The sequence below is a fragment of the Microbacterium sp. Nx66 genome, assembly GCF_904066215.1.
GTDB classification, from domain to species: Bacteria; Actinomycetota; Actinomycetes; order Actinomycetales; family Microbacteriaceae; genus Microbacterium; species Microbacterium meiriae.
The window spans coordinates 792,157-1,018,708 of the sequence record NZ_LR880474.1 but is presented as its reverse complement, the minus strand read 5'-3'; the positions used below and the strand labels follow the sequence as shown (position 1 = coordinate 1,018,708).

General features: G+C 71.1%; 213 protein-coding genes, 3 tRNA genes, 1 pseudogene and 1 riboswitch (2 of these 218 running past the window's edge). Of the genes and pseudogenes, 92 read left to right on the top strand and 125 right to left on the bottom strand.

The window, feature by feature from the left end; all coding sequences use genetic code 11:
- From MICNX66_RS04785 to paaZ, 5 genes are all read left to right on the top strand, one after another.
- On the top strand, positions 1-11 hold the 3' portion of the coding sequence (locus MICNX66_RS04785) for an MFS transporter (RefSeq protein WP_187663512.1). The gene continues 1,309 nt to the left of window position 1, outside the view; the window shows 11 of its 1,320 coding nt (coding positions 1,310-1,320); its start codon lies off the left edge, out of view; the stop codon is at positions 9-11.
- Positions 12-130: 119 nt separating this feature from the next.
- Positions 131-1,321, top strand: a complete 1,191-nt coding sequence (locus tag MICNX66_RS04780; RefSeq protein ID WP_062636001.1) for a thiolase family protein — start codon at positions 131-133, stop codon at positions 1,319-1,321.
- Entirely contained in the window at positions 1,318-2,064 is a 747-nt protein-coding gene (locus MICNX66_RS04775) for an enoyl-CoA hydratase/isomerase family protein (RefSeq protein WP_187663511.1), read from the top strand. The genes MICNX66_RS04780 and MICNX66_RS04775 overlap by 4 nt, the downstream gene beginning before the upstream one ends.
- A complete protein-coding gene (locus tag MICNX66_RS04770; protein ID WP_187663510.1) occupies positions 2,061-2,936 on the top strand; it encodes a 3-hydroxyacyl-CoA dehydrogenase family protein in 876 nt (291 codons plus the stop codon). Before MICNX66_RS04775 ends, MICNX66_RS04770 begins: the two co-directional genes overlap by 4 nt.
- A gap of 14 nt (positions 2,937-2,950) precedes the next feature.
- Positions 2,951-5,035: a phenylacetic acid degradation bifunctional protein PaaZ gene (gene paaZ / locus MICNX66_RS04765; protein WP_187663509.1), complete on the top strand. Its 2,085-nt coding sequence runs from the start codon at positions 2,951-2,953 to the stop codon at positions 5,033-5,035.
- Between the two features lie 87 nt (positions 5,036-5,122).
- On the opposite strand, the gene MICNX66_RS04760 is transcribed toward paaZ, so the two are convergent.
- The 7 genes and pseudogenes from MICNX66_RS04760 to dhaK form a co-directional block, all read right to left on the bottom strand.
- The gene (locus MICNX66_RS04760) at positions 5,123-5,731 is read right to left on the bottom strand and encodes a TetR/AcrR family transcriptional regulator (protein ID WP_187663508.1); all 609 of its coding nucleotides are present in this window, start codon (positions 5,729-5,731) and stop codon (positions 5,123-5,125) included.
- Positions 5,732-5,794: 63 nt separating this feature from the next.
- Positions 5,795-7,111 (bottom strand): phenylacetate--CoA ligase PaaK, encoded by a 1,317-nt coding sequence (gene paaK, locus MICNX66_RS04755; RefSeq protein WP_187664108.1) that lies wholly within the window; start codon positions 7,109-7,111, stop codon positions 5,795-5,797.
- A gap of 35 nt (positions 7,112-7,146) precedes the next feature.
- The gene (paaI, locus tag MICNX66_RS04750; protein ID WP_187663507.1) at positions 7,147-7,572 is read right to left on the bottom strand and encodes a hydroxyphenylacetyl-CoA thioesterase PaaI; all 426 of its coding nucleotides are present in this window, start codon (positions 7,570-7,572) and stop codon (positions 7,147-7,149) included.
- A gap of 107 nt (positions 7,573-7,679) precedes the next feature.
- A complete protein-coding gene (gene ptsP, locus MICNX66_RS04745; protein ID WP_442922897.1) occupies positions 7,680-9,350 on the bottom strand; it encodes a phosphoenolpyruvate--protein phosphotransferase in 1,671 nt (556 codons plus the stop codon).
- A gap of 150 nt (positions 9,351-9,500) precedes the next feature.
- Positions 9,501-10,235 (bottom strand): annotated as a pseudogene (locus MICNX66_RS17045) (HPr family phosphocarrier protein); the annotation flags it as partial.
- The gene (dhaL, locus tag MICNX66_RS04740) at positions 10,232-10,870 is read right to left on the bottom strand and encodes a dihydroxyacetone kinase subunit DhaL (RefSeq protein ID WP_187663505.1); all 639 of its coding nucleotides are present in this window, start codon (positions 10,868-10,870) and stop codon (positions 10,232-10,234) included. The pseudogene MICNX66_RS17045 and the gene dhaL, both read right to left, overlap by 4 nt.
- Positions 10,870-11,862, bottom strand: a complete 993-nt coding sequence (gene dhaK, locus MICNX66_RS04735; RefSeq protein WP_187663504.1) for a dihydroxyacetone kinase subunit DhaK — start codon at positions 11,860-11,862, stop codon at positions 10,870-10,872. The genes dhaL and dhaK overlap by 1 nt, the downstream gene beginning before the upstream one ends.
- A gap of 148 nt (positions 11,863-12,010) precedes the next feature.
- Here dhaK and MICNX66_RS04730 point away from each other — a divergent pair, with 148 nt between their 5' ends.
- Positions 12,011-12,778, top strand: a complete 768-nt coding sequence (locus MICNX66_RS04730; protein WP_187663503.1) for an IclR family transcriptional regulator — start codon at positions 12,011-12,013, stop codon at positions 12,776-12,778.
- A gap of 24 nt (positions 12,779-12,802) precedes the next feature.
- On the opposite strand, the gene MICNX66_RS04725 is transcribed toward MICNX66_RS04730, so the two are convergent.
- Entirely contained in the window at positions 12,803-14,929 is a 2,127-nt protein-coding gene (locus MICNX66_RS04725; protein ID WP_187663502.1) for a RecQ family ATP-dependent DNA helicase, read from the bottom strand.
- Positions 14,930-15,017: 88 nt separating this feature from the next.
- On the opposite strand from MICNX66_RS04725, the gene MICNX66_RS04720 reads away from it, so the two are divergent.
- The 8 genes from MICNX66_RS04720 to MICNX66_RS04685 all read left to right on the top strand — a co-directional run bounded on the left by MICNX66_RS04720 (position 15,018) and on the right by MICNX66_RS04685 (position 21,794).
- Positions 15,018-15,437: a pilus assembly protein CpaE gene (locus MICNX66_RS04720; protein ID WP_187663501.1), complete on the top strand. Its 420-nt coding sequence runs from the start codon at positions 15,018-15,020 to the stop codon at positions 15,435-15,437.
- Positions 15,438-15,521: 84 nt separating this feature from the next.
- Positions 15,522-16,511 carry a 1,2-phenylacetyl-CoA epoxidase subunit PaaA gene (gene paaA, locus MICNX66_RS04715; RefSeq protein ID WP_396654799.1) on the top strand — a complete coding sequence of 330 codons (990 nt, stop codon included), beginning with the start codon at positions 15,522-15,524 and terminating at the stop codon, positions 16,509-16,511.
- Entirely contained in the window at positions 16,511-16,840 is a 330-nt protein-coding gene (gene paaB, locus MICNX66_RS04710; protein WP_187664107.1) for a 1,2-phenylacetyl-CoA epoxidase subunit PaaB, read from the top strand. The genes paaA and paaB overlap by 1 nt, the downstream gene beginning before the upstream one ends.
- Positions 16,837-17,745, top strand: a complete 909-nt coding sequence (gene paaC, locus MICNX66_RS04705) for a 1,2-phenylacetyl-CoA epoxidase subunit PaaC (protein ID WP_187663499.1) — start codon at positions 16,837-16,839, stop codon at positions 17,743-17,745. Before paaB ends, paaC begins: the two co-directional genes overlap by 4 nt.
- The gene (gene paaD / locus MICNX66_RS04700; protein WP_187663498.1) at positions 17,739-18,242 is read left to right on the top strand and encodes a 1,2-phenylacetyl-CoA epoxidase subunit PaaD; all 504 of its coding nucleotides are present in this window, start codon (positions 17,739-17,741) and stop codon (positions 18,240-18,242) included. Before paaC ends, paaD begins: the two co-directional genes overlap by 7 nt.
- A complete protein-coding gene (gene paaE, locus MICNX66_RS04695) occupies positions 18,242-19,405 on the top strand; it encodes a 1,2-phenylacetyl-CoA epoxidase subunit PaaE (protein ID WP_187663497.1) in 1,164 nt (387 codons plus the stop codon). The genes paaD and paaE overlap by 1 nt, the downstream gene beginning before the upstream one ends.
- A gap of 12 nt (positions 19,406-19,417) precedes the next feature.
- On the top strand, positions 19,418-20,188 hold the full coding sequence (locus tag MICNX66_RS04690) for an enoyl-CoA hydratase/isomerase family protein (RefSeq protein WP_187663496.1): 771 nt from the start codon (positions 19,418-19,420) through the stop codon (positions 20,186-20,188).
- A gap of 67 nt (positions 20,189-20,255) precedes the next feature.
- A complete protein-coding gene (locus MICNX66_RS04685) occupies positions 20,256-21,794 on the top strand; it encodes an ATP-dependent DNA ligase (protein ID WP_187663495.1) in 1,539 nt (512 codons plus the stop codon).
- On the opposite strand, the gene MICNX66_RS04680 is transcribed toward MICNX66_RS04685, so the two are convergent.
- On the bottom strand, positions 21,795-22,304 hold the full coding sequence (locus MICNX66_RS04680) for a phosphoribosyltransferase (protein ID WP_187663494.1): 510 nt from the start codon (positions 22,302-22,304) through the stop codon (positions 21,795-21,797).
- 160 nt (positions 22,305-22,464) lie between these two features.
- On the opposite strand from MICNX66_RS04680, the gene MICNX66_RS04675 reads away from it, so the two are divergent.
- Both MICNX66_RS04675 and MICNX66_RS04670 read left to right on the top strand, forming a co-directional pair.
- Complete coding sequence (locus tag MICNX66_RS04675) at positions 22,465-24,192, top strand: thiamine pyrophosphate-binding protein (RefSeq protein ID WP_187663493.1); 1,728 nt, start codon at positions 22,465-22,467, stop codon at positions 24,190-24,192.
- Between the two features lie 26 nt (positions 24,193-24,218).
- Positions 24,219-25,067, top strand: coding sequence for a PhzF family phenazine biosynthesis protein (locus MICNX66_RS04670; RefSeq protein WP_187663492.1), 849 nt, complete (start codon positions 24,219-24,221; stop codon positions 25,065-25,067).
- Positions 25,068-25,581: 514 nt separating this feature from the next.
- Here MICNX66_RS04670 and MICNX66_RS04665 read toward each other — a convergent pair.
- Positions 25,582-25,962, bottom strand: coding sequence for a VOC family protein (locus MICNX66_RS04665; protein WP_187663491.1), 381 nt, complete (start codon positions 25,960-25,962; stop codon positions 25,582-25,584).
- A 91-nt stretch (positions 25,963-26,053) separates the two neighbouring features.
- Complete coding sequence (locus tag MICNX66_RS04660) at positions 26,054-27,916, bottom strand: FAD-dependent monooxygenase (RefSeq protein ID WP_187663490.1); 1,863 nt, start codon at positions 27,914-27,916, stop codon at positions 26,054-26,056.
- A 128-nt stretch (positions 27,917-28,044) separates the two neighbouring features.
- On the opposite strand from MICNX66_RS04660, the gene MICNX66_RS04655 reads away from it, so the two are divergent.
- On the top strand, positions 28,045-28,752 hold the full coding sequence (locus MICNX66_RS04655; protein WP_187663489.1) for an IclR family transcriptional regulator: 708 nt from the start codon (positions 28,045-28,047) through the stop codon (positions 28,750-28,752).
- Between the two features lie 57 nt (positions 28,753-28,809).
- On the opposite strand, the gene MICNX66_RS04650 is transcribed toward MICNX66_RS04655, so the two are convergent.
- Positions 28,810-30,189, bottom strand: coding sequence for an MFS transporter (locus MICNX66_RS04650; protein ID WP_187663488.1), 1,380 nt, complete (start codon positions 30,187-30,189; stop codon positions 28,810-28,812).
- 143 nt (positions 30,190-30,332) lie between these two features.
- On the opposite strand from MICNX66_RS04650, the gene MICNX66_RS04645 reads away from it, so the two are divergent.
- The 8 genes from MICNX66_RS04645 (at position 30,333) to MICNX66_RS04610 (ending at position 38,834) form a co-directional block, all read left to right on the top strand.
- Complete coding sequence (locus tag MICNX66_RS04645) at positions 30,333-31,805, top strand: fumarylacetoacetate hydrolase family protein (RefSeq protein WP_187663487.1); 1,473 nt, start codon at positions 30,333-30,335, stop codon at positions 31,803-31,805.
- Positions 31,802-32,488 carry a GntR family transcriptional regulator gene (locus MICNX66_RS04640; RefSeq protein ID WP_025103811.1) on the top strand — a complete coding sequence of 229 codons (687 nt, stop codon included), beginning with the start codon at positions 31,802-31,804 and terminating at the stop codon, positions 32,486-32,488. The genes MICNX66_RS04645 and MICNX66_RS04640 overlap by 4 nt, the downstream gene beginning before the upstream one ends.
- A complete protein-coding gene (hpaE, locus tag MICNX66_RS04635) occupies positions 32,485-33,984 on the top strand; it encodes a 5-carboxymethyl-2-hydroxymuconate semialdehyde dehydrogenase (RefSeq protein ID WP_187663486.1) in 1,500 nt (499 codons plus the stop codon). Before MICNX66_RS04640 ends, hpaE begins: the two co-directional genes overlap by 4 nt.
- Before the next feature lie 29 nt (positions 33,985-34,013).
- Entirely contained in the window at positions 34,014-35,180 is a 1,167-nt protein-coding gene (gene hpaD, locus MICNX66_RS04630) for a 3,4-dihydroxyphenylacetate 2,3-dioxygenase (protein ID WP_187663485.1), read from the top strand.
- A 9-nt stretch (positions 35,181-35,189) separates the two neighbouring features.
- Positions 35,190-35,975 (top strand): fumarylacetoacetate hydrolase family protein, encoded by a 786-nt coding sequence (locus MICNX66_RS04625; RefSeq protein ID WP_187663484.1) that lies wholly within the window; start codon positions 35,190-35,192, stop codon positions 35,973-35,975.
- Positions 35,960-36,763, top strand: a complete 804-nt coding sequence (locus MICNX66_RS04620; protein WP_187663483.1) for an HpcH/HpaI aldolase family protein — start codon at positions 35,960-35,962, stop codon at positions 36,761-36,763. The genes MICNX66_RS04625 and MICNX66_RS04620 overlap by 16 nt, the downstream gene beginning before the upstream one ends.
- A gap of 81 nt (positions 36,764-36,844) precedes the next feature.
- The gene (locus tag MICNX66_RS04615; RefSeq protein ID WP_187663482.1) at positions 36,845-38,089 is read left to right on the top strand and encodes an MFS transporter; all 1,245 of its coding nucleotides are present in this window, start codon (positions 36,845-36,847) and stop codon (positions 38,087-38,089) included.
- A gap of 22 nt (positions 38,090-38,111) precedes the next feature.
- A complete protein-coding gene (locus MICNX66_RS04610; RefSeq protein WP_187663481.1) occupies positions 38,112-38,834 on the top strand; it encodes a DUF6882 domain-containing protein in 723 nt (240 codons plus the stop codon).
- Positions 38,835-38,914: 80 nt separating this feature from the next.
- On the opposite strand, the gene MICNX66_RS04605 is transcribed toward MICNX66_RS04610, so the two are convergent.
- Positions 38,915-39,793, bottom strand: a complete 879-nt coding sequence (locus MICNX66_RS04605; RefSeq protein ID WP_187663480.1) for a bifunctional methylenetetrahydrofolate dehydrogenase/methenyltetrahydrofolate cyclohydrolase — start codon at positions 39,791-39,793, stop codon at positions 38,915-38,917.
- The gene (gene glyA / locus MICNX66_RS04600) at positions 39,790-41,064 is read right to left on the bottom strand and encodes a serine hydroxymethyltransferase (protein WP_025103803.1); all 1,275 of its coding nucleotides are present in this window, start codon (positions 41,062-41,064) and stop codon (positions 39,790-39,792) included. The genes MICNX66_RS04605 and glyA overlap by 4 nt, the downstream gene beginning before the upstream one ends.
- A gap of 38 nt (positions 41,065-41,102) precedes the next feature.
- Positions 41,103-41,187, bottom strand: a riboswitch (ZMP/ZTP riboswitch).
- A gap of 117 nt (positions 41,188-41,304) precedes the next feature.
- Between glyA and MICNX66_RS04595 the strand changes: the two genes are divergently transcribed.
- The 6 genes from MICNX66_RS04595 to MICNX66_RS04570 all read left to right on the top strand — a co-directional run bounded on the left by MICNX66_RS04595 (position 41,305) and on the right by MICNX66_RS04570 (position 48,675).
- Positions 41,305-42,816 (top strand): family 20 glycosylhydrolase, encoded by a 1,512-nt coding sequence (locus MICNX66_RS04595; protein ID WP_187663479.1) that lies wholly within the window; start codon positions 41,305-41,307, stop codon positions 42,814-42,816.
- Positions 42,813-43,985, top strand: a complete 1,173-nt coding sequence (locus MICNX66_RS04590) for an N-acetylglucosamine-6-phosphate deacetylase (protein ID WP_187663478.1) — start codon at positions 42,813-42,815, stop codon at positions 43,983-43,985. Before MICNX66_RS04595 ends, MICNX66_RS04590 begins: the two co-directional genes overlap by 4 nt.
- A 506-nt stretch (positions 43,986-44,491) precedes the next feature.
- A complete protein-coding gene (locus tag MICNX66_RS16980; protein WP_187663477.1) occupies positions 44,492-46,519 on the top strand; it encodes a sigma-70 family RNA polymerase sigma factor in 2,028 nt (675 codons plus the stop codon).
- Between the two features lie 9 nt (positions 46,520-46,528).
- Complete coding sequence (locus MICNX66_RS04580) at positions 46,529-46,900, top strand: YrdB family protein (RefSeq protein WP_187663476.1); 372 nt, start codon at positions 46,529-46,531, stop codon at positions 46,898-46,900.
- A gap of 10 nt (positions 46,901-46,910) precedes the next feature.
- Positions 46,911-48,275 carry an FAD-binding oxidoreductase gene (locus MICNX66_RS04575; RefSeq protein WP_187663475.1) on the top strand — a complete coding sequence of 455 codons (1,365 nt, stop codon included), beginning with the start codon at positions 46,911-46,913 and terminating at the stop codon, positions 48,273-48,275.
- Positions 48,268-48,675: an NUDIX hydrolase gene (locus MICNX66_RS04570; protein ID WP_187663474.1), complete on the top strand. Its 408-nt coding sequence runs from the start codon at positions 48,268-48,270 to the stop codon at positions 48,673-48,675. Before MICNX66_RS04575 ends, MICNX66_RS04570 begins: the two co-directional genes overlap by 8 nt.
- A gap of 10 nt (positions 48,676-48,685) precedes the next feature.
- Here MICNX66_RS04570 and nagB read toward each other — a convergent pair whose 3' ends face one another.
- The 5 genes from nagB to MICNX66_RS04545 form a co-directional block, all read right to left on the bottom strand.
- The gene (gene nagB, locus MICNX66_RS04565; protein ID WP_187663473.1) at positions 48,686-49,465 is read right to left on the bottom strand and encodes a glucosamine-6-phosphate deaminase; all 780 of its coding nucleotides are present in this window, start codon (positions 49,463-49,465) and stop codon (positions 48,686-48,688) included.
- On the bottom strand, positions 49,458-50,423 hold the full coding sequence (locus MICNX66_RS04560) for an ROK family protein (RefSeq protein WP_187663472.1): 966 nt from the start codon (positions 50,421-50,423) through the stop codon (positions 49,458-49,460). Before MICNX66_RS04560 ends, nagB begins: the two co-directional genes overlap by 8 nt.
- Positions 50,424-50,454: 31 nt before the next feature.
- Positions 50,455-51,642, bottom strand: a complete 1,188-nt coding sequence (locus MICNX66_RS04555; protein WP_187663471.1) for an ROK family transcriptional regulator — start codon at positions 51,640-51,642, stop codon at positions 50,455-50,457.
- A gap of 79 nt (positions 51,643-51,721) precedes the next feature.
- Positions 51,722-54,994, bottom strand: a complete 3,273-nt coding sequence (locus tag MICNX66_RS04550; protein ID WP_187663470.1) for a family 20 glycosylhydrolase — start codon at positions 54,992-54,994, stop codon at positions 51,722-51,724.
- The gene (locus MICNX66_RS04545) at positions 54,985-56,202 is read right to left on the bottom strand and encodes an alanine racemase (RefSeq protein ID WP_187663469.1); all 1,218 of its coding nucleotides are present in this window, start codon (positions 56,200-56,202) and stop codon (positions 54,985-54,987) included. Before MICNX66_RS04545 ends, MICNX66_RS04550 begins: the two co-directional genes overlap by 10 nt.
- A 25-nt stretch (positions 56,203-56,227) precedes the next feature.
- Here MICNX66_RS04545 and MICNX66_RS04540 point away from each other — a divergent pair, with 25 nt between their 5' ends.
- The gene (locus MICNX66_RS04540) at positions 56,228-56,632 is read left to right on the top strand and encodes a RidA family protein (RefSeq protein ID WP_187663468.1); all 405 of its coding nucleotides are present in this window, start codon (positions 56,228-56,230) and stop codon (positions 56,630-56,632) included.
- A 115-nt stretch (positions 56,633-56,747) separates the two neighbouring features.
- Positions 56,748-58,235 (top strand): L,D-transpeptidase family protein, encoded by a 1,488-nt coding sequence (locus tag MICNX66_RS04535; RefSeq protein WP_232089191.1) that lies wholly within the window; start codon positions 56,748-56,750, stop codon positions 58,233-58,235.
- 167 nt (positions 58,236-58,402) lie between these two features.
- Here the strand turns inward: MICNX66_RS04535 and MICNX66_RS04530 are convergent, their stop codons facing one another.
- Positions 58,403-60,622: an NADP-dependent isocitrate dehydrogenase gene (locus MICNX66_RS04530; RefSeq protein WP_187663467.1), complete on the bottom strand. Its 2,220-nt coding sequence runs from the start codon at positions 60,620-60,622 to the stop codon at positions 58,403-58,405.
- Between the two features lie 164 nt (positions 60,623-60,786).
- Between MICNX66_RS04530 and MICNX66_RS04525 the strand changes: the two genes are divergently transcribed.
- A complete protein-coding gene (locus tag MICNX66_RS04525) occupies positions 60,787-61,245 on the top strand; it encodes a GNAT family N-acetyltransferase (protein ID WP_101847088.1) in 459 nt (152 codons plus the stop codon).
- A gap of 85 nt (positions 61,246-61,330) precedes the next feature.
- Here the strand turns inward: MICNX66_RS04525 and MICNX66_RS04520 are convergent, their stop codons facing one another.
- From MICNX66_RS04520 to MICNX66_RS04485, 8 genes are all read right to left on the bottom strand, one after another.
- Positions 61,331-62,152 (bottom strand): hypothetical protein, encoded by an 822-nt coding sequence (locus MICNX66_RS04520; protein WP_187663466.1) that lies wholly within the window; start codon positions 62,150-62,152, stop codon positions 61,331-61,333.
- Between the two features lie 91 nt (positions 62,153-62,243).
- The gene (locus MICNX66_RS04515) at positions 62,244-64,055 is read right to left on the bottom strand and encodes an ABC transporter ATP-binding protein (RefSeq protein WP_060923216.1); all 1,812 of its coding nucleotides are present in this window, start codon (positions 64,053-64,055) and stop codon (positions 62,244-62,246) included.
- On the bottom strand, positions 64,052-65,998 hold the full coding sequence (locus MICNX66_RS04510; RefSeq protein WP_232089190.1) for an ABC transporter ATP-binding protein: 1,947 nt from the start codon (positions 65,996-65,998) through the stop codon (positions 64,052-64,054). The genes MICNX66_RS04515 and MICNX66_RS04510 overlap by 4 nt, the downstream gene beginning before the upstream one ends.
- A 305-nt stretch (positions 65,999-66,303) precedes the next feature.
- Positions 66,304-66,801 (bottom strand): methylated-DNA--[protein]-cysteine S-methyltransferase, encoded by a 498-nt coding sequence (locus tag MICNX66_RS04505; RefSeq protein ID WP_187663465.1) that lies wholly within the window; start codon positions 66,799-66,801, stop codon positions 66,304-66,306.
- Complete coding sequence (locus MICNX66_RS04500; protein WP_187663464.1) at positions 66,798-68,315, bottom strand: DNA-3-methyladenine glycosylase 2 family protein; 1,518 nt, start codon at positions 68,313-68,315, stop codon at positions 66,798-66,800. The genes MICNX66_RS04505 and MICNX66_RS04500 overlap by 4 nt, the downstream gene beginning before the upstream one ends.
- A 144-nt stretch (positions 68,316-68,459) precedes the next feature.
- Complete coding sequence (gene purH, locus MICNX66_RS04495) at positions 68,460-70,067, bottom strand: bifunctional phosphoribosylaminoimidazolecarboxamide formyltransferase/IMP cyclohydrolase (RefSeq protein ID WP_187663463.1); 1,608 nt, start codon at positions 70,065-70,067, stop codon at positions 68,460-68,462.
- 31 nt (positions 70,068-70,098) lie between these two features.
- Positions 70,099-70,686, bottom strand: a complete 588-nt coding sequence (purN, locus tag MICNX66_RS04490) for a phosphoribosylglycinamide formyltransferase (protein WP_101847100.1) — start codon at positions 70,684-70,686, stop codon at positions 70,099-70,101.
- A gap of 61 nt (positions 70,687-70,747) precedes the next feature.
- The gene (locus tag MICNX66_RS04485) at positions 70,748-72,034 is read right to left on the bottom strand and encodes a cell division protein PerM (RefSeq protein WP_187663462.1); all 1,287 of its coding nucleotides are present in this window, start codon (positions 72,032-72,034) and stop codon (positions 70,748-70,750) included.
- Positions 72,035-72,125: 91 nt separating this feature from the next.
- On the opposite strand from MICNX66_RS04485, the gene MICNX66_RS04480 reads away from it, so the two are divergent.
- Positions 72,126-73,601, top strand: a complete 1,476-nt coding sequence (locus MICNX66_RS04480; protein ID WP_187663461.1) for an NCS2 family permease — start codon at positions 72,126-72,128, stop codon at positions 73,599-73,601.
- Between the two features lie 131 nt (positions 73,602-73,732).
- Here MICNX66_RS04480 and sucD read toward each other — a convergent pair whose 3' ends face one another.
- A complete protein-coding gene (gene sucD, locus MICNX66_RS04475; RefSeq protein ID WP_187663460.1) occupies positions 73,733-74,635 on the bottom strand; it encodes a succinate--CoA ligase subunit alpha in 903 nt (300 codons plus the stop codon).
- 28 nt (positions 74,636-74,663) lie between these two features.
- Positions 74,664-75,830 (bottom strand): ADP-forming succinate--CoA ligase subunit beta, encoded by a 1,167-nt coding sequence (sucC, locus tag MICNX66_RS04470; protein WP_025103777.1) that lies wholly within the window; start codon positions 75,828-75,830, stop codon positions 74,664-74,666.
- Positions 75,831-76,004: 174 nt separating this feature from the next.
- On the opposite strand from sucC, the gene MICNX66_RS04465 reads away from it, so the two are divergent.
- From MICNX66_RS04465 to MICNX66_RS04455, 3 genes are all read left to right on the top strand, one after another.
- Positions 76,005-76,289, top strand: a complete 285-nt coding sequence (locus tag MICNX66_RS04465; protein WP_187663459.1) for a hypothetical protein — start codon at positions 76,005-76,007, stop codon at positions 76,287-76,289.
- Positions 76,290-76,414: 125 nt separating this feature from the next.
- The gene (locus MICNX66_RS04460; RefSeq protein ID WP_187663458.1) at positions 76,415-77,080 is read left to right on the top strand and encodes a TetR/AcrR family transcriptional regulator; all 666 of its coding nucleotides are present in this window, start codon (positions 76,415-76,417) and stop codon (positions 77,078-77,080) included.
- A gap of 66 nt (positions 77,081-77,146) precedes the next feature.
- Complete coding sequence (locus MICNX66_RS04455; RefSeq protein WP_187663457.1) at positions 77,147-78,382, top strand: acyl-CoA dehydrogenase family protein; 1,236 nt, start codon at positions 77,147-77,149, stop codon at positions 78,380-78,382.
- On the opposite strand, the gene MICNX66_RS04450 is transcribed toward MICNX66_RS04455, so the two are convergent.
- Positions 78,379-78,930 carry a GNAT family N-acetyltransferase gene (locus MICNX66_RS04450; protein WP_187663456.1) on the bottom strand — a complete coding sequence of 184 codons (552 nt, stop codon included), beginning with the start codon at positions 78,928-78,930 and terminating at the stop codon, positions 78,379-78,381. The genes MICNX66_RS04455 and MICNX66_RS04450 overlap by 4 nt on opposite strands.
- Positions 78,930-79,412 (bottom strand): hypothetical protein, encoded by a 483-nt coding sequence (locus MICNX66_RS04445; protein ID WP_187663455.1) that lies wholly within the window; start codon positions 79,410-79,412, stop codon positions 78,930-78,932. The genes MICNX66_RS04450 and MICNX66_RS04445 overlap by 1 nt, the downstream gene beginning before the upstream one ends.
- A 65-nt stretch (positions 79,413-79,477) precedes the next feature.
- Here MICNX66_RS04445 and MICNX66_RS04440 point away from each other — a divergent pair, with 65 nt between their 5' ends.
- Together MICNX66_RS04440 and MICNX66_RS04435 are read left to right on the top strand one after the other, a co-directional pair.
- Positions 79,478-80,929, top strand: a complete 1,452-nt coding sequence (locus MICNX66_RS04440) for a phytoene desaturase family protein (protein ID WP_187663454.1) — start codon at positions 79,478-79,480, stop codon at positions 80,927-80,929.
- 43 nt (positions 80,930-80,972) lie between these two features.
- Complete coding sequence (locus MICNX66_RS04435) at positions 80,973-82,016, top strand: ATP-dependent DNA ligase (protein ID WP_187663453.1); 1,044 nt, start codon at positions 80,973-80,975, stop codon at positions 82,014-82,016.
- A gap of 6 nt (positions 82,017-82,022) precedes the next feature.
- On the opposite strand, the gene MICNX66_RS04430 is transcribed toward MICNX66_RS04435, so the two are convergent.
- From MICNX66_RS04430 to MICNX66_RS04405, 6 genes are all read right to left on the bottom strand, one after another.
- The gene (locus MICNX66_RS04430; protein ID WP_187663452.1) at positions 82,023-83,093 is read right to left on the bottom strand and encodes a DNA polymerase domain-containing protein; all 1,071 of its coding nucleotides are present in this window, start codon (positions 83,091-83,093) and stop codon (positions 82,023-82,025) included.
- A gap of 66 nt (positions 83,094-83,159) precedes the next feature.
- On the bottom strand, positions 83,160-84,296 hold the full coding sequence (locus tag MICNX66_RS04425) for an SseB family protein (protein WP_187663451.1): 1,137 nt from the start codon (positions 84,294-84,296) through the stop codon (positions 83,160-83,162).
- Positions 84,297-84,340: 44 nt separating this feature from the next.
- Positions 84,341-86,794: an ATP-dependent helicase gene (locus MICNX66_RS04420; protein WP_187663450.1), complete on the bottom strand. Its 2,454-nt coding sequence runs from the start codon at positions 86,792-86,794 to the stop codon at positions 84,341-84,343.
- Positions 86,795-86,878: 84 nt separating this feature from the next.
- Entirely contained in the window at positions 86,879-90,004 is a 3,126-nt protein-coding gene (locus MICNX66_RS04415) for a lamin tail domain-containing protein (RefSeq protein WP_187663449.1), read from the bottom strand.
- 133 nt (positions 90,005-90,137) lie between these two features.
- On the bottom strand, positions 90,138-91,154 hold the full coding sequence (locus MICNX66_RS04410; RefSeq protein WP_187663448.1) for an ABC transporter permease: 1,017 nt from the start codon (positions 91,152-91,154) through the stop codon (positions 90,138-90,140).
- On the bottom strand, positions 91,151-92,137 hold the full coding sequence (locus tag MICNX66_RS04405; RefSeq protein ID WP_187663447.1) for an ABC transporter ATP-binding protein: 987 nt from the start codon (positions 92,135-92,137) through the stop codon (positions 91,151-91,153). Before MICNX66_RS04405 ends, MICNX66_RS04410 begins: the two co-directional genes overlap by 4 nt.
- Before the next feature lie 89 nt (positions 92,138-92,226).
- Here MICNX66_RS04405 and MICNX66_RS04400 point away from each other — a divergent pair, with 89 nt between their 5' ends.
- Positions 92,227-92,625, top strand: a complete 399-nt coding sequence (locus MICNX66_RS04400) for a YccF domain-containing protein (protein WP_060922036.1) — start codon at positions 92,227-92,229, stop codon at positions 92,623-92,625.
- A 9-nt stretch (positions 92,626-92,634) separates the two neighbouring features.
- On the opposite strand, the gene MICNX66_RS04395 is transcribed toward MICNX66_RS04400, so the two are convergent.
- Complete coding sequence (locus MICNX66_RS04395; protein ID WP_187663446.1) at positions 92,635-93,621, bottom strand: glycerophosphodiester phosphodiesterase family protein; 987 nt, start codon at positions 93,619-93,621, stop codon at positions 92,635-92,637.
- 91 nt (positions 93,622-93,712) lie between these two features.
- Between MICNX66_RS04395 and MICNX66_RS04390 the strand changes: the two genes are divergently transcribed.
- On the top strand, positions 93,713-94,633 hold the full coding sequence (locus MICNX66_RS04390; protein ID WP_187663445.1) for a Bax inhibitor-1/YccA family protein: 921 nt from the start codon (positions 93,713-93,715) through the stop codon (positions 94,631-94,633).
- Positions 94,634-94,792: 159 nt separating this feature from the next.
- Positions 94,793-95,065 carry a GlsB/YeaQ/YmgE family stress response membrane protein gene (locus MICNX66_RS04385; protein ID WP_187663444.1) on the top strand — a complete coding sequence of 91 codons (273 nt, stop codon included), beginning with the start codon at positions 94,793-94,795 and terminating at the stop codon, positions 95,063-95,065.
- Between the two features lie 97 nt (positions 95,066-95,162).
- On the opposite strand, the gene MICNX66_RS04380 is transcribed toward MICNX66_RS04385, so the two are convergent.
- Positions 95,163-96,458, bottom strand: a complete 1,296-nt coding sequence (locus tag MICNX66_RS04380) for an RNA polymerase sigma factor (RefSeq protein WP_187663443.1) — start codon at positions 96,456-96,458, stop codon at positions 95,163-95,165.
- Positions 96,459-96,471: 13 nt separating this feature from the next.
- Complete coding sequence (locus tag MICNX66_RS04375) at positions 96,472-96,900, bottom strand: YciI family protein (RefSeq protein ID WP_187663442.1); 429 nt, start codon at positions 96,898-96,900, stop codon at positions 96,472-96,474.
- A 183-nt stretch (positions 96,901-97,083) separates the two neighbouring features.
- On the opposite strand from MICNX66_RS04375, the gene MICNX66_RS04370 reads away from it, so the two are divergent.
- On the top strand, positions 97,084-99,180 hold the full coding sequence (locus MICNX66_RS04370) for a glycoside hydrolase family 10 protein (protein ID WP_187663441.1): 2,097 nt from the start codon (positions 97,084-97,086) through the stop codon (positions 99,178-99,180).
- A gap of 56 nt (positions 99,181-99,236) precedes the next feature.
- Here the strand turns inward: MICNX66_RS04370 and MICNX66_RS04365 are convergent, their stop codons facing one another.
- The 16 genes from MICNX66_RS04365 to MICNX66_RS04290 form a co-directional block, all read right to left on the bottom strand.
- The gene (locus MICNX66_RS04365; protein WP_187663440.1) at positions 99,237-100,625 is read right to left on the bottom strand and encodes a glycosyltransferase; all 1,389 of its coding nucleotides are present in this window, start codon (positions 100,623-100,625) and stop codon (positions 99,237-99,239) included.
- A gap of 8 nt (positions 100,626-100,633) precedes the next feature.
- Entirely contained in the window at positions 100,634-102,220 is a 1,587-nt protein-coding gene (gene guaA / locus MICNX66_RS04360) for a glutamine-hydrolyzing GMP synthase (protein ID WP_187663439.1), read from the bottom strand.
- On the bottom strand, positions 102,217-102,729 hold the full coding sequence (locus MICNX66_RS04355) for a DUF3817 domain-containing protein (RefSeq protein WP_060922041.1): 513 nt from the start codon (positions 102,727-102,729) through the stop codon (positions 102,217-102,219). Before MICNX66_RS04355 ends, guaA begins: the two co-directional genes overlap by 4 nt.
- 103 nt (positions 102,730-102,832) lie before the next feature.
- A complete protein-coding gene (locus MICNX66_RS04350) occupies positions 102,833-107,407 on the bottom strand; it encodes an ExeM/NucH family extracellular endonuclease (protein WP_232089189.1) in 4,575 nt (1,524 codons plus the stop codon).
- Between the two features lie 307 nt (positions 107,408-107,714).
- Positions 107,715-108,473, bottom strand: a complete 759-nt coding sequence (locus MICNX66_RS04345; protein WP_187664106.1) for an SURF1 family protein — start codon at positions 108,471-108,473, stop codon at positions 107,715-107,717.
- 57 nt (positions 108,474-108,530) lie between these two features.
- Entirely contained in the window at positions 108,531-109,646 is a 1,116-nt protein-coding gene (locus tag MICNX66_RS04340) for a GuaB3 family IMP dehydrogenase-related protein (protein ID WP_187664105.1), read from the bottom strand.
- Positions 109,647-109,691: 45 nt separating this feature from the next.
- Entirely contained in the window at positions 109,692-111,380 is a 1,689-nt protein-coding gene (locus MICNX66_RS04335; protein WP_187663437.1) for an ABC-F family ATP-binding cassette domain-containing protein, read from the bottom strand.
- A 93-nt stretch (positions 111,381-111,473) separates the two neighbouring features.
- Complete coding sequence (locus MICNX66_RS04330) at positions 111,474-111,722, bottom strand: AbrB/MazE/SpoVT family DNA-binding domain-containing protein (RefSeq protein WP_187663436.1); 249 nt, start codon at positions 111,720-111,722, stop codon at positions 111,474-111,476.
- 32 nt (positions 111,723-111,754) lie between these two features.
- Positions 111,755-113,575, bottom strand: coding sequence for a sensor histidine kinase (locus MICNX66_RS04325; RefSeq protein WP_187663435.1), 1,821 nt, complete (start codon positions 113,573-113,575; stop codon positions 111,755-111,757).
- On the bottom strand, positions 113,572-113,919 hold the full coding sequence (locus tag MICNX66_RS04320; protein WP_025103741.1) for a response regulator: 348 nt from the start codon (positions 113,917-113,919) through the stop codon (positions 113,572-113,574). The genes MICNX66_RS04325 and MICNX66_RS04320 overlap by 4 nt, the downstream gene beginning before the upstream one ends.
- Positions 113,916-114,059 carry a hypothetical protein gene (locus tag MICNX66_RS04315; RefSeq protein ID WP_187663434.1) on the bottom strand — a complete coding sequence of 48 codons (144 nt, stop codon included), beginning with the start codon at positions 114,057-114,059 and terminating at the stop codon, positions 113,916-113,918. The genes MICNX66_RS04320 and MICNX66_RS04315 overlap by 4 nt, the downstream gene beginning before the upstream one ends.
- Complete coding sequence (locus tag MICNX66_RS04310) at positions 114,056-115,543, bottom strand: glycosyltransferase family 2 protein (RefSeq protein ID WP_187663433.1); 1,488 nt, start codon at positions 115,541-115,543, stop codon at positions 114,056-114,058. The genes MICNX66_RS04315 and MICNX66_RS04310 overlap by 4 nt, the downstream gene beginning before the upstream one ends.
- Positions 115,543-116,256 (bottom strand): PHP domain-containing protein, encoded by a 714-nt coding sequence (locus tag MICNX66_RS04305; protein ID WP_187663432.1) that lies wholly within the window; start codon positions 116,254-116,256, stop codon positions 115,543-115,545. Before MICNX66_RS04305 ends, MICNX66_RS04310 begins: the two co-directional genes overlap by 1 nt.
- A complete protein-coding gene (locus MICNX66_RS04300; protein ID WP_187663431.1) occupies positions 116,253-117,242 on the bottom strand; it encodes an ATP-grasp domain-containing protein in 990 nt (329 codons plus the stop codon). The genes MICNX66_RS04305 and MICNX66_RS04300 overlap by 4 nt, the downstream gene beginning before the upstream one ends.
- Positions 117,242-118,288 carry a response regulator gene (locus tag MICNX66_RS04295; RefSeq protein ID WP_187663430.1) on the bottom strand — a complete coding sequence of 349 codons (1,047 nt, stop codon included), beginning with the start codon at positions 118,286-118,288 and terminating at the stop codon, positions 117,242-117,244. Before MICNX66_RS04295 ends, MICNX66_RS04300 begins: the two co-directional genes overlap by 1 nt.
- 138 nt (positions 118,289-118,426) lie before the next feature.
- On the bottom strand, positions 118,427-118,738 hold the full coding sequence (locus MICNX66_RS04290; RefSeq protein WP_187663429.1) for a DUF2277 domain-containing protein: 312 nt from the start codon (positions 118,736-118,738) through the stop codon (positions 118,427-118,429).
- 100 nt (positions 118,739-118,838) lie between these two features.
- Here MICNX66_RS04290 and MICNX66_RS04285 point away from each other — a divergent pair, with 100 nt between their 5' ends.
- Positions 118,839-119,249 carry a hypothetical protein gene (locus MICNX66_RS04285; protein ID WP_187663428.1) on the top strand — a complete coding sequence of 137 codons (411 nt, stop codon included), beginning with the start codon at positions 118,839-118,841 and terminating at the stop codon, positions 119,247-119,249.
- A 74-nt stretch (positions 119,250-119,323) separates the two neighbouring features.
- On the opposite strand, the gene guaB is transcribed toward MICNX66_RS04285, so the two are convergent.
- Positions 119,324-120,826, bottom strand: coding sequence for an IMP dehydrogenase (guaB, locus tag MICNX66_RS04280; RefSeq protein WP_025103734.1), 1,503 nt, complete (start codon positions 120,824-120,826; stop codon positions 119,324-119,326).
- Positions 120,827-121,142: 316 nt separating this feature from the next.
- On the opposite strand from guaB, the gene MICNX66_RS04275 reads away from it, so the two are divergent.
- The 4 genes from MICNX66_RS04275 to MICNX66_RS04260 are packed head-to-tail and all read left to right on the top strand — an operon-like array spanning position 121,143 to position 125,162.
- Positions 121,143-122,429 (top strand): branched-chain amino acid ABC transporter permease, encoded by a 1,287-nt coding sequence (locus MICNX66_RS04275; RefSeq protein ID WP_187663427.1) that lies wholly within the window; start codon positions 121,143-121,145, stop codon positions 122,427-122,429.
- 3 nt (positions 122,430-122,432) lie between these two features.
- A complete protein-coding gene (locus tag MICNX66_RS04270; RefSeq protein WP_025103732.1) occupies positions 122,433-123,410 on the top strand; it encodes a branched-chain amino acid ABC transporter permease in 978 nt (325 codons plus the stop codon).
- On the top strand, positions 123,400-124,398 hold the full coding sequence (locus tag MICNX66_RS04265; RefSeq protein WP_187663426.1) for an ABC transporter ATP-binding protein: 999 nt from the start codon (positions 123,400-123,402) through the stop codon (positions 124,396-124,398). The genes MICNX66_RS04270 and MICNX66_RS04265 overlap by 11 nt, the downstream gene beginning before the upstream one ends.
- Positions 124,395-125,162, top strand: coding sequence for an ABC transporter ATP-binding protein (locus MICNX66_RS04260; protein ID WP_187663425.1), 768 nt, complete (start codon positions 124,395-124,397; stop codon positions 125,160-125,162). Before MICNX66_RS04265 ends, MICNX66_RS04260 begins: the two co-directional genes overlap by 4 nt.
- A gap of 64 nt (positions 125,163-125,226) precedes the next feature.
- On the opposite strand, the gene MICNX66_RS04255 is transcribed toward MICNX66_RS04260, so the two are convergent.
- From MICNX66_RS04255 to groES, 3 genes are all read right to left on the bottom strand, one after another.
- Positions 125,227-126,483, bottom strand: a complete 1,257-nt coding sequence (locus MICNX66_RS04255) for an ABC transporter substrate-binding protein (RefSeq protein WP_187663424.1) — start codon at positions 126,481-126,483, stop codon at positions 125,227-125,229.
- 144 nt (positions 126,484-126,627) lie between these two features.
- On the bottom strand, positions 126,628-127,560 hold the full coding sequence (rarD, locus tag MICNX66_RS04250) for an EamA family transporter RarD (RefSeq protein WP_187663423.1): 933 nt from the start codon (positions 127,558-127,560) through the stop codon (positions 126,628-126,630).
- Positions 127,561-127,691: 131 nt separating this feature from the next.
- Positions 127,692-127,988, bottom strand: a complete 297-nt coding sequence (gene groES, locus MICNX66_RS04245; RefSeq protein ID WP_017203655.1) for a co-chaperone GroES — start codon at positions 127,986-127,988, stop codon at positions 127,692-127,694.
- A gap of 150 nt (positions 127,989-128,138) precedes the next feature.
- Between groES and MICNX66_RS04240 the strand changes: the two genes are divergently transcribed.
- Positions 128,139-129,344, top strand: a complete 1,206-nt coding sequence (locus MICNX66_RS04240; protein WP_187663422.1) for a THUMP-like domain-containing protein — start codon at positions 128,139-128,141, stop codon at positions 129,342-129,344.
- A gap of 6 nt (positions 129,345-129,350) precedes the next feature.
- On the opposite strand, the gene MICNX66_RS04235 is transcribed toward MICNX66_RS04240, so the two are convergent.
- The 10 genes from MICNX66_RS04235 to flgN are packed head-to-tail and all read right to left on the bottom strand — an operon-like array spanning position 129,351 to position 137,491.
- Positions 129,351-130,538, bottom strand: a complete 1,188-nt coding sequence (locus MICNX66_RS04235) for a hypothetical protein (RefSeq protein ID WP_187663421.1) — start codon at positions 130,536-130,538, stop codon at positions 129,351-129,353.
- Complete coding sequence (locus MICNX66_RS04230) at positions 130,522-131,586, bottom strand: hypothetical protein (RefSeq protein WP_187663420.1); 1,065 nt, start codon at positions 131,584-131,586, stop codon at positions 130,522-130,524. The genes MICNX66_RS04235 and MICNX66_RS04230 overlap by 17 nt, the downstream gene beginning before the upstream one ends.
- 11 nt (positions 131,587-131,597) lie before the next feature.
- Complete coding sequence (locus MICNX66_RS04225) at positions 131,598-132,080, bottom strand: hypothetical protein (RefSeq protein WP_187663419.1); 483 nt, start codon at positions 132,078-132,080, stop codon at positions 131,598-131,600.
- Entirely contained in the window at positions 132,077-133,165 is a 1,089-nt protein-coding gene (gene tsaD / locus MICNX66_RS04220; protein WP_187663418.1) for a tRNA (adenosine(37)-N6)-threonylcarbamoyltransferase complex transferase subunit TsaD, read from the bottom strand. Before tsaD ends, MICNX66_RS04225 begins: the two co-directional genes overlap by 4 nt.
- Complete coding sequence (gene rimI, locus MICNX66_RS04215) at positions 133,162-133,650, bottom strand: ribosomal protein S18-alanine N-acetyltransferase (protein ID WP_187663417.1); 489 nt, start codon at positions 133,648-133,650, stop codon at positions 133,162-133,164. The genes tsaD and rimI overlap by 4 nt, the downstream gene beginning before the upstream one ends.
- Complete coding sequence (tsaB, locus tag MICNX66_RS04210; protein ID WP_187663416.1) at positions 133,647-134,264, bottom strand: tRNA (adenosine(37)-N6)-threonylcarbamoyltransferase complex dimerization subunit type 1 TsaB; 618 nt, start codon at positions 134,262-134,264, stop codon at positions 133,647-133,649. Before tsaB ends, rimI begins: the two co-directional genes overlap by 4 nt.
- A 58-nt stretch (positions 134,265-134,322) precedes the next feature.
- Positions 134,323-134,694 carry a flagellar assembly protein FliW gene (locus MICNX66_RS04205; RefSeq protein ID WP_187663415.1) on the bottom strand — a complete coding sequence of 124 codons (372 nt, stop codon included), beginning with the start codon at positions 134,692-134,694 and terminating at the stop codon, positions 134,323-134,325.
- Positions 134,691-135,572, bottom strand: a complete 882-nt coding sequence (gene flgL, locus MICNX66_RS04200) for a flagellar hook-associated protein FlgL (RefSeq protein ID WP_187663414.1) — start codon at positions 135,570-135,572, stop codon at positions 134,691-134,693. The genes MICNX66_RS04205 and flgL overlap by 4 nt, the downstream gene beginning before the upstream one ends.
- A 13-nt stretch (positions 135,573-135,585) precedes the next feature.
- Complete coding sequence (gene flgK, locus MICNX66_RS04195; protein ID WP_187663413.1) at positions 135,586-136,995, bottom strand: flagellar hook-associated protein FlgK; 1,410 nt, start codon at positions 136,993-136,995, stop codon at positions 135,586-135,588.
- Between the two features lie 13 nt (positions 136,996-137,008).
- The gene (gene flgN, locus MICNX66_RS04190; RefSeq protein ID WP_025104341.1) at positions 137,009-137,491 is read right to left on the bottom strand and encodes a flagellar export chaperone FlgN; all 483 of its coding nucleotides are present in this window, start codon (positions 137,489-137,491) and stop codon (positions 137,009-137,011) included.
- 218 nt (positions 137,492-137,709) lie between these two features.
- Here flgN and MICNX66_RS04185 point away from each other — a divergent pair, with 218 nt between their 5' ends.
- The 16 genes from MICNX66_RS04185 to MICNX66_RS04110 all read left to right on the top strand — a co-directional run bounded on the left by MICNX66_RS04185 (position 137,710) and on the right by MICNX66_RS04110 (position 150,681).
- Positions 137,710-138,513 (top strand): sigma-70 family RNA polymerase sigma factor, encoded by an 804-nt coding sequence (locus tag MICNX66_RS04185; protein WP_187663412.1) that lies wholly within the window; start codon positions 137,710-137,712, stop codon positions 138,511-138,513.
- 81 nt (positions 138,514-138,594) lie between these two features.
- Complete coding sequence (locus tag MICNX66_RS04180; RefSeq protein ID WP_197971868.1) at positions 138,595-139,425, top strand: flagellin N-terminal helical domain-containing protein; 831 nt, start codon at positions 138,595-138,597, stop codon at positions 139,423-139,425.
- Between the two features lie 88 nt (positions 139,426-139,513).
- A complete protein-coding gene (fliD, locus tag MICNX66_RS04175) occupies positions 139,514-140,902 on the top strand; it encodes a flagellar filament capping protein FliD (RefSeq protein WP_187663411.1) in 1,389 nt (462 codons plus the stop codon).
- A gap of 2 nt (positions 140,903-140,904) precedes the next feature.
- Positions 140,905-141,291: a flagellar export chaperone FliS gene (fliS, locus tag MICNX66_RS04170; RefSeq protein WP_187664103.1), complete on the top strand. Its 387-nt coding sequence runs from the start codon at positions 140,905-140,907 to the stop codon at positions 141,289-141,291.
- Positions 141,288-141,584, top strand: a complete 297-nt coding sequence (locus tag MICNX66_RS04165) for a hypothetical protein (RefSeq protein ID WP_187663410.1) — start codon at positions 141,288-141,290, stop codon at positions 141,582-141,584. Before fliS ends, MICNX66_RS04165 begins: the two co-directional genes overlap by 4 nt.
- Before the next feature lie 112 nt (positions 141,585-141,696).
- A complete protein-coding gene (gene flgB, locus MICNX66_RS04160) occupies positions 141,697-142,038 on the top strand; it encodes a flagellar basal body rod protein FlgB (protein WP_025104347.1) in 342 nt (113 codons plus the stop codon).
- Positions 142,035-142,430 (top strand): flagellar basal body rod protein FlgC, encoded by a 396-nt coding sequence (locus tag MICNX66_RS04155; RefSeq protein WP_071327494.1) that lies wholly within the window; start codon positions 142,035-142,037, stop codon positions 142,428-142,430. The genes flgB and MICNX66_RS04155 overlap by 4 nt, the downstream gene beginning before the upstream one ends.
- Positions 142,431-142,471: 41 nt before the next feature.
- A complete protein-coding gene (fliE, locus tag MICNX66_RS04150; RefSeq protein ID WP_051582258.1) occupies positions 142,472-142,732 on the top strand; it encodes a flagellar hook-basal body complex protein FliE in 261 nt (86 codons plus the stop codon).
- The gene (gene fliF, locus MICNX66_RS04145; protein ID WP_187663409.1) at positions 142,732-144,354 is read left to right on the top strand and encodes a flagellar basal-body MS-ring/collar protein FliF; all 1,623 of its coding nucleotides are present in this window, start codon (positions 142,732-142,734) and stop codon (positions 144,352-144,354) included. Before fliE ends, fliF begins: the two co-directional genes overlap by 1 nt.
- Positions 144,351-145,355: a flagellar motor switch protein FliG gene (fliG, locus tag MICNX66_RS04140; protein WP_187663408.1), complete on the top strand. Its 1,005-nt coding sequence runs from the start codon at positions 144,351-144,353 to the stop codon at positions 145,353-145,355. Before fliF ends, fliG begins: the two co-directional genes overlap by 4 nt.
- Entirely contained in the window at positions 145,345-145,953 is a 609-nt protein-coding gene (locus tag MICNX66_RS04135; RefSeq protein ID WP_187663407.1) for a FliH/SctL family protein, read from the top strand. The genes fliG and MICNX66_RS04135 overlap by 11 nt, the downstream gene beginning before the upstream one ends.
- The gene (locus MICNX66_RS04130) at positions 145,950-147,242 is read left to right on the top strand and encodes a FliI/YscN family ATPase (RefSeq protein ID WP_187663406.1); all 1,293 of its coding nucleotides are present in this window, start codon (positions 145,950-145,952) and stop codon (positions 147,240-147,242) included. The genes MICNX66_RS04135 and MICNX66_RS04130 overlap by 4 nt, the downstream gene beginning before the upstream one ends.
- A complete protein-coding gene (locus MICNX66_RS04125; RefSeq protein ID WP_187663405.1) occupies positions 147,239-147,661 on the top strand; it encodes a hypothetical protein in 423 nt (140 codons plus the stop codon). The genes MICNX66_RS04130 and MICNX66_RS04125 overlap by 4 nt, the downstream gene beginning before the upstream one ends.
- Positions 147,658-149,022, top strand: coding sequence for a flagellar hook-length control protein FliK (locus MICNX66_RS04120; RefSeq protein WP_187663404.1), 1,365 nt, complete (start codon positions 147,658-147,660; stop codon positions 149,020-149,022). The genes MICNX66_RS04125 and MICNX66_RS04120 overlap by 4 nt, the downstream gene beginning before the upstream one ends.
- A gap of 14 nt (positions 149,023-149,036) precedes the next feature.
- Positions 149,037-149,495, top strand: a complete 459-nt coding sequence (locus MICNX66_RS04115) for a flagellar hook assembly protein FlgD (protein WP_136050650.1) — start codon at positions 149,037-149,039, stop codon at positions 149,493-149,495.
- 25 nt (positions 149,496-149,520) lie between these two features.
- Entirely contained in the window at positions 149,521-150,681 is a 1,161-nt protein-coding gene (locus MICNX66_RS04110; protein ID WP_187663403.1) for a flagellar hook protein FlgE, read from the top strand.
- Between the two features lie 91 nt (positions 150,682-150,772).
- Here MICNX66_RS04110 and MICNX66_RS04105 read toward each other — a convergent pair whose 3' ends face one another.
- Complete coding sequence (locus MICNX66_RS04105) at positions 150,773-152,158, bottom strand: M23 family metallopeptidase (RefSeq protein ID WP_232089188.1); 1,386 nt, start codon at positions 152,156-152,158, stop codon at positions 150,773-150,775.
- Between the two features lie 218 nt (positions 152,159-152,376).
- Here MICNX66_RS04105 and MICNX66_RS04100 point away from each other — a divergent pair, with 218 nt between their 5' ends.
- From MICNX66_RS04100 to csrA, 12 genes are read left to right on the top strand one after another with little or no spacing between them, the layout of a single operon-like run.
- Positions 152,377-152,631 carry a flagellar FlbD family protein gene (locus MICNX66_RS04100; RefSeq protein ID WP_187663401.1) on the top strand — a complete coding sequence of 85 codons (255 nt, stop codon included), beginning with the start codon at positions 152,377-152,379 and terminating at the stop codon, positions 152,629-152,631.
- Positions 152,631-153,443, top strand: a complete 813-nt coding sequence (locus MICNX66_RS04095; RefSeq protein ID WP_071327503.1) for a motility protein A — start codon at positions 152,631-152,633, stop codon at positions 153,441-153,443. Before MICNX66_RS04100 ends, MICNX66_RS04095 begins: the two co-directional genes overlap by 1 nt.
- Positions 153,440-154,249 carry an OmpA/MotB family protein gene (locus MICNX66_RS04090; protein ID WP_187663400.1) on the top strand — a complete coding sequence of 270 codons (810 nt, stop codon included), beginning with the start codon at positions 153,440-153,442 and terminating at the stop codon, positions 154,247-154,249. Before MICNX66_RS04095 ends, MICNX66_RS04090 begins: the two co-directional genes overlap by 4 nt.
- Positions 154,250-154,298: 49 nt before the next feature.
- Complete coding sequence (locus tag MICNX66_RS04085) at positions 154,299-155,219, top strand: flagellar motor switch protein FliM (protein WP_232089266.1); 921 nt, start codon at positions 154,299-154,301, stop codon at positions 155,217-155,219.
- Entirely contained in the window at positions 155,216-155,875 is a 660-nt protein-coding gene (fliN, locus tag MICNX66_RS04080; RefSeq protein ID WP_187663398.1) for a flagellar motor switch protein FliN, read from the top strand. The genes MICNX66_RS04085 and fliN overlap by 4 nt, the downstream gene beginning before the upstream one ends.
- Positions 155,876-155,925: 50 nt before the next feature.
- Positions 155,926-156,363 (top strand): FliO/MopB family protein, encoded by a 438-nt coding sequence (locus MICNX66_RS04075; protein ID WP_232089187.1) that lies wholly within the window; start codon positions 155,926-155,928, stop codon positions 156,361-156,363.
- Complete coding sequence (gene fliP, locus MICNX66_RS04070; protein WP_187663397.1) at positions 156,360-157,169, top strand: flagellar type III secretion system pore protein FliP; 810 nt, start codon at positions 156,360-156,362, stop codon at positions 157,167-157,169. The genes MICNX66_RS04075 and fliP overlap by 4 nt, the downstream gene beginning before the upstream one ends.
- Complete coding sequence (gene fliQ / locus MICNX66_RS04065; protein ID WP_025104366.1) at positions 157,166-157,438, top strand: flagellar biosynthesis protein FliQ; 273 nt, start codon at positions 157,166-157,168, stop codon at positions 157,436-157,438. Before fliP ends, fliQ begins: the two co-directional genes overlap by 4 nt.
- A 4-nt stretch (positions 157,439-157,442) precedes the next feature.
- The gene (locus tag MICNX66_RS04060; RefSeq protein WP_187663396.1) at positions 157,443-158,204 is read left to right on the top strand and encodes a flagellar biosynthetic protein FliR; all 762 of its coding nucleotides are present in this window, start codon (positions 157,443-157,445) and stop codon (positions 158,202-158,204) included.
- Positions 158,201-159,292, top strand: a complete 1,092-nt coding sequence (locus MICNX66_RS04055; RefSeq protein ID WP_187663395.1) for an EscU/YscU/HrcU family type III secretion system export apparatus switch protein — start codon at positions 158,201-158,203, stop codon at positions 159,290-159,292. The genes MICNX66_RS04060 and MICNX66_RS04055 overlap by 4 nt, the downstream gene beginning before the upstream one ends.
- Complete coding sequence (locus MICNX66_RS04050) at positions 159,289-161,352, top strand: flagellar biosynthesis protein FlhA (protein WP_187663394.1); 2,064 nt, start codon at positions 159,289-159,291, stop codon at positions 161,350-161,352. The genes MICNX66_RS04055 and MICNX66_RS04050 overlap by 4 nt, the downstream gene beginning before the upstream one ends.
- A 4-nt stretch (positions 161,353-161,356) precedes the next feature.
- A complete protein-coding gene (gene csrA, locus MICNX66_RS16975; protein WP_025104370.1) occupies positions 161,357-161,608 on the top strand; it encodes a carbon storage regulator CsrA in 252 nt (83 codons plus the stop codon).
- Here csrA and MICNX66_RS04040 read toward each other — a convergent pair.
- Complete coding sequence (locus MICNX66_RS04040) at positions 161,605-163,293, bottom strand: 2-isopropylmalate synthase (protein ID WP_232089265.1); 1,689 nt, start codon at positions 163,291-163,293, stop codon at positions 161,605-161,607. The two genes, csrA and MICNX66_RS04040, sit on opposite strands and share 4 nt — an antisense overlap.
- Positions 163,294-163,571: 278 nt before the next feature.
- Here MICNX66_RS04040 and MICNX66_RS04035 point away from each other — a divergent pair, with 278 nt between their 5' ends.
- On the top strand, positions 163,572-164,240 hold the full coding sequence (locus MICNX66_RS04035) for a FadR/GntR family transcriptional regulator (RefSeq protein WP_187663392.1): 669 nt from the start codon (positions 163,572-163,574) through the stop codon (positions 164,238-164,240).
- A gap of 15 nt (positions 164,241-164,255) precedes the next feature.
- Here the strand turns inward: MICNX66_RS04035 and MICNX66_RS04030 are convergent, their stop codons facing one another.
- From MICNX66_RS04030 to coaA, 8 genes are all read right to left on the bottom strand, one after another.
- Positions 164,256-165,392, bottom strand: a complete 1,137-nt coding sequence (locus tag MICNX66_RS04030) for a hypothetical protein (protein WP_187663391.1) — start codon at positions 165,390-165,392, stop codon at positions 164,256-164,258.
- Complete coding sequence (locus MICNX66_RS04025; RefSeq protein WP_187663390.1) at positions 165,389-166,981, bottom strand: sensor histidine kinase; 1,593 nt, start codon at positions 166,979-166,981, stop codon at positions 165,389-165,391. The genes MICNX66_RS04030 and MICNX66_RS04025 overlap by 4 nt, the downstream gene beginning before the upstream one ends.
- A 209-nt stretch (positions 166,982-167,190) precedes the next feature.
- Positions 167,191-168,036: a response regulator transcription factor gene (locus MICNX66_RS04020; RefSeq protein WP_187663389.1), complete on the bottom strand. Its 846-nt coding sequence runs from the start codon at positions 168,034-168,036 to the stop codon at positions 167,191-167,193.
- Positions 168,033-168,527, bottom strand: coding sequence for a tRNA (adenosine(37)-N6)-threonylcarbamoyltransferase complex ATPase subunit type 1 TsaE (gene tsaE, locus MICNX66_RS04015; protein WP_232089186.1), 495 nt, complete (start codon positions 168,525-168,527; stop codon positions 168,033-168,035). Before tsaE ends, MICNX66_RS04020 begins: the two co-directional genes overlap by 4 nt.
- On the bottom strand, positions 168,524-169,630 hold the full coding sequence (alr, locus tag MICNX66_RS04010) for an alanine racemase (protein WP_187663388.1): 1,107 nt from the start codon (positions 169,628-169,630) through the stop codon (positions 168,524-168,526). Before alr ends, tsaE begins: the two co-directional genes overlap by 4 nt.
- Positions 169,627-169,986, bottom strand: a complete 360-nt coding sequence (locus tag MICNX66_RS04005; protein WP_187663387.1) for a holo-ACP synthase — start codon at positions 169,984-169,986, stop codon at positions 169,627-169,629. The genes alr and MICNX66_RS04005 overlap by 4 nt, the downstream gene beginning before the upstream one ends.
- A 105-nt stretch (positions 169,987-170,091) precedes the next feature.
- Positions 170,092-171,939, bottom strand: a complete 1,848-nt coding sequence (gene glmS / locus MICNX66_RS04000; RefSeq protein WP_187663386.1) for a glutamine--fructose-6-phosphate transaminase (isomerizing) — start codon at positions 171,937-171,939, stop codon at positions 170,092-170,094.
- Positions 171,940-172,003: 64 nt separating this feature from the next.
- Positions 172,004-172,957, bottom strand: coding sequence for a type I pantothenate kinase (gene coaA / locus MICNX66_RS03995; protein WP_071327518.1), 954 nt, complete (start codon positions 172,955-172,957; stop codon positions 172,004-172,006).
- A 28-nt stretch (positions 172,958-172,985) separates the two neighbouring features.
- Between coaA and MICNX66_RS16850 the strand changes: the two genes are divergently transcribed.
- Positions 172,986-173,858, top strand: a complete 873-nt coding sequence (locus MICNX66_RS16850) for a Ppx/GppA phosphatase family protein (RefSeq protein ID WP_232089185.1) — start codon at positions 172,986-172,988, stop codon at positions 173,856-173,858.
- Positions 173,815-174,693, top strand: a complete 879-nt coding sequence (locus MICNX66_RS03990; RefSeq protein WP_232089184.1) for a CpsD/CapB family tyrosine-protein kinase — start codon at positions 173,815-173,817, stop codon at positions 174,691-174,693. Before MICNX66_RS16850 ends, MICNX66_RS03990 begins: the two co-directional genes overlap by 44 nt.
- A gap of 19 nt (positions 174,694-174,712) precedes the next feature.
- Here MICNX66_RS03990 and MICNX66_RS03985 read toward each other — a convergent pair whose 3' ends face one another.
- Positions 174,713-175,159: a GtrA family protein gene (locus MICNX66_RS03985; protein WP_187663385.1), complete on the bottom strand. Its 447-nt coding sequence runs from the start codon at positions 175,157-175,159 to the stop codon at positions 174,713-174,715.
- Between the two features lie 54 nt (positions 175,160-175,213).
- Here MICNX66_RS03985 and MICNX66_RS03980 point away from each other — a divergent pair, with 54 nt between their 5' ends.
- Both MICNX66_RS03980 and MICNX66_RS03975 read left to right on the top strand, forming a co-directional pair.
- Positions 175,214-175,999: a glycosyltransferase family 2 protein gene (locus tag MICNX66_RS03980; RefSeq protein WP_187663384.1), complete on the top strand. Its 786-nt coding sequence runs from the start codon at positions 175,214-175,216 to the stop codon at positions 175,997-175,999.
- Positions 175,996-177,447: a hypothetical protein gene (locus MICNX66_RS03975; protein ID WP_187663383.1), complete on the top strand. Its 1,452-nt coding sequence runs from the start codon at positions 175,996-175,998 to the stop codon at positions 177,445-177,447. The genes MICNX66_RS03980 and MICNX66_RS03975 overlap by 4 nt, the downstream gene beginning before the upstream one ends.
- Before the next feature lie 67 nt (positions 177,448-177,514).
- On the opposite strand, the gene glmM is transcribed toward MICNX66_RS03975, so the two are convergent.
- The 7 genes from glmM to MICNX66_RS03940 form a co-directional block, all read right to left on the bottom strand.
- Entirely contained in the window at positions 177,515-178,873 is a 1,359-nt protein-coding gene (glmM, locus tag MICNX66_RS03970) for a phosphoglucosamine mutase (protein WP_144880707.1), read from the bottom strand.
- A 14-nt stretch (positions 178,874-178,887) separates the two neighbouring features.
- Positions 178,888-179,373 carry a 30S ribosomal protein S9 gene (rpsI, locus tag MICNX66_RS03965; RefSeq protein WP_025104384.1) on the bottom strand — a complete coding sequence of 162 codons (486 nt, stop codon included), beginning with the start codon at positions 179,371-179,373 and terminating at the stop codon, positions 178,888-178,890.
- Positions 179,374-179,399: 26 nt separating this feature from the next.
- Positions 179,400-179,846: a 50S ribosomal protein L13 gene (gene rplM / locus MICNX66_RS03960; RefSeq protein WP_187663382.1), complete on the bottom strand. Its 447-nt coding sequence runs from the start codon at positions 179,844-179,846 to the stop codon at positions 179,400-179,402.
- Positions 179,847-180,038: 192 nt separating this feature from the next.
- On the bottom strand, positions 180,039-180,707 hold the full coding sequence (locus tag MICNX66_RS03955) for an endonuclease/exonuclease/phosphatase family protein (protein WP_136052048.1): 669 nt from the start codon (positions 180,705-180,707) through the stop codon (positions 180,039-180,041).
- 53 nt (positions 180,708-180,760) lie between these two features.
- Positions 180,761-181,609 carry a tRNA pseudouridine(38-40) synthase TruA gene (gene truA / locus MICNX66_RS03950; protein ID WP_187663381.1) on the bottom strand — a complete coding sequence of 283 codons (849 nt, stop codon included), beginning with the start codon at positions 181,607-181,609 and terminating at the stop codon, positions 180,761-180,763.
- 38 nt (positions 181,610-181,647) lie between these two features.
- A complete protein-coding gene (locus tag MICNX66_RS03945) occupies positions 181,648-183,186 on the bottom strand; it encodes an APC family permease (protein ID WP_187663380.1) in 1,539 nt (512 codons plus the stop codon).
- A 98-nt stretch (positions 183,187-183,284) separates the two neighbouring features.
- On the bottom strand, positions 183,285-183,650 hold the full coding sequence (locus tag MICNX66_RS03940; RefSeq protein ID WP_187663379.1) for a winged helix-turn-helix transcriptional regulator: 366 nt from the start codon (positions 183,648-183,650) through the stop codon (positions 183,285-183,287).
- Between the two features lie 93 nt (positions 183,651-183,743).
- On the opposite strand from MICNX66_RS03940, the gene MICNX66_RS03935 reads away from it, so the two are divergent.
- A complete protein-coding gene (locus MICNX66_RS03935; protein ID WP_187663378.1) occupies positions 183,744-184,589 on the top strand; it encodes an SDR family oxidoreductase in 846 nt (281 codons plus the stop codon).
- A 24-nt stretch (positions 184,590-184,613) separates the two neighbouring features.
- Here MICNX66_RS03935 and MICNX66_RS03930 read toward each other — a convergent pair whose 3' ends face one another.
- The 9 genes from MICNX66_RS03930 to MICNX66_RS03890 form a co-directional block, all read right to left on the bottom strand.
- Positions 184,614-185,003, bottom strand: a complete 390-nt coding sequence (locus MICNX66_RS03930; protein ID WP_232089183.1) for a hypothetical protein — start codon at positions 185,001-185,003, stop codon at positions 184,614-184,616.
- Entirely contained in the window at positions 185,000-185,602 is a 603-nt protein-coding gene (locus tag MICNX66_RS03925; protein ID WP_187663377.1) for a hypothetical protein, read from the bottom strand. Before MICNX66_RS03925 ends, MICNX66_RS03930 begins: the two co-directional genes overlap by 4 nt.
- Positions 185,599-186,165 carry an RNA polymerase sigma factor gene (locus MICNX66_RS03920; RefSeq protein WP_187663376.1) on the bottom strand — a complete coding sequence of 189 codons (567 nt, stop codon included), beginning with the start codon at positions 186,163-186,165 and terminating at the stop codon, positions 185,599-185,601. Before MICNX66_RS03920 ends, MICNX66_RS03925 begins: the two co-directional genes overlap by 4 nt.
- A 117-nt stretch (positions 186,166-186,282) precedes the next feature.
- Positions 186,283-186,456, bottom strand: a complete 174-nt coding sequence (locus MICNX66_RS03915) for a CsbD family protein (protein WP_187663375.1) — start codon at positions 186,454-186,456, stop codon at positions 186,283-186,285.
- Between the two features lie 14 nt (positions 186,457-186,470).
- Positions 186,471-187,169, bottom strand: coding sequence for a hypothetical protein (locus MICNX66_RS03910; RefSeq protein WP_187663374.1), 699 nt, complete (start codon positions 187,167-187,169; stop codon positions 186,471-186,473).
- A complete protein-coding gene (locus MICNX66_RS03905) occupies positions 187,166-187,732 on the bottom strand; it encodes a hypothetical protein (protein ID WP_187663373.1) in 567 nt (188 codons plus the stop codon). The genes MICNX66_RS03910 and MICNX66_RS03905 overlap by 4 nt, the downstream gene beginning before the upstream one ends.
- Positions 187,729-188,070 carry a hypothetical protein gene (locus tag MICNX66_RS03900; protein ID WP_187663372.1) on the bottom strand — a complete coding sequence of 114 codons (342 nt, stop codon included), beginning with the start codon at positions 188,068-188,070 and terminating at the stop codon, positions 187,729-187,731. Before MICNX66_RS03900 ends, MICNX66_RS03905 begins: the two co-directional genes overlap by 4 nt.
- Complete coding sequence (locus MICNX66_RS03895; protein WP_025104398.1) at positions 188,067-188,258, bottom strand: DUF2273 domain-containing protein; 192 nt, start codon at positions 188,256-188,258, stop codon at positions 188,067-188,069. The genes MICNX66_RS03900 and MICNX66_RS03895 overlap by 4 nt, the downstream gene beginning before the upstream one ends.
- Positions 188,255-188,692: an Asp23/Gls24 family envelope stress response protein gene (locus MICNX66_RS03890; RefSeq protein WP_187663371.1), complete on the bottom strand. Its 438-nt coding sequence runs from the start codon at positions 188,690-188,692 to the stop codon at positions 188,255-188,257. The genes MICNX66_RS03895 and MICNX66_RS03890 overlap by 4 nt, the downstream gene beginning before the upstream one ends.
- 175 nt (positions 188,693-188,867) lie before the next feature.
- Between MICNX66_RS03890 and MICNX66_RS03885 the strand changes: the two genes are divergently transcribed.
- Positions 188,868-189,479, top strand: coding sequence for a TetR family transcriptional regulator (locus tag MICNX66_RS03885; protein WP_187663370.1), 612 nt, complete (start codon positions 188,868-188,870; stop codon positions 189,477-189,479).
- A complete protein-coding gene (locus tag MICNX66_RS03880; protein WP_187663369.1) occupies positions 189,479-191,146 on the top strand; it encodes an MDR family MFS transporter in 1,668 nt (555 codons plus the stop codon). The genes MICNX66_RS03885 and MICNX66_RS03880 overlap by 1 nt, the downstream gene beginning before the upstream one ends.
- Positions 191,147-191,152: 6 nt before the next feature.
- Here the strand turns inward: MICNX66_RS03880 and MICNX66_RS03875 are convergent, their stop codons facing one another.
- Positions 191,153-191,311: a hypothetical protein gene (locus MICNX66_RS03875; protein ID WP_187663368.1), complete on the bottom strand. Its 159-nt coding sequence runs from the start codon at positions 191,309-191,311 to the stop codon at positions 191,153-191,155.
- Between the two features lie 164 nt (positions 191,312-191,475).
- Between MICNX66_RS03875 and MICNX66_RS03870 the strand changes: the two genes are divergently transcribed.
- Positions 191,476-192,300 (top strand): CPBP family intramembrane glutamic endopeptidase, encoded by an 825-nt coding sequence (locus MICNX66_RS03870; RefSeq protein ID WP_232089182.1) that lies wholly within the window; start codon positions 191,476-191,478, stop codon positions 192,298-192,300.
- 9 nt (positions 192,301-192,309) lie between these two features.
- On the opposite strand, the gene MICNX66_RS03865 is transcribed toward MICNX66_RS03870, so the two are convergent.
- From MICNX66_RS03865 to MICNX66_RS03790, 16 genes are all read right to left on the bottom strand, one after another.
- A complete protein-coding gene (locus MICNX66_RS03865; RefSeq protein ID WP_187663366.1) occupies positions 192,310-192,789 on the bottom strand; it encodes a hypothetical protein in 480 nt (159 codons plus the stop codon).
- A gap of 156 nt (positions 192,790-192,945) precedes the next feature.
- A tRNA-Met gene (locus tag MICNX66_RS03860) sits at positions 192,946-193,019 on the bottom strand.
- A 32-nt stretch (positions 193,020-193,051) separates the two neighbouring features.
- Positions 193,052-193,123 (bottom strand) — tRNA-Thr (locus MICNX66_RS03855).
- A 68-nt stretch (positions 193,124-193,191) separates the two neighbouring features.
- Positions 193,192-194,463: a M23 family metallopeptidase gene (locus MICNX66_RS03850; protein WP_187663365.1), complete on the bottom strand. Its 1,272-nt coding sequence runs from the start codon at positions 194,461-194,463 to the stop codon at positions 193,192-193,194.
- A 119-nt stretch (positions 194,464-194,582) separates the two neighbouring features.
- A complete protein-coding gene (locus tag MICNX66_RS03845) occupies positions 194,583-195,377 on the bottom strand; it encodes an inositol monophosphatase family protein (protein ID WP_187664098.1) in 795 nt (264 codons plus the stop codon).
- A complete protein-coding gene (locus MICNX66_RS03840; protein WP_187663364.1) occupies positions 195,377-196,417 on the bottom strand; it encodes a hypothetical protein in 1,041 nt (346 codons plus the stop codon). The genes MICNX66_RS03845 and MICNX66_RS03840 overlap by 1 nt, the downstream gene beginning before the upstream one ends.
- A gap of 116 nt (positions 196,418-196,533) precedes the next feature.
- The gene (locus tag MICNX66_RS03835; RefSeq protein ID WP_187663363.1) at positions 196,534-197,334 is read right to left on the bottom strand and encodes an enoyl-CoA hydratase/isomerase family protein; all 801 of its coding nucleotides are present in this window, start codon (positions 197,332-197,334) and stop codon (positions 196,534-196,536) included.
- Positions 197,335-197,379: 45 nt separating this feature from the next.
- Positions 197,380-197,871 (bottom strand): FBP domain-containing protein, encoded by a 492-nt coding sequence (locus tag MICNX66_RS03830; protein ID WP_060922589.1) that lies wholly within the window; start codon positions 197,869-197,871, stop codon positions 197,380-197,382.
- A gap of 72 nt (positions 197,872-197,943) precedes the next feature.
- Positions 197,944-198,028: transfer RNA gene (locus tag MICNX66_RS03825), tRNA-Tyr, on the bottom strand.
- Positions 198,029-198,114: 86 nt separating this feature from the next.
- Complete coding sequence (locus MICNX66_RS03820; RefSeq protein WP_187663362.1) at positions 198,115-199,044, bottom strand: PfkB family carbohydrate kinase; 930 nt, start codon at positions 199,042-199,044, stop codon at positions 198,115-198,117.
- A 203-nt stretch (positions 199,045-199,247) separates the two neighbouring features.
- On the bottom strand, positions 199,248-203,123 hold the full coding sequence (gene rpoC / locus MICNX66_RS03815) for a DNA-directed RNA polymerase subunit beta' (RefSeq protein WP_187663361.1): 3,876 nt from the start codon (positions 203,121-203,123) through the stop codon (positions 199,248-199,250).
- A 108-nt stretch (positions 203,124-203,231) separates the two neighbouring features.
- The gene (gene rpoB / locus MICNX66_RS03810; RefSeq protein ID WP_187663360.1) at positions 203,232-206,735 is read right to left on the bottom strand and encodes a DNA-directed RNA polymerase subunit beta; all 3,504 of its coding nucleotides are present in this window, start codon (positions 206,733-206,735) and stop codon (positions 203,232-203,234) included.
- Positions 206,736-207,011: 276 nt separating this feature from the next.
- A complete protein-coding gene (locus tag MICNX66_RS03805; protein WP_187663359.1) occupies positions 207,012-208,805 on the bottom strand; it encodes an ABC transporter ATP-binding protein in 1,794 nt (597 codons plus the stop codon).
- Positions 208,802-209,767, bottom strand: coding sequence for an ABC transporter permease (locus MICNX66_RS03800; protein WP_071327550.1), 966 nt, complete (start codon positions 209,765-209,767; stop codon positions 208,802-208,804). Before MICNX66_RS03800 ends, MICNX66_RS03805 begins: the two co-directional genes overlap by 4 nt.
- A gap of 34 nt (positions 209,768-209,801) precedes the next feature.
- Positions 209,802-210,806, bottom strand: coding sequence for an ABC transporter permease (locus MICNX66_RS03795; RefSeq protein ID WP_060922593.1), 1,005 nt, complete (start codon positions 210,804-210,806; stop codon positions 209,802-209,804).
- Between the two features lie 83 nt (positions 210,807-210,889).
- Positions 210,890-212,563: an ABC transporter substrate-binding protein gene (locus tag MICNX66_RS03790; protein ID WP_187663358.1), complete on the bottom strand. Its 1,674-nt coding sequence runs from the start codon at positions 212,561-212,563 to the stop codon at positions 210,890-210,892.
- 167 nt (positions 212,564-212,730) lie between these two features.
- Between MICNX66_RS03790 and MICNX66_RS03785 the strand changes: the two genes are divergently transcribed.
- Positions 212,731-213,651, top strand: a complete 921-nt coding sequence (locus MICNX66_RS03785; RefSeq protein WP_187663357.1) for a sugar kinase — start codon at positions 212,731-212,733, stop codon at positions 213,649-213,651.
- A gap of 10 nt (positions 213,652-213,661) precedes the next feature.
- Here the strand turns inward: MICNX66_RS03785 and MICNX66_RS03780 are convergent, their stop codons facing one another.
- The 5 genes from MICNX66_RS03780 to MICNX66_RS03760 are packed head-to-tail and all read right to left on the bottom strand — an operon-like array spanning position 213,662 to position 219,166.
- Positions 213,662-214,537 (bottom strand): MurR/RpiR family transcriptional regulator, encoded by an 876-nt coding sequence (locus tag MICNX66_RS03780; protein WP_187663356.1) that lies wholly within the window; start codon positions 214,535-214,537, stop codon positions 213,662-213,664.
- A gap of 14 nt (positions 214,538-214,551) precedes the next feature.
- Positions 214,552-216,060, bottom strand: a complete 1,509-nt coding sequence (locus MICNX66_RS03775; protein WP_187663355.1) for a glycoside hydrolase family 3 protein — start codon at positions 216,058-216,060, stop codon at positions 214,552-214,554.
- Positions 216,057-216,890, bottom strand: coding sequence for a carbohydrate ABC transporter permease (locus MICNX66_RS03770; RefSeq protein WP_187663354.1), 834 nt, complete (start codon positions 216,888-216,890; stop codon positions 216,057-216,059). The genes MICNX66_RS03775 and MICNX66_RS03770 overlap by 4 nt, the downstream gene beginning before the upstream one ends.
- The gene (locus MICNX66_RS03765) at positions 216,887-217,861 is read right to left on the bottom strand and encodes a carbohydrate ABC transporter permease (protein WP_187663353.1); all 975 of its coding nucleotides are present in this window, start codon (positions 217,859-217,861) and stop codon (positions 216,887-216,889) included. Before MICNX66_RS03765 ends, MICNX66_RS03770 begins: the two co-directional genes overlap by 4 nt.
- A 15-nt stretch (positions 217,862-217,876) precedes the next feature.
- Entirely contained in the window at positions 217,877-219,166 is a 1,290-nt protein-coding gene (locus tag MICNX66_RS03760) for a sugar ABC transporter substrate-binding protein (RefSeq protein WP_187663352.1), read from the bottom strand.
- Between the two features lie 147 nt (positions 219,167-219,313).
- On the opposite strand from MICNX66_RS03760, the gene MICNX66_RS03755 reads away from it, so the two are divergent.
- The 4 genes from MICNX66_RS03755 (at position 219,314) to MICNX66_RS03740 (ending at position 222,613) form a co-directional block, all read left to right on the top strand.
- Entirely contained in the window at positions 219,314-220,579 is a 1,266-nt protein-coding gene (locus tag MICNX66_RS03755) for an LCP family protein (RefSeq protein WP_187663351.1), read from the top strand.
- 31 nt (positions 220,580-220,610) lie between these two features.
- Positions 220,611-221,471: a spermidine synthase gene (locus tag MICNX66_RS03750; RefSeq protein WP_187663350.1), complete on the top strand. Its 861-nt coding sequence runs from the start codon at positions 220,611-220,613 to the stop codon at positions 221,469-221,471.
- A gap of 81 nt (positions 221,472-221,552) precedes the next feature.
- On the top strand, positions 221,553-222,080 hold the full coding sequence (locus MICNX66_RS03745; RefSeq protein ID WP_187663349.1) for a hypothetical protein: 528 nt from the start codon (positions 221,553-221,555) through the stop codon (positions 222,078-222,080).
- 44 nt (positions 222,081-222,124) lie between these two features.
- Entirely contained in the window at positions 222,125-222,613 is a 489-nt protein-coding gene (locus tag MICNX66_RS03740) for a SprT-like domain-containing protein (RefSeq protein ID WP_187663348.1), read from the top strand.
- 31 nt (positions 222,614-222,644) lie between these two features.
- Here the strand turns inward: MICNX66_RS03740 and MICNX66_RS03735 are convergent, their stop codons facing one another.
- From MICNX66_RS03735 to MICNX66_RS03715, 5 genes are all read right to left on the bottom strand, one after another.
- On the bottom strand, positions 222,645-223,160 hold the full coding sequence (locus MICNX66_RS03735) for a DUF3054 domain-containing protein (protein ID WP_187663347.1): 516 nt from the start codon (positions 223,158-223,160) through the stop codon (positions 222,645-222,647).
- Between the two features lie 26 nt (positions 223,161-223,186).
- Positions 223,187-223,849 carry a 2-phosphosulfolactate phosphatase gene (locus tag MICNX66_RS03730; RefSeq protein WP_187663346.1) on the bottom strand — a complete coding sequence of 221 codons (663 nt, stop codon included), beginning with the start codon at positions 223,847-223,849 and terminating at the stop codon, positions 223,187-223,189.
- An 18-nt stretch (positions 223,850-223,867) separates the two neighbouring features.
- A complete protein-coding gene (locus MICNX66_RS03725; RefSeq protein WP_187663345.1) occupies positions 223,868-225,328 on the bottom strand; it encodes an ABC transporter permease in 1,461 nt (486 codons plus the stop codon).
- The gene (locus MICNX66_RS03720; RefSeq protein WP_136051761.1) at positions 225,325-226,086 is read right to left on the bottom strand and encodes an ABC transporter ATP-binding protein; all 762 of its coding nucleotides are present in this window, start codon (positions 226,084-226,086) and stop codon (positions 225,325-225,327) included. Before MICNX66_RS03720 ends, MICNX66_RS03725 begins: the two co-directional genes overlap by 4 nt.
- A 167-nt stretch (positions 226,087-226,253) precedes the next feature.
- Positions 226,254-226,552 carry the final stretch of a response regulator gene (locus MICNX66_RS03715; protein WP_060922342.1) on the bottom strand. 337 nt of this gene lie beyond the right edge of the window, so only the last 299 of its 636 coding nucleotides appear in the window; its start codon lies beyond the right edge, outside the window; it ends in the stop codon at positions 226,254-226,256.

Here is a 226,552-nt window from a genome sequence, read left to right as displayed (position 1 = left end):
TCAGCGTCTGACACCCGGTCCGGGATCGCGGCCGGCCGTGCGCCTGTGCCATAATTACCTTACGATCGGTCAGTAATTCACGACCGGCCGCTCCCGGACCACACCAGGACGACGAAGTCAGGAGATCCGCATGCCAGAGGCCTACCTCGTCGGAGGGGTCCGCACCCCGGTCGGCCGTTACGGCGGCACCCTCTCCGCCGTCCGTCCCGACGACCTCGCGGCGCTCGTGGTCGGCGAGGCCGTGCGCCGCGCCGGGCTCGACCCGGCGCGTACCGAGCTGGACGAGGTCATCCTCGGCGCCGCCAACCAGGCCGGAGAGGACAACCGGAACGTGGCCCGGATGGCCGTGCTCCTCGCCGGTCTCCCCGACACCGTGCCGGGCATCACGGTCAACCGCCTGTGCGCCTCCGGGATGTCCGCCGTGACCATGGCCGCGCAGGCGATCCGCGCGGGCGACGCCGATCTCCTCGTCGCCGGAGGCGTCGAGTCCATGACCCGCGCCCCCTGGGTGCAGGCCAAGCCGGAGAAGGCGTGGGCGAAGCCCGGAGCCGCCTTCGACACCTCCATCGGCTGGCGCTTCCCGAACCCGCGGCTCGCCGCGCGGGACAAGGCCACCTTCACCATGCCGGAGACGGCGGAGGAGGTGGCCCGCGTCGACGGCATCACGCGCGCCGAGGCCGACGCCTTCGCCGTCCGCTCCCAGCAGCGCGCCGCCGCCGCGATCGCCGCGGGCCGCTTCGCCCCGGAGATCGTGGGCGTGCCGGTCCGCGACGGCGAGGTGCTCGTCGACGAGGGCCCGCGTCCCGACACGACCCTCGAGGTGCTCGCGCGCCTCCGCCCCGTCGTGGCCGGCGGAGAGGTCGTCACGGCCGGCAATTCCAGCGCCCTCAACGACGGCGCCTCGGCCGTGCTCGTGGCGAGCGCCGAAGCCGTCGAGCGCCACGGACTGACGCCCCGCGCGCGGATCGTCGTCGGCACCTCCGCCGCCCTGGCTCCGGAGATCATGGGACTCGGACCGGTCCCCGCGACGGAGAAGGCGCTGCGCCGTTCGGGGCTCTCCCTCGACGACATCGGCGCCGTGGAGCTCAACGAGGCGTTCGCGTCCCAGTCGCTCGCCTGCATCCGGCGGCTCGGCCTCGACGAGGACCGCGTGAACGCCGACGGCGGAGCCATCGCCCTCGGCCACCCTCTCGGCTCGTCCGGCTCACGCCTGCTCGTGACGCTGATGGGACGCATGGAACGCGAGGACTCCCGTTACGGCCTCGCCACGATGTGCGTCGGCGTCGGCCAGGGCGCGGCCGTGATCCTGGAGAAGGTGTGAGGGGCGCGGACGAGCCGCTGCTCGTCACCCGAACCGCGGACCGCGTCGTCGCGACCCTTAACCGTCCGCACAAGCGCAACGCGATCGACCAGGCCACGATCGACGCCCTGCACGCGCTGTGCGCCGAGCTGGAGGAGACGCCGCGCACGCTCATCCTCACCGGCGCCGACGGGGTGTTCGCGGCGGGCGCCGACATCGCGGAGCTCCGGGACCGTCGCGCCGACGACGCCCGTCGCGGCATCAACGCCCACGCGTTCGTCCGCGTCGCGGAGCTGCCGATGCCGGTGATCGCCGCGATCGACGGCTACGCGCTCGGCGGTGGCGCGGAACTCGCGTATGCCGCCGACATCCGCCTCGCGACGCCGACCCTGAAGATCGGCAACCCGGAGACCGGCCTGGGCATCCTCGCCGCCGCCGGAGCGAGCTGGCGGCTCAAGGAGATCGTGGGCGACGCCCGTGCCATCGAACTGCTGCTCACCGGCCGCACCGTGCACGCCGAGGAGGCCCTCCGCATCGGGCTCGTCTCCTCGCTGCACGAACCCGCCGATCTCCTCGCCGCCGCCCACGCGGTCGCCGACCGCATCTCCCGCAACGACCCCGCGGCGACCATCGCGACCAAGCGGGTCTTCCGGGCGCCGCGCGACCAGCACCCCGCAGCCGACCTCGAGGAGCAGGCCGCGCTGTTCGACAGCCCGGAGAAGCACCGTCGCATGACCGCCTTCCTGGAACGGAGAGACCGATGAGCACGCCCTCCTCCCCCGAGGCCGCAGTCCCGGCCCGCGTCGGCGTGCTGGGTGGCGGACGCATGGGCGCCGGTATCGCCCACGCCTTCCTCCTCGCCGGATCCCCCGTGACCGTCGTCGAGCGGGACGACGACGCCGCCGCGGCCGCCGCCGCCCGCGTGCACGCGTCGATCGACGCCTCGCTCTCCCGCGGCACGGCCGTCGAGACCGCCGAGGCGTATCGCGCCCGCTTCGCGACCGGAACCGACACCGCACTGCTCGCGGACTGCACCCTCGTCGTCGAAGCCGTCCCGGAGGAGCTGTCGCTCAAGATCGAGGCGCTCACCCGTGTCGAGCAGCACCTCGCGGACGATGCGGCGCTCGCGTCCAACACCTCGTCCATCTCGATCGACGAGCTCGCAGCCGTGCTCGACCGCCCCACCCGGTTCCTCGGGATGCACTTCTTCAACCCCGTGCCCGCCTCCACGCTCGTGGAGGTCGTGCGCGGCGCCGCGACCGCGCCGGACCTCGTCGCGGACGCGGCTTCCTGGGTCCGCGCGCTGGGCAAGACGCCCATCGTCGTCGCCGACGCCCCCGGTTTCGCGTCCTCCCGCCTCGGCGTCGCCCTCGGCCTCGAGGCGATCCGGATGCTCGAGGACGGCGTCGCCGACGCCGCCGACATCGACGCCGCCATGACCCTCGGCTACAAGCACCCGGTCGGGCCGCTCCGGCTCACCGACATCGTCGGGCTGGACGTCCGGCTCGGCATCGCCGAGTACCTCGCGGCGCTCCTCGGCCCGCGCTTCGAACCCCCGGCCCTGCTGCGCCGCCTCGTCGCCGAGGGACACCTCGGCCGCAAGAGCGGACGCGGCTTCTACGAATGGGACGACTGATGAAGGGAACCCCGATGACCGAGATCCTCCCCAGCTACGTGCAGGGCTCCTGGTGGACGCCCGCCTCCGATGCGGACGCCACCGAGGTGCGCGACGCCTCGACCGGAGAGACGGTCGCCCGCGTCTCCACGACCGGCCTCGACCTCGGCGCGGCGCTCGACTTCGCCCGCACCACCGGTCAGGCGTCCCTCGGGGAGCTCACGTTCCACCAGCGCGCCGTGCTGCTCAAGCAGCTCGCGCTCGCGTTGACCGCCCGCAAAGAGGAGCTGTACGCGCTCTCCAGCCGCACCGGCGCCACCGCGCAGGACTCCTGGGTCGACATCGACGGCGGCATCGGCGTGCTCTTCGCGTACTCCAGCAAGGGCCGCCGGGAGCTGCCGAACGCGAAGGTCTACGTCGACGGCGCCGTGGAGAACCTGTCGCGCGACGGCTCCTTCCTCGGTCGGCACATCTACACCCGGCTGCCCGGGGTGGCGGTGCAGATCAACGCCTTCAACTTCCCCGTCTGGGGCTCGCTGGAGAAGTTCGCGCCGGCCTTCCTCGCCGGTGTCCCCACGGTCGTGAAGCCCGCCACCCCCACCGGCTACCTCACCGAGGCCATGGTGCGGGTGATGGTCGAGTCCGGTCTGCTGCCCGAGGGGTCGCTGCAGCTCGTGTCCGGCAGCGTGCCCGACCTCTTCGACCACCTCCGCCTGGGCGACCTCGTCGCGTTCACCGGTTCCGCGTCGACGGCGGAGCGGCTGCGGGCGCACGACGCGGTGCAGACCGGCGGGGTCCGCTTCACCAGCGAGACCGACTCGATCAACGCCTCGGTCCTCGGCACGGACGCCGCCTCCGGCACCCCGGAGTTCGACGCCTACGTGAAGCAGCTCGTCGCGGAGATGACGTCGAAGGCCGGGCAGAAGTGCACCGCGATCCGGCGGGCGATCGTGCCGGAGGACGCGGTGGACGACGTGATCGCCGCCGTGCGCGACCGGCTCGCGGCGCGGATCGTCGTGGGCGACCCGCGCGCCGAGGGCGTGACGATGGGACCGCTCGCCTCGACGGCCCAGCGTGACGAGGTGCTCCGGCAGGTGGCGCGACTCCGCGAGGGCGGCGGCGAGCTCGTGATCGGCTCCCCCGAGGCCCCGACGGTCCGCCGTGCGGACGGCAGCGAGGGCCCGGCGGAGGACGGCGCGTTCGTGGCGCCGATGCTCCTGCGCTTCACCGATGCGACGAGCCCCGCCGTGAACGAGATCGAGGCGTTCGGCCCCGTCTCCAGCATCCTCGGCTACCGCACGCTGGACGAGGCGGCGGCGCTCGTGGCCCGGGGCGGCGGCTCGCTCGTGACGAGCGTCGCAACGCACGACCCGGAGGTCGCGACGACGCTGGCCGCGGGGATCGCGGCGTACAACGGCCGCGTGCTCTTCCTCGACCGCGACGACGCCCGCAGCTCGACCGGACACGGCTCCCCGCTCCCGAACCTCGTGCACGGCGGTCCCGGTCGCGCCGGCGGCGGAGAGGAGCTCGGCGGCATCCGGGCGGTTTTGCACCACATGCAGCGCACGGCGGTGCAGGGCTCCCCCGACATGATGACCGCGCTCACCGGTGTCTGGCACCAGGGGGCCTCGGCCCGTCCGTTCGACACCGGCGACGGGGTGCACCCCTTCCGCAAGTCGTTGGCGGAGCTGCGCATCGGTGATCAGGTCGTCAGCCCCTCACGCACCGTCACCCTCGACGACATCGAGACGTTCGCGGCGTTCACGGGCGACACGTTCTACGCGCACATGGACGAGGCGTCGGCGTCGGCGAACCCGTTCTTCCCCGGACGCGTGGCCCACGGCTACCTGCTCGTGTCGTGGGCGGCCGGGCTCTTCGTCGACCCGGCTCCCGGGCCCGTGCTCGCGAACTCCGGACTGGAGCATCTGCGCTTCGTGACCCCGGTCTCCCCCGGCGACGAGATCCGCGTCGAGCTCACCGCCAAGCAGATCACGCCGCGGGAGACCGACGAGTACGGCGAGGTGCGCTGGGACGCGGTCCTGAAGAACCAGGACGACGAGCTCGTCGCGACCTACGACGTCCTGACACTCGTTGCGAAGGAGCTCACCCCCGCCGCATAGTCCCCCGAGACCCCGGGCACTCGTCGAGGCCCCGCCCTTCCCACGCGGAGAGGGCGGGGCCTCGGCGCGAAGCCGGGGTCTCGTGGGTCAGGGGTGGCGGAGGCCGTCGAGGGCGATCGCGACGACGTCGTCCGCGAGACGATCGGCGCCCTCGCGACCGCCGGGGCGGTACCACTCGACGATCGAGTTGATCATGCCGAACGTCAGGCGGGCGACGACGGCCGCATCGATGTCGGAGCGCAGGGAGCCCTCGGCCTGCGCCTCCGCGACGAGGGCCGTGATGCGGCGGTCGAACGCCCGCCGCCGGGTGAGGGCGCGGCGCTCGACGTCGGTGTTCCCACGCACGCGCAGCAGCAGCGTCACGGCGGGGAGCTGGTCCACGAGCACATGGACGGCCCCGCGGAGCACGTGCTCCAGGCGGGCGACCGCATCGGCGGCTCCCCTGCTGTCCGGGAGGGGCGCGTCGACCACGGCCTCCAGCCCGCCGAGGGCGCTGTCGAGGGCGCGGTCGAGCATCTCGTCCTTCGACCCGAAATGATGGTAGATCGCCGACTTCGACAGCCCGAGGCGCTCCGCGAGCATCCCGATCGAGGTCGCGTCGTAGCCGTGCTCGTTGAAGGCGGCCACCGCGACGGCGAGGATCCCCTGCTGGTCATACCCGGGGCGGCCGCGCCGCGTGGTCTGCATCTCGGACATCCCCCTCAGTCTCGCACCGCCCGCCGCGCTCATCGCGGAGGTCGCCGCCGAGACCCCCGCGTGTCAACGCAGGTCATACACGCGCTTGTACTTGCCCTCGCTACGCGGCAGTGCCCCCGGCTCCTCCAGCCGCACGGCGACCGACGAGCCGATGAACACCTTGATGCGCTGCACGAGCACCTGCGCCGCCGCCTCGCACGTCTCCACGGACAAGTCGGGGTGACGCTCGATGCGCACGGTGAGGGCGTCCATCCGGCCCTCCTTCGTCAGCTCCAGGATGAAGTGCGGCGTGAGCTGCTCGATGCCGAGGACCAGCTCCTCGATCTGCGTCGGGAAGAGGTTGACGCCGCGCAGGATGATCATGTCGTCGTTGCGTCCGGTGACCTTCTCCATGCGCCGCATCCCCGGCCGCGCCGTGCCAGGGAGCAGACGGGTGATGTCCCGTGTGCGGTACCGGATGACGGGGAAGGCCTCCTTGGTGAGCGAGGTGAAGACGAGCTCCCCCCGCTCGCCGTCCGGAAGCGCCTGCAGGGTGTCGCCGTCGATCACCTCCGGCAGGAAGTGGTCCTCCCACAGGTGCGGGCCGTCCTTGGTCTCGAGGCATTCGTTTCCGACGCCGGGCCCCATGACCTCGCTGAGCCCGAAGATGTCGAGGGCGTCGATACCGAGCCGCTGCTCCAGCTCGTGCCGCATCTCGTTGGTCCAGGGCTCCGCGCCGAGCACCGCGACCTTGAGCGAGGTGGACCGCGGGTCGATGCCCTGCGCGGCCATCGCGTCGGCGATCGTGAGCAGGTAGCTCGGCGTGCACAGGATCGCGTCCGGCTCGAAGTCGCGGATGAGCTGCACCTGGCGCGCGGTCTGCCCGCCCGACATGGGGATCACGGTCGCTCCCAGCGCCTCGATCCCGGCATGCGCCCCGAGCCCACCCGTGAAGAGGCCGTAGCCGTAGGCGTTGTGCACCTTCATCCCGCGCCGGATCCCGCTGGCCCGGAGCGAGCGGGCCACGAGCGACCCCCAGCGGTCGAGGTCGCCACGCGTGTAGCCGACGACGGTCGGGCGCCCCGTGGTGCCGCTGGACGCGTGGATGCGGGCGACGTCGGCCATCGGCACCGCGAACATCCCGAACGGGTACGTCTCGCGCAGGTCGTCCTTGGTGGTGAAGGGCAGCCGGTGCACGTCGTCGAGCGTGCGGATGTCGTCGGGGTGCACGCCCGCCTCATCGAACTTCCGCGTGTAGAGCGGAACGTTGCGGTAGGCGTGCTGCACGGTCCACCGCAGGCGCTCGAGCTGGAGCTGCTCGATCTCGGCGCGGCTCACCCGCTCCTCGGGGTCGAGCTCATCGGCCGTGGGCGGGCGGAGGGCGGAGGCGGGGGCGGTCATCGTCGACACGGGGACTCCTCGGGACGGGGGCGGGGTCAGAAGGTGCGGGAAGTCGTGCGGGAGCGGCCGCGGAACTCGGCGACCGCGTCGCCGTGCTCGTCCACGACCGTCACGTCGTAGAGGCCGGAGCGACCGGTGCGGGTGCGGCGGACGGCGGTCGCGGTGAGGGTCTGCCCCGCGACGGTGGGCTTGAGGAACGAGATGTCGGCACCGGCGGCCACCGTCACCCGATCGTCCTCGTTGCACGCGATCGCGAAGGCGGTGTCGGCGAGCGCGAACACGAGCCCGCCGTGGGTGATCCGGAAGCCGTTGGTCATGTCGTCACGGACGCGCATCGACACGACCGCGTGCCCCGGGTCGTCGCGTTCGATCACGAGCCCGAGCATCGCGGAGGCTCGGTCACGTTCCATCATGGCCCGGTTCGGCCGCACGGCCTCCGCCGTATCCGTCGCCTCCGTCATCGCCGACCTCCTCGTCGCGCTGGGACGGGACGACCGCGTCCCGTCCGCCCATACTAACTGAACGATCGGTCAGTAACGCAAGGAGCTGGACGCAGGAGCCGTGCGGCTCAGCCGGCGCCGCCTCCGCCGAGCACGAGAGCTGCTGCCTGCCGCGCCTCCGCAGCGGTCGCCGCGCGGCTCGCCCCCTCCGCCGCCCGTCGGCACTCGTCCGGGCCCACCACGTCGAGCGCGGCCGCCACCCGCCCGAGCGCGCGAGGCGTCATCGACAGCGAGGTCGCGCCGAGCCCGACGAGTACCGGAGCGAGCGCGGGATCACCGGCCGCCTCCCCGCAGATCCCGACGGGCTTGCCCGCCGCTCGCCCCGCCGCCCCGACCGTCCCGATCAGCCGCAGCACCGCCGGCTGCCAGGGGTCGTTGAGATCGGCGAGCGCGCTGGACAGCCGGTCGGCGGCCAGAGTGTACTGCGCGAGATCGTTGGTCCCCAGGCTCACGAAGTCCACGACCTCGAACAGCTCGGCAGCCAGCAGCGCCGCCGCCGGGGTCTCGATCATGATCCCCGCTCTGTCCAGCCCCGCGGCACGACACCGCGCGGCGAAGTCCGCCGCCTCGTCGACCGTGGCGACCATCGGCGCCATGACCTCCACGTCCGCGGATTCCGCGTCGGCAGCCCTGGCGAGCGCGCGGAGCTGGTCGTCGAGCAGCGCTGGCCGGCGACGGGAGAGACGCAGGCCCCGGACGCCGAGCGCCGGGTTGTCCTCGTCGTCGTCGTTCGCGAACGGCAGGGGCTTGTCGCTCCCCGCATCCAGCGTGCGCACGACCACCTTGCGTCCGGGGAACGCGCGAAGGACCCCGCGGTACGCCTCCACCTGCTCCTCGATGCTCGGCGCTTCGGTCCGGTCGAGGAAGCAGAACTCGGTGCGGAACAGTCCGACCCCCTCGGCGTGCGCCGCCGCGGCGCTCCCGGCATCCGATGCCCCTCCGACGTTGGCCAGGAGCGGCACGCGGGTCCCGTCGGCGAGACGGCCCCGTCCATCGAAGGTGACGACGACCGCCGCGGCCCGTGCCTCGGCGATCTCCGCCTCGTCCGGGTCGACGTGGATGGAGCCGTGGTCGCCGTCGACGAGGACCATGGCACCCTCGGGGATCCCCGTCGCTCCGGCCACCCCGACCACGGCGGGCAGTCCCAGCGCGCGCGCGATGATCGCCGTGTGCGAGGTCGGCCCGCCGTCCGCTGTCACGAGGGCGACGCAGCTGCCCCCTTCCAGCGCCGCGGTGTCGGCGGGAGCCAGGTCGGTCGCGACGAGCACGAACGGCTCGTCGCGCTCGGGGACCCCTGGCATGTCCACCCGGAGGATCTCGGCGATCATGCGGTCGCGAACGTCACGGATGTCGGCGGCGCGTTCCGCCATCCTCCCGCCGAGAGCCGTGAGCGCCGCTTCGTGCGCCGCGGAGGTCTCCCAGACCGCTCGCGCCGCCGTCCGCCCCTGTGCGCGCACGAGGGCGGTGGCTTCGGCCACCAGCTCAGGATCCGAGGCGAGGAGCCGTGACGCGTCCAGGATCGCCCGCGCCTCTCCGCGCGCCCGCTCGGCGCGCGATCGCAGCTGATCGGCGACGGCGACCGCCGCCCATTCGATCGTGGACACCTCGGCCTCGCGACCCTCCGGCGGGACGACGGTCTCGGCATCCGGTTCCGGGAGTGCCGGTGCGAGGGACACCGCCCTCGCGGCCACACGTCCGGGACTGACCCCACGGCCCTGCAGCACGGCTCCGGGGACGATCTCCGGCGGCGGCGCGGACGCGTGGTCGGCCCCGGTTCGCGTCTGATCGTCCCCGGCCGTGCCGGGCGCGGGCGCGGGTGCGGTTCCGGAGCTGCCGGCGGCGCCCTCGTCCGCCTCGACGCCCTCGCCGAACCCTCCCTGGAAGAGCGAGACCAGGCGGTCGATCGCCGCCTCGGCGTCCGCTCCCCGACCGGTGAGTTCGATCTCGGTCCCCTGACGCGCCCCGAGCGCGAGCAGCCGGGTCAGGCTTCCGGCCGCGGCTTCCTGGCCGTCCGGCAGCCGCCGCAGACGCACGTCCGCCCCCGCCGCCGACTCCGCGATCAGCGCGGCGGGGCGGGCATGGATGCCGAGAGGGTTGCGCACGCGCACACGACGCGTCACGGTCTCCCCGGCCACGTCGGGCGAGGCGGAGGCGTCCCCCGCCGACACCGGCGCGGAGTCCGCTGCCGCCGTGCCTTCCGCGTCCGGCGGGAGGAGCTGGCCGGTCTTCGCCGCGAGGGCGGACGAGGCTTCGGCGGCGACCGCGTCGAGGTCGCCGCCTGCCGCCGCAGCCACGACCGCCGCGAGGAGGCCCTCGACGAACGGTGCCGGAGCCAGCCGCACCGGCACGTCGCTGCTGCGCAGTTCGAGCGCGAGTTCGGCGCTCAGCACGGCCGACCCGAGATCCATCAGCACGAGCACGCCGTCGACGTCGGGGGCGAGCTCGTCGATCGCCGCCGACACCGCGACGGCGTCCGTCCCGAGGATCGGCGCACCCTCCGCGTCCACACCCGCCCCGGCCGCCACACGGACCTGCACGCCGCCGCCCGGCACCATCTGCAGGGCGAGTTCGAGCGCCGCCTCCCCGAGCCGGGCGCTGTGGGAGACGGCGACGATCCCGATCATCCGGCGTCCGCGAGGGCCGCGGCGAGCGTCTCGAACAGGAGCGCCGTCGAGGCGGCTCCCGGGTCGAGATGTCCGGCGCTGCGTTCACCGAGGTAGCTCGCTCTGCCCTTCCGGGCGACGAGGGGCACCGTGGCGTCACGACCGGCGGCCGCGGCGTCCGCGGCCGCCCTGGCCGCCGCCGCGGTATCCGCTCCGCCGGCGAGGGCGGCATCGAAAGCGTCGACCGCGGGGGCCATCGCATCGAACATCGTCTTGTCGCCGGCCTCGGGCTTGCCCCGCGCGACGATGCCCTCGAGCCCCGCCCGCAGTGCCGCGGCGAGCGCCGGTCCGTCCAATGTCGTCACCGCACCGGCCGACATCCCCATGCGCAGGAAGAAGGTGCCGTAGAGGGGGCCACTCGCACCGCCCACCGAGCTCACCAGGGTCATGCCGACGGACTTGAGGAGTTCGTCGATCGTCGCGGGCGTCGCCGCGAGCTTCTCCCCGACCGCCGTGAAGCCCCGCGCCATGTTCGCGCCGTGGTCGGCGTCCCCGATCGCGGAGTCCAGTTCCGTGAGCCAGTCGCGCTGCGCGGTGACGGCCTCGCGGTAGCGGGAGATCCAGTCGACGAGGACGTCGGTGCCGACGGCCGCCATCACGCGCCCCACCGCAGGCCGGGGGTGTTCACCGGGGCGTCCCACAGCCGCAGCAGCTCGTCGTCGGCCTTCAGCACCGTGACGGAGCACCCGGCCATGTCGAGGGAGGTGATGTAGTTGCCCACCAGGTTCCGCGCGATCTGCACGCCGGACCTCTCCAGGATCGCGGCGACCTCGCCGTACATGAGGTAGAGCTCGATCAGGGGCGTGGCGCCCATGCCGTTGAGCATCACGATCGCGGGTCCGGTGGCGTCGAGGTCGCCGAGGATCGGCTCGACGAGCTGCCGGGCGATCTCCGACGCCGGCGCGAGCGGCTCACGATGCCGTCCCGGCTCGCCGTGGATGCCGATGCCGATCTCCATCTGATCGTCAGGGAGGTCGAAGGTGGGCTTCCCGGCGGCGGGCACCGTGCAGCTCGTGAGGGCCATGCCCATCGAGCGCCCCTGCCCGTTGATGCGCTTCGCGAGGTCGACGACCGCCGCGAGGTCGCGGCCCTCCTCCGCCGCGGCTCCTACGAGTTTCTCCAGCAGGACGGTGAGGCCGACGCCGCGACGGCCGGCGGTGTAGAGCGAGTCCTGCACGGCCACGTCGTCGTCCACGACGACCGTGCCGACCTCGATCCCCTCCATCGCCGCGAGTTCGGCGGCCATCTCGAAGTTGAGCACGTCGCCCGTGTAGTTCTTGACGATGTGCAGCACGCCGGCGCCGCGGTCGACCGCCTGGGTCGCCACCTGCACGCGGTCGGGGGTGGGTGAGGTGAAGACCTCGCCGGCGACGGCCGCGTCGAGCATGCCGGTGCCGACGTAGCCGCCGTGCAGCGGTTCGTGGCCGGATCCCCCTCCGGAGACGACGGCCACCTTGCCCTGTTCCTTCGGTGTCGCCCGGGTGATGACGTGGTTCTCCAGGTCGACCGAGAGTTCGGGGTGCGCGGCGGCGACGCCCTTCAGGGACTCGACGAGGACGTCCTCCGGGGCGTTGATGAGCTTCTTCATCCTGCGATCTCCTTTGATGCGGCGTGAGTCTCGAGCAAAAATCCGAAAAGGATTCGTCAATGTCGAATATGCTCGGAGCCTGCCGGGTTGTCAAGATCGATCCGGCGACCGGAAACCCGGCTCGACGACGACCGGAAGGAGGACGCGCATGATCCAGGCGATCGACCGCGCGGCGAAGATCCTCGACCTGCTCCAGGGCGCCCGCCACCTCGGTATCACCGATCTCGCTGCGGCCCTGAGCCTTCCGCCGTCGACCGTGCACGGGCTGGTGAAGTCGCTGCGCGCGCACGGCCTCGTCGCGAAGGAGCGCGGCGGACAGCGCTACATGCTCGGCCCTACCCTCCTGCGGCTGAGCAACGTGTACCTCGACACACTGGATGTGCGGGCGCGGGCGATGCGCTGGACGCAGGAACTGGCCCGGCGCTCCGAGCTGTCCGTGCGCCTCGGCGCGCCGCACCTCACGGACGTCCTCGTGATCCACCACAACCTCCGGCCCGACGACAGCCCGCAGATGCTGGAGACGGGGATGGCCGTCCCCGCGCACGCCTCCGCCATGGGGAAGGTGCTCCTCGCCTACGACCAGGGCTTCCAGCAGAGCGTGTTCGCGGAGCCCCTGCGCAGCCTCACCGGCGACACCATCACTGACGTCGCCCGACTGACCCTCGAGCTGCCGGGGATCGCGGAGCGCGGGACGGCGGCCGAGACGGATGAAGCCGTGCTCGGCGAATCCTCCCTCGCCGCCCCGATCGCCGACGCCTCGAACACGATCGTCGCCGCCGTCGCCGTCGTACTGCCGACGTCGGAGGCACCCGCATCCGACGCGACCATGCACGCGCTGCGGGACACGGCACGGAACATCTCCCGCGAACTCGGCGCGACGACCTGGCCGCCACCCGTAGCCCCCGCCGAGGACTGACGGCGTCGGTTCGGGGACCGGTGCTCAGCCGCGCAGGCCGAGCGCGAACGGCAGCACGGCCGTGGCTCCGGCCTGCCGCACCGCGCGCGCCGCGACCGTCAGGGTCCAGCGACTGTCGATGAGGTCGTCGACGAGCAGCACCGGACCGGCGGGGACCTCGAGATGCGCCGCGTCGAACCGATCCCACACCCCCGCGAGCCGGAACACGCTGTTCCCGCCCGCCTGCCCCGAGGGACCCCCGTTCCGCCACTCCAGCGCGCCGAGGTACGGCAGCCGCCCGATCTCCGAGAGCCCGCGGGCGAGGGAGTCGACGAGCTGCGGATGCGAGCGCGACGGCATCGCGACCACAGCCATCGGCCGCTCCGCCCAGTCCCACCCGGCCAGCACGCGCACGCAGGCCTGCAGCAGCGCCGGGCTGATCGGCGCGTCCGCGGCACCCGCGGCGAAGATCTCGCGCAGCGCGCCGCCCCAGCCGAGGTCGGTGAGCCGGGCGAGGGCGCGTCCCTCGTCGGCCTGCTCCCCCGCGGGGATGCGACCGCGCACCGGCACGCCCAGACGGTCGGCGCCGGTCGGCCACGCGCGGCGAGGCTCGACCGGCACACCGACCCGGTCCAGGGACTCCGTCGCCTGTGCACTCGCCGTCTGCGCGATCTCCGCCGGGAACCACACGCCCGCGCAGTTGTCGCACCGACCGCAGGGAGCCGCGGTGTCGTCGTCGAGCGCCCGCTGCAGGAAGGCCATGCGACAGCCGTCCGTGCGCTCGTACTCCAGCATGTGCTCCTGCTCCGCGACCCGTTCGGCGGCGATGCGCTCGTAGCGCTCGGCGTCGTACGTCCACGGCTGTCCCGTCGCGACCCAGCCGCCCTGCACGCGGCGCACGGCACCGTCCACGTCGAGCACCTTCAGCAGCAGCTCGAGGGGCGTACGACGGATGTCGACGACGGCCTCCAGCGCCGGCGTGGAGATCGGGCTGTCGCCGAGCGCCGCGATGACCCGTTCCGCGCGCTCCCGATCGGGCATCGACGCGGTCGCGAAGTAGTGCCAGATCTCACGGTCCTCGACACCGGGGAGCAGGAGCACGTCCGCGCTCTCGCTGGCACGCCCGGCTCGTCCGACCTGCTGGTAGTACGCGACGGGCGAGGACGGGGCACCGAGATGCACGACGAACCCGAGGTCCGGCTTGTCGAACCCCATGCCGAGGGCGCTGGTCGCGACGAGCGCCTTCACCTCGTTCCGCTTGAGCATGCCCTCCGACTCGGCGCGCTCCTCGGGATCGGTCTGGCCGGTGTAGGCGCGCACGTCGTGGCCGTGGTCGCGCAGGAATCGGGCGGTGTCGACCGCCGCCGCCACAGTCAGCGTGTAGATGATCCCGCTGCCGGGGAGGTCGTCGAGGTGACTGAGCAGCCAGGCCAGGCGGCTCGCCGAGTCCCTGAGGCGGAGCACGCCGAGCCGCAGCGAGGTGCGGGCGAGCGGCCCCCGGATCGTGAGCACGGGTACCGCCTCCGCTCCGCTCGCGCCACCCGGCAGCGCCCCGAGCTGCTCCGCGACGTCGGCCACCACGCGACTGTTGGCCGTCGCGGTCGTCGCCAGCACCGGCACGTCGGCGGGCATCTGCGCGATGAGATCGCGGAGCCGGCGGTAGTCCGGGCGGAAATCGTGCCCCCAGTCGCTGATGCAGTGCGCCTCGTCGACGACGAGCATGCCGAGCCGCGCCACCAGCGTCGGCAGCTGCTCCTCGCGGAAGGCCGGGTTGTTCAGCCGCTCCGGGGAGACGAGCAGCACGTCGACCTCGTCCCGAGCGAGGCTGTCCTGCACCTCCGCCCATTCGTGCGCGTTCGTCGAGTTGATGGCGACCGCGCGCACCCCCGCGCGCTCGGCCGCGGCGATCTGGTCGCGCATGAGCGCCAGGAGCGGGGAGACGAGCACGGTGGGGCCGGTGCCCTGCCGGCGGCGCAGGAGGGTCGCGACGAAGTACACCGCCGACTTCCCCCACCCGGTGCGCTGCACGACCAGCGCGCGGCGACGCCCCTCCACCAGCGCCTCGATCGCCTCGAACTGGCCGTCGTGGAAGTCGACGTCGGGGCGGCCGACGAGTTCGCCGAGGGCGGCGCGGGCAGCCTCGCGGAGGGGCACGGCAGTCGTGGAGGTCATGCCTCCACTCTGCCGCAGGCCTCTGACAGGACTCTGCCCGTCGCCCACGCTCGGTGGACGACCGGCGCGGAACCCGTAGCGTGGAGGAATGATCACCCGCGAACTCGCCGTCGCGCTCCGCGATGCCGGCCTGACCTGGAAGCCCGCGGAGGGTGACCGGTTCCAGCTCGACCTCCCGGACGAGGTGGAGCTGGAGGCGGAGGCCGACGTCTTCACGGTCAGCGCGATGACCATCGAGGCGCGGCAGACGCCGGCCGGCACGGATCTCGCCTTCAACGGCACGACGGAGTGGGCGCTCGACGCCGTGACCCTCGCCGATGCGGTGTGGCTGCCGCGCGAGGACCAGCTGCGGGACCTGCTCCGCGGGACGTTCCGTGCCCTCATCCGCCTCCCCGACACGTTCCGCGTCGAGATCGAGCTCGCCGGGACTCCCCTGCTGTTCGAGCACCCGGACCCGGCGGAGGCCTACGGCCGCGCCCTGCTGGCGCTGATCTCGCGCTCCCGCTGACACGTCCTGTTGAATCGGGCCGTCGCGTGTGTCAGAATTACCTAACGATCGGTCAGTAAAGAAGGACCGGACCCCGAGGAGTCGATGATGACCAGTCCCGCAGACCTGTCCCTCGTGGACGGCGAGACCTCCGACGAGGAACGCCTGTTCGACGAGCTGATCGCGAACGAGCAGCGCATCGAGCCCCGCGACTGGATGCCCGAGGCCTATCGCAAGACCCTCATCCGGCAGATCTCCCAGCACGCCCATTCCGAGATCATCGGCATGCAGCCCGAGGGCAACTGGATCACGCGCGCCCCGAGCCTCAAGCGCAAGGCGATCCTCATGGCGAAGGTGCAGGACGAGGCCGGTCACGGGCTCTACCTCTACTCCGCCGCGCAGACCCTCGGCATCACCCGTGACGAGATGATGGACCAGCTCATCTCCGGAAAGGCGAAGTACTCGTCGATCTTCAACTACCCCACCCCGACCTGGGCCGACATGGGCGCGATCGGCTGGCTCGTCGACGGCGCCGCGATCTGCAACCAGGTGCCGCTGTGCCGCGCCTCCTACGGCCCCTACGGCCGCGCGATGGTGCGCATCTGCAAGGAGGAGTCGTTCCACCAGCGCCAGGGGTTCGAGATCCTGCTCTCGCTCATGCGGGGTACGGACGAGCAACGGCAGATGGCGCAGGACGCGGTCGACCGCTGGTACTGGCCGAGCCTGGCGATGTTCGGGCCGCCCGACGACCAGTCCCCCAACTCCGCCCAGTCGATGGCGTGGAAGATCAAGCGCTTCTCGAACGACGAGCTGCGTCAGCGGTTCGTGAGCATGCTCGTGCCCCAGGCCGAGATCCTCGGCGTCACCCTCCCCGATCCCGACCTGCGGTTCGACGAGGAGACCGGTCGCTACGAGATGGGTGAGATCGACTGGGACGAGTTCTTCCAGGTGCTGCGCGGCAACGGCCCGTGCAACGCCGAGCGTCTGGAGCGCCGCCGCACGGCGCACGACGAGGGCGCGTGGGTGCGGGAGGCCGCCGCGGAGTACGCCCGCAAGCAGCGTTCCCGCCTGACCCCTGAAGGGGCGGTGGCGTGATGGCGACCCCCGGGGCCGACCCTTCGACGAGCTCAGGGCCCCAGGGACGGGAGGTCTGGCCGCTGTGGGAGATCTTCGTGCGGGCGAACCGCGGGCTGAGCCACGTGCACGTCGGCTCGCTGCACGCGCCCGATGCTGACATGGCCATCCGCAACGCCCGCGACCTCTACACCCGCCGGGGCGAGGGCGTGTCGATCTGGGCGGTCCCCGCCGAGGCGATCACCACGAGCGACCCCGACGCCAAGGGCGCGTACTTCGAGAGTCCCGCGGGTAAGAACTACCGGCATGCGGTGTACTACACCGCGTCCGAGGGGGTGCCGCACCTGTGACCCTTCGACACGCTCAGGGACCCAGCTCTGCTCAGGGACCCCGCTCCGCTCAGGACCCCAGCTCCGCTCAGCAAGCCGGCGACGTCCACGGGGATGCGCACGGGGACGTCTCCGTCGACGAGTTGCGGCTCAGCGAGGAGCTCGCGGGCGCCGGCACGACCGCGGCGAGCGCCGACATCGCCGAGTACGCCCTGTGGCTCGGCGACGACGCCCTCATCCTGTCGCAGCAACTCGGCGCCTGGATCTCCCGGGCCCCCGAGCTGGAGGAGGACGTCGCGCTCGGGAACATCGCGCTCGACCTGCTCGGCCACGCCCGCTCCTTCCTGCACTTCGCGGGGACGTGGGACGGCCGTTCCGAGGACGACCTCGCCTACTTCCGCGACGAGCCGGAGTTCCGCAGCGCCTGGATCATGGAGCAGCCGAACGGCGACTTCGCGCAGACCATCGCCCGCCAGCTCGTCGCGTCCGTCTACCTCGTCGAGCTGTACGCCGCGCTCCGTGCGAGCTCCGAGCCCACCTTCGCCGCGATCGCGGAGAAGGCGCTGAAGGAGGTCGACTACCACCGCGACCACGCCGTGCAGTGGGTGCTGCGCCTGGCGGGCGGGACGGAGGAGTCGCGGCGCCGCATGATCCGTGCCCTCGCGGATGTGTGGCCGTACGTCGACGAGCTGTTCCGCGATGAACCGCTGATCGACCGGCTGGGCGACGCCGCCGTGCGACCGTCGACGCTCCGCGCGCCGTTCGACGCGGTCATCGCCACCGTGTTCGCCGAGGCCGAGCTCGCGGTGCCGCCGGTGGCGGCGTCGTCCGCGGGCGGCCGGAACGGCGCCCACGCGACCCCCTTCGGTCACCTCCTCGCCGAGATGCAGGTGCTGGCGCGACGGCATCCGGGGGCGTCATGGTGACCCGGACCACCGCCGATGTCGAGGCTCAGGCCTGGCGGATCGCCGCCGCCGTGCCGGACCCGGAGGTGCCGGTGCTCACGATCGAGGACCTCGGCGTGCTGCGGGCGGTCGAGCTCCGCGGCGAGCGCGTGGTCGTCGACATCACGCCGACCTACAGCGGGTGCCCGGCCATGGACACGATCCGCGACGACGTCGTGCTCGCGCTCACGGCGGCAGGATTCGGCGACGTCGAGGTGCGGCTCGTGCTCTCCCCCGCGTGGACGACGGATTGGATGAGCGACGCCGGGAAGCAGAAGCTCCGCGCGTACGGGATCGCGCCGCCCAGCGGCCGCGCGGCGATGCCCGCCGGTCCGATCCGGCTCGCCCTCAGCGTGCGCTGCCCCCGGTGCGGCTCGCTCGACACCCGGGAGGTCTCCCGCTTCGGGTCGACCTCGTGCAAGGCACTGTACGAGTGCCGGGCCTGCCTGGAACCCTTCGATCACTTCAAGGTGCACTGATGTCGCTGTTCTCCCCGGCCCCGACTACGACGCCGGTGCCCTCTCCCGCCTCCCCCGCCCGGGCGCGCAGCCGTGCCCGGTTCCACACGCTCGAGGTCGAGGACGTCCGGCCGCTCACCGAGGACTCCGTCGAGGTGACCTTCACGGTCCCCGCGGAGCTCGCCGACGACTACGACCATCTCCCCGGGCAATACGTGGCGCTGCGCACGACGCTGGACGGCGTGGAGGTGCGGCGTTCGTACTCGCTGTGCCGGGCGCCCGAGCATCGCACCGACGGGGCACCCACCCGCCTGAGCGTCGCCGTGAAGCGCGACGAGGGCGGGACGTTCTCCACCTGGGCCCAGACCGGCCTGCACCCGGGCTTCCGCATCGACGTCATGAGCCCCCAGGGCACCTTCACCTCCGGCCTCGACGATCTGGACGAGAAGCACGTCGTCGGGATCGCGGCCGGCTCCGGGATCACGCCGCTGATGGCCCTCGCGCACACCGTGCTCTCCCGCTCGCAGACCTCGCGGTTCACGCTCCTGTACACGAACCGCTCGACGCTGGACGTGATGTTCCTGGAGGACCTCGCCGACCTCAAGGACCGCTACCCGACACGGCTCACGCTGCACCACGTGCTGTCCCGCGAGCAGCGGACCGCGCCGGTGCTGTCCGGCCGCATCGACGAGCCCAAGCTGCGGACGATCCTCGACGCGCTGATCGATCCGGCCGACGTGGACGAGTGGTTCCTGTGCGGACCGCTCGCACTCGTCGACCTGTGCCGGGAGGTGCTGGCCGACGTGGGCGTGCCCCGCGAGCACGTGCGCTTCGAGCTGTTCACGACCGGCGACGAGCCGGTGCGGGCCGCCCGGCCGGTCACGGTGCGCTCGGGCGAGAAGACCGTGCGGATCGAGGTGAACCTCGACGGCGTCTCGTCGACGGTGGAAAGCCCCGTCGCAGCGCGCGAGTCGGTGCTGAACGCCGCACTGCGGGTGCGGCCGGACGCCCCGTTCGCGTGCGCGGGTGGCGTCTGCGGCACCTGTCGGGCGCGCGTGCTGGAGGGCAGCGTCACGATGACCGAGAACTACGCCCTGGAGCCCGACGAGCTGGAGCGCGGCTACGTGCTCACCTGCCAGTCCCACCCGACCAGCGACCGCGTGGTCGTGGACTACGACGTCTGACCCGGAGACCCCATGATCGATCTCGCCATCGCCGACGACGTCGCCACCGTGGTGCTCGACGCCCCCGCGAAGCTCAACGCCCTGGACGAGGCCGCCCTCGCGGAGCTCGACGCCGCGTACCGGGAGGCCGAGGCCGCCGGGGTGCGGGCGCTGCTGCTCCGTGGTGAAGGGCGGGCGTTCTGCGCCGGGCGGGACATCTCCGCCGTCGATCCGCGCGACGACGATGTGCTCGGCTACCTCGGCGGACGCGTGACGCCGCTGCTGCAGCGCATGTCCCGCTTCCCGGCGCCGACCTTCGCCGTCGCCCACGGCGCCTGCCTCGGCGTGGGACTCGGGCTGCTCATCGCGACGGACGTCGTGTACGTCGCGGAGTCCGCGAAGATCGGCTCCCCGTTCGCGGCGCTCGGCGCGACCCTCGACTCCGGCGGGCACGCGCTGTTCCTCGACCGGCTCGGCCCGCACAAGACGCTCGACCTCATCTACACGGGTCGGCTCATGAGCGGCGCCGAGGCGGTACGCTCCGGCCTCTTCTCGCAGGTCTTCCCCGACGACGAGGTGCTCGCGGCCGCGACGGCCGCCGCGGCGAAGGCCGCGCGTGGCGCCACGGCCGCCTTCCGGGCGAGCAAGGAGCTCGTCGCCCGCATCCGCGACGAACGCCTCACCCTGTGGGAATCCATCGACGTCGAGAACGCGGCCCAGGCCGCCCTGTGCGACACCGAGGACTACCGGGAGGGCTTCGCCGCGTTCCAGGAGAAGCGGAAGCCGGAGTTCCGCGGACGCTGACGCCACGCCCCGGTGGTCGCTGTCAACCGTCTCGTGCGGTGTCCGACCCCGGTGGGAGGATGCCCGCATGCTGCTCTCGGAGCTCGTCACCACCACCGACCAGGTCGCCGCGACCTCGTCCCGCCTGGCCAAGATCGAGGCGATAGCGGCGCTGCTCCGCCGGGCCGACGCCGACGACATCGCGCCTCTCGTGGGGCTGCTCCTGGCCGCGCCCCGCCAGGGTCGCCTCGGCGTGGGGTGGCGGGGGCTGACGGCCCTCGCCATCGAGCACACCACGACGCCGACGTTGACCATCGCGGAGATCGACCACGCCTTCGACACCCTCGCGCACGCCTCGGGCTCCGGTTCGGCGGGCGTGCGCAGCGAGCTGCTGCACGACCTCGCCGCCCGAGCCACCGCTCCCGAATGGGACTTCCTGACCAGGGCGATGCTCGGGGAGCTCCGCACCGGAGCGCTGAGCGGCGTGCTCCTCGACGCGATCGCCCGCGCCGCCGAGGCCCCGCCTGCCACGGTGCGACGAGCCGCCATGCTCTCCGGCGACCTCGGCGAGACGGCGCTGCTCGCGCTCACCGGCGCCGAGGGCGCACTCGACGAGGTCGGACTCCGGGTGGGTCGCCCCGTGCTCCCGATGCTCGCGGCCACGGCGCCGACGCCCACGGCCGCTCTGGAGATCACCGGGCGCGCCTCGGTCGAGTACAAGCTCGACGGCGCGCGCATCCAGGTGCACCGCCGCGGCGACGAGGTCGGCATCTACACGCGGAGCCTCGCCGACGTCACCCACCGGCTGCCCGAGATCGTCGAGGTCGTCCGCGGTCTTCCCGCGCAGGAGGTCATCCTCGACGGCGAGACGCTGGCGCTCGACGAGGACGGCGGTCCCCGGCCGTTCCAGGAGACGATGTCGCGGTTCGGTGCGGATGCCGCGCGGGAACTCGCCCTGCGCCCCTGGTTCTTCGACGTCCTGCACGTGGACGGCCGTGATCTGCTCGACGAGCCGCTGTCGGTGCGTCAGGAGGTCCTGGCCGCGGTCGCCGGTGAGTGGCGCATGCCCGGCATCGTCACCGACAGTGCGGAGGAAGCCGAGCGTCTGTCCCGGGAAGCGCTGGCGGCCGGCCACGAGGGTGTGCTCGTGAAAGCCGTGGATGCGCCGTACGCCGCCGGTCGACGCGGCAAGTCCTGGGTGAAGGTGAAACCCGTCCTCACGTTCGACCTCGTCGTGCTCGGCGCCGAGTGGGGGTCGGGGCGCCGGCGTGGATGGCTGTCGAACCTGCACCTCGGCGCGCGGGACCCGGACGGCGACTTCGGCGACCCGGGCGGTTTCGTGATGGTCGGCAAGACGTTCAAGGGCCTCACCGACGCGCTGCTGCAGTGGCAGACCGACGAGTTCCCGGCGCACGAGACCCATCGCTCCGCGTCGACGGTGTTCCTCCGGCCGGAGCTCGTGGTCGAGATCGCGATCGACGGCGTGCAGCGGTCCCCGCGCTACCCCGGCGGCCTCGCCCTCCGGTTCGCCCGGGTCAAGGGCTACCGTCCGGACAAGACCGCTGCGGAGGCCGACACGATCCAGACGCTCCTCGCCCTGCGGCGGGGCGCGACGGACGACGCCTGATCAGGCCGTGGGCGGGAGGCCTTCGTCCTCCTGGCGCACCGTGCCGCGGAACGACCAGGGGAAGTCGATCCAGAGGTCGGTGTCCTTCCACGCGAAGTCCGGCTGGATGATCGTCGAGGGCTTCGTGTAGATCGTGACGGAGCGCACGTCGGCGCCCTTCTCCTGCAGCAGCTGCACCGCGAGCGCCAGCGTGCGACCGGAGTCGGCGACATCGTCCACGAGCAGCACGCGGCGGCCGTCGAGATAGGCCATGTCGAGCTCGGGCGGCAGCACCTCAGGGGCGTCCAGCACGGTGCCGATGCCGGTGTAGAACTCGACGTTGATCGCGCCGCAGTTCTTCACGCCGAGCCCGTACGCGATGGCCCCGGCCGGGAGCAGGCCGCCGCGGGCGATCGCCACCACGACCTCCGGCTCGAAGCCCGTCGCCGAGATGTTCCGCGCCAGATCGCGCGTCGCCACGCCGAAGCCGTCCCAGGTGAGCGTCTCGCGCTCGATCGATGCATCCGTCATCGGTCCATTCTCGCGCATCCGCTCCGCCCGAGCCGCCGCTAGACTGAGCAGGTCCGGCCCCGCCGGTGCCTGAAAAAGAGGCACGAAGCACCTCGCATCGCCGCGAGGGCGAGACACATACGGATCCCCCTTCTCCGTCCCTGTCTCGAAAGGCTTCTCCATGCCCTCCGTCTCCGCGCACGTCGCCCTCACCCTCGCCCAGCACGTCGATGCCGTCTTCGGCGTCATGGGCAACGGCAACGCCTACTTCCTCGACGCCCTCGAGACGCAGACCGACGCCACGTTCACCGCCGTCCGCCACGAGCAGGGCGCGGTCGTCGCCGCCGACGCCCACTTCCGCGCCTCCGGCCGCATCGCCGCGGGCACCTCCACCTACGGCGCCGGCTTCACGAACACGATCACGGCGCTGGCCGAGGCCGTGCAGGCGCACGTGCCGCTCGTCCTCGTGGTGGGCGACGAGCCGACCTCGGGGCCGCGGCCGTGGGACGTGGACCAGATCGCGCTGGCCTCGGCGGTGGGCGCCCGCACCTATACCGTCGGGCGGACCGATGCCGCCGCGACCACCGTCATCGCCGTCGAGCACGCCCTCACCTATCGCGTGCCCGTGGTGCTCGCGATCCCTTACGACCTCGCCGCTCTCGAAGCAGGCGCGGTGCCGGCGGCCCCGGCTCCCCGACTCCCCGCGCCGCTCGCCCCGCGCGGCGCGTTCGCCGAGGGCATGCTGGATGAGATCGCCGCCGCCCTGCGCGACGCCGAGCGTCCGTTCCTCCTCGCCGGCCGCGGGGCCTGGCTGGCCGGCGCCGGCGAGGCTCTGGGCGCCCTCGCCGCGCGGACCGGGGCCCTCACCGCCTCCTCCGCCCTCGGCCGCGGTATCTTCCCGGACGCCCGGTACGACCTCGGGGTCACCGGCGGCTTCGGCGCCGAGGGGGCGATGGAGCTCGTGCGGACCGCCGATGTCGCCGTGGTCTTCGGCGCGAGCCTGAACCAGTTCACGATGCGCTTCGGCGATCTCTTCGCCCCTGGTACCCGGGTGTTCCAGATCGACACCGCTCCGGCCGCCACGCATGCCCATGTCGGCGGCTTCGTGCGCGCCGATGCCCGTCTCGCCGCCGAGGCCCTCGTCGCCCGCCTCTCCTCCGGGCACGACTTCGGAGATGCCGCAGAACTCGCCGAGGCCACCCCCGACTCCGGCGGCGAGTCGGGCACCGGCTCCGCAGTTGTGTCCGCCCGACCCTGGCGGGAGACGGTCGATGTCGCCGCGGCTCGCGCGTACGAGCCCGGAGACGAGCTCGCACCGGACGGCCGCCTCGACCCGCGTTCCGCCGCGCGCCGGATCGCCGAGCTCCTCCCCGAGGACCGCGTCGTGGTCTCGGACGGCGGGCACTTCATCGGCTGGGCGAACATGTACTGGCCGGTCGCCGCGCCCGACCGGATGATGATGATCGGCACCGCGTTCCAGTCGATCGGACAGGGCTGGCCCAGCGTGGTGGGGGCGGCCCTCGCCCGTCGTGACGCGACCATCGTTCTCACCTCCGGCGACGGCGGCGGACTCATGGCGATCGCCGACCTCGAATCGGCCGTGCGGGCGGCGGACGGACGCGGCATGGCCGTGGTCTGGAACGATGCCGCGTACGGTGCCGAGGTCAACCTCTACGGACTGAAGGGCCTGGCCGAGGGGCCGATGCGCATCCCCGAGGTCGACTTCGCCGCGTTCGGAGCCGCGGTCGGCGCGGAGGGTGTCGTCGTGCGGACGCTCGATGACCTGGAGCGTCTGGCCACCTGGGCCGAGGAGGACTCGGCGACCCGGCGCTTCCTCGTCCTCGACCTCCGGATCTCCGGCGACGTGATCGCGCCGTACCAGCAGGAGATCATCCGCGTGAACTCCTGACCCGCGCGGGCCGATAGGCTCCCGGGATGACGGATGCTCCCGAGGTCCTGCGCTACAGCGCCTTCGCCGCGACCCCGGACGGGGGCAACCCGGCCGGGGTCGTGCTCGCCGCGGACGGGCTCGATGAGGCGGACATGCAGCGGATCGCGGCCGAGGTCGGCTACTCGGAGACCGCGTTCGTGCAGGACGCCGCGGCGGACGGCTCCCGCTTCCGGGTGCGGTACTGGTCGCCTGCCGCGGAGGTGCCGTTCTGCGGTCATGCGACGGTGGCGACCGCGGTCGCCCTCGCGGAACGGCAGGGTCCCGGGGCGGTCGTGTTCGAGACCGCGGCCGGAGACGTGTCGATGGAGTCCTTCGCGGACGCGGACGGCCGGGTCACGGTGTCGTTCACGAGCGTCGAGCCGGAGGTGCGCGACCTCGACCCCGTCGTGCGAGACCGCCTCCTCGCGCTGCTGGGGATGGAGCCGGCCGATGTCGACCCGCGCTTCCCGGTCCGCGAGGCGTTCGCGGGCAACTGGCATCCGATCGTCTTCGTCGCCGACCGGGAGCTCTTCCACCAGTTCCGTTTCTCCCCCGCCGAGGTCGCCACTCTCATGCGCGCGCGGGGCTGGCACGGCACGGTGACGGTGCTGCACGCCGAGGATCCTGCCGAGATCCAGGCCCGCAACCTCTTCCCCGTGGGGCGCATCACGGAGGATCCGGCGACAGGGTCCGCGGCCGCTTCGGTCGGCGCCTACCTCCGCGCCCAGGGCTATCCGGGCGACACCGTCCGCATCCATCAGGGCGCCCACGTCGGTCGCCCGAGCGAACTCCGCGTCGCGATCCCGTCCACCGGAGGCCTCGTCGTCTCGGGCGGAGCCACCCGCCTCCCCTGACCCCGGCCGCGGACTCCTCGGACTCGAGAGACGGAGCACGAGGCACGCGCGGTCACCCGCACGACGCGGTTCCGTCTGCGCGACCACAGCCCTCGCCCGGCCGTGCATCCGTCCCCGGATCGTGCATCCGTCACAGCACCCGAGACCTCGATCCTACGGCACGGTCTCACCGGCACGACCCGGCTCCGTCTGCACGAACCGGCTCCGTCTGCACGACCGAAACCCTCCCCGGGTCGTGCACCCGCGCCCGCCTCGCGCACCCGTCATCCGACTCGAGCCCCGCCTCCCCGGGCACCGGAACATCTGCACGAGCCGATTCCGCCTGCACGACCAACCTCAGCCCCTGGTCGTGCACCCGCCCCACCATCGTGCATCCGGAACCCGAACCGAACCCCGGAACCCGAATCGGAACCCGAACCAGACCCCGGAACCCGAGCCGGACCCCGGAACCCGAATCGGAACCCGGAACCCGAACCCGGAACCCGAACCGGAGCCCGAACCGGACCCTTAGTCGTCACCCCTGGGCGCTGTAGTCCGGGAGCTCCTGCAGGGTCCAGGTGTTGCCATCGGGGTCGTCGAAGCGCACGAAGCGCCCCCAGTCCTGCTCGTCCACGCCCTCCGCCTCCACGCCGAGGCCGCGCAGGTGCGCGAGAGCCTCGTCGGCGTCGGGGACGACCACCTGGATGGTGTTCTGCTGCCCCGGCTCTAAGCCGGTGGTCAGCCCCGTGCCGAAGGCGATCGAGCAGGCCGATCCCGGCGGCGTCATCTGCACGAAGCGCAGCCCCTCGTACGGCACATGGTCGTGGTCGGCGTTGAAACCGATCTTCACGTAGAAGTCCTTCGCCCGGTCGACATCGCTGACCGGGACGAAGATGAGTTCGATCTTCCAGTCCATCACGCACTCCTCCTGTCGGGCTCCGTCACCCGTCGGCCCTCACAGTACGCGCGGCCTCCGACACCCGCCAGGGCCGGACGTGCGCCGAGGGTCAGCGCGCCGGCAGCAGCGCCCCGTCCAGGAACTTCGCCAGCTCGTCCACGCCGTCCAGCGGGAGGATCGCGGCGACGTACTGGTCCGGACGCACGACGATCACGACGCCGCCACGGGACAGCTCCCGCGCCTCGAAGATGTCCGTCTCGCACCACTTGCTCGGGCCCGCGGCGTAGACCTTCTCCCAGTCGGTGAGTCCGAGCGGGCCGGTCTTCGGCTGGAAGAGCTCGGGCGTCGTCGTGACCTCGACCTCCTCGAAGGGCTGCTGGTACACGGCCTTCACGTCGAACACGGCGTCGGCGTCAGCGTCAGCCGGGGTGAACCGCGCGAACACCGGCGCCGCCTCCTCCGCCCACGCGGCGAGCGCCTCCCCGGTCCGGTCGCCGAAGGCGTAGACCCGCCAGCGGCCGTCGGCCTTCGCATGGTGCCCGAGGTGGACGACGTTGCCGTCCCCGACCCGCACGACCTCCGCCGACTTGAAGCGCTTGCCCAGCGGGTAGCCGACCGCGAGCTCCTGATGGGCGTCGGTGCCGGTGATCATGGAGGACGTGTACTGGGTCATGAAACCGGAGGGGAACTCGGCCGTCGCGAGGTAGTACGTGGCCAGCTCGTTCGGGTCGGAGATCTCCTCCGGCTTGCGGGCCATGAGGCTGGACCACTCGCGGTCGAAGTCGATGAGCTGCTGCGCGACGGGACGACGCTCGGCGCCGTACGTGGCGAGCAGCGCCTCGGGGGCACGGCCGCTCAGCACGGAACCGAGCTTCCAGCCGAGATTGAAGCCATCCTGCATCGACACGTTCATGCCCTGGCCGGCCTTGGCGCTGTGCGTGTGGCAGGCGTCGCCGGTGAGGAAGACCCGCGGGCTGCGATCGACGCCGGGGTCGACGTCGTCGAAGCCGTCCGTCACACGGTGGCCGACCTCGTAGACGCTGTGCCAGGCGACCTGCTTCACATCGAGCGTGTAGGGGTGGAGGATCGCGTTGGCGCGCCGGATGATCTCCTCGATGGGCGTCTGGCGCACGCGGTGGTCGTCGTCCGCGGCGACCTCGCCGAGATCGATGTACATGCGGCTGAGGTAGCCGCCCTCCCGCGGGATGTGCAGGATGTTGCCGGCCTTGGAGTTGATCGCGCACTTGGTGCGCCAGTCCGGGAAGTCGGTGTTGACGAGCACGTCCATGACGCCCCAGGCGTGCGCGGCGCTCGCACCCACGTGCGTGCGTCCGATCGCCTGGCGCACCCCGCTCCGGGCTCCGTCGCAGCCCACCACGTACTTCGCCCGGACGATGCGCTCGTCCGCTTCCCCGACATGGCGGACGCGCACCTCGACCGGGTATTCGCCCTCCTCGTGCACGGTGAGCCCGAGGAACTCGACGCCGTAGTCCGGCACGATCCGGCCGGGACCGTCGGCCGCCGCCTCGGCGAAGTAGTCGAGCACGCGCGCCTGGTTGACGATGAGGTGCGGGAACTCGCAGATGTCGTAGGCGTAGTCGGCGGTGCGGGTGGTCCGCACGATCTGATCGGGGTGCTCGGGATCGGGGCCCCAGAAGTTCATCCAGCCGATGTTGTAGGCCTCGGCGATGATGCGCTCGGCGAAGCCGAATGCCTGGAAGGTCTCCACGCTGCGGGGCTGGATGCCGTCGGCCTGCCCGAGGACGAGGCGGCCCTCGCGCTTCTCGATGATGCGGGTGGTGATGTCGGGGTACTGCGACATCTGTGCCGCGAGCAGCATGCCCGCGGGCCCGGAGCCGACGATGAGGACGTCGACCTCGTCGGGCAGGGCGGCGGGGCGGCCGATCCCGGTGCCGGCGGCGTCCTGCACGCGCGGGTCTCCGGACACATAGCCGTGGTGGTGGAACTGCATCGTCGTCGATTCCTTCCGGACGTCTTCGTCGGGTGTTGCGTCCAGGAACACGGTGTTCTATATTCGAACACAGTGTTCTACTATTGAACACAGCCTAGACCGGTGCCGCGCGCATCGCAAGGAGAGCCATGCCCGAGCGCCCCGCCGCCCCCGCGTCGCAGACGCTGAGTCGCGGCATCCGCATCCTCGAGGTGCTCGCCGACGCCCGCGGCGCGCTGACCATCGACGTCATCGCGGGGCGCCTCGACGTGCACCGGTCCATCGCCTACCGTCTCCTGCGCACGCTCGAGGATCACGGTCTCGTGACCCGCGATGCGAGCGGCGCCGTGAGCCTCGGCGCCCGCATGGCCGCTCTCGCCGCCGGCGTCGCCCACGACCTCCAGGCAGAGGCGTTGCCGGAGCTGACCGCCATCGCGAACGAGCTCGGCATGACCTGCTTCCTCGCCGTCCTCGATGGCGCCGAGTGCATCACCCTCGCCAGCGTCGAACCGCGGCACGCCGTCGCGAGCGTCGCCCAGCGCCCCGGCGCGCGGCACTCCGTCACGGTCGGCGCCCCCGGGAAGGCGATCCTCGCGCAGCTCGACCCGGCGGAGGTGCCCGTCGGCATCTCCCCCGCCCTGCGCGCCGACATCGACACCGCCGCCGCACGCGGCTATGCCACGAGCCACGACGAGGTCATCCCCACGGTGCAGTCCGTCGCCGTCCCGCTGCGTCTGCGCGGCCAGCGTCCTGCCGCGATCGCGGTCGTGCACGTGGCCACCGACCTGGACGACGGGGAGATCGCCGCGCGACTCCAGCGTTCCGCCGACCTCATCCGCGAAGCCCTCGAGGGCTGAGCCGGAACGCACGAGAGCGCACGCCCCCTCAGGGACGTGCGCTCTCGGATCGCCGGGTCAGACCTTCGCGAGCCCGCGGATCGGGCTGACGGACTGCTCCTCCTCGTGGTCCGGACCGAGCGGGATGCCCGACCGGTCGCGCAGCAGGAGCGTGGCGACGAGACCGAGGAGGGTCATGCCCGCGAGGTACCAGGTGACCGCCTCGGTGGAGCCGGTCTGATCGACGATGAACGTCGCGATGGTGGGCGCGAACGCCCCACCGGCGATCGCGCCGATCGCGTAGGAGATGGAGACACCGGAGAACCGGATGCTCGCGGGGAACAGCTCGGTGTACAGCGCCGCCTGCGGCCCGTAGGTGAAGCCGAGGCCGATCGTGAGGATCGCGAGGCCCGCGAACAGCAGCCCCACCTCGCCGGTGTTGACGAGCGGGAACAGCGTGAACACGCCGACGAGCTGGAGCACCCAGCCGATGAGGTATGTCGTGCGACGGCCGATGCGATCCGACACCCAGCCGGCCAGCAGCGTGGTCAGCAGCCAGGTCACGGCCGATCCGGTGACGGCCCACAGCACCGGCCCGCGCTCGAGCCCGATGGGTCCGTCGGGGTTCGTGGCGTAGCCCTGGATGTAGCCGCCGGTGGTCATGTAGCCCACGGCGTTGTTCCCGGCGAAGACGAGGGCTGCGATGATGACGAGCAGCAGGTGCTTGCGGAAGAGCTGCACGATCGGCATCTTCGCCTTCTCCTTGCGCTCGGCGAGCTCGGCGAACACCGGGCTCTCCTCCACGCGACGGCGGACGTAGTAGCCCACGAGGATCAGCACGACGCTCAGCAGGAACGGCACGCGCCAGCCCCAGGCGAGGAACTGGTCTCCCGGAGCGATCGCGGTCATCAGCGCCATGACGCCCGACGCCAGCAGCAGGCCGAGCGGCACGCCGATCTGCGGGGAGGCGCCGAAGATGCCGCGCTTCTTGCGGGGGGCGTGCTCGACGGCCATCAGCACCGCGCCGCCCCACTCGCCGCCGGCCGAGATGCCCTGCACGATGCGCAGCAGCACCAGGAGGATCGGCGCCATCACGCCGATGGTCTCGTAGGTGGGGAGCAGACCGATCAGGGCGGTCGCGGCACCCATGAGGATCAGCGTCCACATCAGCACGGCCTTGCGGCCGAGCTTGTCGCCGTAGTGGCCCGCGAGGAACGCACCGAGGGGCCGGAAGAGGAAGCTCACACCGACCGTGGCGAAGCCGACGAGAGCGCTGTTGGCGCCGAGCGGCGCGAAGAAGAGCTGTCCGAAGACGAGCCCGACCGCCGTGGCGTAGATGAAGAAGTCGTACCACTCGACGGTGGTCCCGACGACGGTGGCGAAGACGACACGACGCCGGTCGGCCGCCGTCGCGATGGTTCCGGTGGGTGTGAACCCATCCTGTGACTGCCCGCTCATGGGGTGTCTCCTTTGTGCTTGTGACCGCGTTGTCACGGCGCGCACGGACGTGAATCCGATCTGCTTGCCGAGGGGTGAGACGATGATATATGATTTCGGATACGACGCACAACGCGTCCTGACGAGCGCGAGGAGGCGCATCCGTGACGGACACCATCGCCCGCCCTGGGAAGATCATCGCGATCCACCTGAGCTACGCCTCGCGGGCCGACCAGCGGGGTCGACGCCCCGCCCACCCCTCCTACTTCTTCAAGCCGGCCAGCTCGGTCGGCGCCTCCGGCGGCACCGTCGAGCGCCCCGCCGGCACCGAACTGCTCGCGTTCGAGGGGGAGATCGCGCTGATCATCGGCGCCCCGGCCCGCCGGGTCGCCCTCGCCGACGCCTGGGATCACGTGCAGTGGGTGACCGCCTCGAACGACCTCGGCCTCTACGATCTGCGCGCGAACGACAAGGGCTCCAACGTCCGCTCCAAGGGCGGCGACGGGTACACCCCGCTCGGTCCGGAGCTGATCGACGCCCGCACGGTCGACCCGGCGGCCCTCCGCGTGCGCGCCTGGGTGAACGGCGAGCTCCGCCAGGACGACACCACCGCGGGCCTCATCTTCCCGCTGGCCCAGCTCGTCGCCGACCTCTCCCAGCACTTCACGCTGGAGACCGGCGACGTGATCCTCACCGGCACTCCCGCAGGATCCTCGGTCATCGTCCCCGGCGACGTGGTCGAGATCGAGGTCGACGCCCCGGACGCCCCCGGCGCTCCCACGTCGGGCCGCCTGATCACGACAGTCACGCAGGGCGATGTCCCCTTCGACGGCGACCTCGGTTCGCTCCCCGCCGTCGATGACCTCCAGCGCACCGAGGCCTGGGGCTCCCGCGAGGCCGCGGGCCTGCCCGCCGAGGACACCGCGCCCACGCTCACCCCCGAGCTCCGCGCCCAGCTTCTCGAAGCCCCCACCGCCGGCCTCTCGGCACAGCTGCGCAAGCGCGGACACCACTCCTGCTTCATCGACGGTGTCTCTGCGAACCTCCCGGACACGAAGATCGTCGGCACCGCGAAGACCCTGCGCTTCGTGCCGTTCCGCGAGGATCTCTTCCGGAGCCACGGAGGCGGGTACAACGCCCAGAAGCGCGCGTTCGACGCCGTGGCCGAGGGCGAGATCATCGTCATCGAGGCCCGCGGCGACGCGACCACCGGCACGCTCGGCGACATCCTCGCCCTGCGCGCGCAGACCCGCGGTGCGGCGGGCGTGGTGACCGACGGCGGCGTCCGCGACTTCCAGGCCGTCGCCGAGATCGGACTGCCGGTCTTCTCCCAGGGCGCGCACCCGTCCGTACTCGGCCGCAAGCACGTGCCGTGGGACGTCGACGTGACGATCTCGTGCGGCGGTGCCACCGTGCAGCCCGGCGACATCATCGTCGGCGACAGCGACGGTGTGATCGTGATCCCGCCGGCTCTCGCCGCCGAGGTCGCCGCCGACGCCGTGGCCCAGGAGATCGAGGACGCCTGGATCGCCGAGCAGGTCGCCGCCGGACACCCGGTCGACGGCCTGTTCCCGATGAACGCCGAATGGCGCGCCCGCTACGAGCAGGCGACCGGCACCGGAGCGGAGCGGAAGTGAGCACGGTCGAGAGCGCCAGCAAGTCGGAGCAGGCGTACGCCTGGATCCGCGCGCGCATCTCGGCGCACACCTACGGTCCCGGCTACCGTCTGGTCCTCGGGCCGATCGCCGAGGAGCTGGGCATGAGCGTGGTCCCGGTGCGCGAGGCGATCCGCCGCCTGGAGGCCGAGGGGCTCGTGACCTTCGAGCGCAACGTCGGCGCCCGGGTGACCCTCGTGGACGAGGGCGAGTACGCGCACACCATGCAGACGCTCGGACTCGTCGAGGGTGCGGCGACCGCGCTGTCCGCTCCCCTGCTCGACGCGGACGCGCTCGCGCAGGCCGCGGAGGTCAACGAGCGCATGAGCCGCCTGCTCGACCACTTCGACCCGCACACGTTCACCGAGCTCAACCGGCAGTTCCACTCCGTGCTGTTCGAGCCCTGCCCCAACCCGCACCTGCTCGACCTCGTGCACCGCGGCTGGGCCCGGCTGTCCGGCATCCGCGACTCGACCTTCGCCTACGTGCCCGGCCGCGCCCACCACTCGGTCGACGAGCACACCCAGATCCTCGAGCTCATCCGCGACGGCGCCGAGCCGCTGGAGATCGAGCTCGCCGCCCGCAACCACCGGTGGCGCACGAGGGACGCGTTCCTCGACGCCCTGCACACCCGTTCCGTCCCCGCCGAAGGAGAAGCATCATGACCGACTCCCGTATCCCCGCCGACCTGCCCGACCACATCCAGCACTACATCGACGGCGCCTTCGTCGACTCGATCGACGGCGACACGTTCGACGTGCTCGACCCGGTGACGAACCAGACGTACACGACGGCCGCCGCCGGCAAGAAGGCCGACATCGAGCGGGCCGTCGCCGCCGCCAAGCGCGCCTTCGACGAAGGTCCCTGGCCGCGCATGCTCCCCCGCGAGCGCTCGCGCGTGCTGCACCGGATCGCCGACATCGTGGAGTCGCGCGACGCCCGCCTCGCGCAGCTGGAGTCCTACGACTCCGGCCTGCCGATCACGCAGGCCCTGGGCCAGGCCCGCCGCGCCGCCGAGAACTTCCGCTTCTTCGCCGACCTGATCGTCGCGCAGGCCGACGACGCCTTCAAGGTGCCCGGCAAGCAGATGAACTACGTCAACCGCAAGCCGATCGGTGTCGCGGGACTCATCACCCCCTGGAACACGCCGTTCATGCTGGAGTCGTGGAAGCTCGGGCCCGCGCTCGCGACCGGCAACACGGTCGTCCTCAAGCCGGCCGAGTTCACGCCCCTCTCCGCCTCGCTGTGGGCGGGCATCTTCGAGGAGGCGGGGCTCCCGCAGGGCGTCTTCAACCTCGTCAACGGCCTCGGTGAAGACGCCGGCGACGCCCTGGTGAAGCACCCCGACGTGCCGCTCATCTCCTTCACCGGCGAGAGCCGCACGGGACAGATCATCTTCGGCAACGCCGCCCCGTTCCTCAAGGGCCTGTCGATGGAGCTCGGCGGCAAGTCGCCCGCCGTGGTCTTCGCGGACGCCGACCTGGAGGCCGCCGTCGACGCCACGATCTTCGGCGTCTTCTCCCTCAACGGCGAGCGCTGCACCGCCGGGTCCCGCATCATCGTGGAGCGCTCGATCTACGGCGAGTTCGTGGAGCGCTATGCCGCGCAGGCGCAGCGCGTCAAGGTCGGCTACCCGCACGACCCCGAGACCGAGGTCGGCGCGCTCGTGCACCCCGAGCACTACGACAAGGTGATGTCCTACGTCGAGATCGGCAAGACCGAGGGCCGCCTCGTCGCCGGCGGCGGTCGCCCCGAGGGCTTCGAGGAGGGGAACTTCGTCGCCCCGACGGTGTTCGCCGACGTGGCCCCCGACGCCCGCATCTTCCAGGAGGAGATCTTCGGCCCGGTCGTCGCGATCACCCCGTTCGACTCCGACGAGGAGGCGCTGGCGCTCGCGAACGACACGAAGTACGGCCTCGCGGCCTACATCTGGACGAACGACCTCAAGCGCGCCCACACGTTCGCGCAGTCCGTCGAGGCCGGGATGGTGTGGCTGAACAGCAACAACGTCCGCGACCTGCGCACGCCCTTCGGCGGCGTGAAGGCGTCGGGCCTCGGCCACGAGGGCGGCTACCGCTCCATCGACTTCTACACCGACCAGCAGAGCGTGCACATCACGCTCGCCTCGACCCCGCACAACCCGACGTTCGGCAAGAACTGACGCCCCCGGACACAAGCAAGGACGCTGACATGACCGACAAGACCGCCAAGACCCTCACCTCCTCCGGCTACTACGTGAGCCAGGAGGCACCGATCCAGAGCGACAACCCCGTCGCGACGCCGAAGAGCACCCCGCCGGACATCCTGCGGTGCGCGTACATGGAGCTCGTCGTGACCGACCTGGCCGCCTCGCGCCAGTTCTACGTCGACATCCTGGGCCTGTACGTGACCGAGGAGGACGACGAGGCGATCTACCTGCGCTCGACCGAGGAGTTCATCCACCACAACCTCGTGCTGCGTCAGGGGCCGATCGCCGCGGTCGCCGCGTTCTCGTATCGGGTGCGCGCCGCGGAGGACCTCGACCGTGCCGTGGAGTTCTACACGGAGCTCGGCTGCGACGTCCGTCGGCAGGAGAACGGCTTCGTGAAGGGCATCGGCGACTCGGTGCGCGTCGTCGACCCGCTCGGCTTCCCGTACGAGTTCTTCTACGCCACCGAGCACGTGGAGCGCCTGTCCTGGCGGTACGACCTGCACACCCCCGGCGAGCTCGTGCGCCTCGACCATTTCAACCAGGTCACCCCTGACGTGCCGCGCGCGGTGCGCCACTACCAGGACCTCGGTTTCCGTGTGACCGAGGACATCCAGGACGACGAGGGCACCGTGTACGCCGCGTGGATGCGCCGCAAGCCCACCGTGCACGACACCGCGGCGACGGGCGGCGACGGTCCGCGCATGCACCACGTCGCCTTCGCCACGCACGAGAAGCACAACATCCTCGCGATCTGCGACAAGCTCGGGGCGCTGCGCCGCTCCGACGCCATCGAGCGCGGCCCCGGCCGGCACGGCGTCTCCAACGCGTTCTACCTCTACCTGCGCGACCCCGACGGCCACCGCGTGGAGATCTACACGCAGGACTACTACACCGGTGACCCCGACAACCCTGTCGTCACCTGGGACGTGCACGACAACCAGCGCCGTGATTGGTGGGGTACCCCCGTCGTCCCCTCCTGGTACACCGACGCCTCGCTCGTGCTCGACCTCGACGGCAACCCGCAGCCGGTGATCGCCCGCACGGACTCCAGCGAGATGGCCGTGACGATCGGCGCCGACGGCTTCTCCTACACCCGCGCGGGCGAGGGCGAGACCTCGATGCCCGAGTACAAGCAGGGCGAGTACAAGCTCGGCCACCAGCTCTAGGGGTCACGGATGCTGTCTGAGGAGACGATCGCGCAGATCGCGGCGGAGCTCGCCGAGGCCGACCGCACCCACGGGGTGATCCCGCGCATCACCGCGCGATACCCCGAGGCGACCGTGGAGGACTCGTACGCCATCCAGGGCGTGTGGCGGGACTCGCAGGTCGCGGCCGGACGTCGGCTCGTGGGCCGCAAGATCGGTCTGACGTCGAAGGCCATGCAGCAGGCGACGGGGATCACCGAACCCGACTACGGCGTCATGTTCGACGACACCGTGTACGAGTCCGGCGCGGAGATCCCCACCGATCACTTCTCCAACGTCCGCATCGAGGTCGAGCTCGCCTTCGTGCTCAAGGAGCCCCTGGAGGGCCCCGACTGCACGCTGGACGACGCCCTCGCCGCGATCGACTACGCCGTGCCGGCCCTCGAGGTGCTGAACTCCCACATCGAGCTCGAGGCCCGCACGATCGTCGACACCATCAGCGACAACGCCGCCTACGGGGCGATGGTGCTGGGGACGGTGCGCAAGCGCCCGGACGAGATCGACCTGCGGTGGGTCCCCGGCGTGCTCTCCCGCAACGGGGAGATCGAGGAGACCGGTGTCGCCGCAGGTGTGCTCGGCCACCCCGCCACCGGAGTCGCCTGGCTCGCGAACAAGTTCCATCAGCACGGCGCGCGTCTGGAGGCGGGCGAGATCATCCTGGCAGGATCGTTCACACGCCCGATGTGGGTGTCGCGCGGCGACGAGGTGCTGTGCGACTACGGACCGATGGGGACCATCACATGCCGCTTCGTCTAGATCCGTCCTTCCGTGAGCAGCTCGCCGCGTCCGACCGCCCCTTCGTCGGCATGTGGGCGTGCTCCGGCAGCCCGCTGCTCGCCGAGGTCGCCGCGGGGTCCGGGCTGGACTGGCTGCTCATCGACATGGAGCACTCGGCGAACACGCTCGAGTCCGTGCTGACCCAGCTCCAGGCGGTCGCGGCCTATCCGGTCACCCCGCTCGTCCGGGTGCCCTTCAACGATGCGGTCGCGATCAAGCAGGTGCTCGACCTCGGCGCGCAGAACCTCATCGTGCCGATGGTGTCGTCCGCCGACGAGGCCAGGGCCGCCGTGGCCGCGACGCGGTATCCCCCCGAGGGCGTCCGCGGGGTCGGCAGCGCCCTGGCCCGCAGCGCTCGCTGGAACCGCGTCGACCGGTACCTGCAGGAGTCCGCGCAGCACGTGTCGCTGACGGTGCAGATCGAGACGGCCGCGGGGGTCGAGGCCGCCGCCGACATCGCCGCGGTGGACGGAGTGGACGCGGTGTTCGTCGGCCCCTCCGACCTGTCCGCGTCGATGGGCCTGCTCGGACAGCAGACGCATCCGGACGTGGTCGCCGCCGTCGAGTCGGTGTTCGCCGCGGTCCGCGCCGCCGGGAAGCCGGTGGGCGTGAACGCCTTCGACCCCTCCGCCGCCGACGCGTATCTCGCGGCGGGTGCCGACTTCGTGGCCGTCGGCGCCGACGTCGCCCTCCTCGCCCGTGCCTCCGAGGCCCTCGCCGCCCGCTTCCTCCCCCGCTCCGACGCCCCCGGCCGCCCCAGCTACTGACTTCGAGTCGCGCACCTGGCTCCATCCGCGGCCGGAATGGAGCCATTTGCGCGATTCGAAACGGCCGGGAAGGATGAGCCGGTGCACAGACTGGCGGCGATGCAGGACCGCAACTTCCGGTGGTTCTTCCTCGCGCGCGCCCTGACGCTCGTCACCGGCTCGATGTCGGCCATCGCCCTGGCGTTCGCGGTGCTCGAGATCGACAACGACGCCCGCTCGCTCTCGATCGTGCTCGCGGCCTTCACGATCAGCAACATCGTGTTCGTCCTGTTCGGAGGGGTCGTCGCCGACCGCCTCCCCCGCGCCCTCATCATCCAGTCCTGCTACGTCGTGGACATCCTGTCGGTCGGGGCGATGGCCGCTCTGCTGTTCACCGGCACGGCTACGGTCCCGCTCCTCGCGGTGCTGTCCGCGCTCAACGGCGCCTCGTCCGCGTTCGTGCTCCCGGCGATGCAGGGCATCATCCCGCAGCTGACCACTCCCGCGCACCTCCAGCAGGCGAACGCGATGCTGTCGTTCGTCCGCTCGGCCGTCACGATCGGCGGGCCGGTCATCGCGGGCGTCCTGGTCGCGACCGCGGGACCCGCGTGGGCCATGGTCGTGCAGGCGGCCGGCTGGCTGCTCGCGATCCCGGTCCTCGCCCTCGTGAAGCTCCCGCCGCCTGCGGCCTCCGGCGGCACCACGATGTTCCACGACCTCCGGGTGGGCTGGCGCGAGTTCTGGAGCCGCTCCTGGCTGTGGACGATCGTGCTGGCCTTCATGATCATGAACGCGATCCACGTCGGCGCCTGGGGCGTCGTCGGCCCCTACATCGCGAAGAACGACGATCGCCTCGGCATCTCCGGCTGGGGGTGGGTCGTGAGCGCGGAGGGCGCGGGGGTCCTGGTGATGACCCTGCTGCTGATGTGGTTCCCGCTCCGCCGCCCCCTGCGCTACGGGATGATCGGGATGGCGGTGTTCGCCCTGCCGCTCACCCTCCTCGGCGTGCACCCGGCCGTGGTGCTGCTCGCGATGGCCGCGTTCGTGGCCGGGGCCGGGGCCGAGGTCTTCGCGACCGGCTGGAACCTCGCGATGATGGAGAACATCCCCGGCGAGAAGCTCTCGCGGGTCGCGAGCTACGACATGCTCGGCAGCTTCGTCGTGATGCCCATCGGCACGCTCGTGTACGGCTGGCTGGTGACGCACGCGGAACCGGCCACCGTGCTCACCACCTCCGCCGTCCTCTACGCGGCGATCGCTCTGGTGACGCTGCTCGTCCCCGCGGTGTGGCGGATGGGGCGCCCCGCGGCGGCCGTCACGGAGCGCGCGGGAGTGGCGGATTCATAGCAATCCCGGCGAGACTGTGAGCATGACCTTCCCCCCGCTGCAGCCCCTCGCCGACCGTGCCGCCCTCTTCACCGCGCTCCGCCAGGACGCCCTCTCCGCGGCCGCCGACGCACTCGGCGAGCACCGGTGGGACGCCGATCTCGCAGCGGGGACCCTGACCTTCACCGCGAACGCCGACCCGACCCGGCAGCTCGTGACCCGCGCGCACCTCATCGCCACGATCGCCCCCGGTCCGCGCTCGCTGCTGTGGGCGTGGGCACACCCGCAGGGCGACCCCCAGGGCGTCGCGGCACAGCTCCGCGCCTACGGCGAGCAGCACGGGATCGCCGAGCTCACCACCCCCGAGGTCCCGTTCCCCGCCGATGCCTCGGGCGACGCGGACTGGATCGCCCGCGCGGCGCACACGATCGGCGGCGTCGCGGTCGAGCTCACCGGACGCTCCCCGTACTACTCGGCACCCGTCGACGGCGGCACCCGCGCGGTGTTCCTGCTCGATGCGCCGCTGGCTCCGCTCACGGTCGCCGACACGGTGGTGGCCCTCCCCCGCACCCTCGCGCAGACGCCCCTTCCCGACGCCCGCACGGCCGTCTGGGACCTCGCCCGCCTCGCCGGGTGGACCCTCACCTGGACGGACGAGTCGTTCTCCGGCGCCACGGTGACGGATGCCTCGGGCACCGCGACGATCCGCTTCGACGAGCAGGCCCGGATCAGCGGCGTGGAGAGTTCGCTGCACGGCCAGGTCTGAGTCCGCAGAAACGCACGAACGCCGCAGGGATCACCGGGATCCCTGCGGCGTTCGCGTGAATCTGCGACGCGGCGCGGAGGTCAGACCGTCCGCTCGGCCGCCTCGACGACGTTGGTCATGAGCAGGGCGACGGTCATCGGCCCCACCCCTCCCGGATTCGGCGACAGGTACCCGGCGACGTCGGCGACCTCGGGAGCGACGTCGCCGAACACGAGGTTCTTCCCGGTCTCCGGGTCCGTCTCCCGGGTCACGCCGACGTCCAGCACCGCGGCTCCGGGCTTGACGTCCTCGGCGCGGATGAGGTGCTTGACCCCCGCGGCCGCGACGATCACGTCGGCCTCCCGCAGGTAGCGCGGCATGTCGACCGTGCCGGTGTGCGTCAGCGTGACCGTGGCGTTGAGGTCGCGACGGGTCAGCAGCAGCCCGATCGAGCGCCCGATCGTGACACCGCGACCGACGACCACGACGTGCTTGCCCTTGAGGTCGTAGTCGTTGCGCAGCAGCAGCTCGATGACCCCGCGCGGGGTGCACGGCAGCGGCGTGTGGATCGGCGCGTTGACATTGAGGACGAGGCGTCCGAGGTTGGTCGGGTGCAGCCCGTCCGCGTCCTTCGCCGGATCGATCCGCTCCAGGATCGCGTCGGTGTCGAGGTGCTTCGGCAGCGGCAGCTGCACGATGTACCCGTGGCAGGCGGGATCGGCGTTGAGCTCGTCGATCAGCGCCTCGACGTCGGCCTGGGTGGCGTCGGCCGGCAGCTCGCGCTGGATCGAGTTCATCCCGATCGCCTCGGACTGCCGGTGCTTCATGCCCACGTAGAGCTGCGAGGCGGGGTCGGCCCCCACCAGCACCGTGGCGATGCCGGGGGTGACGCCCTTCTCCTTCAGCGCCGCGACCCGCTCCGTCAGCTCGGCACGGATGTCGGCCGCCGCCGCCTTGCCGTCGAGGACGACCGCGGTCACTGCTGCAGGTCCGGGTAGAGCGGGAAGGCCGCGGCGAGCGCGTCCACGCGGGCACGGAGCGCCTCGATGTCGGCACCGGGGAGCAGCGCGAGGGCGATGATGTCGGCCACCTCCGTGAACTCGGCGTCGCCGAAACCGCGGGTCGCGAGCGCGGGCGTGCCGATGCGGAGGCCCGAGGTCACCATCGGCGGACGCGGGTCGTTCGGCACGGCGTTGCGGTTCACGGTGATGTGGATGTCGTGCAGGAGGTCCTCCGCCTGCTTGCCGTCGATCTCGGCGTCGCGGAGGTCGACGAGCACGAGGTGCACGTCCGTCCCGCCCGAGCGCACCGCGATGCCGGCGTCCTTCACGTCCTGCTGCGACAGGCGCTCGGCGATGAGCTTCGCCCCGCGCAGCACGCGCTCCTGGCGCTCCTTGAACTCCGGCGTGCCGGCGAGCTTGAAGGCGGTCGCCTTCGCCGCGATCACGTGCATGAGCGGACCGCCCTGCTGACCGGGGAAGACCGCGGTGTTGATCTTCTTGGCGAGGTCGGCGTCGTTGGTGAGGATGAAGCCCGAGCGGGGGCCGCCGATGGTCTTGTGCACGGTGGAGGACACGACGTGCGCGTGCGGCACCGGGTTGGGGTGCAGGCCGGCGGCGACGAGGCCGGCGAAGTGCGCCATGTCGACCCAGAGGATCGCGCCCACCTCGTCGGCGATGGCGCGGAACGCGGCGAAGTCCATCGTGCGCGGGTAGGCGGACCACCCGGCGATGATGACCTTGGGCTTGTGCTCGATGGCGAGGCGGCGGACCTCGTCCATGTCGATCGTCGAGGTCTCGGCGTCGACCCCGTAGGCCACGATGTCGTACAGGCGGCCGGAGAAGTTGATCTTCATGCCGTGCGTGAGGTGGCCGCCCTGGTCGAGTGAGAGGCCGAGCAGGGTGTCGCCGGGGCGGGCGATCGCGTGCAGGACCGCGGCGTTCGCCGAGGCACCGGAGTGCGGCTGGACGTTCGCGAACTCGGCGCCGAACAGGCTCTTGGCGCGGGAGATGGCGAGCTCCTCCGCGACGTCGACCTCCTCGCAGCCGCCGTAGTAGCGACGGCCGGGGTAGCCCTCGGCGTACTTGTTGGTGAGCACGGAGCCCTGCGACTGCAGGACCGAGACGGGGACGAAGTTCTCCGAGGCGATCATCTCGAGGAAGGTCTGCTGGCGCTTCAACTCGCGATCGAGGACCTCGGCGATCTCCGGGTCGACTTCGGACAGCGGGGCGTTGAAGTAACGGTCGGTCATGACGTGCTCCTTTTGACGACGGATTCGAAAAGGGTGTTCCTATCGGCCCAGGCGCGCGGTCGAATTCCGTGGTCAGTCGCTCCCCGGTGGTTGTCCACCCAGACGCCAGTCGCGACGGTTACGAGCATAGCCGATGCGCGACGCCGCGCACGCGGTCGTTTCGGGCGTCGTGCCCGCCGCTTGCAGAATCGTTTCGATCGCCCTGTTCCCTTGCGGCGTTCCGGCGGCTAGGTTTTGTTCATGGTCCTACCTCTTGATCTGCCCCTCGTCCCTGCACCGGTGTCCGCGAAGGCCCGCGACGGACGCCTGCCGCTGTCCGCGACGACGCGTGTGCTCGGCTCCTCCCCCGCCGCCGGACAGCTGATCGACGCCGTCGCACGCCGCACCGGCCTCACCCTCACCGCGGCGGACTCCGGCCCCGCCGAGATCGAGTTGTTCGTCGATCCGGCATCCTCCGCGCCGGAGGGCTACACGCTCGAGATCGGCGACCGCGCCATCCTCATCGGCGCCGATGAGGCGGGGCTCTTCTACGGGGTCCAGACGCTGCTGCAGCTGCTGCGTGAGGACGACGCCGGCTGGGCGCTGCTCCGTGCCGACATCGCGGACGCCCCGCGCTTCGCCCGCCGCGGCGTCATGCTCGACGTGGCCCGGCATTTCTTCGGCGTCGACGACGTGAAGAGATTCATCGACAGCACCACCGCGCTGAAGTTCAACCACCTGCACCTGCACCTGACGGACGACCAGGGCTGGCGCGTGCACATCGACTCCTGGCCGCTGCTCACCGAGCGGGCGGCCACCACCGCGGCCGACGGCGCCCCCGGTGGCTTCTACACCAAGGACGACTACCGCGAGATCGTGGCGTACGCGGCTGCACGCCACATGATCGTGATCCCCGAGGTCGACCTCCCCGGGCACACCCACGCGATCGGCGTGGCCTACCCCGAGCTGGTCGAGGCCCCTGTCCTGAACGACGCACTGATGACCCAGTCCGAGCAGCTCGGCCAGCCGCTCCCGGTGGCCGGAGAGCCCTATCTGGGCTGGGGCGTCGGGCACTCCAGCGTGCGCATCCACGAGGAGGAGACGTATCGATTCGTCCGCGACGTCGTCCGCGAGCTCGCCGAGATGACCCCGGGGCCGTACATCCACATCGGCGGCGACGAGTCCCTCGGCACGCCCCAGGCCGACTTCGACCTCTTCGCGGAGCGCGCGACGGCGATCGTCGTCGAGGAGGGCAAGACCCCGGTGGCCTGGCACGAGATGGGCTCGGCTGCGGGCATCGCCTCCGGCACGGTCGGCCAGTACTGGGGTATGACGACGCCGACCGGAACGCACGCCGAGGAGGCCGCGCACTTCGTCGAGCGCGGCGGCGCCCTCATCATGTCGGCGGCGGATGCGACATACCTCGACATGAAGTACACCGCCGACTTCCCGCTGGGTCTCACCTGGGCCGCGATCATCGACGTCCGTCGCGCCTACGAGTGGGAGCCGACCGCTGTCCTCGACGTGCCCGACGAGGCGATCCTGGGAATCGAGGCGCCGCTGTGGTCCGAGACCACCCGCACGCTCGACGAGGTGGAGCAGCTCGTGTTCCCCCGTGCTGCCGCGCAGGCCGAGATCGCCTGGTCGCCGCGCGAGGGCGTCGGCCGCACGTGGGAGTCCTTCCGCGACCGACTCGGTGCGCTCGCACCGCTGTGGAAGGCTGAGGGGGTCGATTTCCACCCGGCCCCCGAGATCCCCTGGAGCGCCCGTTGAAGACCCTCTCCTCCGCGACCGGTTCCCTCGTCATCCACTCCGTCCGCCTCGTCGATCGCGGGGAGGTCGCCGAGGACGCGTGGGTGCGCATCGAGGACGGCGTCGTCGTCGCGCGCGGCACGGGCACGGACTGGGAGCCCGCGACCGAGGTGGTGGACGGGACGGAGGTGGCAGGCGCCGGCGCGCTGCTCACGCCGGGCTTCGTGGACATCCACGGTCACGGTGGAGCGGGCGCCGCGTACGACGACGGGGTGGACGCGATCCGGACGGGGAGGAACTTGCACCGCGCGCACGGCACCACCAGGGCGGTCATCTCGCTCGTCACCGGCACGATCGACGACCTGGCCCGCAGCGTCGCCCTGATCGCCGCCCTGACCAGGACCGACGGGGACGTGCTCGGCTCGCACCTCGAGGGCCCGTTCCTCGACCCCGGTCACCACGGGGCCCATGAGCCCACGCTGCTCCGGCACCCCGTCGCGGCCGATGTGGCCCGGCTGCTGGAGGCCGGAGAAGGCACGGTCCGCCAGGTCACCATCGCTCCGGAGCTCCCGGGCGGGATCGACGCCGTCCGTCAGATCGTCGCGGCCGGCGCCGCCGCCGCCGTGGGTCACACCGACGCCGATGCCGCCATGGCCGTCGCGGCCTTCGAGGCCGGCGCCTCGCTGCTGACCCACGCGTTCAACGCGATGCCCGGCATCCACCACCGCGCCCCCGGCCCGGTACTCGCCGCGGCCGCCGACCACCGGGTGATCCTGGAGGCCATCGCCGACGACGTCCACCTCGACCCGCACGTCGTCAAGCTCGTGTTCGACGCGGCCCCGCACCGCGTGGCGCTCATCACCGACGCCATGGCGGCCGCAGGGAGCGCCGACGGCAGATACGACCTCGGTGCGGTGAAGGTGACCGTCGAGAACGGCGTGGCCCGCGCCGACGACACCGGCTCGATCGCCGGCTCCACGCTGACCCAGGACGTCGCGCTGCAGCGGGCCGTGGCAGCGGGCGTCGATCTGCCGGAGGTCGTGCGTGCGCTCACGGAGACGCCGGCGCGGGCCATCGTGCGCGACGCCCACCTCGGCGCACTGCGTCCCGGCCTGCTCGGCGATGCCGTGCTGCTGGACGCGGAGCTGCGCGTCGCGCGGGTCTGGACAGGACCGGCGCTGCCCGCCTAGGCGTGCAGCGCTTCGCGCGACGCGCAGCGCTGCGGTCTCCGGTCGATCGGACGAGATGGCGGCGCCGGATTCCCCAGATCGACGTCGCGCTTCTCGCGAGGTGGGAGTGGAGGGCCGCCGTTCTCCCCAGATCGGCGGCCCTTTCCCTCCCGCTCGAGCGGGCGGGGCCGGGAGCTCCTCCCCCGAGGATCCCGACCCGCCCACTGGTGCAGTACCCCCCGCACCAGCGCCGGAACTCCGCCCCCCGGTGGAGTCCATTTCGGCTGTCTCTACGGGATGAGACGAGGGCCGGCCCGGTTCATTACGCGGTTCTCGGAAAAAAGTTCAGAAAGTTCTCGCCGGGCATCACCGCCGGGGCGCGGAGGGGTCCCCGAGCATCTGCTCCGAGTCCTCCCCGGGGGTGGCCACCGCGCCTGTTTCGCGAGAGAATGGACTGACCGCGTAATGAAAGACGCCTTCTCGCGTCTCTCCTCCTGGGGACGGTTGTGTGCCCCGGGACCAGATGGATGACCGTGCACCGAGAGAACACCACACCAGACGAGACCATCGGCGATGCCGACCTGATCCTCCGCGTCCGCTCCGGCGACAAGGGGGCGTTCGGGGAACTCTGGAGGCGGCACTATCCGTCCGGCATGGCCGTCGCGCGATCGGTGACCTCGTCGATCGATCCCGACGATCTGGTGCAGGAGTCCTACACGCGCATCTACCAGGCGATCCTCAAGGGCGGCGGCCCCAACGGCTCGTTCCGCGCCTACCTCTTCACCAGCATCCGCAACACCGCCGCGGCGTGGGGACGAGCACGTCGCGAGACCGCGATCGACGAGCTCGACACGGTGGCCGATCCGGACAGCACCGAGCACGCCACGAACGAGGCCCTCGACCGCAGCCTCACCGCGCAAGCCTTCCGCAGCCTCCCGTCGCGGTGGCAGGAAGTGCTCTGGTACACCGAGATCGAGCAGATGAAGCCGCAGGAGGTGGCTCCGCTCCTCGGGATGAAGGCCGGCGCGGTGTCGCAGCTCGCGTTCCGTGCGCGTGAGGGGCTCCGCGAGGCGTGGATCCAGGCGCACCTGCGGAGCGCGAGCCCCGGCTCCGAGTGCCAGTGGACGATCGAGCACCTCGGCGCCTACTCGCGCGGCAACCTCGCGACCCGCGACCACCGTCGCCTGGAGCTGCACCTCGACGAGTGTGCCCGCTGCATGATCGTCGCCGCCGAGGCCAAGGACGTCTCCAAGCGTCTCGCCCTCGTCCTGCTCCCGCTCGTCCTCGGCGCCACCGGGGCCTCCGGGTACCTCGCCGCCCTGCAGGGCGGTGCGCCGGTCCTGGCCGTGGCGGGGATGTCGTCCACCATCCCGGGCGCGGTGTTCGTCGGTGACGGCGGCATCGGCCAGGCCGCGGCGGCCACCTCCGGCGCGGGCGCAGCCGGCTCAGGAGCGGGATCGGCCGGCGGCGCCGGCTCGGGCGCGAGCACGGGCGGAGTCTTCACGGGCATGGGCGCCGTCGTCGGCGCCGGGTCGGCAGCCCTCGTGGTGGCCGGAGTGGTCGCCGCAGCGGCCATCGTCCCCGGACTCGCGGGCGCGAACCCGGCGACCTCCCTGCCCAGCGCCTCGGACACCGACCCGTCGTCGATCGCGACCGACATCGCCCCGGACTCCTCGCTGAACCTCGACGAGCCCGTGGTGATCGAGACGCCGGAGAACGACGAGACGCCTGCACCTCCTGCCGAGGAGGAGGCGGCGCCGCCCGTCTCCTCGGAGGCCGGGCCCGACACGGCACCCGCCGTCCCGGATGTCCCCGCGGCGCTTCCCGAGGCCACGCAGCCGCCCGTCGCTCCCGAGAACCCCGACAGTTCGCCGAAGCCTCCTGGCGACACCGGCGGTTCAGAGGCCCCTGCTATCCCGACTGACCCGCCCACATGGAGCACCGCCGAGGTCTGGCGCGACGAATACCTGAACTGGCACTACCTCGTGCCGGTCGAAGGTGTACCGAGAACTACCGTGCAGGCTCTCCTTTGTGTTGAGTCGGAAAACGTGATCGTGCAGGCCCTACTTTGCGATCATTGGGAGAACCTCAGTGTCGTGCTAGACAAGGACGGCAAAGGCACCATCGAGCTCCGACCCTCGCACGCCCAGTTCCTCTTCGCCAGCCTCGTACCGGTGACATTCCGGTACCTCCTCCCGTCTGGTGAGGCGGGCCCCTCGGCGGACACCACGCTTTACGCGTTGGAGCCCCCGGGGACGGGCGCCGATGACCGCGCTGCGGCGGCTGCGCCCGTCGAGCAGACGGCGGTCGTCATCGACGAGGCCGAGCCGGTGACCGCTCCGGTCGAGGCCCCGGCGCCCGCCGTCTCTGAGGACACCGCGACACCCGCCGACGAGGTCGAGGCAGCTCCCGCACCCGTGGGGCCCGCGCCGGCGGAGCCCGCGCCGGCCCCCGAAGCTGCGCCGGCCGCCGAAGCTGCACCGGCCGCACCGGCCGAGGAGGCCCCGGCCACGGAGGCCCCGGCTCCGACCGAGGACGCTCCGGTCGCGGAATAGACTGGACGCATGACCCCGGATTCCGCCCCCGTCGCCGGCGTCGACCGTCCGGCCATCACGGCCCTCGACATCGTGCGCGTCGTCGTCCTCATCGTGGCGATCGCCTCGCTCGCCCTGTGGGGGTTCGCCAGCTGGGACCTGCCGTGGAGCATCGTCATCGGCGTCGGCGCCCCCGTGGTCACCCTGCTGCTGTGGGCGCTCTTCCTCTCGCCGCGGCCGGTTCTTCGCGTGCATCCCTTCCTCCGGGCGGTCGTCGAACTGTTCATCTACGTGGGCGTGACCATCGCCTGGTGGTCCATGGGGCAGGCCCTGATCGGCACCGCCTTCGCCCTGGTCGCCGTCGTCGCGGGCGTCCTCAGCGGACGCCGCGCCCTGGCATGAGCGCACGGTCGTGAGCGTCGTCTCGCTGCTCCGCGACGCCCTCGGGGCGCGCGTGGACGTCAGCGAGCAGACGAGGCAGGACGCCAGGTCCGACCGTTCCGGTCATGCCGCGGTGGGCCTCCCGCTGGCCGTCGTCCATGCCGAGAGCGTGGACGACGTGCAGCAGACGATGCGGATCGCCACCGCCACGCGCACTCCCGTCGTCGTGCGCGGCGCCGGGACGGGCCTCGCCGGCGCCGCGAATGCGGGTGACGGCGAGATCGTCCTCTCCCTCCGCCGGATGGACGCCGTCCTCGAGGTGCGACCGGACGACCTCCTCGCCGTGGTCGAACCCGGGATCCTCAACGCCGACCTCAACGCGCACCTGGCCGCGCACGGCCTCTGGTGGGCCCCTGACCCCGCCAGCCGCGACATCTCGACGGTGGGTGGCAACATCGCGACCGGAGCCGGCGGACTCCTCTGCGCGAAGTACGGTGTCGTGCGGGATGCGGTCCTCGGCGTCGACCTCGTCCTCGCGGACGGTCGCCTGCTGCACCTCGGCCACCGCAGCGTGAAGGGCGTGACCGGGCTCGACCTCACCGCTCTCGTGGTGGGATCGGAGGGAACGCTCGGCGTCGTCGTCGGGGCGACGCTCAAGCTGCGCAGACTGGTGCCGGGCGAGACCTGCACGGTGACCGCGACCTTCCCCGGCGTGCGAGCCGCGGCCGCGGGTTCTGCCGCCGTGACCGCTGCGGGAATCCAGCCGGCGATCATGGAGCTCATGGATGCCGCCAGTCTCACCGCCGTCCATGCCCTCCTCGGGCTCCCGGCACCGACGCCGGGGGCCGCGCAGCTGACGATCCAGACCGACGGCCCCGCCGCCCGCGCGGAGGCGGAGGCCATCGCCGCGATCCTGAGCGCCCACGAGGGCGTCCCCGTGGTCTCGCACGACCCCGTCGAGGGCGATCGGCTGCTCGCGGTCCGGCGATCCATGCACGCCGCGATGGCGTCGCTCGGGACCACCCTCATCGAGGACGTCTCCGTGCCGCGGAGCGCCATGCCGGCGATGTTCGACGAGATCGCACGGATCGAGCGGGAGTTCGACATGGTGATCCCGACGGTCGCACACGCGGGCGACGGCAATCTGCATCCGAACTTCATCTTCGAGGGCCCGGAGACCCCGGCCCGGGTGTGGGAGGCGGCCGATGAGCTCTTCCGCGCCGCGATCCGGCTGGGCGGAACCCTCACCGGCGAGCACGGCATCGGCGTCCTCAAGAGACGATGGCTGGCCGACGAACTCGGCGAGGACCAGTGGCGCCTTCAGCGCGACATCGCGGCCGTGTTCGATCCGCTCGGCATCCTCAACCCCGGAAAGGTCTTCTCCCCCGATGCCTGACATCCACGTGAGCGCGGCCGTGATCGTCGATGCGGAGGGCCGCGTCCTGGTCGTCCGCAAGCACGGCACGACGCGCTTCATGCAGCCGGGAGGGAAGCCGGAAGCGGGCGAGTCCCCCGCCGAGACCCTCATCCGGGAGCTGCACGAGGAGCTCGGTCTCGAGCTCGCCGAGACCGACCTCCGGCCGCTGGGGCGCTTCGTGTCGGCGGCCGCCAACGAGCCGGGGCACCGCGTCGTGGCCGACGCGTTCTCGGCCTCGATCGATCCCGACGGGGTCCGGGTGCAGGCCGAGCTCGCCGAACTGCGCTGGATCACCCCGGCGGACGTCGCGACGCTGCCGCTGGCCCCGCTGAGCGTCGAGCACCTGCTGCCGCTCGCCTGGCCCGCCGCAGCGCGCTAGCCCGTCCGGGTCAGATGCCCTGCCAGGAGGGCTTGTTCGCGAACGTGTAGCGGTAGTAGTCCGCGAGCTGCAGCTTCGACGCGGCGGCTTCGTCGACGACGACGGTGGCGTGCGGGTGCAACTGGATGGCCGATCCGGGCAGCAGCGCCGTGAGCGGCCCCTCGACCGCGCCGGCCACCGCCTCCGCCTTGCCGGCGCCGAATGCCAGCAGCACGAGGTGGCGGGCCTCGAGGATGGTGCCGAGGCCCTGGGTGATGCAATGCATCGGCACGTCGTCGATGGAGTCGAAGAAACGGGCGTTGTCCTCGCGCGTCTGCTCGGTGAGGGTCTTCACCCGCGTCCGGGATGCGAAAGAGGACCCGGGCTCGTTGAACCCGATGTGGCCGTCCGTGCCGATGCCGAGGATCTGCAGGTCGACGCCGCCGGCCGCCGCGATGGCCGCGTCGTAGTCCTCACCGGCGTGCTGGATGGTGGCCTGCGCGCCGTTCGGCACGTGGATGCGCTCCGGGTCGAGGCCGAGCGGCTCCACCACCTCACGGGTGATCACGGAGCGGTAGCTCTCCGGGTGGGACGGGTCGATGCCGACGTATTCGTCGAGCGCGAAGCCGCGCACCTGCGACACGTCGCGTCCCGCGAGGCGGCTGCGGAGAGCCTGATAGACCGGCAGCGGCGTCGATCCGGTCGCGAGCCCCAGGACGGCGTCCCGACGGCTGTCGATGAGCTCGACGATCTCGGTGGCGACCAGGGCGCCGGCGGCCTCGGCATTCTCGACGATGACGACCTCAGCCATGCGGAACGATCTCCTTCTCAGAAATGGATGCGCCCACCAGAGCGGCGCCGAAAGCGGCGGCGGGGGAACCCGCGGGGAGCAGTTCGATTCTCTCATCCAGCCGCAGGGACTTCAGGAACGGTGACGCCTCGGCACCGGCGTGCAGGGCGGCACGGACCCCCGCCGCCAGCCGGCCGCCGAGAGCGGTGAGTCCCCCGCCGATGACCACGGTCTCGACGTCGGCCGACAGCACGAGCACGCGCACGGCCGCCGCGGCCCCGAAGAAGAGGTCCGCCTGCAGGGCCTGGGCGTGCGGATCGCCCGCGTCGGCCGCCTCGACGATGTCCTTGACGGGCAGCGCACCGGGACGTCCCCACGCCTTGGCCAGCGCCCCACCGCCGCAGAAGGTCTCCACGCAGCCGCGCTGCCCGCACCCGCACAGCCGGCCGCGCGGATCGACGGAGAGGTGTCCGACCTCGCCGGCGGTCCCGCGTGCGCCGCGCCAGATGCGGCCGTCCACCACGATGCCGGCGGCGACGCCGGTGCCGAGGTTCAGATAGGCCATGGAGCCGGCGACGTCGCTCAGGACCGCGGCGCCGAGCGCGGCGGCCTTCACGTCGTTCTCCACCCGGAACGGAACGCCGAGTGCGTGCTCGGCGCGCGCCGCGAGGTCGAGCGACTCCACCCCGAGATTCACGGCGTGCAGCACGCGGCCGGTCTCCGCATCGACGAGGCCGGGGATGCCGATGCCGGCGGATCCGACCGCGGACAGCGGCAGTCCGCTCTCCTCGGCAAGGGCGGCGACGGTCGACACGATGCTGTCGACGACGGCGTCCTCTCCCCACCCGGTCGGGCGGCGGAGGCGGGCGAGGATCGTCCCTGCCGGATCGACGGCGACGGCGTCGATCTTCGTGCCGCCGACGTCCAGGCCCACGCGAAGGGGCCGACCGGCGCGGTCGGCGGAGGCGGGGACGATCATCGGATGCCGTTCCCGATCATGGTCGCGGATGTCACGACACCCCCAGCTGCCCGGAGAGGACCATGACGGCGGCACCGCGGAGCACGATGTCGTCCTGACGGGTGAGCCGCACCATGACGTCCTCGAAGACGCCCTCGAGCGTCCGCGCGTGCAGCGTCTCGACGGCCGCGTCGATGAGCGTGCCGTCCAGCAGCTCGGCGGGCCCGGAGAGCACGACCTCGGACAGGTCCAGGGCGGCGACGATCGGGGCGATCGCGATCGCCATGCGCGTCCCGGAGTCGCGGAGGATCTCCTCGCGCGCGGCCGGGTCGGCGTCGAGCGCCTCCTGCATGCGACTCACGCTCAGCCATGCCTCCAGGCAGCCGATCTTGCCGCAGGCGCAGCGAGGGCCGCCGTCCGTGCCGACGACGACGTGACCGATCTCCCCGGCGGCGAAACGGCTGCCGAGGAGCGGCTGGCTTCCGGTGATCAGCCCAGCACCCACGCCTCGACCGATCTTGATCAGCATGAAGTCGGCCTCCGCCTCGCCGAACGTGTACTCGGCGAGGACCGCGGCATTGGCGTCGTTCCGTGCGAGCACCGGCAGGTCGAGGTCGGCGCTGAGCTTCGCCTCCAGCGGGAAGTCCGTCCAGCCGAGGTTGGGCGAGCTGAGGACGAGGCCGTCGGGGCGCACGACGCCCGGGGTGCCGATGCCGACGCCGAGCACCGGCTGCGTGGCGATCTCGACGAGGGTCTGCGCGAGGCCGCGGAGAGCCTCATACGCGGCATCGCCGTCCGGCGTCTCCGGACGCGGCACCTGCCGCCGCTCCAGCACGTCGCCGTCCAGGCTGAGGACGGCACCCTCGAAGGCGGTCGGACCGGAGAGGTCGAGCCCGATGATCTGATGCCCCACCCGATCGATGTCGATGAGGATGGGCGGCTTGCCGGGGCCGACGGCCTCGCGCACGCCGATCTCGACGACGATGCCGTCGGCGATGAACTCCGCGACCAGATCCGAGATCGTGACGCGTGTGAGGCCGGTCTCGCGGGAGAGGTCAGCGCGACTCATCGCCCCCGAGTGATACAGCGTCTGCAGCACGAGCGCGCGGTTGTGTCCGCGGGCGTGCTCGGGGAGCACCTTGGTGCGCGAGCGGAGATGCCGCGCGGGGCCGAAGGCGTGCGCGTTCGCGGCGACGAAGTCTGTCGTCGCCGAGGGGCGCTGATCATCCGAAACGGACATGTTTGTTAGTAGACCTTACGAACAGGATTTGTGCAACTGTTCCGCGCGATTCCGCGGGCAGGGTTACCGAAACGTGACATCATGCCGACCGCGGTGGTTCGTCGTCCGCCGCCATCCGGAGCAGCCGCTCGACGAGCCCGGCGACGATCCCTTCCCGGGTCTCGACGGTCATGGGTTTGCCGGGAACCCCCGGTCGCCGCTGCTCGGGCGACGGCCCGTCCAGCGGACGATACCGCACGCCCCCTGCGGCGAGGCGCCGCAGATGCGTGGGCAGCCGCCGGGCGAAGTCCGCGAAGGGCGCGGGCTCTCCCCCGTCCCACAACCGCTCCGCGATCGCGGCGAGGCGCGGGAACATCGCGAAGTCGACCCGGTCCCTGCTCGGCAGGTGCTCCGTCCAGATGTTCGCCTGCCCGCCGACCGCCCCGTCGACCACGCGGAAGGAATACGCCCGTTCGACGGTGAGCGGCGGACCGACGCGGATGGGCTCCTCGGTCGATTCGGACTGCGGGTAGTCGAGGTACACCTCGAGATCCGGGCACCCGACAACGGGGATCCCCCGCCGCAGCGCTTCGCGCATGGCGACCGGCCCGCGCCAGGCGAGGATGCGCACGCCCTCCGGGACCTCGCCCTCCAGCACCTCGTCCCAGGCGAGTGCCGTCCGTCCCCTGCGGCGGACGTGCGCGACGAAGTGCGCCGTGAACCAGGGCTGGACGTCGTGCGCGGTGGCCAGCCCGAGCTCCCGCATCCGCGCGGCGGCCGTGGCGCTGTCGGCCCATTCGGTCACCGGGACCTCGTCGCCGCCGATCCCGATCCATGCGGACGGGAACACGTCGCACAGCGCATCGATGGCGGCACGGCCGAAGGCCAGCGCCTCCTCGGTCGGCGCGAGGGTGCGCGCGTTCACGCCGAAACGCTCCCACGGCCCGGTGGGCGGCGTCCCGACGTCGAGGTTGCCCAGCTCCGGGTACGCGGCGAGCGCGGCCTGGATGTGTCCCGGCAGCTCCACCTCTGGCACGAGAGTGACGAAGCGCTCGGCCGCATACCGCACGAGGTCGCGCAGCTCGGCGGTCGTGTAGAAGCCCTCGTGCACGCCGGGCTCGACCGTGGCCTCAGGGCCGTGGCCGCGTTGCGTGGCCTCGCGCCGCGCACCGACCTCGGTCAGGCGCGGATACCCCGGCACCTCGAACCGCCAGCCCTGATCGTCCGTCAGGTGCAGGTGCAGGATGCTGAGGTGGTGATCGGCGAGCAGGTCGATGAGACGACGTACGTCTTCCGCAGGGCGGAAGTGGCGCGCCACGTCGAGCATCGCTCCACGCCAGGCGTAGGCGGGAGAGCCCTCCCAGCGCCCTGCCGGGATCGTCGCGGGGAGAGCGGGGTCGTGGTCCGGGTCGCGGAGCTGACGGAGCGTGGTCGCGCCGCGGAAGACCCCCTCCGGCGTCGCCCCCGCGATCTCGATCCCCGAGGCCGTCGCGGTCACGCGGAAGGCCTCGGGGCCATGGCGCCCTGCCGCGGATGCCGCGGCGCCCAGCTCCGAATCGATCACGAGGCGGATGGCGGGCAGCGTGTCGTCTGCTCCCCCGCCGCCGAGTCGTGCGACGGCCGCGGCCAGCTCCGGCGCCGCCTCGATCGGCGTCGACGGGGTCCATCGGAAGCCCGGAGCCAGGGAGTCGATCTCTGCGACGACGTGCGGCACCGTCGCGCGCGGAGCCGAGGGGGGCATCCGCAGCGCGCGGCCGGCGACCGCACCGGCGGGGTCGCCGTCGATGACGACCGGCACACCGCCGACGAGAACCTCGCGCACACCCTGCGGCGCACCGTGCGGGTCGTCGAACGTGGCTCCGGCCGCGATCGTCTCCGGGTCGAACAGCACCAGGTCGGCGGTGGCGCCCTCGCGGAGCACACCGCGCGGCGCGTCACCGCGGTCGAGGCCCAGGCGGGCGGCCGGGTTGCCGGAGAGATGGCGGACGGCCTCCTCGAGGCTCAGCACCCCCAGGTCCCTGACGTAGTGACCGAGGTAGCGAGGGAATGTGCCGCGGCCGCGCGGGTGCGGCCGGGCACCGATGAGGATGCCGTCGCTGCCTCCGGAGTGCCGCGGGTGCCGCATGATGGCGCGGACGTTGTCCTCGTCGCCGATGTGCATGAGCACGCCGGTGGCGCCCGCATCGGCGAGGATCGTGTCGATCACGACGTCCACGGCGCGCTGCCCGGTCTCCGCCGCGATGGCGGCGATCGTGCGGCCGACGAGGCCGGCCAGAGCGGGGGTGCCCGTCCCCGAGATCTGGATCACCGACCAGTCCGCCACCTCGCCGTGGAACCCGTCGCAGCCGATCTCCTCCAGCTCGACGCGGACGGCCTCGCGCCCCTCCGCATCCAGGCCGGCCAGGACGCCCAGCAGGTCGCCGGTCGCCGCCAGCCTGCTCGGCAGGAGCGCCGCGAGAGTGGTCGCCCCCGGGAGGTACGGGTAGGTGTCCAGCGTCACGTCGACGCCGTCGGCCGTCGCCTCGTCGACGAGCGCCAGCAGCTCCGCGGCACGCCCGCGGTTCGGCGCGAAGTTCATGGTCGCGTGCGTGAGATGGACGGGACACCCGGTACGGCGGCCGATCTCGATCGCCTCGCGATACGCATCCAGCGCCGCCCGTCCGTAGCTGCGGGTGTGCGGCGCCCAGTAGCCGCCGCGCTCCGCGACCACTCGGCAGAGCGCCTCCAGCTCGGCGACGTCGGCGTACATCCCCGGGGTGTAGGTCAGGCCGCTCGACATGCCGAAGGCCCCGGCATCCAGGGCCTGGCCGAGGAGGTCGGCCATCGCCACGATCTCGGCGGGAGTCGCCCGACGGTCATCGTGCCCGACCACCATCATCCGGAGGTTGCCCTGCGGCACCAGCACCGCGGCGTTGGCCACCGCGGCGACGTCGATCGCCTCCAGGAAATCGTCCATAGACCGCCACGGGACCTCCGCCGGCCGCCCGTTCCAGCCCGCGATCTGGGCGGGGATGACGGCGGCGGTCGCCTCGTCCAGCGGCGCGTAGCCCAGGCCGTCCTGGCCGAGCACCTCCGTCGTGACCCCCTGACGGATCTTGGCGTCGTGCGCGGCGCCCTGGAGCACCGCGAGGTCGCTGTGCGCGTGCATGTCGATGAAACCGGGCGCCAGGACGAGGCCGGACGCGTCGACCTCGACCGCGTCGTCCGGCAGCTCGATCCGGTCGGCCTCGCCCTCGCGGATGACGGCGACGACCCTGGCCCCCTCCACCGCGACGTCCGCGACGAAGCGCGGGGCGCCGGTGCCGTCGACGACGGTCGCCCGCCGGTAGACGCGTACGAGGCCCGCCGCCGCCTTCTCCGCGCTCAGAAGCATGTCGCCACCGCCCCGATCACCCGCGGGTCCGCGGCGTCGGGGTCGTCGATCACGGCGACGACGCGCCACTTGTCGAACGCGGTGCACGGGTGCGAGAGGCCGAGGCGTACGACCTCGCCGACCGCGACGGTCGCCCCGTCGGCGGGTCGGAGGAAGGCGTGCTGGTCGTTCAGGGCCGTCACGGTGCCGGCGACCGACTGCGGCACCGGGAGGTCGATGTCGAACGGCACGTCCCGCCGCCCGGCGTCGAGCAGGGCGAGGCCGGGTTCGGGCTGCGAGACCACCCGCGACCACGCGTGCATCGCGGAGCGCAGCGGGGCGGTGTCCGTGAGCGGACCGAACGGCGACATGCGGGAGTAGAAGCCGTCGTCGTGGATCTGGAAGGCACCGGAGCGCAGCACGACCTCGGCGTCCGCTCCCGCGGCGCCGAGGACCGCGGCGGCACGATCGGGGAAGGAGCTGCCGCCCGCGCTGAGCACGGGGCGGACACCGTCGGGGTACTCCAGTCGGCGATGAAGCTCGACGAGGGTGGCCAGGAAGCCGTCCACCGCGGCGACTGACGCCGCGGAGCGATCGGGGCCGAAGGGGCCTTCGTAGCCCGTCACTCCGGCGAGGCGGAGACCGGGGGCGGCCATGATCGCCGCGGCGATGTGCTCGCCCTCCGCCACGGTCCGCGCACCCGTGCGCCCCTGCGCACCGCCGAGCTCCACGAGCACGTCCAGCGGACGCGGGGCGTCCGCGAGGGCGTCGGCGAGGATCGCCACGCCGGCGAGGGAGTCCGCCCCGCACAGGATCCGCAGGCCTTCGTCGGCCGCGAGCAGCGCCCCGAGCTCACGGGCCGCAGCGCCGTCGGTCACCCCGTTGGCGATGAGCACCGTCGGGACACCGGCGTCGACGGCGACGCGGGCCTGCCACGGCGTCGCCACGGAGATCCCCCAGGCCCCGGCGTCCAGCAAGCGCTGCCACAGCGCGGGCGCCATGGTGGTCTTGCCGTGCGGGGCGAGGCGGACGCCCTCGCGCGCGGCCCAGCCGAACACCGTGTCCTCGTTGTGCGCGATCGCGTCGGCATGCACCGTGAGCACCGGCGTGCCGAGGTCCGAGAGGCGCAGCCCCGCACCAGCCACCTCCGACAGACGCAGGCCCGCGGCGTGCGCCGGGAACCCCTTCGCCCAGGCGCCGAGGACGGGATCCGGAATTTGTAGAGGCATCTAACAAGGCTACTAGGCTGGCGGCATGACCGCGAAGACACGAGTTTCCACCGACGCCGCCCCCGCTCCCGCGCACACGTTCTCCCAGGGCGTCCGCAAGGGCCCGATCGTCCAGGTCTCCGGCCAGGGCCCCGTCGACCCGCAGACCAACGAGTACCTGTACCCGGGCGACGTCGCGGCGCAGACCACCCGCACGCTCGAGAACGTCAAGGCCATCGTGGAGGCCTCCGGCGCCACGTTCGACGATGTCGTGATGCTGCGCGTGTACCTCACCACGCGCGAGGACTTCCCGATCATGAACGAGGCCTACGGCGCGTTCGTCGAGGCCCACACGACCAGCGGCGTGCTGCCCTCGCGCACCACCGTCTTCACCGGTCTTCCCCGCGAGGAGATGCTCGTCGAGATCGACGGGCTCGCCGTCATCGACTGACCCCCGACACCCCTGGCGAACGGGGAGGCACCTTATCAGGACCGTTGCCTCCCCGTTACCAGCCATCCCGTACCATGGACGACAGGACACGTCGAGACTGCGGGGGGTGTAGTTCGTGACCGATCTGATTTCCACGCCGGGCACTGCGACGGGGGCACAGCCCGACGATGCGACACCGACGAGTGTCCTGACGCCGGAGGCGGCGACCGACACGGCCCCGCCGCAGACCGGCGAGCAGCCCCTGGCCTGGGCTCCCGTCGAGCCGGCCCCGAAGAAACGCCGCCTCGGCCTGTGGATCGGTCTCGGCCTCGGCGTGGTCGCGCTCGGCGCCGGCGCCGCCTCGATGATCCTCATCGCCCCCGGCACCACCGTCGCGGGCATCCCGGTGGGCTGGATGACTCCCGGTGCCGCCGCCGAGACGATCAGCTCGCACCTCGCCCAGACCGAGGTCACCCTCACGGGCGACGGCGACGACGCCGTGCTCACCGGCGCCGACCTGGGGGCGACCGCCGACGCCACGGCCCTCGCCGATGCCGCGTTCTCGGCGCATCCGATGTGGAATCTCGGCGCCTGGATGGGCGACCCCGTGCCCGCGGACATCGTCCTCGACCAGGAGACCGCATCCGCCGCGCTCCGGGCGGCCGTCCCCGGGAGCTTCGTCGACCCGGTCGACGCCGCCGTGGTCTTCGACGCCGCGAAGGGCACCTACACCGTCACTCCGTCCGTTCCCGGCACCGGTGTCGACGTGGCCGATCTGAACGCTGCTTTCGTCGAGGCTGTCGGCGACGGACGCACGACCTTCGAGTACCCGGGCGACCCTGTCGAAGCCCTGCCCGCCGTGTCCGACGACGACGCGACGGCGACCGCCACCACCCTCAACACCATGCTGTCCACCATCGGCTTCTACGTCGGCAAGGAGCGCACCGTCCCGGTCTCCCCCGCGGTCGCCGCGTCCTGGCTGACCGTGGTCGACGAAGACGGCCAGCTCCGCATCGAGGCGGATCCGGCGGCGATCCAGACCACCGTCGACACGCTGCCCGCCGCCGTGGACCGCGCGCCCGTGAACGCGACCAACATCGTCGACTCCGCGGGGAATGTGCTGCGCGCCGAGAAGGAGGGCGCCACCGGACGCGCCCTGGGAGACACCGACGGCATCGCCGACGACTTCGCGACGCAGCTCGCCGCGGGCGACGGCACCTTCGCGCTCTCCGTGACCGAGACGCCGTTCGAGACGACGAACCTGTTCCGCCGTGCGGAGATCAACCTCAGCACGCAGCGCGCCTACCTCTTCGAGAACGACAAGGTCGTGCAGTCCTGGGCGGTCTCGACGGGCCTGCCCGGTACGCCGACGCCGACCGGCAACTTCAAGGTCTTCGCGCACACGTCGATGCAGGACATGGGCTGCTACGAAGGTGCGCCGTACTGCACCGAGGACGTGCCCTGGATCACGTGGTTCGCCCCGAACATCGGCTTCCACGGCACCTACTGGCACAACAACTTCGGCAACCGGATGAGCCACGGCTGCGTGAACCTGCCGATCGACCTCGCCAAGTACGTCTACGACTGGTCCCCCGTGGGCCTCGAGGTCTCCGTCTACAACTGACCCGGTTCGCGTGCCGAGCACAGCTTCGGAGACGCGGAACGACACGCCGTCGAGGCGTCCCCTCTCCCAGGGTGTCGCGGTCGCGCTCCGCAGTCGTGCTCGGGCCTGGCGGAGGGCGGACAGCGAGAAGGGGGCGGATGCCGCAGCATCCGCCCCCTTCCGTCGTCTCAGCGCAGGGCGTCGACGATCTCGTTGAGCGTCGTGGACGGGCGCATGACCGCCGCTACGAGCTTCTCGTCCGGGCGGTAGTACCCGCCGATCTCCACCGGCTTGCCCTGCACCGCGTTGAGCTCGGAGACGATGGCCTCCTCGTTCGCTGCGAGCTTCTCGGCGACCGGGGCGAAGGCCGCGGCGAGCTCCGGATCCTTCGTCTGCTTCGCCAGCTCCTGCGCCCAGTACAGCCCCAGGTAGAAGTGGCTGCCGCGGTTGTCGATCGTGCCGAGCGCGCGGCCCGGCGAGCGGTCCTCCTCGAGGAAGGTACCGGTCGCGGCGTCCAGCGTCTCGGCGAGCACGCGGGCCTTCTCGTTGCCCGTGCGGTCGGCGAAGTGCTCGAGCGAGGCGGCCAGCGCGAAGAACTCGCCCAGCGAGTCCCAGCGCAGGTAGTTCTGCTCGACCAGCTGCTGCACGTGCTTCGGAGCGGAGCCACCGGCACCCGTCTCGAACAGTCCGCCGCCGGCGAGCAGCGGCACGATCGAGAGCATCTTGGCGCTCGTGCCGACCTCGAGGATCGGGAACAGGTCGGTGAGGTAGTCGCGCAGCACGTTGCCCGTCACCGAGATGGTGTCGAGACCGTGACGCATGCGCGCCAGCGTGTACCGCGTCGCCTCCTCCGGCGCGAGGATCGTGATCGTCAGGCCCTTGGTGTCGAGCGTGGCGAGGCCCTGGTGCACCTTCGCGATGATCTGGGCATCGTGCGAGCGGTTCGCGTCGAGCCAGAACACCGCGGGCACGCCGGTCGCACGGGCACGGCCGACGGCGAGCTTGACCCAGTCCATGACGGGGATGTGCTTGGTCTGCGTCGCGCGCCAGATGTCGCCCTTGCCGACCTCGTGCTCGATGAGGACGGTGCCCTCGCTGTCGAGCACCTGGACGATGCCGTCCGCCGTGATCTCGAACGTCTTGTCGTGGCTGCCGTATTCCTCGGCCGCCTGCGCCATGAGACCCACGTTCGGCACGGTGCCGATGGTGGCCGGATCGAGCGGGCCGTTCGCGATCACATCGTCGATCACCGCCTGGTAGACGCTCGCGTAGGACGAGTCGGGGATGACCGCGATCGTGTCGGCCTCCTCGCCGTCCTTGCCCCAGAGCTTGCCGCCGTTGCGGACGAGCGCCGGCATGGACGCGTCGACGATGACATCGCTCGGCACGTGGAGGTTGGTGATCCCCTTGTCGGAGTTCACGTACGACAGACGCGGCCCCTCGGCGATGGCCTTGTCGAACGCCGCAGCGATCTCCTCGCCGCCGGTGACGTTCGCCAGGCCCGCGAGGATGGAGCCGAGGCCGTCGTTCGCGCTCAGTCCGGCCTCGGCGAGCTGCGTGCCGTACTGGTCGAAGACATCCTTGAAGAACGCCTTCACCACGTGGCCGAAGATGATCGGGTCGCTGACCTTCATCATCGTCGCCTTGAGGTGCACCGAGTAGAGCACGTCGTCGGCCTTGGCCTCCGCGAGGGTGTCCGCGAGGAAGGCGTCCAGCTCCTTCGCGGAGAGGAACGTCGCGTCGATGATCTCGCGCGGGAGGACCTTGAGTCCTTCCTTGAGGACCGTGACGGTGCCATCCTTCGCCGTGTGGCGGAAGGACAGGACGTCGTCGTGAGCGGCGACCCACGAGCGCTCGTTGTGCTTGAAGTCGTCGTGGCCGAGGGTCGCGACGCGGGTCTTCGAGCCCTCGGCGAACGGCTTATTGCGGTGCGGGTGCTTCTTGGCGTAGTTCTTCACCGCGAGCGGCGCGCGGCGGTCGCTGTTGCCCTCGCGCAGCACCGGGTTCACTGCGGAGCCCTTGATGCGGTCGTAGCGGGCGCGGACGTCCTTCTCCTCCAGCGACGAGGGCTCGTCCGGGAAGTCGGGGACGTCGTAGCCCTGCTGCTGCAGTTCCGCGATGGCGGCCTTGAGCTGCGGGATCGACGCGGAGATGTTCGGCAGCTTGATGATGTTCGCCTCGGGGAGCGTGGCGAGGCCGCCGAGTTCGGCCAGCGCGTCGCCGACCTGCTGCTCCGGGGTGAGCTTCTGGGGGAAGGCGGCGAGGATGCGGCCGGCCAGAGAGATGTCCCGCGTCTCGAATTCGATGCCCGCCTGGCCCGTGTAGGCCTGGATGATCGGCAGGAACGAGGCGGTGGCCAGTGCCGGTGCCTCGTCGGTGTAGGTGTAGATGATGGCGTCGTCGGTCACCGGGAGGTTCTCCGTTCACGAGGGCTATTTGTCTCGATACCAAGATACCTGAGCGGCCCTCGCCCCGAAGCGGCGCTCCCGGCGACGGGGTCCGGCACGTGACCGGTCCGTGAAAAGTCCGCCCGAGTGATGAATGCGGTGAGCGGAGGGGCTAGCCTGGGGGCATGTCCGAACTGCGCATGGTCGAACTCTCCGCCGCGACGATCGTCGCCGTGAACAACCTGTCGCTCAAGCCCGGACAGGAGCAGTTCCTCGCGCCCGTCTCGTACGGCATCGCGGCCACCGTCATCAACCCGCAGACCTCCTGGCAGCGGGTGATCCTGGACCGCAACGAGGTCGTGGGCTTCGTCAGCGCCAACTTCGACGACGAGGCCCCGGAGGAGCACTTCCGCTCCGTGCTGTGGCGCATCAACGTCGACGCGGACGACCAGGGTCGCGGCATCGGCCGCTTCGCCGTCGAGAACCTCATCGACGAAGCGCGCACCCGCGGCGTCGACCACGTCAACGTGATCTACGAAGCGGGCGAGGACGGCCCGGAGGCCTTCTTCCGTCGCGTCGGCTTCACCCCCGTCGGGGAGACGGCCTACGGCGAGGTCATCGCCGAGATCCGCGTCCCCTCCTGAGACCGGCGGCGGGGTCTCGAATCCCCTCCCCCATCGAGACTCCGTCGCCCTCGGATCCCGCCGGACGGCCCGACCTCGATCCTCCTCAGCGCTGACCGTTGCCGTCCGGAGGCGTGCCCTTGCCCCGGCGACTGTTCCACGCGGCGAGCGCTGAGGCGGCAGCACCTGCCGCGCGGTCGATGGCCTCCGCGGAGCGGTGCAGCATGTCCTGCGCGGCGTCCTGCCAGGCCGCGGTCGGAGGTGCCTCGCCCGTCTGGACCTTCGCCGCGTGCTCGGCGGCCTCGAACGCCCGCTCCAGCTCCGCGACAGCGTCGCGGTACGCCGCGTACTCGGCGGCGGTCACCCGGCCCGTCGTCTGCCGACGCGCCTCGACCGCGGCACCGGCGGCCCGCAGGTAGGCGGCCGTCTCCGGACGCTTCACGTCCGTCATCTCGGGATAGGTGATCTGCAACGCGGGGTCTGTCTCATACCGCATCCACCGCGCCGTCACCGCGTCGTGCTCCGCATACAGGCGCTCCAGCGGCCGCGGCGCGGAGCCGGCGGGGATCGCGGCGCGAGCGGCGTTCACCCTGACCCGCCGGGCGCGGACGTCGGCCGCCGCGGCCCTGGCGTCGCGCTCACGCTCCTTGAGCATGCGTCGGGCGCCGGACACCTGCTCCGCGCTCGCCCGCTGCGCGGCCCGCTCGGCGGAGACCCGGGCGAGGTCGGCCCGTGCCACCTTCAGCGCCGTCCGTCGCACCACCGCGCGCTGCTGGGCCTCGCGGAGGTCGTGCCGGGCCGCGTCGTACTCCAGCCGGCGGCCGCTGCGGGTGTTGCGCCGACGGACGCCGATCGCGCCCGCGGTCACCCCGGCGGCGGCGGTCGGCGCGAGCCACCACCACTCCGCGACGAGGAGGAAGGGGTCCATCCCTCGATGCTACCGATCCCGGCGCACCCGCGCCCGGACGAGGAAGCCCCGGCATCCGTACGGATGCCGGGGCCACTGTCGCGGCAGGACGTCAGACGAGCGTCTCCTGCCAGGCCGCGTGCAGCTGGGCGAACTTCCCGGTGCCGCCGATGAGGGCGGCGGGGGTGTCGTCCTCGATGATCCGGCCGTGCTCCATCACGAGCACACGGTCAGCGATCGCCACCGTCGACAGCCGGTGCGCGATGATGATCGCCGTCCGGTCGGCCAGCAGCGTCTGCAGCGCGTCCTGGATCAGCCGCTCGGACGGGATGTCCAGCGAGGCCGTCGCCTCGTCGAGGATCAGCACCGCCGGGTCGGCGAGGAAGGCGCGGGCGAACGAGATGAGCTGTCGCTGCCCTGCCGAGACACGACCACCGCGCTTGTTCACGTCGGTGTCGTACCCGTCCGGCAGCGCCGAGATGAACGCGTCGGCGCCCACCGCCCGCGCCGCCTCGCGGATCTCGTCCAGAGTCGCATCCGGGCGCCCGAGCGCGATGTTGTCGGCGACGGTCCCGCTGAACAGGTACGCCTCCTGGGTGACCATGACGATCGCGCGGCGGAGGTCCTTCGGGTGCAGCGACCGCAGATCGACGCCGTCGAGGGTCACCGTCCCCGCGGACGGGTCGTAGAACCGGGAGATGAGCTTGGCCAGCGTGGACTTGCCCGCCCCCGTCGTCCCCACCAGCGCGATCGTCTGCCCGGCGGGGATGTCGAGCGAGAAGTTCGGCAGGATCGTCTTGTCCTCGTTGTACGCGAACGTGACCTCGTCGAAGCGGATGTGCCCCCGGGACTCCCAGAGGTCCACCGGCTTCTCGGGGTCCGGCACCGTCGGCACCTCCTCCAGGACGCCCGACACCTTCTCCAGCGCCGCGGTGGCGGACTGGTAGGAGTTGAGGAACATCGCGATCTCCTGCATCGGAGCGAAGAAGTTGCGCACGTAGAGCACGGCGGACAGCAGCACGCCGACCGTCAGGGCCCCCTCCGAGACCCGGATGCCGCCCCACAGCACGACCACGCCCAGGACGAGCGCCGCGACGCCCATGAGCCCCGGCTCGAACGTGCCGAACAGCAGCATCGAGCGGCGGTTCACGTCCCGGTACTCGCCGGCCACGCCCTGGAAGGCCTCGTCGTTGCGCGGCTCCTTCCGGAAGGCCTTGACCGCGCGGATGCCCGTCATGGTCTCCACGAACTGCACGATCACCTTCGCGCTGATCACCCGGGACTCGCGGTACACGAGCTGGGAGCGCGAGTAGAACCAGCGCATGAGGAAGAACAGCGGCACGCCGCCGATCGCGAGGATCAGGCCGGACTGCCAGTCCCACACGCACAGGGCGATGAACGTGAAGACACCGAAGAGCACGCCGGAGACGAGCTCGTTCAGGCCGCCGTCGAGGAGTTCCTTGATGGAGTCCAGGTCGCTCGTCTGGCGCGAGATGATCCGCCCGGACGTGTACGACTCGTGGAACTCCAGGCTCAGGCGCTGGGTGTGCAGGAAGATGCGCTTGCGCAGGTCCAGCAGGACGGCCTGGGTCAGCTTGGCCGCGATGATGACGTACCAGGCGATGAGCACGGCGGCCAGAGCGCCGGCGAGAAGATAGATCCCGCCGACGACGAAGGTGGGCATCCAGTCGGCATCGTCGAGCACCGCCGGCAGCGCGCGGTCGAGGCCGATGCTGATGAGGATCGGCCCGGCCACCTGCAGCGCCGTCGAGATGACGAGCACCGTGGCGGCGAGCACGATCTGCGGCTTGAGCGGGCGCACGAGCGAGCCGAGCAGCCGCAGCGAGCGACGGCGGATCGCCCTGCTCTCCTCCGTGGTGAGGCGGGAGCGGTCCTCGTCCTGGGTTCCGGTGAGGGAGCTCATCGCTGCACCTCCTCTCCTGCGAATCGGGAGGCGCTTCCCGGCGCCTCATCGTCGGCCTCCTGGCGGATGCCGTCCTGCACGGTGTCGTGGATCTCCGACTGCTCGTCGCGGATGATCGGGATAGCGCCGGTGCGAGCCGCCTCCTCGGCCTCCAAGCTGGAGATGACATGCCGGTAGTGCCGGCTCGTCTTCAGCAGCTCGGTGTGCGTGCCGACCGCGGTGATCCGGCCGTCCTCCAGCAGCGCCACGCGATCGGCGAGGGCCACGGTGGACGGACGGTGTGCGACGATCATCGCCGTGGTGTCGGCGAGCACGTGCCGCAGCGCCTCCTCGACGAGGGCCTCGGTGTCGACGTCCAGCGCCGACAGCGGGTCGTCCAGGACGAGCACCCGCGGCGTGGCGGCCACCGCTCGGGCGAGGGCGAGCCGCTGGCGCTGTCCGCCGGACAGGCTCAGTCCCTCTTCGCCGATGACCGTCTCGACGCCCTCGGGGAGCGTGTCGACGAAGGCGGCCTGCGCGACGTCGAGCGCCTCGCGCAGGACGCGCTCGGCTTCGGGGCTGTGCACGTCGAGGTCGGCGCGCCCGAGCAGGACGTTCTCGCGGACCGAGGCGGAGAAGAGCGTCGCGTCCTCGAACGCCATCGCGATGTGCTCGCGCAGCTCGGCGAGGGTGAGGTCGCGCACGTCGACGCCGTCAAGCGTGACCCGCCCTCCCGTCACGTCGTAGAGCCGCGTCGGCAGGGTCGTCAAGGTGGTCTTGCCGCTGCCGGTGAGCCCGACCAGCGCCATGGTCTCACCCGGTCGGAGGACGAGGTCGATGCCGTCGAGCAGGTCCCGCTCGTCGGGGGCCGCGTCCTGGTAGCGGAAGTGCGCGTTCTCGAATGCGAGCTCGCCGCGCGGGTTCTCGATGTGCACGGGGTTCGCGGGGTCGGTGATGGTGTTCGTCTCCGAGAAGATGTCGAACACGCGGTCCGTCGCCGTGCGCGCGTCCAGCATGAACGAGAAGAGGAAGCCGATCGACTCGATCGGCCAGCGCAGCACGACGGCCATCGCGAAGAAGGCGAAGAGCTCCGCCGAGGTGATCGCGTCCTGCGAGATGAGCCAGATGCCGGACATCAGGCTCAGGCCGAAGGCGATCTGCGGCATGAGGTCGAGCCAGAACCAGATCGAGGCGATGGCTCGGGCCTTGCTCATCTCGGTCTCGCGCAGCGTCTCGGCCTGACGGCTGAAGCGGCGGAGGGCGTGCGTGCCCCGTCCGAACGCCTTGAGCACCCGGATGCCGTGCACGCTCTCCTCGACGCTCGTGGCGAGGTCGCCGGCCTGGTCCTGGCTGCGCCGCGTGAGGGCGCCGTAGCGCTTCTCGAACAGGTAGCCGCGGATCCACAGCGGGATCGCCGTCACCAGGAAGATCGTGCCCAGCAGCCAGTGCCAGCGGAACAGCAGGACGGAGCCGATGAGGATCGTCAGCACGTTCACGACGAGAAGCACGAGGCCGAAGGCGAGCCACCGGCGGATGAGGCCGATGTCCTGCATCATGCGGCTGAGCAGCTGGCCGGACTGCCACCTGTCGTGGAAGGCGACCGGGAGGGTCTGCAGTCGCGAGTAGAGCTCGGTGCGCATGCGGTACTCGACCTGCGTGGCCGGGAACAGCACGAACTGCCGGCGGAGCCAGACCATGAGCGCCTCGCCGAGGCCGAGGGCGAACACGGCGAGCGCGCCCCAGACGATCGCGTCGAGCGCTCCGGACTGCACCGGCCCGCCGATGATCTGTTCGAGCACGATGGGGATCATCAGCGCGATGAGCGCGGCCGCGAGCGCGCTGGCGGCACCGCCGGCGAGACGCCAGATGACCGGCTTCACGAAAGGCTTGAGCCGCCACAGCGCGGCGGGCGTGGAGAGGGAGGACGAGGGGGACGGTTTCTGCGCGGAAGACGTGGAAGACATGTCTCTCAGAGGAGTCGAGGATGAGAAGAGTGAAAGGACGGATGCGAGAGCGGGCTCACGGAGCCCGGCATCCGGTGCAGAAGAGGGCGGGGGCTCTAGAAGAGCGGGCGCGCCGGGGTCGAGCCGAGGGTGGCGATCCGCGCGGTGGCGATCGTGGTCATGGTGTCCTCCTCAGGGCTCGGCGAGGTCGTCCGGTTGGCGCGACAGCCCATCAGCCTATTCCTGTGAACCAGCTGAGCGCAAGAGGAATTCCCGAGACGACGAGGAGCCCGCTCTCCGGGGAGCGGGCTCTTCGAACCGAGAGGTCAGCGGGCGGCGCGTTCGCGCGCCAGGAGCCTCTCCTTCACGGGCAGGCCCCAGGCGAAGCCGCCGAGAGAGCCGTCCGTGCGGAGCACCCGGTGACAGGGCACGAACAGGGCCGGGGCGTTGCGGGCGCAGATCGACGCGGCGGCCCGCACCGCACGCGGATTGCCGAGCCGGGCCGCGAAGCCCGTGTACGTCAGCGGTTCCCCCGGGGCGATGCCGCGGAGCGCCGCCCATCCGGCGAGCTGCAGGGCGGTGCCGGTCTGCGCGACCGGGACCGCGTCGATCGCCGTGACGTCGCCGGCATAGTACGCGCGGACGGCGCCCGCCGCGTCCGTCTCGGCCTCCCGCACGGCGTCGGGACGGCTTCGGGACGGCAGGCGTCCGAGGATCGCCTCGACGTCGTCGGTCCACCCGGACACGAGCACCCGCTGGCGCTCGTCGGCGAGGATCGTGAAAGGACCGTCGGCGGTGTCGAGGGTCTGGATGAGTGCGGTCATGAGGTCTCCTCGGTGTCGGATTCGTGGCCGCGGGCGGGCCGGGTGGCGGTCTTGCTCCGCGGTCCGGCGGGACGGATCGGGGCGGCACGCCACAGGTGCGCGCTGAGGTAGCTCCGCCACGGCGCGGTGCGCTCCGCCCAGGCGGTGAGGGTCTTCGGTTCGGCCGGGAGACCGGCAGCCGCGGCACCGGCGCGGAGGGCGACGTCACCGGGCAGCAGCACGTCCGGATCGCCGAGCACCCGCATCCGCACGTAGTCGGCGGTCCAGGGACCGATGCCGGGCATCGCCAGCAGGGCCGCGCGCTGCGTGGGGCCGTCGTCGCCGACCGTGAGGGTCAGGCTCCCGTCCGCGAGGGCGGCGGCGGCTCCGGTGACGGCGCGGATGCGGGCGGCGGGCCCCCGCAGCACCTCGGCGCCGTGGGCCGCGATGGCCGACATCGTCGGGAACAGCAGCCCCTCGGGGGTCCGCTCCCCCAGCGCGTCGGTGAGGGCGGTGAGCGCGGTGCGGGCGGCGACGACCGTGATCTGCTGCCCGATCATCGCGCGGATGAGCATCTCGTGCGGATCGGCCGCTCCGGGCACGCGGATACCGGGGGTGCGCGCGATGAGGGGAGCGAGAGGCGGGTGCGCCGCCAGGGCCTCGTCGATCGCCAGGGGGTCGGCGTCGAGGTCGAAGATCCGACGCGCGGTCGCCACCAGCGGCGCGAGGTCGCCGAGCTGCGCGACCCGAGCCCGGAGGTGCAGCCGCTCCGTCTCCTCCTGACGCACCTCGAACCACGCAGGGCCTCCGGGCATCCGGAGGTGTCGGGAGAACGCCGTGGCCGTGGCCTCCTCGACCCCGGTCACCGCCCGCGCCGCCATCCACGCGAAGACGCCGGCCGCATCCAGGGGACCCCGGTACGGCAGGACCAGGTCGATCGTTCCCGGCACGGACGCGGACGGCGTGCGGCGGCGGGCGCGCAGCTCTCCGGGCGTGAGGCCGAACACCTCGCGGATCGTGTCGTTGCACTGGCGGATGCTGTGGAAGCCGGCGGCGAAGGCGACGTCGGCGATGGGCATGTCCGTCCCCACGAGCAGCATGCGGGCGGTGTGGGCGCGATGCGCTCTCGCCAGTGCCAGAGGTCCGGCGCCGAGCTGGGTCGTCAGCAGCCGCGTGAGGTGACGGCTCGAGTAGCCGAGGCGCGCGGCGAGCCCTGGCACGCCCTCGCGCTCGACCACGCCGGACGCGATCAGCCGCATGGCGCGAGCGGCGGTGTCTCCGCGGACGTCCCACGCGGGCGACCCGGGGGCGGCCTCCGGCAGGCAGCGTTTGCATGCGCGGTAGCCCGCCTCGTGCGCCGCGGCACTGGTCGGATAGAAGGTCACGTTCTGCGGCTTGGGGGTGCGGGCGGGGCAGCTCGGACGGCAGTAGATCCCGGTCGAGCGCACGGCGGTGACGAACTGGCCGTCGAAGCGGGTGTCCCGGGCGCTGATGGCTCGGTAACGCTCGTCGAACGCGGTCACGGGGAGGCTCATGTCCTCCACTCTCTCACCCCCGCAGGGCTACGGCTGGCGGAAATCGGACATCGCGGTTTCTTCCCCGAAACCCCGCCGACGCGCCGAGACCCCGGGGTGCAGACGTGCGCACACCGGGGTCTCGACGGAAGACCGGGGTCTCGGTCAGTGGAAGAAGTGACGCTCCCCCGTGAAGAACATCGTGACGCCGGCCTTGCGCGCGGCATCCACGACCTCCTCGTCACGAACGGACCCACCGGGCTGCACGATCGCCGTGACACCCGCGTCGATGAGCACCTGGGCACCGTCCGCGAAGGGGAAGAACGCATCGGACGACGCGACCGATCCGGCGGCACGATCCCCTGCCCGCTCCACCGCGAGGCGGCACGAGTCGACCCGGTTGACCTGGCCCATGCCGACGCCGACCGTCGCATTGTCCTTCGCCAGGACGATCGCGTTCGACTTCACCGCCCGGCAGGCCTTCCACGCGAAGATCAGGTTCTCCATCTCCTCGTCACTCGGACGCTCACCCGACACGAGCTCCCAGTTCTTCGCGACCGAGACGATGTCGTCCGGGAAGCGGTCCGCGTCCTGGAGCAGGAGACCGCCGGACACGAGCCGCACGTCCATGCGCTCCTGCTGCCAGTCCTCGGGGAGCTGCAGCAGGCGCAGGTTCTTCTTCGCCTTGAAGACCTCGAGGGCCGCGGGCTCGAACGACGGCGCCACGATGACCTCGGTGAAGATGTCCTTCAGGTTCTCGGCCATCTTCAGCGTCACGGTGCCGTTCGCGGCGATCACGCCGCCGTACGCCGACACGGGGTCGCACTCGTGCGCACGGAGGTGCGCGCTGGCGATCGGGTCGAGGGCGTTCGGGGCGGTGGTGGCGATCCCGCAGGGGTTCGCGTGCTTGATGATGGCGACGGCGGGCTTGACCATGTCGTAGGCGGCGCGCAGGGCGGCGTCGGCGTCGACGTAGTTGTTGTACGACATCTCCTTGCCCTTCAGCTGCGTGGCCTGGGCGATGCCGTGGCCCCCGGCGCGGGTGTAGATGGCGCCGCGCTGGTGGGAGTTCTCGCCGTAGCGGAGCGTCGCGAGCCGCTCGGCCTGGATCGTCAGATGCGCCGGAAGGTCGCCCGGCTCGTTGAGGGTCCCCTCGGCGAACCACTGCGCGACCGCCGTGTCGTAGGCCGCGGTGTGCGCGAAGGCCCGCGCCGCGAGCTCCCGGCGCTGGGCGAGCGAGGTGCCCCCCTGCTCCACGGCCGCGACGATCGCGGGGTAGGACTGCGGCGACACGACGATCGCGACGTTGGCGTGGTTCTTCGCGGCCGCGCGCACCATGGCGGGGCCGCCGATGTCGATCTGCTCCACCACGTCGTCGCCCTCGGCACCGGAGGCCACGGTCTCCACGAACGGATAGAGGTTGACCACGACGAGCTCGAACGGCGCGATGTCGAGGTCGGCGAGCTGACGCTCGTGGTCCTCCAGGCGCAGGTCGGCGAGCAGGCCGCCGTGCACCTTCGGGTGCAGGGTCTTGACGCGGCCGTCGAGCATCTCGGCGACACCCGTGACCGCGGCCACGTCCGTCACCTCGAAGCCGGCGTCGCGGATGGTGGACGCCGTGGAGCCCGTCGAGACGATCTCGACGCCCGCCTCCGCGAGCGCGGCGGCGAGCACGAGCAGGTCGGTCTTGTCGCTGACCGAGACGAGGGCGCGCCGGATCGGCACCGTGTCGCGATCGCGGTAGAGCGTGGGGTCGTGGCGGGGGCCGGCCATGATGGGCTCCTTCGTGCGGGGGCGTCGGGGGTCAGGGGGCGGAAGTCAGGGCGAGGTCGCCGGTCGCGATGCGCCGGACGACATCGATGAGGAGCCGGCGCTCGACCGGCTTGATGCGCTCGTGCAGGGTGTGCTCGGTGTCGTCGGCCCTGATCGGCACGCGCTCCTGGGCGAGGATGGGGCCGGTGTCGACGCCGTCGTCCACGACGATCACGCTGGCGCCGGTCTCGCGGACCCCGGCGGCGAGGGCGTCGCGGACGCCGTGGGCTCCGGGGAACTCCGGGAGGTACGCGGGGTGGGTGTTGATGATCCGGGGCGCGTAGGCGGCGACGAGCGAGGACGGCAGCAGGCGCATGAGCCCGCTGAGCACCACGAGGTCCGGCGTCCAGACGGCGAGCTGACGACCCAGCTCCTCGCCCCACGCCTCGCGGCTCTCGTGCTCGTGCCACGGCACGGTGAAGCTGGGGATGCCGAACTCCTCGGCGTGGGCCAGCCCGTCGGCTTCGCGGTCCGCCCCGACTACGACGACACGCGCCGGGAAATCGGGGTGACGAGCGGCCTCGAGGAGGGCGCGAAGGTTCGAGCCGGCGCCCGAGATGAGTACGGCGACCGTGAGCACGCGCCCAGTCTACCGGCGTGCCGGCGACGCTCCGACCCGGTCCGCAGAGCGCTAGGGACGCCTAGCGACGGTCGTCGTCGGCGGGGTCCTCGGAGCCGAGCGTGGACATCTCCTCGATCCAGCGGTCCGTGCGCTCTTCCGCGAGCTCGTCGCGGTTGCGCGGGGACAGCAGGAGGATCGCCGCGCCGACGAGCACCTCCGCTCCCAGCGACAACGCGAACGGCAGCACCGCCGGTCCCACGACCTCGAGTCGCCCCGGGCCCATCGAGCCGTTCGCGAAGGCGGCGGCGAGCGCGGCCACACCGGCCGAGACCGCGGCGATCCCGACCGCGATCACCGACCGCTGCAGGAGCCCGAGCGGTGTCCCCTCCCAGACGAGGCGCGAGCGCACGGCCCACCCGGCGAACGCCCCGGCGGCCACCGGGATCAGGATGACGATGAGCATCCACATCGAGGTGTTCTCCGGCAGCAGACCGAAGGCGGGGATGCCGGGGACCACGCCGAGCTGCGTCCCCGCGGGCGACACCGCGGTGCCCGCGCCGACAGCGAACCCGGGGCCGGCGAGCCAGGACGCCGCCCACACCACGAGTGTCGGAAGGTAGGCCAGCTGCCCGAGGGTCAGCACGGTCGCCCCGAGGGCATCGACCCGCGCCGCCTGGAACAGCGCGACGACCTCGCCCCCACGGGTCAGGACCGACAGGGCGACGGCCAACGCGGCAGCCCCCAGCACACCGACGAGCGCGAACGCCGCCCCGCGCACGACCGCGGACGGTACCGGCGCCCAGTCCTCCCTGGCGTCCAGAACGTCGTGGATGCGGTCCAGCACGCCGCCGTCGCCGTCCTCCCACGCCACGCGGACGGCACCGCACACGGCGCCCACGAGGTAGACGGCGGGGGGCAGGAGGATCGCGAGAGCCAGCGGGACTCGTGCGGCGCCCAGCGCGGATGTGAGGGCGACGACCGTCGAGATCACGGTGAACACGACCGTCCCCGACAGGGAACCCAGCACCCACGCGCCGGATCGTGCGGCCCGGGCGCCGGAGCGCGCCGCGAAGAGCAGGGTGAGCAGCAGGAACGCCAGCGGCGTGACCGAGACGACGAACCGCGCGGCGTCTGCGGGAATCGCCAGGGTGACGAGCAGGGCGTCCGGGATCGTGATCTCCAGAGGCACACCGTGCCCGAACTCCCACAGCGTTCCGGTGAGCGGCCACAGCGCCCCCCAGTCCGCGGTGACACCGAACGCGAGCGTCCACAGGAGCGTCAACGGCGCCAGCAGCACCGCCAGCCCGACGGCGGCCGCGATGGCGGCGTCGAGGGCGGCGAGGAGCGCGACGAGGAGGCGTTGCATAGCGCCTTCGAGACTACGACGACTTCCGGTCCGGCCCCCGTGGGCGCGCGCGAGGCGGACGACACGGTAGCGTTTCTCCGGAGGTTTCCCGATGACTACTGCCCCACCCGCCCCGGCGTCCACCGAACCCACCGGTACCCTGGACCGCTTCTTCGAGATCAGCAAGCGCGGATCGACGATCGGCACCGAGATCCGTGGAGGCCTCGTGACGTTCGTCACGATGGCCTACATCGTGATCCTGAACCCGATCATCCTCTCCGGAAAGCCGGACGTCGCCGGCGACATGCTCGACTTCAACGCCGTCGGTGCCGCGACGGCCCTGACCGCCGGCGTCATGACGATCCTCTTCGGTGTCGTCACCCGCCTGCCGTTCGGCTTCGCCGCCGGCCTCGGCATCAACGCCTTCGTCGCGTTCTCCGTCGTCGGCCAGGTCACCTGGCCCGAGGCGATGGCGCTCGTGATGATCAACGGTGTCGTGATCGTGCTCCTCGCCGCCACCGGGCTGCGGAAGGCGATCTTCGACGCCGTGCCCTTCCAGCTGAAGATCGCGATCACGGTCGGCATCGGCCTGTTCATCGCCTTCATCGGCTTCGTGAACTCGGGCTTCGTCACGGCGACCGGCGCCTCGTCGCCGCCCGTCGGCCTCGGTGTCAACGGGTCGGTCGCGACCGTGCCGAGCCTGCTGTTCGTGATCACCCTGCTCCTCACGGGCATCCTCGTCGCGCTCCGCATCAAGGGCGGGATGCTCATCGGCCTCATCGGCGGCACCGTGCTCGCGGTCATCGTCGAGGCCATCTGGCACATCGGCGCCCGCGGCGTCGATGATGAGGGCAATGTCGTGAATCCCGGCGGCTGGGGACTCACCGTCCCGGCACTGAACGGCTCCCCCGTCAGCGTCCCCGACCTGAGCCTCATCGGCGCCGTCGACTTCTCGTTCGACCTCGGCAAGGTCAGCCTCGTCGCCCTCGTGATGATCGTCTTCACGCTCCTCTTCACGAACTTCTTCGACGCCATGGGCACCATGACGGGCCTGGCCAAGGAGGCCAACCTGGCCGACGACAACGGCGACTTCCCGCGCATCAAGTCGGCCCTCGTGGTCGAGGGTGTCGGGGCGATCGCCGGTGGTGCGACCTCGTCGTCCTCCAGCACGGTCTTCATCGAGTCCGGCGCGGGTATCGGCGAGGGTGCCAGGACGGGACTCGCGAACGTCGTGACGGGCATCGTCTTCCTCATCGCGATGTTCCTGACCCCGCTGACCTCGATCGTCCCGACGGAGATCGCCGCCGCGGCGCTCATCATCGTGGGTGCCATGATGATGGCCCAGATCCGGCACATCGACTTCGGCGACTTCCGGGTGCTCCTGCCGGTGTTCCTCACGGTCTCGGTCATGCCGCTGACGTACTCGATCGCCAACGGCATCGGGGCGGGCTTCGTGAGCTGGGTGCTCATCCACGCCTTCTCCGGCAAGGCCAAGACCATCAGCCCGCTGCTGTGGGTGGTCGGCGCCGGCTTCCTGATCTTCTTCGCCCGCGGTCCCATCGAGGCCCTCTTCGGCGTCGGGATCTAGCCCCGCTCCGAGTCGCGCACATGGCCCCATTCCGACACGGAATGGGGCCATGTGCGTGATTCGAGGGAGGTGAGGGTATGACGAAGGCCCCGGGGTGGAGCCCGGGGCCTTCAGATCGAGCGTAGCTCAGATCAGAGCGACTCGATGATCTCGCGCATGAGAGCGGCGGTCTCGGACGGCGTCTTGCCGACCTTGACGCCGGCGGCCTCGAGGGCCTCCTTCTTCGCCTGAGCGGTACCGGCGGAACCGGAGACGATCGCACCGGCGTGCCCCATGGTCTTGCCCTCGGGAGCCGTGAAGCCCGCGACGTAGCCGACGACCGGCTTGGTGACGTTCGCCTTGATGTACTCGGCCGCACGCTCCTCGGCGTCGCCGCCGATCTCGCCGATCATGACGATGGCCTTGGTCTCGGGGTCGGCCTCGAACGCGGCGAGCGCGTCGATGTGCGTGGTGCCGATGACCGGGTCGCCGCCGATGCCGATGGCGGTCGAGAAGCCCAGGTCGCGCAGCTCGAACATCATCTGGTAGGTCAGGGTGCCCGACTTCGACACGAGGCCGATCGGGCCCTTGCCGGTGATGTTCGCGGGCGTGATGCCGACGAGCGCCTCACCGGGGGTGATGATGCCGGGGCAGTTCGGCCCGATGATGCGGGTCTTGTTGCCCTTGCTCTGCGCGTAGGCCCAGGCCTCGGCCGAGTCGCCTACGGGGACGCCCTCGGTGATGACGACGAGCAGCGGGATCTCGGCGTCGATGGCCTCGATCATCGCGTCCTTCGTGAAGGCGCCGGGGACGAAGGCGATCGACACGTCGGCGCCGGTCTCCTTCATGGCCTCGGCGACCGAGGCGAAGACGGGGAGCTCGACGGCGTTGCCGTCCTTGTCCGTGTGCGAGACCGTGGTGCCGGCCTTGCGGGCGTTCACGCCGCCGACGACCTGGGTACCGGCCTTGAGCATGAGCGCGGTGTGCTTGGTGCCCTCGCCGCCGGTGATGCCCTGGACGATGACCTTGGAGTCCTTGTTGAGGTAGATCGACATGTTCTGTTCCTTAAATCCTGTCGAAGCGTCAGGCGTTGGCGAGCTCGGCGGCCTTGTCGGCGCCCTCGTCCATCGTCGCGGCCAGGGTCACGAGCGGGTGCGCGTAGTCGGCGAGGATCGCACGACCCTCGTCCACGCGGTTGCCGTCCAGGCGGACGACGAGCGGCTTGGAGGCCGTGTCGCCCAGCGTCTCCAGGGCACCCTTGATGCCGTTGGCGACGGCGTCGCACGCCGTGATGCCGCCGAACACGTTGACGAACACGCTCTTGACCTGCGGGTCACCGAGGATGACGTCGAGACCGGCGGCCATGACCTCGGCCGAGGCGCCGCCGCCGATGTCGAGGAAGTTGGCGGGCTTCACGCCGTTGTGGTTCTCTCCGGCGTAGGCGACCACGTCGAGCGTCGACATGACCAGACCCGCGCCGTTGCCGATGATGCCGACCTCGCCGTCGAGCTTGACGTAGTTGAGGCCCGACGCCTTGGCCTTGGCCTCGAGCGGGTCGGCGGCGTCCTTGTCCTCGAGCGCCTCGTGCTCGGGGTGGCGGATCTCGGAGGCGTTGTCGTCGAGCGTGACCTTGCCGTCGAGCGCGATGATGTCGCCGTCCTCGGTGCGGACGAGCGGGTTGACCTCGACGAGCGTCGCGTCCTCACCCTTGTAGACGTCGTACAGCTTCACGAACACATCGGAGACCTTCTCGACGAGGTCCTCCGGGAAGTTCGCGGCGCGAGCGATCTCGACCGCCTTCTCCTTGTCGATGCCGGTCAGCGGGTTGACCTCGACGCGGGCGAGGGCCTCGGGCTTCTCGACGGCGAGCTGCTCGATCTCCATGCCGCCCTCGACGGAGCACAGGGAGAGGTAGGAGCGGTTGGCGCGGTCGAGCAGCACGGAGAAGTAGAACTCCTCGGCGATGCGGGCACCCTGCGCGACCATGACGCGCTTGACGACGTGGCCCTTGATGTCGAGCCCGAGGATGGCCTTCGCGGCCTCGTACGCCTCATCGGGGGTCTTGGCGACCTTGACGCCGCCGGCCTTGCCGCGGCCTCCGGTCTTGACCTGGGCCTTGACGACCACGACACCGCCGATCTTCTCGGCAGCCGCCTTCACCTCCTCGGGGGTGTCCGCGACGATGCCGGCGAGGACCGGCACTCCGTACTTCTCGAAAACGTCTCGTGCCTGGTACTCGTACAGATCCACTGTGCTTCCTTCACTGGGCTGCGGTCTGGTCTGGTGATTCTCTCGATGTCGAGACATCGACCAGTCCCCCAGCCTACTACCGCAGGCTGAACGCTCCGACGCCCCGACGCCCTCCCCGACCCGCCGACGCCTCCGGTACGATTCTCGGCGTCGGAGCAAGACGGAGGAGACGACGTGAGCGACCTCACCGGCGCCCAGGCGCAGCGCATCATCCGCGACGAGAAGCTCACCGCGACCGCGAACTGGTTCGGCCCTACAGGCCGACCTCAGTCGTCCGCCTGGATCGAGCGCGAAGGCGAGGAGTGGATCGTCTGGGAGGCCGACGAGCGCGGTGAGCGCTTCCATGCGCCGCTCCGCTTCCGCTCCGAAGCCGAGGCCCTGGACCTCTTCATACGGATCGCTCGGCGGTATCGGGCATCGGACTCGCGCGCGAGTCGGCGAACCCCGGATGCCTCGTGACCACAGCCAGGATCAGCATGGACGGTCGCGCGCCCTCACGGAACCGCCGGTCCTGGAACTGCGTCAGCGGTGCGCTCCCGCGGGGACGCTCGGGCGTGAGCCCCACGGCGGTCTAGGATTTCGCCATGGAGGAATCCGCAGAGCTGCGCACCGGGGGCGTCGTCGCCGCCGCGCTCGAACTCTTCAGCGCCCAGGGGTTCGACCAGACGTCCGTGGAGCAGATCGCCAAGGCCGCCGGCGTCTCCCGGTCGACCTTCTTCCGGCAGTTCGGTGGCAAGGAGGACGTTGTCTTCGCCGATCACGAGGTCCTGCTGGAGCAGCTCCGGGAGTTCCTCGACGAGGGGCACGACGATCCGTGGGGCGCGGTCTGCGCGGCATCGGAGTCCGTGTTCACGCACTTCGCGAACGACCCGGAGCTCGCGCGACGGCGGTACCAGATCGTGCGGGAGGTGCCGGTGCTCCGTGAACGCGAGATCATCACCGTGTTCCGCTACGAGCGGCTGTTCGACGAGTACCTGCGCAGCGCCCTGCCGGGAGTGGATCCGCTGGACGCGGTGGGCTTCGCGGCGCTCGTGACGGCGGTGCACAACCACGTGCTGCGACAGCTCCTGCGCGGACGCAAGAAGGTGCCGCTGTCCACCCTCCAGTCCGCGCTCGCGGATGCGCGTCGACGGTACGGCGTCGGCGAGGACACCGCGGCGGGGGCTCCGGACGACATGGTGGTGGCGGTCTTCCCGCGTTCGATGCCCGTCGCCGAGGTCACGCGGAGGCTGCGCTCCGAGCTCGACTGAGCCCGCCGGAGAGGTCGTGATACCGAGTATCGAGGAGTACGATACCTGGTGTCACGAAGGAGCATCATGAGCACGGAAGCCTCCCCCGTCCCCGGCGAGCGCGTCTCGTCCTACGACATCACCGGACGGCAGGACAGCGACTACTACGCCGTCTTCGCCGACATCCCCGCCGTCGACCGGGAAGCCTGGGACCGCGCGAAGGCGTACGTCGACGAGGTCGCCCCGCAGATGGCCGAGGCCTGGGACCGCGCCGAGTACCCGCTCGACGCCGCCCGCCGGATGGGCGAGATGGACCTCGTCGTCGACGGCGTCGACCATCCCGCGCTCACCCGGCTCTCCCCGCTCGCCGCCGGCCTGGTCAACATGGAGATCTCGCGGGGAGACGGCTCCCTCGGCACGATCCTCGCCGTGCAGGGCGGCCTCGCGCTGCGGACGCTCGCCCTGTTCGGCTCGCCCGCCCAGCAGGACCGCTGGCTCACGGCACTCGCCGACGGCTCGGTACTCGGATCCTTCGCGCTGACCGAGCCCGACCACGGCTCGGACTCCGTCTCGCTGGAGACCGTGGCCCGCCGCGACGGCGACTCCTGGGTGCTCCGCGGCGCCAAGAAGTGGATCGGCAACGGCGCCTCGGGCGGCATCGCCTTCGTCTGGGCACGGGTCGACGACGAGTCCGCTGCCGAGCACGGGGCGGTGCGGTGCTTCCTCGTCGAGCAGGACGCCCCCGGGTACACCGGCACTGTGATCCGCGGGAAGGCCTCACTCCGCGCGATCCACCAGGCGCACATCCGCCTGGACGACGTGCGGGTACCGCTGGACGCGGTGCTGCCGGGGACCAGGAGCTTCAAGGACGCCTCGACCGTGCTCTACGCCACCCGGTCCGGAGTCGCCTGGTCGGCGCTGGGCCACGCGACGGCCTGCTACGAGGCGGCTCTGGCTTACGCGAAGGAGCGTGTGCAGTTCGGCAAGCCGCTCGCGAAGTTCCAGATGGTGCAGGAGCGGCTGACGCACATGCTGGAGGACCTGACGGCGATGCAGCTCTACTGCCGCAGGATGGCAGACCTCGAGCAGGCAGGAGCGCTACGTCCGACCCAGGCCTCGCTCGCCAAGTTCCACAACACCCGGGCGGCCCGGCGGATCGCGGCGACGGCGCGTGACCTCCTGGGAGGCAACGGCATCCTCCTGGAGAACGGCGTCATGCAGCACATGGCCGACATCGAGGCCATCCACACCTACGAGGGCACCGAGTCCGTGCAGGCCCTCCTTCTCGGCCGCGACATCACCGGGATGAGCGCCTTCGCCTAGCCCTTCGAATCGCTCACTTCGCTGGATTCGGCGGCCGGATGCAGCGAAGTGAGCGATTCGAAGCAGAGGAGGCGGTCGCGATCGTCCCAGGGGTCGACGGGGCGGAAGCCGCGGGACGTGTAGAGCCGGATCGCGGCGTCGCGCCACTCCCACACCGACAGCCGCACCGCACCCTCGGCCTCCGCCAGGACGGCGTCGAGCAGCGCGGAACCGACGCCTCGGCCGCGCACGGCGGGGTCAGCCCAGAGCCGCTTGACCTCGGTGTGACCGGCATACGGCAGGGCGATCACCACGCCGGCCGGGGCCCCGTCGATCTCTGCCACGAGCACCCGACCACCGGCGTACGCGGTGGCAGGGTCACGGACCTCCGGCCGGTACCGCTCGGGGAGTTCACCCTCGGGTTCCTCCGGATCACCCAGGACGTCGTGCTTCTCCTGCTCCGTCTGACGGAGGTACGTCGAAACCGCCGTACCGACGAACGCGGAATCCTGTGGCCACTCCGCCTCGCGGACGGAGACGCCGCCGTGCGACGCGGAGGCCGCGGGCATCAGTCGCAGCCGCAGCCGCCGGCGGGGGTCTTCACCATGAAGCAGACGTCGCACACGCCGTAGTCGCGCTCGACGGGCTTCGGCGCCGCGGGGGTGCGCGGCGCCGAAGGGGTGCGCGGCGTCGTGGGACGCTTGGCCTTGACGGGGGCCTGCGGGGCGAACTCGCTCGGGTGCGTGACGTAGAAGTACGGCGCGCGCCCCTCGCTGGGCTGCAGCCGCAGGCGGGTCGAGCCTACGGTGACGACCTCGTCCTCCGTGAATCCGTTGGTGTACGTGCGGCCGATGTGCAGCGCCGCGCCCTCGCGCCGGATCGCCTCGATGTAGCGACCGCGGTCGATCAGAGAGGTCACCCCCGCGGAATCGACGATCTCGGTGATGAACGCATGGTTCACCGGATCGATGCGGTGCGCGCGGAGCGCCTCGGGAAGCGAGCGGTACGGACGGGAGGTGCCGGCGGGGGTCGGGCCCTGGACTTCATTCATCCCTTCCAGGATCGCACGGCGCAACCCCCTCCGCCGACCGCGGACTCGCGTGCGAGACTGGCCGCATGGCACTCGCGACGATCATCGGATCCGGCCCGAACGGCCTCGCCGCCGCCGTCTCCCTCGCCCGCGCCGGCTACCGGGTACGCGTGCTCGAGGCTGCGGACACGGTCGGAGGGGGCCTGCGCACCCGGGAGGCCACCCTCCCCGGCTTCCGTCACGACGTCTGCTCGGCCGTCCACCCTGCAGCCGTCGCCTCGCCCTTCTTCCAAGCGTTCGGGCTCGACGAGCGGATCGAGTGGATCCGCCCCGAGATCTCCTTCGCCCATCCTCTGGACGACGGTCGTGCCGCCATCGCGTGGCGCGACATCGAGCGCACCGCCGCCGACCTCGGCATCGACGGGGACGCCTGGCTGCGCCGGCTCCGCCCCCTCAGCACGCACATCGACGGCGTCACGGACTTCACCGGGAACCAGCTCCTCCGCCTCCCGCAGGACCCGATCACCGCCGTCCGCTACGCCATCCGCATGCTCGACCAGGGCACGCCCCTCGCGCGGGCCGCCTTCCGCACGGAGGAAGCGGCCGCGCTCATGGCCGGAGTGGTCGCGCACGCGAACTCCCCGCAGCCCACGCTCGCCGGCGCCGCGGCGGGTCTGCTGCTGGCCGGGCTCGCCCACGCCGGCGGCTGGCCGTACCCCCGCGGCGGCTCGCAGGTGATCGCGGACGCCCTCATCGCCGATCTCGAGGCCCATGGCGGCACGATCGAGACGGGCGCCCGCGTCACCGACCTCGCGGACCTGGACGGGGGCGACCCCGACCGCGGTGACGTGCTGCTGCTCAACACCTCTCCCCGGCTCGCACTCACCCACCCGGACATCCCGGCCTCGTACGCCCGCGCCCTCCGCGGCTACCGCTACGGCGCCGCGGCGGCGAAGGTCGATTTCGCGCTCGATGGACCCGTCCCGTGGGCGAACGAGCACGTGCGGAGCGCCCCGACCGTGCACGTCGCCGGGACGAGGGAGGAGGTGTGGAACAGCGAGAACGCGGTCGCGGTCGGCCACGTGTCCGAGCGTCCGTACGTGCTGGCGGTCCAACCCTCGCTCTTCGACCCGACCAGAGCGCCCGACGGCAAGGCCGTGCTCTGGGCGTACATCCACGTGCCGAACGGCTCCGACCTCGACCCGACCGAACTCATCACCGCACAGGTCGAGCGCTTCGCGCCGGGATTCCGCGACCGGATCCTCGCCCACCACGCGGTGCCGGCATCCTCCCGCGAGGCGATCAACCCGGCCGAGATCGGCGGCGACATCTCCGGCGGCGTCTTCGACATGCGTCAGGCCCTGCGCCGCCCCGTCCTCTCCCCCACCCCGTGGCGGACGCCGATGCGCGGCGTGTACCTCGCGTCGGCCTCGACGCCGCCCGGCCCCGCGGTCAACGGCATGGCGGGATGGCACGCGGCACACACCGTGCTCCGCGACGCCGGCACGCCCGCGGAACTCGACGACCTGTTCGGCTGACCCGGCCCTTTCCCCCGCTCGCCGCCCGGTCCAGGATGGGTGCATGCGCTACGAGATCCCGGCCCCCATGCTCGCCAAAGCCGTCGCGGCCGTTCCCGACCCCGACAAGACGCCGGGCGGCCTGCTCTACGAGCCGAAGTGGGACGGGTTCCGCGGGCTCATCGCCTGGGACGGCGAGAAGGTCGAGATCGGGTCCCGCGGCGCGAAGCCCCTGACGCGCTACTTCCCGGAGCTCGTCGACGCGATCCCGCAGCTGCTGCCCGTGCCCTGCCTGCTCGACGGCGAGATCGTCGTGGCCACGGGTCCGCACGGCGCGCAGCGTCTGGACTGGGAGGCCCTCAGTCAGCGCATCCACCCGGCGGCCTCCCGGGTCGCGAAGCTCGCCACGGAGACCCCGGCCATGTTCATCGCCTTCGATCTGCTCGCCTCCGGGGAGGACGACCTGCGGGCCCAGTCGTTCGAGACGCGCCGGGCCCGGCTGGAGACACTCATGGAGTCCGTGGAGCACCCGCTGCACCTGACCAGGACCACCCGCGATCGGGACGCGGCCGTCCGCTGGCTCGAGGAGTTCGAGGGCGCGGGGCTCGACGGCGTCGTGGCGAAGCCGCTGGCCCAGCCGTACGCGCCGGGGAAGCGCACCCTGTTCAAGATCAAGCATGCGCGGACCGCCGACGTCGTCGCCCTCGGCTACCGCATCCACAAGTCCGGCACCGGGGTCGGCTCGCTGCTCGTCGGGCTCTACGACGCCGACGGGACCCTGCGCCAGGTCGGCGGCGTCGCGGCGTGGAGTGACGCGAAGCGGAAGCAGCTCGTGGAGGAGCTCGCGCCGCTGGTCGAGCGCGACGAGGACGGCGCCGCCGTGACGGGTGAGGGTGAGCGGTCGCGGTTCAGCGGATCGAAGGACGTGTCGTTCGTTCGCCTGCGCCCCGAGCGGGTGCTGGAGGTGCGGTACGACCAGCTCGAGGGCGCCCGCTTCCGCCACACCGTGCAGTTCGAGCGATGGAGGCCGGACCGGGACGCCCGCTCCTGCACGTACGACCAGCTCGACACCGTCGACGGCTACGACCTCGCCGACGTCCTGAGCTGAGCGCGCTCAGTCGTCGACGGGGTTGCCGTCGGCATCCCAGTTCGCGGCGTTCTTCTTGCTCGGCTGCACGCGCGGCGGCTCTCCCGGCATCTTCGGGAACTCCGGTGGGAAGGGCAACTCCCCGAGGCCGTCCGCCGTGTCGCGCTCCCACCACTCCAGCAGCGTGTCGATGCGCCCGGGCTTCGCCTGCATGTCGGCCCAGGGGTCGCCGACCTCTTCGAGCCGCTGCGGGACGCTCCGGACGGTGAACGTCCTGGGGTCGAGATCGTCGAGCTCGTCCCAGTGCACAGGCGTCGCGACGGTCGCACCGGGGAGGGCGCGCGGACTGTAGGCGCCGGCCATCGTGCGGTCGCGGTTGGCCTGGTTGAAGTCGACGAAGAGGCGCTCGCCCCGCTCTTCCTTCCACCAGTTCGTCGTGACGCGATCCGGCATCCGGCGTTCGAGCTCCCGGCCGGCGGCGATCACGGCGTGCCGCACGTCGAGGAACTCGTGGGTCGGCTCGATCGGGGCGAAGACGTGCAGGCCGCGGTTGCCGCTCGTCTTCGCGTACGCCTCCAGCCCGGCCTCCCGCAACACCTCCCGCAGAGCGTGGGCGGCGGGGACGGCCTCGGCGAACCCGGTGCTCGGCTGGGGATCGAGGTCGATCCGCAGCTCGACCGGGTTGTCGGAGTCGGTCGCCAGCGATGCCCACGGGTGGAAGACGATGGTGTTCATCTGCACCGCCCACACGATCGCGCTCGTGCGGTTCAGGACGATCTGGGGATGGCGGCGGCCGCTGTTGTAGGTGACCGTGACGGCGTCGACGAAGTCCGGAGTGCCCTTCGGCGGGTTCTTCGAGAAGAACCCCTCGGGACGCGGACCGCCGGCAGCGCCGACGCCGTCGCGGAAGCGCTCCAGGGACACCGGGTGGTTGCCGTTCGCCGAGAGGAACGGCACAGACACGAGCTGCACGTACTCGGCGAGCTCCGCCTTGGTGATGCCGAGGTCGGGCCAGACGATCCGATTCGGGCTGGAGAGCGCGACCTCACGCTCTCCGTCGGTGTCGGCGACGGTCAGGGTCACGCGTTCAGAGGCCATGCTCCGACCCTAGGGGGCGGTCACGACGCACGGAACCCCCGGCAGGCCCCCGGTGTACGCGTGCCGTCAGTCCTCGATCCGCACCGCGCGCACGAGCACCGGGGCGAGGGCGTCGCGCTCCACCACCATCGAGGGTCCTGCGGAGTCGATGATGACGCCGGCCATCTCGGAGTGGCTCGTCAGCACCTTCGCGAGCTGGTCAGGCTCGAAGGGCAGCGGGCGGTCGCCGCGGCCCAGCGCGATGACCTCCAGCGGGTGCGAGAAGAGTTGGAGGAAGCGCCGCCCGTCGGCTGTCTGAGCCTCGGCGATGCCGACCTGACCGGTGCCGGATCCGTCGTTCACGGCCACCCACATGCGCGTCGTGGCGAGGGCCTCGCCCACCTTGGCGGGCGAGTCCTGCTCCCGCGGAGCGGCGAGCAGCGACTTCACGGTCATGTCGACGTCGGCCTGCTCGAGCGTCTTCTGCAGGAGCTCAGTGGGGAACACCACACGATGCGGCGCGGACGCGTTGTCGATGATGAGACCCGCGAAGTCGCCGGAGACGACCTGCTGCATGACCGAGGTCGTCGGCTGGGCGACCGCGGACGTGGCGGACGGGTCTGCTTCGAGCTGGACGGAGTCGCGGACGGCGGCCGCCGAGCTGAATGCCAGCATGAACTGCCGCTCTCCGTCACGGACCACGGCGACGGCCAGCGGCTTGCCCTCGCTGATCTGCGCGCGGGCATCACCGCTCACGCGGATGTAGAGGTGGCTCTGCAGAGCCTGGCGGAGCACTCCGAGGAGCTGCTCGTTGGAGGCGCCCGCCTCGATCTGCGCCAGGGACTCGCGCAGGAGGACGTTGTCCTTCATGCCCGCCACGGTCTCGGTCTGCTCGGGCGGGAGCGCAGGAGCGAGCGGGAGCTTCCGCTCGGCAGCCGGCGCCGCGGGCTCCTCCGCCGGGCTCGGCGGCGTCGCTGCGGCAGCGGGCGCCGGTGCCGTCGCGGCATCCGGATCCGGAAGGGCGACCTCGGGTCCGGCTTCGGCGCCGACACCGCGGAACGCCTGGACGGAGATGCCGACGGCGGGCGATGCCTCGGCCGTCGACGCCTCGGACTCCTCGGTCGCCATGCTCGCGTCCTCCTCGGTGTCGGCTGCCGGAGCGGCGGAGGGGGCGGGAGCGACGGCGTCGTCGCCGGACTTCTTGCGGCGGGAGAAGAGGGCCATGGGAGCCAGCCTAACCGTGTCTCCCCGCCCCCTTCGCCGCGACGTCAGAGCTTCTGGATCGGTGCGACCTTGATGAGCAGCTTCTTCTGCCCCGCCGTGTCGAACCGGACGTGGGCGATGCGCTTGGCCCCCTCACCGGTGACGGCGTCGACCCGACCCTCACCGAAATCATCGTGCCGGATGCGGTCACCGGCGGCGAGCTCGAGGTCGCCGTTGTCGCGCATCTTGGCGGTGACGCGGTTGGGGATCTTGTCCATCGCCGTCGAGAGCGGCTTGAGGGAGTCGCGGGGCAGGGCCTTGACGCCGAAGCGGTCGCCGGAGCCCCCGGAGCGGCGGGCGTTCAGCGCCCTGGACTGCATGCCCCCGCGGGAGTTGACGTCGCCCGGGGACTGCCGCCAGTCGATGAGGGAGGCCGGGATCTCCTGCAGGAACCGGCTGGGCATCGCGACCGTCACCTCGCCGAACTGCGCGCGGGTCATCGCCAGGGACAGGTGCAGGCGCTTGCGGGCGCGGGTGATGCCCACGTAGAACAGGCGTCGCTCCTCCTGCGGTCCGCCGGGCTCTCCCGCCGAGATGCGGTGCGGGATGAGGTCCTCCTCGACGCCGGTGACGAAGACCGCGTCGTACTCCAGGCCCTTGGCGGTGTGCATCGTCATGAGCGAGACCGACCCGGACTCGTCGTCGAGGTCGTCCGCATCGGAGACCAGCGCGACCTCGGTGAGGAAGTCGGTGATGGTGCCCTCAGGGTTGTTGCGCGCGAAGTCGCGCGTCACGGCCACGAACTCGTCGAGGTTCTCCACGCGGGCCTCGTCCTGCGGGTCGCGGCTGGCGCGCAGGGCGTCGAGGTACCCGCTCTTGGACAGCAGGAGGCTGAGCCCGTCGGCCACGGAGGTGGGCGGCGGCACCTCCCCCGTCGGCGGGAGCATGATCGCCGTCGCCTCGGCGAGAACCGCATCGAGCTGGGCGATGGCAGCCTGGATCTTCGGGCCCACACCGAGCTGCCCCGGAAGCGACAGGGCATCGCGGAAGGAGATGCCGTGCTCCTCGGCGAAACGGGCGATGGCGGTCTCTGTGACGTCGCCGATGCCGCGCCGTGGCTTGTTGAGGATGCGGCGCACGGCCATCTCATCGGCGGGATTGGCGACCGCCACGAGGTAGGCCAGGGCGTCCTTGATCTCGGCGCGCTCGTAGAACTTGGTGCCGCCCATGATCTTGTACGGCACGGCCGAGCGGATGAAGATCTCCTCCAGCGCGCGGGACTGCGAGTTCGTGCGGTAGAAGACGGCCATCTCCGAGTACGGCATGCCCTTGCGGTGCAGGGCCTCGATCTCGTCGGCGACGAACTGGGCCTCGTCGTGCTGCGAGTAGCCGGTGAAGCCGATGATCCTGTCGCCCTCGCCGCGGTCGCTCCAGAGCTTCTTGTCCTTGCGGTCGAAGTTGTTGCCGATGACGGCGTTCGCCGCGGAGAGGATGTTCTGCGTCGAGCGGTAGTTCTGCTCGAGGAGGACGACCTTCGCCCCCGGGAAGTCGCGCTCGAACTCGCTGATGTTGCGGATGTCCGCGCCGCGGAAGGCGTAGATCGACTGATCCGAGTCGCCGACCACCGTCAGCGACGCCCCGGCCTCACCGGCGCCCGGTGCCGGCTCGGGGTCGGGCTCGAAGATCATCATGCCGTTGGCGGCATACGGCTCCGGTGTCGCGCCGACCCCGGACACCGGACGGGTGAGCTCGTGGATGAGCGCGTACTGCGCGTGGTTGGTGTCCTGGTACTCGTCGACGAGGATGTGGCGGAACCGGCGGCGGTAGGTGTCGGCGACCTGGGGGAACGCCCGGAACAGGTAGACCGTCTGGCCGATGAGGTCGTCGAAGTCGAAGGCGTTGGCCTTCTGGAGCTGCCGCTGGTAGTCGGCGAAGACCTCGACGAAGACGCGTTCGGCCGGGTCGCTCATGTTGGCCTGGCGGGCATAGGCCTCGGCGTCGGAGAGCTCGTTCTTGAGCTTGGAGATGCGCCCCTGGACCGCCGCCGGGGTGAGGCCGTAGGCGTCGGCCTCGTGCTCCTTGACCAGGCGCTTGAGGAGGGCGCGGGAGTCTCCGGAGTCGTAGATGGTGAAGTTCTTCGTGAACCCGAACTGCTGCGCCTCGCGGCGGAGGATCCGGACGCACGCGGAGTGGAACGTGGAGATCCACATGCCGCGCGCGGCGTCCCCGATGAGCCCTTCGACGCGCTCGCGCATCTCGCCAGCGGCCTTGTTGGTGAAGGTGATGGCGAGGATCTGGCTCGGCCACGCCTCCCGGCTGCGCAGGAGCGAGGCGATGCGGCGCGTGAGCACGCTCGTCTTGCCCGATCCGGCGCCGGCGACGATGAGCAGCGCGGGCCCGCGATAGGTGACGGCCTCGAGCTGCTGGGGGTTGAGGCCGGCGAGGAGGTCGTCCTGCGCGGGGGCGCCGGAGGACTGCGGGCCGACGGATCCGGGGACGATGAGAGGGGCTTCGGTCATGACCTCTCGAGTCTAGGCGGCGGCACCGACATCGCGGTCCGCGTCGGGGAGGGATACAGGCGACCGCCCGCACCCCTCCCCCGGTCAGGCGGTGCGCTTCCGACGGCGCAGCGCGAGGACCCCGGTCGTGAGGAGCATCAACGCGAGCGCGGTGGCGGCCACCGGCAGGTCCGCTCCGGTCGCGGCCAGCCCCTCGCCCGCGGCGGTGACGCGCAGGTCAGCCCAGCCGAGGAGCGTCCCATCCGCCGCGTAGACCGCGATGCGGTGCGCGCCCAGCGGCGCGTCCACCGGAACGGTGACCGTGAGGGCACCCGTCGCCGAAAGCGTCCCCGCAGCCAGGCGGACCGGGACGGAGTACATCCAGACCTCCGCCCGCGCTCCCGCGGCATCCGCGCCGACCGTGACGGTGACCCGCTGCCCCGGTCCGGCCACCGCCGGATCGACGGTGACGCCGTGGCGGTTGCCGTCCACGAGCTCCGTGCCGGGAAGCGGCGGGTTCTCCGCACCAGGGTTCTCGCCACCAGGGTTCTCGCCGCCGGGGTTCTCCCCACCGGGGTTCTCGGCGCCTGTGCCGCCCGGCAGCGTGCCGGTGCGCAGCGCCTCCGAGGCGAAGCCATCGGCGAACCACCACACCGGACGCTGTCCGTCGACCGCGAGCGACGCGGGAGCCGTCGCGAAGCCCTCGTTGTTGATGTCGGGCATGCCGGCGGGCCGCGCGTAGTGAGCGATCCCGGGCCGGGCGGTCCCGTTCAAGGTGAGCTCGGCGGAGCGGCCCTGGCAGCCGTCGTCGCACACCGCCCACAGGGTGCCGCGGACGGCATCCCAGTCGAGCGCCATGACACCGGTGAGCCCGGGGGAGATCTCGGAGACGAGCGTGGCCGTGCCGTCCGCGGCGAACGCGAAGGCGTAGACGTGCCCGTTGTCCTCCACCGCGACGAAGAAGAGGCCGTCGCCGTGTCCCGGATGCACGGCCGGGTCGTAGGCGGTCCCGGTGGTGTCGTCGAAGAGCTTTCCGTTCAGCGCACTGTCCGGCACCCACTGCACGGCCTCGATGCCGAGGTTCGCGCCGACCGCCGGGAGCATCGCCGTGAGATCCCATTCCCGCTGCGCCACGAGATCGCCGGCCGCCGCGTCCGGATCGACCTGCAGCAGCACGTTCTGGTTCACACCCTTGGCGCTGTTGTCGCGCTCGGACGCCACGTAGACCAGGCCCCTCCCGTCGACCGTGATGCCTTCGGTGTCCGGCCCTGCGGCGCCCGGGTTCCCGGCGTCCTTGGCGAAGCGCACACGCTTGCCCTCGTCCCAGCCCGCGGCCTTCTCCACCGAGCCGTCCGCGTGGGCCTCGAGCTTCCAGATGCGCCCCTCGCCGTTATCCACGGCCCAGAGGAATGCCCCGTCCGCGGTCTCCTGCACGTCGAGGCCGGAGCTGTCCTCGAGGAACGTCGGCACGTCGTCGAGCACCCGCACTTCGGCCGACCCCGGCCAGGTGCCGACGGCGACCTCGCCCGCGCACACGTTCGGCGCGCCCTTCGTCGGCGTCGCGGTCGCCGCGAAGGCTCCCGTGGTGTCAGGGCAGCGGCCCCAGGAGGTCGCCGCGTGGCCCTCGCCCCAGGCGGTCTCGTCGATGAGCAGCTCACCGTCGAAGAGGCGGACGGCGTCGCCCGCGCCCAGCCCGAAGCCGAGGGCCGAACGCTCGATGACGAAGAAGCCTCCGGCCGGGATCGTCGTGCCGACGGGAACGGTGTAGGCGTGGGCGTCGTCGTCGTCCTTCACGACGACGCCACCGATCTCGAGCGAGGCGCCGGTCGGGTTGACGAGCTCGATCCAGTCGTCCGGCGCGCCGCCGTCCGACTCGACCTCGTTGATCCGCACCGGGTTCCCGCAGGCGTTGCGCTGGCCCTTCGTCGCTGCCGGCGCGTCGACGAACGCGCCCGTCCCGTCGGTGCAGCGTGCCCAGACGCCGTCGGCGTGCGCGGAGTAGACGTGCTCGTCGATCATGAGTCCGTTCGCGTCCCGCAGCGTCACGGTGTCGCCGTTGCCCAGCCCGAAGACGAAGTCGGCGGGCTGATCGAAGACCCGGTATCCGCCCGGAGGCAGCAGCGTCCCCGCCGGCAGCGGCGTCGTCTCCGAGGCGTGTCCGACCGGATCGCCGTCCATGACGGTCCAGCCGGACAGGTCGACCGTGGTGCTGCCGGTGTTCACGACCTCGACCCAGTCGGTCGCGTCCCCGTTGGACTCGATCTCGTTGATCGCGACATCAGGGAGGACGCAGGAGTTCACCGCTCCCGGGGTCGCGTGCGCGACCACGAAAGCGCCGGTACCGTCCGGGCAGCGCGCGAGCGTGGCGGCGGCGAAGTCCCCGTCGATGGCGGCGTGTCCCTCCCAGGGCTGCGTATAGTCGACGAGCGTGCCCGCGGTGTCGAAGAGGCGGATGCGGTCGGCGCTGCCGATGCCGATCGGGTCGCGGAACGCCGCCTCCACGCCGTCGACGAGCCCGATCGTGCCCTCATCGACGACGAGAAACGCTTCTGGTTCGATCGTGGTGCCCGGCAGGAAGCGCCACCGGTGGTCATCGGAGTTGTCGCGGATCTCGTACCCGGAGACATCGAGCGCCTCCGTCCCCGGGTTGTGGAACTCGACCCAGTCGGCCGGCTGCGAGTCGACCTCGTTGATGCGGATCGAGCCCGCGACCGACGCGACCTGGCAGTCGTTGGGCGCGCCCGGTGTCGCCGCCGTGGCATGCGCCCAGTCGCCCGTCCCGTCGGGGCAGCGCGCCCAGACCGCCAGCGGCGCGGTGTTCGCGTAGGCGTAGGAATCGACCTCGACCCCCTCCGGGTCGTGGAGGACGACCTCGTCCCCCTTGCCCAGCCCGAAGGCGAAGTCCACGTCCTTCACCAGGACGAGGAACGCGCCCGGCGCGAGCACCGTCCCGGCCGGTGCCGCGCCGAAGCTGTCGCGCTTCTCGTCCGAGACCCGCCAGCCGGTCAGGTCGACGCTCGCCGAGCCCGCGTTGTAGATCTCGATCCGGTCGGCGAGCCCGGTCGCCGCGTCGTCGTAGACGATCTCGTTGAGGACGAGCCCTGCTTCGGCGGTCGGCGCGGGCTCGCCGGGAGGGATGGCACCGGAGGCGGCGACGGGGGCGGCGATCAGGGCGGCGGCGCTCAGCGCGCACGCCGCCGTGACTGCCGCCACGGAGTGCAGTCGGGGCATGGGGGCTCCTGGAAGATGGCTCGACTGAGCGCAGACGGGTACCCGTCCAGACCACCGCTGCCGCATGGCCGTCCGTCGACCCGTCGGTGGACGGCCGGTGAACGGTCGGTGGCGTCTTCCTCGGCCCTGCCGGTCAGGCGATGCGCGTGCCGGGCGGCAGCCGTCGCGCCGGCGTCCGCGTCCGTGCCCACGCTCCCGCGAACAGCGCCCCGGCGAGCACGACCTGCACCCCGAGCCCCACGAACCAGCTGGGCACGGTCTCGTCGATCACCTGCTCAGCCGTCTGGGAACCGCTCTCCGGATCGCAGTCGTCCCATCGCTGCTCCAGCGGCGAGAGCTGCGCGCTGCGGACACCGAACTTGATCTGCCCGTACAGATCGACCGGGTACCCGCTCGTGTTGAACTCGGTGGGGGTCGCGTCGGCGAGCACGACGAACGGGTTGGCGGCGAGCGCCCACCACACGAGGTCGAACCGCGGCGCCTCGTACGTGTAGCTGTCCCAGCTCTCGCAGTCCACGTTGCCGTTGCTGTCGTAGGGGCGGCTGTAGGTGGTCGCCTCGCTGCGCACGGCCAGGCCGCCGAGTGCGAAGACGATGATCGTGCCGATGACGAGCGCCGACACCACGAGGTAGGTGGACGCGACGGAGAACAGCGGCCGGGCGATGAGGCCGCTCAGCCCCACGCCGATCGCGGCGACGATGATGATCTCGGCGGCGAGGACGAGCAGCGCCACGAACAGCACGATCGGATCGGTTCCACCCGCCAGCAGCGACGCCGCGAGGAACGGAACGGCCACCAGCAGGAACGCGCCGCCCGTCGCGATCGCCGCGAGGAGCTTTCCCAGCATGATGTCGCCGGTCGACGCCGCGGTGACCTGGATCGGCGCGAGCGTGGCCGCCTCCCGGTCGCCGTTGATGGCGTTGCCGCTGAGCGTCGGCGAGACGAGCACGACGAGCAGCAGGACCACGTTGACGACGATGGACGACACGCCGGCCCCGACGTCCTCCCCCCAGGAGTACACGGCGAACGACAAGCCGGTGACGCCGAGGAGCACCAGCGCGAAGACGCCGAGGAGCACGTACCAGCCGACGCTCCGCAGCCGCTGGGTCAGTTCGAGGCGCGCGATGACGACGATGTTCGCGAGGCTCATGCTCCCGCCTCCGTTCCGTGGGGTGCCGCAGGCGGCGGGGGTGGGGTCGTCGCCGCGGGCGGCTGCGGGTTCCGGAGCGCGAGGAAGGTGTGCTCCAGGTCGCTCTGCGCGGGCGCGAACTCCGCGACGGGCAGCCCCGCCTCCACGAGGAGACGCAGCGACTGGGCGGCGGCGTCTTCCCCGGGGAAGCCGACGAGGACGGCGCCGCGGTCCACGACGAGGGACTCGGGAGCCAGCCCGAGAGTCGACGCGACCTGCCAGGTGTCCGCGGTCAGGCGTGCGGGGGTCGCGCCGGCGAGCCGCACCCGCCAGGCGCGGACCGCGCTCTGCGCCGGAGCGGCATCCACGACGGCCCCGCCGACGAGGAAGACGGCGTCGTCGACGACCTCTTCCAGCTCGGACAGCACGTGGCTGGAGATGAGGACCGTGCGTCCTTCGGCCGCGAAGCGGCGCAGCAGCACCCGCAGCTGTACGCGGGCCTCGGGGTCGAGACCCGACGCCGGCTCGTCGAGGAGCAGCACCTGCGGGTCGTGAACCAGGGCACGGGCGAGGCCGAGCTTCTGCTTCTGCCCGCGGGAGAGCACCTTCGCCGCCGAATCCGCGAGCTCCCCGAGACCGACCAGGCCGAGGAGGTGCTGCGCCCGCCGTTCCGCGTCCGGGCGATCGATCCCGTAGAGCCGAGCGGTGGTCACGATCGTCTCGCGGGCCGTGAGCGAGGGCCAGGCGCCGAGCGCGTCCGGCATCCACCCCAGCACCCGGCGGGCGGCGAGCGGATCGGCCTCGGGGTCGATGCCGCCGATGCGGATCGAGCCGCTGTCGGGGGCGAGCAGCGAGGCGAGCATCAGGAGCAGGGTCGTCTTGCCCGCCCCATTCGGGCCCACCAGGCCCGTCACCCTTCCCGCCTCTGCGCGCAGCGTGGCCCCTCGCACGGCCTGCACGTCCCCGAACGCTCTACTGACGTCGTCCACCACTATTCCGGTCATGCGGTCAGTCTGGCATCGCCGGGCGCGAGCGCCGGGGACCTCCGGGCTGATGCCCAGCCGCGCCGCCCCGCGGGTGACACAATCGCAGTATGCGCACGATCCTCAACATCATCTGGGTCATCCTCGCGGGCTGGGCGCTCTTCCTCGGCTACGTGCTGGCCGGCCTGCTGCTGTGCATCCCGATCATCACGATCCCGTGGGCCATCGCGTCGTTCCGCATCGCCGCCTACGCCATCTGGCCCTTCGGCCGCGAGGTCGTCAGCAAGCCGACGGCCGGCGTGGGTTCGTTCCTCGGGAACGTGCTCTGGGTCATCCTCGCGGGATGGTGGCTCGCGCTCGGTCACATCGTGTCGGGACTGGCGCTGTGCATCACCATCATCGGCATCCCGATGGGCATCGCCGACTTCAAGATGGTCCCGGTCTCGCTCATGCCACTCGGCAAGGAGATCGTCTCCACCCGTCAGGGCGCGTTCGACCGCACGCTCTAGCGCCGTGGGTCAGGCGCGGAAGACGGCGACGCCGAGGTCGGGGTGGTCGACGAAGACGCCGTCCACGCCCTGCCGCGCGATCACGGCCCACTCGGCCTCGTAGTCCCCGAACGCGCTCTTGCCTCCCGGTCCGCGGTGCGGCGCCGCGAGGAAGGTGTTCTCCGGCCGACAGGTCCAGGTGAAGACGGTCAGACCGCGGGCATGGGCGTCGGCCACCAGCGTCGTCCCCGGCACGAGGAGCATCTTCTTGTCGACGCTGATCCCGTCGACCCGCCCGACCAGACGGTCGAGGTTCTCGGGCACCACCGTCTCCGGGTAACTCAGGGCGGTTGCTCCCTCCGCGACGAGGAGATCGTACGGCTGTCCCGCCGCCTCGATGAGGTAGACGAAGCTCGCGTCGACGCCCTCGGCACGGAGCTGTCGGAGCACGGTCGATTCGAAGCTCTCCACGATGAGCGGCAGCTCCCCCGCCGCCCACCGCGCATCCCGCAGCTCCTGCGCGATGAGGGGCGCGAGGTCGAGCCCGATGCTCGCGAAGTGGGTGGCGTGTTTGACCTCGAGCACGACGCCGATCTCCCGCCCCTGAGCGGCCGCGGCCGCCCGCACCAGGTCGAGCACGTCGCGCAGACGCAGGATCGGCTCCGCGCCGTCGAAGGAGGCGCTGGACGACCGGATCTTCGGCAGCCGCTCCCGGCACCGCAGCGTGGACAGTTCCTCCCAGGTGAAGTCCTCGGTGAACCAGCCGGTCAGCGCGGCGCCGTCCACGCGCCTCGTCGTCCGGCGGTCGGCGAACTCCGGGTGATCGGCGACGTCGGTGGTGCCGGAGATCTCGTTCTCGTGCCGCACGACAAGGACGCCGTCCTTGGTGGCGACCACATCCGGCTCGACGGCGTCGACCCCCATCGCGAGGGCGAGCTCGTAGGACGAGCGGGTGTGCTCGGGGCGGTAGCCGGGAGCGCCGCGATGCCCGATGACGAGCGGGGATTTGCTGGGCACGCTCACAGCGTAAGGCACCCCGGGAGTGTCGCCGCCCGGGTATCGTGGAGGAAAGCGACCTACGACCCCCCTTTGGAGTGAGGCCCACCTGATGAGCAACTTCGCCTTCAACAATCCTGCTTTCCAGCAGCAGGACCCGCGCAACGTCGCGACCTACCCGGGTGCCCCCCAGGGTGCGCAGGGCGCACAGGCCGCGTCGCTCCAGCACGGTGCGATGGATGCCGCCGCCAACGCGCAGCTCGAGGGCATGTACGCCGCCCCCGCGGCCGGCGCCCTCGAGACCGACCGAATGTCCGTCGAGGACACCGTGTGGAAGACCGCCGGCCTGTTCGGCATCCTCCTCGTCACCGCCGCCGTCGGCTGGGTGCTGACGCTCGGCGGCCTCGACGTGCCGCGGTACGACCCGTACAACCCCGCCGCCGTCAACGTGCTGCCCTGGGCCCTCGGGGCGCTCGGCGGCTTCGTGCTGGCGATGGTCATCACCTTCACCTCGCGCAAGAAGGTCCGCCCCGCGCTGATCTTCGCCTACGCGGCCTTCGAGGGCCTCTTCATCGGCGGCATCTCGGCGTTCTTCGAGGTCCGCTGGCCCGGCATCGTCTTCCAGGCAACGCTCGCGACCGTCTCGGTCGTCGGCGTGACCCTCGCCCTCTTCGCGAGCGGCAAGATCCGCGCCTCGAAGAAGGCGACCAAGATCTTCATGATCGCGATGATCGGCTACCTGGTCTTCTCGCTCCTGAACCTCGTCCTCATGTGGACCGGGATCAACGACAACGCGTTCGGTCTGTTCAGCGCCGAGATCATGGGCATCCCGCTCGGCCTCATCATCGGCGTCCTCGTCGTGATCATGGCGGCCTACTCGCTGGTGCTCGACTTCGACCAGATCCAGCAGGGCGTGCGCAACGGCGCTCCCCGCAAGTACGGCTGGCTCGGCGGCTTCGGCATCATGGTCACGGTCGTCTGGCTCTACGTCGAGATCCTGCGGATCATCGCGATCGCCCGCGGCAACAACTGACGCGATACGGCACCACGAAAGGCCCGTCTCCCTGCGGAGGCGGGCCTTTGCCATATCCGGGACGGTGCGCGCAAGGGGTTGGCACGCGGTCCGGCGACCCGCCACAGTGGATACCACGAAGCCCCGGCACCCCGGGGCTCCTGACCCAAGGAGCTGACCATGAGTTTTCTCGGCTTTCTTCTTCTCGGCCTCATCGCCGGAGCCATCGCGAAGCTGATCCTGCCCGGCAAGCAGGGCGGCGGATGGTTCATCACCCTGCTGCTCGGCGTCGTCGGCGCCCTGCTCGGCGGCTGGCTCGGCAGCCTGATCCTCAACCGTCCGCTCACGGAGTTCTGGGACCTCGGCACCTGGCTCCTGGCCATCGGCGGTTCGATCATCGTGCTGCTGATCTACGGCCTCATCGCGGGCCGCAGCCAGCGGGTCAACGACTGACGCAGACCCCACTCGACGCGCTCCGCGTCACCCACGCCCGTCCCTCACGGCTGCGAGAGCATCCGTGAGGGGCGGGTCTTTTTCGTGCCGCTGCCGGTCAGCCCTCGGCTCCACGTGCCTTGCGCTCCAGGAGTCGGCGTTCGCGGTCGTTGCCGGCCAGCCCTGCGGCCACCGCGAACTCGCTGCGCGCCTCACTCTCCCTGCCGAGCCGACGCAGCAGCTCGCCGCGCGTGGCCGGGAGGAGATGGTATCCGCGCAGCACCCCGGACGCGCTCAGCTCATCGAGCAGCCGTAGGGCGGAGGCGGGCCCGGTCGCCATGGCCACGGCGGCCGCGCGGTTCAGCTCCACCACCGGAGACGGGGTGAGCCGGCCCAGCGCCTCGTAGAGCACGACGATGCGATCCCAGTCCGTCTCCTCCACGGACGGCGCGACGGCATGGCACTCGGCGATGGCTGCCTGCAGACCGTACGCCCCGCGACCGCGGCCGAGTCCGTCCGCCGTCGCCAGAGCCGCTCTCCCCCGCGCGATCCGGCTGCGGTCCCAGCGTCCGCGGTCCTGATCGGCGAGCAGCACCGGGTCCCCGTTCCGGTCGGTACGCGCCGGGAAGCGGGCGGCCGTGAGCTCCAGGAGCGCGAGCAGACCGTGCACCTCCGGCTCCCGAGGCTGCAGCGCGGCGAGCACCCTGGCGAGCCGGATGGCCTCGTCGCTCAGCTCCGGCCGCATCCACTCCGGACCGCTGCTGGCTGCGTGCGCCTCGTTGAAGATGAGGTAGAGCACCCCGAGGACCGCACCGAGCCGCGCCGGATGCTCGTCCCGCGGTGGCACCTCGAACGGCGCGTGCGCGGCCGCCAGCGTCTTCTTCGCGCGCACGATCCGCTGCTGCACCGTGGCTGTGGGAATGAGGAAGGCGCGGGCGATCTCCCCGGTCGACAGACCGCCGACGACCCGCAACGTCAGGGCGACCTGCGCCTCCCGCGAGAGCACCGGGTGGCACGCGATGAAGAGGAGGCGCAGCACGCCGTCGTCCACCGCGTCCGGATCCCACGGCAGGTCCGGCACCTGCGCCTGCTCCTGTTCGAGCTCGTGCGCGATCAGAGCGAGACGATCGTCCAGCCGCTCGCGGCGGCGCCACCCGTCCACCGCCTTCCGCTTCGCCACGGCCGTGAGCCACGCCGCGGCGTTGCGCGGGATCCCTTCGACGGGCCACTGCCGCAGCGCGACGACCAGGGCCTCCTGCGCGAGATCCTCCGCCAGGCCGAAGTCGCCGACCATCCGCGTCAGCGTGCCGACGATGCGCGCGGACTCGATGCGCCACACCGCTGCGACAGCCCGCTCGGCCGCCTCCTGCGCAGAGGCGGCCGAGGTGGTCCCCGGGTCCGAGGAGCCGTCCATCAGCGGAGGGGCCTCACGCCTGCTCGGTACGGCGAGCCTGCTCCTCCCGCCAGCCCGCCTCCTTCTCGATCCACTCGTTGTCGGCGGGGAAGTCTTCGGGGCCGGTCACCCGGCGCACCTCGAGGAACGACCCCGGCCCCAGCGGCGCCCGGCTCGCCCACTCGGCGGCCTCCTCGCGCGAAGAGACCTTGATGATCCAGAAGCCGTTGAAGAGCTCCTTCGTCTCCCCGTAGGGGCCGTCCGTGAGGAGCGGCTTCTCGGCGCTGAAGTCGACGACGAAGCCCTCCGCCGCGTCGGTCAGGCCCTCCCCGGCGACGAGGACGCCCGCCTTCATCATCGACTCGTTGTATCGGCCCATGGCCTCGATGACCTGCTCGAAGGGCATCTCCTGATAGGCCGCCACCGCGTCGTCGGTCGCGCGCATGATGAGCATGAACTTCATGATGTTCTCCTTGTTCCGAAGGGCCGTTCCTCGACCCTCTCATCACAGACGTCGAACGGGAACAGCGGAGATCGACATCGGGGTGGGACTTCTTTCGTTGACTTCTCGAGGACGCACTGAAGACATAGAGTTTCAGTTCACACCCTTTCAATGGAAATTGTTTTCCAGATCGGACGAGACTCGATGAAGAGACGCATCGCGGCCACCGCCGCTGCCGCCCTGCTCCTGCTGGCGTTCCCCACCACCGCCGGAGCGGCCCCCGACGAGGAGCCGTTGACCCGGTACGTCAAGGACACCTCCGGTGCCTATGGCTACAGCACGGAGCCCGTGTACACCTATCCGGGATCCGGAGAGCAGGTCGCCATCCCCACGACGCTGACGCCGGAGAACCGCCGCTTCTCCAGCGCCTGGGTCGGCACGATCGGCAACCTGAACTTCGGCAAGCCCACGGATGCGGCGGACTTCGACGCCCGCTACGCGACGGTGCTCGACGACTTCGCCTCCTGGAACATGAACGCCGTGATCTTCCAGGTGCGTCCGCTGCTGGACGCCTACTACCCCTCGGCGCTCAACCCGTGGTCCGAGTTCCTCACCGGCACCCAGGGCGCCGATCCCGGGTACGACCCGCTGCAGCGCATGGTGGAGGCCACGCACGCGCGCGGCATGGAGTTCCACGCCTGGCTGAACCCCTACCGTGTGACCAACACAAAGATGACGTCTCCCGCGATCCTCACCGCACTCGGGCTCACCGCGGACGAGGTGAAGGCGCTCTCGATCCCGCAGTACATCGCGGCGCTCAACGACGCCGGCATCCTCGCCGACGACAACTTCGCTGTGCAGCACCCCGACTGGGTGCTGTCGTTCGAGGAGAAGCTGTTCCTGGACCCGGGCCAGCCCGAGGTCCCCGCGTACGTCGCGGCCACCGTCGCCGAGATCACGGAGAACTACGACGTCGACGCCATCCACTTCGACGACTACTTCTACCCGTACCGGATCACCGTCGACGGCCAGAACGTGTTCTTCGGCGCGCAGGGCGAGGACCGCGCGACCTTCGAGGAGTTCGGCCTCACGGCGGGCTACCCCGACACCGTGGACGGCATCGAGGCGTGGCGGCGCGACAACATCACGGGTCTCATCACCCTCGTCGACGACGCGATCGCTGCCGGCAACGCGGCCCGCGGCACCGCCGTGCAGCTCGGCATCAGCCCGTTCGGGATCTGGGAGCACGAGGCGCTGGACCCGGCCGGATCCCACACGCCGACCAGCTCGTCGCAGACGTACAGCCAGGCGGTCTTCGCCGACACCCGCGGGTGGGTCCAGGACGAGCTGATCGACTACATCGTGCCGCAGATCTACTGGAGCTTCGACCAGGCCGCCGCCCCCTACGGGGAGCTCGCGCAGTGGTGGAGCGACGTGGCCGCCGGCAGCCGCACCCAGGTGTACGTGGGGCACGCGCTCTACAAGCACGTGAACAACGGCGGCTGGGAGCAGGCCTGGATGAACCCGGAGGAGGTGCCGAACCAGATCCGGTACAACCAGAAGCTCGACGGCATCGAGGGCAGCGTCCTGTTCAGCTACAACGACATGAAGCCCAGCGATCTGAGCTCTCTCCCCGCCGATCAGCAGCCCAAACACCAGGCCAAGAACACCGCGATCGAGCTCCTCGAGGGCGAGGCCTTCGCCCACCCCACGCTCGTTCCGGCCAAGCCCTGGCTCTCGGACGGACAGGTGGCCACCCCGGCGGCCCCCGAGGTCATCGACGGCGAGCTCCGCTGGCAAGCCGGGGACGCGCAGGAGGCCCGCCAGTATGCGATCTATCGCGGAACCGGTGATCCAGCGCAGATCGTCGCCACGCCGGGCGCGCTGGTGGACACGGTCTGGGCAGGCGGCGCGGCGTCGTTCCGCTTCCCCCTCCCCGCCGACGATGCCCCCACCGCCGCGCGCGCTGCGACGGAGACCTGGGTGGTGACCGCGCTGGATGCCGCCGCCGTCGAGAGTGCGCCGGTGGCTGTCGCCGTGGACGAGCCGGTGGACCCGACCGACCCGGGGACTCCGACGGATCCGACCGGACCGACGGACCCCGGCAGCCCGTCGAACCCGGGCGCTGCGGGTGAGGACGGCGTCACGGCACCCGGGGGCGGGGCCACGCGTGGCGAGCGCGGTGATCTCGCGGCGACGGGTGGCGACGCCCCCATCGTCGCTCTGGTGCTGGGCGGCCTGCTACTGGCCGCCGGCGCCGTCACCACGGTCGTGGCCGCACACGGGCGCCGCACGCGATGACGCCATCGACCGCCGGGGGGCCGCTCGCGACCTCCCGGCGGTCGCGACGGTCGCGTTCAGCGGCGCCGGGACGGAGCCTGCACGACGGCGGCGATGGTCGTGGCCAGCGCCTCCATCGAGCGCTCGGGACTCCACGCCGCCGCGACGGCCGGCGCCTCGGCACGCAGCGCCGCCAGACGGTCCTGGTCGGTCAGCAGCTCCCGGAGCGCCTCCCCCAGCGCCTCCACGTCGCCCGCGGGGACGAGAACCCCGCCGCCCGCACCGAGAACGTCGCGGATGCCGTACCGCACGTCGTAGGACACCACGGGGGTGCCGTGCAGGAGGGCCTCGACGATGCCCAGCGGCTGCCCTTCGAACGCCGTGGAGGTGACGAGCACGGATGCCCGATCGAGAACGGTGGCCGGATCCGCGGTGTAGCCGCAGAGACGCACGCGGTCCGCGGCGTCGAGCTCGGCGATCAGTGCCGCCAGCCGCTCCTGCTCTGCTCCCGTGCCCCAGATCTCCATCCGGGAGCCCGGCACGTCCGCCTCGATGAAGGCACGGATGGAATGGTCGATGCGCTTGCCGGCGGCGAGGCGCCCCAGCACGACCACGAGGCCCTCCTCGCGCAGGTCGTCACGGCGCTCGACCGGCGCGATGGGGTTCGGCACCACGACATGGTTGGCGGCCTCACCGAACCGCGCCACGACGTCGTCCCGCTGCGTGGCCGTCGGCCAGATGACCGCGTCGAAGCGGTCGGCCAGCCGGAACCAGCGAGTCCAGAGCGTGTTGAGGGTCGCGTCGGGCGTGTAGGGCGCCTCCACGTGCATGGTGTGGATGGGGTGCAGGATGCGGACGCGCGGGTCGACCCAATCGGCGATCAGCTCACCGAGCTGGCGGGACTCGCAGATCACGACGATCGGACGGTCCCCCACCGCCGCGGTGACGTGCCCGAGCCAGGCACCGTAGAGTCCGCGGAAACCGTGCAGCGCACCGACGACCACGCCGGCGCCGTCGTACACCAGCACCGGTTCATCCGTCAGGTGCCAGTCGGGGTTGCCCGGGATCACCGGGAGCGCCGCGAAGGGGCGCCCCTCGGGGTCCGCGAGCACCCGGTACTCCACGTCGGGGTCGGCCGCCACCGCAGCGTCGGCCGCGTCTCGCAGCCAGGAGGCGGCTCCGCCCTCCGGCGCGACCGCCTCGTCGAAGAGGTTCCGCAGGCGATCGCGGGCGGTGAGCGCGCCGCGCTCGGTGAACACGCGACGGTGCTCGGCGTGCTCGGCCGCCGTCCCCGGGTCGAAGGTCAGCAGCTGCGGACCCGCGCCCTCCCCCGCCCCTGCGGCGGCCAACAGCCGGGCGCGCGCGAGCGTGGCGATCGTGTACCCGCCGTCCAGCCCCGGGATCAGGCGGCTGGACAGCACCAGGTACTCGGCGTCCGGGAGGACAGGCGCCGAGACCGGGGGCATCGTGCCCCCTACTCCCACTCGATCGTCCCCGGCGGCTTCGACGTGACGTCGAGCACGACGCGGTTGACGTCACGGACGCCGTTCGTGATCCGGTTCGAGATCTTCGACAGCACGTCGTACGGCAGGCGCGTCCAGTCGGCCGTCATGGCGTCCTCGCTGGAGACCGGACGCAGCACGATCGGGTGCCCGTAGGTGCGGCCGTCCCCCTGCACGCCCACCGAGCGCACGTCGGCGAGGAGCACGACGGGGCACTGCCAGATCTCCTGATCGAGGCCGGCCTTGGTCAGCTCCTCGCGGGCGATGGCGTCGGCCTCACGCAGAATCTCGAGACGGTCAGCGGTGACCTCACCGATGATCCGGATGCCGAGGCCGGGCCCCGGAAACGGCTGGCGGCCGACGATCGCCTCGGGGATGCCGAGCTCGCGACCGATCGCGCGGACCTCGTCCTTGAAGAGGGCCCGCAGCGGCTCGATGAGCTCGAAATCGAGGTCGTCCGGCAGCCCGCCCACGTTGTGGTGCGATTTGATGTTGGCGGTGCCCGCACCGCCACCCGACTCCACGACGTCCGGGTAGAGCGTGCCCTGCACGAGGAACTTCACCGGGGCGCCGCCGTCGGCCTTCGCCTCCTCGACGAGGTCGAGCTGCACCTTCTCGAACGCCCGGATGAACTCGCGCCCGATGATCTTGCGCTTCTCCTCCGGATCGGTCACGCCCTGGAGGTGACCGAGGAAGGTCTCGGCGGCGTCGACCGTGATGAGCCGCACGCCGGTGGACTCGACGTAGTCCTTCTCGACCTGCTCGCGCTCGCCCTTGCGGAGGAGGCCGTGGTCGACGAAGACCGCGGTGAGCTGGTCGCCGATCGCCTTGTGCACGAGGGCGGTCGACACGGCGGAGTCCACGCCGCCGGACAGCGCCGAGATGACCCGGGCGTCGCCGACCTGCTCGCGGATGCGCTCGACCTGCTCGGCGATCACGTTGTCGGGGTTCCAGTCGGATGCCAGACCGGCACCCTTGTGGAGGAAGTTCTCGAGCACACGCTGACCGTGGTCGGAGTGCTTGACCTCGGGGTGCCACTGCACGCCGTAGAAACCGCGCTCCTCGTTCGCGAAGGCGGCGACCTTCGTGGCCTCCGTCGTCGCGAGCACCTCGAAGCCCTCCGGGGCCTTCGCGACCTGGTCGCCGTGACTCATCCACACGTTCTGCTGGGTCGGCTGCCCGCTGAGCAGCGTGCCGCCGTCACCGGAGATGACGGCATCGGTCGCGCCGTACTCGCGGAGGCCGGTGTGCGCGACCTCGCCGCCGAGGGTCTGGGCCATGTACTGGAAGCCGTAGCAGATGCCGAGCGTGGGGACGCCGAGGTCGAAGACCGACGGGTCGAGCTTCGGCGCACCCTCCTCGTACACCGACGACGGACCACCGGAGAGGATGATGGCGACGGGGTTCTTCGCGGCGATCTCCTCCGCGGTGGCGGTGTGCGGCACGATCTCGCTGTAGACCCCGGCCTCGCGCACGCGGCGGGCGATGAGCTGCGCGTACTGGGCGCCGAAGTCGACGACGAGCGCGGGGCGCTGCTGGGTCTCGGACTGTTCGGTCAACGGACACCTTCCGGGGCGATCGCGGAGGCCTCGGCGGCCTCCCTGGTGGCGAGATAGGTCTTGACTTCACGGGCGACGACCGCCTCCATGAAGAACGACAGCAGCGGCACGACGCCGCCGAGCGCGAGCAGGATGAACCGCGGGAACCGCCAGCGCATCAGACTCCACATGCGGAAGCACGCGAAGAGGTAGACGACGTAGAACCAGCCGTGGGCGACGAGGATGAACAGCGAGATGTTGAAGCCGTCCCCGAGGGAGGTCATCTCGCAGGAGTTCGTCCACGGCGCGAACAGCGACCACCACTGGCAGTCCGGTCCGGCGATGACGCCGGCGAACCAGAGCGGGCCGCCCGACCCTCCGGCGAAGAGCTCGAGGTGGATCGGCGTGTACTTCAGCACCATCTCGGCGAGCAGCAGGAGCAGCATGACTCCCGTGATGATCGACGCGATCTGGTAGAACTTCAGCGCACCGCGGATCGCCGGAAAGCTGGCGACTTTCGGTTCGGGCATGCCCCCAGTCTAGTCGGCGGGGCGCGCCACCCCGACCCCGCGGAAACGACGGAGGCCGCCGGGTCGCCCCGACGGCCTCCGCCACGTCATCCGCCGATCGGCGTCAGAACCATCCGGTCAGGAGGTCCCACAGCCAGTCGACGATGTCCTTGATGATCCCGCCGATACCGCCGGCGCGGTTGACGGTGACCATGGCCGTGGCCTCGTCCCCGTCCGCCTGCGCCACCGCGACGGTGTACTTCCCGGGCTGGGCGTTCTTCGGCACCGTCACCGAGGTGCTGAACGTGCCGTCCTGACGGACCTGCACCGTGCCGACCTCGACGCCCTGGCCCTTCTTCGGGCGGAGCTCCACCGTCACGGTCTCGCCGGGCTGGTAGCCCTCGCCGGTGATCACGAGCTTCTTGCCCGCGGCCACCTTCGAGGAGCCGAGCGCGATGGTCCCCGCGAACTCCTCCTCGCCGGCGATCGTGAACGGCACCTGCACCGTGGTGCCCGTCGCCGGGACCTCGACCGTGAGCTGCTGCTCGCCGAACACCCCGGACGGCACCGTGAAGGTGAGGGTGGCGCGCCCGCCCTCGTCCGTGGTGTCCACGATGGTCGGGTCGACCGTGCCAGCCGCGAGCTGCGTGTCACCGAGCGACAGGGTGACCGCTCCCGGAGCCGCCTCGCCCCCGCTGAAGGCCAGCGAGGAGAGGGAGACGGTCACCTGGTCGCCCGCGCGGTAGCCGTCGGCGTCTGCCGGGCTGACCGTCACGCCGACCGCACGCTGGGCGAGGTCGGGCGAGGCCGTCTTGTTCGCGTCGAACCAGTCGACCATGGACTGCAGGTCGATCTTGCCGGTGTCCCGCTTGCCCGCGCCCTCCTTGAAGGTGGCGAAGTTGTCGCCGCCCGCAGCGAGGAAGGAGTTCGCCGCCACCGTGTACTCCCCGTTCGGGTCGATCGCAGTGCCGTTCAGCGTGATCGAGGTGATCCGCGAACCCGCGGCCGCCGTCGGGTCGTAGGTGTAGACCAGCCCCTCGGAGACGCCGAGCTTGAGGAACGGTCGCGCCGATCCGGCCGGCTGCCACTGCTCCTCCAGCACGCCCTTCAGCTGCGTGCCGGTGAGGGTCAGCGTGACCAGCGTGTTGGCGAACGGCTGGACGGTCGCCGCCTCCCGGTAGGTGACGTTGCCGTTCGGATCGTCGGCGTTGCTCGACGCGTAGGTCAGGTTGGCACGGATGCCGCCCGGGTTCATGAGAGCGATGTCCGCACCCGTGGACCACTTCTGCACGTCGGCGACGAAGTTGCCGATGGTGGACTCGCCACCGCGGTTCTCCGAGCCGTTGGTCTGCCGCGCACGGTTGAAGTCGGCGGTGATGTCGCCGACCTTCACGGCGCCCAGCACGTCGGCCTCCGCCTTCGCCTTGTCGACGATCGCCTGCACCTCCGGCACCGCCGGGTACAGCGGCTTGCCCGCAGCCGTGAGGGGCTTGATCTCGTTGGTGATCGAGAGCAGCTCCTTCGTCTTCGGGTCGACCTGGATGTTCATGAGGCCGAGGTTCTCGCCGTACTGCCCCGCCGAGACGACCGGCCGGCCATCGATGACGTGGTTGTAGGCGAGGTGCGTGTGCGCCGAGACGATCGCGTCCACGTCGTCGTCGACCCCGTAGACGATCTCGCCCAGCGGCGAGTCCTCGGTGATCGCGGACAGCGCGGTGCTCTCCGCGCCTTCGTGCACGAGCAGGATCACCACGTCCGCCTCGCCGTTGGCGGGGTCCCCGTCGCGCAGGTCGTCGGCCACGGCGTTCACGGAGTCGACGATGCTGCGCACCTCGAGATCAGCGATGCCCTCGGGCGAGACGAGCGAGTCGAGGTCTTCCGTGACGGCGCCCACGAATCCGACGCGCACGCCGTCGAGCTCCTTGACCCAGGCCGGGGCCAACGCGGGCTCACCGGTCTCGGTGAGGAAGACGTTCGAGGAGATGTACTCCCAGTCCGCGCGCTCCTGCACCCGGTCGCGCAGGTCTTCCCAGCCCTGGTCGAACTCGTGGTTGCCCGCCGCGCTCACGTCCAGACCGGCGGCGTTGAGCGCGTCGATCGTGGGGTTGTCGTCGTTGATGAACGAGGTGAACGTCGACGCCCCGATCAGGTCGCCGGCTCCGGCGAAGATCGTGTTCGGGTTCGCCGCACGGAACTGCTGCACCGCGCCGGCGAGCACGGCAGCTCCCGCCGCCGCCCCGTCCGCCTCGATACGGCCGTGGAAGTCGTTCACCGTCACCACGTCGATGCTCACCGGCGGGATCTCCGAGGAGACGCCGACGAGGATCGGGTCGTGATCGCTGGACCGGTAGGGGGTGCCCTCCTCGGCGGCGCCGAACGCATAGCCGCGGTCGCTCCACTCGGGGGAGTTGATTCCCCATACACCGGCGCCCGTGATCGACGGGACGAGCGAGGGCGAGGCGATCACGTGGTCGAGCGAGCCGAGCTCGCCGTCGAACGTGTAGGTGTACTGACCTGCGGCCTTGTCGGCGGCGACGTCGCTCCACCCCTGCGAGGTGAAGACGTCGATCGGGTCTTCCTGCCCGTAGGCGTTGAAGTCGCCGATCAGCAGCATGTCGCTGCTGCTGCTGCTCTCGGCCAGCTCGTCGGTGAAGTCGAGGACGGCCTGCGCCTGCTTCACCCGGTCGGCGTTGAAGAAGCCCTGACCGTCGGCGGGCTCGGCCCCGGCGCCCTGCGGCGGGGACTTCGACTTCAGGTGGTTGGCGACGACGGTGACGACGCGGCCGTCGATGTCGAACGCCTGGGCGATCGGCTCGCGGGCGTTGCCCCACACGGACTCGTCGGTGACGGTGGCGCTGTCGCCCACCGTGCTCACGGCGTCCTTCTTGAAGATGATCGCGTTGGTGATGTAGTCCGTGGTCGCCGGGTCCTGCAGAGCCTCGGGCGTGCGCACGTAGTCCCACACGTCGGAGCCCGCGTCGGCGTTGAGGCCGGCGACGAGGTCCTTCAGGGCGGTGTCGACGGGCTTGCCCAGCTTGACCGAGTTCTCGATCTCCATCAGCGCCACGATCTCCGCGTCGAGGCCGTTGATGGCCGAGACGATCTTGGACTTCTGGATCGCGAACTGGGCCGCGTTCGCCGCGCCGCGGGCGTCGGCGTTCTCGCTCTTCAGCGTCGTGAAGTAGTTGTAGACGTTGAACGACGCCACCTGCGCATCACCGCCCACCTCCGGGGCCTCCGCGGGGCGCGGGTTCGTCGCCTCGAAGGTGACCTTGCGCTCCGCGGGGGAGGCGTCGTCGATCGGGACCACCGGCTGCAGACGCCAGTCGTCGAAGCCCCACTGGAGCACGTAGCCGTTGGACCCGAAGTCGACGGTGTCGCCGTTGCGGACCACCGTGTCCTCCGTGAAGTACGGCTGCTGGCCCGGGTGGCCGTTGTTGGTCACCTGGATGGACCAGGCGTCGTCGAGCAGGATGCGGTTGGCGCGGTTCTCGGCCGCGATGGCGGCCGCGTCGGCCCCGGGACGCGTGGTCTCGGTGCTCTTGACGTTGAGGTCGTCGCCGGCGTTCAGCCACAGCGCCCCGTAGTTGTAGAGCTGGTGGCTCGACGCGAGCCGGTACGTGCCGGTCGGGGCGACGTACATGTTCTCGTACTGCTCGCGGTCGGCACCGCGGACGGTGTCGGGGAGCGGTGTGAGCGCGGGCACGCCCACGCCGGCCGTGACCACCGAGACGTCCGCGACCGCGGCAGGGGCGATCTGGGTCTGACCGTAGTACTCGCTCACCGTGCCGGTCACCGAGACGAGGTCGCCGATCTCGAGCGTGGGCGCGAGCGCGTTCAGGAACACGAACACGCCGTCCGAGGCGCCCGGGGTCGCGTCGGTCTCGCCGCCCGAGCCCTGCGTCTGGATCACGATGCCCTTGTAGCCGCCGGTCCGGTGGTCCGCCGTGACGACGCCCTCGACGCGGACGCGCTGTCCGGCGAGCGGCGAGACGGCGCCGGTGCCCTGGACCTCCGCGATGGTGGCGGCCTTCGGCTCCGTCCCCGGCTCCTCGCCCGGGTCGGTGCCGGGATCCGTGCCGCCGGAGTTCTGCGGGGTGATGGCCGCCGACAGTGCGAAGTCGGCCTTGTTGTCGTCCGCGTCCGCACCGTCCGTGCGATTCAGCGACCGGACGTCGGTGTTGCTGGTGGGGGCGGTGGCCGCCGCCGTCTCGAAGGTGTTCGAGGTGCCGTAGCCGAGGAGGTCGATCACCCCGTCCACGCCGACCGTCGAGCCGGGGGTGAGAGTCACCGCCGCGGTGCCCTCGACGAGCGCCAGGGTGCCGTTGGTGCCGCTCGGGCTCAGCGTCGTGGTGGCATCGGGAGTGGGCAGCGCGGCGCCGTTGGTGCCGTTGCTGTTCGCCTGCACGAGGAAGTAGCCGCCCGCCGGGATCGTCCCCTTCAGCGGTGCGACGCCGTTGAAGGCGCCGGTCCCGGCCGCGGAGCGGTACTGCAGGGACATGCCGTCGAGCGTGACGGGCGCCGCCGTCGGGTTGTAGAGCTCCACGAACTTGTTCGTGAACGCCGCCCCGGCGCTGCCGCCGGACAGATAGGCCTCGTTGATCACCACCCCGGTGCCCTCGGTGTTCGCCGATGCGGGCGCGGCCACCAGCGAGCCGAGGCTCAGGGCGGCGACGCACGTCGCGGCGAGAGCGCCCACGCGCCCTCGGATTCTGCGGTGCGAGACGGGGGTCAGGGTCTCCCCGTGCTCAGGAGCGGACATCATCGGTGCTGTCTCCTCGATCGTGTTCCGGCGCTGCTCAGGACGCTGTCATCGCACACATCGGGAACTCCCAGCGTGCGCACATGGAGCGAGCATACGGAGCGGTTCGGACATCCTCAACGGAGTTTTCCCATTGGTCATCCAGCGCTCACCGAATGGCCGCGACGCCCCCTGACGAAGGTTCACACGGAGCCGTCTGGACGCGCAGAAGCGCAGCATCAGACGCGCGGATGCGCAGCCGGTGTCAGACGGCCGCTGACCCCTCGGCGTCCTCGAACTCCTCCACCTCGCGCTCCCAGGCGTCCTTCGCCAGGCGGTACCAGAGGTAGAACGCGAAGCCCGCGAAGATGACCCACTCGGCGGCATAGAAGACGTTGAGCCAGTTGACCGGGGACTGCTCCTCCGGCGCGGGCGAGGCGATGTCGTCGAGCCCTGCCGTGGCGGTCGTGGAGGCGAGATACGGACGGTAGACGTCGAGCTGCTCGATGTCGTGCCAGCGGCTCAACAGAGCGGCCGGGGACATCCGGTCCATCTGCTCCGGATCGGAGCGCGGAGGCACCGACGGACCCTCATCCGAGATGACGCGACCGGCGACCTCGACCACGCCGCCGTCCGCCTCGGCTTCCAGGCGCTCCACGGCGGCGTCGGCGGCCTCGCGATCCGGCGCCCAGCCGATGGCGACCGCCAGCGAGACGCGCTCGTCGACCCGGAGCTGTCCGGTGACCCAGTACCCCTCGGCGCCGTCGTTGAAGCGGCTGCCCACGACGAGGAAGTCCCCGGGGACCCAGACGCCCTCCGTCTCCACGCGCTGCCCGACGAGGGGCTCGGGGAGGTACTCCCCCGGCTGCACGACCTCGTCCAGCGGCCGGACCTGCTCGGTCGCCCCCGGCGCCGGTGGATCGGTCTCGATCGCCCGCTCCAGCTGCCATTGGCCGAGCCAGGCGAACACCCCGGCGACGACGAGGCACAGCAGCAGCATCGCGATCCAGCGTCCCCGCAGCATGACCTCACGAAGGGTCGGCGGGAAGGGAGCAGGTGCGGTCACGGTGATGCGGAGACCTCAGGCCTCGTACGGGGCCAGCACGACCTCCACCCGCTGGAACTCCTTGAGATCGGAGTACCCGGTGGTGGCCATCGACTTGCGCAGCGCGCCGATGAGGTTCGCGGTGCCGTCGGCGACCGGCGCCGGACCGTAGAGGATCTCCTCCAGCGTGCCGATCCCGCCGACCTCGACGCGTCGTCCGCGGGGCAGCTTCGGGTGGTGCGCCTCGGGGCCCCAGTGGAATCCCTGGCCGGGAGCGTCCGTCGCGCGAGCCAGGGCGACCCCGAGCATGACGGCGTCTGCGCCCATGGCGAGCGCCTTCACGATGTCGCCGGAGGTGCCGACGCCGCCGTCGGCGATCACGTGGACATAGCGCCCGCCGGACTCGTCGAGGTAGTCACGGCGAGCCGCGGCCACATCGGACACCGCGGTGGCCATGGGCGCGTGGATGCCGAGGGTGGCCCGGGTGGTGGACGCCGCGCCGCCGCCGAAGCCCACGAGCACGCCGGCGGCACCGGTGCGCATGAGGTGCAGGGCCGCCGTGTAGGTCGCGGCTCCGCCCACGATCACCGGCACGTCGAGGTCGTAGATGAACTTCTTGAGGTTCAGCGGCTCCGCCACGCTCGACACGTGCTCGGCGGAGACGGTCGTGCCCCGGATGACGAACAGGTCGACGCCGGCCGCGGCGACGGTGTCGTAGAACTCCTGCGTGCGCTGCGGGGTGAGGGAGCCGGCGACGGTGACGCCGGCTTCGCGGATCTCGGCGAGTCGGCGGGTGATGAGCTCGGGCTTGATGGGCTCCGAGTAGAGCTCCTGCATGCGCACGGTCGCGCGGTCCACCGCGAGGCCGGCGATCTCGGCGAGAAGCGGCTCCGGGTCCTCGTACCGGGTCCAGAGCCCCTCGAGGTCGAGCACCCCCAGGCCGCCGAGCTGCCCGAGCATGATCGCGGTGCGCGGGCTGACGACCGAGTCCATCGGCGCCCCGAGCACCGGGATCTCGAAGCCGAAGGCGTCGATCGTCCATGCGGTGGACACGTCCTCGGGGTTCCGCGTGCGCCGCGAGGGCACCACCGCGATGTCGTCGAACGTGTACGCGCGACGCGCGCGCTTTCCTCGGCCGAGCTCGATCTCCATGGTCACCCGTCCAGCCTACCCGGCGCCCGGCGGCCTCCGCGGCGGTCAGCGTGCACGCGCCACCCGCCGCTCGTCCCAGACCGGCTCGTCGGATTCGTAGACCTCGCCGTCCGTGCCGAACACGAGGAACCGGTCGAAGGAGCGAGCGAACCATCGGTCGTGGGTGACCGCGACCACGGTGCCCTCGAAGCGTCCGAGCGCCTCCTCCAGCGCCTCGGCCGACTCCAGGTCGAGGTTGTCGGTGGGCTCGTCGAGGAGGAGGAGGGTCGCGCCGGACAGCTCGAGCTGGAGCACCTGGAACCGCGCCTGCTGTCCGCCGGAGAGCGACTCGAACGCCTGCTGGGCCTGGCGGACGAGGCCGTACCTGTCCAGGGCCGAGCTCGCCGCGTCCCGGGGCATGCCGTCGCGGAGGTCGTCCCCCCGATGCAGGATCTCCAGCAGCGTGCGGCCGACGAACTCCGGGTGCGCGTGGGTCTGCGCGAAGAGCCCCGGCACCACGCGGGCGCCCAGCACCGCGCGTCCGGTGTGCTCGACGGGGCGGAGGTCCTCCGCGACCGCGGTCACATGTCCCAGGGACGGATCCGGGTCGGTGCCACCGCGGGCCAGCAGTCGCAGGAAGTGCGATTTGCCTGAGCCGTTCGACCCGAGCACGCCCACCCGGTCGCCGTACCAGATCTCGGTGTCGAAGGGCCGCATGAGACCGGTCAGCTCGAGTCGGTCAGCCACGACCGCCCGCTTCCCGGTCCTGGCCCCGCGGAGGCGCATGTCGAACTCCTGCGCCGGGGGCCGCTCCTCGGGCGGGCCCGCCTCCTCGAACTTCCGCAGTCGCGTCTGCGCCGCCTGATACCGGGACGCGAAGCCGTCGTTCGCGGACGCCTTGACCTTGAGGTTCGCCACCAGGATGCGGAGCTTCTCATGCTGCTCGTCCCACCGCCGGCGCAGCTCGTCGAGCCGGTCCATCCGATCGGCGCGCGCCTGATGGTAGGTCGCGAAGCTCCCGCCGTGCACCCAGGCGGTCGACCCCGCCGCACCGGGTTCCAGCGTGATCAGCCGATCGGCGGCTCTGGCGAGGAGCTCGCGGTCGTGCGACACCAGCAGCACGGTCTTGTCCGTGGCGCGCAGCCGCTCCTCGAGCCACCGCTTGGTCGGCACGTCGAGGTAGTTGTCCGGCTCGTCGAGCAGGAGCACCTCATCGGGGCCACGGAGCAGCGCCTCCAGGGCGAGCCGTTTCTGCTCTCCGCCGGAGAGGGAGGTGAGCTCGCGGTACCGTGCCCGCTCGAACGGCACGCCGAGCGCTGCCACGGTGCACTGATCCCACACGGTCTCGTGCTCGTATCCGCCGGCGTCCGCGTACTCGGCGATGGCGGAGGCGTAGGCCATCTGGGTGTCGTGCTCGTCGCGATCGATGAGGGCGTTCTCCGCGGCCTCCAGCGCCTCCGCGGCGGCACGGAGGCGGGTGGGAGCCACCCGCACGAGCAGCTCGTGCACGGTCTGGCCCGGCTCGCCGTGCCCGACGAACTGGTCCATGACGCCGAGTCCGCCGTCGATGGTCACCACCCCGTCGTCGGCCGGCTGCTCGCCGCGGATGATCCGCAGCAGCGTCGTCTTCCCCGCCCCGTTCGGCCCGATCAGAGCGCTGGTCGAGCCCGCCCCGACCCGGAACGACACCTCGTCGAGAAGCGGTCTGCCGTCGGGAAGCGTCAGTGAGATCCCGGATGCGTCGATGTACCCCACAGGCGTGGCCGTCCTTCCGCCCGCGGACAGCGAGCCGACCAGGCTATCAGTCCGCGCGGCTTCGCGACCACCGGGACGAGCCTTCCGGGCCCGTCAAGCCGCGTCTTCCTGCGCTGCGGCCGCTCGACGCTCATCGTGGAGCGCGTTCGCCAGACTGGCACCGGTGAGCTGCGCACGGACAAGTGTCCGCGCCTGCTCCCGTGCGAGGAGGACGACGCCGCCGCGGTCCTCCTCGATCATCAGCAGAGTGACGCCCTCGTTCCAACGCTGCCGCGCGCGCAACTCGCCGGGAATGACCAGGCGCCCGTGGTCATCCAGCGAAGCAGTGAAGGTGGCGGTCATGACGCCCACCGTACCGCTCCCCCACCGATGTGTCAGTCCGCGCGACTGAGGGTCTGCAGCACCTCGGTCTTGGGAGCCGCCGGGAGCACGAACCGGAACTCGGTGCCCACGCCCTCCTCGCTGGTCACGTCCATCGATCCGCCGTGGGCCAGCACGATCGCGCGCGTGATCGTGAGACCCAGCCCCACCCCCGGGACGGCGTTGCGCGTGGCCGTCGAGGCGCGGAAGAACCGGGTGAAGAGCATGCGCTGCTCGTCCTGCGGGATCCCGACCCCGGTGTCGGCGATGGCGACCTGCACCCCGCCGTCGAGGCGACGCACGGCGGCCGTCACTCGACCCCCGCGCGGGGTGAACTTGATGGCGTTCGAGAGGAGGTTGTCCACCGCCTGCCCGAGGCGTCCGGGATCGACCAGCAGCGGGATCGGCTCGTCACCGACCTGCAGCTCCAGTTCGATCCCCTCGCGCTGCGCATGCGGCCCCGCCGAGGCGACCGCCGAGCGCACGAGGTCCGCGATGTCGGCCTCGTCCCGCTCCAGGGGAAAGCGCCCCGATTCCACCTGCGCCGTGAAGAGCAGATCGCCGACGAGGTTCAGCAGGCGCTTCGCGTTGCGCTCGATGATGCCGACGAACTCCTGCTGGTCCTCGGTCAGGGGCTGACCGGGGTCGTTCTGCAACAGGTCGAGGAAGCCGATGATCGCACTCAGCGGCGTCCGGAGCTCATGGGAGATCATCCCCACGAACTCGTCCTTCATGCGCGCGACCTCGACGGCTCTGGTCTCGTCCGTGAGCACGAACAGGTAGCCCTGCTGCGCGCCGGACGGATCCTTGTGCGGGGTGACGGTCACCCGCGCCGGCACCGTCGTGCCACCCGCGGTCCTCACCTCGATGTCGCCGTCGACGGTATGGCCGGCGTCCGCGTGGGCGAAGAGCTCGCGGAGCCCGTCCGGCACTCCTGCGCGGTCGGGCGCCCCGCCCTGCCCCGCCGGCACCCCCGAGACGTCTTCGCGCGACGCGGTGTCCTCGGCGAGCATCTTCAGCGCCGACGGCGAGAAGAAGCGGTCGACGCGCACGTCGTCGAGAGCCTCGTCGTGGGAGAGCCCGAGCAGGCGGACGGCCCCGGGGTTCCACGCCGTGACGCGCCCCTCGCGATCGGTGCCGATCACGGCCTGCGCGGTGATCGACGCCCACAGGCCCTCGAACGAGTCGAGCAGCACGCGGTACTCGTGCTCCTTCTGACGAAGCTGCACGATCATCGAGACGTTCTCGGACAGCGCCTTGGTCCGCTCCGTGACCAGTTCCTCCGCCTGCTGCACCCGCAGCCGCTGCTGCCGGGAGAGCTCGTTCACCACGGCCGCGACGGCCGCGAAGACGAGCGGACCGACGACGCCGCGGAGCCACACCACCGCGTTCGTCGGCGGTTCGACGACGTAGGGGATCAGCAGCGCGAACGACGTGAACGCGCCGACGACGAAGACCCAGCGGATCCCCGGCGCCGCCGCGATCCAGATCACCGGGAGCAGCACGAGCGATCCGAAGAGCGAGGCCGCGCCTCCCGTCCCTGCACGGAAGAGGCCCAGTCCCAGGATGTCGACCATCGGCACCAGCAGCACGATCCAGCCCTCGCGGATGTGCAGCGCGCTGAGCACCCCGGCGTGGAGCGTCGCGACGAGCACGACCGCGAGGCCGGTCAGCGCGAGGGCCACATCGGTGAACGGCAGGCTGGGGATGGCCCAGGTCATCACGCCCGCGATCGCGGCGGCGACGAGAGTCGGGACCTGCTTGACGATCGGGCTCGGGTTGTCGACGACCCGGTACCAGCGGTTCTCGGCACGCTCCAGCGGCGTGGCCCTCATCGCGGCACCCGCTCCACGGCCCGATGCAGGTCCGCCCCCGTGATGGGCTTCGGCAGCGCGGCGTCAGCCGGTGGATACTCCGCGACGTCCAGCACCGAGCTGACGATGAGGAAGCACTCCGGGTAGCGTTCGTGGATCAGCCGGCAGCACGCCTGACCGGAGATGCCGGGGAGCAGCAGGTCCAGGACGGCGACCTGGGGGTCGATGTCCGGGAAGGCGGCGATGGCAGACTCCGCATCGGGCGCGACGAACACGTCGAAGCCCTCCCGATCGAGGTACCGCCCCAGGAGGGTCGCCTGATCCGGAGCGTCCTCGACGACCAGGGCGAGCGGCCGTCCGGTCATCGCAGGAGCAGCTCTCGGACTACGACGATCACGACCACGACGGCGAGGGAGATGAGCGCCTGCGGGATGAGGCGGCGCTCCTTCCGGGCGTCGGCCGTGATCTCCTCCACCTCGGCGTCGTGCGATGGTGCGTCGGTCATGAGTCGACCCGTCCGATCTTCTCGGTCTTGATCCAGGAGGCATCCGCGCGACGCCACTCCTTGAGGTACGAGTCGGCGGTGATCGCGCACAGCAGTGATCCGTAGCCGCAGACGTAGAGCAGCAGGCCCGCGAAGAAGCGTCCGGCCGGAAGCGGCTCGACCGCCCGCGCGAGCCAGATGCCGAGCATCGACACCGGCCCCCAGAGGGCGAACGCCAGCAGCCACAGCACACGCGTCTGCTCCGTCGACTCCTGCCCGGCCGCGCCGATCAGGCCGTCCAGGGCCCAGGGGAACAGCGCCAGGGCCATGAGGATCAGCGCCCCGAGCCCCGGGAACATGATCGCCTCGCGCCAGGACTGCCGCCCGATGCGCGGATCGAGCTGGACGGAGTAGAGCATCGAGAAGATGTAGATGGCCGCCGCGGCGATCCACATGAACCGGAACACGAACTCCGCGACGTCGCTGTGCAGGAGCAGGAGGACGATCATCGCGGTGGCGGCGAGGAGCAGGAGCGCCGGCATCAGCAGGATCGTGAACCAGGCCAGCCCGAAGGGGATGCTGCCCAGGTTGTGGTCGCGACTCGGACGGAACCAGAGCTTCTTGTAGATCGAGGTGAGCTGCACGTTGCCGCGCGCCCAGCGCAGCCGCTGCTTCCAGAGACTCTCGATCGTCCGCGGCTCCTCGGCGAGCACCACGGCGTGCGGCTCGAACACCATCCGGCGGCCGTGGAGCTGACTCTCGAAGGTCGTCATGGTGTCCTCGGCGAGCGTGCCCGTCGGGATGCGACCGCCGATCGCCTCGAGGTTCGCGCGGGAATGCAGCTGGGCGCCCCCGGCGAGGCAGGCGATCGCTCCCCCGACGTTCTGCGTGCGCCGTGCCGAGAGCTGGCCGATGACGTACTCGATCGCGATGAACCGGGTGAGGTAGTTGCGGTCCCTGCTGCCCTCCGCGATGTAGGCCGTGACGGCCCCGACCTCCTCGTCCGCGAGGTGCCGGGTGAGCTTGCGCAGGGAGTCCCGCGCGAAGATCACGTCGGCGTCCATGATGAGCACCGCTTCGGTCCACGGGTCGGCGAGCACGACGTCGAGGCCGTGGTTCAGCGTGTGCGCCTTGCCCTCGCCACCCTTCTCGCGCCGCAGGTGGACCACGCGCCCCGGGTAGGTCGCCGCCTTCTGCTGCACGATCGCCGGGGTGTCGTCCGTGGATGCGTCGTCGACGACGAAGACGCGGAGGCGCTCGGCGGGGTACTCGAGCTGGAGCAGCCGCTCGATCGCGGGGCCGATGACCAGGCCCTCGTTCCACGCCGGGATGACCACGGCCACGTTCGGGTGGTACGGCGCGGCCTTGCCGCAGTGATTGCGGAAGGCGTGCAGCGGCAGCATGAGGAACTGCAGCCCGGTGTTGACGACCGGGAGCGTGCCGATCAGCACGCAGAGGAGGAGGATGACGACGACGACCGTCTCGATCCAGGTCAGCTCGGGCATCAGCGTCCTTCCGTCCCTTCGAGCAGCGGGAGGATGCGGGAGTACCGGCCGACGTCTGCGGCCACGTGGCTGTCGGTGGACGCGACGATCCCGGCACCCGCGCGCTCCAGCGCGGTCAGCGCCTCCGCGCCGGGGCACACCCACTTCTCGTTGACCTCGACGAGGGTGTCCGTCTCCGCGGCGGCGCGAGCCCAGGCCTCGAGGCGCTCGGCTCCGAGCTCCTCCTCCGCGAGACCGATCTTCGGCAGGATCGAGAAGCAGTGCGCGAGCTGGTTGCCCGGATGGCGTCGCATGGTCGCGATGACCGCGTCCGTGAACTGGTCGAGGACGTCGGTCGGCGCCCACCCCGCGGCGATGCGCTCGCGGACGGCGGTGGGACCGAGCGGCCCGTCCACGCCGGGGAACTGATGGTCGGCGATGAGGATCCGGTCGATGCCCACAGGCAGCACCGGCATGTCGAGTTCCCCCGAGGCGTCGAGGATCTTCGCCTCGACGCCCGTGAGCACCGTGAGTCCGTCCGGAACGCGCAGCCGACGGACCGCGGCGAGGTACTCCGGCACCCAGGTCGTGCTCTGCCGTACGTGGTCGACGAGGCGGACCGTCTCGAGACCGACGGCCGCAGCGGCGGCGACGTTCTCCGCCAGCGTGGAGACCGCGTCATCGGAGAACGTGGAGTGGACGTGGTGGTCTCCGCGCAGGGCGGGATGGCTCACAGTTCCTCCTGGTGACCGGCGTGCGCCGACACGAGCACGTCGTCGACCTCGACGATCACGTCCTCCAGGAAGCGCACCGATGCGACCTCGCGGAAGGGCACCTGCACCGGGATCTCCCGACCGAGGAAGAGGTCGGCGACGAGCGACGGGATGTCGACTCCGGCGGCGATCGTCAGCGGGAGCGCCCCGGGGAAGCGCGGGTTGACCTCGAGCAGCACGGCCCGCCCGTCCCGATCGCGACGGAGTTGCACGTTGGCGACGCCGACGAGGCCGATCGCCCGCGCGATGGCGGCGGCGGTCTCCTCGAGCTCGGGATCGCGGAGGGTGCGACCGGCGATGGCGACCCCCGAGTCCACACGGGCGCGGGTGCGCGGGACCGCCGCGACCACACCGCCGGACGCGTCGGCGATCACATCGACCGAGTACTCCTCGCCCGGGAGGAAGTCCTGCACGATCAGCCCCTCATCGGTGGGGAGGGCGGCGAGCGCCTCGGCGTCCGGGACGAGGCGCACACCGCGACTGCCCGCACCCTGGCGGGGCTTGGCGAACACGGGGAACTCCCACGCGACTTCCGCGGCATCCGGCCCGGCGAGCACGGTGCGCGGCACACGACCGGTCGGCGCGCAGCGCTCCGCGAGAGCGAGCTTGTCGAGGGCCGTGTGCAGCGTGTCGGCGGGCGGCGCGGCGAGGACCGCGGGGGCCAGCTCATCGCGGCGGTCCGCGAGGGCGATCAGCTCCACGTCGACGGTCGAGATCACGAGGTCGAGACCGTCCTCCGCGACCATCCGCGCGATCGCCGGCACGAAGTCCTCGTCACGCCCCGGGGGAACCAGACGGCGTTGCGCCGGTGGCACGAGGTAGATGCCGCTCGCCCATCCGTCCATGTCGGCCGCGAAGACCGTCAGATCGGGCCGTCGCAGCAGGGAGCGGATCACGGCGACGCCGGCGGGGCCTCCGGCTCCGGTGACCAGTACGCGCTTCGTCATCAGCTCTCCCGTCGACTCAGTTCATGGGCGCCGATGAACTCGGCGGTCTCGCGCACGACCTCCAGCGGCTCGACCGCCTCGCCGCCGCCGAACCGCGACCAGTAGCGTGCGGTGGCGGTGACGAACTCCGGCGCGAGATACTCCCGGTTCGCCGCGGTCTGGGACTGGAAGCACTCCAGCAGCCGCAGCTTGTCATCCAGGAAGCGGTCGATGCGGACGAAGCGCGTGGGCCGGTAGTCGATGGTCGCGGAAGGGCTCTGGTAGCAGGCGACCGTGCCGACGCGGCGGGTCGCGACGATCGTCGCCTCGTTCACCGCGCGGTGATCCTGGTGGCGGTCGTGGTGCGAGTGCGTGTAGACGATGGTCGGCTGGATCTCCTGCACGACCTCCTCGATGAGGCGGACGGTCGATCCTCCGCCCGAGATCTCGGTGTCGATGAGGTCTTTGACGAACAGGCGCGCCCCCACCTGCTCGGCCGCGGCGAGCGACTCATGCTGGCGACTGTCCGCATCACCGCCGCGCGCTCCGCGGGAGAGCGTGAGGATCGTGATCTGATCGCCGGCGGCCGCGTGCGCCGCGAGGATGCCGCCGACGCCGATCTCGACGTCGTCCGGGTGCGCCCCGATGGCGAGGACGACCTCGCCGGTCTTCGCCTCCGCCTTCCGGCGCCGGGACTCCTCGACGAGCCGGGTGACCGACTCCACGAGTCGGGCGTTGTCGAGCGGCTTGGTGAGGAACTCGTCGGCCTGCGCCCGGAGCGCCGACACGGCGTACTCGACCGAGACGTGCGCGGTCATCACGACGACCGGCACGGTCGGCATGAGGCGCCGCAGTTCCGCGAGCAGCTCCAGGCCGCTGAGCCCCGGCATCTCGATGTCGGTCACGACGACGTCGGGTTTCACCGCCGCGGCCTTCTCGAGCGCCGACCGGCCGTCGTCCGCGAGATCGACGACGCAGCCGGCACGCCGTTCCAGGACGGTCTTGACGAGCAGGGCGACGTCGTGGTCGTCGTCGACGACGAGGATGCGAGGGGGGACCTCAGCCATGTACAGCTCTCCTTGGGGAGATTCCCTGCCGGGGGGATTCGGCGGTGCGAGCTCGGTGCCTTCATCACCGGGCCGCAGGGAAAGTCGAGCAGGGTACGTCGATTCTGGCACAGGGCTCCACCCCCGGCCCGCAGCGCGTCAGCCCGCGCGCGCCGCCCGCTTCTCCTTCTGATAGACCCGGATCGCCTCGTAGCGCTCCGCCGATCGCGCCCGCCTCTTCGCCGCCTGCTCCTCGCGGTTCTTGGGCGGTGCCGAGGTCACGAGATCGTCGAGCAGCCGCCGCGTGGCCACGGCGATCTCGGCCACCGCGCGATCGAACACCTCGCGGTTCGCGCGCGAGGGCGCCGTCGTCCCGGAGATCTTGCGGACGAACTGGAGCGCGGCCTCCTGGCACTCCTCATCCGTGGCTGCCGGCTCGAGGTTGTTCAGAGGCACGATGTTTCGGCACATACCGGCACCGTACGCGCGGCGCGCGGGGCCCGGAAGGGGGATGGCATGCCCGTCCCTCCGTCGCTACGCTCTGGGCTACGACCGGAACCGAGGAGAGATCATGACCGACGCACCGTCGCCCGACGCCCCGCCGCCCTACAACCCGCCGCCGCCCGGCGGCGCGCCCTCGCCGTATCCCGCGGCCTCCGCTCCCCCGCCCGGCGCCCCCTACGCGCAGGACGCGCCGACCTCGCCGCCCGGGCGGGTGCTGTCGATCATCGGCCTCGTGCTGGCGTTCCTGCTGCCGCCGGTCGGCCTCATCCTCAGCATCATCGCCGCCGTGCAGCTCGGCAAGGCGAAGGCCCCCAAGGGCATCGCGATCGCCGGCATCATCGTCGGCGCCATCCTGACGATCTTCGCGATCATCGGGATCGTCCTGCTGGTGACCGTGCTGGCCGGCGTGATCGGGACGTGCGCCGAGCTCGGACCCGGGGTGTGGGACGTCGGCGGCGTCACCTACCGCTGCGGCTGACCGCACCGCGGACGACGAGGGGCCGGATGCAGCGCATCCGGCCCCTCCTGCGTCCCCCTTCCCGGGGGCCGCTGTCACTTCTTGTAGTTCGGCGCCTCGACGACGATCTGCACATCGTGCGGGTGCGACTCCTTGAGTCCCGCCGAGGTGATGCGCACGAACTTGCCGCGCTGCTTGAGCTCCTCGATGGTGCGCGCACCGACGTAGAACATCGACTGCCGCAGCCCGCCGACGAGCTGGTAGGCGACGGCGGAGAGCGGGCCGCGGTACGGGACCTGGCCCTCGATGCCCTCCGGGATCAGCTTGTCGTCACTGGGCACGTCGGCCTGGAAGTAGCGGTCCTTCGAGTACGAGGTCTGCTTGCCGCGCGTCTGCATGGCGCCGAGCGATCCCATCCCGCGGTACTGCTTGAACTGCTTGCCCGACTGGAAGACGATCTCGCCCGGCGACTCGTCCGTGCCGGCGAGCAGCGAGCCGAGCATCACGGCGTCGGCGCCGGCGACCAGGGCCTTCGCGATGTCGCCCGAGTACTGCAGGCCGCCGTCGGCGATCACCGGGACGCCGGCCGGACGCGCCGCGAGCGACGCCTCGTAGACGGCCGTCACCTGCGGCACGCCGACACCGGCGACCACGCGCGTCGTGCAGATCGAGCCGGGACCCACGCCCACCTTGACCGCGTCGACACCGGCGTCCACCAGCGCCTGCGCGCCCTCGCGGGTGGCGACGTTGCCGCCGATGACGTCGATGTGCGCGAACGACTCGTCGGCCTTGAGGCGCTTGACGAGGTCGATCACGCCCTGGGACTGCCCGTTGGCGGTGTCGACGACGAGCACGTCGACGCCGGCGTCGCGGAGGGCCTCGGCGCGCTCCCAGGCGTCGCCGAAGAAACCGATCGCCGCGCCCACCCGCAGGCGGCCCTGGTCGTCCTTGGTGGCGAGCGGGTACTTCTCGCTCTTGTCGAAGTCCTTGATGGTGATGAGGCCGGCGAGCTTGCCGTCCTCGTCGATGAGGGGCAGCTTCTCGACGCGGTGCTTCGCGAACAGCGCGATGACCTCGCCTGCCGCGACGCCCACCGGGGCGGTGACGAGGTTCTCCCTCGTCATGACATCCTTCACGAACGTGCTCTGGCGCTCGAAGCCGGAGACGAAGCGCATGTCCCGGTTCGTGATGATGCCGACCAGACGACCCTCGTCGTCCACGACCGGGAGACCGGAGATCCGGTACTTGGCGCACAGCGCGTCGACCTCCTCCACGGTCGCGTCCTGCGTCGTGGTGATGGGGTCGGTGATCATGCCGGACTCGCTCCGCTTCACGCGGTCGACGTGCGCGGCCTGGTCGGCGATCGAGAGGTTGCGGTGCAGGATGCCGATGCCACCCTCCCGCGCCATGGCGATCGCCATGCGGGACTCGGTCACGGTGTCCATCGCGCTGGAGAGGAGCGGCGTCGCGACGGAGATCCGCCGCGTGATCCGGGACGACGTGTCGGCCTCGCTGGGGATGACGTCGGTGTGCCCGGGGAGCAGCAGCACGTCATCGTAGGTCAGTCCGACGAAGCCGAAGGGATCGTGCTGGTCCATGGAATCTCCTCCTGCGCGAGTGGCGCGGATCCGGGTGCGAATGGGGGGTCGACGTCGGCCGGTGCGCGGGCGTGACCCGTATGGAGATTCTAAGCGAGACACGCCCGAGAACATTCCCAGAGCCCTGTCGTTACCGGACCGTTGGCCCGGACGATAGGTGAATCGCCGATCGCCCATTACGCTCAAGTGCGTCGTCCATCCCCGCGGTTCGACCCGAGTCCGCGGAGACAGCACTCACAGTGGAGGTTGCGTGGGACCCACAGCACTCGCCGGACCGCGAAAGCGCCCTTGGGCCTTCGCCTTCTTCGGAATCCTGATGGCGCTCGCGGCATCGCTCCTCCTCCCTCCCTCAGCCGCATCCGCGGAGACGACGGACGACGGCCAGGAGGTCACCGACTTCTACTTCGCCGGCGTCGTCACCGACGGCGACGAGCCCGTCGAGGGCGTCGTGATGACGATCGAGGGCAACGGCTTCGACGCCGAGACCGAGACCGACGCCGAGGGCAAGTGGCGCCTGTACGTGCCGGAGAAGGAGACGTACACCCTGACGGTCGACGAGTCCACGCTTCCGGACGGCGTGATCGTCGACGCGACGCAGCTCCCCGAGGGGATCCAGCCCGTCTCGGGCACGACCGCCTCGTTCGAGCTGGAGTTCGGGCTCACCGGCACGAAGATCGTGAACTTCTTCCTCGGCGAGGGCGAGCGGGTGACCGTCTCCTTCCTCGACCAGCTCCTGTCGCGCATGGTGGGCGGTCTGAACTTCGGTCTGCTGCTGGGGCTCGCCTCGATGGGCGCCGCGCTGATCTACGGCACGACCCGGCTGTCGAACTTCGCGCACGGCGAGATGGTGAGCTGGGGCGCGGTGGTCACGCTCGTCGTCACCTCGTTCTGGCAGCTCCCGCTGTGGGCCGGCATCATCGCCGCGGTCATCGGCGGTGCGGCGCTCGGCTGGGCTCTGGACGCCGGCATCTGGAAGCCGCTGCGGCGCCGGGGTCTGGGCGTCGTCCAGCTCATGATCGTCAGCATCGGCCTCTCGCTGGCCCTCCGCTACGGTCTGCAGTACATCATCGGCGGCAACACCTATCAGCTGCCCGGTTCCAGCCCGGAGCCCATCCGTCTCGGGCCGATCTCCCTGTCGTACATCGACCTGATCGGCATGGCGACCAGCATCATCGTGATCCTCGGCGTCGCGTTCTTCCTCACCCGCACCCGCACCGGCAAGGCGACGAGGGCGATCTCGGACAACCCGCAGCTCGCCGCCGCCTCCGGCATCGACGTGGACAAGGTCATCCGCATCGTCTGGATCCTCGCCGGCACCCTGGCCGCGATCTCCGGGATCCTCTGGGCGTACTTCCGCCCCGGCGTGAAGTGGGACATGGGTATGCAGATGCTGCTGCTGATGTTCTGCGCCATCACGCTCGGCGGGCTCGGCTCGGCGATCGGCGCCCTGATCGGCTCGATCATCGTCGGCCTCGCGGTCGAGGTGTCCACGCTCCTCGGGGTGCCGACCGACCTCAAGTACGCCAGCGCCCTCGTCGCGCTGATCATCATCCTGCTCGTGCGACCGCAGGGCATCCTCGGACGCAAGGAAAGGTTGGGCTGACGCATGGACTTCGGAAGCATCTTCGGCAACACCGCCTCCTACCTGTTCAGCCCGACGACGATCGCCTACGCGCTCGCGGCCACCGGCCTCGCTGTGCACTTCGGCTACACGGGTCTGCTCAACTTCGGCATGGCGGCCTTCATGGCGATCGGCGGCTACGGCTACGCGATCTCGATCCTCACCTTCGGCTTCCCGTGGTGGCTGGGCGTGCTCGTCGGCATCACCGGCGGAGCGCTCTTCGCCCTGCTGCTGGGCATCCCGACGCTGCGTCTGCGCGCCGACTACCTCGCCATCGCGACCATCGCGGCCGCGGAGGTCGTGCGCCTGATGTTCGTCACGGAGCTGTTCAAGGACTGGACGAACTCCGCCGGCGGGCTCTCCGGCTACCACCAGAGCTTCCGCGATGCCAACCCGTTCCCTCCGGGGACGTACGGCTTCGGCCCGTGGACGTACAACGCGAACGACCTCTGGGTGCGTGTGTTCGGTCTGCTCACCCTCGCTCTGACGATCCTCGTGGTCTGGGCGCTCATGCGCAGCCCGTGGGGCCGCGTGCTCAAGGGCATCCGCGAGGACGAGGACGCCGTGCGGTCGCTCGGTAAGAACGTCTTCGCGTACAAGATGCAGGCGCTCGTGGTGGGTGGTGTGATCGGTGCGCTCGGCGGCATCGTCTTCGTCCTGCCCTCGGCGGTCATCCCCGGCAGCTACTCGACGTCGCTGACGTTCTTCCTGTGGACGATCCTGCTCCTCGGCGGTGCGGCGACGGTCTTCGGCCCGACGCTCGGCGCCGTGCTCTTCTGGGTGGTGTTCGCCTTCCTCGGCGCGCTCCTCCCGGCGATGGCCACGGCCGGCTACCTGCCCATGACGAGCGCACAGGCCGACGTGGTGCGCTACATCCTCATCGGCATCGTGCTGATGCTCATCGTCGTGTTCCGCCCGCAGGGCATCCTGGGGAACAAGAGGGAGATGACCTTTGTCAAGTGAGAACGACGCGGCCGTCACGCCCGCGAAGAGCGCTCCCCGCGCCAAGACCACCGGCCTCGCCGCGGGTCCCGCCGCCCCCGGAGTCAAGAAGGTCGACCCGATCCTCGTCGTGGACGCGGTGCAGCGGCGCTTCGGCGGACTGACCGCCGTCGACGTCGATCACCTCGAGATCCCGCGTGGCGCCATCACGGCACTCATCGGCCCCAACGGCGCCGGGAAGACCACGCTGTTCAACCTCCTCTGCGGGTTCGACAAGCCCAATAGCGGTACCTGGTCGTACGACGGCAAGAGCCTCTCCGGCATCCCGTCCTTCAAAGTCGCCCGGATGGGCCAGGTGCGCACCTTCCAGCTCACCAAGTCGCTGTCGCTGCTGACCGTGCTGGAGAACATGAAGCTCGGAGCGAAGGACCAGCGCGGCGAGGGCTTCTGGGCCGGGCTCTTCCCCTTCCTCTGGCGCGCGCAGGAGCAGGAGATCGAGCAGCGGGCCCACGAGCTCCTCGTGCGCTTCAAGCTCGACGCCAAGGAGCAGGACTTCGCCGCCTCCCTCTCCGGCGGTCAGCGCAAGCTCCTGGAGATGGCACGGGCGCTCATGAGCGACCCGAACCTGGTGATGCTCGACGAGCCGATGGCCGGGGTGAACCCCGCCCTCACGCAGTCGCTCCTCGACCACATCCTCGACCTCAAGGACCTCGGGATGACGGTGCTCTTCGTGGAGCACGACATGCACATGGTGCGTCACATCGCCGATTGGGTCGTCGTGATGGCCGAGGGGCGCGTGGTGGCCGAGGGGCCTCCGGAGACCGTCATGGAGGACCCCGCGGTCGTGGACGCCTACCTGGGCGCCCATCAGGACGTGGACCTCGGCGCCGTCACCGGCCGCCTCCCGGTGATCTCGGACGCCGACGCGGAGCGCATCCGCGAGCAGATCGAGACGGAGGTCGAGGCCGAGGTCGAGGCCGAGGACGCCGCCGAGGAGGACAAGGCATGAGCACCGCGATCCCCGCCGAGGGCACCCCCGAGACCGGCGACGTCATCGTCGAGCTGAAGGACGTGCACGCAGGCTACCTGCCGGGAGTGAACATCCTCAACGGCGCGAACCTCGTCGCCCGCCAGGGCGAGCTCATCGGCATCATCGGCCCGAACGGCGCCGGGAAGTCGACGCTCCTCAAGGCGATCTTCGGCATGGTGAACGTCCGCGAGGGCGACATCACCGTCAAGGGCGAGAGCATCGTCGGCCTCAAGGCCGACAAGCTCGTACGCCGCGGTGTCGCCTTCGTGCCGCAGACGAACAACGTGTTCCCGTCACTCACCATCCAGGAGAACCTGGAGATGGGGCTCTACCAGAACCCGAAGATCTTCGCGGAGCGGCTCGAGTTCGTCAGCAGCATCTTCGCCGAGATCGGCAAACGCCTGAAGCAGCGTGCGGGCTCGCTCTCCGGCGGCGAGCGCCAGATGGTCGCCATGTCCCGCGCGCTCATGATGGACCCGTCCGTGCTGCTGCTGGACGAGCCGTCCGCCGGCCTCTCCCCCGTGCGGCAGGACGACGCCTTCATCCGCGTCTCCGACATCAACAAGGCGGGCGTGACGACGATCATGGTCGAGCAGAACGCCCGTCGGTGCCTGCAGATCTGCGACCGCGGCTACGTGCTCGACCAGGGGAAGGACGCCTACGAGGGCACCGGTCGGGAGCTGCTGAACGATCCGAAGGTCATCGGCCTCTACCTCGGCACCCTCGGGACCGACGCCGCCTGAGACCTCGCGCCGCACGAGGAAGGCCCCGGATGCCGAAGCACCCGGGGCCTTCATCGTGCGGTGTTTACTTGATGCGCGAGGTGACGTTCTCGGCGTCGAACTCGTAGACGCCGATCGCGGCACCCTTCGGGTCGTTGTTCTCGTCGAACGTGATCTCGCCGGAGAGGCCGTCGTAGTCCGGCGTGCCGCCGTCGTTGATGATCGCGGCGCAGTCGGCGAAGTTGTCGCACTTCTCGCCGTCGCCGTCGCCGCCGGAGACGGTGATCATCTCCGCCGCGATGTCCGGGCCCTCGACCGAGCCGGCCTTCAGCGCCGCCAGAGCGATGAGGACCACGGCGTCGTACGCCTCGGCCGAGTAGGTCACGGCGTCGATCGGGTCGTTGCCCTCGGCCGTCCAGACCTCGTTCAGCTGGTCGAGGAAGTCCTGCGGCAGCTCGGCGCCGGCGCGGGTGCCCTTCGAGCCCTCGAGGCTGACCGGGATGTCGGCGCCCCAGTCCTTGAGGTTGCCGTCGACGAGGTACAGCGAGCCCGTGTCGACCCCGGCGTTGCCCAGCAGCGGCGCGATGGTGGCGAACTGGTCGTAGGAGACGACAGCGACGGCGTCCGGGTTCGCCGCGGCGATCTCCGAGACCTGCGCGTTGAACTGACCGTCGCCCTGGTTGTACGACGCATCGGCGACGACCTCGCCGCCGGTGCTCTCGAACGTGGCCTTGATCGCCTCGAACAGGCCCGTGCCGTACGGGTCGTTCTGGTAGATGATGCCCAGCGTCTTGTGGCCGTCCTCGGCGATCTCGTTGCCGAGGACCTCGCCCTGGAGGTTGTCGCTCGGTGCGGTGCGGAAGTACAGCGGGTTGATGCCCGTGAAGTCCGGCGAGGTGTTGGACGGGGACACCGTGAGGATGTCCGCACCCGCATTGCCGTCGAGGATGAGCTTGGTGACGCTGGAGGACGCCGCGCCGATCATGGCGGTGATGTCGCCGTTGCGCAGGTTGGTGATGGAGGTCTCGTAGGCCTTGTTGTCGAGGTCGCCCTCGTCGCCCGTGCTGAGGTCGATCGTGATGCCGGCGTCGGCCTCGTTGATCTGGTTGACGGCGAGCTGGACGCCGGCCTCCATCGGCGCGCCCAGGAACGCGAGCGTACCGGTGGCGGGCAGCAGCGAACCGAGCTTGAGCGTCAGGTCGGCGGCGGGCTTGTCGCCGCCCCCGTCCGACGGCTCCGCATCGGGCGTGCTGCTGCAGCCCGCGATGATGAGGGCGGAGGCGCTGACCAGCGCGATCCCGGCGAAGATCCTCGCGCTGCGCGAGCCCTTCAGTGCGTTCATGATGCTCCCTTGCGTAAACGAACGTGGATGATGACCACAGTCGGGTGCTCTAACACTAGGGCGTGCGCCCCGCGCGCAGGAGGGGCAAGTATCTCGGTGCGTTAACGATCCAGGGCCGCCGTTTCGGGGCGCGGACAGGACCGATCAGAGCGCCGCGGCGCGGGTGGCACGACGGCCGCGACGCGCGGCGAGGAGCAGATCGACGACGAAGACCGCGATCGCGACCCACACCAGGAGGAACCCGATCCAGCGCTCCGGCGGCATCGGCTCGTGCAGCACGACGACCCCGATCACGAACTGCAGGACCGGGGTGAGGAACTGCAGCATCCCGATGATCGTGAGGTCGACGCGACGCGTGCCGGCCGCGAACAGCAGCAGGGGGACAGCCGTGGCCACCCCCGCGAAGGCGAGCAGCACGGCGTGCGGCCAGCCCGCGGTCCCCATCGTCAGGCCGACGGGCGTCGTCGCCACGACCACGAGTTGCACCACCGCGATGGGGATCAGCCAGAACGACTCGAGCGTCAACCCGCTGACCGCGTCGACGGCAGGGCCGATCTTCTTCTTGATGAGCCCGTACAGACCGAAGGAAGCGGTGAGGGTCAGGGCGATCCAGGGGACGTGGCCGTACGCCACGATGATGACGACGACCGCGACGGCCGCGATCCCGACCGCCGCCCACTGCAGACGGCGGAGGCGCTCCTTGAGGACGAAGACGCCGAGCAGCACGGTGGTGATCGGGTTGACGAAGTAGCCGAGCGCCGTCTCCACCACGTTCTCGCTCAACGTGCCGAGGACGAAGACCTGCCAGTTGACGTAGATGAGCAGGCCGGCGAGGGCCGTCCACCCGAGCAGTCGCGGACTCCGGACGATCGCGAGGAAGGCGGGCCATCCCCTCGTGACGGTGAGCAGCAGAAGACAGAAGACGAAGGAGAGCAGCACCCGCCAGGCGACCACCTCCCACGGCCCGGTGGGCTGCAGCAGGAGGAAGTAGAGCGGCAGCACGCCCCACAGGAGGTATGCGCTCCCGGCGTAGGCGACGCCCGCCGTCCGGGTGGCGCGGGTCGTCTCGGGGGTCACCGCACAACCCTATGCCCGCGAGGACGAGGGCCGCGCCGCTCCGGACGCGGAAGAGGGCCCGGATGCCGAAGCATCCGGGCCCTCTTCGGACCGGGTTCCCGTCCGCCGTGCAGAGGGAACCGAGTGTGCGATCAGCGGACGACGACCGCCAGGACGTCGCGAGCCGACAGGACGAGGAACTCGTCCGCGCCGAACTTCACCTCGGTGCCGCCGTACTTGCTGTAGAGCACGCGGTCGCCGACGGCGACGTCGAGCGGAACGCGGTTGCCGTTGTCGTCGATGCGGCCGGGGCCGACCGCCACGACCTCGCCCTCCTGGGGCTTCTCCTTGGCGGTGTCGGGGATGACCAGGCCACTCGCGGTGGTCTGCTCGGCCTCGACCTGCTTGATGACGATGCGGTCCTCGAGCGGCTTGATGGAAACCGACACGGTCTACCTCTTCTTTCTTGACGCTGACACGAAAGACTCGTTCGCACTCTCAACCCGAGAGTGCTAATGCCAGTGTAGGCGGTCGGCTGGCACTCATGCAATGCGAGTGCCAACCCGGGTCACACGTCACGCGGGTCCTAGGCTGGGAGGGTGGAGATGTCCGAGCTGCGCGCCCTGCTGACCCCCGCCGGCCTCGAGCTGCTCGACGCGCTCGGGCCGGTCACCTCCACCGCCGAGGCGGCCGCAGCCGTCTCCCGGCTGCGTGCTGCGGGACACTCCCCCGACCTCGTCTCCGCCGTCGTCGGGCAGGCGCACCTGCGCGCCAGGGCCGCGGCGAAGTTCGGCCCCTTCGCCGCCCGCATGCTGTTCACCCGCGCGGGCCTCGAGCAGGCCACCCGCCTCGGCGTGGCCGCCCGCCACGCCCAGCGGATCCGCCGAGCCGGCCTCACGAGCGTCGCGGACCTCGGCTGCGGGATCGGCGGCGACGCCCTCGCGTTCGCCGGCGCGGGACTGGCGGTGCACGCGGTGGACGCCGACGAGGTGACCGCGGCCCTCGCCGCCTACAACCTCGCCCCGTTCGGCGACGACGCCACCGTCCGGCACGCCACGGCGGAGGACGTGCTCGGAGAGCCGGTCCCCGGCCAGGCGATCTGGATGGATCCCGCCCGCCGCACCTCCGGACACAGCGAGACCCGGCGCGTCTCCGCCGACGACTACTCGCCGTCCCTCGACTGGGCGTTCGCCGTCGCCGCGCAGCGCCCCACGGGTATCAAGCTCGGCCCCGCCCACGACCGCGACGCCCTGCCCGCGGACGCGGAGACGCAGTGGGTCAGCGCCGACGGCAGCGTCGTGGAGCTCGTCGTCTGGTCCAGGGAGCTGGCCAGGGAAGGGGTCCGGCGCTCGGCCCTGGTGATCCGCGGCGAGCGCTCGCACGAGCTCACCGGCCCGGCCGATGCCGAGGACGCTCCGGTCCGACCGCTCGGGGCCTTCCTCCACGAGCCGGACGGCGCCGTCATCCGGGCGCGCCTCATCGGCGACGTCGCCCGCAGCCTCGATGCGGGGATGCTCGACCCGCGCATCGCCTACCTCACCTCCGATGCCGCGCTGACGAGCCCGTTCGTGCAGTCCTTCCGCGTCCGGGAGACGCTGCCGATCACGCCGAAGACGATCAACGCGGCCCTGAAGACGCACGGCATCGGCCGCATCGAGATCAAGAAGCGCGGGGTCGACGTCGACCCCGCGGCCTTCCGGCGCAAGCTGACCCTGCGGGGCGACGCCGAGGCGACCCTGATCCTCGCCCGCTTCGGCGATCAGCGACGCGCGATCCTCGCCGACCGGGTGCCCGCCGCGGACTGAGAGCGATCAGTCGTCCGGGTCGCGGCCAGGGATGTCGACGCGGATCGGATCCCCCGGCGGCCCGGTGGTCACGAGATACGACTCGCCCGTCGCCTCGTCGACCACGGCCGGGCCCGAGGTCACCGTGAGGTACGGCATCTGCCAGCGGGTGAAGGCCACCTCGACCACGGACGCCGACAGCAGCTCTCCCGTCTCCTGATCCACGTCGAGGAGCTGCACGCGCAGCCCGGACTGGAGCGCCTCGTCGAGGGTGGCGCACTGCCGCGAACCGTCGGCGTCGACGATCAGGCAGCGCTGGGCGGGGCCGGTCGTCGTACGGCGGTCGCCCAGCCACACCGGCTGCTCGCGGAACGAGCCCAGGAGGGTGAGGTTGAGGTCATAACCGTCGCGGATGAGTTCCTTCACCCTCGGGCGCTGCTCCTCCCCGAACTGGGCGAAGAGCGTGGAGCTTCCGCCCCACCGCTGGATGCTCACCATCGGCTCGTCCGCGGTGGAGAACAGCATCACCGCCGTCACGCTGTCGGTGGAGAACGAGTCCTCGTCGTCACCGGCATCGGAGGGCGCCACGGGGAGCGCGGCGTACAGGCCCGGCCCCAGCTCCTCCTCCGCTGCCAGACAGGTGGATTGGGAGTCCTCGCCCACGTCGAGGATCAGGCACCGGGTGGCCCCGTCATCCTGCGTGGCGAACCAGGCGAGCGCGCCCTCCGCCTCCGCCACCGGACGCACGGAGCCGGGGTCGTAGTCCTCCCCGGCGAGATCGATCCGTCGCTGCTCCTGCGTCTCGGTCAAGGGGAACGCCTCCGACCGCGGGGCGAACAGCGCCCACCCCGCCCCGACGCCGATCGCCAGGAGGGTCGCTGCCGCCACGAGCACGGGCACGACTCCGCGCGCCCGCATCGGCGCGCCCGTCTCGACGGGTGCGGGTGGTGCTCCGGCCGCGGCGAGCGGCGATGCGTCGGAAGCCGGTGGCGGATCGGACTCCCGACCCTCGTCTTCCGCCACCGGGAGCGCCTCGGAGGCTGCCGTCGGCCGTTCTTCCGCCGGAAGCTCCTGCCGTCGATGCTCCTCCTGGAGCTCGCGCAGGCGCCGGGCACCGGCGGCGTCGAGTCCGCCGTCCCGACCATAGGCCGCGCGCTCCAGTGCTCGGCGCTCCTCCGCCGCAGCGGAGCCCTGGCGGTCAGTCTCCTCCCGCACCGACGTCGCTCCCCTCTCGGATGATCACGAACGACCCGAAACCGGAGGTCGGCAGCTCGTAGGTCGTCATTCCGCCGGTCTCCGCGTCGGTCACCTGCAACCGCAGCCGACCGTCGTGCTCCTGCAGCGTCTCCGTCGTCTCACAGGCCCGCGGCGCGTCGGCCGTCGCCCCGTCGTAGATGAGGCACTGCCGACCCGTCTCCCCTTCGGAGGCCGTCCAGATCGGGACGTCGCGGTCGTACCCGGCGACCCAGATCGAGTTCGGGTCGAAGCCGTCATCGGCCAGGCGCTCGGCGGTCCGTGTCTCCGCCTCGTTCGCGTAGGTGGGGCCGCCCTCGCCGGAGCCGTACTCCGAGACGTCGACGCTCACCGCCGGTTCACCGTCGGGCGTGAGGAGCAGATGGGCCATGACCTGGCGCGTGTACTCGTCGTCGCGCTGGGTCGTCACCTCGCCCCAGAGGCCGTCCTCCTGCACCGCTTCCCGCTGATTGCAGCTCGGCGTCGTGCTCTCCCCTGCGCCCAGGACCAGGCAGATGCTCGCACCGCCGTTCTGCGTCGCCACCCAGATGACCGCGTCGTCCTCCGTCGCGAGCGCGCGCACCGAGCCCGGGTCGAATCGTCCGGACGCGACGAGATCGGACTGCCATCCCTGCTGCTCGGCGCTGAGGGCGACCGCTGTTCCGCCGCTCCGGCCGAACGCCAGCCATCCCACGCCGACCCCGAGGAGGAGCACGACGACCGCGCCGAGCGCGAGCATGCCGAGGGAACGGCGCCGCCGCCTCTGAGCCGGAACGTCGCTCTGAGCGGTGACGATGTCCACGGACTCCTCGTCCGGCTCCACGGGCGCGTCGTCTCCGGCCGACGGCTCGTCGTCGTCCTCTGCAGCGGCGAAGGAGCCGAGGGACGGCGGAGGTCCCGGCGACGGGCGTCGCCGGGCGGCGTCGAGCTGTCGCAGGCGCGCGGCCTCCGCGTCCGTGAGGCCTCCGCCTGGGCCGAAAGCCTTGCGCTGCAGGGCCCTGCGCTCCTCGACGTCGTCGTCGTCCGTCATGGCCAGCCCGCCTAGCCGAGTCTCTCGAACTGCATCCCCGCCCAGACCAGCCATCCCAGGCTGTACACGGTCGCGCACAGGCCGAGCACGAGGGCCCAGCGCGCGATCGCCCGGTTCTCCACGGGGCGCCGGAGGGACATGATGGCGGCGATCACCGCGACGATCGCGACCGGGATGCCCCACCCGACGAAGAACGACGCGCCGAGGGCGACGATCGCCGCCAGCAGCGCCCACGGGGCCAGGCGGGTGTCGTCGACGACGGCGGGCTCGACCGCCGGCTCCCAGCCCTCGTCCTCTCCGTGGTCGAGGTCGGGCCCGCTCACCACGACCGGCTCGATGCCGACCGGACCGGTCGGCAGCTTCGTGTAGCCCTCGCGCGGCGCTCCGGGAAGGCGCGCCGTCCCTGCCGGGCGTTCGACCTGCCCGCTCGCGCGCTCGACCCGCGCACGGGGCGTGGCCCCGTCCGACTCCGGCTCCTGCGCGAGCCCGGTCACGCCGGCACCGCCTCCGCGACCTGGATCTCGGTGACCGGCAGGGTCGAGTCGGCGCCGAAGCCGAGGGTCGATGCGGGGCGCCCGGACGCGATGAGCTCAGCGGCCAGCGCCGCGATCATGGCGCCGTTGTCCGTGCAGAGCGACAGCGGAGGGATGCGCACGGTGACGCCGGCCTCGGCGGCCCTGGCGAGGGCGACGTCGCGGAGCCGACGGTTCGCGATCACACCGCCGCCCAGGAGCAGCCGCGGCACTCCGAGGTCGGCGCACGCGTTGAGCGCCTTGGTGACCAGGACGTCGACGACGGCCTCCCGGAAACTGGCAGCGACGTCGGCGATCGGGAGGTCCCGGGCGTCGGCACCCGCCTCGGCGTTCTCGGCCTCGAAGCGCTCGATCCAGCGGGCGACCGCGGTCTTCAGCCCGGAGAACGAGAAGTCGTAGCGATGCTTCGCGAGGTCGGAGGCGCGGGACAGCCCGCGCGGGAAGCGGATCGCGTCCGGGTTTCCGCCCACCGCGGCCCTGTCGATCTCGGGGCCGCCGGGGTAGGGCAGGGACAGCAGTCGGGCGACCTTGTCGAAAGCCTCGCCCGCGGCGTCGTCCACGGTCTCGCCGAGCAGCTCCACGTCGGTCGTGAGATCGCGCACGTGGAGCAGGGAGGTGTGGCCGCCGGAGACCAGCAGCGCGATCGTCGGATACTCCAACGGCGCCGAGTCCGGCGTCAGGATGTCGGCCGCGATGTGACCGACGAGGTGATTGACCGCATACAGCGGTTTGTCCAAGGCGACCGCGAGTCCCTTCGCCGCCCCCACACCGACCATGAGCGCTCCCGCGAGGCCCGGACCGCTGGTCACGGCCACCGCATCGAGGTCGGCGAGACGGACGCCGGCCTCGGCGAGCGCGGCGTCGATGGTCGGCTGGAGGGCCTCGAGATGCGCGCGGGCGGCGACCTCCGGCACGACGCCGCCGTACCGGGCGTGCTCGTCCATGCTGGAGGCGATCGTGTTGGACAGCAGCGTACGACCGCGCACGATGCCGATGCCGGTCTCGTCGCAGCTCGTCTCGATGCCGAGCACCAGGGGCTCACTCATGCGGTCGCCTCCTTCGGCGTGTCGGCGGGCGCCGGGTGGCGGCGCAGATCCAGATGCATCACGATCGCGTCCACGTCATCCGGCTGATAGTAGCGGGGGCGCCTGCCGATCTCCTCGAAGCCCTCCGCGCGATACAGTCCTTCGGCCGGAGGGTTGTCGGCGCGCACCTCGAGGAACACCTCATGCGCCCCACGGTCGGCGGCCGCTTGCAGCAGCGCACGCAGCAGCGCGCGCCCGCGGCCCTGACCCCGGACCTCGGCGAGGAGGGCGATGGTCTGGATGTCGGCGTCCGCACCGCCCTGCAGCGCCCGGATGCCGCCGTATCCGACGATCGCCCCGCCCCGCTCGTCGACGAGGTAGCGGCCGTGCGGGCTCGCCAGCTCGCTCGCCATGGTGTCCCGGCTCCACGCATCGGTCGGGAACGAGCGCTGCTCGATGGCCATGATCGCGTCGAGATCGTCCGGCCGCGCATCCCGCAGCGTCATGCGCCCACCTTCTTCGGGGCGCCGGGCAGGGACACATCCGGGTGCCGCAGGTAGAGGGGTTCGTCGCCGGCGAGGACCCGGCCGGCGGCGAGTGCGCGCGCCCCCACCCTGGCGAGGTCGGCTGCGGACAGCGTCGTCACGTCGACCCGGCGGAGACCGGCGAGATGATCGTCGGCGTCGGCGGCCCGCACGAGCACCGTGTCGGCGATCGTGCGCGGGATCCCGTCCTCGTCCTGTCCGTCGAACACGGTGACGGCGACCTCGCGGCGGCGGGCGTCGGTGACGACGGCGAACGGCCCGGTCACCGTGGACTGGATCGTCAGCGCGGCCGCCGTGTGACTCGGGACCGGCACCACCGGGATGCCGCGGCCGAGGGCGAACGCCCGCGCGGTCGCGATGCCGATGCGCAGTCCGGTGAACGGACCGGGGCCCATGCCGGCGACGACGTGCGTGATGCCGTCGGCTCCCCCCTCCCGGAGCACGTCGTGGACGAGGTCGCCGATCACCTCGGCGTGGCCCAGCGGATCGGCGGTACCGGCCTCGGCACGAGACGTCCCGTCCGGGTCGATGAGGGCGACGGCGGTGCCAAGGGACGTGTCGACGGCGAGGATCACGTCTCCAGGGTAGTCGTCACCCCGCCCGTCACGCCCGGCGCCCCGGCACCCGCGCGGGTCAGCCCAGCGGCGCCCGCACCGGGTAGTCCTGGCCTTCGAGGATGACCTGGGTCGCCGCTCCCGTCGCCCGGTTCACGACGACCGGCGCCAGCAGGTTGACGCTGACGCCGTCGGCGCCGGGGTGGGCCACCACGAGCACGAAGGCGTCGTCCGCCGAGGCGAGAGCGAGGTCGGCCACCTGGGCGTCCGTGAGGATCGGCGCGTACTCCGCCAGGACCGTGTTCGGGTCGACGAGGTAGAGCCGCAGGGCGTCGTCCTCGACCGCCCGCATCGCGAAGAGCCCGTCCGCACCGTCGACGGGTGCGAGGGCGAAGTCCACGTGCGGAGCCAGCCCGGGCGGTGGGGCCGTGAAGGTGAGCACGGCGGTCATCGCAGGAAGTCCATCAGCGTCGGCTGCAGCACGCGCGCGTTGACGGCGAGCGCCGAGCGGTAGACGAGCTCCTGCGCCTGCAGGCGGATGAGCACCTCGACCGAGTCGACATCCTCGACCGCGGCGCGGCGGGACTCGAGGGACACGGAATTCTGCACTGCCGCCTCCTTGGCGCGTTCGATCTGAGCTTGTCTGGTGCCGACCGCGCCCTGAGCACCGAGCATCGCCGTTCGGCGGTCGTCGATCTCCGCGAGCCGGGGCCCCACGTTGGTGCCGGAGCGGAGATCGGCGACGATGCGGTCGACGAGGGCGAACACCGAGTCGTCTCCGGTGCCGAACACCGCCGCACCGTCCGTGTCGACGCGGACCGCGGCCGCATCGGACACCCGGCGGGTGACCTCGGAGCCGGCGACACCGCTGTAGGAGTAGTCGGACCCGAAGGCCGCGGTGTCCGACGTGCCGGCGAAGACGGACCGGCCGAGCAGCCGGGTGTTCGCCTGCGCGAGCAGCTCGTCGCGGATGCCCTCCAGTTCCACCGCGAGGGCCTCCTTCGCCGTGGCGTCCAGCGCCCCGTCGTTGGCCCCTTGCGCGGTGAGGTCCCGCACCCGCGAGAGCAGGGACGTGCTGGAGGTGATCGCCGTATCGGCGGCAGTCACCCAGGCCAGGCCGTCGTCGATGTTGCGCGCATACTGCTCGGTGCGCCGCTGCTCGGCGTGCAGGGCGAGGGCGGCCGCCGCCGCTGCCGGGTCGTCCGAGGGGGCGGCGAACGCCTTCTGCGACGTGGCCTGCTCCTGCAGACGGGCGAGTTCGGAGAGGTTGGACTGCAGCTGGCGCATCGCCGTCTGCGTCATCGTGGTCTGGGTCACGCGAGAGATCATGGAGCTTCTCCGATCAGCGTCCGACGACGCCCGTGCGGTTGATGAGGACGTCGAGGGCCTCGTCGACGGCGGTGAGCACGCGGGCCGCCGCCTGGTAGGCGGTCTGGTACGTGAGGAGGCTGATCGTCTCCTCGTCGCCGTCCACGGCCGCGACGGACTGCTGCGCACCGACGGCGCCGACAGCCGCCGCATCCGACACCTTCGCGCGCTGCACGTCGGCCGCGGTGGCGACGCCGAAGCGGGTCACTTGATCGGTCCACAGCGCGTCCGGAGAGGTCGCGCGCTGCCCGATCTGGGAGATGAGGTCGGCGTTGGTCGCGTCCTTGGCTCCGGCCCCGGGGGCGGCGAGGGCGAGGTCGGCCGCCGTGCTGACGGCCACCTGCATCCCGAGCGCGGCGGAGCCGGTGGCCGGGAGGGTGAAGAAGTCGCCGCCCGGCTGTCCGGACGCCGTGACGCCGGCGCGGTGCTGGGCGTTGAGCGACTCCGCGAGCGCCGTGGCGACGCGGTCGTATGTCGCGGCGAGCTGCGCCAGCATCCCGCCGTCGGCGGCCGGGGCGAGCACCGCGAGGGAGCCGCCCAGCTCTCCCCCGTCGACGACGAGGGGAAGATCCGGCACCGACTCCCAGGCGACCCCGACGCGCGGAGCGCCGTCGATCGTCGCCGAGCCGGTCAGCGCGATGTGACGGGCGTCGCCGCCGGAGACCAGGGCGTTGCCGCCGAGGCGGACCGTGAGCGTGCCGTCCGTCTCCACGGTGGCCGTCGCGCCGGCGAGCCGGGCCACGTCCTCCGCGAGCAGGTTGCGGCGGTCGGTGAGCTCGTTGGCCGATCGCCCCGAGGCCAGCGCCTCCCGGATCTCGCTGTTCAGCACCGCGATCTGGTCGGCGGCGGCGTTGACCTGACTGACGGTGCGCTCGGCGGTCCCGCGGGCGGCCGTCCACTGCGCGGCGACCGTGCGGTAGCCGCCGGAGATATGGGCGGCGAGCTCCTTCGCCGACTCCAGGATGCTCGCGGCCGCCGCACCCGAATCCGGGGTGTTGGCGAGGTCCTGCCAGCCCGCCCAGAAGCTGGTCAGCCGGTTGGCGAGGCCCTTGTCGGTCGGCTCCGCGAGGGCCGACTCGGCAGTCGTCGCTGCCAGCGCGCGGGTGGCCCAGTAGCCGGAAGCGCCGAGGGCGTCGCGGACCCGGGCGTCGAGCAGCGCGTCACCGAGGCGGGACACCCCGTCGATCGAGACGCCGTGTCCGGGGAGCGCGCCCATGCTGAAGCGGCCCGTCTGCGCGACGGCGGCGATCGAGGAGGTCTCGACGCGCTGCCGCGTGTACCCCTCGGTCTTCTGGTTGGCGATGTTCTGCCCGACCACGTCCATGCCCCGCCGTGCGGCGGCGAGGCCGCTGGCGGCGGTGGTCAGTCCACTGAAGGTCGACATGAATCCCTCTCGGTCACATCTCGGTGTCGATGATGCGGGCGGCGTCCTCGCGGGCGCGGTCGCCGCGGGTGGTGTATTCGCCGCTCTCCTGGCCGAGAGCGGCGATGGTCTCCTGCGTGGCGCGGAGCACTCCGCTGAGCTGCTCCGCGGCGGCATCGCGCATCTGCTCGACCTCCGCTGTCAGCTTCACCAGCGCACGCATGTGGTCGGTGAAGACATCGCCCCAGGCTCCGTCCGGAGCGTGCTCGATGAGCTGACCGATCGTCGCGTCCTGAGGAGCCCCCCACTCCTCGGCGACACCGGCGACCTCGACGGCCCTGGCCAGGCTCGCCGCGCGGAGGCGGTCGAGCACCTGATCGATCTCCCTGGCCGCGAACTGGATCCAGTGCGACCGGCCGGCGGCGAGCAGCAGCTGCTGCTCGTCGAGCTTGAAAAGCAGCATCTCGAGCAGCTCGCGCTCGCGCCAGAGCTGCATCGATAGTTCGTTGGCTCCCATGATCCCCTTTGTCCCCAGCGATCCCCCGCCCCACGCGGGTGCGATCGGCCCGCCTGTTAACGGTTCATAAATCTCTATCGGCCGCCGCGCCCCTAAGGTTACTATGTGCATTGGCGGCGGTTAGTGCTCCCCATGGACATATCTCGGACCTTGTGATATGGCCATCTATCCCTCGCCATGAGCTTCCGGAGTGCATCCAGAGAGGTGGATCATCCCCCATGTCGTCGCGCGCTGAGCGCAACCGCCTCGTCGAGGCCAACCTCCCCCTGGTCGGCTACCTCGCTGCAGACACCCATGCTCGGGCTACCCATATCCCCCGCGAAGAGCTCGCCGCCGTCGGCGCGCTCGCCCTCGTGACCGCCGCCGACGCGTACGACCCCGCGCTCGGCGTCCCCTTCGGCGCCTACGCCCGTCGACGCATCCTCGGCGCGTTCGCCGACGAGATGCGCGCCATGGACTGGGCGTCCCGCGGCATCCGCAAGCGCATCAAGGAGACGGTCGCCGTCCGCGAGACCCTCACCGCCGCGTTCGGCCGCACGGCGACCGCCACCGAGATCGCCACCGCCATGGGCTCCCCCAAGGAGGTGGTCGTCGAGGCCCTCGCGGACGCCGCACGCACCGTCTCCCCGCTGGACGACCCCGCCACGCGCGATCTCGTCGCCGACATCCCGCTGCCGGAGGAGTCGGCGATGGTCGGCGAACGGCGTGAGGTGCTCGAACACGCCATCGGCGCCCTCCCCGAGCGCATGCGGCGCATCATCGTGGCCGTCTACATCGAGGAGCGGCCCGTGAAGGAGATCGCCGAGGAGCTGGGCGTGACCCACTCGGCCGTCTCGCAGCAGCGGTCGGAGGCCGTGCGCCTGCTCCGCGACGCCCTCGACCGGTACTTCGCCGAGGGCGGCACCGAGACCACGACCACCACCCGCGTCTCGCCTGCCGCACGCGACGCCTATTTCGGCCGCATCGCCGAGGCCGCCGGCGTCCGGATCGGCGACGTCTTCCGCGCCGCCGCCCCCGCCTAACGCGTCCGCATCCTCCGCCGATAGGTCAGGGCAGGAGACCACGGATGGTCTCCCGTACAACACATCACGGAGGAAACCCTCATGGGTATGCAGATCAACACCAACGTGGGCGCGCTCAACGCCTACCGCAACCTGTCCAACACGCAGAACGACCTGTCGAAGTCGCTCGAGAAGCTCTCGAGCGGTCTGCGCATCAACCGCGCAGCGGACGACGCCGCCGGCCTCGCGATCTCCGAGGGCCTGCGTTCGCAGGTCAACGGCCTGAACGTCGCGGCTCGCAACGCCCAGGACGGCATCTCGGTCATCCAGACCGCAGAAGGCGCCCTGACCGAGGTGCACTCCATCCTGCAGCGCGTGCGCGACCTGACCAACCAGGGCGCGAACGACTCGAACAACGCGAAGTCGCGCGAGGCCATCCAGACCGAGATCTCCGCCCTGGGCGACGAGCTCACCCGGATCGCGTCGAGCACGAACTTCAACGGCATCAAGCTGCTCTCGGGCGGCGCGACGCTGACGTTCCAGGTGGGTGCGGGTGCGGTCGCCGCCGAGGACCAGATCTCGGTGGGCCTGACCAACTTCGCCACGCTCGGCGCCGACATCAAGACGCTCGCGGCCGGCATGACGGACGCGGCGACGTACGGCGCAGCTCTGGCGGGCATCGACACGCAGATCCAGGCGGTCTCGACCGCACGTGCCGGCTACGGTGCGCTGCAGAACCGCTTCGAGTCGACCATCAACAGCCTCAACGTGTCGGCCGAGAACCTCGCCGCCGCCGAGAGCCGCATCCGCGACACCGACATGGCGTCCGAGATGGTCAAGTTCACGTCCGCGAACATCCTGTCGCAGGCGGGAACGGCCATGCTGGCCCAGGCCAACCAGGCCAACCAGGGCGTGCTCCAGCTGCTGCGCTGACCCGCGCCGCCGCACGGAATCACTCCGGGGGTCCGGGTGACGGCTTCGGCCGTCGCCCGGGCCCCGCCGCACACAGAAGGGAAGCCGCATGTCGCTCTCGCTCGACGGCCTCGTGTCGGGGCTGAAGACCACCGAGGTCATCAAGGCGCTGATGGACGTGCACGCCATCCCCCGCACGCTGCTCAAGGCCAAGATCGACGACAAGAACGTCGTCATGACGCAGCTGCGCACCCTCAACACCGCCGTGCAGAACCTCGCCGCCGCCGCCGAGAAGGCCGCAGCGCCTGGCGGTCTCGACCGCTTCACCGGCACCTCGTCGTCGGAATCGGTGAAGGTCGCCCTGCGCACCGGCGCCGCGCCCGTGTCGACCGACATCGTCGTCGACCGCGTCGCCCAGGCGCACACCGTCGTCTCCGCCGCCGCTTCCCGCTGGCCCGCGGACCCGCCCGTGCTGACCCTCGAGGACGCCACGGGGAAGCGCGTGCAGGTGCAGGCCGACTCCACCTCGATGCAGGACATCGCCCAGGCCATCAACGACGCCGACACGGGCGTCCTCGCCACCGCCGTCCCCGCCGGCAAGGATGCCGACGGCACCCCCGTCTACCGCCTGCAGCTCCGGGCCGAGGAGTCCGGCGAGGCGGGACGCTTCCGCGTCTACGCGGGAGACCTCGCCGCCGTCACCGCCGGCACCGCCACGGACGTGTCCACGGAGCCCGGGGCCGCCGTCATCGCCACGGGCACGGACGCGCAGCTGCGCCTCTGGGCCGGCACCGCGGCCGAACAGGTCATCACCTCGTCCGGCAACACCTTCACCGATCTCTTCGAGGGCGTCGACGTCACGGTCTCCACCGTCTCGACGTCCCCCGTCACCGTGACCGTCGCCGTCGACAGCGAGGCCAGGGCCAAGGCCTCCGGCGAGTTCATCGCCCTCCTCACCGACATCTTCACCCGCATCGACAACGGCTCGAAGGCCACCGTCGCCGCGGGACAGGGCGAGAAGACGACGCTCGGCGTCTTCACCGGCGACAGCACCATCCGCGGCCTGCGGACCGCCCTCGCCGACGCCATCCAGCACCCGGTGGACGGGGTCTCCCCCTCCACGGTCGGCATCTCGACCGACATGTACGGCAAGCTCACCTTCGACGAGGAGAAGTTCTCCGAGGCGCTGGCGAAGGACCCCGCGGCCGTCGGCGCTCTCTTCTCCGCGGTCGCGGCGCGTGTGGAGCAGACGGCGACGTCCTACTCGGACAAGTACGACGGGCTGCTCACCTCGCGGATCACGGGCCAGGAGAGCGAGGTCAAGAGCCTCGGCGAACAGATGGAGCGCTGGGACGTGCGCCTCGCGCAGCGCAAGGCCTCGCTGGAGCGCACCTACGCCCGCCTCGAAGTGATGCTGTCGCAGATGCAGTCGCAGTCCTCCTACCTCGCCTCGCAGATCAACTCGCTGCCGAGCAGCCGTTCCGGGTCGGACTCGTGAGCATGAACGCCGCCCTGCGCGCCCAGCAGCGGTACCGCGAGGACGCCATCCTGTCCGCCCCGCCGGAGCGCCTGGTCACGATGCTCTACGACCGGCTCCTGCTCGACATCGAGCGCGCGGAGACGGCGCAGCGGGCGGCCGACTGGGCCGAGGCCAACACCCAGCTCCAGCACGCGCAGGCGATCGTGGCCGAGCTGTCGTCCTCCCTCACCGACGGATGGAGCGGCAGCGCCGGACTGCGCTCGCTGTACGTGTTCCTGTCGCAGACGCTGATCGGCGCCAACATCGGCCGCGACCCGGAGCGCACCCATGCCTGCCGCGAGCTCGTCGTGCCGCTGCGCGATGCCTGGCACACCGCCGCCCTGGCCGTCGCGGAGGGCCGCGCATGATGGACGAGGACTGGGCCGCGCTGCTCGACCGGCTCGAGGCGGACGCCGACCGGATCCTCACCGCGCCGGCCGGAGCCGTCGAGGTGCATGACATCATCCCCTGGGCGCCGCCGTCCTCGCCGCTCCCGCCGCACCTCGCCGACCGCGCCCGCGCGGTGATCGACCGGCAGCACGCCGCCATGGAACGCGCCCGGTCGGAGCTCGACGGGCTGCGGCAGCACCTCGGCGCCGTCCGCCGGGTTCCGGCACCCCGCCCGCCGGATGCTCCCGCCTACCTCGATGTGGACGGGTGAGCGACCCTCCTAACGAAACCGCACGGACGGCCGACAGTCTCCCGAGAGCACGGATGGCTCGTAAGACTCGGCCAGGGAACGGCCACTTCGCCCACACACGGGGAGCCGGTTCGTGTTCGACTCTGTGACCATCACCGCACTGACGAGTGCGCTGAACGGCCTCTCGCTGCGCCAGCGAGCCATCGCCGACAACATCGCCAACATCAACACCCCCGACTACCACGCCAAGCGTGTGCAGTTCGAGGCGGCGCTCGCCGACTCGATCGCCGCCGGCGACGGGGACGTGTCCGCCACGGTCGGGACCTCGCTCGAGCCGACGCGCTTGAACGGCAACAACGTGAACCTCGACACCGAGACCCTCTCCAGCATCGACACCATGTTGCGCTACCAGTTCGCGACCCAGGCCGTGAACGGGTCGTTCTCCTCGATGCGCACCGCGATGAGGACGTCATGACCTTCGACGCCATCGGGATCGCCGGCACGGGGCTGACCGTGCACCGGAAGTGGCTCGACGCCATCAGCGACAACATCGCCAACATCAACACGGCGACACCCACCGACGGCGCGGCGTTCCGGGCACGCTACATCCTGGCCCAGACCAGCGACCAGTCTCCCGGCGTCTACGTCGCCGGGACCGTCCAGGGCGATGCGGAGGGCCGGCTCGTGCACCAGCCCGACCACCCGCTCGCCGACGCCGACGGCTACGTGCGCTACCCCGACATCGACCTGGGAGACCAGATGAGCCAGCTGATCCTCGCGCAGCGCGGATACCAGGCGAGCGCGGCGATCGTGGACCGCGCCCGCAACTCGTACGAGGCGGCGCTGCAGATCGGACGGAACGCGTGAGCGCCGTGGCCGGCATCGAGGCCGTCGCCTCGTCCCTCGGCATGACCACCTCGCCCGTCACGGGCGCGAAGACGGGCGACGACACGGCCTTCGCGAACAGCGTCACCGGAGCGATCGACGAACTGCGCTCGCTGCAGTCCGAGTCCGACACCCTCAAGGTCGCGGCCGTGACCGGGGACCTCGACGACATCCATGCGGCGATGATCGCGTCCTCGCGCGCCGCCGTCACCCTCGAACTCGTCGCCGCCGTCCGCAACAAGGGCGTCGACGCGTTCAACGAGATCATGCGGATGCAGGCCTGATGCCCCCGGCAGTGACCGGGGCGTTCCAGCGGATGCGGCGGGTGGTCGCCGGATTCTCGCTCGCGCAGCGGACCATCGCCATCATCGGCATCGCGGTGCTCGCGCTCGGCATCATCGCGCTGTCCAGCTGGCTCAGCCGCCCCACCTACACCCCACTGTTCTCGGGATTGAACGCCTCGGACGCGAACGCCGTGGTGGAGCAGCTGCGCTCCGCCTCCGTGCCCTACGAGCTCGCCGACGGCGGCGCCACGGTGCTCGTCCCCGAGAAGGACGTGTACGACCAGCGGCTCGCCGCCGCCTCCGCCGGGCTGCCGAGCGCCGGATCGGCCGGGTACTCGCTGCTGGACGACATGGGTGTCACCACGAGCGAGTTCCAGCAGTCGGTCACCTACAAGCGCGCGATCGAGGGCGAGCTCGCCGCGACGATCTCCGCCATCGACGGCGTCTCCGCGGCCTCGGTGCAGCTCGCCATCCCGGAGGAGAGCGTCTTCGTGTCGGAGACCGTCGATGCGACCGCCTCCGTGTTCGTGGAGACCGCCGGACGCACGACGCTCGACCAGAAGCAGGTCGAGGCCATCGTGCACCTCACCTCGGCGGCCGTCAGCGGCATGAAGCCGGAGAATGTCGCCGTGGTCGATCAGACCGGGCGCACGCTCTCGACCGTGGGCGGCGGGGCCACCGGCGGACTCGATCAGCAGGCGAGCGACTACGAGGCCCGCGTGGCCGCGAGCGTGCAGCAGATGCTCGACACCGTGGTCGGCCCGGGGAATGCGACCGTGACCGTCGTCGCCGAGATCGACCGCTCGGTGAACGAACGCGTCGAGGAGACCTACACCCCGGCCGAGGGCGCTCCCCCGCTCACCGAGGAGGTCCGTGAGCAGAACAGCAACGGATCGACCTCCGAAGCCGGTGTCCTGGGTCCGGACAACATCGCCGTGCCGAACGGGAACGGCGACGGCACCTACACGAACACCGAGGAGACGCGCACCAACGCCGTCAACAAGGCCACGGAGAGCACCTCCACTCCCGCCGGCACCCTGCTGCGGCAGTCCGTGTCGGTCGCCGTGGACGCCGGGGCCGGGGGCGACCTCAGCTCCGCCCAGCTCAGCGACCTCGTGGCCACCGCCGCCGGCATCGACCGCACCCGCGGCGACGAGCTCGCCGTCGAACTCGTCGCCTTCAGCCAGACCGATGCCGAGGCCGCGCAGGCCGCGCTGCAGGCGGCGAAGGAGGCCGAAGAGGGTGCCCGTCAGGCCGCCCTCCTGAACACCGTCATCATCGCGGCCGCCATCGCCATCCCGCTCATCGCCGCGATCGCCGCCCTCATCATCCGCTCCCGGCGGAAGGCACGCGGCGTGGAGGAGTTCGACCAGCTCTTCGGCGATCGTCCTGTCGAGCTGTCCGCGCTCTCGGCGGACGCGCCGACGGCCGTGCTGGAGGCGCCGACCACGCCGCTCGCCTTCCTCGAGCCGGTACCCGACCTCGACCCGGATCCCGAACCCGAGCCCACGCAGATCAGCCTCGAGCGCCGCCGCGCCGAGATCGCCGCGCTCACCCGTCAGGATCCGCAGCGCACCGCGGAGCTGCTGCGCACCCTCATCGACGACAGGTCGCGGGTATGAGCGGACTGACGGATCGGCAGACGGCCGCGATCGTCCTGATGAACCTCGACCGCGCGCAGGCCGTCGAGGTCATGAAGCACCTCTCCGAGGCGGAGGCCGAGGCCGTCGCCGCCGAGATCATCGGGCTGCAGGATCTCGACGCGGAGACCACGGTCCAGGCGCTGGGGCAGTTCCATCGCATCGCCGCGGGGCACCTCCCGCCGGCGCGCGGCGGACGCGACATCGCCGCAGGTCTGCTGGAGGCCTCGTTCGGCTCCGAGCGGGCGGCAGCCGTGCTCGGCCGGGTCGGCTCGACGTCGATGAGCGCGTCGTTCGACTTCCTCGCCTCCGCCGACGCCGCCCACCTCGCCACGCTCCTCGACGGCGAGCTGCCGCAGACCGTCGCCCTGGTGCTCGCCCATCTCCCCGCCGAACAGGCCGCCGCCGTCCTCGCCGCGCTGCCCGATCCGGCGCGGACCGACGTCGCCCAGGCCATCGCCACCATGGGCACCGCCTCGCAGGAGGCCATCGTCATCGTCGCCGACGCCCTCAAGGCCCGGACCGGCAGCCTCGCCTCGCGGGACAGTCCCGAGGTGCTCGGCGGCGTCGAGCCGCTCGTGGAGATCATCGGGCGGTCGGGAGCGACGATCGAGAAGGCGCTGCTGGCCAGCATCGAGGACCGCGACAGCGCCCTCGCCGAGGACATCCGCTCGCGCATGTTCACGTTCGCGGACATCGTCAAGCTCGACGACCGGGACACCCAGCGCGTGCTGCGGGGCATGGACATCCGCTCCCTGGCTCTCGCCCTCAAGGGGGCGCAGCAGCCGATCGTCGACCTCATCCGCCGCAACGTGTCCGAGCGCAACCGCGAGAACCTCGACGAGGAGGCCCGGACGCTGGGCCCGGTGCGCGTCTCCCAGGTCGAGGAGGCGCGGGCCGAGATCGTCCGGACGATCCGTGCCCTGGAGGCCGCGGGAGACATCACCGTGCAGCGGGCGGACGAGGACGAATATGTCTACTGACGCCTTCGCCCCCGCTGCCTTCCCCCGGCTCGGCGGCTCCGACCACCGTACGGAACAGGAGCGCGCCCGCCGCCGCGGGTACGCGGAGGGACACGCCGCGGGCTTCCGGGCGGGCGCGGCCGACGCCGACGCCGCCCGTCGCGTCGCCGAGGCCGAGCTGGCCGAACGGGAGCGCGCCCGCGCCGCGGACGTCGCCGCCGCCGTCGCCGCCCTGCACGCCGCCGCGCGGTCCCTCGCCGCCCGAGAGGCGGAGCTGGAGTCCGCTGCGACGAGCCAGGTGCACTCCCATGCGATCGACCTCGCGGAGCTGATCATCGCCGCGGAGCTGAGCGACGCAGGAGCGTCGGCCGCCGCCGCGGCCCGCCGCGCCCTGAGCGCGACCGATGCGGCCGCCGTACGTCGCCTCCGTCTGCACCCGGACGACCTCCGCGTCCTCTCCGCGGAGGCCGGCGACGACATCTCCGGACTCACGCTGGTGCCCGACGAGACCCTCACCCGCGGCGACGCCGTGGCCGTGCTGGAGCACGGTGTCATCGACGCCAGGGTGGGGACCGCCCTCGACCGGGCGCGCCGCGCGGTCGCGGAGGCCGCGCCGTGAGCGCCTGGACGACGGTGCTCGAGGCGGCGCGTCCGGAACGGATCGGCGAGGTCTCGCAGGTCCGCGGCCTCAGCGTGCAGGTCCGCGGGCTCGACGGCGCCGTGGGGGACGTGGTGACGCTCGACGGCATCGACGCCGAGGTCGTCGCGACCGGGGAGGACGGGCTGCGCTGCATGCCGCTCGCCTCGGTCGCTGGGCTCACCGTCGGCGCCCCCGTGCGCGGCCGCGGCGGCCCGGTGCGGGTTCCCACCGGATCGGCGCTGCTCGGCCGGGTCCTGGACGGGCTCGGACGCCCCATCGACGGCAAGGGTCCGCTCGCGGCACCGCACGTGAGTCTGGATCACGACACCCCCTCGATCATGGAGCGCGACCGCATCGACACCGCGCTCCCCCTCGGCGTGCGCGCCCTCGACACCCTCGTCAGCGTCGGCCGCGGACAGCGCGTCGGCCTGTTCGCGGGGTCAGGGGTCGGGAAGTCGTCGCTGCTGTCGATGATCGCCCGCGGCACCGAGGCCGAGGTCACCGTGATCGCCCTCGTCGGCGAGCGCGGTCGCGAGGTGCGGGAGTTCATCGAGGACGATCTGGGGCCGGAGGGACTCGCCCGGTCCGTCGTCATCGTCTCGACCTCGGATCAGCCGGCCATGGCCCGCATCCGTGCCGCGTTCACCGCCACCCGGATCGCGGAAGCCTTCCGTGACGAGGGCGCCCACGCGATCCTCATGATGGACTCGCTGACCCGGGTCGCGATGGCCCAGCGCGAGATCGGGCTCTCCGCGGGTGAGCCGCCGGCCACCCGCGGCTACCCGCCGTCCACCTTCTCCCTCCTCGCCGGGTTGCTGGAGCGCGCCGGCACCGACCGCGCCGGGTCCATCACCGGCATCTACACCGTGCTCGTCGACGGCGACGATCACAACGAGCCCATCGCCGACACGGTCCGCTCCATCCTCGACGGCCACGTCGTGCTGGATCGCGCGCTCGCCCTCGCCGGCCACCACCCCGCGATCGATGTCCTCGGGTCCGTGTCCCGCGTGGCCGGCAAGATCACGAGTCCGGAGCGCCGTGCACAGGCGGCCACCCTCCGCGCCGTGCTCGCGGCCCGACGCCGGGCGAACGACCTCATCGACATCGGCGCCTACCACGCCGGTGCCGATGCCCGCATCGACGCGGCGATCGCACACGAGCGCGCCATCTCGGCCTTCCTCACCCAGCCGCTCGACGAGACGAGCGCGATCGAGGAGTCCTGGACGCGGCTGGACGGCCTCGTCTCCGCCTTCGAGGGGGTGTCATGAGCAGAGGGTTCTCTCTCGCCGGTCTCCTGCGCGTGCGGGAGATCCAGGAGCGCGCCGCCGCGCAGCGCCTCTCGCGCGCGGTCATCGACGCGCAGCACACCGAGGCCAGGGACCGGGCCCTGCGCGCACACCTGGCCGGTACCGACACGGAGGCCGTCGACGTGCGCACCCTCGCTGCGCTCGCCGCGGCCCGGGTCTCCGGGCGGGCGCTGCTCGCCGACCTCACCGCGCTGGCCGACCTCCAGCAGGAGACGGTCGCGGAGGCGCGATCCGCGCACGCGGACGCCCGGCGCACGCTCCGCGGCCTCGAACGACTCGCGGACAACCACGCGGTAGCCATGCGGACGGCCGACCTGCACGCCGAGCAGGCGGAGCTCGACGAGATCGCCGCGCGCTCGCGGACGGAGGAGACGGCATGACCGCGCTCGACCTCCTCACCGCCCTGGATGCCCGCCCCGTGCGTCCCTCCGCCGCAGCCGCACGCGCCGGCTCGCCCGGTGCGACCGCGTTCGCCGAGGCTGTGCGCGATGCGGTGCGGGAGACGGCGGCCCCCGGTCCCGGTGCGACCGACGACCCCGGCAGCGCCGCGGAGACCACGACCGAGGCCGAGCCTGCGGCCGCCGTTCCGGTCGAGGGCGCCGCGACCGTCTCGCCGGTGCTCCCCGCCCCGCCGACGCCCGCGGGTGCCGGCGCGCCACTCGTGACAACCCTCTCCGCCGAATCGGACGCACCTCCCGCGACGACGGAGACACCCATGGCGGTCTCGCCTCCGCGCCTCCCGTCCGCCGCCGGGCAGGATGCCCTCCTCGTACCCGGCGAGGGCACGGCGGGCGCGGCGGCGACGCCCGCCTCCGGGGAGACCGTGGGTACCCCCTCCTCCGCCTCGCCGTCCGACGCCAGGGACGCCGTGGCGGTCCCGCTCCTCCCGACGTCGGTGCCGCCCTCCGCACCGTCTCCGGACCCGGCGACCGTCCGACCGGGCCTGCGGCCCCCCACCCCGGGTCGAGAGACCGGAGAAGTCGCGCCCCCCGGCACCGCCGTCGGGAACGGGACGGCCACCGGAACCGACCTCTCCCTGCCCCGAGTCTCCGCAGCCGCGCCGGCTCGCACGTCGACCGTGCCCTCGACCTCCGCTGCAGAGGCGACGACCGCCGACGACGCGGTCCCGGTACCGGCGGCACCCTCGATCCCCGCATCGGTCGCCCCGCCGGCCGCGGCCCCGCCGAGCGTCGATCCCGTGGCCGCGGGGTCCGCTGCCGCCCCGAGCCCGGTCGTCGCCACCGCTCTCGCCCCCGCGGCACCGCCGAGCGCGGTCGCCGCGCCGGCCCGCCCGGCTCTCCTCCCGCAGGTGGCGGCCCCCGTGGTGTCCCTCGCCCAGGCCCCGGACGGAGATCACCGGATCACGCTGACCGTCTCGCCGGAGAACCTCGGCCCCGTGACCGTGCGCGCCCTCATCGCCGGGTCCACGATCCGCATCGAGCTGCACGCCCCCGGCGAGCTCGGGCGGGACGCGCTGCGCGCCATCCTCGGCGACCTCCGCCGTGATCTCGCGATCGCCGCTCCGCAGGCGACCCTCAGCCTCACCACGTCGGACGGCTCGCCCTCCTCGCCGCAGCACGGAGGGACGGGCGGTCAGACCGGGAACGGCGGCGCCGATGCCCAACGGCACCAGGCGACCGCGCGCGCCTCCGCCGTCCCGCCGACGCCGGCAGAAGTTCCACCCCCGCCCCCTCCCGCACCGCCCGTCGCTCCGCTCGGCGGCATCGACGTCTACGCCTGACCAGAGAGGACCCCATGACCACGGTCGACTCCATCACCGGCACCCTCCCGCCGGGTGCCACGCCGACGTCCGGTGTGCAGACCGGCAGCACGACCCCGGCGACCGAGCGCAAGAAGACGCTCGACTCCGAGGTGTTCCTCAAGCTGCTCGTGACCCAGCTCACCAACCAGGACCCGAGCTCCCCCATGAACACGAACGAGATGATCTCGCAGACCACGCAGCTCGCCTCCATGGAGCAGCTGACGGCGCTCGCCTCGACGAGCACCGAGAGCTTCGCGCTCAGCATGCGGCAGACCGCCGCCGCCCTCCTCGGGCAGGAGGCGCAGTACGTCGACGCCGACGGTGTCACCCAGAAGGGCATCGTCACCGCGGTCTCCTATGCGGGAGCCATCCCCACCGTGACCATCGGAGAGAAGTCGATCCCCCTCGACGCCGTCTCCGGCGTTTCCCTCGTCCCCGGCACCGCTGCCTGACCCCGCTCCCCAGAAAGGCATCACCATGCTCCGTTCCCTCTTCTCCGGAATCTCCGGACTCCGCTCGCACCAGACCATGCTCGACGTCACGGGCAACAACATCGCCAACGTCAACACGACCGGCTTCAAGGCCTCGTCCGTGCAGTTCCAGGACTCCCTCTCGCAGCTGCTGCGCAACTCGATGCTGCCGCAGCAGGCGACGGGCGGACAGAACCCGGCCCAGGTCGGGCTCGGCGTGCAGGTCGCCGGCATCAGCACCAACTTCGCCGGCGGCGCCCCGCAGCCGACCGGCGTTCCCACCGACCTGATGATCTCGGGCGACGGGTTCTTCGTCGTCCGCTCCGGTGGCGAGACGCTGTACACCCGCAACGGCGGCTTCACCTTCGACGCGAGCGGCCGTCTGGTCGGCGCCGGCGGCGCGCTCGTCCAGGGGTGGACGGCGCGCAACGGCGCGATCGTCCCCGGCCAGGGCATCGGCGACATCACCCTCCCGGTCGGCGCCCTCAGCCCGGCCGCGGCCACCACCACCGCACGGGCCACGGGCAACCTGCCCTCCGGCGCCCCGGTCGGCGAGACGCTCGTGCGCGACATCAAGACGTACGGCGCCGACGGCTCCGCCTCCACCCTGCGCCTGACCTTCACGCGCAGCGCGACCGGGTGGAACGTCACCGACGGCGCGGGCGCGAGCACCGCGCTGACCTTCACCGACGGCGTGCAGAACGGCGCGGGCAGCATCGTGTCCGGCGGCGTCACCGTCGACCTGTCCGGGGTGACCGGTTTCGCCGACGTCAGCGACATCGCCATCAAGGAGCAGAACGGCAAGCCGGCCGGCACGCTGAGCTCCTACGCCCTGACGAACGACGGCAGCCTCGTCGGCACGTTCAGCAACGGCGACACCCAGGTGCTGGCCCGCATCGCGCTCGCCGGCTTCGTCAACCCCGGGGGTCTGGAGAAGGTCGGCTCGTCGCAGTTCCGTCCGAGCGGCAACTCGGGTCAGGCCGAGCTCGGACAGCCCGGCACCGGCGGCCTGGGCGGCATCATCAGCGGTGCTCTGGAGATGTCGAACGTCGACCTCTCCCAGGAGTTCACGAACCTCATCGTCGCGCAGCGCGGTTTCCAGGCGAACGCCCGCATCATCACCACCAGCGACGAGGTCCTCCAGGAGCTCACCAACCTCAAGCGCTGACCCCTCCCGAGACCCCGCTTTCGCTCCGAGGCCCCGCCGTATTCACGTGGATACGGCGGGGCCTCGGCGACAACACGGGGTTTCGGGCGCCTCAGACGTAGATGCCGCGCTGCTCCATGAAGCGCACGGGGTTCGTGTACCCGCCGTTGATGTAGACCTCGAAGTGGAGGTGGCATCCGAACGATCGCCCGGTGTCACCGGCATAGGCGATGACCTGGCCGGAGCGCACCCACTGTCCGCTGCGCACGTTGATGCCGCCCGGCTTGATGTGGGCGTATCCCGTGCTGATGCCGCCGCCGTGCTGGATGCGGATGTAGTTGCCGTAGTTCCCGTTCGGTCCGGCATAGTCGACCGTGCCGGAGTTCGCGGCGTAGATCGCGGCGCCGCAGCCGTTGGCGAGGTCCGCACCGTAGTGGAAACTCGACGAGCAGCCCTGAGGACCGCAGATGGGGGTGCGCGGGCCGTAGCTCGAGCTGCGCGCGCCGCCGTGCGGGCGGACCCAGCCACCGTTGCCCGCGGAGCCGCCGCCACCACCGCCGCCGCCGCCACCGCCACCACCGCCGCTGGTCCCCCGAGCGGCAGCTGCCGCCGCCGCGGCCGCCGCAGCCGCCTCGCGCTTGCGGCGGGCTTCCTCTTCCCGCCGCCGCGCCTCGACGCCCGCCTGGTACCCCGCGACCGTCTTGGTCGTGGTGTCCTTGAGGGCGGCCAGCTGCGCCTTGAGGGTCTCGAGGTTCGCCGCCTGCTCGTCGAGTGCGGCCTGCGCGGCGTCCGCGGCCTGCTGCGCCGCGACCATCTTCTGCTCGGCGACCTGCTGCAGGCGGTCGCGCTCGTCCCGGGCGACGTCGGCCTGCGCCGTCAGCGCCTGGGCGGTGTCGCGCGCCGAGACGGCGTTGTCGTAGGTGGTCTGGTTGTACTCGAGGAACTTGTTCATCGTGCCGAGGCGCGACAGGAGTTCGTCGGCGTTGGCGCCTGACCCTGCGAAGAACAGCTCCAGAGCGGTGTCGTCCCCGCCGCTGCGGTACAGCTGGGCGGCGACCTGACCGGCTTTCTTCGCCGTCTCCTCCGCGAGCGCCGACTGCTCGTCGGCCTGAGCCTGCAGGGTCTCCGCCTCCGTGATGGCCGCGAAGTACGCCTGCTGGGCCTCGTAGAACTCGTCCGACGCGACCTGGGCCGCCGCCTGGGTCTCGGCGACCTTGCGCTCGAGGGACTGGATCAACCCCTGGATCCGGGTGACCTCACCGGCCTTGGCCGCCTCGTTGTTCTTCGCCCGCTGGACGTCGTCCCAGCTCGGGTAGGACGCGGCGTGCGCGGCGGTGACGCCGGACCCGACGCCGAAGGCGGCGAGCGCGACCACGCCCAGCGCCCCGATCCCGAAGGCGCTGCGGCGGCTGACCGGCTGGCGCCACAGCGCGCCCCGCTCGGCCGCCGTCGGCGCGCAGCCGCATTCCTCGGCCGCCGTCGCCGCGGCCTTCTCCACGTTCCGATCCCGCACAAGGCTCCCTTCGCCCGCTGCTCATCGTCCCCCGCCCCTGATCCCTATCGGCGACGACGCGCCCGTCGTGAGGAAGATCCCCGTCCGCTCGGGCACCGGCGCTAACGACGCGCAGCGCCCGGCCGACAGTCCCCTCCGACAGCCCAGGACGGGCCGTCGGTTCCCCGCTTCCGGGCGGGGCGAGCTTTTCCAGGATGGAGCCCATGATCGTCCTCACGCGCCTGAACCGTTCCCGGTTCGCGGTGAACCCCGACCTGATCGAACGTGTCCAGGCCACGCCGGACACGACGATCACGATGGTCGACGGCGCGACCTTCGTCGTCACGGAGACGATGGACGACGTGATCGCCCGCATCACCCGGTTCCGCGCCGGTGTCCTCGCGACCGCCGCCGCGCTGGTCGCGGCCGGCACCGAGGACCCCCTGCCCGGCGCTGACGTGACGGGAGGGGACGCCTGATGGATCCGTCTCTCATCCTCGGGCTCGTCCTCGCGTTCGGCGCCCTGATCGCCATGATCAACCTGGAGGGAGCGACGGTCGGGTCGCTCCTGCTCCCGGCTCCCATGGTGCTCGTCTTCGGCGCCACGATCGCGGTCGGGCTCGCCAGCGGCACGCTGCGCGACGCCCTGCACGCCGTGAAGTCCCTCCCCCGCGCCTTCCGCGGCGAGCGGCGCACCGCGCAGAGCACGATCGACACCGTGGTCGGCTACGCGGAGAAGGCCCGCTCCGAGGGCCTGCTCGCGCTGGAGCAGGGTCTGGACGAGGAGAAGGACCCGTTCCTGCGGCAGGCCCTGCAGAGCATCGCCGACGGCACGGACGCGGAGGACCTGCGGGTGCTCCTCGAGGACGAGCTCACGTCCACCGCCGCCCGGAACCGCACCGCCTCGCGCTTCTACATGACCCTCGGCGGGTTCGCTCCCACGGTGGGCATCATCGGCACGGTGGTCAGCCTCACCCACGTGCTGGAGAAGCTCGACAAGCCGGACACGCTCGGCCCGATGATCGCCGCGGCCTTCGTCGCCACGCTGTGGGGCCTGCTGTCGGCGAACTTCATCTGGCTGCCGATCGGCGGCCGGCTGCAGCGCCTCGGCGAGCTGGAGCTCGAACGCATGACGGTGCTGATGGAGGGCATGCTCGCCGTGCAGGCCGGCGCCGCCCCCGCCCACGTCCGCGAACGTCTGAGCGCGCTCGTCTCCGACCGCTCCCCCGGCCGCTCCCGCCGCCGCGAGCAGCCCGCGGAGACGGAGGCGCACGAGGACCTCTTCTCATGAGCGTGCGCACCCGACGCCGTGTCCAGGAGTCCGAGCACAGCGGACCGGACGAGCGCTGGATGGCGTCCTACCTCGACATGGTGACGGTGCTCATGTGCATGTTCATCGTGCTGTTCGCGATGTCGACGGTCGACCAGGAGAAGTTCGAGGCCCTCAGCGCCTCGCTCGCGACGGGTTTCGGCCAGGAGCCCTCGGACGACGTCGACGTGACCAGCGGCGTGGTCGTGCCTCCGGAGCTCATCGACGACGAGGGCCAGGACTTCGCCGACACGGGCCTGGAGGCCGCGGAGCGCGAGTTCGACGAGCTGTCCGCCCTGCGCGAGCGGCTGCGTCAGGTCCTCGCGGAGCGGGGACTGGAGACCGACGTCACCTTCACGATCGATGAGCGCGGGCTGACCATCGGACTGGTGAGCGCGGAGACCTTCTTCACCACCAACAGCACGGATCTCAGTCCGGCCGCGACGCAGGTGCTGGACGCCCTGGGTTCGGTCCTCGTCTCCGCGCCGAACGAGATCTCGGTGGAGGGGCACGCCGACGCCCGCGGCTCGGTCGCACCCTTCCCGACCAACTGGGAGCTCTCGGCGGGACGCTCCACCCAGGTGCTGCGCTATCTCGTGGAGGCAGCCGGCCTGCCCCCCGCACATCTCAAATCCGTGGGCTTCGGCGACACCCGTCCGGTGGCCGCCGGGAGCACCCCCGAGCAGCTCGCCGAGAACCGCCGCGTGGACATCGTCATCCTCTCCGACGCCAGCGAGGAGGTGCGAGCGCTGATCCCTGCCGCGGGTGCTGCGCAGACCTCCCCCTGACCTGCCCCTAACGCACGCCGATCACCGCCCGATAGTCGGGTTCGTGGTGATGGATGACGGCGTGCGCTCGCGAGTGCGCGCGGAAACGGCGACCGCCGACGTCGAGGTCTACGACTTCGGCCGGGCGGCGACGCTGTCGCGCGAGCACGCCCGCACCCTGGAGCTCGCCTTCGAGACGTTCGCCCGGCAATGGTCGGCCCAGCTCTCGGGCAAGATCCACGTGCGCGCGACCATCGCCGTCGAGCACGTGGGCATGCTCACGTACGGCGAATACGCGCAGTCGCTGCCCACGACCACGACCATGATCGTGTGCGCGCTGCCGGATTCCGACGAGCGCCTGATCGTGCAGGTGCCGATCCCGACCGCGACCTCCTGGATCGTGCAGATGGTCGGCGGCCGGGTCACCGCCACCGCCGAGGACCGCACGTTCACCCCGATCGAGCAGGCGCTGATCCGGTCGTTGATCGGCGACGCGATCGATCACCTCACCGGCAGCCTCGACGGGCTGCTGCCCACCGGGGTCGCCGTCGCCGGCATCCAGTACAGCTCCCAGTTCGCGCAGGTCGCCGCCGCCGGGGAGCCGGTGATCGTGGCGCGTCTGTCGATGCGCCACGGCGGCCGGACCGTCCCCGCCAGCATCATGCTCCCCGCCTCGGTGCTCGCCGGCTTCGCGGTGCGCGCCTCCGACGCCGACCGCTCCGAGACCCCCGGTCTCGTGCGCCGCCAGGTGGAATCGACTCCGGTCGAGATCGCGCTCCGGCTGGCACCGCGGACCGTGCTGCCCCGTGAGGTGCTCGACCTCGCCGTCGGGGATCTGCTGCCCCTGCCGCATGCCGCCGACCGTCCGATGCTCCTCACCGTCGGCGATCAGACCGTCGCGACGGCGGCCGTCGGCAGTGCCGGTGCCCGCCTCGCCTGCGTCGTGACCGCCACCGTCCCCGAAACCGCCCCCGCTCAGGAGTCCGCGTGATCAGCACCACCGCCTACGAGTCCGCCGTCGCCGCCGCGTTCGCGGCGCGACTGCCCACCGCCGCACCGGTCACCGCCCGCGCCTCCCAGGCGTCCGGGGATACCGGGGAGGCCGTCGTGGCGCAGTTCGTCGGAGAGGCGAGCGCGCAGCTCGCCGTGCAGCTCCTCGACGCCGACGTGCTGGTCGACGGCCTCGGGGACCGTCCGCTCACGGACCGGCTCCTGGATGCGCTCGAGGCCGCCGCGACCGCCCTCGGCCCTGGGCTGCTGGGCGAGGCGGCGGTCGGCGACGCCTCGGCCGTCTTCGCCGACCCGCAGACCCAGCTCTTCGACCTCGTGGACCACACCGAGCGGACCATCGGCCGACTCGCGGTGCGGATCACGCATCGCCCGGCGCGTCCGACGGGAGCCGACGGCCGCCTGCACCGCATCGCGGGCGTCGAGATGGAGCTCACGGTGGAGATCGGCCGCACCCGCATGGCGGTCCGCGACGTGCTCGACCTCGAGCCGGGTCGCATCGTGGAGCTCGACCGCTCCGCGGGAGCCCCGGCGGACGTCAAGCTCAACGGACGCACGATCGCACACGGCGAGGTCGTCGTCGTGGATCAGGACTACGCGGTGCGGATCACCCGCATCCTCGAGAACGTCGAGGCCTGACCCTGGACGACCTCCTGCTCGCGCTGCGGGTCGGGCTGTCGCTCGCCGCAGTGCTCGGGCTGCTCTGGTTCCTGCAGCGCCGGGTGTCGAAGACCCAGGCGCGGCGCCGTGACGCGGAGGCGATCACGGTGCTCGGACGCCAGGGCATCGGCCCGAAGGCGCAGCTCGTGGTCGTGCAGACCGACGACGCGCGCTACGTGCTCGGGGTCACCGAGCACGGCGTGAGCGTGGTCGACCGTCTCCCCGTCCGACCCGAGCTCCGGGACACCTCGGAGACGACATCCGCGTCCGAGCGCGATCCGGTGAGCGACGACGCCGAGTTCGACCGCATCCTCGCCGCGGCCGCCCTCACCGGTAACCCGGCAGCGGGCACCGCCGCACCGGAGCTCCGTCGCCGCGTACGGCACCGCAACGACCCGCTCCGCGGTTCCATCCTCTCCCCCGATACCTGGCGGCAGACCGCCGAGGCCCTCCGGCGCGCCCGATGAGCGCGAGCCGTGCCGTCGATCGCGCTCGCGCCTCGCGGCTCCTCGTCGTCGTCGCGGGCGCGATCCTCCTGGCCCTGGTCCTCGTCGTCGTCACCGGCGGCGCCGCGCACGCCGAGATCACCCCGGACGACGGGGAGGGCGTGACGATCGACATCAACGGGATCGACGGCGGGCCGTCCGGATCGATCCTCACCCTCCTGGGGATCACGCTGCTGTCGGTGGCCCCCGCGCTGCTGCTGATGATGACGTCGTTCACGAAGATCTTCGTGGTGCTCGCCATGACCAGGAACGCGCTGTCCCTCCCCACCATCCCGCCGAACCAGGTGCTGGCCGGGCTGTCGCTCTTCCTGTCGCTGTTCATCATGTGGCCGGTCCTGACCGAGATCAACACGCTGGCCGTCCAGCCGTACATCGACGGCGCGCTCACGTTCACGCAGGCCGTCGACGTCGGGCAGGGCCCGCTGCGGGAGTGGATGCTGCACTACACCCGCGAGGAGGACCTCGCGCTGATGACCCGTATGGCCGCGCAGGACAACCCGGAGGACCCCGCGAGCGTGCCGATGTACACGCTCATCCCCGCGTTCATGATCTCGGAGCTCCGGGCCGCGTTCATCATCGGCTTCGTGATCTTTGTGCCGTTCCTCGTGATCGACCTCGTGGTGGCCGCGGCGCTGATGTCGATGGGCATGATGATGCTCCCGCCGGTCATGATCTCGCTGCCGTTCAAGATCCTGCTGTTCATCCTCGTCGACGGCTGGGGGCTCATCATCAAAGCCCTCCTGGAGAGCTACGGAGGTGTGGGATGAGCCCCGAGGCCGTCCTCGACATCGGCGCCCAGGGGCTGCTGATCGCGGCCAAGCTCGCCGCACCGATGCTGATCACGGCGCTCGTGGTGGGCTTCGCGATCTCGCTGCTGCAGTCCATCACCCAGGTGCAGGAGGTGACGCTGTCGTTCGTGCCGAAGATCGTCGCCGTCGGCATCGCCCTGCTCATCGCCGGGAACTGGATGATCGCCGAGATCATCGCCTTCACGAACGAGATGTTCGCCCGCATCCCGTCTCTGCTGAGCGGATGAGCCCGTGTTCATCCCGATCGACTTCGCGTGGCTGGAGGCCACGCTGCTCGCCGCCGTGCGGATCACGGCGTTCATCATGATCGCCCCGCCGTTCTCGTATCGGGCGATCCCGGTGCGGGTGAAGGCGATGCTCTCGATCGGACTGTCCCTCGCGGTGGGTGCCGCGGTCGCCCCGGGCTACGAGAGCCTCGACACGGGGCCGTTCCTCGGCGCACTCGTGATCCAGCTCCTCACCGGTGCCCTGCTGGGCTTCCTCGTGCTGCTCTGCTTCTCCGCGGTGCAGGCCGCGGGCAGCCTGATCGACGTGTTCGGCGGGTTCCAGCTCGCCCAGGCCTTCGACCCGGCGGCGATGGTCAACGGCGCGCAGTTCACCCGGCTGTTCCACCTGACGGCGCTCACGCTGCTCTTCGCCTCCGGCGGCTATCAGCTCATCCTCGCCGGGCTCGCCCGCAGCTTCGACGCCGTTCCGGTCGACGGCATCTTCCGTGTGGCGGGACCGACCGAGCTGCTCGTCGACGGGGTGTCCCAGATGGTGCTGGCGGCCGTACAGATCGCCGGCCCTCTGGTGCTGGTGCTCTTCCTCGCCGATGTCGGGCTCGGGCTCATCACGCGCGTGGCGCCGGCACTCAACGCCTTCGCGATGGGCTTCCCGGTCAAGATCCTGCTGACGCTCCTGCTCGCCGGTGCCGTGTACGTCGCGTTCCCCGGCATCGTCGACGCCCTCGCCACCCAGGCCTTCCGCATGATGCAGGGGGTGACGCCGTGAGCGGGTCGGACAGCGGCGAGCGCAGCGAGAAGGCCACCGAGAAGCACCTCCGCGAGGCCAGGCAGAAGGGCCGGATCGCCCGGAGCCAGGACCTGACGGCGTGGCTCGGCATCGGCGCCGCCGCCGTCATGATGCCCGCCGCCATCGCCGCGGGGACAGGCGCCGGCACCGAGCAGCTCATCTCCCTCACCTCGCTCATGCAGGCGCCCTCACCCGACGCCGCCCTCGCGGCCCTCGGGCGGGCCCTCGCCTCGGTGCTGCCGACCCTGGGGGCGCTGCTCGCCGCGGTCGCGATCGTGACGCTGTTCGGTGCGGTGGTGCAGGGCGGCGTGCATCTGCGGAAGCTGTCCGGGCGTTACGAGCAGTTCAACCTCGTCTCCGGGGTCCGGCGGGTGTTCGGCCTGCAGGCCCTCTGGGAGGGGGCGAAGGCCCTGCTGAAGACGGCCGCCATCGCCCTCGCCCTGTGGGTCGTCATCGCCGGCCTCATGCCCGTGCTCACCGCGAGCGGCGCCCACTCCATCTCCCGGCTGCTCGGCACCGCGGCGGACGGGACCGCCGCGCTGCTGCAGACCGCGATCGCGGTGGGCCTGGTGCTCGCGGCCATCGACCTGTTCGTGGTGATGCGTCGCAACCGCAAGCACACCCGCATGACCAAGCGCGAGGTGCGCGACGAGAACAAGAACTCCGAGGGCGATCCGCTCATCCGTCAGCAGCGCCGGTCGCGCCAGCTCGCGGTGAGCCGCAACCGCATGATCGCCGCGGTCGCCGGCTCCGACGTCGTGGTCGTCAACCCCACGCACATCGCCATCGCCTTGGAGTACGACCCCGGCACGTCCGCGCCGAAGGTCGTGGCGAAGGGCAGCGGGGTCATCGCCGAGCGCATCCGCGAGAAGGCGCTCGAGTCCGGCGTCCCCCTCGTCCGTGACGTCACCCTCGCCCGAGCCCTGCACGCCGCGTGCGAGCTGGGTCAGGAGATCCCCGAAGACCTCTACAACGCCGTGGCACGCGTGCTCGTGTTCGTCGACGCGCTCCGGCGCCGAGGCGCCGCCCGCGGCATCCACTCTCTCCCGTATCGGAGGACCGTATGAAGAAGCTGCTCATCACGCTCGGGGTGCCGATCGGCGTCGTCGGCATCATCATGCTGCTCGTCGTTCCGGTGCCGCCGTTCCTGCTCGACGTGCTGATCATCCTCAACATCATGTTCGCGCTGGTCATCCTGCTGACCTCGATGTTCGTGAAGAAGCCGCTCGACTTCTCGGTGTTCCCCTCGCTGCTGCTCGTGGCGACGCTGTTCCGGCTGGGGCTGAACGTCGCCTCCACCCGCCTCGTCCTCGGCGAGGCATATGCGGGACAGGTGATCGAGGCGTTCGGGGCGATCGCGGTGGGCGGCTCGCTCATCATCGGCGCCGTGGTCTTCCTCATCCTCGTCGTCATCCAGTTCGTCGTGGTGACCAAGGGTGCAGAGCGCGTGGCCGAGGTGGGCGCCCGGTTCACGCTCGACGCGATGCCGGGCAAGCAGATGGCCATCGACGCCGATCTCAACGCCGGCCTCATCAGCGACACCGAGGCCCGCGAACGCCGGGCGGAGGTGGCGGCCGAGTCCGACTTCTACGGGGCGATGGACGGCGCCTCGAAGTTCGTCAAGGGCGACGCGATCGCCGGACTCGTCATCATCATCATCAACCTCGTCGGCGGCATCGCGATCGGCCTCGTGCAGCACGGCATGTCGATCGACCAGGCGGTGAGCACCTACAGCCTGCTCACGATCGGCGACGGCCTCGTCACGCAGATCCCCGCCCTGCTCATGGCCGTCTCGACCGGCATGATCGTCACCCGCTCGACCGCCGAGGCCGAGATGGGATCGGCCGCGTCCACGCAGCTCGGCCAGTCGCGCAACGCCCTCATCATCGCGGGATGCGCGGCCATCGTCATGTCTCTCATCCCGCACATGCCGATGCTCCCCTTCCTGGTGATCGGCGCCCTGCTGCTCCTCATCGCGCAGCGCATCACCGCGACCCGCAAGCGCGAGGAGGCGGAGGCCGCACAGGCCCCGGCTCCCGCGCCGGTGGACCAGCCCGAGGAGCTCATCGAGCGCATGCGGGTGCATCCTCTGGAGATCCTGCTCGCCCCCGACATCGTCGACCTGGTCACCGGCGGACCCGACGACCTCCTCGCCCGGGTGAAGGCGCTGCGGCGCCGCATCGCACTCGACCTCGGTCTGGTCACCCCGCCCGTGCGCACGAGGGACAGCATCGAACTCCCCCAGGCGACGTACGTCATCCGCATCGCCGGTGTCGAGACCGGACGCGGCACCGCGCCCACCGGGTCGGTCCTGGCCCTCGGGCAGGGGCTGGACAGCCTGCCGGGGACCGCCGCTCTGGACCCGGTGTTCGGTCTCGAGGGCAAGTGGATCCCGATGGAGATGCGTCACAGCGCGGAGTTCGCCGGGGCGACGGTGATCGACAGGGCGAGTGTCATCATCACCCATCTGTCGAGCGTGATCCAGACGCACGCCGCCCGGCTGCTCACCCGGGAGGACGTCCGCCAGCTCACCGACGCCCTGAAGCAGGTCTCCCCGTCGGCGGTCGAGGAGCTCACGCCCGCCCTGCTCTCGCTCGCGGAGGTGCAGCGGGTGCTGCAGGGCCTGCTCGCCGAGCGCGTGCCCATCAACGACCTCAGCCGCATCTACGAGGCGCTCGCGCTCCGTGCCAAGGTCTCCACCGACCCGGAAGGGCTGATCGAGGCGGCCCGTGCCGCGCTGGGCCCTGCCATCGCCTCCCGCTTCGCCGAGGACGGCACGCTCCGGGTTGTGATGATCGCCCCGCTGCTGGAGCAGGCGATGCTGGAGAGCCTCCGTCCCGGCGACGAGGGCTCTCAGATCGTCTTCGATCCACCGCGGATGGAAGCGGTGATCGCGTCGGTGAAGCAGGCCGTGGCCGCGCAGACGGACGGCGGAGAGCCGGTGCTCGTGTGCGCACCATCGCTGCGCCCCGCCGTGCGGCGGCTGGTGTCGGCGCAGACCGACGGCCTCCCCGTGCTCTCCTACAGCGAGGCGACCGCGGCCGCCCTCACGATCGAGACGATCGGGGTGGTCCGGGACTCGTCCACCGCGTCGCTCGGGGCCGCCCCCGCCGCACCAGTAGGCTGAACGAATGCTGGTGTTGACGAGGCGGATCGGTGAGAGCGTACGCATCGACGGCGAGATCGAGGTCACGCTGCTCGACATCAAGGGCGACAGCGTGCGCATCGGCGTCAAGGCCCCGCGGGAGACCCGCATCCAGCGCACCGAGATCATCGAGGCCGTCGTCGCCGAGAACGTCTCCGCCGCCGCCGACACCGACGCGAGCGCCGCGGACGCCATCACCGCGGCACTCGCGCGCGGGCGCGAGAAGCAGACCCCCTAGGCCCGCTCGCCCCGCGGGGCGGTGGCGGAGCGCTCCGCCGCGTTCCGCACGGCATGCAGGGTCGCGGTCAGCACGGAGCGGTCGCGCCCGGCCGCCCAGCCCGAGCGCACGCCGTCGCGATACTCGATCAGGGTGAGCGCTTCGCTCCCAGCCCCCGATCCGATGCTCGTCTGGTGCAGACTCAGGACTTCGACGGGCAGGCCGATCCCTGCGAGCGCCGTGCCCAGCGCCTCCACCGGACCGACGCCGTCATGGCGGGTCCGTGTCTCGACGCCGTCGGCGTGGAGCGTGATCGTCGTGCACCCTCCCGCGACCTCGGCCTCCGCTCGCAGCGTCGTCGGGCTCGTGCTCGCGAGGTAGGCGGCATCGAAGATGGCCCATACCTCCGCGGCCGAGACCTCGCGTCCCGTCTGCTCGGTGCGCTGCTGGACGTGACGAGCGAGGTCGATCTGCAGGCGCCGCGGCAGCTCGATCCCGTAGGCGTCCTCCAGCAGGTAGGCGATGCCGCCCTTCCCGGACTGCGAGTTGACGCGGATCACGGCGTCGTAGCTGCGGCCGATGTCCGCCGGGTCGATGGGAAGATACGGCACGCGCCATTCGATGTCCCGTTCCGCGCGGCCTTCCCTCGCAGCACGGGCGCGATGTTCCGCGAACCCCTTCCGGATGGCGTCCTGATGGGTGCCGGAGAAGGCGGTGTGCACGAGGTCGCCCGCATACGGATGCCGCGCATGGATGTCGATCCCGTTGCAGTGCGCGACCGTCCGGCGGATCTCGTCGATATCGGAGAAGTCGATCATCGGGTCGACGCCCTGCGCGTGCAGGTTGAGGGCGAGGGTCACGAGGTCGACGTTGCCGGTGCGCTCCCCGTTACCGAAGAGGCACCCCTCGACCCGCTGCGCGCCGGCGAGGACGGCGAGTTCTGCACAGGCGACGCCAGTGCCGCGGTCGTTATGGGGATGCACGGACAGGATGACCCCCTCACGACGCCCGAGATTGCGGTGCATGTACTCGATCTGGTCCGCGTAGACGTTCGGGGTCGCGACCTCGACGGTCGCCGGCAGGTTCAGGATCACGGGACGCTCGGGGCTCGCGTCCCACAGAGTCGTCATCGCGTCGCACACCTCGAGGACGAAGTCCGGCTCGGTGAGGGTGAACACCTCCGGGGAGAACTCGAAGCGGACGTTGTCGAGGTCTCCCGCGAACCGCAGCACGTCCTCCCCTCCGGCGAGGATCAGCGCGGTGAGCCCCTCACGGTCCTGTCCGAGGACGACGTCCCGCCACGTGGGCGCGGTAGCGGTGTACATGTGGATGACGACGGGATTGCGGATGCCGCGCACGGACTCCACGGTCCGTTCGATGAGTTCGCGTCGCGCCGGCGTGAACACCACGATCGTCACGTCGGCGGGAGCGAGGTCGGTCTCGGCGAGGAGCCGGACGAAGTCGTAGTCCGTCCGGGAGGCCGAGGGGTAGCCGACTTCGATCTCCTTGTAGCCCATGGCGACCATGAGCTCGAAGAACCGTCGCTTGCGGGACGGGTCCATCGGCTCGGCCAGCGCCTGGTTCCCGTCGCGGAGATCCACCGGGACCCAGAGCGGTGCCTGCGTCAGTCGCGCGCTCGGCCAGGTCGGGGTCTCCAGCGGAACGGCGACGCGGGAGTACACGTCTCGATAGCGGTTCGAGGGCATCTGCGAGGGCCGCTGCCGATTCCAGTGCGGAGCGTCGTCGGGCAGGACACCGGAGGGAGTCGAGAGGGTCGGGAAAGCGCGGGACGGGGTCATGGTCTGGTTCCTGTTCGGATCGCGGGGAGGGCGACCGACGCGTGCTGCGGCTCCACGACGAGGAGCCGGTCTGATCAGGCCCCGCCGTGGCGGCGAAGGAGGAGGAACCGGAGCGTGCGCATACGGGCACTCTACCACAACTCCTCAGACAAGCAGAGAAGTGCGTCGGATGCGAGAATGGGCCCATGACGACCGTGCGCCGCGAATCCCTCGCCGAACAGGCCGCCGAGCTCCTTCTCGCACGCATCGGAGCCGGCGAGTGGCAGGTCGGCGGCAAGCTGCCGGGCGAGACGACGCTCGCTCCGCAGCTCGGGGTCGGAAGGTCGACGGCCAGGGAGGCGATCCGGATCCTCGCGGGGCGAGGCGTGCTCGCCACACGCCAGGGCGCCGGGGTCTTCGTCACGGCCACGGAACCCGCCGCGAGTTGGGATGCCGTCCTCGATCGCGCCGACATCATCGCCGTCCTCGAGGCCCGCACCGCGATCGAGGTCGAAGCCGCGGCTCTCGCCGCCGAGCGCCGGACCTCCGCAGACCTGGACGAGCTGACGCGCACGCTCGCGGAACGTGACCGTCGTCGCACGGACGTCCGCGCGCACGTCGAGGCGGACATGGCCTTCCACCGCGCCGTCGTCGTCGCGTCCGGCAATCCCGTGCTGCGGGAGCTGTTCGACGGCTTCGCCCCCCGCTCGCTGCAGGCGATGATCGACATGCTGCGCATCCGCGGCCATCACGGCGACGATGCTGACCAGGAGGCGCACGCGCGAATCGGCGACGCTATCGTCGCGCGCGACCCGAGAGCAGCCGCCGCCCTGACGCGCGAGCACCTCGACACGACGAAGAGGCTGTTCGGCTGACGCCGGAGGGCCTGGTCACACGGCGGCCAGGTCTGTCTCCTGCGCCCGCTTCCACTGATCCCCACCGGCATCGCGCGCCCGGCACGCCGCCGATGCCGCCGCCGCGACGAGAGCGTCGTAGTCGTACCCGGCGACGGATGCCGTCGCCCAGCCGATGCTCGCGGAGGAACGGATGCCGGTCGCCGGCGCGTCCAGGTCCATGATCGACACGGATCCCAGGATCGCCCGCAGATGGAAGCGCACCGCCTCGTCGCTGCCGTGGATGAGGACGATCGCGCGGTCGTCGGCGACCCGTTCCGCATCGGCGGTCGCCGGAAGCGCGTCGCAGATGTCCGTGTGGAACCGGTCCGCGATGCGTCGGAACCCGGCGCTGCTCGACGCCTCGCGGAGGTCGGCGGGATCGTCCAGGCGGACGTCGAGGACCGACCACGCGGGGTCCTTCTGCGCTGCCGCCTTGCGCAGACGATCCCTGGCACGGTTCGCGGCGCCGTCGGTCCCCGGCGGCGCGCTCTCCACCCGGACGAGGAGCACGAGCGTGAACGCCGCGCAGGTGCTCATGACGATCGTCCCCAGGGCGTTCACTCCGCGGAGCGCGCTGAGCTGCTCCTCGGTGCTCACGCCGCCGGAGACGAGGGCGGATCCCGCGCTGACGACGGCGACCACCACGAAGCCGCACGCGGCGAGCGCGAGCGGCAGGACGATGTCCCGCGTCGCCGCCTGCCCGCGCGTCAGCTCCCAGGCGAGCAGCCCGGCGAAGACCGCCATCGCCAGGAAGACGACGTGGAACACCGGCAGATACCAGCGCGTGCCCGCCGTCAGGATCAGGGCTGCGGGCACCCCGACGAGCGCGACGATGACCGGAAGCCAGGGTGCCGTGCGCTCGAAATGCATCCGCACGCCGATCCACACCAGCGGCACGAAGCAGACGACGATGGCGGACGCGGCCGCCCGCAGCACGGGGCTGCCGGTGTGGTGCCCGGCCAGCCACAGGTAGGCGCCGAGCATCCCGATACCGAAGGCGACCCCCCAGACGATGGTCGCCCTGCTCGGTCGGGCGAGAGTCGCGAGACCGACGACGACCGCGGTGAGCACGGTCACCACCGCCACCATGCTCGTGGTGACATCGACGCTCACGGGCACGAGCGGTGTCATACGGGGTCCTCTTTCGTTCGTCGGGGGAAACGGACGGTGACGGTGGTGCCGACGTCCACCTCGCTCGACACGAGGATGACGCCGCCGTGCGCGACCACGATGTCCCGCGCGATGCCCATGCCGAGCCCGGTACCGGGGATGCCGCCGCGCACGGCACTGTCGGCGCGGAAGTACGGCTCGAACAGCCGCGGCAGCTCGTCCTCGGAGATGCCGATCCCCGTGTCCGCCACCGTGACCTCCGCATGGCCGTCGGACTCCACCAGCCGTACCGTGATGCGACCGCCTCCCTCCGTGTACTTGGCGGCGTTGCCCAGGAGGTTGTCCACCACCTGACGCAACCGGAACGCGTCTCCCGTGATCACCACCCGCTCCGCCCCATCGAGCACGAGTTCCTGGCGGGCGGCGCCCATCAGGGGCGCGAACGATGCGGCGGACTCCTCCACGACCACGCGCAGGTCCACCGGCTCGAAGGGGTCGTGCGAGATCCGCCCCGTCTGAGCCTGCATGCTCGTGACGAGATCCTGCAGCCGCTCCCCGGCGTCCGCGATGACCTCGATCTGCGCCGGCACCCGGCCGGGGAGGTCGTCGCGCTCCCGCAGGAGCTCGACATGGCCGATGATCGCCGTGAGCGGGTTGCGCAGTTCGTGGGAGATCACGGCGGTCAGCGCCCGACGCTCCTCGGCGGCCTCGAGGAGGGCGGTGACGTCATCGATGACGACGAGGGTGATGCTCTCCCCCTCCCGGGCACTTGCGATGGGCTGGGTGGTCACGGCCAGGGCATGCCACTGCCCTGCACCGTCGTACAGCCACACCCGCTCCTCCCGCATCTGCTCCCCCGCGGCGGCTCGTGCCAGCGTGGTGCGCTCCGGCGTCAGAGCCGTTCCGCGCCGCGCGTCGTACTCGACGGAGGCCGACGGGAGCGCTGTGCCGAAGCGGTCGCGGCCGTACAGGGCGCGGTAGGCGTCGTTCATCTGCAGGACGCGGCCCGCGGAGGTGACCACCACCAGCGCGACGCCCAGCGCGTCGATGACCTGCGTGACGCGCTCCTGGTTCGTCTCGGCCCGCTCCGCCGCCCTGTTCACCTGTTCGGAACGGCGCTGCAGGAGCCGCCGCGCCGCACCGGAGCGCTGGGCGCCGATACGGACGGTCACGCCGAGGAAGCTCAGGGTGATGACGACGGTGAGCACCCGGAGCAGTACGTCCTCCGGCGGCCCGGAGCGGTCCGCGAAGAACACGAGGCAGCCGCCGCTGAGGACGATGCCGACGAACACCCAGGGCATCGAGAAGTAGGTCGCCAACCAGACCACCGGGAACACCCAGAGGAAACCGAGCCGGAGATCCGGCACGTTCGTCGTCAGTCCCACCCCGAGCACGTCCAGCAGCGGGAGGACGGTCACCGCCGTGCGCGGCAGGCGCCGCCAGGGCACCATGAGCGCCACCAGGGTGGTGACCACGATGAGGCCGATCCCCCCGATGAACAGCGGGATCGCGAGGGTCTGCGGCTTGAAGCCCGCGACCATCACCACGATGGCGACGATGCTCGCGGTGAACACCAGCTGCCACCGCCAGATCGAGACCGTGCGGATCATCAAGGCCCGCCTCCCGGTCGATCCTCAGCATTCACGCAAGATTACTCAAAGATCGTCACTTCGCGCTCTTCAGGTGGCCTTCCCGTCCTACGATTCTGAGTGGGAGCCGACGCTGCGACTGGGGATTTCGCAGAAGCTGGGGCCGCGCGAGTGGGGATTCGCAGGCATCCGGGGCCGCGGTGGGGGAGCCGCGGCCTCGACCCCTCTCCTCAGACGGGCCGGTCGTCGGAGGTCAGACGGTAGCCGACGCCGCGCACCGTCTCGATGTAGCGCGGGGCGTTCGGGTTGTCACCGAGCTTCCGGCGCAGATTGGCCATGTGCGTCTCGATGGCCCGCTTGTCCGGCTCGCTCACCCGGTCGAAGGCGTCTCCGGAGAGGCCGCGCAGCCCGCGTGCGAGGTCGGCCTTGCTGCAGACTCTGCGGCCGGCCTCGAGGAGCGCGGCGAGCAGATCGAACTCGGTGGGGGTGAGTTCGACGGGGCGCTGGGAGACGAGCACGAGACGCGTGTCGAGGTCGAGGCTGAGGTCGCGGTGCACGAGCCCTCGCCACGTGGCGACGGTGGCGTCGGCGGCGGCGATGACCGGCAGGGACGCGCTCGACGCCGCGGAGGCCGTCGAGACGGTGACCCGGGGCGGCGGGGCGCTCGCGGCCGCGGGCGTCCCCTTGTCCGCCGCGGACAGGCGGGTACGGCGGAGGAGCGCCTCGATCCGCGCCCGCAGCTCGCGCGGCCGGAAGGGCTTGACGAGGTACTCGTCGGCACCGGAGGTGAGGCCCAGCACCACGTCCGACTCCTCGGCGAGGGCGGACAGCATGATGATGAAGGTGTCGCTGACCCGTCGGATGCGTCGCGCGACCTCGAACCCGTCGATGCCGGGGAGGTTGATGTCGAGGGTGGTGATGATCGGGTGGTGCGCCGCCACTGCCGCGAGACCGTCCGGACCGGAACCCGCCAGCACGGTGCGGAAGCCCGCGGCGAGGAACACCTCGTCCAGGAGCGACCGCACACCGGGGTCGTCTTCGATGATGACCGCGACCAGCGGCGTCTCCCCCGTCACGCGCGCTCCTCGCGGGCGATCGTGACGAAGCGCGGCGCGTCGGCGTCCAGCTCCGAGGGGTCGAGGTCGTCCTCGTCGTCGCCGGCTCCGACGGGGCGTTCGATCTCGACGTCCCACCAGGCGTCGGCGAGCTCCTCCGCCATGCCGCGGCCCCACTCCACGACCACGACCGACCGCTCCAGATCGAGGTCGAGGTCGTCGAGTTCGGCGGCGGAGCCGAGGCGGTACGCGTCCACATGCACGAGCGGCGCTCGGCCGACCAGGGACGGGTGGGTGCGGGCGATCACGAAGGTCGGGCTCTGCACGGGTCCCCGCACACCGAGTCCCTCGGCCAGACCCCGGGTGAACGTGGTCTTGCCCGCCCCCAGGGGTCCGGTGAGGATGAGCAGGTCGCCCGGTTCGAGCTGCTCGCCGATGCGCAGCCCGAGCTGCTCCATCTCGTCGGAGGTGGCGATCTGCCGGCGTCCGAGGAACGCCGGGTCCAGGCTCACGTCGTCCTCCGCGGCACCCGGTGACCGATGCGGGTGACGATCTCGTAGCCGATGGTGCCGGCGGCCTCCGCCCAGTCCGCGGCCGAGGGCACGCCGAGGGTCGGGTCCCCGAAGAGAGTGACCTCGTCGCCGACCGCGACCGGGGCGTCGCCGACGTCCACGACGAACTGATCCATCGCGATCCGTCCCACGTTCGTGTAGCGCCGCCCTCCGATGGACACGGGCAGTCGCCCCGAGGCGCTGCGGGGGACGCCGTCGGCATACCCCAGCGGCACGAGCGCCAGGGTGGTCTCCCGGTCCGTGCGGTGCACGTAGTCGTAGGAGACCCCGGTGCCGGCGGGAACGCGCCGCACGGCGGCGACCGCCCCACGAAGGGTCATGGCCGGACGCAGGCCCAGTTCCGCCGAGGAGCGGTCGTCGAAGGGCGAGAGGCCGTAGGTGCCGATGCCGATGCGGACGGCGTCCAGTCGCGTCTCGGGAAGGTCGATGGCGGCGGCCGTGGCGGCGATGTGGCGGATCTCGGGTCGCACGCCGAGAGCGGCGGCCTGCGCCACCCCTTCCTCGAATCGGGCGAGCGCGGCACGGTCGTCGGCGGGCGAGGCGTTGGAGAGGTGGCTGAAGAGTCCCACGACCCTGACCCGTCCGATGCGCTCCAGGCGAGCGGCCTCCGCGAGCACCGTCCCCCAGTCGTCGGGGGCGATGCCGTTGCGCGACAACCCGGTCTCGAGCTTCAGGTGCACGGCGACCGGGCCGTCTCCGGATGCGGCGGCGGCCGCCGCCTGCAGCTGGTCGTATGACGAGATGCCGAGCTCGATCCCCTCGGCGGCCGCCTGGACGAAGCGCTCCCCCGGAGCGTGCAGCCAGGCCACGATCGGGGCGTGCACGCCCTGACGCCGCAGCTCCAGTGCCTCCGGGATCTCGGCCACGCCGAGGCGGGTGGCGCCGGCGGAGAGAGCCGCCACGGCGGCCGCGGCGGCACCGTGGCCGTACGCGTTCGCCTTCACAACGACGAGCACCTCCACGCCGGTCAGGCGACGGAAGTGCCGCACGTTGTCGGCGATCGCATCCAGGTCGATCGTCGCCTCGCGGAACGGGACGGTCACAGCGGGGCTCCTTCGGCGACGACGAACGCGGCAGCCAGACCGGCGTCGTGGGTGAGGGTGAGGTGCAGCGTGAGGATGCCGCGCTCCTCGACCACCGCAGCGGTGGATCCGGACAGGACGAAATGCGGCCGCCCTGAGGGCTCGGAGGCGATCTCGATCTCGGTCCAGTGCACGCCGTCGGAGCCGCCGAGGGCCTTGATCAGCGCTTCCTTCGCGGCGTACCGCGCGGCCAAGGACGGCAGGCGGAGCTCCCGTTCGGACGGGGCGAACAGCCGCTCCCGCAGCCGCGGGGTCCTGGTCATCGTGCGCTCGAACCGCGGGATGTCCACGAGGTCGATGCCGGTGCCGATGATCACGCGTTCAGCCTACTCGGGCTTCCCCACCCACCCCGTTACGAACGCCCCACCCCTCTGCGTGCGCACGCAGAGGGGTGGGGCGAACAGAACAGGGTGGGTCGGCGGTCACTCCACCGTGACGGACTTCGCGAGGTTGCGCGGCTGGTCCACGTCGAGGCCCTTCGCGGTCGCCAGCGCCATCGCGAAGATCTGCAGCGGGACGACGGCCAGCAGCGGCTCGAACATGGGGCCGGCGAGCGGGATGTGGATGACCTCGTCGGCGAAGGGCAGCACGGCGGCGTCGCCCTCCTCCGCCACCACGATCACGCGGGCACCGCGGGCGCGAATCTCCTGGATGTTGGAGACGACCTTGGAGTGCACGAGTGCCGAGTGCCGCGGCGACGGCACGAGCACGAACACGGGCTGGCCCGGCTCGATCAGCGCGATCGGACCGTGCTTGAGCTCGCCGGCGGCGAAGCCCTCCGCATGGATGTAGGAGATCTCCTTGAGCTTGAGCGCCCCCTCGAGCGCGATCGGGTAGCCCACGTGGCGACCGAGGAAGAGCACCGAACGGGTGTCGGCCATCCAGCCCGCGAGCTGGGTCACGTGCTCGTGCTCGCTCTCCAGCACCTTCGCGACCTTCTCCGGCAGCGCGGCGAGCTCCTCGACATCGGTCGAGGCGTCGGCCACGACGCCGCGGACTCGTCCCATGTGCAGGCCGAGCAGGAGCAGCGCCGTGATCTGGGCGGAGAACGCCTTGGTCGAGGCGACGGCGACCTCCGGGCCGGCGTGCGTGTAGACGACGGCGTCGGACTCGCGCGGGATCGTCGCCCCCTGCGTGTTGCAGACGGACAGCGTGCGGGCACCGCGCTCCCGGGCGTACTTCACGGCCATCAGGGTGTCCATGGTCTCGCCGGACTGGCTGATCGAGACGACGAGGGTGTCCGCGCCGATGACGGGGTCGCGGTACCGGAACTCGTGGGCGAGCTCGACGTCGACCGCCACGCGCGCCCACTGCTCGATCGCGTACTTGCCGACGAGGGCCGCGTAGGACGCGGTGCCGCACGCGGTGATGATGACGCGGTTGATGCCGACGAACAGGTCGTCGAGACCGTCCAGCTCCGGGATGACGACCTGACCGTCGCGGATGCGGCCGCGGATCGTGTTCGCGACGGCTTCCGGCTGCTCCGCGACCTCCTTGGCCATGAAGCTCGACCATCCGCCCTTCTCGGCGGCGGCGGCGTCCCACGAGACGTCGAACGGCTCGGCGGCGACGGGCGTGCCGGCGAAGTCGGTCACGGTCACCGCGTCGGGGGTGATCGAGACGATCTGGTCCTGACCGATCGCGAGGGCCTTGCGGGTGTGCTCCACGAAGGCGGCGACGTCGGAGCCGAGGAAGTTCTCCCCCTCGCCCAGGCCGATCACGAGCGGCGAGTTGCGGCGAGCGCCGACGACGAGACCCGGGTGGTCCTGGTGCATCGCGAGGAGCGTGAAGGCGCCCTCGAGGCGGTTGACGACGGCGCGGAACGCGAGCGCCAGGTCGCCCCCGTTGCCGGCATACTCGCGGCCGAGCAGAGCTGCGGCCACCTCGGTGTCGGTCTCGCTGCGGAAGGCGACGCCGTCGGCGAGGAGTTCGTCGCGCAGCGCGGCGAAGTTCTCGATGATGCCGTTGTGGATCACCGCGAGCTTGTCGTCGTCGGCGAGGTGCGGGTGCGCGTTGACGTCGGTCGGGCCGCCGTGCGTGGCCCACCGGGTGTGACCGATGCCGGTCGTGCCGTCGGCGAGGGGTGCATCGCCGAGCGAGTCGCGAAGCATGGCGAGCTTGCCCGCCTTCTTGCGCATGCCCAGCGTTCCCTCGCCGTCGATCACGGCGATGCCCGCGGAGTCATAGCCGCGGTACTCGAGCCGGGCGAGGCCGGCGAGAAGGATGTCCTGGCTGGGCCGCGGGCCCACGTATCCGACGATTCCACACATGGGGATAAGGGTAAGCGGGAATTTTTGCGAGTCGTCCGAACAATAGGACGTCCGCCAGGGCGCCTCAGAGCTTGCGCAGCAGCACGCTCTCCACGTCGTGATCCGCGCCCTTGCGCAGAACCAGCCGCGCGCGGTGCCGCGTGGGCATGACGTTCTCGACGAGGTTCGGCATGTTGATCTCGTTCCAATATCCCAGTGCGGTGGTGATCGCCTCCTCGTCGGTGAGGTGCGCGAACACGTTGAAGTAGGACGACGGGTTGCTGAAGGCCCCCTGCCGCAGCGCGAGGAACCGGTCGACGTACCACTTCTCGATGTGCGCGGTGTCGGCGTCCACGAAGATCGAGAAGTCGAAGAGGTCGCTGACGGCGACGTCGTTCGGCGCGGGCGGAGGCTGCAGGACGTTGAGCCCCTCGACGATCACGACGTCGGGGCGGCGCACCACGACGTGCGCGTCCGGCACGATGTCGTAGCGCATGTGGGAGTAGAACGGCGCCCGCACCTCGGGCGCTCCGCTCTTGACCTCCGTGAGGAACTCGATCAGCGCCCGGCGGTCGTACGACTCCGGGAAGCCCTTGCGGTCCATGAGGCCCCGGCGCTCCAGCTCGGCGTTCGGGTAGAGGAAGCCGTCCGTCGTCACCAGCTCCACGCGCGGCGTCCCCGGCCACCGGCTCATCAGCTCGCGGAGGAGCCGGGCGATGGTCGACTTGCCCACGGCCACGGAGCCGGCGACACCGACGACGAAGGGCGTGGTCGTGTCGTCCTCCTGGAGGAACGACGAGGTGGCCGCACCGAGCTGCTTCGTCGCGCTCGCGTACAGGCTCAGCAGCCGGCTCAACGGGAGGTACACCTCACGGACCTCGGTGAGGTCGAGACGATCGCCGATCCCCCGCAGCTCCACGACCTCGGTCTCGGTCAGGGGCTGGTCGAGTCCGGCGGCGAGACGCGCCCACTCCGCGCGCCCGATCTCCCGGTACGGCGACAGCGGCAGCGTGGGGTCGGCGGTGGTCACGTCGTCCATCGTAACCGCGCGCGAGTATCCTCATCCCGTGCGCCTGGGAGTCCTCGACATCGGATCCAACACCGTCCACATGCTCGCCGCCGACGTGCGCCCGGGCGGACGACCGCTCGCGACCACGAGCGACCGGACCGTGCTGCGCCTCATGCGGTACCTCACACCGGACGGGGCGATCGCGGAGGACGGCGTGCAGGCCCTGGAGACCGCTGTCGCGCAGGCCCGCCGGGTGGCGGAGGCGGAACGCGTGGACGCGCTCCTCGCCACGGCCACGAGCGCCGTGCGCGATGCCCGCAACGGAGCCGAGGTGATCGCGCGCATCGAGGCCGTCCTGGGTCAGCCGCTCCAGGTGCTCGACGGGGAGACCGAGGCCGCGCTCACCTTCCTCGCGGTGCGGCGCTGGTTCGGGTGGTCCGCCGGCCAGCTGCTGCTCCTCGACATCGGCGGCGGCTCCCTGGAGATCGCCGCGGGCGCCGAGGAGGTGCCGGACGTCGCCGCCTCCGTGCCGCTCGGAGCCGGGCGCATGACGGTGCAGTTCCTCCCGCAGGATCCGCCGGGTGAGGACGATGTGGAGCGGCTGCGGGCACACGCCGCAGCGACTCTCGACGTGGTCGTCCCCCGGTTCCATGCCCTCCCCCGTCCGGACCACGTCGTGGGGTCCTCCAAGGCGATCCGTTCGCTCGCACGGTTGGTCGGCTATCCCGTCCCCGGCTGGTCGGGTATCGAGCGGATGCTGCTCCCCCGCGAGGCGCTCGGGTCGTGGATCCCGCGGCTCGCGCGCCTTCCCGCCTCGGCGCGCCAGGAGCTCCCGGGGATCACGCCCGACCGGACGTTCCAGATCGTGGCGGCCGCGGTGTCGCTGCATGCTGCGCACCGTGCTGGACAACCGCATCCACACCCTGCATGACATCGAGGCGCTCACCGACCGCCCGGTGCTCGGCGGCATCGCCTTCGACCCGGAGGCACCGAAGCGTCCGTTGATCGTGCACGCCGATCCGCGAAGCCCCCGCGCGGAGTCCTTCCGGAGCCTGCGGACGAACCTGCAGTTCCTGAACCTCGACAGCGGACCGCGCATCTTCGTCGTCTCCAGCGCGGGCCCCGGCGAGGGCAAGTCGACTACGACCGCGAACCTGGCGATCGCCCTCGCGGAGACCGGCGCGCGCGTCGCCCTCCTCGACGGCGACCTCCGCCTTCCCCGCGTCGCCGACTACATGGGCCTCGAGGGTGGCGCCGGTCTCACCGATGTGCTGATCGGCCGGATGGACGTGGCGGACGCCCTCCAGAAGTGGGGTCGCAACGACCTCTACGTCCTCCCCAGCGGACAGGTTCCGCCGAACCCCAGTGAGCTGCTCGGTTCGTCGGCGATGGACGACGTGCTCCAGGCGCTGGGCGAGTACTTCGACTATGTCCTGATCGACGCCCCGCCGCTGCTCCTGGTGACCGACGCGGCGGTCCTCGGGACCAAGACGCGCGGTGTCATCCTCGCCGCCGCCTCGGGGAAGACCAAGAAGCAGGAGCTCTCGGGCGCCGTCCGCGCTCTCGAGAACGCCGGCGTGCAGATGCTGGGCGTCGTGGTCACCATGCTGCCGACGAAGGGACCGGACAGCTACGGCTACGGGGCGCACACCTACGGCTCGACCCACGAACTCGACGGCAGCCCCTCCACCAGGGTCACCGCGAAGTTCGGACGCGGGTGGGGCAGGAAGAGCGCCCCGAAGAAGCGCACCACCGCCCGTGCCTGACGCCGACCCCGTCGGCCGCTCAGGCCTTCGGCGACGCGACCCGGAAGACGATCGAGTGGTAGAGCACGAAGCGCAGCAGCACGACGATGACGATGCTGACGAGGTTCACGAGGTTGACCGCCACGGCTCCGGGCGTGCGGCCGAGGATGCCGCCGACCGCTTCGACGCCGACCCACACGAGCGCGGCCCCGAGCGCGGTGCACACGGCGTTGGTCGCGAGGAACAGGGCGACCTCCGCGGCCCGTCCCCGGCGATCGCGGTGGCGGAAGGTCCATTCGCGGTTGCCGATGTACGCGTTGATGAGGGCGACGAGCGAGGCCACGATCTTCGCTGCGACGACGTCCCACCCCCAGGCGTAGACGAGGAGGTTGAAGACGCCGACCTCGATCAGGGTGCTCAGCGCCCCGACCACGAGGAAGCGGCTGCCCACGCCGGCGAGGCGACGCAGTCGGGAGGGAGGATTCATGGCTCAACTAGGCTACTGGCTGACACCTCTGCAGCCCGCCACCGCAAGGACTCCGTGACTCTCCGCCACCTCGCCATCGTCATGCCCGCCTACAACGAGGTGGAGGGCATCCGGGGCTTCATCGACGAGATCCGGTCGGCGGTCGAGCCTCTGGCCGACGAGGTCTCCTTCCACATCGCCGACGATCGTTCGACGGACGCCACCGCGACCGTGTTCGACGACGTCGCCGACGCCACCGTCATCGTGCAGGCGACCAACCGCGGACACGGGCCGACCGCCCTCGCGGCCTATCGCGCCGGACTCGCCGCAGACCCGGACGCGCTCGTGCACGTCGACGGTGACGGGCAGTTCCACGGCGCCGACTTCCCCCGGCTGCTGCGTGCGCTCACCGACGAGCAGGCCGACGTCGTGCACGGCGTGCGAGACGGACGCACCGATCCCTGGTACCGCAAGACGCTCACCGGCGCGGTCGGCCTCCTCATCGCCGTCGCAGCGGGTCGCCGCATCCCGGACGTGAACACGCCCCTGCGCGCCTACCGTCCCGAGGCTCTGCGTGTCCTGGTCGAGGCGGTGCCCGCGGACGCGACGGTGCCGCACGTGCACTTCTCGCTCGCCGAGGCCCGGGGCGGTTTCCGCGTGCGCTACGTCCGCGTCGCCAGCATCCCGCGCCGCGGTGCCTCCAGCACCGGCACCATGTGGGGCCGTGGCGGCGGGCTCCCCCTGCCACCGAAGCGCTTGCGCGTCTTCGTGCGCTCCGCCCTCAGCGAGGCCTGGCTCCTCTCGCTGCGTCCGTCCGCTCCGCTCCGCGCCGTCCGTCGTCCGGAGCCCGTGCGCCGATGAGCCGGCTGCGCACGGCCCTCTTCTGGGTGGCGGCCGCCGCCCTCGTGATCGGCCACGTCGTCCTCGCCTGGCACAGCCTCACGGTGTCCCGTTTCTGGGAGGACGAGGCGTTCAATCTGACCGTGCCCCGCAACCTCCTCGCCGGGCTCGGATACGCCAGTGACGGCGCCCTGTCCGGCTCGACGATCACGCCGTTCGACCCCCGCATCTCCACGGGCCCCGTCGTGCTCCTCCCGGTCGCGGCGCTCCTGGCGACCGGCATGGACCCGGTGCTCGCCGGCCGGCTCGTGCCGCTCGCCTTCTGGCTGCTGCTCCTCGCTGGACTCGCGGTCCTCGGCCGTCGTATCGGCGGGCGGTGGGCGGCACTTCTCGCCGTCGCGGTCCCCCTGGCGTTCACCGCCAGCGCCGGCGTCTCCCCCATCCAGGGGCCCGCCGACCTGCTGGGTGAGATCCCCGCCGCGGCGCTCCTGGTCTGGGCTCTCGCCGTGCTCCCGCGACGCGCCTGGCTCGCGGGGCTTCTCGTCGGTCTCGCAGTGCAGGCCAAGCTCATCGCCGCGCTCGCCCTCCCTGCCTACGCCGTCGCGCTGTGGGTCCTCGCCGATGGCCACGGATGGGCGCGCGTCCGCGACGCCCTGCGCCGCGCCTGGCTGCCGCTCCTCCTCTCGGCGGTGCCGACGGCCCTGTTCGAGCTGGGGGCGCTCCTCGCTCTCGGCCCGGCCGGATTCGTGGAGCACCTGCGCGCGTTCGTCCGCTTCGTGCGCAGCGGCGGCCAGGCCGACGCCGCGACGACGGTGCTGCAGAAGCTCGGCACGCTCGCCGACTCCTGGTCGCTGCCGCCCGCCGTCGCGCTCCTCGGCGCTGTCCTCACCCTCGCACTGGTGACGCTCGGCGTCGCCCGTCGCTGGCGCATCGCGACGGAAGAGGAACGTGTGGTCATCGCCTACGCACTCGCCGCCGTCGTCGGCGCCCTCGCCTTCGTGACCTGGTGGGCGACCGCCTCGCGTCTGCCGCTGTGGGTCCGGCATCCCGCGCCGGGGATCCTCGCCTTCTTCCCGGTCCTCGCCGCCGTCGCGGTCTGGGCGGTCCCGCGGCTTCCCGAGCGACGCGCGTGGCGGCTCGGCGGGACCGTCGCGGCGGCCCTGGTCGCGATGATCGTCGCGGCGGGCGCGGTGCTGCACGTCGCAGGCACCGTCACGTCCCCCGGGCTGACACTCGCCCAGCAGCGGGCCGACGTCGAGCCGCTGCGGGCCTGGGTCGAGGAGAACGACGTCGAATGGGTCGCCGCGGAGCGCTGGGGCTGGGCGGTGCCGCTGGTGGTGCTCACCGGCGCGCATCTCGGCCTGCAGGATGCGCCGTCGATGACCGAGGCACCGCGACTGGCCCTCGATGACTGCCCCACGGCGACGCTGGCCGAGGGGACCACGAGCCGCCTCTGCGCCGCCCGCTGAACGCGGCCTCCGGAGACGACGAACCGGCCGGCCGCCGAGGCGACCGACCGGTTCGGAGACGGCGGTCTTAGAGCGCGAGGCGCTCCTGCACGACCGCCGCGAGACGTTCCGCGTAGGTCCGGGCCGACTCGGAGTCGGCGGCCTCGACCATGACCCGCACGAGCGGCTCGGTGCCGGACTTGCGCAGCAGCACGCGCCCGGTGTCGCCGAGTTCAGCCTCGACATCGCGCACCGCCTGCTGCACGACCTCGTCCTCGGCGACGCGATCCTTGTCGACGTCGCGGACGTTGATCAGCAGCTGCGGGTAGACCGTCATGACCGATGCGAGCTCTGCGAGGGACTTGCCCTGCCGCGCCATCTCGGCCACGAGATGGAGACCTGTGAGCAGGCCGTCCCCCGTGGTCGCGTACTCGCTCATGATGACGTGTCCGGACTGCTCGCCGCCGAGCGCGTACCCGCCCTCGTTCATGTCCTCGAGCACGTAGCGGTCGCCGACGGCCGTCTGGCGCACTGTGATGCCGTGCTCGCGCATCGCGACGTGCAGACCCAGATTGCTCATGACCGTCGCGACGAGCGTGTCGTCGGTGAGACGGCCGCGCTCCTTCATCGACAGCGCCAGGATCGCCATGATCTGATCGCCGTCCACGACGTTGCCCTGCGCGTCCACCGCGAGGCAGCGGTCGGCGTCGCCGTCATGGGCGATGCCCACGTCGGCGCCGAGCCGGACGACGGCTTCGGCCAGGTTGTCGAGGTGGGTGGAGCCTACGCCGTCGTTGATGTTCCAGCCGTCGGGGTCGGCACCGATCACGGTGACCTCGGCGCCGGCGTCGCGGAACGTCTCGGGAGACACCCCGGAAGCGGCGCCATGGGCGCAGTCGAGCACGACGTGAACGCCCTCGAGGCGGTGCGGCAGCGAGCCGAGCAGGTGGACGACGTAGCGGTCCTCCGCATCGGAGAAACGGTCGATGCGACCGACGCCGGCACCGGTCGGGCGCAGCATCTCGCCATGCATGGCTTCCTCGATGCGCTGCTCGACGACGTCGGGGAGCTTGCGTCCGCCGCGGGCGAAGATCTTGATCCCGTTGTCGGGCGCCGCATTGTGCGAGGCGGAGATCATCACGCCGAAGTCCGCATCGCGATCCGCCACGAGGAACGCCAGAGCCGGCGTGGGGATGACCCCGGCCTCGAGGACGTCGACTCCGGAAGAGGCGAGGCCCGCGGCGACGGCAGCGGTCAGGAAGTGCCCGGAGACCCGGGGGTCACGGGCGACGACGGCGGTGAGTCGCTTGCCTTCGGCTTTGCGAGCCTCCGCCGTACGGCCCTGGCCCAGGACGACAGCAGTCGCCTGGGCCAGGGTGAGCGCCAGGTCGGCGGTGAGGATGCCATTGGCGAGTCCTCGCACGCCGTCCGTGCCAAAGATCGGCATCGGAGCAGTGGACCTTAACGCTTCGAGTACTGAGGCGCCTTACGGGCCTTCTTGAGTCCGGCCTTCTTGCGCTCCTTGACGCGAGCGTCGCGCGAGAGGAAGCCGGCCTTCTTCAGGGTCGGACGGTTGTTCTCCGCGTCGATGCCGTTGAGGGCACGCGCGATGCCGAGACGCAGGGCGCCGGCCTGGCCGGAGTCGCCACCACCCGAGATGCGGGCGATCACGTCGTACGCACCGGCGAGGTTCAGCGCGGTGAACGGGTCGTTGATCAGCTGCTGGTGCAGCTTGTTCGGGAAGTAGTCCTCGAGCGTACGGCCGTTGACCGTGATGGTGCCCGAGCCGGGGACCAGACGCACGCGGGCGATGGCCTGCTTGCGACGGCCGACAGCGGCGCCGGGGACGCTCAGCACGGGGCGGGGAGCCGCCTCGACCGCGTCGGTCTCCGGGGTCGACGTCGAGAAGTTCTGGAGGTTTTCGGTGGAGTCCTGGATGTCAGCCACGAGTATGTCCTTAGTCTGTACGGCGCTTACTGGGCGACCTGGTCGAGGGTGTACGGCTGGGGCTGCTGCGCGGCGTGCGGGTGCTCGGCACCGGTGTACACCTTCAGCTTCGACAGCTGCTGGCGGCCCAGGCTGTTCTTCGGGAGCATGCCACGGATGGCCTTCTCCACGGCGCGGACCGGGTTCTTCTCGAGAAGCTCGGCGTAGGTGACCGACTTCAGGCCGCCCGGGTAGCCGGAGTGGCGGTAGGCCAGCTTCTTCTGGAGCTTCTGACCGGTGAGCGCGACCTTGTCGGCGTTCACGATGATGACGAAGTCACCCGAGTCGATGTGGTTGGCGAAGGTCGGCTTGTGCTTGCCACGCAGAAGCGTCGCCGCGTGCGAGGCCAGGCGGCCGAGAACGACGTCGGTGGCGTCGATGACGACCCAGTCGCGCTGGACTTCGCCAGCCTTGGGGGTGTAAGTGCGCGTCACGATAGTGCTGCTTTCTTGTCGAACGGAGGTGTTCGTGAATCCCACTCCGGGGTGGTTCGTTCCCTACGGGGAGGAACACGCCAGTGGAGGGCTCACGTTCGGATGTGCATCTTCCCCGCAGGCAGGGAAGGGCACCAAAGAGTCAGCATACGCCACCGGAACGGCATTCCCCAAACCCGCCCGGCACGGGTGTCAGTTCGGACGGACCGTCACGAGGATCGGGCGGTGGTCGCTGGAGCGCTGCGGCAGCGTGGTGATGCGCTCGATCTCGAAGCCGGACGAGGTCGCGAAGTCGTAGTGCCCGCGGAAGACGCGGTACCGCGTGTAGGTGTGGTCGTCGCTCAGGGACAGCGCGTATCCCTGATCGCGCACCGCCTGACCGAGGTTCTCCTTGAAGACGGGGTAGTTGTAGTCCCCCACCATGAGCTGCGGCAGCCCCTCGCCGAGCGTCGCGAGCTCGGCGAGCGCCGCGCGGATCTGGTGCCGGCGCAGTGAGTTCAACGCCGTCAGGGGCGCGGCATGGAAGGACGCCACGATGAACTCGCCGCCGTCGTCGATGTCGCGCAGGCGGGCGCCGAGGACGCGCTCATGCGCGGGTTTGGCGATGCGGTCATGCAGCGACTTCTTCAGGCCGAGGGTGCGGATGCCGAGCAGACGATAGGTGCTCTCGCGATAGAAGAGGGCAAGGCCGAGCCTGTTGCCCTGCGTCGCGTCCGCCAGCACGAGACCGCCGATCCGATCCGGAAGCTCCGGGACATCGCACTCCTGGAGGCAGAGGATGTCGGGATCATGCTCATCGACGAGCGCCGCGAGCTCGCCGGCGGCGCGGTGCTTGCGCAGGTTGTAGGAGATGACCTTCATGATCGTCCCCACGCTACCCGCCCCATCTGTGCCCCGGCTCCCGATCCCGGCGATCAGTCGCTCTCGCGGTCGCGTCGGGCCCTGGTCTGGGCGGCTCTGGTGGCCAGGAGCTCCTCGGCCGGGTAGCCGACCTCCGTGAGGGTCAGCCCGCGGGCGGCGAGGACCTTGAACTCACTCGTCCGCGTGAGCGCATCGCGGAGCACGACGAGATCGCCGACGTCCAGGCGCCCCTCCCCCACAGCCGCACAGGCGCCGACGAGGGCCCGCACCATGCTGTGGCAGAACGCGTCGGCCTTGACCTCCGCGACGAGCACCCCGTCCGCGTCCCGCTGCCACCGGTAATCGAGCAGCGTACGGATGGTCGTGGCCTCCTCACGGGGTTTGCAGTAGGCGGCGAAGTCGTGGAGGCCGATGAGCGTCTGCGCCGCGGCGTCCATCGCCTCCGCGTCCAGCCGCCCCCGGATGGTGGTGGTGTCGAGCCGCCGCAGCGGGTCGTATCCGGCGAGGTCGTCGGCGAGCCGGTAGCGGTAGCGGCGCCAGACGGCCGAGAATCGCGCGTCGAACCCCTCGGGGGCGAGCGAGGACCGGGTGACCGTCACGTCGGGGTAGGCGCCGAGCACCCCGCGCATGCGCGCCGCGATGCTGCCGGCCGGGTCCTCGGCGGCGCGGCCGTGGCGCGCCTCGATCCGCGCCCACTGCGCCTCGTCGAGATCCACGTGCGCGACCTGTCCGCTCGCATGCACGCCGGCGTCCGTCCGCCCGGCGACGACGAACCGCACGTCGGAGCCGACGATCCGGGCGAGCGCCGCCTCCAGCGTCCCCTGCACCGTGCGGAGCGTGGGCTGCGTGGCCCACCCGCGGAAATGGGTGCCGTCGTAGGCGATGTCGAGCCGGATGCGCACGAGGCCAGCCTAGGACAGCCGCGTGCGCACCCCGTGCGTCAGATGCCGCCGTCGACCGATCGGATCAGCGCGCCCGGCTCCTCGGGAACCATCACCTGGGTCTCCCGGTTCAGGCTCTCGCCCCGGAAGAACCGCTTCGACCGCGGGAAGAGATACCAGAGGAACATCAGGACCAGACCGATCGCCAGCGACCCGATGCCGATCACGAACGTCCCGCCGATGCCGAAGAGCACGGTGTAGCCGTAGTCGACGTCCCACATGTCGATCGCCGACTGGACGAACGCCCCGGTGAGCAGCAGGGCGCCGACCAGCGGGAAGATCCCCTTGAAGAACAGGTCGCGAGCGGAGCGCCGCAGATCGGCGCGGAAGTACCAGACGCAGGCGAAGCCGGTGATCGCGTAGTAGAACGCGATCGCGAGTCCGAGCGACAGGATCGAGTCCTGGAGGATGTTGTCGCTGATGAGGGTCATGCCCACGTAGTAGAGAGAGGCCACCACGCCCATGACGATCGTCGAGAACGACGGCGTCTTGTAGACGGGGTGCACGTCCTTGAACTTCGCGGGGAGCGCGCGGTACACGCCCATCGCGAGCGTGCCGCGGGCGGTCGGGAGGATCGTCGTCTGGGTGGACGAGATCGCCGAGATGATGACCGCTACCACGAGCACCCACCCGAACGGGCCGAGCAGGCCGTCCTTGATGGCGAGGAAGAAGTCGTCGGCGTTGGCCTCGTTGCCGAGTCCCGTGCCATCCTCGCCGAGTCCGGCGTACATCATCGCGGCGATCGTCACGGCGACGTACGTCACCAGGAGGATCACGCAGGTGAGCACCGCGGCACGGCCGGGAATGCGCTTCGGGTCCTTGGTCTCCTCGTTGAGGGCGAGGCAGGTGTCCCACCCCCAGTAGATGAAGAGCGCCAGGAGGATGGCCTCCGTGAAGCCCGACCAGTCGGTGAAGCCGAACGGGTTCAGCCACTCCCACGCGAACGGCGTGGCGTCGGGGGCGTCGCCGGTGAAGAACTGCCAGAGGGCGGCGACGACGAAGATCGCCAGCGCCAGGTACTGGATCGCGAGGAGCACGTTCTGGATGCGCTCGCCGATCTCCACGCCGCGCCAGCTCACCCAGGTCATGGCGGCGATGAAGAGCACGGCCACGACGACGACCCGCCAGTCGTTGTTCTCGAGGTCCTGTCCGATCAGCGACCAGAAGTAGACGGAGGCGATCTGCGCCAGGTTCGCGAGCACGACCATGCCGGCGACCGCGACGCCCCAGCCGCCCATCCATCCCACCCAGGGGCCGAAGGCCTTGGTGCCCCAGGTGAAGGTGGTGCCGCAGTCGGGGACGGCGTTGTTGAGCTCCCGGTAGGCGAAGGCGATCAGCAGCATCGGCACGAAGGCGATGATGAAGGCGATCGGTGCTTGGGCGCCCACCGCGAGCACGACGAAGCCGAGCGTCGCGACGAGCGAGTAGACGGGGGCCGTGGAGGCCAGACCGATGACGGTGGATCCCCACAGGCCGAGGGTGCCTGCAGCCAGGCCCTTGCCGTCGGGTCGTTCAAGGTGGATGGGCGTCGTTGCCATGCTCAGAACAGTACGGCGGGCCGCGGTATCCCGTCAATCCTTTTGTTTCGGCGACGGATTCCACGCGTCGTGTGGGGATATGCGAAGGATTCCGTGGGTCAGTCGCGAGCGAGCATTCCGTCGGCGTGCGCCGCCACCCACTCCATCAGGGGCAGCATCCGCTCCATCAGGTCGCGCCCCAGCGGCGTGAGGCTGTACTCGACGTGCGGCGGCACCGTCGGCAGCGATTCCCGGTGCACCAGGCCGTCGTCGGTGAGCGTGCGCAGGGTGGAGGCGAGCATCTTCTCGCTGATGCCGTCCACCTGTCGGCGCAGCTCTCCCCAGCGGTGGGTGCCGTCGGAGAGACATGAGAGAACCAGAACGCCCCACTTGCTCATGATGTGGTCCAGGACGACGCGCGTGCCGCACCCCTGATCGAAGAGCGCCGGCTGCGAATCGCGGATCTGCGCAAAACTCACCGTCATGTGGGTACCTTACCGAAAAGTGGGTACCTGCTGAAAGGAATGCTCACGACGGCTATCGGGGTTGTCCGGGGAGTCAGCTACGAAAGGACTCCCATGACCATCCTCGTCACCGGTTCGACCGGTCACCTCGGCCGCCTCATCGTCGCCGCCCTCCTGGAGCGCGGTGTCGAGCCGCAGGCGATCCGCGCCGGCGCCCGCGACCTCGCCAAGGGTGCCGACCTCGGCGTGCCCGTCGTCCGTCTCGACTACACCGACCCGGAATCGGTCGCCGCGGCGCTCGACGGCGTGGACACCGTCGTGCTCGTCTCGGGCTCCGAGGTGGGCCAGCGCGTCGCGCAGCATCGGGCGGTGATCGACGCCGCGAAGGACGCCGGCGTGTCGAAGTTCATCTACACGAGCGCGCCGAAGGCCACCACGAGCGCCCTCGTCCTGGCTCCCGAGCACAAGGCCACCGAGGAGCTCATCGCGGCCGCAGGCCTCCCCGCGGTGATCCTCCGCAACAACTGGTACACCGAGAACTACGCCGCCGACCTCGCCCGCGCCACCGAGACCGGCACCCTCAGCGCCGGCACCGGAGACGGCCGCGTCGCCTCCGCCAGCCGGAAGGACTACGCCGAGGCCGCCGCGGCCGTGGCCACGGAGGATGGACACATCGGCGCCGTCTACGAGCTCGGCGGAGACGTCGCGTGGACCTACGCCGACCTTGCCGCCGCGATGACCGAGGTCACCGGCCGCGAGGTCACCTTCCGCCCGCTCTCCGCGGACGAGCAGCTCGCCGCGCTGCGCGCCGCCGGGCTCGATGAGGGCACCGCCGGCTTCGTCGTCGCCCTCGACGCCGGTATCCGCGACGGCGCACTGGCAGACACCGACGGCACACTCCGTCGCCTCATCGGCCGCCCGACGACACCGCTCGTCGAAGGCCTCCGCGCCCTGGCGTGAGGTGAGGAGCGCTGCCGGCCGCCGTCACGGGCGGCGGCGCTCCCCCGACACCGGCTCCCCGGCGCTCTGCACATAGGCGACGGTCAGCGTGAGCCTGTCGCGCCGCAGGCCGTCCGCGTGCAGCACGGCATCCACGGTCTCGCGGGCGTGCCGCAGCGTCGCGACGCTACTCACCCGCCCGTCGACCCCGATCGCGGCCTCGACCGCCACGCCCTCCGGTGCCGCGGTGACGGACACGATCGGGTCGGCACCGCGCTCGACGCCCCAGGCGGCCGCCCCCGCACGCACGAGGTTCGAGACGAGCGATCCGGAGCGGTACACACCGCGCACACCCGAGCAGGCGCGCAGGGCGGTCTCGATCCGGATCGCGAGGTCCGCGCGCTCCTCCTTCGTCAGCTCGGCGTCGGCCATCATGCCCCCTCCCTGACGTCGGTGATCGCGACGTCGATCGCCGTGACCTGCAGCTCGGTGTGACGACGCAGCCGGACATCCACCTCGGCGCGCAGCCGGTCGGCGACGCTGCGGAGAGGGTCGCCGAGGCGCACGCTCGCATCGATCATCACCCGCACCGGCGCTCCGGGCTCGGTCACGTCGCCGTCCAGTCGGCACCGGCCGACCAGAACCCCGGGGACGGCCTCCTCCGCGGCACGGACCAGTCCGCGCACGGCACCCTCGGTGATCGCCAGCTCCACGGCCGGATCGTCGGAGGCGAACGGGATACGGCGTCCTGCCTGGGCATCCATCGCGATGCCGCTGAGGATCCGGTCCACCCAGCTCTCGTCCACCGGCGCGGCAGAGGCCGCGTCGTCATCCATCAGCTCGCTGCCGAGGCCGCGCAGCCTCTCCAGGGCGTCGAGCGCGAGCTGGCATCCCGGAGACTCCTCGATCGCGGGGTTCCGCGGGGTGCGTCCGGCGTCCAGGTAATCGCTGAGATCCTCGATCGTGTGCCCGTCCAGGTCGGCGGGCTCGAGACCGAGGCGGCGCAGCTGGTCGTCCTCGTGGTGATCGGTCATCGCCACGCCTCCATCCGTGTGATCAGGAATCGTCGCGCGCGGGACAGCAGTCCGCGCACCGTGCTGACGGGGATGCCGAGCTCCTCGGCGATCTCGTCGTAGCTGTAGCCGCCCAGCTCCCGCAGCACCCAGCACTCGCGCTGGGCCTCGGGGAGCTCGCGCAGAGCGGCACCGAGGGCCGCGACACCCGCTCGCGCTTCGGCGACCGCGGCGGGCGACGCCTGCGGCGGCGCGGGCCGGTCGATCTCGTCCACGTCGAGGGCCGGCCGCGTCTGCCGCAGCCGGTCCACCGCTTTGCGGCTCACGATCCGCATGAGCCAGCTCTTCACCTTGGCGGGGTCCTCCAGCTCACCGAACCGCTGCCACGCGGTCACGAACGCATCCTGCACGATGTCGTCGACCTCCGCCGATGCGTTCAGCATCCTGTGCGTGTAGGCCCTCATCATCGGCGTGTACCTGCGCACGAGCACCGCGAATGCGGCGACGTCCCCGTCCATTGCACGGCCGGCGACGATGCGGTCCCCAGCCTGCTCCAGCGCCTCACCCCAGCGGTCGGCTGCCATTCCCCCACCCCTCGTTCACGGTTCCCCAGGCGTTCGGAGCCCGCGCCGCGTCGGATCGTGACGACCCGATGCGCGCAGGCGGAGGAGACGCCCGCACGGGCGTCTCCTCCCCCTCCGTCACTTGGTGAACGTGTCCTTGACATCCTCGGCCGCGTTCCTGACATCGCCCTTGGCCTGCTCGGCCTTGCCCTCGGCGACGAGCTTGTCGTTGTCGGTGACCTCGCCGACGACCTCCTTGGCCTTGCCCGCCACCTTCTCGGCTGCGGCCTTGATCTTGTTCTCCGCGCTCATGGCGTCTCCTTTCCTCAGACGACCCCGACGGTCGGGGTCGATGTCCGTGCGGCGTTCCGGCCCTCCGGCGCCGCGGTCCGTCCCGTCGCGAGCGAACGACGCATCCGCTGCCGCGACCGGAAGAGTTCCCGCCACCCGCGGTCGGCGACGTGCACGACGAGCGGCATGCGGGTACCGGTGAGGGCGTCCCACTCCTGCACCACGTCATCGACGGCCGCGAGCAGCCCGCCCAGAGCCGCACCGGGGCGCGGGGTCACCACGAGGCCGAGAGCGATCCCTCGCCCGACTCTCCGGCTCGTCAGCCGGGCCGCGAGCACGTCCGCCCGATCGGCGAGCGGCGCCGCGAGCAGCTCCTCCGCCACGCTCCGGTCGACGGTGGTCGTTCCCCCTCCGCCGACGAGGCGGAGGACGGTGCGCTCCCGCCGCGGCCGGCGCGTGAGCAGGAACGCCACGAGCAGGACCACGAGCAGTGCCGCAGCGGCGATCCCCACGATCGCCCACAGCGGCACGAAGCCCGCACCGGGGATGTCGAGGCCCCATGCCCCCGACCACGCCACGAGGCCGTCCGCCTGCGCGAGCACCTCCTCGAAGGGTGGCGGGAGCATGCCCGTGCCCGGCAGCCCCCCGGCGAGGAGGACGACGCCCCCGCTCAGAAGCACTGCCGCTCCCCCGAGGAGGACCGCGCGGTTCGCCGCCGTCCCTGCCGACGTCATGCGATCACTCCTTCCCGTCCCACCTGCACCCGCGGCGAGAGCCGGAAGCCGACCTCGTCCAGCACCCGGGCCGCTGCCTCCTCGGCGGCAGCCGCATCCACCGGCACCCCACTCGTCGGAGTGACCCGGATCAGCGCCGCGCGTCGGGCCACGGTCACGCCCACCTGCCCGCGCGGCACCCCGATCCGGCGTGCGACCGCGTCCGCGATGGCGTCGGCGAGCACACCGTCGTCGATCACGAGCGCTGCCCGCGTGTCGAGACGTGTGCGGCGCGCACGCCGGCCCGGAAGCACAGCGAGCGCGAAGAGGAGCAACGCCAGGAGGAGAAGCGCGACCCCGACCGCGATCGCGGCCGACGGCATCTGCAGGAGCGCCGGGACGGGCGCGAACCAGGCGGCGGCCTGCGTGCGGAACCCCTCGTCGAGGGCCCACGCCGCCACCCCGACCAGCAACAGGGCGAGGACCAGGGTCAGCACCACGGCGAGCGCGATCGCAGGGCCCCGGCGCGTCGCCGTCGCCTCTCGGCGGAGGAGCCGCCGGGGTGTCGCGGTGTTCGTCGTCATGCCACTCTCCTCTCCGTCTCGCGTCGGACGCCGGCGAAGCGCACGTCCACCGCTCCCACGTGACGCGCTGCCAGGTCGCGCATTCCCTGCACGACGGCGTCGCGGACGGCGTCCGCCCGTGCACTCACGGGATCGGTGCCCTGACGGCTCAGCACGACCGGAACCTCCACGGACACCCGCAGATCGCCGCGACGGTCCGCGAGCTGAACGCTCACGTCGTCGATGCCGACCCGAGCGGCGTCCCGGACGATCCCCAGAGCGAGCCGGTGCAACGCGCGGGCTTCGACGACCGTGGCCCCCGCCACGGTCGTCGGCCCGTCCGTCTGTGCCACGCTCATGAGGACGATCGCCGCCCGCGCACCACGTCGGCGAGCGCCCGCACGTCCAGGCGACCGTCGACGATGCGGCCGACGACGGCGCCGACGAGCATCGCGAGGGTGACGAGCAGGAACGCCCAGAACCCCCAGACGATCCAGGTCAGCGCGAGCACCGTCGCCGCAGCTCCGCCGATCACCGAGGCGTTCACTGGACCCGCGCCTCCGGGGCCTCGTCGTCGTCCTCCGAGGGGATGTGCACGTCGTTGACGGTCACGTTGACCTCGGCGACGTCCATGCCCACCAGCTCCACCATGGCCCGGTGGATCGCGGCCCGCACCTGGTCGGCCACCTTCTGCAGGGACACCGGGTACTCCGCCACGATCGTCACGTCGACGGCCACCTGCGTCTCGCCGACCTCGACGCTGATCCCCTGCGCGAGGTCGGTCGTGTTGAGGGCGTCGCGGATCGCACCCATCATGCGCGCGGCGCCACCGCCGAGCGCGTAGACGCCGTCGACCTCCCGCGCCGCGATGCCGGCGATCTTCGCGACCACCGCATCCTCGATCGTCGTCTTCCCCGCCGCCCCCTGCGACGCCGGGACGACCTGAGCCTTGGGCTGGGTGCCCCCAGTCACGTTCGCCATCTCGAGCTCCTTCATCCGTGTGTCCACGCGGTTTCCGCGCGGGCCGTGTTCTCACGACACCACTAAGACGGTCGGGGAGCACAGAATGTCACAAACTTCTCGGAACGAATCTCCGGGCCTTCCTCGGCGGCGACTTTCAGTGCACTCCAAGGTTCAGAGTGCAAAGTTGCACTCTATGGAGAACAGTGCAGAATCCACGAGGGAGCAACGCAAGCGGCGGACCACGCGGGCACTCACCCAGGCCGCACGCCGCCTGACGGCCGAGCGGGGCTTCGCCGGCTTCACGGTCGAAGAGCTGTGCGCCGACGCCGGAGTCTCCCGGCGCACGTTCTTCAACTACTTCGAGAGCAAGGAGAACGCCGTCTTCGGGTTCGCCGTGATCGACTCCCGCCAGGAGGAGCTCGAAGCGGTCTTCCTCGAGCGCGACGGCGATCTCCTGGACGACTTCGTGCAGCTCACCGTCGAGCGCTTCGCCCTCTTCGATCCGATCGAGCACGCCGCCGAGCTGTTCGCCGTCATCGAGCAGGAGCCGCGACTGCTGCGCGCGGCGTTCGAGCAGCAGGAGAAGCACGAGCGGCGCGACATCGCCCTCGTCGCGCGCCGCATCGGCGGTGCCACCGACGCGGAGCTCCGCGCCGAAGTGCTCGTCCACTCCGTCGGCGCGCTCGTCCGCCTCTGCATGGAGCAGCTGCTGCACCACCACTCCACCGAGCCGTTCGCCGACCTCATCGCCCGCCGACTGCGCCTCGCGCGCGACCTCTACTCCCCTTCACAGAAAGCCCACTGATGTCCGCCACCGTCACCGCGGATGCGCCCTTCCTCCTCACGAAGCGCCGCATCTGGATCATCTTCAGCGCCCTGATCGCGGGCATGCTGCTCGCGAGCCTCGACCAGACCATCGTGTCGACGGCGATGCCCACGATCGTCGGCCAGCTCGGCGGCGTCGACCATCAGGTCTGGATCACCACCGCCTACCTGCTCGCCACCACCATCGTCATGCCCATCTACGGCAAGTTCGGCGACGTGCTGGGACGACGGTCACTCTTCCTCGTCGCCATCGCCCTGTTCACACTGGCCTCGGTGGGCTGCGCGTTCGCGACGGACTTCTGGATGTTCGTCGTCTTCCGTGCCCTCCAGGGTCTCGGCGGCGGCGGGCTCATGATCCTGTCGCAGGCGATCATCGCCGACATCGTGCCCGCCAACGAGCGCGGCAAGTACATGGGTCCGCTCGGCGCGGTGTTCGGCCTCTCCGCCGTCGCCGGACCGCTCCTCGGCGGTTTCTTCGTCGACCACATGACCTGGCAGTGGGCGTTCTACATCAACATCCCGGTCGGCATCGCCGCGTTCCTCATCGCCCTCGTGGCTCTGAAGCTCCCCAGCAAGAAGGCGGAGAAGCCGATCGACATCCTCGGCGTGCTCTTCCTGTCGGCGGCGACGACCTGCCTCATCTTCTTCACCGACTTCGGCGGCGACGCCGCGTTCGGCTGGGACTCGCTCGCGACCTGGGCCTGGGGCGCCGGGCTCGTGGTGTCGGCGACGGCGTTCGTCATCACCGAGTCCCGGGTGCAGGACCCGATCATCCCGCTCAGCCTCTTCCGCAACCCGATCTTCGTGAACGCCACGGCGATCGGCCTCGTCCTCGGCATCGGCATGTTCGCCGCGATCGGCTTCGTCCCGACGTTCCTGCAGATGTCGTCCGGCACCTCCGCCGCCGCCTCCGGGCTGCTGATGATCCCGATGATGGTCGGCCTCATGGGGACCTCGATCTTCTCCGGCCTCGCGATCTCGAAGACCGGGAAGTACAAGATCTATCCGATCCTCGGCACGATCATCACCGGTATCGCGATGGTCGCCATGACCACGCTGTCGGCGGAGACGCCGATCTGGTTGATCTGCGCATTCCTGTTCGTCTTCGGCGCCGGGCTCGGCCTCATCATGCAGGTCGTCGTGCTCGTCGTGCAGAACGCCGTCCCGGCGGGCGAGATCGGCACCGCCACGAGCACGAACAACTACTTCCGCGAGGTCGGCGCCTCGCTGGGGACGGCGGTGTTCGGCACGATCTTCACCACGCGTCTCACGGAGAACCTGCTCGGCGTGTTCGCCGGCGCCGGGGCGTCCCCCGAGGCCGCCTCCGAGGCCGCGTCCACGATCGACCCCGCCACGCTGAACAGCCTGCCGGACGAGGTCCGCGACGGCATCGTCACGGCATATGCGGACGCCCTCGCCCCGGTGTTCTGGTACCTCGTGCCCTTCATCGCGCTCGCGCTCATCCTGTCGCTGTTCCTCAAGCAGATCCCGCTGTCGGATCAGGCGGGTCTCGTCGCGCGCGGCGAGGCGATCAGCGGCGAGGAGGCCGAGCGCCTCGAGGCCGAGCTCCGCACGGCCGGGCGGGTCGGTGCCGCACGCACGGACGCCGAGCCGGAAGAGACCGGCTCGGCGTCCACGGGCAGGTAGCCCGCGCTAGGGGAGGTCGGCGACGTCGACGTCGTCGTCCTCCCCACCGCCCGTCGCGGGAAGGTCGTCAGGCTCGGGGTCGTGATCGGTGGTGACGAAGTCGGGGTCGACGCCGATGGCCTCGATCTCCTCCTGGTTGTCCTGGCTGTTCGACGTGTCGGACATGGCGCCTCCTGATGTTGGGGATCCGGACGGCCAGTCTGCGCGGGGGCGCCGACGCGGCCGAGGGGGTTGACACGGCGTGTCGCCGCCGCACGCCCACTCGCCGGGGGCGGAGCCACCAGACTGGAGCTGTTCGCCCCCTCTCCCTCCCTTCCCGAGGAGCACCCGTGATCGACGCCGCACCGCACCGTTCCGCCTGGCAGCGCTTCTGGGATCGCGGAGGCTGGTGGCGCGCCCTCCTGCTCGCGGCCGTGTACTACGGGCTCTATCAGCTGCTCTCGCTGGCCCTCCTCCCGCTGGCCGCGCAGGTCGACGATCCGGCGAGTGCAGCCGGCGTCCTCGTCTACGACGTCCTGCCGATCCTCGTCGGGGGCCTCCTGCTGGTCGCGTTCATCGCCTCGCTCGGGTGGTGGCGACCCGTGTTCGGGCCCCAGCCCATCCGGGGAGCGGGGTGGATGTGGATCGCGATCATCGCGGTCCTGCTGTTCAACGTCCTCCGTTTCCTCACGATCGAGGACGGCAGCGTCGGACGTGATGTTGTCGCGACCTGGCTGCTCGCGGGACTCGCCATCGGCTTCGCGGAAGAGGTGCTCACGCGCGGCCTCGTCGTGAAGATGATGCGGGACGCCGGCGCACGCGAACTGGTCGTCGCGGTGGTCTCCGCGGCGATCTTCGCCGCTCTGCATGCGGGGAATCTCCTGACGGGGCAGGATCTGCTCCCGACGCTGTTCCAGCTCGTGTACACGTTCGCGTTCGGCATCTGCATGTACCTCGCGCTCCGGGTCACCGGGACGATCATCGCCCCGATCCTCCTGCACGCCAGCACCGATCCGAGTATCTTCCTGCAGACCATGCACCCCGCCGAGGGCGGGCTCACCGCGGTCGCGGGGCTCGGCAACATCGTCGTGATCGTCGCGGGTCTCGTGCTGATGATCTTCATCCGTGGTCGGGTCGGGGCTTCCGCACCCGACACCTTCGCCCCGCAGCGCTGACCGCCCGGATCACACCGCACGCCAGACGGCGTGCGTGCCGACGGCCGCGATCGCGAAGACCAGCACGGCGACCCGGTGCGCATCGCCGACGGCCAGGGCCGCGTCGGAGGCACCGATGAGATCGTCGGCGACACCGGCCACCATCGTCCGCGACACGACGGCATCGTCCATCTCGGCCACGCCGTCCGCGAGCCACCCCATGACGAGCCGGAGGGATCTCGTCCCGAGCTCGACCCCGAGAGGGACCGCAGGACAGCTCAGCACGTCGGCGACGGTCACGCCGTGTCGCAGCAGCCCGGCGAGTGCCCCGGCGAGGGCGCCGGTCAGCAACGCGCGCCCGTACCCTTCGGCGACCAGCAGGTCCCAGGACTCGTGCGGCGCGAGCGTTTCGAGCCCGAGGGAATGACCGCGCCCGTCCGCGACGGCTTCCTCCAGGGCGCGCCGGGCGTCCCGGAACACGATGCTCGCACGGCGATCGGGCGCAGACACGGCAGACCTCGTCCCTCGATGCCCGCCATCTCGGTGGCCGGCTGGGAGGCCGACGCGTCACACACTCTAGGACGCTCCGCGCAGGGTGAGGACGGTATCCCGGCACTGAGGTCGGAGACGACAAAACCCCCGGAATGTTCCGGGGGTTTCATTCTGTAGCAGGAGCGGGGCTTGAACCCGCGACCTCACGATTATGAGTCGTGCGCTCTCACCAACTGAGCTACCCTGCCGCACGGCATCCGCATCGCAGATGCGAACTCCGAGCCCCGAGTCAGGATTGAACTGACGACCCCTTCCTTACCATGGAAGTGCTCTGCCACTGAGCTATCGGGGCGTGCTGCCCCTCGCGGGGCAACCACACGAGAATACCATCACTGTGGCGTCCTCATGAAATCGAGACGGTCACTCCTCCGAGGTGAGAGACGTGCGTCCGGCGTTCTTCTTGAGCCACGGCATCGGGTCGATGGTCGTCCCGTTCACGATGAGCTCGAAGTGCAGGTGCGCGCCGTAGGAGCGGCCGGTGTTGCCGGTCTTGCCCACGATGTCGCCCACCTTGACCTTGTCGCCCGCCTTGACCTGCAGCGAGCCGTACTGCATGTGCGAGTAGTGGCTCGTGATGACGGAGCCGTCGATGACGTGGTCGATGTAGACCGTGACACCGTAGGCGGCACCCTGCTCGGTCGCGATGCGGACGGTGCCGTCGGCGATGGCCTGGATGGGCGCGCCGTTGCCCGGCACGAAGTCGATGCCCTCGTGGAGGCGGCCGCTGCGCATGCCGTAGCCGTAGCTCATGCCGACGCCGACGAGGAACGGCCACTGGATGGCGGCATCCGGGTCGTTCGTGAAGATCTCGCCGGAGTAGTTGATGCCCTGCTCCGCGGCGACCTCGACGAGCGAGACGGTGCTGAAGTTGTCGGCCCGCGAGAGGGGCTCGTTCTGCACACCGGACGGCGCGACGAAGGCCTGGATCTCGTCGTCCGCCGAGCCTGCTGCGTCAGCAGCCGCCGCGGTGACGAGGGAGGTCGAGGCGAGGGAGCCGCCCTGGGCGGCGGCGACCGCCTCCGCAGGAAGCGTCATGGACACGGCCAGGAGGCCGGCGAGGCCCATTGCTCCGACGGTGGCACCGGCAGTGAGGGCCTTGCGGATGCTGCGCGTGCGGCGAGGACCGACGGCCGCGAGGCCTGCTGTGTCGATCTTCGGCGCGGTCTGCGATGCGGCATTCGGGGCGAAGGCCGAACGGCGGGACGCCGACGACGTCGGGATGGAGCCGGTGGTGCGGAAGGCGCGGGAGGCGCGCTCGAAGGCGTCACCCTCGGCGTCGGCTTCGGCGACGAAGGGCTCCGACGCCGGGGCGATGTCCTCGACCGGAACCGTGTCCTCGGCCTTCTCGACGATCTCCGCGACGACGGGCACCGCGGGGACATCGGCGATGGCAGGCGCGGGAGCCGCCGCAATGAAGGGCTCCTCCGGCGCGGCGGGCACCGGAGGAACGTCGGCCTGACGCTGACGCGCGGCGCGACGGGAGAGCGGGATGACAGCAGCGAGGGCGATCACGGTCTCCGCGTCAGCGAGGGGTGCCGTCGACCCGCTCGCCGAGGCCTCGGAGGCCGCAGTGCGAGGGCGGCTGGACCGGCGCGTGGGCGCAGCGGCAGCCTGGGGGTTCTCGAAGGGCAAAGCTAATCTCTCGGTCGTTCGTGATGCTCGGGGGCGCAATGACAACTCTCACCTTCGGGTGGTGAAAGTAACGATCGGGTAAACACTACCCCGATCGACCTGTGAATGCCATGGATCGGTCAGGGTTTTTCCTCATCGAGGATAGCGCGGAGTCGGTCGTGCAGGGTCACGCAGCCCGCGATCAGGAAAGGCCGCGGCGATTCCCGATCGATCCGGCTGACCCGGCCACCCGCCTCCTGGACGAGCAGCGCGCCCGCGGCATGGTCCCACGGCTTGAGCCCGCGCTCGAAATATCCGTCCAGTCGGCCGGCCGCCACATAGGCCAGATCCAGGGCCGCCGACCCCATACGACGAAGGTCACGGGCGATCGGCATCACCCGCCGGACCGTCGCGAGGTCGCCGTCGTGGGTCGTCGGGTCGTAGCCGAATCCGGTCGCCAGGAGCGCGCCGGCGTCGGTCACCTCGGTGACCGCGAGCCGGACGCCGTCCGACCAGGCCCCGTGGCCGCGAGCAGCCGTGAAGGTCTCCCCCACGGCCGGCGCGTGCACGGCCGCGGCCAGCGCCTCCCACTCGTCCGGCTCCGGCGGACCGCTGACGGCTGCGATGCTCACGTTGTACGCCGGGATGCCGTAGGCGTAGTTCACCGTGCCGTCGATGGGGTCGACCACCCAGGTGATCCCGCTGTCGCCGGTCGCCGCGCCCGACTCCTCACCGAGGAAGCCGTCCGCCGGTCGCGCCGCGCGCAGGCGCTCGCGGATCAGCTCCTCGACTTCGCGGTCGGCGTCCGTGACGATGTCGGCGAGCGTCGACTTGGTCGCGGCGAGGCGTACGCCCTCCCGTCGACGGGTCCGGGCGAGAGCTCCTGCCTCCTCGGCGATCTCGGCCGCCAGGGCGCTGAGCTCGACAGCGTCGATCACGGCGCCGGGTGCGAGGGGGCGGGCGGCGGCGGCGGGAAGGCCGGGGGCTCACCCTGGGCGGGCGACGCGGGCTGCGGCGGGGCCGGCTGCGGAGGCGCCGACTGAGCGGGTGCCGACGCCGGCTGAGGCGGAGCGGGTCGGTCAGGCGCGGGCGGCACGGGTCCCGGAGCGGGAGGAGCGCCGAAGTCGGGAAGGGCCGGAGTCGTCGGCGCGAGGGGCGGCGTCGCCACGGGGAACGCCGTGGCGGGCGCCTGACCCAGTGCCTGAGGGGCCGTCGAGGGGTACCCCGTGTAGTAGGCGTTCCAGTCCGGGCTGCCGTCCGGGAGGACCGGGAGTGGCGTGATCCCATCGGCGTAGGTCGGCCAGGACGGGGCGGAAGCAACGGGACGGGCGGCGGGAGCCTTCTTCGGCGCGAACAGGGCGTTCAGCAGCGGAATCAGCGTGGTGCCGACGGCGACGAGGATCGTGAGGGCGACGACGATGCGCCAGTACAGCTCGGTGTAGTCGAAGGTGTTCGGGAACGCGAGGAAGAACACCAGCAGCGCGACGAGGGCACCGAGGAAGACGATCGTCACGATGTGGATCACCTTCGTGAAGGTCGTGACGTGTCGCTGCGCGGCACGGGTGAACAGCCGCACGTGGAGCAGTGCGAGCTGAAGGATCCCGATCACGAGCAGCAGCTGGAAGAACCGTTCCGCGCCGAAATAGAGGCCGTCTTCCGGAAGCCAGATCTTCACGAGGCCGACGAGGAGCGCGACGACCCAGGTGACCATGCTGGCGAGCTGGAGCCAGTCCGGCCGGTTCGGCGCGAGGCCCGCCTCGAGGATGGCGATTCCGGCGAAGGCGGCGAGCAGGAGGATCGTGAGGAAGGCACGACCGATGAGGCCGTTCTGATCACCGACCAGGACCCACACGACGCAGACCAGTGCGGCGGCGATGAGGGCGCCGATGGCGACCCACAGCGACCCCCTGATGAGCAGCGACATGTTCTTCTTGTCACCCTGCGGCTGCAGCCGTGCGGTGTCCGGATGGGACATGGGGATCCTCTCGTCGAGCGGCGATGCCTTCATCCTGCCACGCGCAGGCCCGCTTGTTCCGGCTTCCCTCAGGCGCGCGGGAGATCGGGAAGCGACCGCGCTCTGGGGAGGAGGGGTCAGCCGGCCTTCTTCGCGGATGCCTCAGCGAAGGCCGCGACCCGCGCCTGCGCGTCCGGGGTCTCCAGGGCGGCGCCGATGGACCGGGCCTCCTCGCTCAACTGCTCGGCGAACGTGCGCTCCGGCTGCGACCGCACCAGCCGCTTGGCCTGTCCGTACGCGTCGGCGGCCCCGGCGAGCCAGAACCGCGCGACCTCCTCGGCCCGCGCACGGACCCGGTCGGCTTCCGTCCTGCTGTCCTCGCCTTCCACGACCTCGGCCACCAGCCCCCAGTCGAGGGCCTCCGCGGCGGTGAGCAGCCGGTCCTGCAGCACCAGCTGGAGGGCGCGGCGCTGGCCGACGGCCCGCGCGAGCTGCGCCGACACGGAGAGGTCGGGCGTGAGGCCGATGTTCGCGTACAGGCTCCCGAGCTGCGACCGCGAGCCCACCACGGCGTAGTCCGTGGCGAGCAGGATGCCGAGTCCACCGCCGGCCGTCGTCCCGTGCGCGGCGGCGACCACGGGCACGCTCGACTCCGTGAGCGCGCGGATCCCGGTGTTGATGACCTCGGCCAGCGCGGTGATCTCCGCCCCGGACGACCCCATGGTCATCGCCATGTCGATCACGTCGCCGCCCGCGCAGAACGCCGGTCCCGCCGCGTCGATGAGGATGGCCTGCACGTCGTCGCGCGACGTCGCCTCGACCGTCGCATCCCGCCAGGCGTACGCCAGATCGGCGTTGAAGGCGTTGAGGCGGGTCGGACGGTTCAGCGTCAGCCGCGCCATCCCCTCGTCGACGGCGAACAGGACGGCATCACTCATGGCTTCTCCTTCGAGCACAGGCGGATGCCTCCAGGCTAGTCGCGCTCAGGAGCCGTCCCAGACGCGAGCGACGAACCGCTCCATCCGCCGCCGGGTGCCGTCGAGGCGGAAGTCGACCTGTCCCGCCGCCCGGATCTCGTTCGGTGCGAGCGGATGCGCCAGGCGCACGTTCTCGTGGCAGGACAGGTCGGCGCAGATGTAGGTGCCGACCGAGTCGCCGCGCTCCCCCGCCTCCCCCGTGCGCCGGGCGGCGAACAACGCCACCTGGTTGCCCGGCTGCATCGTGTGGCAGATGTTACACATGCCGGAGCGCCCGCGCCCTGGTTCCGACGCCCGCAGCACCACGCCGACCACGCGCCCCTCGTGCGGGATCAGGACGTAGCCGCGCTTGCCGGCACTCGGGTCGCGCCAGGCGAAGAAGTCGAGGTAGTCCCAGTCCACGAGGAGGAAGTCGTGCGGCATCTCCATGACGCGCAGCTCGTCGGCGTCCGCGTTCACGAACGAGGCCCGGACGTCGGCTTCGGTGAGAGGTCGCATCGCTCCAGTCTAGGAACTCGGCGCGGAGGTGAGGCCGGGAACGCGAGAAGCCCCCGCGAGCGGGGGCTTCCGTGGTGGCGAGTGAGGGATTCGAACCCCCGAAGTCGAAGACGGCTGATTTACAGTCAGATCCCTTTGGCCACTTGGGTAACTCGCCAGAGCGCACCCGTCCGACTTGAACAGCCAACCGGGGGCACGAAGAACAATCATACCTGCCGGATGCGGGCGCGAGAAATCGAGGCGTCAGCTCCCGTACACGCCGCGGTCGGCGACGGCCAGCGACTCCGGTGTGCGCAGCAGCCCGCCCTCGGCGCGGCAGGTCGCGGCGGCCACGTCCATCGCGCGCGTGAGCAGGGCCGTCCACTCCTCGGCCGCCTTCGGGCCGCCGTCCACCAGCCCGGCGGCGACGGCGGCGAGAGTCGCATCCCCAGCCCCCACTGTGTCGACCACGCGACCAGGGAGCGCCGAAATGGGAGCCGAGACCGACCCGCCGTCCGACTCGAGCACCGCGCCGTCTGCCCCGGCCGTCGCGAGCACAGCGGTGACTCCGAGGCTCCGGAGCCGCGCGCGCAGGGCGTCGAGGTCGCCGTCGTAGAGCACGGCAGCGTCGTCGGCACCGACCTTCACCAGCTCGGCCCTCGAAGCCAGCCGCTCGAAGCCGCGGACGAACTCCTCGCGGTCGGACAGCATGCCGGTGCGCGGGTTCGGGTCGATCGCCAGCCGCGCGCCCTCCACTGCGGCCGCGAGGGCGTCGACCTCGTCGGGGGCATCGAAGGGGAAGCAGCTCACGGCGACGATGTCCGCGTCGCCGATGGCGGCCCTCGCCTCGTCCGAGTACCGGATGGTCCGCTCCTGGGCCGCGCGGTTGAAGACGTAACTCGGCTCGCCGTTCGCGGCCCGGGTCACGACGGCCCGCGACGACCCATGCGGCGCCGCGCTCGCGATCAGCCGTACGCCGTGATCGGCCAGGTACTCGCGGATGTGCGCGCCCGCGACATCCTCCCCCACCATCGCGATGAGGGTCGTGGGGATGCCGAGCCGGCGCAGCCCGACCGCCACGTTCAGGGCGGCTCCGCCGACGAACTCACGGACGCCGCTGTCATCCCGGATCTCGTCGATCAGGGCGTCTCCGATGACGACGGCCGCGCCGCCGGGGGAAGTCTCAGTGCTCACTCGCCGACCCTACCGCGCCGCCCGCGCCCCGAAGCAGCGCCGAACCGTGTGCATAACTCAGGAGACCTGGGCCTCCATGCCGTCACGAGCAGCCGACGGCGGCCTGCCGTCCCGGATCTCCTGAGTTGTGCACACCCGAACGGGCCGAGGGACGACGAAGGCCCCGGGGAGAACCCCGGGGCCTTCGTTCACTCACTCACACCTCAGTTGTAGGTACCGGGGGTGATGTCGTCCGTCGAGAACGCGTCGAAGTCGACGTAGCCGAAGTCGCCGTCCGCGTACGCACCGTCGGATGCGAAGATCCGGTTCGGGTAGCGCTCGCTCTTGGCTTCCTCGGTGGCCTCGACCGTGACGTCGCGGTACTTCGAGAGACCGGTTCCGGCGGGGATGAGCTTTCCGATGATGACGTTCTCCTTGAGACCGACCAGCGGGTCGCGCTTGCCCTCCATGGCGGCCTGCGTGAGCACGCGGGTCGTCTCCTGGAAGGACGCAGCGGACAGCCACGACTCGGTCGCGAGCGACGCCTTCGTGATACCCATCAGCTCCGGGCGACCGGACGCGGGGCGCTTGCCCTCGGCCACGGCCTCGCGGTTGATCTGCTGGTAGCGCTTCAGGTCGACCATCTCACCCGGCAGCAGGGTCGTGTCGGCGTGATCGACGACGGTGACCTTGCGGAGCATCTGACGGACGATGACCTCGATGTGCTTGTCGTGGATCGGCACACCCTGCGACCGGTAGACGCCCTGGACACCGCCGACGAGGTACTTCTGCACCTCACGGGCACCCATGACGCGCATGACCTCCTTGGGGTCGAGCGTGCCGACCTGCAGGGGCTGACCGACCGAGACGTGCTGGCCGTCCTCGACGAGGAGGGTGGCACGCTTCAGCACCGGGTAGACGACGGGCTCGTCGCCGTTGTCGGGCGTCAGGATGACCTTCTTGGCCTTCTCGGTCTCGTCGATCGTGATGCGGCCGTCGGCCTCCGCGATCGGCGACGCACCCTTGGGGGTACGCGCCTCGAACAGCTCCTGCACACGGGGCAGACCCTGCGTGATGTCATCCGCCGACGCCGAACCACCGGTGTGGAAGGTACGCATCGTCAGCTGGGTACCGGGCTCACCGATCGACTGGGCCGCGATGATGCCGACGGCCTCGCCGATGTCGACGGTCTTGCCGGTCGCGAGCGAACGGCCGTAGCACTGCGCGCACACACCGACGGCGGAGTCGCACGTCAGGACCGAACGGACCTTGATGGTCTCGACACCGAGTCCGACGAGCTTGTCGATGAGCACGTCGCCCACGTCGTCGCCGGCCGAAGCGAGAACCTCGCCCGACTCGCTCACCACGTCGGAGGCCAGCGTGCGGGCGAACACCGAGTTCTCGACGTTCGCGTCGCGCACCAGCTCACCCTGCGAGTTCGGAGCGGCGATCGGGAGCTCGAGGCCCTTCGACGTGCCGCAGTCCTCTTCGCGGATGATGACGTCCTGCGAGACGTCCACCAGACGACGGGTCAGGTAACCCGAGTCGGCGGTACGCAGAGCGGTGTCGGCCAGACCCTTACGGGTACCGTGCGTCGCGATGAAGTACTCCGCCACCGACAGACCCTCGCGGTACGAGGAGATGATCGGACGCGGGATGATCTCACCCTTGGGGTTGTTCACCAGACCACGCATACCGGCGATGTTCCGGATCTGAAGCCAGTTACCACGGGCGCCAGAGGACACCATGCGGTTGATGGTGTTGTCCTCCGGGAAGTGCGCCTTCATCGCGGCCTGCACCTCGTCGGTCGCCTCGGTCCAGATCTTGATGAGCTCCTGACGACGCTCGGCGTCGGTCGTGAGGCCCTTCTCGTACTGGGACTGGACCTTCGCGGCCTGCTTCTCGTAGCCCGCGACGATCTCCGCCTTGTTCGGCGGGGTGAGGATGTCGCTCAGCGCGACGGTCACACCCGAACGGGTCGCCCAGTAGAAACCGGCGTCCTTGATGCGGTCCAGCGTGGCGGCCGTCTCGACCTTGGGGTACTCCTCGGCCAGCTTGTTGACGATCTGCGACAGCTTGCCCTTGTCGGCCTGCTCGCGCACGAAGGGGTAGCCCTTCGGGAGCGCGTCGTTGAAGATCGCCTGACCCAGCGAAGCGTCGACCAGGCCGTGCTTCTCGTAGCCCTCGGGAGCCTCGCCCTCGAGGAAGGCCAGACCCGGGATGCGGATGCGGACCTTCGCCTGCAGGTCGAGCGTGCCCTCGTCGTACGCGAGCTGTGCCTCGCCGACGGAGCCGAACGCACGACCCTCGCCCTTGGCGCCGGCCTTGACCGTCGTCAGGTGGTGCAGACCGATGATCATGTCCTGCGAGGGCAGGGTCACCGGACGGCCGTCCGACGGCTTCAGGATGTTGTTCGACGCGAGCATCAGCACGCGGGCCTCGGCCTGAGCCTCGACCGACAGCGGCAGGTGCACGGCCATCTGGTCACCGTCGAAGTCGGCGTTGAACGCCGCGCAGACGAGCGGGTGCAGCTGGATGGCCTTGCCCTCGACGAGCTGCGGCTCGAACGCCTGGATGCCGAGACGGTGCAGGGTGGGTGCACGGTTCAGCAGCACCGGACGCTCGCGGATGATCTCCTCGAGCACGTCCCAGACCTCGGGACGGGTGCGCTCGACGGCGCGCTTCGCGGCCTTGATGTTCTGCGAGTGACCGAGGTCGATCAGGCGCTTGATGACGAACGGCTTGAAGAGCTCGAGCGCCATCTGCTTGGGCAGACCGCACTGGTGCAGCTTCAGCTGCGGGCCGACGACGATGACCGAACGGCCCGAGTAGTCGACGCGCTTGCCGAGCAGGTTCTGGCGGAAGCGACCCTGCTTTCCCTTGAGCATGTCGCTCAGGGACTTCAGGGCGCGGTTGCCTGTACCGGTGACGGGGCGACCGCGGCGGCCGTTGTCGAACAGGGCGTCGACGGCCTCCTGCAGCATCCGCTTCTCGTTGTTGACGATGATCTCGGGGGCACCGAGGTCGATCAGGCGACGGAGACGGTTGTTGCGGTTGATCACGCGGCGGTACAGGTCGTTCAGGTCGGAGGTCGCGAAGCGGCCACCGTCGAGCTGGACCATCGGACGCAGCTCCGGCGGGATGACCGGGACGACGTCGAGAACCATCGCGGCCGGGCTCATGCCGGTCTCGAGGAACGAGCTGACGACCTTGAGGCGCTTGATCGCACGGATCTTGCGCTGGCCCTTGCCCTCCGAGATCTGCAGACGCAGGTTCTCGGCCTCGGCGGCCAGGTCGAAAGCGGCCAGGCGACGCTGGATCGCCTCGGCACCCATGTATGCCTCGAAGTACTGGCCGAAGCGGTCCTGCAGCTCGTGGAAGACGTCGTCCTCCGGGCGCAGGGCACCGACCTCGAGCGTGCGGAAGTCCTCCCACACGCGCTCCAGCTTCAGGATCGCCTCGTCGGCACCCTTGCGGATGAGCGACATCTCCTTCTCGGCGGCGTCCTTGACCTTCTTCTTGGCGTCGGCCTTGGCACCCTCGGCCTCGAGGGCCGCGAGCTCCTCCTCCAGCTTCGCCAGGCGCTCCGCGATCTTCGAGTCGCGGCGGTCGCCGAGCGTCTTCAGCTCGAGACGGATGTTGTTCTCCTGGGTGCCCAGGTCGCGGTGACGGGCATCCTCGTCGACCGAGATGACCATGTACGCGGCGAAGTAGATGACCTTCTCGAGGTCCTTCGGCGCCATGTCCAGCAGGTAGCCGAGGCGCGAGGGCACGCCCTTGAAGTACCAGATGTGGGTGACGGGAGCGGCGAGCTCGATGTGACCCATGCGCTCACGACGGACGGAGCTCTTGGTGACCTCCACGCCGCAGCGCTCGCAGACGATGCCCTTGAAGCGGACGCGCTTGTACTTGCCGCAGGCGCACTCCCAGTCACGGGACGGGCCGAAGATCTGCTCTCCGAAGAGACCGTCCTTCTCCGGCTTGAGGGTGCGGTAGTTGATGGTTTCGGGCTTCTTGACCTCGCCGTAGGACCACGCGCGGATGTGGTCTGCGGTCGCCAGGCCGATGCGAAGCTCATCGAAAGTTGTGGACTCGAGCACTAGTTCTCCTGTGTCGGAAATTCTTTTTGAGAAGTCTGGGCTTCGACGGGCTCAGCGACCCGGTGGGTCCTGATCCCAGGAACCTGGGTCCCTGAGCCCGTCGAAGGGTTAGATCTCGTCGATCGAGGCGGCCTCGAAGCGGCTGGAGATGTTGATACCGAGTTCCTCTGCGGCGCGGAACGCCTCGTCGTCGGTGTCGCGGAGGTTGACCAGCGTGCCGTCGGCCGAGAGGACCTCGACGTTCAGGCAGAGCGACTGCATCTCCTTCATGAGCACCTTGAACGACTCGGGGATGCCGGGCTCCTGGATGTTCTCGCCCTTGACGATCGCCTCGTACACCTTGACGCGGCCGAGGATGTCGTCGGACTTGATCGTGAGGAGCTCCTGGAGGGCGTACGCCGCACCGTAGGCCTCGAGGGCCCACACCTCCATCTCACCGAAGCGCTGTCCACCGAACTGCGCCTTACCACCGAGCGGCTGCTGGGTGATCATCGAGTACGGACCGGTGGAGCGGGCGTGGATCTTGTCGTCCACCAGGTGGTGGAGCTTCAGGATGTACATGTAGCCCACGGAGATCGGCGCCGGGAACGGCTCGCCGGAGCGGCCGTCGAACAGCTGCGTCTTGCCGCTCGAGTCGATCAGGCGCAGGCCGTCACGGGTCGGGAGCGTCGAGTCGAGCAGACCGGAGATCTCCTCCTCGCTGGCACCGTCGAACACCGGGGTGGCGACCTTGGTGCCGGGCGCGGCCTCGAAGGCCTGCTGCGGCAGCTTGGCGGCCCACTCCGGGGTGCCCTCGACCTTCCAGCCCTGCTTCGCGATCCACCCGAGGTGGGTCTCGAGCACCTGGCCGAAGTTCATTCGACCCGGGATGCCGAGCGGGTTGAGGACGATGTCGACCGGCGTGCCGTCCGAGAGGAACGGCATGTCCTCGATGGGGAGGATCTTCGCGATGACACCCTTGTTGCCGTGGCGGCCGGCGAGCTTGTCACCCTCGGTGATCTTGCGCTTCTGGGCGATGTAGACCACGACGCGGCGGTTGACGCCGGAGCCGAGCTCGTCGTCGCCGTCCTCGGCGTTGAACTCCTTGACCGCGATGATCGTGCCCTGCTCGCCGTGCGGCACCTTCAGGGACGTGTCGCGGACCTCGCGGCTCTTCTCGTTGAAGATCGCGCGGAGCAGGCGCTCCTCGGCCGACAGCTCGGTCTCGCCCTTCGGCGTGACCTTGCCGACGAGGATGTCGCCGGGGCGGACCTCGGCGCCGATGCGGATGATGCCGCGCTCGTCGAGGTCCTTCAGCAGCTCCGGGCTGACGTTGGGGAGGTCACGGGTGATCTCCTCCTTGCCGAGCTTCGTGTCGCGGGCGTCGACCTCGTACTCCTCGATGTGGCTCGAGGAGAGGGTGTCGTCCTTCACCAGGTCCTGGCTCAGGATGATGGCGTCCTCGAAGTTGTAGCCCTCCCACGTCATGAACGCGACGAGGAGGTTCTTTCCGAGGGCCAGCTCGCCGTTCTCGGTGGCGGGGCCATCGGCGATGACCTCTCCGACCTCGACGCGCTCACCGGCGTTGACGACGACCTTCTGGTTGTAGGAGGTGCCCTGGTTCGAGCGGTCGAACTTGCGCAGGTGGTACTCCTGCGTGCCGCCCTCGTCGAGCATGACCACGACGCGGTCCGCGGAGACCTCGGAGACGACACCGGCCTTCTCAGCGGTGATCACGTCACCGGCGTCGATGGCGGTGTAGCCCTCCATACCGGTTCCGACGAGCGGCGAGTCGCTGCGGAGCAGCGGCACGGCCTGACGCTGCATGTTGGCGCCCATGAGCGCGCGCTGCGCGTCGTCGTGCTCGAGGAAGGGCACGAGCGAGGTCGCGACCGACACCATCTGGCGCGGCGAGACGTCGATGTAGCCGATCTCCTCCGGGAGGAACAGGTCGACCTCACCGCTGCCGCCCTTCGGGCGCGCGAGCACGTGGCTCTCGCGGAAGCGACCCTTCGCATCGAGCGGCGCGTTGGCCTGCGCGATGTTGTAGTCGACCTCCTCGGAGGCGGTCAGGTAGTCGATCTGGTCGGTCACGACACCGTCGACGACCTTGCGGTACGGGGTCTCGATGAAGCCGAACGAGTTGATGCGCGCGAAGGTCGCGAGCGCACCGATCAGGCCGATGTTCGGGCCTTCCGGGGTCTCGATCGGGCACATGCGGCCGTAGTGCGAGGGGTGGACGTCACGGACCTCGACGCCGGCGCGGTCGCGGCTCAGACCACCGGGGCCCAGAGCCGACAGACGACGCTTGTTGGTCAGACCCGCGAGCGGGTTGTTCTGGTCCATGAACTGCGACAGCTGCGAGGTTCCGAAGAACTCCTTGATCGCGGCGACGACGGGACGCACGTTGATCAGGGTCTGCGGCGTGATGGCCTCGATGTCCTGCGTGGTCATGCGCTCGCGGACGACGCGCTCCATGCGGGACAGACCGGTGCGGACCTGGTTCTGGATCAGCTCGCCGACCGCGCGGATACGACGGTTGCCGAAGTTGTCGATGTCGTCGGTCGCGAGACGGATCTCGGTCTTCTTGCCGCCGCGGATGCCCTCGAAGGTCTCCTCGGTGCCCGCGTGCAGACGCACGAGGTACTTGATGGTGGCGACGATGTCCTGCACCGTCAGCACCGACTCCGTCAGCGGGGTGTCGAGACCCAGCTTGTGGTTGATCTTGTACCGGCCGACCTTGGCGAGGTCGTAGCGCTTCGGGTTGAAGTAGAAGTTGTCGAGCAGCGCGCGGGCGGCCTCGGCGGCGACCTGCTCGCCCGGACGCAGCTTGCGGTAGATGTCGCGCAGCGCGTCTTCCTTGGTGACGATGGTGTCCTTCGCGAGCGTCTCCTCGATCGAGGTGTAGCCGGCGAACTCCGCGAGGATCTCCTCGCTGGTCATGCCCAGCGCCTTGAGGAAGACCGTGACGGACTGCTTGCGCTTGCGGTCGACGCGGACGCCGACCTGGTCGCGCTTGTCGATCTCGAACTCGAGCCACGCGCCGCGGCTCGGGATGACGCGCGCCGACACGATGTCCTTGTCGGACGTCTTGTCGGGGGTCTTGTCGAAGTAGACACCCGGCGAGCGCACGAGCTGCGAGACGACGACGCGCTCGGAGCCGTTGATGATGAACGTGCCCTTGTCGGTCTGCAGCGGGAAGTCGCCCATGAAGACCGTCTGGGTCTTGATCTCACCCGTGAGGTGGTTCATGAACTCGGCCTCGACGTAGAGCGGGGCCGCGTACGTCTTGCCGCGCTCCTTGCACTCCTCGATGGAGTACTTCTCGGGCTCGAGGTACGGGTTCGTGAACGACAGCTGCATCGTCTCGCCGAGGTCCTCGATCGGGGAGATCTCCTCGAAGATCTCGCCCAGACCGCTGTTCTCGTTCACGTCGGTGCGACCGGCGGCCTTGGCCTCGGCCACGCGCGCCTTCCAGGCGTCGTTGCCGACCAGCCAACCGAAGGACTCGGTCTGCAGGGCGAGAAGGTCCGGGACCGTCAGCGTGTCGGAGATCTTGGCGAACGAGAGACGGGAAGCTCCGCGTCCGTTCTTGGTGGTGGTGGATGTGGATGCGTTGGGAGCAGCAGCCAAGGGAATAACCTCCGTGAGCCCCGCAGGGCTTCTCGATTCCTTTGTCGTCAGGTGGAGTGCGCTCAGAAGCTCACGAGATGCCGACCACCATATGAGGGCAGGGAGAAGCGAGCGCAACTACCAACTATAGACGCGATCTCACGACATGGCAAGCGCAATCCTTGACCAATCTTCCTCGCTGCGGTAATGGGACGGCCGAGACCCCGCCTTCGCGTCGAAACCCCGCCCTCGCCGCGGGGGCAGGGCGGGGTTTCGACGCGAAACCGGGGTCTCGGGTCAGGACGCGATGTTGAGCTCGTTGCCGGGGATCGAGGCGAGGAGGCGGCGCGTGTAGGGGTCGCGAGGGTTGGTGAAGATCTCCTCCGACGACGCGGCCTCCACGAGCTTCCCGTCCTTCATCACGCACACGTAGTCGCTGATGAGCCGCACCACCGCGAGGTCGTGCGAGATGAACAGGTAGCTCAGGCCGTACTCCCGCTGCAGGTCGCCCAGCAGCCGCAGGATCTGGTCCTGCACGAGCACGTCGAGCGCCGACACGGGCTCGTCGCACACGATGAGGTCAGGCGACAGGGCCAGTGCCCGCGCGATCGCCACGCGCTGACGCTGCCCGCCGGAGAGCTCGGACGGGTAGCGCCGCAGCATCGACTGCGGCAGCGCGACGTCGTCCAGGAGCTGCCGCACGCGCTTGCGCCGGTCTGCTCCGCTCCCCCGCTTGTAGAACTCCAGCGGCTCCGCGATCAGCCGCTCGATCGTGAACATGGGGTTCAGGCTGGAGTACGGATCCTGGAAGATGGGCTGCACCCGCTGCCGGAAGTCCTTCGTCTCCGCGCGGCTCAGGGTCGAGATGTCCTTGCCCTCGTAGCGGATGAGGCCGCTCGTGGGCTCGATCACCTTGAGGAGCATGCGCGCGGTCGTGGTCTTGCCCGACCCCGACTCCCCCACGATCGCGACGGTCTCGCCGCGCGGGATCGCGAGCGAGACGCCGTCGACCGCGACGAAGTCCTCGTGCTTGCCGCGCACGGGGTACACCTTCGTGAGGTTCTCGATCTCGACGATGTTGCCCTTCGACGAGCTCAGGGACCCGGGGGCCGACGAGCTCAGGGCCCCAGGCTCACGGTGGGTCGCTGAGCCTGTCGAAGCGCCCTCCCGGGTCGCTGACCCGGCCTCCTCCTGGGTCGCTGAGCCTGTCGAAGCGCCCTGCACGAAGGCTTCCGGGCGCAGCCGTGCCACCGCGACCGACGGCGCGGCCTTCACGAGCGACTGGGTGTACGGGTGCTGCGGATCCTCGAGGATCTGCCGCGCGGGACCCTGCTCGACGACCTTGCCGCGGTGCATCACGATCACCCGCTCGGCCCGCTCGGCGGCGAGCCCGAGGTCGTGCGTGATGAGGAGCACGGCGGTGCCGAGCTCCCTGGTCATCTCGCCGATCTGGTCGAGGATGGTCTGCTGCACGGTCACGTCCAGGGCGCTGGTGGGCTCGTCCGCGATGAGCAGCCGCGGCTTGCACGCCAGCCCGATCGCGATGAGCGCCCGCTGCCGCATGCCGCCGGAGAACTCGTGCGGGTACTGCTTCGCACGGCTCTCCGGATCCGGGAGGCCGGCGGCGGTGAGCGCCTCGACGACCTTGGACTGCACGTTCTGCCGGGTGGCGAGGCCGTGGGCGAGCAGCGTCTCGGCGACCTGGGTGCCGATCTTCGCGACCGGGTTGAGGTTGGACATGGGGTCCTGCGGCACGAGGCCGATGTCCCGTCCGCGGATCGACCGCAACTCGTTCTCGGAGGCGCGGGAGATCTCCCGCCCGTCGAGTCTGATGCTGCCGGCGGCCACCTTCCCCCCGCCCGCGAGCAGACCGATGATCGCCATCGCGGTGGTCGACTTGCCGGAACCGGACTCGCCGACGATCGCCACCGTCTCCCCGGGGCGGATCTCGAGGTCGACGCCCTCGACGGCGTGCACGACGCCGTCCATGGTGGCGAAGTCCACCGCCAGGCCCTCGACCGACAGCAGGGGCTCGTCCGCCATGCCGTTCTCCTTCGCGGCGCGCACGGCGCCCTCGTCATGGATGTTCATCGTGCCCTCGTCCTCGGGTCCATGGCCTCACGCAGCGCCTCGCCGAGCAGGGTGAAGCCCAGCGCGGTGACGGCGATGCAGATGCCGGGGAGGAACGCCAGCCACGGGGCGATCGCCAGCTCGGCCTGTGCGTACGTGAGCATGCGGCCCCACTCGGCGGTCGCGGGCCCGCCGCCGCCGAGACCGAGGAACGACAGCGCTGCCGCGTCGATGACCGCGGTCGCGAGGGTCAGGGTGCCCTGCACGATGACCGGCCCGATGGCGTTCGGGAGGACGTGCGACATCGTGATCCGGCCGCGGCCGAGGCCGAGTGTCTGCGCCGACAGCACATAGTCGCTGGAGCGCTGTTGGAGCATGGACGCCCGCAGCAGTCGCGCGAAGATCGGCACCTGGGAGGCCCCGATGGCGATCATCACGGCGTACGGCGTCTGCCCGAGTATCGCGGCGATCGACACCGCCAGCAGCAGGTTCGGCACCGACAGGATGATGTCGACGACGCGCATGATGACCGTGTCGACCCAGCCGCCGAACGTGCCGGCGAGGAGTCCGAGGATCATGCCGCCGACGAGACCCATCGCGGTGGAGACGACGCCGATCAGCAGCGACGCCTGCGCGCCCCAGATGAGCTTCGACAGCACGTCGCCGCCGAACCGGTCCAGACCGAGTGGGAACTGCGGCAGCTCGCCCGGGCCGGGGATGTGCGTGGGCGTGATCTCCTTCGCCCCCGGGAGCGCCGTCTCGGGGTACGGAGCGAGGACCGGCGCGAGCACCGCGACGAGCAGGAAGAGGAGCACGATGACGGCGCCGATCCACGCCGTCGGGTTGTGCCGGAGCCGGCGGAAGACGTCGCGCCAGAAGCCGCCGCCGCCGTCCTTGAGGTCGGCCTGGGCGATCGCGACGGTGTCGATGCTGCCGCCGCTCTCGGCGGACGGGCCCTGTGCGGGTGGGAGGGCGATGCTCATGCGAGCGCCTCCTTTCGGATGAGGGAGGAGGACATCACTGCACTCTCACTCTCGGATCGATGAAGCTGTACGACACGTCCACGGCCAGGTTGATGAGGGCGTAGGCGATCGCGATGAAGATGATGAACCCCTGCAGCACCGGGAAGTCGCGCGTGAAGATCGCCCGCGCGAGGAACGACCCGATGCCGGGGAAGGCGAACACCGTCTCGGTGAGCACCGCCCCCGAGATGAGCAGTCCCGTCTGCAGACCGATCGTCGTGATGACCGGGAGCATGGCGTTCCGGAGGATGAACCGGCTGCGCAGGGTGGCGGAGCCCACGCCCTTCGCCCGCCCCGTCCGCACGTAGTCGGCGTTCTGCACCTCCAGCACGCTCGCCCTGGTGATGCGGACGATGATCGCGAGCGGGATGGTGCCGAGGGCGAGCGCCGGGAGGATCAGGTGGAGGATCGCATCCCACGCGGCGTCGAACTCCCCCGTGATGATGCCGTCCCAGACGTAGAAGCCCGTGGGATGGGTCGCATCGATCCGTGGATCCTGCCGACCGTCCGAGGGCAGCCAGCCCAGCTGCACGGCGAAGACGTACTTGAGGATGAAGGCGAGGAAGAACACCGGGATCGTGATGCCGATGAGGCTCAGCACGACCGACGCGTGATCGGTGAACTTTCCGTGGCGACGGGCCGCCCAGTATCCGAGCGGGATGCCGACCCCGATGGCGAAGATGAGCGCCGCGACGCTCAGCTCGATCGTCGCGGGGAATCGGCGGAGGAACTCCTCCGTGACCGGCCGGTTGGTCTGGATGGACGTACCGAAGTCGCCCTGCAGCAGCCGGGTGACCCAGATGAAGTACTGCTCGATGAGGGGCTTGTTGAAGCCGTAGAGCTCGTTGACCCTGGCGATGGCCTCCGGGGTGGCCTTCTCGCCGAGGAGGGCGACCGCGGGGCCGCCGGGGAGGGCCCTGACCCAGGCGAACAGCAGGATGCTGAGCCCGAACAGGGTGGGGATGAGGAACAGCAGTCGCCTGCCGATGGTGCGCAGCACAGAGTTCTCCGTCGATCAGAAGGTACGCCGTGCCCCGGTTCCGCAGGAGCGGAACCGGGGCTCGGCATATCAAATGGTCAGGCCTACTTCGTGAGGACGATGTCCGTGAAGACCTCGTCGTTCACCGGGCTGGCGGGGTAGCTCTCGACGCGCGGGTCGAAGGCGAGCGTCGGCGCCGGGTGCGCGAGCGGGACGCCGGGGATGAACTCCGCGACCATCTCGTTGATGTCCTCGTACAGCGCCGTCTGGTCGTCGAGGTTGGAGACCCCGCGCGCCTCGGTCAGCGCCTGGAACAGCTCCGGGTTGTCGAAGCCCCACTCGGAGCTCTTCTGGCCGAAGAAGACGCCGACGAAGTTGTCGGTGTCGTTGTAGTCGCCGGTCCAGCCGAGCAGGTGGATGCCGTGGTCGGCGGTGCCGGTGGTGCGGTCGAGGTACTCGACCCACTCCTCGGAGACCGGGGTGGTCTCCACGCCGACCTCGGAGAGCTGCGACGACAGGACGGTGTAGATCTGCTCGGGGTCCGGCATGTACGGACGCGAGACGTTGACCGGGTAGTTGAAGTCCAGCGCCAGCGGGTTCGCCTCGTCGTAGCCCGCCTCCGCGAGGAGCTCCTTGGCCTTCTCCGGGTCGTAGTCGTAGGTCGTGACCTCGTCGTTGTAGCCGTTGACCACCGGCGGGACGAACTGCGTCGCCTTCTCGGTGCCCTCCGGGAGGACCTGGCTGATGAGGGCGTCCTTGTCGATCGCGTAGGACAGCGCCTCACGCACCTTCGGGTCCTGCAGCTCCGGGATCGCCTGGTTGAAGGCGAGGTAGAGGATCGTGAACGGGGGACGCGACACCATGGTGAAGTCGTCCTCCTCCAGCGCCTTCGTGTCGGCGGGGCCCACGAGGTCGTAGCCGTCGATGGAACCCGACTCGAGCGCCTGGCGACGGGCCGTCGGGTCGTCGATGGTGCGGAAGATGATCTCGTCGATCTGGCCGGCCTCGCCCCAGTAGTCGTCGTAGGCCTTGAGCGTGACCTGCTCGCCCGGTGCCCACTCCTCGAACTGGTAGGGGCCGGTGCCGACCGGGTGTCCCATGGCGTACTCGGAGAGCTGCGGGGCCTCGGCGGTGCCGCCGACCTCGTCAGCGCCGAACTCCTGCATCGCCGAGGGGCTCTGCATGCCGAAGGCCGGCAGCGACAGCGAGGCGATGAAGCCGGCGAACGGCTTGTTCAGCTCGATGGTGACGGAGTTGTCGCCGTCCGGCGTGCACGACTTGTAGACCGCGTCCTCCGGGTTGGAGGCGTAGCCCTTGAAGAGCTTGTTGTAGTAGTACCCGAAGGCCTCGGAGGCGGCGAGACCGGTCCAGTTGTACCAGCGGTCGAAGTTGGCACAGACGGCCTCGGCGTTGAACGGGGTGCCGTCCTGGAAGGTCACGCCCTCCTTCAGCGCGAAGGTGTGGGACATGCCGTCCTCGGACGACTCCCACGACTCCGCCAGCAGCGGTGCCGGGTCGGCCGTGCCGGGTTCCGTGCCCACCAGACCCTCGAAGATCTGGCGGGAGACGCGGAAGGTCTCGCCGTCCTGCGCGAACGCCGGGTCGAGGCTCGCGGGATCCGAGGAGGCGGCGAAGACGAAGGTGCCGTCGACGTCACCCGATCCTTCCGACCCGTTGTCCCCGCGCTCGCTGGCGACGCATCCGGCGAGTGCGAGAGCGGCGATGGTCGCTCCGGTGACGGCGGCGAGTCCTCGCCGAGGCATGGCTGACTGGTGCATGTGTGTATGACCTTCCCTGTCGGGCGCTTCCTTGCGCGTCTCCGGGCATCGTCGCCGCGGAGACGGTGATTCCTCGAAGGTACCCAGCGGCCCGGCGGATGCCAAGAGTCCGATGTTGCGATCCGGTATCGACGCGGGGCCGCCGTCGATCCGGTAATGTCCAGAACGTGCCGGACACCACTCCCCTCGTCGTGTGCCTGGGCGAGGGCCTGGTCGCCCTCGTCTCCGCCACCGCCGGGCCGCTCGAGACCTGCCGCACGTTCCACCGCTCCCTCGCCGGGGCGGAGTGGAACACCGCGATCGCACTCGCCTCCGCCGGCATCCGGACCGCGGTCGTGTCCCGCGTCGGGGACGACGGGTTCGGACGGTTCCTCACCGCCGAGCTCCGTGCGCACGGGGTCGACGACCGCGCCGTCGAGGTCGACCCGGTCGCGCCGACGGGGCTCTACGTCAAGGAGCTCTCGCCGCGGACGGACGGCGCCGTGGACGGGACCATGCACTATTACCGTGCGGGGTCGGCCGCGGCGGCGCTGTCACCGGGTTCGCTGGAGTCGCCGGTGGCGACGGAGCTGCTCGCCGCGGCAGCCCTCGTGCACACCTCCGGCATCACGCCGGCGCTCTCTCCGTCCGCACGCGCCGCCCAGGAGGCCCTGGTGGCGGCGCCCCGACCCGGCCGCCTCGTCAGCTTCGATCTCAACTGGCGCCCCGCGCTGTGGCGGGGGCGGGAGGACGAGGGGCGTGCTCTGCTCACCGACCTCGCCCACCGCGCCGACATCGTCTTCTGCACCCGGCCGGATGCCGAGGCCGTGTTCGGGACGAGCGCGCCGGACGACCTGCGGACGCTGTTCCCCGAGCCGCGGTACCTGGTCGTGACCCACCCCGCCGGTGCCGTCGCGTTCGACGGCGCGGAGCGCGCGGCCAGCGACGCCCTCGACGTACCGGTCGTGGAGACGATCGGAGCGGGCGACGCGTTCGCCGCGGGCTTCCTCGCGGGCGTCCTGACCGGTCTGACCCTGGGTGGGAGCCTGGCCCGCGCACACCGCATCGCGACGCGCGCGATCACCAGCACGCGGGACCACGTCGACTGACCGGGCGACCTCAGTCCGCGTGACGTCCACGCCGCGGCGGGACCGCGTCGTGCGTGCGCTGCAGCGACACCGCGACGTGCTCGCCCCGGTGCTGCACGATCCGCACGAAGAGCACATCGATGAGCGCGAGCTGCGCGATGCGGCTCGACATAGCGGCCATCCGGAACGGCGACTCCTGGGCCTGGCTGAGGAGCACGACGTCGGCGATGGCCGCGAGCGGGGAGTCGGCCGCGCTCGTCACGGCCACGGCAAGGGCGCCCGCGGCCCGGGCGACCTCCAGGGCGCGGACCGTCTCGGCCGTCTCGCCGCCGTGCGAGAAGGCGATCGCCACGTCGGCGGACGACCGCAACGAGGCCGCGGTGATCGCGAGGTGCGGATCGGCCGAGTGGGTCACCGAGCAGCCGATCCGGGACAGCTTGAGCTGGAGATCCTGGGCGGTCAGCGACGACGCCGCCTGCCCGAACAGGTCGATGTGCCGGGCGACGACCACCGCCCGCGCGACCCGGTCGAGGGCGTCCGCGTCCAGGGCCCGTGCCGTCTTCTCGATCGCGTCGATCTCCTGCGCCGCGAGCTTCGCGGCGATCGCGGCCGGCCCGTCGTCACGGTCGATCGCCGTGGAATCGAGTCCGAAGCGGGCCTGCTGCGCCTGTGCGAGGGTGACCGCGCGGGCGACGGCCACCCGGAGTTCCCGATAGCCGCTGTAGCCCAACGACTGCGCGAACCGGGCGACGGTCGAGAGCGAGGTCTGGCAGAGCTGCGCGAGGTCGTTGATCGCGAGGTCCACCACGAGGGTGGGGTCCCCGAGGATCCTCTCGGCGACGCGTCCCTCCGCCGCGCTGAGCTTGGGGAGGGAGCGTCGCACCACGGCCAGAACGTCGTCGTCCATGCGCTGATCCCGTCTCAACCGGCGGCGGTCGTCCTCTGTCGGGGCACGAAGCGGCCGAGGAGCGCGTCCCGCGCGGTCTGAGCGCCGAGCCGGCTGGCGGCACCGACCTCGATGGTGGGCAGCGGCAGCGGCTCCTGTACGGGCAGGCCGACGTTCACCACGACCGCTCCCGGATCCCGGAGCGCGGCCCGCTCGATGAGTGCGCGCTGCGCCGGCTCCGCATCCGGCCGGTCCACGAGGACGACCGTCGTGCCGGTCGCCGCGGCGACCTCGTCGATCACGGCATCCTGCTCGGCCACGGGGCGTGACGCCACGTCCAGCCGCACCCGGATGCCGTCTCCCGCGAGCGCTTCCGCGACGTACGCGGCGGCGCTGTCCACCGCGAGCGTCGAGCGACGTCGGGCGTCGATCACCGCCAGGGCAGTCGCGGCCTCGGGGGTGTCGCCGGCGAGGGACACGGACCGACGGACGATCTCGGCGGCGTCGAACGCGGCGATCTCCTCGTCCGAGGCATCGCTCGTGCGCAGCCGGGTGGCGAGGGCCGACACCCGCGCGGCGGCCTCCTCGACGCGCTCCCGGGAGAGCGAGCCGTCACGCAGCGCGGCCACGATCCCGTCGCGGGCGGCGAGGAAGTCGCGGCGGTCCTGGTCGGGAAGGGCGGCGTCGCCGGGGTTGGTCGGGTTTCCGATGCACAGGAGGTCGGCGCCGGCGGCCAGAGCGAGGGCGGCGCCTCCTCCCAGCCCGACGGTCTCGCGGATCGCGGCCATGTCCAGCGCATCGGTGATGATGACGCCCCGGAAGCCCCACTCCCGCAGCATGCCGAGCACACGCGGGTTGAGGGTCGCCGGCTGCGCGCCCCACGCGGGGACGACGATGTGCGCGGTCATGATCGCGTCGACGCCCGCCTCGACGGCCGCCCGGAACGGCTCGAGGTGCACGCGTTCGTACTCGGCCACGTCGAGCGCGATCTCGGGAAGCGCGTGATGCGAGTCGAGGTGGGTGTCGCCGTGACCGGGGAAGTGCTTGACGCACGCGGCGACGCCGCCGTCCTGGATGCCGTCGACCGTGGCGACGACGTGGCGCGTCACCAGCGCCTCGTCGGATCCGAACGAGCGTACGCCGATGACGGGGTTGCGCGGGTCGGTGTTGACGTCGGCGACCGGACCGAGCACCACGTTCGCACCGACGGCGCGCACGCGACGGGCGAGTTCCGCGCCGGTCCGCTCCGACGCGACCACGTCGTCGAGGGCACCGAGCTGCGCGGCGCCGGGAAGGGTCGAGCCGCTCCCGGACTCCAGCCGCGTGACGCTGCCGCCCTCCTCGTCCACGCCGATCAGGGCGTCGGGGTTCGCGTCGAGGATCTGCGCACTCAGCGCGGGCAGTCCCTCTCCCACGTTCTGTCCGAAGTACACGACTCCGGCCAGGCCGTCGCGCAGCTCCTCCACGAGCCAGGCGGGCGCCGTGGTGCCGAGGAACCCGGGCCAGAGCACGCCGTTCGCGAGGCGCTCGAGCTCGTCGGTCATCCCTTCACCGCTCCCGCGACCATGCCGGCGGAGAGCCGGCGCTGCACGATGACGAAGAAGATCATGACGGGCACGGTGATGATCGTGGAGGCGGCCATGATGCTGCCCCAGTCGTTCGAGTACAGGCCGAAGAACGACTTGAGCCCGATCGAGACCGTGTACTGGTCGGTCTGCGCGCCGAGGATCGTCATGGCGAAGATGAACTCGTTCCACGCCGTGATGAAGCTGAAGATGCTCGTCGCGACGAGGCCGGGCATCACCAGGGGCAGCAGGATGGAGCGGAACATCCGCCACCAGCTCGCGCCGTCGATGTAGGCGGCCTCCTCGAGCTCGACCGGGACGGCCGCGACGAAGCCGCGCAGCATCCAGATGCCGAACGCGAGCGACAGCGCCACGTAGACCACCATGAGGCCGATGATGCTGTTCAGCAGGCCGAGGCTCTTCACCTGGAGGAACAGCGGGATGACCAGGGCCTCGAGCGGCACCATCTGCACCACGAGGATCATCATCAGGACCGTGGTGCGGAACTTGAAGCGGAACCGCGCCACGGCGACCGCCGCGAGCAGGCAGACGATCGCGCTGACGAGCACCGTGACGAGGGCCACGATGGCGGAGTTGCGCAGGTAGGTGCCGAAGCCGCCCTCGGTGAGCACGAAGGCGAAGTTGTCCCACGTGAACTCCTGCGGGAGGAGCGACTGCCCACCGCTGGAGGCCTTGCCGTCGAACGCGCTGGAGACCATCCAGTAGACGGGGAACAGCGTGAAGATGAGGACGGCGGCGACGCCGATGCCGAGTCCGATGCGCGACCGGAGCCTGGGGCGGGGGTTCACAGCTCGTCCTCCTTCATGAGGGAGCGGATGTAGACGATCGTGATGCCGATCAGCACGAGGGTCAGCAGCACCGCGAGCGCGGCGCCGAACCCGTAGCGGTTCTGACCGAACGACTCCACGTACGACCACACGCCGAGGTTGAGCACCTGACGGTTGCCGCCGCTGCCGCCGGGCATGAGGTAGACCTGCGCGAAGACCTTGAAGTCCCAGATCGTCGACAGGATGATGACGACGGAGAAGACGGGCTTGAGCGTCGGGAAGATGATCTTCCAGAAGCGGCGCCACGCGCCGGCCCCGTCGAGCGCCGCGGCCTCGAGCATCTCCTTCGAGACGCCCAGGAGGCCGGCGAGCACGGTGATGGCCACGAACGGGAAGCCGTGGTGGACGACGTTCAGCAGCACGATCGCGTAGAACGACCACTGGTTGGTGAACCAGTTGACCTGACCGTCGATGAGGCCGAGGTCCTGCAGGACGCTGTTGAAGATGCCGCGGTCGGCATCGAAGATGAAGGTCCAGACGTACGTGCCGGTCACGGCGGGCATCGCCCACGCGACCATGATGCAGCTGGAGACGATGGTGCGCCACACGGTGCCCAGCCGCGCCAGCAGCAGCGCCACGAGGGTTCCGAGTGCGACGGTGGTGAACACCGCGACGGCCGCGAAGCCGACCGTGTTGGGGAGCACCACCGTCCACAGGGTCGGATTGGTGAGCGCCTCGGCGTAGTTGTCCAGCCCGATCCAGTTGCTCTCACCGGTGTTGATCTCGCGCAGACCGTAGTCCTGCAGCGAGTAGAGGAACACCTGCACGAGCGGCCAGAGCATCAGCCCCGCGAGGATGATCAGCCCGGGGGCGAGGAGGAGCCAGGGGCGGGCCGTGACGATCGAGAGACCCCGACGCTTCCGGCCGCCGGCCACGGAGGCGGAGGAGGGCTCCGCCTTCGTGGCCGGCAGTGGCGCTTGCACCATCGACATGGAAGGAATGGTTCCTTACTGGTTGAGCAGTTGGGTCATCTCGGCAGCGGCGTCCTTCGTCGCGGTCGCGACGTCCTTCTGCCCGCTGAGGATGGCCTGGATCATGGCGTTGGTGGTCTTCTTCGCCTGCACGGCGCCGAAGTTCGGCGTGACCGGGACGGACGCGCCGCCGTCGACCATCTGCTCGGCGAACGGTGCGACGAGCGGGTCGGTCGAGGCGAGGGCCTCCTCCATCGCGGACTGGACGCCCGGGAAGTAGCCGGTCTCGTCGGACCACTGCTCGGCGAACTCACCGGTGGTCATGAGCTTGACGAACTCCCACGCGAGGTCGGCGTTCTCCGTGGTGTTGAAGACCGACAGGTGCGAGCCGCCGAGCACGGAGGGCGCGATGCCGCCGTCCTGGCCGGGGATCACGGCGGCGCCGATCTTGCCCTCGAGCTCGGGGTTGGCCTCGATGAGGGCGTTCGGCGTCCAGGAGCCGGAGAGCATCATCGCGACGTTGCCCTGCGTGAAGGCGTCCCGGAGGTCGGTCTCCTTCCACGTGGTCGCACCGGCCGACGAGAAGCCGTGCTCGGTGGCCAGACCCGTGTAGAACTCGATGCCGGCCTGCGACTCGGCGCTGTCGAGCTCGCTGGTCCAGGTGTCGCCGTCCTTCGTGGCGATCTCGCCGCCGGCGCCCCAGACCCAGGGGTAGACCTGGAACTCGGCGTCGCCCGCGACGGGGAAGGGCAGCATGTCGGGCTTGGCGGCCTTGATGGCCTCACCCGCGGCGACGATGTCGTCCCAGGTCTTCGGAGCCTCGAGACCGAGCTCCTCGAACACGTCGGTGCGGTAGACGATGGAGCGGACGCCGGCGTACCACGGCATGCCGTACAGCTCCTTGTCGTAGGTGCCGGCGACGGCGAGGCCCTCGACGAGGTCGTCGCGCAGGCCGTCCTCCGCGTCGACGTACTCGTCGAGCGGGAGGAGCGCGCCGGCGTCGGCGAACTCCGCGGTCCAGGTGGTGCCGGTCTCGGCGATGTCCGGGGTCGTGCTCCCGGCGATCGAGGTCACGAAGCGGTCGTGGGCGTCGGCCCACTGGATCTCCTCGATGGTGACCTTCGCACCGGTCTCCTCCTCGAAGGCCTCCGAGACCTTGTCGTAGAAGGCGGTCGCGTCGGGGTTGGTCCCCTTCATGATCCAGACGGTCAGCTCCTGGCCCTCGCCGTTGGTCGAGCCGTTGTCACCGCTGCCGCCGGCACAGCCGGCCAGAGCGATCGTGGCGACGGCGCCGAGCGCCACCGCCGGAAGAATGCGCTTGTGCATGGGGGGATCTCCTCTTTGAAAGTCCAGGTGTGCATCGGGTGCGTACCGGGGATAGGAAAAAGTATTCACGACTAACTAATTCCCTGCAAGTTCCTCCCAGAATCGTCACACCGCCGTAACATCAGGCCTCCGGGGTAGGCTCCCCGCATGCCCCGACGTGGATCTGACGCCGACCGCCGCCCACTCCCCCGGCATGCCCCGCACCCTGCACGCGGACGCGCGTCCCGCGTGCTCCGCGGGCTCGGGATCGGACTCGCCGTGGTGCTCGTCTCGACCGCGGCGGTCGCCGGGTTCCTCGTCTGGGACGTCTTCAACCGCGTGGGCGACGGGGCCGTCACCCTGGAGGGTGCACCGCAGGTCGACCCGCCCACCCTCGGCGCGTATCCCGACGACAAGGCCTTCAGCATCCTCATCGTGGGCACGGACGAATGCGGCCCGAAGGCCACCGCGCTCTTCGATGAGCGCTGCGCCGAGGCGGACGGCCTCAGTCGGAACGACGTGAACCTCCTCGTGCACGTCTCCGCCGCCCCGCGGAACGTGACCGTCGTCTCCCTCCCCCGCGACCTCGGCGTGCCCGTGCCGGAGTGCACCCGTGAGGACGGCTCCGTCGCGTCGGCGATGGAGAAGGCATCGATGAACTCGCTGTTCGAGCACGCCGGCCTCTCCTGTATCGCGAAGACCGTGAGCGAACTGGGTGACATCCCCGTGGAGTTCGCCGCCAAGATCAGCTTCGACGGCGTCATGGCCGTCACCGATGCGATAGGCGGGGTCGAGGTCTGCATCGCCGGCGACGGCATCCGCGACCGCCACACGGGCATCGACTGGCCGGCGGGCATGCGGACGGTCTCGGGCGTGGAGGCGCTCCAGTTCATCCGCACCCGGCACGGCGTGGGGGACGAGAGCGACCTCGCCCGCATCTCCAATCAGCAGCAGTACATGTCGCGACTGGCCAAGAAGGTGCTGAGCGAGGAGACGCTGACCGACATCCCCAAGGTCCTGCGGCTGACGAACGCCATCGCCGACAACATCGACCCCAGCGACGAGCTCGCCGACCCGCTGCGGCTGGCGCAGCTCGCCCTCGCTCTCAAGGACGTGAGGTTCGGCGACTTCGCCTTCGTGCAGTACCCGAACGTCGTCGACCCGTTCGACGACGACAAGGTCGTGCCCGACGAGGACGCCGCCGCCGCGCTCTGGGATGCGGTGCGGGCCGGCAAACCGCTGCAGCTCACCGGAGACGTGACGACGCACCGCGGCGTGGAGCTCGTCACCCCCGCTCCCACGGCGCCCACGGCCCCGGAGTCGGACCCCGGTCCCGAGGCGACCGCAACGCCGGATGCCCGCGCGACCCTCCCGCCGGAGGTCTCGGGCCAGACCCTCGAGCAGGAGACCTGCGCGGTGGGCAACCAGCGCTGACCCGAGGCGGGCGCGGCGTAGGCTCGACGACATGGGACGGACGCGATCACGGGATGCCGAGCACCCGCAGACCCGTCTCGACCACGGCGGCATCGCCCGCATCCTCCCCTCCGAGTTCACGAGCGGCTTCGAGCTCGTGGTCGACGACACCCCGCAGTCCCATGTCGATCTGGACGACCCCACCCACCTGCACTTCGAGTACATCGTGCGGATGGGCGCCGTGATCGACCAGCTCCGCCCCGGACCGCTCACCGCCGTCCACCTCGGCGCCGGCGCCCTGACGATCCCCCGCTACATCGACGCGACGCGGCCGGGGTCCCGTCAGCAGGTCATCGAGCTGGAGGCCCCGCTCGTCCAGCTCGTCCGCGAGCACCTCCCGCTGCCGAAGGGGGCGGCGATCCGCCTGCGCATCGGCGATGCCAGGGAGGGAGTCCGCAAGCTCCCGGCCGCCCTGCACGCCGCCTGCGATCTCGTCGTCTCCGACGTGTACTCGGGCGCGCAGACCCCCGCCCACCTCACGAGCGTGGAGTTCTACCGCGAGCTCGCCGCGCTGCTCGCGCCCGGCGGGGTGCTGCTGGTCAACGTCGCCGACGGCCCCGGTCTCTCGTTCGCCCGTCGACAGGCCGCGACGATCGCCGAGGTCCTTCCGGAGATCGGCATCCTCGCCGACACCCAGGTGCTCAAGGGCCGCCGCTTCGGCAATCTCGTGGTGGCGGCATCCGCCGCGCCGCTGCCGACGGAGTGGCTGCCACGGATGCTGGCCGCCGGCCCGCACCCCGCGAAGATCGCCCAGGGGGACGAGGCCCGCGCCTTCCTCCAGGGGGCCCGCATCGTCACCGATGCCGACGCGGTCGCCTCCCCGCGCCCGGATGCGTCGCTGTTCCTGCGCTGACCGGGCGCGCCGCCCCGAGGAGCGCGGAAGCGGCAGGCAGACTGGACGGGGACAGTCGCGGGGACGCGCGGAAGGAGAGCAATGAGTTTGATCCGGGGATACGACCAGGAGAGCCTCCGCGAACGCGTCGACCTCGATGAGTGCGCCGCCCGCCTGGACGAGATCGAGGAGCAGCGGAGCCTTCCCGCCCTGCTCGAGCGCGTGTGGCTGCTGAAGGTGCTCGGTCGCCTCGACGACGCCCTCGTCCTCGCCGACGAGGCGGTGCGGCAGGCCCGCATGGCCGGCACGCGCAAGGACGTGCTCCGCGCCCGCGTGCTCCACGCCACGATCCTGCAGTACCGCGGGGCCCACGCCGCCGCCGAGCAGGAGCTGGCCACCTGCGCCACGGAGGCCGAGGGCCAGCGTTGGCTGTCGATCGCCGCGTTCGCCTACCAGCACCACGGCAAGAACGCCTACGATGCGGGAGACTACGAGACCGCGCGGGAGAGCTTCAAGCAGTCGCTGTTCCTGCGGCGCGAGTCCGGCGCCGAGGACCGCGAGCTCGAGACGGTGCTGCTGGCCATCGAAGCCGTGGAGCGTCGTCGTCCGGCGCAGCTCGTCGCGGGCTGACGCCGATGCGCCTGAGTGTCCGCGGCATGCCTTAGCCTGAGCGCATGGCGGAACTTGACCGCGTGCGCGTCTGGGGCGAGGCACTGATCCGGTTGCATCTCGACGACAGCTGGTCGTTCGACTTCGACCATGCCAAGCGTCGCGCCGGGCAGTGCGACTACACGCGCAAGCGCATCACCGTGTCGCGGTACCTCGCCGCCCGTTTCGAGGACGACGACATCCATCAGGTGCTGCTGCACGAGGTCGCGCACGCGCTCGCCGGGCACAAGGCGGCGCACGGTCCGGCGTGGAAGCGCGTGGCGCGCGACCTGGGCTACGTCGGCGGTACGACGCATCACGGGGAGACCGCGGTCGAGCTCGCCCCCTGGGTGGGGCGATGCCCGGCCGGACACGTCACGTACCGCCACCGGCGCCCGACGCGAGCCACGTCCTGCGCCCGGTGCTCCCGCACATTCGACGCGCAACATCTGTTCGCCTGGACGCGTCGTGAGATCACCACCGACGCCCGGCTCGCGGCGCAGGCGCCGCGCTGAGTCCTGCCGGAGCGGCGCGAGCGGAGCCGTGTCAGGCCGACGGGCCGCCGGGACGGGCCTGCTCATCGGAGGCGGATCGGTTCTCCTCATCGGGCGTGTGCGCCTCATCATCCGTCGCCACCTCTTCGGCGACCGGTGCGGCCTCCGGAGCGGGCACGGCGGAGTCCTCCGCCGTCGCAGCCGCCGCGGTCACGCGTCGGCGACGGACGAGCGCGGTGAGCCCACGCCAGCCGAGCAGGAACACGCCGAGCACGAGCGTCGCCACGATGATGAAGGGCAGCTCCGCGGTGTCTCCGCTGAGCAGCCGCAGCAGCATGCCGCCGACGACCGTCACCGCCCAGACCACCGCGCCCCACGGCAGCGACCACGGCCGACGCGGGCGCCCGGGGAGCAGCGCCGCGACAGCGTGCCCGAGCAGCAGGGCGACGAGGAAGGGCCAGGCCGTGAGAAGGAACCCCGCCGGGTCCTCCTGGTGGGAGGCCCGGCCGATGGCGGCGAAGACGAGGACGAGGACGGCGTCGACGAGGAGAGCGGGGAGGAACCTCATTCCTCGACCCTACGCGGAAGGCGCGCTCACTCGTAGCGCGTGAACCGCCCGTCGCGCAGGACGGGGACGGTGTCCGCGGCATCGAGGACGGCCGCGTCGGCGGTGCTGGTCGGCTCCAGTCCGGCGGCCCGGATCCGATCGGTGGCCGGGACGCCGGCCTGCAGCTCGCGTCCGGAACCCGTCGCCCCGATCAGGTGCTTCACCGCGCGCCGCAGGGCACGGAAGCCCTCCGCTGCCACGGCCGCGTCCGGCGCCGTGTGGTCGATGCCGAGATCGGTCAGAGCCGCGGCGATCGCGCCGGCCCCGAGCTGGTCCTCCACCGCGACGCGCAGCTCCCCCGCGGCGTCGAGCTCCCCCGCCGGGATGAGTGCCACCGAGGTGCGGCCCTGCCGGCGCTCCTGCTCGATCTGCACGGCCCTGGCCACGGCACCGGCGTTGCGGATCGCGCCCAGCAGGACGGTGGCCCCGGTCGAGGCGGCGGCATCGGCCACCGCCGCCCCGTTCCGCGACCATCCGAGGGCTGTCGAGAGGTCGACGTCCGTTCCCGTGGCCACCGCGTCGACGACCGTCGAGGAGAACCGGAGGACGTCGATCACCACGACGACGTCGGCCGGGGCGAGGCGGGCGAGCCCTGACACCCCCCAGTCGAGTCGGACCTGGTACGGGGACTGATCGAACGGCGACGGCATCCGTCCAGCCTAGAGCCGTCAGTCGGCGGCGAGCGCCTCGACCGGAGCCACCCTGGTCGCCAACCGGGTGGGCGTCGCGGCGGCCACGAGGGTGAGGAGCGCCGTCGCGGCGACGATGATCACCACGGGGAGCCACGGCACCTGCGGAGCGATCAGCCCTGCGGGCGTGAACTCCGGCAGGACCGGCACGGAGCCCAGCAGCGACTGGGCCGCGATCCACCCGTAGAGCACCCCGAGCACGAGCCCGGTGAGGGTGGCTGCCACCGTGATGTGCGTCGCCTCCAGCAGCACCATGCGGCGCACCTGCCGGTTGGACAGGCCGATCGAGCGCAGCAGCCCCAGCTCGCGACGACGCTGCACGACGCCGATGGTGAGGAGGTTGACGAGGCCGACCGCCGCGATCACCGCGGAGACCGCGACGAGCACCATCATGATCGCCGCGAAGGCGTCGTAGGGCGCGAAGAACTCGGCCGGGATCTCCTCCGTGGTCTGGCTCGTCATGAGGCGCTTCGACGACTCCAGCGCCACCGCGAACATCGTCACCAGGGTCACGCCCATGACGACGCCGATGGCCATCCGCGACGACCGCTCCGGGTACCGCAGGGCGTTCTCGGCCGCGAGACGGGCGGTCGCGCTCGACCCGAACATCCGCCCCACGAGCCGGAGCACCGGCGGCATGAACAGCACGGACCCCAGGGCCAGCCCGGTGAAGGAGAGGATGCCGCCGAAGAACGCGACCACGACCCCGAGCGGCGTGACGAGGCCGAGGACGACCCCGCCCGCGAGCAGAGCAGCGCCGGAGATCAACAGCACCCAGGCCCCGACATGGCGGCCCTTCCCCCCGGAGACCTCGTCGCGCGTGCGCTCCACCGCGCCGCCCAGAGCCTGCAGGGGGGTCACCGCGAGGACGCGGCGGGAGCCCACCCATGCGGCGGCCCACGTGGTGAGCGCGACGCCGACCGCCGGAAGGGCGAGAGCGGGCTGCGCGAGCGAGAAGGACGACGGCGCGGTGGCGACGAGCTGTCCGCCGAGCTGCACGGCGGCCGCGGAGAGGAGGAGGCCGGCGAGCAGCCCGAGCCCTGCTCCGAGGAGCCCGACGACGAGGCCCTGCCGGCCGACCTGCGCCCGCTGCGATCGCGCCGTCGCCCCGATGAGACGCATCAGCGCGATCTGCCGCGTGCGTCCCGCGATGATCGTCGAGAACGTGTTCGCCGTGACGATCGCCGCCACGTACATCGCCACCGCCGTGAGCAGCACCGACAGGATCGCGACGACGACCGCGAGCGTGCCGCTGTCGCCGATGAACGGATCGGCCTGGAGGACGGCGCCGATGTAGGCCGTGATCTCGACGAGGAACACCCCGAACGCCGACGACAGCGCGGCGACGAGGACGCTCGCGCCCATGCCGCGGTCGCGGAGCCAGGCCAGCCGGGGTCCGGTCGTCCGCGTCTCCGGGACGACCGTGGTGAGCGCGGTCATGCCGACACCTCCGCGGCGAGCATGTAGGCGGAGATCTGCTCCGCGGTCTGCCGCGGGTGGTCTGCGACGATGCGCCCATCGCCGAGGTAGAGCACCCGATCGGCATGGCTGGCCGCGATCGCGTCGTGCGTGACCATCGCGATGGACTGGCCGTGCTCCCGGCTGGCGGAGGCGAGCAGGCGCAGCACCTCCCGTCCGGTCTGGGAGTCGAGGTTGCCCGTGGGCTCGTCCGCGAACACCAGGTCGGGGGCGGTGGCGAGGGCGCGGGCGATCGCGACGCGCTGCTGCTGTCCGCCCGAGAGCTGGTGCGGCCGGTGCCCGAGGCGCTTGCCGAGGCCGAGCGTCTCGATGAGACCGTCGATCCGTGCCCGCTCGATGGCGCTGGGCCGACGGCCGTCGAGCTCGAACGGCAGCAGGATGTTGCCGAGGGCGTCGAGCGTGGGGACGAGGTTGAACGCCTGGAAGATGAACCCGACGCGGCGGCGGCGCAGGATCGTCAGGTCGAGGTCGCCGAGGCCGGTGATCTCGGTGTCGCCGATCCACGCCCGCCCCTCCGTCGGGCTGTCGAGGCCGGCCATGATGTGCATGAGGGTGGACTTGCCGGATCCGGACGGGCCCATGATGGCGGTGAACTGTCCGCGGCGGATGCCGACGCTCACATCGTCGAGCGCGCGGACGGTGCCCTCGCCCGAACCGTAGGTCTTCTTCAGGTGCTGGACGCGGGCGGCGAGCCCGAGGTCGGTGGTCGTGATCTCCATGCTTCCGACGCTATTTCCGCGCCCGGTCCCCCCGCGTCGCCCTCCGGGAGCATCCCGATACATCGGGAGGATGATCCCCCTCCCCTCGACCCACCCGCGTGCGTTCGACCCACCCCTCTACGGCCCGCCGCAAAGGGCCGGGTCGAACAGAAGGGGGTGGGTCGACGTCAGGCGAGGCCGTGCTCGAACGCGAACACGACGAGCTGCACACGGTCGCGGAGCGCGAGCTTCGTGAGGATGCGGCTGATGTGCGTCTTCACCGTGGCCTCGCTGAGGAACTCCCGCGCGGCGATCTCGGCGTTCGAGAGGCCCCGGGCGGCGAGCGCGAAGATCTCCCGCTCCCGCTCCGTCAACTCGGCATACTGCGGGGGTACCGGCTTCGGAGCCTCCGCGAAGTGCTCGAACAGCTCGCGGGTCGCCGACGCCGCGATGACGCTCGACCCCGCGTGCACCGTCCGGATCGCCG

Bases quoted from the DNA above. Each gene is read 5' to 3' on its own strand.
- MICNX66_RS04365 (WP_187663440.1), bottom strand. From the start codon at position 100,625: ATGCCCCCGGTCTCGGCGCCTGTCCTCCCGGACGCCGAGTACCTGGTG.
- MICNX66_RS04095 (WP_071327503.1), top strand. From the start codon at position 152,631: ATGGATCCGTCTCTCATCCTCGGGCTCGTCCTCGCGTTCGGCGCCCTG.
- hpaE (WP_187663486.1), top strand. From the start codon at position 32,485: ATGACCGACTCCCGTATCCCCGCCGACCTGCCCGACCACATCCAGCAC.
- MICNX66_RS04580 (WP_187663476.1), top strand. From the start codon at position 46,529: ATGACCCCGGATTCCGCCCCCGTCGCCGGCGTCGACCGTCCGGCCATC.
- MICNX66_RS04435 (WP_187663453.1), top strand. From the start codon at position 80,973: ATGCGCTACGAGATCCCGGCCCCCATGCTCGCCAAAGCCGTCGCGGCC.
- MICNX66_RS03730 (WP_187663346.1), bottom strand. From the start codon at position 223,849: ATGCCGTCGCCGTTCGATCAGTCCCCGTACCAGGTCCGACTCGACTGG.
- MICNX66_RS04325 (WP_187663435.1), bottom strand. From the start codon at position 113,575: ATGAGGGCCACGCCGCTGGAGCGTGCCGAGAACCGCTGGTACCGGGTC.
- MICNX66_RS03935 (WP_187663378.1), top strand. From the start codon at position 183,744: ATGACCATCCTCGTCACCGGTTCGACCGGTCACCTCGGCCGCCTCATC.
- MICNX66_RS03875 (WP_187663368.1), bottom strand. From the start codon at position 191,311: ATGTCCGACACGTCGAACAGCCAGGACAACCAGGAGGAGATCGAGGCC.
- MICNX66_RS04445 (WP_187663455.1), bottom strand. From the start codon at position 79,412: ATGAATGAAGTCCAGGGCCCGACCCCCGCCGGCACCTCCCGTCCGTAC.
- MICNX66_RS04380 (WP_187663443.1), bottom strand. From the start codon at position 96,458: ATGGACGGCTCCTCGGACCCGGGGACCACCTCGGCCGCCTCTGCGCAG.
- MICNX66_RS03760 (WP_187663352.1), bottom strand. From the start codon at position 219,166: ATGCACAAGCGCATTCTTCCGGCGGTGGCGCTCGGCGCCGTCGCCACG.
- MICNX66_RS04370 (WP_187663441.1), top strand. From the start codon at position 97,084: ATGAAGAGACGCATCGCGGCCACCGCCGCTGCCGCCCTGCTCCTGCTG.
- MICNX66_RS03915 (WP_187663375.1), bottom strand. From the start codon at position 186,456: ATGAGCGCGGAGAACAAGATCAAGGCCGCAGCCGAGAAGGTGGCGGGC.
- MICNX66_RS04425 (WP_187663451.1), bottom strand. From the start codon at position 84,296: ATGGCCCTCTTCTCCCGCCGCAAGAAGTCCGGCGACGACGCCGTCGCT.
- MICNX66_RS03720 (WP_136051761.1), bottom strand. From the start codon at position 226,086: ATGGAGATCACGACCACCGACCTCGGGCTCGCCGCCCGCGTCCAGCAC.
- MICNX66_RS04085 (WP_232089266.1), top strand. From the start codon at position 154,299: ATGGATGACGGCGTGCGCTCGCGAGTGCGCGCGGAAACGGCGACCGCC.
- MICNX66_RS03840 (WP_187663364.1), bottom strand. From the start codon at position 196,417: ATGTCCCATCCGGACACCGCACGGCTGCAGCCGCAGGGTGACAAGAAG.
- MICNX66_RS04540 (WP_187663468.1), top strand. From the start codon at position 56,228: ATGACCGCGAAGACACGAGTTTCCACCGACGCCGCCCCCGCTCCCGCG.
- paaB (WP_187664107.1), top strand. From the start codon at position 16,511: ATGGCGACCCCCGGGGCCGACCCTTCGACGAGCTCAGGGCCCCAGGGA.
- MICNX66_RS04650 (WP_187663488.1), bottom strand. From the start codon at position 30,189: ATGAGCGGGCAGTCACAGGATGGGTTCACACCCACCGGAACCATCGCG.
- MICNX66_RS04525 (WP_101847088.1), top strand. From the start codon at position 60,787: ATGTCCGAACTGCGCATGGTCGAACTCTCCGCCGCGACGATCGTCGCC.
- MICNX66_RS04460 (WP_187663458.1), top strand. From the start codon at position 76,415: ATGGAGGAATCCGCAGAGCTGCGCACCGGGGGCGTCGTCGCCGCCGCG.
- MICNX66_RS04260 (WP_187663425.1), top strand. From the start codon at position 124,395: ATGAGCACCGCGATCCCCGCCGAGGGCACCCCCGAGACCGGCGACGTC.
- MICNX66_RS04770 (WP_187663510.1), top strand. From the start codon at position 2,061: ATGAGCACGCCCTCCTCCCCCGAGGCCGCAGTCCCGGCCCGCGTCGGC.
- MICNX66_RS04040 (WP_232089265.1), bottom strand. From the start codon at position 163,293: ATGCCCTCGAACCGCTATCGAGACGTGTACTCCCGCGTCGCCGTTCCG.
- MICNX66_RS04355 (WP_060922041.1), bottom strand. From the start codon at position 102,729: ATGCCCGAACCGAAAGTCGCCAGCTTTCCGGCGATCCGCGGTGCGCTG.
- MICNX66_RS03925 (WP_187663377.1), bottom strand. From the start codon at position 185,602: ATGACCGATCACCACGAGGACGACCAGCTGCGCCGCCTCGGTCTCGAG.
- MICNX66_RS04660 (WP_187663490.1), bottom strand. From the start codon at position 27,916: ATGCAGTTCCACCACCACGGCTATGTGTCCGGAGACCCGCGCGTGCAG.
- MICNX66_RS03805 (WP_187663359.1), bottom strand. From the start codon at position 208,805: ATGAACATCCATGACGAGGGCGCCGTGCGCGCCGCGAAGGAGAACGGC.
- MICNX66_RS03930 (WP_232089183.1), bottom strand. From the start codon at position 185,003: ATGATGGCCGACGCCGAGCTGACGAAGGAGGAGCGCGCGGACCTCGCG.
- MICNX66_RS03890 (WP_187663371.1), bottom strand. From the start codon at position 188,692: ATGGCGAACGTGACTGGGGGCACCCAGCCCAAGGCTCAGGTCGTCCCG.
- MICNX66_RS03885 (WP_187663370.1), top strand. From the start codon at position 188,868: ATGGAGAACAGTGCAGAATCCACGAGGGAGCAACGCAAGCGGCGGACC.
- MICNX66_RS04390 (WP_187663445.1), top strand. From the start codon at position 93,713: ATGAGCAACTTCGCCTTCAACAATCCTGCTTTCCAGCAGCAGGACCCG.
- MICNX66_RS04320 (WP_025103741.1), bottom strand. From the start codon at position 113,919: ATGACCGGACGGCCGCTCGCCCTGGTCGTCGAGGACGCTCCGGATCAG.
- MICNX66_RS04665 (WP_187663491.1), bottom strand. From the start codon at position 25,962: ATGGACTGGAAGATCGAACTCATCTTCGTCCCGGTCAGCGATGTCGAC.
- MICNX66_RS04165 (WP_187663410.1), top strand. From the start codon at position 141,288: ATGATGGACGAGGACTGGGCCGCGCTGCTCGACCGGCTCGAGGCGGAC.
- MICNX66_RS04135 (WP_187663407.1), top strand. From the start codon at position 145,345: ATGTCTACTGACGCCTTCGCCCCCGCTGCCTTCCCCCGGCTCGGCGGC.
- paaD (WP_187663498.1), top strand. From the start codon at position 17,739: ATGGTGACCCGGACCACCGCCGATGTCGAGGCTCAGGCCTGGCGGATC.
- MICNX66_RS03775 (WP_187663355.1), bottom strand. From the start codon at position 216,060: ATGACCGACGAGCTCGAGCGCCTCGCGAACGGCGTGCTCTGGCCCGGG.
- MICNX66_RS04450 (WP_187663456.1), bottom strand. From the start codon at position 78,930: ATGCCCGCGGCCTCCGCGTCGCACGGCGGCGTCTCCGTCCGCGAGGCG.
- MICNX66_RS04405 (WP_187663447.1), bottom strand. From the start codon at position 92,137: ATGACCGGAATAGTGGTGGACGACGTCAGTAGAGCGTTCGGGGACGTG.
- MICNX66_RS04655 (WP_187663489.1), top strand. From the start codon at position 28,045: ATGCCCGAGCGCCCCGCCGCCCCCGCGTCGCAGACGCTGAGTCGCGGC.
- MICNX66_RS04415 (WP_187663449.1), bottom strand. From the start codon at position 90,004: ATGCCCCGACTGCACTCCGTGGCGGCAGTCACGGCGGCGTGCGCGCTG.
- MICNX66_RS03975 (WP_187663383.1), top strand. From the start codon at position 175,996: ATGAGCCGGCTGCGCACGGCCCTCTTCTGGGTGGCGGCCGCCGCCCTC.
- MICNX66_RS03955 (WP_136052048.1), bottom strand. From the start codon at position 180,707: ATGAAGGTCATCTCCTACAACCTGCGCAAGCACCGCGCCGCCGGCGAG.
- MICNX66_RS03940 (WP_187663379.1), bottom strand. From the start codon at position 183,650: ATGACGGTGAGTTTTGCGCAGATCCGCGATTCGCAGCCGGCGCTCTTC.
- MICNX66_RS04180 (WP_197971868.1), top strand. From the start codon at position 138,595: ATGGGTATGCAGATCAACACCAACGTGGGCGCGCTCAACGCCTACCGC.
- MICNX66_RS04050 (WP_187663394.1), top strand. From the start codon at position 159,289: ATGAAGAAGCTGCTCATCACGCTCGGGGTGCCGATCGGCGTCGTCGGC.
- MICNX66_RS04670 (WP_187663492.1), top strand. From the start codon at position 24,219: ATGACGGATGCTCCCGAGGTCCTGCGCTACAGCGCCTTCGCCGCGACC.
- dhaL (WP_187663505.1), bottom strand. From the start codon at position 10,870: ATGGCGGCCGTCGGCACCGACGTCCTCGTCGACTGGATCTCCCGCTAC.
- flgL (WP_187663414.1), bottom strand. From the start codon at position 135,572: ATGATCTCTCGCGTGACCCAGACCACGATGACGCAGACGGCGATGCGC.
- MICNX66_RS04110 (WP_187663403.1), top strand. From the start codon at position 149,521: ATGCTCCGTTCCCTCTTCTCCGGAATCTCCGGACTCCGCTCGCACCAG.
- MICNX66_RS04480 (WP_187663461.1), top strand. From the start codon at position 72,126: ATGACTACTGCCCCACCCGCCCCGGCGTCCACCGAACCCACCGGTACC.
- MICNX66_RS04185 (WP_187663412.1), top strand. From the start codon at position 137,710: ATGTCGTCGCGCGCTGAGCGCAACCGCCTCGTCGAGGCCAACCTCCCC.
- MICNX66_RS03830 (WP_060922589.1), bottom strand. From the start codon at position 197,871: ATGCGACCTCTCACCGAAGCCGACGTCCGGGCCTCGTTCGTGAACGCG.
- MICNX66_RS04610 (WP_187663481.1), top strand. From the start codon at position 38,112: ATGACCTTCCCCCCGCTGCAGCCCCTCGCCGACCGTGCCGCCCTCTTC.
- MICNX66_RS04620 (WP_187663483.1), top strand. From the start codon at position 35,960: ATGCCGCTTCGTCTAGATCCGTCCTTCCGTGAGCAGCTCGCCGCGTCC.
- MICNX66_RS04780 (WP_062636001.1), top strand. From the start codon at position 131: ATGCCAGAGGCCTACCTCGTCGGAGGGGTCCGCACCCCGGTCGGCCGT.
- MICNX66_RS03725 (WP_187663345.1), bottom strand. From the start codon at position 225,328: ATGACCGCGCTCACCACGGTCGTCCCGGAGACGCGGACGACCGGACCC.
- MICNX66_RS04295 (WP_187663430.1), bottom strand. From the start codon at position 118,288: ATGGCTGAGGTCCCCCCTCGCATCCTCGTCGTCGACGACGACCACGAC.
- MICNX66_RS04230 (WP_187663420.1), bottom strand. From the start codon at position 131,586: ATGACGGACGACGACGACGTCGAGGAGCGCAGGGCCCTGCAGCGCAAG.
- guaB (WP_025103734.1), bottom strand. From the start codon at position 120,826: ATGGACCAGCACGATCCCTTCGGCTTCGTCGGACTGACCTACGATGAC.
- MICNX66_RS04205 (WP_187663415.1), bottom strand. From the start codon at position 134,694: ATGACCGCCGTGCTCACCTTCACGGCCCCACCGCCCGGGCTGGCTCCG.
- MICNX66_RS04440 (WP_187663454.1), top strand. From the start codon at position 79,478: ATGGCACTCGCGACGATCATCGGATCCGGCCCGAACGGCCTCGCCGCC.
- MICNX66_RS04275 (WP_187663427.1), top strand. From the start codon at position 121,143: ATGGCGCTCGCGGCATCGCTCCTCCTCCCTCCCTCAGCCGCATCCGCG.
- coaA (WP_071327518.1), bottom strand. From the start codon at position 172,957: ATGGACGACGTGACCACCGCCGACCCCACGCTGCCGCTGTCGCCGTAC.
- MICNX66_RS03745 (WP_187663349.1), top strand. From the start codon at position 221,553: ATGAGTTTGATCCGGGGATACGACCAGGAGAGCCTCCGCGAACGCGTC.
- hpaD (WP_187663485.1), top strand. From the start codon at position 34,014: ATGACCGACAAGACCGCCAAGACCCTCACCTCCTCCGGCTACTACGTG.
- flgN (WP_025104341.1), bottom strand. From the start codon at position 137,491: ATGGGAGCCAACGAACTATCGATGCAGCTCTGGCGCGAGCGCGAGCTG.
- MICNX66_RS03905 (WP_187663373.1), bottom strand. From the start codon at position 187,732: ATGACGACGAACACCGCGACACCCCGGCGGCTCCTCCGCCGAGAGGCG.
- MICNX66_RS04485 (WP_187663462.1), bottom strand. From the start codon at position 72,034: ATGCAACGCCTCCTCGTCGCGCTCCTCGCCGCCCTCGACGCCGCCATC.
- MICNX66_RS04035 (WP_187663392.1), top strand. From the start codon at position 163,572: ATGACGACCGTGCGCCGCGAATCCCTCGCCGAACAGGCCGCCGAGCTC.
- rimI (WP_187663417.1), bottom strand. From the start codon at position 133,650: ATGACGCTGCGGGATGCGCGGCCGGACGATCTCGACGCGATCATGGCC.
- MICNX66_RS04685 (WP_187663495.1), top strand. From the start codon at position 20,256: ATGCTGCTCTCGGAGCTCGTCACCACCACCGACCAGGTCGCCGCGACC.
- MICNX66_RS04025 (WP_187663390.1), bottom strand. From the start codon at position 166,981: ATGATCCGCACGGTCTCGATCTGGCGGTGGCAGCTGGTGTTCACCGCG.
- paaZ (WP_187663509.1), top strand. From the start codon at position 2,951: ATGACCGAGATCCTCCCCAGCTACGTGCAGGGCTCCTGGTGGACGCCC.
- MICNX66_RS04115 (WP_136050650.1), top strand. From the start codon at position 149,037: ATGACCACGGTCGACTCCATCACCGGCACCCTCCCGCCGGGTGCCACG.
- MICNX66_RS03945 (WP_187663380.1), bottom strand. From the start codon at position 183,186: ATGGCAACGACGCCCATCCACCTTGAACGACCCGACGGCAAGGGCCTG.
- MICNX66_RS04410 (WP_187663448.1), bottom strand. From the start codon at position 91,154: ATGAGCCTCGCGAACATCGTCGTCATCGCGCGCCTCGAACTGACCCAG.
- MICNX66_RS04760 (WP_187663508.1), bottom strand. From the start codon at position 5,731: ATGTCCGAGATGCAGACCACGCGGCGCGGCCGCCCCGGGTATGACCAG.
- MICNX66_RS04155 (WP_071327494.1), top strand. From the start codon at position 142,035: ATGACCTTCGACGCCATCGGGATCGCCGGCACGGGGCTGACCGTGCAC.
- MICNX66_RS04510 (WP_232089190.1), bottom strand. From the start codon at position 65,998: ATGTCTTCCACGTCTTCCGCGCAGAAACCGTCCCCCTCGTCCTCCCTC.
- MICNX66_RS03880 (WP_187663369.1), top strand. From the start codon at position 189,479: ATGTCCGCCACCGTCACCGCGGATGCGCCCTTCCTCCTCACGAAGCGC.
- MICNX66_RS03910 (WP_187663374.1), bottom strand. From the start codon at position 187,169: ATGACGTCGGCAGGGACGGCGGCGAACCGCGCGGTCCTCCTCGGGGGA.
- fliD (WP_187663411.1), top strand. From the start codon at position 139,514: ATGTCGCTCTCGCTCGACGGCCTCGTGTCGGGGCTGAAGACCACCGAG.
- MICNX66_RS03990 (WP_232089184.1), top strand. From the start codon at position 173,815: ATGCTGCGCACCGTGCTGGACAACCGCATCCACACCCTGCATGACATC.
- MICNX66_RS04725 (WP_187663502.1), bottom strand. From the start codon at position 14,929: ATGACCTCCACGACTGCCGTGCCCCTCCGCGAGGCTGCCCGCGCCGCC.
- MICNX66_RS04285 (WP_187663428.1), top strand. From the start codon at position 118,839: ATGACCGACGCACCGTCGCCCGACGCCCCGCCGCCCTACAACCCGCCG.
- MICNX66_RS04555 (WP_187663471.1), bottom strand. From the start codon at position 51,642: ATGTCCGTTTCGGATGATCAGCGCCCCTCGGCGACGACAGACTTCGTC.
- glmM (WP_144880707.1), bottom strand. From the start codon at position 178,873: ATGCCGATCTTTGGCACGGACGGCGTGCGAGGACTCGCCAATGGCATC.
- MICNX66_RS04690 (WP_187663496.1), top strand. From the start codon at position 19,418: ATGATCGATCTCGCCATCGCCGACGACGTCGCCACCGTGGTGCTCGAC.
- MICNX66_RS03765 (WP_187663353.1), bottom strand. From the start codon at position 217,861: ATGTCGATGGTGCAAGCGCCACTGCCGGCCACGAAGGCGGAGCCCTCC.
- MICNX66_RS04505 (WP_187663465.1), bottom strand. From the start codon at position 66,801: ATGACCGCACTCATCCAGACCCTCGACACCGCCGACGGTCCTTTCACG.
- MICNX66_RS04330 (WP_187663436.1), bottom strand. From the start codon at position 111,722: ATGACCGCCACCTTCACTGCTTCGCTGGATGACCACGGGCGCCTGGTC.
- MICNX66_RS04560 (WP_187663472.1), bottom strand. From the start codon at position 50,423: ATGATCGTCCCCGCCTCCGCCGACCGCGCCGGTCGGCCCCTTCGCGTG.
- paaI (WP_187663507.1), bottom strand. From the start codon at position 7,572: ATGACGGAGGCGACGGATACGGCGGAGGCCGTGCGGCCGAACCGGGCC.
- MICNX66_RS04340 (WP_187664105.1), bottom strand. From the start codon at position 109,646: ATGGAGATCGAGCTCGGCCGAGGAAAGCGCGCGCGTCGCGCGTACACG.
- fliS (WP_187664103.1), top strand. From the start codon at position 140,905: ATGAACGCCGCCCTGCGCGCCCAGCAGCGGTACCGCGAGGACGCCATC.
- MICNX66_RS04120 (WP_187663404.1), top strand. From the start codon at position 147,658: ATGACCGCGCTCGACCTCCTCACCGCCCTGGATGCCCGCCCCGTGCGT.
- MICNX66_RS03750 (WP_187663350.1), top strand. From the start codon at position 220,611: ATGGGACGGACGCGATCACGGGATGCCGAGCACCCGCAGACCCGTCTC.
- MICNX66_RS04090 (WP_187663400.1), top strand. From the start codon at position 153,440: ATGAGCGTGCGCACCCGACGCCGTGTCCAGGAGTCCGAGCACAGCGGA.
- MICNX66_RS04385 (WP_187663444.1), top strand. From the start codon at position 94,793: ATGAGTTTTCTCGGCTTTCTTCTTCTCGGCCTCATCGCCGGAGCCATC.
- MICNX66_RS03920 (WP_187663376.1), bottom strand. From the start codon at position 186,165: ATGGCAGCCGACCGCTGGGGTGAGGCGCTGGAGCAGGCTGGGGACCGC.
- paaA (WP_396654799.1), top strand. From the start codon at position 15,522: ATGATGACCAGTCCCGCAGACCTGTCCCTCGTGGACGGCGAGACCTCC.
- fliP (WP_187663397.1), top strand. From the start codon at position 156,360: ATGAGCGCGAGCCGTGCCGTCGATCGCGCTCGCGCCTCGCGGCTCCTC.
- fliG (WP_187663408.1), top strand. From the start codon at position 144,351: ATGAGCGGACTGACGGATCGGCAGACGGCCGCGATCGTCCTGATGAAC.
- MICNX66_RS04345 (WP_187664106.1), bottom strand. From the start codon at position 108,473: ATGCTGCGGGGACGCTGGATCGCGATGCTGCTGCTGTGCCTCGTCGTC.
- MICNX66_RS03900 (WP_187663372.1), bottom strand. From the start codon at position 188,070: ATGAGCGTGGCACAGACGGACGGGCCGACGACCGTGGCGGGGGCCACG.
- MICNX66_RS04030 (WP_187663391.1), bottom strand. From the start codon at position 165,392: ATGACACCGCTCGTGCCCGTGAGCGTCGATGTCACCACGAGCATGGTG.
- MICNX66_RS04100 (WP_187663401.1), top strand. From the start codon at position 152,377: ATGATCGTCCTCACGCGCCTGAACCGTTCCCGGTTCGCGGTGAACCCC.
- MICNX66_RS04300 (WP_187663431.1), bottom strand. From the start codon at position 117,242: ATGACGAAGCGCGTACTGGTCACCGGAGCCGGAGGCCCCGCCGGCGTC.
- MICNX66_RS04255 (WP_187663424.1), bottom strand. From the start codon at position 126,483: ATGAACGCACTGAAGGGCTCGCGCAGCGCGAGGATCTTCGCCGGGATC.
- MICNX66_RS04455 (WP_187663457.1), top strand. From the start codon at position 77,147: ATGAGCACGGAAGCCTCCCCCGTCCCCGGCGAGCGCGTCTCGTCCTAC.
- paaK (WP_187664108.1), bottom strand. From the start codon at position 7,111: ATGACCGCCCCCGCCTCCGCCCTCCGCCCGCCCACGGCCGATGAGCTC.
- MICNX66_RS03735 (WP_187663347.1), bottom strand. From the start codon at position 223,160: ATGAGGTTCCTCCCCGCTCTCCTCGTCGACGCCGTCCTCGTCCTCGTC.
- flgK (WP_187663413.1), bottom strand. From the start codon at position 136,995: ATGTCGACCTTCAGTGGACTGACCACCGCCGCCAGCGGCCTCGCCGCC.
- MICNX66_RS04125 (WP_187663405.1), top strand. From the start codon at position 147,239: ATGAGCAGAGGGTTCTCTCTCGCCGGTCTCCTGCGCGTGCGGGAGATC.
- fliF (WP_187663409.1), top strand. From the start codon at position 142,732: ATGCCCCCGGCAGTGACCGGGGCGTTCCAGCGGATGCGGCGGGTGGTC.
- fliQ (WP_025104366.1), top strand. From the start codon at position 157,166: ATGAGCCCCGAGGCCGTCCTCGACATCGGCGCCCAGGGGCTGCTGATC.
- MICNX66_RS03835 (WP_187663363.1), bottom strand. From the start codon at position 197,334: ATGAGTGATGCCGTCCTGTTCGCCGTCGACGAGGGGATGGCGCGGCTG.
- MICNX66_RS03755 (WP_187663351.1), top strand. From the start codon at position 219,314: ATGCCCCGACGTGGATCTGACGCCGACCGCCGCCCACTCCCCCGGCAT.
- MICNX66_RS04500 (WP_187663464.1), bottom strand. From the start codon at position 68,315: ATGAGCCTCCCCGTGACCGCGTTCGACGAGCGTTACCGAGCCATCAGC.
- MICNX66_RS04570 (WP_187663474.1), top strand. From the start codon at position 48,268: ATGCCTGACATCCACGTGAGCGCGGCCGTGATCGTCGATGCGGAGGGC.
- MICNX66_RS04315 (WP_187663434.1), bottom strand. From the start codon at position 114,059: ATGACCGACGCACCATCGCACGACGCCGAGGTGGAGGAGATCACGGCC.
- MICNX66_RS04595 (WP_187663479.1), top strand. From the start codon at position 41,305: ATGGTCCTACCTCTTGATCTGCCCCTCGTCCCTGCACCGGTGTCCGCG.
- nagB (WP_187663473.1), bottom strand. From the start codon at position 49,465: ATGGCTGAGGTCGTCATCGTCGAGAATGCCGAGGCCGCCGGCGCCCTG.
- MICNX66_RS04270 (WP_025103732.1), top strand. From the start codon at position 122,433: ATGGACTTCGGAAGCATCTTCGGCAACACCGCCTCCTACCTGTTCAGC.
- MICNX66_RS04515 (WP_060923216.1), bottom strand. From the start codon at position 64,055: ATGAGCTCCCTCACCGGAACCCAGGACGAGGACCGCTCCCGCCTCACC.
- MICNX66_RS04310 (WP_187663433.1), bottom strand. From the start codon at position 115,543: ATGCCCGAGCTGACCTGGATCGAGACGGTCGTCGTCGTCATCCTCCTC.
- csrA (WP_025104370.1), top strand. From the start codon at position 161,357: ATGCTGGTGTTGACGAGGCGGATCGGTGAGAGCGTACGCATCGACGGC.
- MICNX66_RS03985 (WP_187663385.1), bottom strand. From the start codon at position 175,159: ATGAATCCTCCCTCCCGACTGCGTCGCCTCGCCGGCGTGGGCAGCCGC.
- MICNX66_RS04430 (WP_187663452.1), bottom strand. From the start codon at position 83,093: ATGGCCTCTGAACGCGTGACCCTGACCGTCGCCGACACCGACGGAGAG.
- MICNX66_RS04545 (WP_187663469.1), bottom strand. From the start codon at position 56,202: ATGCCTCTACAAATTCCGGATCCCGTCCTCGGCGCCTGGGCGAAGGGG.
- MICNX66_RS04290 (WP_187663429.1), bottom strand. From the start codon at position 118,738: ATGTGCCGAAACATCGTGCCTCTGAACAACCTCGAGCCGGCAGCCACG.
- paaE (WP_187663497.1), top strand. From the start codon at position 18,242: ATGTCGCTGTTCTCCCCGGCCCCGACTACGACGCCGGTGCCCTCTCCC.
- tsaD (WP_187663418.1), bottom strand. From the start codon at position 133,165: ATGAGTGAGCCCCTGGTGCTCGGCATCGAGACGAGCTGCGACGAGACC.
- MICNX66_RS04680 (WP_187663494.1), bottom strand. From the start codon at position 22,304: ATGACGGATGCATCGATCGAGCGCGAGACGCTCACCTGGGACGGCTTC.
- dhaK (WP_187663504.1), bottom strand. From the start codon at position 11,862: ATGAAGAAGCTCATCAACGCCCCGGAGGACGTCCTCGTCGAGTCCCTG.
- MICNX66_RS04675 (WP_187663493.1), top strand. From the start codon at position 22,465: ATGCCCTCCGTCTCCGCGCACGTCGCCCTCACCCTCGCCCAGCACGTC.
- MICNX66_RS03780 (WP_187663356.1), bottom strand. From the start codon at position 214,537: ATGGACGACGACGTTCTGGCCGTGGTGCGACGCTCCCTCCCCAAGCTC.
- purH (WP_187663463.1), bottom strand. From the start codon at position 70,067: ATGGCCGGCCCCCGCCACGACCCCACGCTCTACCGCGATCGCGACACG.
- sucD (WP_187663460.1), bottom strand. From the start codon at position 74,635: ATGTCGATCTACCTCAACAAGGACTCCAAGGTCATCGTCCAGGGCATC.
- MICNX66_RS04375 (WP_187663442.1), bottom strand. From the start codon at position 96,900: ATGAAGTTCATGCTCATCATGCGCGCGACCGACGACGCGGTGGCGGCC.
- MICNX66_RS16980 (WP_187663477.1), top strand. From the start codon at position 44,492: ATGACCGTGCACCGAGAGAACACCACACCAGACGAGACCATCGGCGAT.
- MICNX66_RS03740 (WP_187663348.1), top strand. From the start codon at position 222,125: ATGGCGGAACTTGACCGCGTGCGCGTCTGGGGCGAGGCACTGATCCGG.
- MICNX66_RS04720 (WP_187663501.1), top strand. From the start codon at position 15,018: ATGATCACCCGCGAACTCGCCGTCGCGCTCCGCGATGCCGGCCTGACC.
- MICNX66_RS04730 (WP_187663503.1), top strand. From the start codon at position 12,011: ATGATCCAGGCGATCGACCGCGCGGCGAAGATCCTCGACCTGCTCCAG.
- MICNX66_RS04520 (WP_187663466.1), bottom strand. From the start codon at position 62,152: ATGGACCCCTTCCTCCTCGTCGCGGAGTGGTGGTGGCTCGCGCCGACC.
- MICNX66_RS04550 (WP_187663470.1), bottom strand. From the start codon at position 54,994: ATGCTTCTGAGCGCGGAGAAGGCGGCGGCGGGCCTCGTACGCGTCTAC.
- MICNX66_RS04420 (WP_187663450.1), bottom strand. From the start codon at position 86,794: ATGACCGAAGCCCCTCTCATCGTCCCCGGATCCGTCGGCCCGCAGTCC.
- glyA (WP_025103803.1), bottom strand. From the start codon at position 41,064: ATGACCGACCGTTACTTCAACGCCCCGCTGTCCGAAGTCGACCCGGAG.
- glmS (WP_187663386.1), bottom strand. From the start codon at position 171,939: ATGTGTGGAATCGTCGGATACGTGGGCCCGCGGCCCAGCCAGGACATC.
- MICNX66_RS04400 (WP_060922036.1), top strand. From the start codon at position 92,227: ATGCGCACGATCCTCAACATCATCTGGGTCATCCTCGCGGGCTGGGCG.
- MICNX66_RS03790 (WP_187663358.1), bottom strand. From the start codon at position 212,563: ATGCACCAGTCAGCCATGCCTCGGCGAGGACTCGCCGCCGTCACCGGA.
- MICNX66_RS04625 (WP_187663484.1), top strand. From the start codon at position 35,190: ATGCTGTCTGAGGAGACGATCGCGCAGATCGCGGCGGAGCTCGCCGAG.
- MICNX66_RS03800 (WP_071327550.1), bottom strand. From the start codon at position 209,767: ATGAGCATCGCCCTCCCACCCGCACAGGGCCCGTCCGCCGAGAGCGGC.
- fliE (WP_051582258.1), top strand. From the start codon at position 142,472: ATGACCACCTCGCCCGTCACGGGCGCGAAGACGGGCGACGACACGGCC.